Raw genomic sequence first — 230686 nt, 5'->3', positions numbered from 1 at the left:
TGATTGGAGCTTTTTATCAGCCCAAACTTGTTTATACATCAGTAGAGTTTTATAAAACTTTGCCTGCAAGGGAGTTTATTGCAGGTATGGCTGAGGTAGTAAAATATGCTTTTATCTCTAAGGATTTTTATAATTGGCTAAAATCTAATAGGCAAGAAATATTAGAAAAAGATCAAGAAACTCTAATAGAAATGATAAAGAGAAGTTGTCGTATAAAAGCTCAGGTTGTTGCAGAGGATGAAAAAGAGTTAACAGGTGCTAGAGCTATTCTTAATTTTGGTCATACTTTTGGTCATGCTATTGAAAAATGCCAGAAATATCGTGGGTTAAAACATGGTGAGGCAGTTGGCATTGGTATGGCTCAAGCTATTGATTTTTCAAGTTTTTTGGGTATGTTAGGTTATCAAAAATCTAAAGAATTTAAAGAGTTTATTACTAGTTTTAATATATCTATAGATTTCCCTAAAGATATAGATAAAAAAGAGTATCTTGAAGCAATGCTTTTAGATAAGAAAAATAGTAGTAAAATGCTTAAATTTATGTTAATTAATGATATTGGTGATTTACAATTATTAGCGGAGTCTCAAGATAATCTTCAAGGATTTTTAGAAAATTAAATTGATCTATATAAACTATAATTTTAGTGAAATAATATAACTTTGTTGAACCTGTAACTAAGACTATATAATCTTAGTTTAACTTTTACTATCTATTAAGTTTCTTGTAGCTTTTTTTAGCTCATTTCTATAATAATCTAGATTTCTAGATGATTCATCTTTTAGGTCTTTTATCTGTTGAGTCAAAAAAGTTATCTGATTTTCTAAACTTTCTTTTAAATCAGATATTCTTTGCTTTGATTGTTCTTGGACTAGGTCACAATATGATTTTGCATCTTTAGCTAATCTTTCAGCTGTTTCACGACGTATGCTTTCTTTAACTAAAGCTGAATAGAGCTTTTTGATTTTTATTTCATCGTTTTGTTCGTTTAATAGAGTAGACCACTCTTCTGATATGTTACTAAACAGATCTAGCTCATCAATTTCTTGAAGTATTTTTATAGCATTTTGACTAATAGCCATTAGATTTAAGTCCTTATAATTTTTTTGATAAAACTGTTTATAGAGAAAATTAACAGTCAACTTGAATTTTTTTGTGAAACTAATCAAATAATACATAATTGTTTGGTTAATTTAAAGAGTGATTTTTTAAATAATTTGGTGAACTATATTGGTTGTGTAATCTGTATGGTATAAACTAGTGTAATTCTTGTATTTATAATCTATTAAATATGTTAATAAACAACGATAATCTTATATTTAGTTCTGCTGAAAAGATAAAGTATTCAGCAAGAAGAGGCATGCTTGAGCTTGATATAATATTAGCTCCATATTTAAACAATTATTATATGAAAGAGAGTTTAGAAAATAAAAGACTTTTTGTTGAATTTTTAACAAGTGAAGATAATGATATATTTGATTGGTTATTTAAAGGACTAGAAGCTCCAAAAAAATATCAAGAATTAATAGAAAAAATTGTTAATGAAAAGAAAAGGTTTAATGAAAGTAATTTAAAATAGAATAAAGGGAAGTCTTATGAATAACCTACTAAATCATACTGGTGAGTATCCTATTTCTAAGGAAATAATGAATATTTCTCAATACTGGCTCATAAATGAGAAAAAAGCAGTGACAAATCTTGTTGAGAAAGCACAGATTTCAAGTGTTTCAAAAGCTAAAGTTCGTGAGAAAACTTATAATCTGGTTGCCCAAGTTAGAAAGAATAGGCTTAAAAAATCTGGTATAGATGCATTTATGATTGAGTATGATTTATCTTCAGAAGAAGGTATAGTACTTATGTGTTTAGCTGAGGCATTATTGAGAGTACCTGATAAATATACTATAGATTTACTTATTAAAGACAAGTTGACGAGTGCTGCTTGGAAAGAGCATGTTGGTATGGAAAAACATTTATTTGTTAATGCTGCAACATGGAGCTTAATGTTAACTGGTAAGATTTTAAAAGATAGCAGAGGCTCTTATAGAAAAATTTTCCAAAATTTTGTTAAAAAAAGTAGCGAACCAGTGATTCGTCAAACGATGAAGCAAGCGATGAAGATCATCGGTAAACAGTATGTGCTTGGTGAAAAAATTGAAGAGGCTCTAAAAGTATCACAAATTAAAGTAGATAAAGGTTATAGCTACTCTTATGATATGCTTGGTGAAGCAGCTATGACGATGAAAGATGCTGAATACTATTATAATCAGTATCTACATGCTATAAAAGAACTAGCTAAATATGCTGTTAATAAAGAGATCAAAAAAAACCCAGGTATATCAGTTAAGTTATCGGCGTTACATCCTCGTTATGAAGTCATTAATCATCAAAGAGTTCATGCTGAAATATATCCTAAATTACTTGAGCTAACAGAGTTAGCAAAAAAATACAATGTTGGCATGAATATTGATGCTGAAGAAACAGAGCGACTTCAGATATCGCTAGAACTAATTGAGAGATTAGCACATGAACTATCATTAGAAGGTTTTGATGGTGTTGGTATTGTTGTTCAAGCATATCAAAAGCGAGCTCCTTATGTTCTGGATTACTTAGCAAATCTTGCAAAGAAAACTAATCGTAGATTTATGGTGCGTTTAGTAAAAGGGGCTTATTGGGATGCTGAAATTAAACATGCTCAAGAGCAAGGTTTAGAAGGATATCCAGTATTTACACGTAAATATCATACTGACGTATCATATCAAGCATGTGTAAAACAATTGTTTGAAAATCATAAATATATTTATCCACAATTTGCAACTCATAATGCTCAGACGGTGGCTGTTGTAATGGAGCTTGCTGGTGAAATTAAAGATTTTGAGTTTCAATGTTTACATGGTATGGGTGACCCTTTATACGATAATATAGTTGGTAAGGATGATTATGAAGAAATACCTTGTAGAATATATGCTCCTGTTGGGGGACATAAGCATCTACTAGCATATTTGGTTAGAAGACTTCTAGAAAATGGTGCAAACAGTTCTTTTGTTAATAGAATTGTTGATGAGAATTTACCAATAGAGGAATTAATAGAAGATCCTATTAAAAAAGCTATTGATCATGGCTGTGGACAGCACCCAAATATTCCTTATCCAAAAGATATCGTTGCTCCTAGATTAAATTCGCAAGGTTATAATACTAATGATTTTGCAATTCTGGAGAAAATGCATAATGATATAGAAAAATATACTTCTAAAAACACATATAAAGCAAAACCAATAGTCTCTAAAGTTAAGTCTGATAAAGAGACAGCTAAGGATGTTATAAATCCAAATACAAATGAAGTTATTGGTAGTGTAATTAATGCTGATGCTAGGATGGTGAAAAAAGCATTAAAAAATGCTCAAAGTTCATTTGAAAGTTGGAATAATACTCCTGCTATGCAAAGAGCAGATATTCTAGAACGTTTTGCAGATCTTTTAGAAAAAGATACTAATGAGTTTATTGCTATAGCAATGATTGAAGCAGGTAAAACTCTATCAAATGCTATAGATGAGGTTAGAGAAGCTGTTGATTTTTGTCGCTACTATGCTGATCAAGCACGAAAAGAATTTGATGGTCCTATAGATTTACCAGCTCTATCTGAAAATTTAAAACAAATTGAATTTAGCGGAAGAGGAGCTATGGTATGTATTAGTCCATGGAACTTCCCATTAGCTATATTCTTAGGACAACTTACAGCCGTTCTTGCTGCTGGTAATACAGTTGTAGCTAAACCTGCTGAACAGACATCAATAATTGCATACAAAGCGGTTAAACTTTTATTTAAAGCGGGTCTTCCAAAAGACGTATTACAGTTTACTCCTGGAGATGGAGCTACAGTAGGTAGTGCATTAGTTAAAAGTCCAGTTTGTAAAGGTGTTATCTTTACAGGTTCAACAGAGGTTGCAGCAATCATAAATCAAACTTTGGCAAATAAATCTAGTGAGATTGTTCCATTTATTGCTGAGACGGGTGGTCAAAATGCGATGATTGTTGACTCATCATCACTTCCTGAGCAAGTTACTGCTGATGTTATGCGCTCAGCATTTGATAGTGCTGGTCAACGTTGCTCAGCATTACGTATTTTATGTCTTCAAGAAGATATTGCTGATAATTATATTAAAATGATAGTTGGAGCAATGAAAGAGCTTAAAATAGGAGATTCTAAGTATATTGATACTGATGTTGGGCCTGTCATTGATAAAGAGGCTGCTGATAATCTAAATGCTTATATTGAACAGAAGAAAAATCAATTTAAGTTAGTATATCAATCTCAGCCAAATGAAAATACACAAAAAGGCACGTTTGTAATGCCTACAGCTTTTGAGATAAATAAATTATCTGATTTGGGCAAAGAGCAGTTTGGACCAGTTTTACATATATTGAGATTTAAGGCTAATCAGCTAGATATTCTTATTAGAGATATTAATGCTACAGGATATGGCCTGACAGCTGGTGTACATAGTAGAATTAATGAAGTAATGAACTATGTTAAAAACAACATCAAAGCAGGAAATGTTTATGTAAATAGAAATATTGTAGGTGCTGTTGTTGGTGTTCAACCATTTGGTGGTCAAGGTAAGTCTGGAACTGGACCAAAAGCTGGTGGACCTTTCTATATGCATCGTTTAGCAAATGAGAAGTTGTCTGGTGTTGGGGCTGTTGAAGAGGTTTATAATCCTGAAAAAATAGCTAATGATGAGAAGACTGTTAACAAACTTATAAAAAATAATTATACTATAGCAAGTATTATCAATGGTGAGAAAGTTAAAAAAGGTAATACCGGAGATCTTAAAGCAGCAAATGAAAAAGTTATAGGTAAAACTTTCTATGTATCAGTTAGTGCTGTTGATAGAGCAATAGATATAGCTAATAAAGAAGCGGATATTTGGAATTCTATTAATGCTGAACAAAGAGCTGAGATTATTGAAAAGTTCTTAGGATTATTAGAAAAAGAACGTAAGCTTATTGCATCATGCCTTGTTGTAGAATCGAATGTTTCTGTGGAAGATGCGCAAATTCAGATAGATAAAACTATTCAGCAAGTAGCATACTACTGTTTACAGGCTAAAAAAGAATTTTCTTACCCTCAGATCTTACCTGGGCCTACTGGTGAAATAGATGAGTTAAGCTTAAAAGGTCGTGGTTTGGCTGTAAGTATATGTTCTAGCTGTGATCAATTGATTAGATTTGTTGGACAAACTACTGCGGCATTATTATCTGGTAACACAGTAATTGCTAAACCAGCATATACTGGTAAATTAACAGCTTATAAGATTGTTGAATTAATGCTTAAGGCAGGGATAAGCTCGAAGGTTATACATTTAGTATTATCTGATAAAGAAGAAATATCATCAGCTTTATTTTTTAATAGTAAAGTAGCTTTAGTAACATTCTCCGGCAGTGTATCAGCAGTTAAACAAGTTCATCAGGCTTTAGCATTGCGTCGAGGAGCTATAATACCTTTTGTTGCAGAAAGTGTTGTAGAAGAGGGTAAGCGTACGAGCTTAGCAATAGAAACAGCATCTCCTTTATACTTACGTAGATTTGTTGTAGAAAAAACAGTCAGTATTGATACTACAGCTTCAGGTGGTAATGCTTCTTTAATGAGTTTAGAAGAATAAAAAGCTATTGCAAACTCATTTTCTTAATGATAATTTAAATCTTATAACCTTAATATCTAATAGAATATTAATTCTAATTTTATTAGATAAACTTGTTTAATTAGGTTAGCAATTTTGCTTCTCTATAGAGTTTTTAATTCAATATAAGGAAAAAAAATGAGTAATAATGTATCTATAAAAAAGATGTCATTGTTTAGTGCCATATTAATTGGCGCTACTTCAATGGTAGGGTCTGGCTGGCTTTTTAGTGCCCAATTAACTGCCAGAAATGCCGGCAACTGGGCATTTTTAGCATGGATTCTTGCAGCACTACTGGTTTTAATGATCTCTCTTTGTTTAGGTAAAGTAGTATCTATGTATCCTGTTAGAGGAGCTACTACTCGAGCAAGCGCAATATCACATAACAATATTTTTGCAATGCCTTTTGCTTTTGCAAATTGGTTTGGTATTGTTGTTGTAATATCCTCAGAAGCTCTGGCAACTACTCAGTATCTTGCAGGTGTCAAATCTATGGATTGGCTTATGCATAATAATATTTTAACTATAGCTGGTACAGTTTTTTCGTTGTTTGTGTTAGTCATATATCTGATTATTAATTTTTATGGAGTTAAGCTTTTATCGAGAGTTAATAATGCTATTACAATTTTCAAAATGGCTGTTCCTGCAATTATTGTTTTAATATTTGTGACTTATTCATTAATGCATAGTTCTAATCATGTAAGTATGTTCGCAGCAGATATTCCGGGTAATAGTCAATTTGGTTTTACATCTGCTCTGACAGCAATTGTTGCAGGTGGTCTTATTTATACATTTAATGGTTTTCAAACGGTTGTTGCTTATGCAAGTGAAGTTGAAAATCCAGGTAGAAATGTACCATTAGCGATTGTATTAGCTTTAGCTTTAGTGTTGGTGTTATACCTTAGTTTGCAATATGCATTTATGCAGGTGGTACCGCATGACTATTTAGTGAGTAAAGGTGGTTGGGCTGGCTTAGATTTTGAGTCACCATTATTACAACTAGCAACGATACTTGGCTTAGGGTATATATCAATATTACTAATTATTGATAGTGTTATTAGTCCATCAGCTACAGGCTATAGTTATTTAGGCGCTTCATCTAGAATGTTATATGCGATGTCTTCAGAGGGGCAAATGCCAAGATTTTTTGCAAAAATAACTCCTGTTGTTAATATCTCGCGTAGATCTTTAATAGCTAATTTTATATTAGCTTCAATATTTTTGCTTTTTTCAGATAACTGGACAGCATTAATGCTTATTGTAACAGGATTTCATATTATAGGATATATGGCAGCTCCAGTTAGTATGGGTGCATTAGCGCCACGTACTAGGTTATATGGTTTGATTGTGTTTGTAATATTAGCGTTGCTTTTGAATACTGTTGAGACACAAACTAATATTAATATGAGCATTACCTTAATAGTTCTTATGACAATATATGGAACTATTGAATTTAGAAGGGTAGGTATTAAAGATCTCTTATATTTAGCTTCACCTTTTATAATATTTTTATGTATAACTTCTCCTTTTAATAGCTATATTGTAAATGGAATTTTGGGGGTTATATTTTACTGGTTTGTCACAGATAAGCGGTACGTTGCATTTTGTAAAGCTACTGCTAATGAAAAAAATATTATTATAGATTAAAATAGCGAATCTTGCCTAGTTATATCCCACCTTACAATCTATAATATAGACTTAATATTATATAGATTTTCTTTTAAAATTAATGAAAAATACAAAATGGATTCTTCTTATTCTATGTTTAGGATATTTTATTGATTTCTATGATCTTACTGTATTTAGCGTATCTTATGTTGATATATTTAGACAGCAGTTTAATATGCATGATTCAATAAAGATACAGCAAATGTATTATCTAATTAATAATATTCAAATGACGGGCATACTAGTTGGAGCTATAGCTTTTGGAATATTAGCAGATAGATTTGGCCGTATAACAGTTATTAAATATAGTATTTTACTTTATTCTTTTTCTACCATATGTTGTATTTTTGTGACTAACCTTCATATATTTATGTTACTTCGATTTTTAGCTTATCTTGCTTTAGCTAGTGAATTTGCTGTTTCAAGTGTTTTAATAGTTGAGTTTTTTCCACCTAAAATGGCAGCGTGGGGAATGAGTCTTTTATATATTTTAGGAGTTTTTGGAGGTATTGTAGCTACATTATTTGGTGTTTTTTCATATCAAATAATGTTCGTGTTTGGAGGTTTAGCTGGATTAGCTATATATCTATTTAGAAGAGTATTGGAAGAATCTCCATATTTTATTGAACTATATAAATCAGATAGGTTTAAAAATGCAGGCAGTATAGTTTTTCTATTTAAAAATTATAGCAAACCTTTAGTATTAAATTTTTTAATTACATTACCATATTTTTTTGTTATTACAGTAATGTTCGCCTTAGTGAAGTTTATTGCATCAGATGTCGATTTTGCCACTTTAGTAAAGGTATTTTTATTTGGATTCTTTATAGGGAATATTATTAGCTGTATTATTAGTGGTTTTTATAATCAGTATTTTAAATCTCCAAATTTATTTTTTATGATAAACATTGTTATATTTCTAATAAGCATTTTTTGCTATAAATATATATCAAGTGATACTATATTTTTCTATGGGATACTTATTGGTCTTATTGGAGGAGGATATAATATTATGTGGTCCCAGTATGCCGCAACAGAGTTTCCAACGGAAGTACGCTCATTGGCTTGTAATATGATATTTGCACTAGGAAGAACTAGTAGTATTTTCTTTGGAATTATTTTTGCTTCTTGGCTTGCTAGTGAACAAGTATTTAGACAAAATGTAAATATATTAGCAGTTGCTGTTGCGATTATGGTTTTATTAATAATTCTTTTTTATAAAAGAAAAAAGATTTTGAATAAGTAGAGAATATTTTATGGCAAGCAAGATTCTATTTGGAATTACTGGAAGTGTATCAGCTTTTAAAACTATAAATTTAATACGACTTTTTATTAAAAATGGAGTTCAATGTAGAGCTATTGTTACAAAAGGAGGTCAACAATTTATTAAGCCTGAGTTGCTAGTAGCTCTTGGATGTAATGTTTATACTGATGAGTCACTAGATATGTATGACTATAATCAAAGTATGGGACATATAAAGTTATCACGTTGGGCTGATAAAATATTTATAATACCAGCTTCTGCCAATACTATAGCAAAATTAGCTACCGGCTTTGCAGACGATCTACTTAGTCAATGTATATTGGCTAATAGACAAACTAATAAAGTATTTTTTGCTCCTGCTATGAATGTAAATATGTGGCAAAACCAACTAACTCAAGAAAATGTAAAAAAATTACAAAATTTAGGCTTTAATTTAATATCCCCAGATAATGGATTACAAGCTTGTGGTGATATTGGAGGTGGTAGATTACATGAACCAGAAGAGTTATTTAAGCTACTATCAGTTGCTCAAGACTTCAAAGATAAAAAATTTTTGATAACAGTTGGTGCTACCGTTGAAGATATTGATGGAGTTAGATATTTGTCTAATTATAGCTCTGGAAAAATGGGGTTTGCTCTAGTAAAAGAGTTGCTTGATAGAGGCGCTATAGTAACAGTGCTTAAAGCAAAAACTTCAGTCGATTTAACTTTAAATCATGATAATTTAAATACTATTGAAACGTTAAGCGCTGATGATATGAATCAGGCAATGCTACAACAAGCTAAGGATAGTGATATCTTTATTGGATGTGCAGCAGTAGCAGATTATAAAATAAAAAATAAGTTTGATAATAAAATAAAAAAAATGGGTGAAAGCTTAACTTTAGAGTTTATAAAAAACCCAGACGTCCTTGCAAACTGTAAAAAATATTATTCTAATATATTTGCTATAGGATTTGCAGCTGAATCACAAAATATAATTAAATATGCTCAAGCAAAATTAGTAAAGAAAAATTTAAATATGATTGTTGCAAATTCAACAAATGTTTTTGGTAAAGATAATTCTTCTGTAACAATCTTATCAAAAGAGAAAAACAAAGAGTATACTAATAAAACAAAATTAGAAATAGCTAGATTAATACTAGATTTCGCTAAGGAGATAATATGAGCACTAAAGAAGTCTACATAGCTAATAAGCCATATAATTTAATAACATTTAAAAATGATAATGTTGAGATTACTCTTTTAGATTTAGGAGCTGTTATATATTCACTTAAAACAAAAGATAAAGATGGTAGATTAGAAAATATAGTATTACAGTATCAAGATATTCAAGAATACTTAGATAATCCATCATATTTCGGAGCAACTGTTGGTAGAGTAGCTGGTAGAATTAAAGATGCTAAAATTATTTTGAATAATAAAACATATTCTTTAGAAAAAAACTATCAAGATAAGCATACTCTACATGGTGGATTTAATTGTGTAACACATCAAAAATTTGATTTTAAAATTATAAATAGTAATAAAGTTAGATTTACAAATATACAAAAGTCATCTATTGATAGATTTCCAGGAGATGTAACTATTAATGTAACTTATGAGTTATTAGAAAATTCTCTAGTTATAAGTTTTGATGCTATATCCAATGCAGATACTGTTTTGAATATGACTAATCATTGCCATTATAATTTATCAGGTAATTATAAAACAACTATTGTTGATCATGAACTTAAGATACCTGCTACAAAATTTATTAATGTAGATAGTGATTTAATACCTACAGAAATAGTTGACCTGCCAAAGGAAATGGATTTTAGTACAAAATCAAGAATTGGTGATAAATTAAAACATCAAAACTCTGAATATTTCCGTAAAGGAGGAATTGATCATTGCTATGTTGTTGATGGTGCAATTACGCTTGAGAATTATGATAATGGTAGAAAGTTAAAAGTTTCAAGTTCATATCCAGCTATGCAGATTTATACATGTAATTTTAGTAAAGGGCATGTTCTTTCAAATGGTAATGTATTAAAGCAGTACGATGCTATTTGCTTTGAACCTCAATATGTTGGAGCATTTGATGGTAATTATGATAATCATCCAGCTAAACTAAAAAAGTATCAAGAATATAAACATTTTATAAAACTAGATTTTTAGCTTAGCTCTAGCTGATAGATTAAAGTAACTTTTTTCAACTTAGGTGTCATGTGTGCTAACGAAATTTAAGTGAATATATTAATTATACATTTTATTTAAAGATAATAATTATTTTCAATAGTAAAGAGCATTATTACCAAGTTCTCTTTCTATCTCTAGTAGGCGATTATATTTTGCAATACGTTCACTACGACACGCTGAACCAGTTTTTAGATGCCCACCATCCATAGCTACAGCAAAATCAGCTAGAAAATCATCTTCTGTTTCACCAGAACGATGAGATATAAAATAGCGCCAGCCATTGTCACGACACATTCTCACAGCTTCTATAGTTTCTGAAACAGTGCCTATTTGATTTAACTTTATTAATGCTGAATTTGCTGTTTTCTCTTTTATACCGCGGGCTATGTACTTTGTATTTGTTACAAATATATCATCGCCAACAACTTCAATATAATTACCCAGTTCAGCTGTAAAGTTTTTAAAACCTATCTAGTCAGCTTCAGATAAAGGATTATAATGTCCCCAGAAAAAGCTACTGATTTTAGAAAGATTTTTATTCCTAGATGTTAAAGTTAACTAGATAAATTAGGAAATAGATAAATGAGTAAAAAAAGAGTAACGTATACAGCTGATTTTAAAGCTAAAGTAATTATAGAATTGCTAGAAGGCGATATGACAGTTAATGAGATAGCAAGTAAGTATGATTTACTTCCTAAAAACGTGCATAATTGGAAGCAGCAATTTTTATCTAATGCTTGCTTAGCATTTGATAAAAGCTCTGTTGTTAAGGAGTATAAGCAGGAAATAGATGAGCTTAGAAAAGATAAAGATGCAACAAGTAAAGAACTAGGCGAGGTAATAGTAGAGAGGGATTTTTTAATGGGAAAGCTAAAAAGCTTGGTATCATCAAATGATAGAGTAAACTCTGTAGATACTAAGCTAGAATTATCTTTAAATAATCAGCTTAAACTATTATCTGTATCTAAGAGTGTGTACTATTATACACCAATATCAAAATTTAGTAGTAATGATGATATTAGACTATTAAATGCAATAGATTTGATACATACTAAACATCCATATTATGGTACGAGAAGGCTAGTAAAGTTGCTAAATAGATTAGGATTTCTAGTTGGAAGGAAGCTAATCAAAAGTGCTATGGAATTAATGGGTATTAAGGCATTGTATCCTAAAAAAAAGACAACTGTCATTAATAAGCAACACAAGAAATATCCATACTTACTTAATGTATTTAAAAATGAGACGAATCAGGTTGTTATAGATAAAGCTAATAAGGTATGGAGTGCTGATATCACGTATATTAGACTAGAATGTGGGTATGTGCATATTTAGTAGCCATAATAGATTGGCATAGCAAGAAAACACTAGCTTGGAAGATTTCTAATACTATGGATACACATCTAACAACTAGTGTGTTAAAAGAAGCGTTATTTAAATATGGTAAACCTGATATCTTTAACTCTGATCAAGGAACTCAATATACAGCAAAAGAGCATATTAAAATATTATCTGATAATAAAATAAATAAATCTATGGATGCTAAAGGAAGATCTATAGATAATATTGCAATTGAGAGATTTTGGAGAACACTGAAATATGAAAATGTTTATCCGGCATCATATATAACTATGAAAGAGGCTAAAGTAGGTATCAAAGAATATATTGATATTTACAACAATGAAAGACTACATTCTAGTATTGGATATATGACTCCTGATGAAGTATATTCTGGTATTTTAGATGGGGTTCTATTCAGGAAGGTACGGAATTTCCGCGAGCATAGCTGTAATTACTGCTATACATAGCTTACAGCCGACAAATTGATTTTATCAACATAAAACTATAATCTCATAACCCCTTATAAACAAAGGCTTTACAGTTCTTCGGGTTTTCATACTTTATACTTAGGTTATCTTATACATGGAGATTTTGTTTTAATTTACGACTAACTACATAGTTATTTAGTCCTATATGGTTAGATAATCCTAAGTAATTAGCAATTTTTCTAACTGAAAGCCCTAATAAAAGTAACTCTTTGATTTTATCAATGTCATCATCAAATTTACTTCTTTGAATTGTTCCTTTTGGCTTACCTAGTTTTATACCTAGTGACTTTTTGGTTGCCAGAGCCTCTTTTGTTCTAGAACTAATAAGATCTCTTTCTAATTCCGAAAATAGAGAAAACATGGTGACCATTACCTTAGAAGCCATATCATGAGCTGTTATATCTAAACCTTGTTTGATAGCGATTAGACGTATTTTATTTTTAATAAGCTGATTCACTAAGTCAATAACCTCAGATGTGCTTCTTCCTAATCTACTTAATTCAGTAATAATCAAGGTATCAGTCTCTTTCAGCTTTTCTAATAGTTCCTCTATCCTTCTGCTCTTAATTGATTTTTTTGATGAAACTTCAACTTCTATAAATTTGGTTATATTTAAATTATGCTTTCTAGCATATTCAAAAATTTCAAGCTTTTGATTCTTGATATCCTGCTTGCTAGTAGAGACCCTAATATAAGCAATAATTTGAGACATTTTAACTACTGGTAAGGATTAATGTAAAATATTACTTATAATTATACAATATAGCCAGGTAATTATAAATATATATCTATAACAAAAAAGTTTAGAATTAACGGACGTTTATACTGGTACAAAAACTATCAAATATGGCAAGACTTAAAATTTTATCTGCAGATGAATTCGATAATTTATACTCTCTCCCAAAATTAGAGAAGCAAGATCGTGATTTCTTATTTGAGTTGGATGAAGCTGATCATTTATATTTAAATTCTCTAGTAGACTTATCATCTAAAATTGATTATATACTGCAGGTGGAATATTTCCGATTATCCCAGTATTTTTTTAGCTTTACACTACATGGAGTAAGGCAAGATGTATGGCATATAATTGAAACTTACTATCCAGGCTCTAAGTTCCCTATGAAAAGCCCAAGTAAGCATTTTATATATCAAAATCGGCAAGCCATCCTACAAAAATATGGAATGTTCTCATATGAAAATAATTTTAGAAAAAAACTAGAGAAACATGCGAAGAACCTAGCTAAACAACATGTAGTACCAAAATACATATTTGATTCAATTTTAGATTTTTGCCATCAAAATAAAGTGGTTAGACCTGGGTATAGTGTACTTCAAGAAATTGTTTCACAAGCTTTAGAAAATGAAAAGAATCGGTTGAGTAATAAGCTATATTTGTTAATGGATAAACCATTAAGAGTAGAGCTTCAAAAACTCTTAGAAAAAAATGATGATTATTATCAATTAACGATCATCAAAAAAGATCAAAAAGATTTTGCTACTAGAGATATTAAAAGTACAGTTGAGAAGCATCAGTTTTTAATTGAAATATATCATAAAGCCATTCATATCATAAAGAAATTGGATTTAACTGAACAAAATATTTTATATTATGCTGATTTAGCAGAGTACCATACTATATATTGTTTAAAGCATATGAGAAAAAAGAACTTAGCTCGATTGTACCTTATATGTTATGCCTTCCATCGTTATCAAAAAATAAATGATTATTTAATATTTAGTTTCAACCATAAAGTTAATCGTTATATAGCAGATGCTGATGAGCATCAAAATAAAGCATATGAAGAGTTTTTATATGATGAAAATAAAGATAGAAACTCAGCGGCAGATATTTTAGCCTTACTTGGCAATAAAAATATAATGGATAATGAACTTAGACATAAAGCCTATGATATTGTCCCAAAAGAATTCTTACCCAATTTAATTAGAAAGTTTAGGAAGCCTCAATTTAATGCTGAATTTCACCGCTGGGAATATTATGCTCAATCATCAGCATCAATTAAACAGAATCTTAGAGCAAGTTTTAAGGTTATTAATTTCAAATCTAAAGATAAGCAATTATCGGAAGCTATAAACTTTTTTAAAGCACATCTTAATAGCAATAACTCTTTTAAAGAATATACCTTTGATGAGTTTTGTATATCTTTTATACCTAGAGCATTAAGGCGTTATGTGATTGAGAAAATAAGGCTCAAAAATAGCAGTAAAAAAATCAAGAAAATAAATGCAGATCGTTATGAGTTTATGTTATACATGCTTATAGAAAAAGGTATTAGTAACGGTACTATTACCATAGCAGATAGCTTAAGCTACAAATCATTAAATGATGAATTAATTCAAGATGATGACTGGAACAAACATAAGTCAAAATTGGTTGAAAAGCTCGGAAATAAGTTACTTCAGACGGATATAAACACTATTCTTAAACAGTTTGAAAAAGAGTTAAGTAGCAAATACCACGACATTAATAAAAATATAAGTACTGGCGTTAATAAGAAAATAAAAATTAAATATAATAAGCTGGGGGAGTTGTTAAGGTGGAGATTACCATACAAGAAGATAGATGATGGAGTTAATAACCCATTCTATGAAAACCTTGCAACAGTAAGCATTAGCGATGTAATATCTCACGCTATAAAAGCCTCTGGATTTATAAAAAAATTCACTCATGTCCTACCTAAGTATTCTAAGAATCATGCCACGGAGTCAGCAATATCCGCATGCATTGTTGCTAAAGGTACAGGCAGTGATATTTATAGGATGAAAGATATAAGTGATATCAAGCAACATGAGTTAGAATCAGCGTCTAATGACTTTATTCGTATTAAAACCCTATCTGAAGCCAACGATGTAATTATGAACAAAGTAGAAAAGTTACCTATCTTTGAGAAATATACATTAGCTGACTATGGAATACATGCTAGTGTTGATGGGCAGAAGCTGGAAACTAAATATAACACTATTAAAGCAAGACATTCATCAAAATATTTTGGCTTTGGAAAAGGTATATCAGCATATACATTATTCGCAAATTGTCTTCCTTTGTGCTCCAAAATTATTGGTGCTAATGAACATGAAAGCCACTATTTATTTGATATTTTAAACAGCAATACTACTGATGTAAGAATCTCAGCGGTATCTGGTGATATGCATAGTATAAACAGACTTAATTTTGCACTATTACATTTCTTTGGATATCGTTTCATGCCAAGATTTACTAAATTAGATGAAAAAGCTAAAATTAACTTAGTTTCTTTTGATAAGATAGAAATATATGAGAAATATACTGTCAAACCATCGAAGCAGGTTAATGCTAAGCTAATAATAAAAGAGTGGGATAATATTCTTAGGATTTTAACCACTCTTGGACTTAAGAAAAATACCCAAAGTCATATAGTTAGAAAGTTATCATCATATAAGTCAAATGATACATTGCGTGCTTTGGTGGAACTTAACAAAATTATAATGAGTTTATATATGTTAGATTACATAGATGATGAACAAATTAGAAAAAATGTTCATAGATCTCTTAATAGAGGAGAATCATATCATCAGTTAAGGTCAGCAATTGCTAAGGTTAGCTCACGTAAACTTACTGGTAAAACTGAAAAAGAGTTAATCATCAATAATGAAAGTGCTAGATTAATAGCAAATTGCATTATTTTCTATAACGCATCGATTTTGTCGGGTATCTATAGCTATTATAAAGATAAAGGAATGGAAGATAAGTGTGAACAAATCATAAGATTTTCACCTGTAGCGTGGCAACATATTAATTTGATTGGAATGTATGAATTTAACAAAGGTACTGAAAGCCTTGATTTACAAGGGATTATAGAATCTTTGCTTAGTAATTCTAAAATCAATTTGTCAGCTGTAAACTAGATATATCAGTAGTTACAGCTATGCTCGCGGAAATTCCGTACCTTCCTGAATAGAACCCCTAGATGCTGCATAAAAGCAAGGAATAAAAATATTTTATAAAGTGGTATTGAATAACAGGGACAGTTTATTTTTTGGAACTTTAAAAGTAGAGTTAGTACATGATGAAAGCTATAAAACTAGAGAAGAAGCTAAACTATCAATATTTGAATATATTGAAGCTTACTATAATACAAAAAGGAGACATTCTACAATAAATTATATGACTCCATATCAATTTGAATATATAATGGAAAATGAAGTAGTAAACTGTCCCAAATTGACGGGGTAGATCATTCATAGCTTTGAAGCTTTTCCTCAAGCTTAAAAAGATTAGTGTTTTTTACTATCCATTAGTTTTTTGATACCTACAAAAGCGACATTAAATATTACAAGACCTAGAAATATTCCAATAAAGTTAAAGGCTTGGATTCCTTCCATAATACCAATTAGCGAAGCCACAAAACCAAGTTTAACTTGCTTGTTTATAATCTTAGGTTGCATAATATTATCTGTAAAGATATTAAGAGCAAAGCCGACTATTAAAATGATAATAGCTTTTGTAGTAACATATATTACAAATATAGCAGTGCCTAAAAGTAATAGCTGTAAGGAATATTACCAAACTGACTTTACGAGTTGTTATAATTGCTGTTGATATAAAGAAAAGTTACATAACTACCAAATATCAAAGTAGAATTAGCATTTGTGAAGCATAATCTTTGAGTTATATATAAGGTTAATGTTGATAATCCGTAGAAACTAAAGCATTCCCACATCTCTACGAAGAATAAAAATTTGAACCTTTTAAAGTGTTTTAAAGATTCCATTAGTGATTAAAATAAATATGAGTAACTTAAGATTTTATTGAGAAACAGTTTGGCAAAATTTGACAAACTTTTTATTTGTTAGGATGTAGAAAAATAATATAGCTAACAATGTTTGCACAGAATAAAATACATAGTAACTAAGGATATCTAATCCTCCATATGCTTTGGGGCCTAGCCAAATATTAATTGCTAATATCCATAAGTAAATCAGAAGAGGGGATACACATTTAATTATATTTATAGGTTTAGTAGATTTATTGTTTTTTATGTTTACAATGATAAATAAAAGCATAAATACACTTATGGCTACAGTTAAATAACTCATATCTTTTGCGCCAATAAAGGCAAAAAAACTAGTTTGGACAATAAATAATAAATAGCAAATAGGTTTAGCTAAAGGCATTTTAAATTTTCTTTCTGCATGCTTTTGACTATTTCTCATTCCAACTAGTGATAAAGGTATGACCATATACATTAAAACAATTAGTGCGGTAATAAATAAAATAAGTACAGCCCAGCTTCTAAATAAGAAGAGAAAGACTAAAGCCAATAAAAAGTTAAATATCATTGCTCTGTATGAGACTAAGAATTTAGGATGTAGTTTTGCGAAAAAAGCAGGCATTATTTTTTCTGATGACATACCAAATAATACTCTAGATGCAGAACCAACAAATGTAATACCAGTTCCTGAAGGAGATATAACAGCATCGACATATAGAATTAAAGATATTATATTTAGACCTAGTAACGTAGTTATTTGTACAAATGGGGAATTGAAATTTAATGTGTGCCAGTCGTTATTTGCTATTTGGTTTTTATCTAAAGCACCTATAAATGCTGTCTGTAAAATTATATATACAATAAAACAGATTAATATAGATAATATAATACCTAAAGGTATAATCTTTTCAGGATTTTTGATTTCACTAGCAAAGGAAGTCGGTAATTGAAAGCCATTGAAGGCATATATCATACCTGCTGAAGTTATAGCTATAAAAATTGAATTTACTCCATATGGCGCTATTTGGTTGTCATATGCCTTAAAGTTACCTGGGTCAAAGTATACTCCTATTATCACTAAAGCTACAAAAACAGGGATAATAACTTTAAAAATAGCAATCGTATTGTTAATTCTAGCAAACACTTTCATTCCTATCATATTTATTATCCAATAAAATACCAAAAATACTAAAGTTAAAGTGAGTCCTTGCCATGTTAGAGATCCTTTGTACATAAATATTTCAGAAAGGTGTGGAGATATATAAGATAGGTATTGAGTAGATGCTTGAGCCTCTCCTGGCATACTACCCACGAGTTCTAGCCATATAGCGAAGGAGAATATAGCTCCGAAATATTTATTATGAGATATTGATCCCATCCTTCCAACTATTCCTCTCACAGGGTACATAACAGCAACTTCAGATACTGCTAGCGCCATTAGAATAAAAAATATTAAAATAATAAACCATGAAAAATATACACCAGAACCAGCTTCTTTTGCTCCCAAATAAGAACTGAAAAGCCATCCGCTACCTATAATTCCACTGACAGAAATTAATATAACTGTCATAAGACCTACACTCTTTTTCTCTATTGCTTGACTCATGTTTTTGTTAAAAAATATTAATAGTATCGTTCCATTATATATTTTTTTCTAAGTTTCATGAAGAGAAGTCGTTGAATAATTTAATAAAGGTTCATGTTTCTTCGTGGAAGAATTGGTTTTAAAATGGATGGGTAGTTTTGATAATTTTTTTATGCCATTTGAGCTAGTAAAGTCAACTGGGATGAAGATTTAGAAACTATGTATAGTTTTGAAGGTTTTCCTCAAGTTTAAGGAAATTAGTATTCTTTTCCATCCATTAGTTTTTCGATACCTACAAAAGCAACATTAAATATCACAGGACCTAGAAATATTCCGATAAAACCAAAGGCTTGGATTCCCCCCATAATACCAATTAGTGAGGCCACAAAACTAGGTTTAACTTGCTTGTTTATAATTTTAGGTTGCATAATATTATCTGTAAAGATATTAAGTGCAAAGCCGACTATTAAAATGATAATAGCTTTTGTAGTACCATATATTACAAATACGGCAGCTCCTAAAAGTATATAAACAATACCAACCATAAAAGGTACCATTGAAGCTATAGCAGAAATAAAAGCAAAAAGTATCGGGCTTGGCATAGATAATATCGAGAAGGTAACTCCCATAATTACACCAACAAGTATAGCTGTAAGAAATATCGCTAAACTAACTCTGCGAGTTGTTATAATTGCTGTTGATATAAAGCTATCACTATCATTGAAATCTTTCAAGACAACTTTTTTGAAGAATTTCTCTACAGTCGTACCACTTACTAAAAATTGATAAACAAGTAGTATTGTTATCAAGAAATCAGTTACTAAACTTATAGATGTAGCACCTATATACTTTATCGCAGGTAAAAGTTGTCCAAGGTTAGTGATAATTTTTTCTTTATCATGTTTAATTATAGTTATTAGCTTATCAAAATGTTGCTGCAGATATTCACCAGCATATGGAATCTTAGCTATAGAATTACTAAGTTGAGTAAAAGTCTGAGATAAAGACTCAGCATTCTGCAAATAAGCTATAATCTCGGCAATAGCATATGATATTACTATTAGCATGGGAATAAAAATACATAATAAGATCCCCATAGCTATGAGAAAGCTACTATTATGTCTACCTATGTGCTTTTCTAGATTTACTTGTAAAGGAGCCAGTATTATGGCCAGAAGAGCTGCAAATAAAATAGGGTAAATAAAAGGATATAGTACCCATATTATTAATACACCAATTAAACATGAAATGCTTAGTTTTTTGATTATGGAGTAACTATTCATTGTTTAGTTTCTAATAAAAATAATCTAAAAGATAGCATAATAATATCAATGAAGCCACATTAAAAATATGACCACATTTATTCAAAAAAGTATTACAAAGTAATAATGGATTCCATGAACAAAAATTTTGAATAAAGTTGTTAAGTATATTTAAATAGTTTTGCAAAACAAAAAACATACTTAACATGGATGAAATACTACATATAACAGAAATTAAATTATAGCTTTCTCCTTCTTTGCTTTTATTGGTAATTTCACCCTCTTAAATACATGCCTTAAAAAGTGATCACCACTAATAATAAAATCTAATTGATACTGCAGTTACTTAGCTAAGCATTTTATTTCTTTTGGCAATAGCTTGATTAACTATTTTATTAAATTGCTTATAACTACAATAGCTTTTGTTATTACATGCTGGTATTTTAATACCTTTACCATTATAGATTACTTTTACTATGTAGCTATTATTTATCTTGAACAACTCAAAATTTATATATGAAGCATAATGAGGATTTATAGTTATAGGATCACCAAGAGCACTCATTACAATCGCTATAGTAGTATCATGTCCTCCATAAACAACGTACTTGAGTTTTTTATTGTGAGTATTAATTTTTGAGGATAAATATTTATTTAGATTATCCAAGAATGGAGATCCAAGTAAATCTCCAATATTTTTTGGAGTAAGCTCATATAATCCAGCCCAGTTAGTTAACGGGTAATATTTATCATAAGTTTTCATACTAATACCTTTAGGAAAAGGAACTTTATAAATTTTACGGACATGTAAATCATCAAAAAAACCACCAGCATCAGAAAGATTTGTTATTTTATATCCTGCAATTCTAGACCATTGATCTAATTGTTTATTAGATACTTCACCATTATATTTTTTCCATAGTGCTTGAGTATGAACTTCTTTTTTTGCAAGTTTATTAAATACCTGTAATTCTTTTCCAGATCCAATATCAAATACTGGAGCATTTGGTAAGGTAAATATAGGTATTGAGTTTAAGGCTCCTGGCAACGCAGGTGATCCTGAAGCTAATTTTGGACCGGTTCCAAGAGGATATAATCCATATAAAAAAGATTAGGTACTAATAACTAGTCTATTCTCTTGTCCTGCCCATGATATTATAGTTCCATTAGAGTATGTCTTTGGTAAAAGATGATATTTATTTAGATAAATCTTTCTTATATGTTTCCCAAGTTTATATTCTTCTTTCATTCCAAGAGGTGTTAATTCGCCATTACCTTCTGACCATGAGTGGTTATATTGAGGGTTTTTAATTGGCATATATGGAGTTCTATCTCCATGTCTAATAAGAGTCGCTGCAAATATAAGTTTACCCTTAGATATAGCATTATCTTTTACTAATGATGCATTCTCCGAAAAAAACTCCTATTGATAAACTAAATAGGCTAGCAACTAACACGGTAGCAATTTTGTTTAAATTCATTTTAATTATCTCCTTTAAGTTTTAGTGTTTATTATTTTTTTGTTATAAAGGTCAATTTTATTTATTTTCTCATCAGAGATCTACCTTTTGAATCAGCAAATCTTATTTGAAAGAATAAATATATTATGGGGTAGTATATTACACGTTGTTAGAACCAGATTATGCTATAGTTTATAAAGAGAATAAGCATATCCTAAAGGAGATATTAATGAGTAACTATAATTATGATAATTTCTCATCAGATGATTATAATTTTGAAACATCTCAAGGGTTAAGTGCTGGAGATAAAGCTGTTGATATAAAATTAGAAACAGTAGAAGGAAGTTGTCAAAATATCCTTAATTTTACTGGAGATTATTTGATTTTTGAGATGGGTAGTATTACTTGTCCGTTGTTTCAAGGAAGAAGAGATTCTATGTCTAAGCTAGCTAAAGACTATAGTGATTTATCATTTGTAGTACTATATGTAAGAGAAGCTCATCCAGGGTTAAATATTAAGAAACATGAAAGCTATGATGATAAAAAAAGTTGTGCAACAGAATTAAAAAATGTAGATAAAGAAAAAAGGACTATATTTATTGATGATATAAATGGTGATGCACATAAAGTATGCCTAATGCGGTATTTATTATTAACAAAGAGAAAAAGATAGTTTTTAAATTAGATTGGAATAATCCTGTTCTTGTAAGAAAGGCTATAGAGTCATTGTTAGCAAATAAAGAATTACCAAAGAAAGACTTTTTTTATCCAGTGAATCCTTTTTTAGCCAGAAAAGTGCTGAAAAAAGCGGGTAAAGGTTCAGCAAAGGATTTTCTCTCAAGTTTACCTACTTTGATATACAAGAATGTTATTAAAAGGAATTTGAGAGCTTTGTTTAGTAAAAGATAAACATATAACGTTGATTTAATAATTTATTCTAAGATGTATATTATTCGTTTTGAATTTAAATATAGTCAGAATAAGACAAGATAAAAAAGATAAAGAAATTACCAACCAGTAACTTCTTTAAGCCTAGAGCCTAGCTCTGCAGGTGATCTGGTATAAGCAATACCAGCAGCTTCAAAAGCAGCAAATTTCTCATCAGCTGTACCCTTACCTCCAGAGATAATAGCACCAGCATGGCCCATACGTTTTCCTGGAGGGGCTGTAACACCAGCAATGTATCCAATAACTGGCTTAGTTACATTATCTTTGATATATTCAGCAGCTTCTTCTTCAGCTGTACCGCCAATCTCACCAATTAAGATTATAGCTTCTGTTTGTGGATCATTCTCTAGAAGTTTTAGAGCCTCAATTTGGTTCATACCAGGGATTGGATCACCACCTATACCTATACAAGTTGATTGGCCAAAACCTAGTTTAGTAGTTTGAGCAACTGCTTCATAAGTCAAAGTACCAGAACGAGAGATGATACCAACTCTACCAGGCTGATGGATGTGCCCAGGCATAATGCCAATTTTACATTCACCTGGAGTGATAACACCAGGGCAGTTAGGGCCAACTACTTGTACATCCTTACCTTTTAAGTATTCTTTAACTACTAACATGTCTAGAGTAGGAACACCTTCAGTAATGATCACAATTAGTTTAACACCAGAATCAATAGCTTCGATTGCAGAATCTTTTACAAATGGAGCAGGTACATAGATTACAGATGCATCTGCACCAGTAGCTTTTACAGCTTCTTCCATTGTGTTAAAAACAGGCCTGTCTAAATGAGTTTGACCACCTTTACCAGGAGTTACACCGCCAACGATCTTTGTACCATAAGCAATAGCTTGCTCTGAATGAAAAGTACCATTTTTACCAGTAAAACCTTGTACTAAAACTTTTGTATCTTTATCAATTAATACGCTCATTATTTAATATCCTTTTAACTGTTTTAATTTATTAACTTAGTGACTTTACAACTTTATCAGCAGCATCAGCCAAACCATCTGCAGGGATGAGCTTTAAGCCTGATTCTGTTAAAATTTTAGAACCTAATTCAGCATTGTTACCTTCTAGGCGAACTACTACTGGCACAGTTACGTTTACTTCTTTAACAGCATCAATAATTGCTTCTGCAATCATATCACAGCGTACAATTCCACCAAATATATTGATTAAAACAGCTTTTACATTTTCATCATCCAAGATTAGTTTGAAAGCTTCAATTACTCTTTCTTTAGTAGCACCACCACCTACATCTAGGAAGTTTGCAGGTTTACCGCCATATAGTTGAATAATGTCCATAGTTGCCATAGCAAGACCAGCACCATTCACCATACAACCAATATTTCCTTCAAGAGCAACATAGTTTAGTTCATGCTCAGAAGCTTTAAGCTCTTTAGCATTTTCCTGAGACTTATCTCTTAGGGCTAAAAGTTTAGGGTGTCTATAAAGAGCATTTGAATCAAGGTTTATTTTACCATCAACACAAACAATGTCACCATTTTCTCTTACAGCAAGAGGGTTGATCTCAAATAAAGCAAAATCACATTCTACAAAAGCTTTATAAGCACCTAACATAGTTTTAACAAAATCACTGATTTGTTTTCCTTCTAAACCTAATTTAAATGCTACTTCACGAGCTTGGAATGGTTGAAGACCAACTAATGGATCAACTTCTACTTTAAGGATCTTCTCAGGAGTATTGTGAGCAACTTCTTCAATATCTACACCACCTTCAGTCGATGCCATAAAAGTTACCTTACGGCTAGATCTATCAACAACAGCACCTAGATATAATTCGTTAGTTACTGGGTATACATCTTCGAAGATACCTACAGAGTTGACTGGTTGGCCTTCAGCATCTGTTTGGAATGTTACTAGATTTTTGCCAATAAGGCTTTCTGCTACTTCACGAGCTTCTTGAGATGATTTAACAACTTTAACACCGCCAGCTTTACCACGACCACCCGCATGTACCTGAGCTTTTACTACCGCAAATTTACCACCAATTTGGTCAAATGCTTGAGCAGCTTCATTTGGGTTGTGAGCCACAATACCTTTTTGAACTTTTAGACCATAGCTTTCTAAAAGATCTTTAGCTTGATATTCATGTAAGTTCATCGATTTTCTTCCTTATTTGATCGTTTGACAAAAATTTTGTAAATAACAGGTGGAATGATAACGTATTTACTTTTTTTTTTCTAATAAAAAGCAGCTAAATATAGATGAAGGTTTTAGCTTAATCATTAATATTTCCTATTATTCGTATTGTATGGTATTTATTTTATACTTGCAAATAGTCATTTTTTATAAAAATAATAAAGTTAACATCCAGGTTGAAGTGGTTCTTCTTACTGTTGAAATAAATAACTTAAGTTTATTTTTTTACAATAAAATACTATATTAGTATTTTGATTTTCCTATAATATGATAATGTTAGTTTAGTAAATTAAAAAAAATAATAAGGTAAATGAAAATGTTTGATTATATATTTGATAAGATGAAATCGACTATTTTTTCAAAAATTACACCATTTCAATTGATTTTAACATCGTTGTTTGCATTTGTATTTGGTTTTATTCCAGGGATATCATATTCGCCATTATTATTCGTCGGGGTATTATTCCTAGTTATTATCCTTAGAATTAATATAGGTGTATTTGTATTTATTTTAATAATAGCAAAAGCTCTTTCATTTGTTTTAGAAGCTGTTAGCTTTTCATTAGGGCGATTCTTGCTTGATGGATTTACTCAACCTATATTTAAAACGTTAGTTAATACTCCTGTAGTTGCATATGCTGGTTTTGATTATTATCTTGTTACTGGAGCTTTTATACTTTCAGTGATTTTAGGTTTAATTTTTGGAGTTATTATTGCCAAAGCTTATAAAAAAGTAGTTGCAAAAATGTCAGTGATTAAAACTGGCACAGAGATATACAATAAGATTACAAAAAACTTTTTTGTAAAAATTGCTAGCTGGATTTTTCTAGGTAAAAATATTGCAAAAATTGACTGGGTTAAGATGAAGAATCGTAAATTCAGACAGCCATTTAGGATAACAGGAGTCATTTTAATTGGTCTGATTATTGCAGCTATTTTTTATTCACCAGAGGTTTTAGAAACTTCATTAGTTTCAAATATAATTAAACAACAACTAACAAAAGCAAATGGTGCGACAGTTGATTATGATTCTTTAAACTTAAATTTGACAGATGCAAGACTTAAAATAACAGGACTAGGAGCAGCAGATCCTATAGATCTTAATAAAGATAGATTCTATGCTAAATCTATTAGTGCTAGTATAAATATTTCAAACTTGCTAACAAGACAAATAGCTTTAAAAGATGTCGTTGTTGATGGTGTATCTTTTGATAAACAAAGAGAATCTAAAGGGAAGTTATATACTAATAATACAAAACCAAAATCTCAAGAAGAGAATGAACTAGCTAAAAAGCAAGCTATTGATAATCTTAAGAAGATAGGGGGAGGCATACAGCAAGTTAACTTACAACAACTAAAAGATAATGCCAAAGAAGTAAAAAATATTGCAAGTAACATAAAAGGAGCAGTAGAGTTCTTATCAAGCTTTAGATCTAATGAGACTAAAGTTACTGACTCTCAAGTTAAGCAGCAAATTATTACACCTAAAGATCAAGCGCAAGTTTATGGTTATGCAAATGTTAGAAATGAGAGTTTACGTGACAAATACCCTAGTTTTGTAGTCCAAAATATTGATGTTAAAGACTATAAAGATGGTGATACTTTATATGATGCAACTATCACTAATATATCGACTAATCCAGAGTTATTAGCGAAACCTACAAAAATAGGTATTAAGTCAACAAATAATCAAAATCTTGATGTTGGTGTAGTTATCTCTAATAAACCAAATATTGATAATACAGTTAAATTTAATTTAGATAATGTTGCAGGAGATGCTATAAAAGGTTTGACTGTTCAAGGTATAGGATTCGATGCTAAGAGCTTAGCGGTATCTGGTAAAGGAACTTGGCAGTTTAGTGGAGTTAGGAATGTGACGTTTAATATTCCGTTACAGTTAAAGTTCAAAAATGTAGCTATTAGTTTTAATCAATTCAAGCAAAAAGTATCTGATCTAACTCTAAAAGGTGTTGTTTCAGGAGATTTAAATAATGTTGGATTTGGTTTAGATACATCATCGTTGAAGAATTTATTAAGTGTTGATACTGTAAAAAACACAGCATCACAGATAGCTAAACAAGCTGGGTTAAATGATAAGGCTCAACAGTTTATAAATAATACTAAAATAAATGGTAAGTCTATAAAAGATTTAAACCCTCAAGATTTAAAAAAATTAAACTCTCAAGATGTGAAAAACTTAGCATCTAGTTTTGGCGTTCAGATCTAACCCCTATTTTTTAAATTTTATCTTTATAATAATTGCTGCTTAACTTTTGCAAGTTTTATTACTGTTGGCTAGGTTCTATCAGATATTGTATGAAAAAAATATTAATAACTATTTTGGGTGTTTCGGTACTAGTTCTATCAAGTTGTTCTAATTACCATAAAAATAAAGTAGGTGTTCATAGTGATGAACAAAGACCAGAGAATTATGCGAAAATTATTGCTATTCCAGTAGTTGTAGATCAGCTTTTAAATGATGAAATGACTCCAACAATAGGTCCTAAGGATGCTAAAAAGGCGGTAATTGTCTTTTATGATTACGGTTGTTATAGATGTACGAAAAGTTATCCGAAGATGGTTAAACTAGTTAATGAAGAACCAAATGTGAAATTTATATTTAAAGCTTACCCATAGTCATCCAGAGTAAATAATAAAGTTCCTAATTATGCTTCATTGGTTGCTAATGAGTCGTATTTACAAGGCGGAGCTAAGTTGTTTTCTGAATATAAAAAGATTATATATGGTCAGCGTGAAGTAAATGGCAAATTAACAATACAAGATGTTGATAATGCTATTAAACAGTTAGGAATTGCTACAGACAAGTCTAGACTTAAGCGACAAGCAGAAAAAGAAGAGTTAAGTACTAAAAGAGTAGCTAAGCTTATAGGTTTCCAAGGACCATCTTCATATATTGTTTTACCAACAGCACTTGCGAAAATGAACTCTGAACAGCTGGAGGCTAATGTTGGCCAGATATCTGTTATAGCTATCAAAGATACAAAAAATTCTGATGATTATCATAAGCTAATTAGTGAAACTATGAACAAGATAAAAGTACAACTAAAAAAGATTAAATAAAAATTTAAAATTATAACTTTCAAGATTTATCTGCGATCTCTGCCTCCCTTCTCATTGTACCATCTACTTTCTTGGGTTGCTTGTGGTATTGCTTAAGTGCTTATACCGATTTGAGTTGATGAGTTTAATTTACCTCATTGAAGAACGTCTTAGTTAATAGTTATTGTAGCTTATGTATAAAGATTTTTGGTTAAGGCAAAAATAGTTGCTATTTGTCAAAAATCTTTAGCGCCTCTAAAAGAATATCAACATTGGCATTTTTTTTAGTAGAGTTTTCACTTAGATATCTACGGTAAACTTTTGCATTTGGTAAGCCATTAAATAGGTTTAGGGTATGCTTTGTTATATTATTAAGTTTAATAAAAGAGTCATTTTGCATTTGTTGTATGATATATTTAGCCATTTTATATCCAATTTCTAGAGGTGTTGTTTGTAATGGTTGTTGGCTATAAAATTCATGGTCAAAATCTTTAAATATCATAGGGTTATAATATGCTTCTCGACCTATCATTACACTATCAACATGCTTTAAATGCCTGTGGATATCTTTGGTAGTTGCAATACCTCCATTGATACCAAGTTCTAGATCTGGGAGGTCTTTTTTTATGTTATAGACGACATCATATTTAAGTTTAGGTATTGTACGGTTCTCCTTTGGTGATAATCCATTTAGCCATCCTTTACGAGCATGGATACAAAGAAAATCAACACCTGCTTGTACTTGCTTGTCTACAAAGTTATATAATTCATCATAACTATCATTATGATCATAACCTATACGACACTTAACAGATACTGGAATGTTAAGAGTATCTTTCATTGCTTTGACACAATCAGCAACTAAGTCTGGTTCTGCCATAAGAGATAAACCAAAGTTACCTTTTTTAACTCTTTCACTAGGACAACCAACATTTATATTTATTTCATCATAGCCTAAGTTTTCAGCTAATTTACCACATGTTATAAAATCTTTAGGAACACAGCCGCCAAGTTGTAGAGTAACAGGATTTTCTTCAGGATTATATTTAAGCAGAAAATCTTTATTACCGTGAAGTATTGCATTGAGTGTAACCATTTCTGTATATAGCATGGTTTTTTTTGTTATCAAGCGCATCATGTAACGATAATGTCTATCTGTCCAATCAAGCATTGGCGCAATGCATATTCTTCTACTATTTTGGTTCATTTTTTAAATATAAAATAATTAATTAACTATATTGGATCGTTATTATAACTTAAACGATGAATGATTTTATCTATTGGAGTACGATATATTTCAGTATTTTTTGAATACCTGGCATAACGTGGGTCAGGTCTATCATATAACCAATTTGCTAAATCCCAGCCGTATGTGGTTTGAAAACAAAGTTTACCAAATTCTGTCAAATTAAATTCTGCTTGAGTCTGTAGGCAGCCTGTCATAAAGACATCAGCATAAGTTTGTAGGATAGGATATTTTTTTGTTGGAAATTCAGCATCCTTAAAATCCTTTACATACATCCAAAAATCTCCTTTGGGCAAGCTTTTTACTCCTAGGGGAACAATATCTTTACGAGGAACTTTGACTCTGCAATAAGAAGCTTCTCTTAAGTCTGTGGCAGAGATGTCACTGGCAGAAGCTTTGTAATATATAGCATTCATTACATATCCTTGGTTAGGAACAGCAAGTAAAAATGTTGCGTGTGATTTTTCTCCACGCGATGCCCATAATCTTTCAAACCCACTTACTAATACAGAGGCTGCATAAGTAGCATCAGGCACTGTTATCTGTCTAGAGGCTTTGTTCATAAGACTTCCATAACCAATAACATAGTTTTTTTTCTTTGGGTTGATATTCGGTCGACAGTTTGAGGTGTCTTCTGGTGTTTGTGAAAGTCTATTTTGTTCTAGTATTTGTAGCTCACTTTCATGTATAGATGTTGCTCTATCGAAGCCTGTTTTTTTACCTATAATGAAGCTTAAGTAAATTATTGCAATAATTGTAATGGTTATTAGTATATTCTTTTTTTTCAAAATCTAGACAAGAGAATTTTTAATGTTTCCTTAAATACTATCATTTCTGTATGAAATAAAAACCCTAAGGATTTAATACTTTTTATTTAAAACATAGTGATAGTACTATTATTCCTTTGACATAAAAGAACTTAAAGGTACGTTGAATTCTATTTGATGTATAGATTTGGCGCTTTCTGACTCAAACAAGCCATCAGAAAAAATATAAGCTAGAATAACTAGGATAGGAATCCCAACTGTGGTTATGGCTAATACTATTTTTATGGTTCTATTTTTCAAAATATTTTAATGTGAAAGATTTTAAATTGTGTATTATATCTATTTTTTTATTAAATGGAAGTATTGGGTTTAAATGCTCTGGTTGAATCATAGATTTAATATAAGTATTTATTTATGTTATAATGATGCCTTAATTAAGTTTATGAAAAAATGTAACTTGGAGCATGTTGATGTCTGAGAATAAAGCTTATGATTCATCGAGTATTAAAGTACTTAAAGGTCTAGATGCAGTTAGAAAAAGGCCTGGAATGTATATCGGAGACACTGATGATGGCAGTGGTTTGCATCACATGGTGTTTGAAGTTCTCGATAATGCTATTGATGAAGCATTGGCGGGACATTGTGATGATATTAAAGTTATCATTAATAAAGATGGCTCGGTGTCTGTTTCTGATAATGGACGAGGTATTCCAACAGATATACACAAAGAAGAAGGTCGTTCAGCAGCTGAAGTTATAATGACTATACTCCATGCCGGAGGTAAATTTGATGATAATTCTTATAAAGTATCAGGTGGTTTACATGGTGTGGGTGTATCGGTAGTAAACGCATTGTCAGAATCATTGTCATTAGATATTTGCCGTAACGGTTATAGGTATTTTCAAGAATATACCCATGGTGTGCCTCAGTATCCATTAAAACAGCTTGAAGAGACTAGTAAGAGTGGTTCAATGATTACGTTTAAACCAAGTAAAGATACTTTCTCTTTTGTTGATTTTGATTATGATATTTTGATGAAGAGAATTAGAGAATTATCATTCTTGAATTCTGGTGTGAAGATAGAACTTATTGATAAGATTAATAATAAATCTGAAGTTTTTAAATATGATGGTGGTATTATAGCTTTTGTAGAGTATTTAAATAAAAGCAAAAAACCAATTCATGAGAATGTTATAGCTGTAAGTGGTATCAAGGATGAAATTCAGGTAGAACTTGCTTTACAATGGAATGATTCTTATAAAGAGTCAATATTTTGTTTTACAAACAATATTCCACAACGAGATGGCGGTACTCACTTATCAGGTTTGAAGGCTGCTGTAACTCGTACTATGAACTCTTATATTGAATCAGAAGGCTTAAATAAGAAGTTAAAAGTTTCATTGACTGGTGAGGATACACGTGAAGGTTTAGCTGCGGTATTATCTATAAAAGTTCCAGATCCAAAATTCTCATCACAGACAAAAGATAAATTAGTATCCTCTGATGTTAAATCAGCTGTAGAATCTTTAGTCAATGAGAAGTTGCAAGAGTTTCTTTTAGAGAATCCTAAAGAAGCTAAAATTGTATGTGAAAAGATTTTAGACTCTGCGAAAGCTCGTGAAGCCGCTCGTAAAGCGCGTGACATGACTCGTCGCAAGGGTGCTTTGGATATAGCAGGCCTTCCGGGCAAACTAGCAGATTGTCAAGAAAAGGATCCATCTCTATCAGAAATATACTTGGTCGAGGGAGATTCAGCAGGTGGATCAGCTAAACAGGCTCGTGATCGTAAAACTCAAGCAATTTTACCTTTAAAAGGTAAGATTCTAAATGTTGAGAAAGCTCGCTTTGATAAAATGCTTGGTTCTCAAGAGGTTGCAACACTTATTAAAGCATTAGGTTGTGGTATAGGCGCAGAGGATTATAATCCTGATAAAACGAGATATCATAAGATTATCTTGATGACGGATGCTGATGTTGATGGTTCTCATATTAGAACACTTCTATTGACATTCTTTTACAGACAAATGCCAGAGCTTGTAGATCGAGGGTATCTATATATCGCTCAACCTCCATTATATAAAGTTAAAAAAGGTAAGCAAGAAACATATTTAAAAGATGAAGATTCTCTAGCAGAGTATCTTGGTAATATAGGTCTTGAAGGGGCTAACATTCACCTTAATAACAGTAATGTTATATCTGGACAGATCTTAGCAAATTATTATGAGCTTTATCAGAAATCTGAAAAGGTAATCAAAAAATATGCAAAAACATATCCTGAAAAACTGCTTAGAATTATGGCATATAGTGCAAAATATATTGATGATAATGTGGATATTAAACAATGGTGGCAAGCAATTGTAGAAAAATGTAATGAAAAAGCATTATCTTATGAGAGATTTAAGCTTATAGAATCTAAAGATATTGATAGTGATGATCAAGAAACCATTTCTTATGGAGTTAATCACTATATAAACGGTTATGATACTGATTACATAGTAAAAAATAGCTTCTTTACAACAAAAGATTATGAAGATCTTGTTACTTATGGTGATGTTTTGTCTGATATATCTTTCAAAGAGGCATATGTTGAGAGAGGATCTAAAAAAGAGTATATAGATGATTTTGAAGCGGCTATAGATTGGGTTTTACAAGAAGCTAGAAAAGGTAATGATGTTCAACGCTATAAAGGTTTAGGCGAAATGAATCCTGGACAACTTTGGGAGACAACTATGGATCCTGATAATAGAGTGTTGTTGCAAGTATCTGTAAAAGATGCCGTTGAGGCGGATGCTTTATTTACAACTCTTATGGGTGATGAGGTCGAACCACGTAGAAACTTTATTGAGTCAAATGCACTAAATGTTATAAACTTAGATGTATAATTATTTGAGCTAAATTTGTTTTCCTATACTTTTATCAAGAATGCCTAATAAAATATTGTAAATTAAGTTTGAGTATATAGAATTTAATTTAAAATATTTTTGTAGGTTATATTCAAAAAGATGTTTTGCAGATACTTTAAATTAATTATTGTAATAGTTATATTTCCTTTTTTTGCTATTGCAAATAATGTTGGTAAGCCTTTAGCGTTGCATAAAGGTGATACTGTGGCACTTCTAGCCTCAGCATCTGCGGTAACAAATAAGCAAATTCAAGATTCTATAAACAAACTACATTCTTTAGGATTGAATGTTAAGTTAGGGGACTATGTTAATCCTATTTACCAAGATGGTTATTTTTCTGCTAAGGCAAAATATAGGGCAGAAGATCTAAATAAAGCATTCGCTGATCCTGATATTAAGGCCATTTTTGAAGTTAGAGGTGGTTGGGGTAGTACTCAATTATTACCACTAATTGACTATGACCAGGTAAAAAAGACTCCTAAGATTATAATAGGATTTAGTGATATTACTTCACTGCTATTAGCTATAAATAAAGAAGCAGGAATAGTCACTTTCCATGGACCATTAGGTATAGAGCCTTGGCCAAAATTTTCTAGAAAGTATATGAAAGAGATTCTTTTTGACTCTAAAAAAGTAACGTTTAAAAGTGCAACTCATGTGCAGACTATTTACCCAGGAAAAGCTACTGGGGTCCTTGTAGGTGGTAATATAAGTAATCTAGTAGCTTTAATTGGTACTAAGTATGAGCCAAATTGGAAAGGTAAGATAATATTTATAGAAAATATTGGTGAAAGAAACTATCAAATAGATAGGATGATGAATCAGCTTCAGCTAGCAGGCGTTTTGAGTAAGATTAATGGATTTGTCTTCGGTGAATGTACGAGATGTGAAAAGCCAATAAAAGGAGAGCAAACTTTTAAAAATATCCTTAAATATTATTTGGTTAAAGATAAAGTTCCTTCTTTTATGGGGGCTAGCTTTGGACATGGTAAAAATAATTTTACACTTCCTATAGGCGTTAATGCTGAAATTAATGCAGATACTAAAACTATTAAAATGTTAACTTCAGCAACCAAGAGTTAACTAAGTAAATCAAATATAGCCTATTAAAATGTATTTTATCTAAAAAGGTGAAGTAGGACTATTTAAACCTAGATAGGTTTATTAGTGAAAATTAATTATCAATAGTGTTTAAAAATACTATAATGTTGTTTGTTATTTGTTAACTAAACTAAAAAAGGAGTGTTGCGAATGTCTGATGTTAGCTTGAAAACAGGTTTGGCAGAGATGCTAAAAGGCGGTGTTATAATGGATGTTGTAAATGCACAACAGGCTGAAATAGCTCAAGAGGCTGGAGCAGTGGCAGTAATGGCCCTTGAGAGAGTGCCTGCGGATATCAGAAAGGATGGTGGTATCGCTAGAATGTCTGATCCTAAACTTATAAAAGAAATAATGTCAGCGGTAAGCATACCTGTGATGGCAAAATCTAGGATTGGACATTTTGTAGAGGCCCAGATTCTTGAGTCACTTGGTGTAGATTTTATTGATGAAAGTGAAGTTTTAACTCCAGCAGATGAGGTTAATCATTCTAATAAATATAGTTTTAAAGTTCCTTTTGTATGTGGATGTACAAATCTTGGTGAAGCTTTAAGAAGAATAGGCGAAGGTGCAGCACTTATTCGAACAAAGGGAGAAGCTGGTACTGGAAACATTGTTGAAGCAGTTAGACAAATGAGACAGGTTAATAAAGATATTAAAATGGTTTGTGGAGCTGATAAGCATGAGCTTATGTCAATAGCTAAAGATCTTAAGGCACCATATGAGCTTGTTAAATATGTACATGAAAATGGCTCTTTACCTGTACCTAATTTTTCAGCAGGTGGAATTGCTACTCCTGCAGATGCTGCGTTGATGATGCAATTAGGAGCGGAGTCAGTTTTCGTAGGATCAGGAATATTTAAGTCTTCTGACCCACTTAAAAGAGCTAAAGCAATAGTAAGTGCAGTGACATATTATAATGATCCTAGTGTTTTAGCTGAAGTTTCGACAGATTTGGGAGAACCAATGACTGGAATAAATTGTGATTTTGAAAAATTCTCAGAAAGAGGTTGGTAGATGTCACAGAAAGTAGGAGTTCTAGCAATCCAAGGAGCTTATGTAAAGCATAGTGATATGCTTGAGTCTTTGGGGGCTAATGTAAAATTGGTGAAGTCTCAAAATGATTTTAATGGCATTGATAAGTTGGTTATTCCTGGTGGAGAAAGCACAACATTATTAAATGTTATAGATAAGCATACTTTATCTGATATATTATATGATTTCTGTAGTAGTAAGCCTGTTTTTGGTACTTGTGCAGGAAGCATAATTTTATCAAAGGGTAATGACTATCTTAATTTAATAGATTTGACTGTTGAGCGTAATGCTTATGGCAGACAGTTAGATAGTTTTGTTACAGACCTTGATTTTGGTGGTAAAAATATTTCAGGTGTTTTTATTAGGGCTCCTAAGTTTGTAGATATTGGAAATGATGTAAATGTGTTATCTAATTACGACCAATCTCCAGTTTTAGTTAGACAAGGAAATATTTTAGTAAGTAGTTTTCATCCAGAATTAACAGATAATGACTCAATACATCAATATTTTCTAGATATGTAGATTATTTCTGACACTTTTTACAATAAAAAGTATTTCTTTGGCCAATAACTATGCTCTGGATTTTTGTATTGCAAGTGTAACATTCTTGATTTACTCTGCCGTAAACATTTAATTGTTGAGTAAAGTAGCCTGGCTTACCTTCTGTATTTTGATAGTCTTTAAGAGTAGTACCTCCCTCTGCTATAGCTTTTTCTAATATCTTTTTTATAGAATTTACAAGCTTTTCAACCTCTTTCTTTGTGATCGTATTAGAGGCTCTAGTGGGTAGTATATTACTATCAAAAAATGCTTCACTAGCATAAATATTGCCAACTCCAACAACTATGGAGTTATCCATAATTGTTTGTTTAATTTTTCTTGAGGTTTTTGAAAGTTTTGTAATTAAATATTTGGGGTTGAAATCGTTTGTCAAAGGTTCTACACCATGAGAGGCTAAAACTTTGTGCTCAAGTGGTGAAGAATTTATATTAATTAACCAGTAACCAAATTTACGTGGGTCATTATAAATTAAGCTAATATTGTCTGAAAGTCTTAAGATTATGTGATCATGTTTTATCTTGTCATACTGACTTGTTTTTTTAATTTTTATTACACCGGACATTCCTAAGTGTATTATAAGTTGTAAATCTTTTTCTAGTGTTATTAGAAGATGTTTACCTCTTCTTTGGATATTTTTTATTTCTTTATTTTTGATGTTTGAGAGTAAATCTTTTTCTATAGGGTAGCGAAGTTTGTCTGTATATATTTCTATATTAAGAATATTTTTACCAATAATATTTTTAGTTAAGCCCATCTTTACAGTTTCTACTTCAGGAAGTTCTGGCATAAATTTTATATTGTTGTAAAAATTAATGTGAGTATATGATAACATAATATGCTATGCAGTAAGTTTACATTGTCAATTAACGTGGGATAAAAATGCGCCTAAGTCAGCTTAAATCTTCTATACATAAAAGACTTAATCAATCTTATATTTATGATTGTAATAAAGAAATTGATTTTAGACAATTTAAGAGCGGTTCGATAATTGTTACTAATGATACTAGCATAATTAGTGTGCTAGCATTAAAAATATTTTTAGATAGTCAAAGTGTTACAGTGTTGGGAACCTTTGATGAACGTGCTAAAGGTTTAGAAAAAACTATGGAAAAGGTTGGCATTAATTTTGTTGATCATATTAGTTTTTGGGATCATCGAGGGGTGTTATTGGTTAATAGAAGCCTTACTTCACAAGTGGAACAAAATGATAATAGATTCTTGTTATTTATTTGTGGGCCTGAAATGCCTAGTTTTCCTAAACGTAAAAATCTAGATAGACAAATATTTTTTGATATTTCTAGCTTACAAAGCCTAAGAACGTTAAATGAGGAAATGGAAGATCTTTCCGTGAGAGCATGGGAGGAGTATTTATGTTTGCTCAAAGCTCCTGCAGAAATATGGTTTAGACAAATGCTTAATGCTAATAGTAATCTAGTATTAACAGATACAACTGGTGTAAGTCTAAATGGTCATAAGTTTGCCACTGGTGCTGTATTAGTGTCTAAAAAACTTCAAGAGATTACGAAGCATGAAGATAATGTTGGGATATGTTTACCGACAAGTGGGGGCGGGTATCTAGCAATTTTAGCACTTATGATGAGTGCTAAGTCTATAGTTAATCTTAATTATACAGCTTCAGAAGAAGCTTTAAGACATGCAATTAAAAATGCTGATATTAAAACTATCATCACCTCCAGGGCATTTGTTGAAAAACTTACACATAAAGGATTTTTTGTTGAAGAAGTTTTTTCAAGTTGTAAGATAGTTTACCTTGAAGATATTAAGGCAAAAATCAAGAAGGTTGAGGCTATTAAGACGCTGCTAAGCATTAAAATGTTACCAGCAAATTGGCTAGTTAAGAAATACATTAAGCCAACTAAATTAGAAGATTTATCTTTTATAATTTTTAGTAGTGGAAGTGAAGGTGTGCCAAAAGGTATTGCTATTAAGCAAAAAAATCTTTTAGCAAACGTTTATCAAAGTACCAATGTTATTGAATGTAAAAACAACGATTCTGTAGCAGGTATATTGCCAATTTTTCATGCCTTTGGCCTGACAATCTCATTAGTTTCACTTTTCCAAGGTGGATATATTGCTTGTCACCCAGATCCAACGGATGCAAAAGGTGTAGCAAATTTAATTAGAAATAATAAAACTACAGTACTTTGTGCAACACCTACATTTTTAAGAATTTATACAAAAAATAAATCAGTTAAAAAAGAAGATTTTGCTACTATTAGGCTTATAATTACAGGTGCTGAGAAATTATCAAAAGAAGTTCGCTCAATGTTTGAAGAGAAGTTTGACAAGGTAATTAATGAAGGCTATGGTACTACGGAATTATCACCAGTTGCTGCGGTAAATAGACCAACTAAATCGCCAAATAAAATTGGGACTGTGGGACTTACTGTGCCTGGAGGTCAGTTTAAAATTATACATCCAGAATCTTACGAAGAGCTTCCTAATGGTACTGAAGGTATGATTATCTATAGAGGTGTGAATAAGATGGATTATTATCTCAATGACTCTAAAAAAACCAATGAAGTTATGATAGAGAAATATGGCCATATATGGTACATAACTGGAGATAAAGGTAAAACTGATGGGGAAGGATACTTAACCGTTGTAGATAGATATTCTAGGTTTGCTAAAGTAGCAGGTGAAATGGTTAGCTTAGGTCAGCTTGAGCAAAAAGTTTATGATGCTTTAAGAGAAAAAGGCTATGATTCTCACCAAATAGATTTTGAAGTTTTAGCAGTAGCTACTCCAGATGCAAAACGAGGAGAGATAACAAGCTTACTTTATACCTTAGAAAATCTAGAACCAAATGATTTAAAAGATATTGTAAGACATTCTGGCATAGAAAATTTATATAAACCAACTAATTATTTTAAAGTTATAGATATACCTAAATTAGGATCTGGGAAGACAGATTTTTCAAAAGCTAAGAAATTAACTAATGAATTAATCAAGGCATAATAAAATGCATTTTTCAGTATTGTTACAAGAGTCAATAAATGATTTAAATATAAATCCAGATGGAATTTATATTGATGCAACTTTTGGTAGAGGTGGACATTCTAAAGTAATTTTAAGTAAACTAAACAGGGGACGTTTGATAGCTTTTGATAAGGATCTTGATGCAATCGAGCATGCTAAAAAAAGTTTTCAGTTTGAGAATTTTGAAATAGTCCACACAAGCTTTGCTAAAATTTATGAATACTGTCAACAAAATAATCTTCTAGGTCAAGTTGATGGAGTTATTATGGATTTAGGAGTTTCTTCACCACAGTTAGATAATGCTGATAGGGGCTTTAGTTTTATGCATGATGGCCCTCTAAATATGCGTATGGATACCACTAGTGGGATGACAGCGAGTCAGGTTTTAGATGGCTTATCGATGGAAGATCTTGCTTATATTTTTAAGGTTTATGGTGAAGAGCGCTTTGCAAAAAAAATTGCACAAAGAATAAAAGAACATATACAAAAAAATGGAAGTATAGAGACCACTTTAGAGTTATCCAATCTTATAAGAGAAACTATAGGTAAAAGAGAAAAGAAAAATCCTGCAACTAGGTGTTTTCAAGCTTTGAGAATCTATGTTAATAATGAGTTGGGGGATTTAGAAGATTTGTTAGAAAGTATTTTAGGTATTCTTAAAGAAGGTGGTAGGATAGCTGCGATATCTTTTCATTCTTTAGAAGATAGAATTGTTAAACAAAAATTTACCTCTTTAATTAATCCTAAACAAGAAGTTAATCGTATTGCAAAAATGCTACCACAAGATACTAGCCATATAAAACTAAAATGGATCACAAAAAAAGCAAAAGCAAATCAAAATGAGCTTGATCAAAATGTACGCTCGAGAAGTGCTATTTTAAGGGTGGTAGAAAAGCTATGATGTTAACAAATCGACAGATTAGGATAAGGCTATTTGAATCTCTTAAAAATAGTTTTTTTAGGAAAACAGTAGGAGTATCCTTTGTATTGCTTCTTATATTATTAATAACTGCCTTTAGTCTAATTGTTGTTCGTTTTGAGTATAAGCTTCAATTAAATCAACAGAAAGAATTAATTGTTGAAGATTCAAGGTTGGATGAGGAATGGAGTCAGATTGTTTTAGAGTCTAGCTCCTTAGCTGCACCAACAGCAGTTGAGAAGTTTGCGGAAAAAGAAAAAATATTTTTGCCAACAAAAAAAGATTTACGCTTTTTAAATAAGCAAATTGGGGATTCTGATAATGAGTAATTATCGACCTAAACTTAGGCATCTTGTTGTTATTGTTCTTCTTATTGTAAGCTTCCTTATTTTATTTACTAAGCTTGTTTATATGGAAACTATACAGTATCCAAAGTTAAAGCAAGAAGGTGATAATCGTAGTGATCGAAGTATAAACATAAAAGCTTACAGAGGAATTATAGTTGATAGAAATGGTAATCCACTAGCAATAAGTACTCCTGTTGATACTATCTGGGTTGATCCTTTTTATGTAAAATCAGATAGCTCTAAATTAAAGCAAATTATGGATATTTTACACTTGTCTGAGAAAACAAGAAAAAAAATTGAAAAACAAGTTAAAACTAGAGAAGGTCGGAGTGGTTTTGTTTATATTAAGAGAAAGGTTCAGCCATATTTATCACAAAAAGTAAAAGATCTCGATGTAACTGGTATACATGTAATACGTGAGTTCAAACGATATTATCCTTTGGCAGAAGTTGCATCACAGATTATTGGTTTTACGAATATTGATGGTAAAGGACAAGAAGGTCTCGAGCTTGAGTTTAATAAGTTCTTAACAGGCCAAGATGGTTATTTTGAGTATAAAAAAGATTTACATGGTGGAGTTGCATCTAAAATTGAAGATAAGTATGTTGAGCCAAAGAATGGTCATAATTTGCAGATAAGTATTGATTCTAGAATTCAGTATATTGCATATAAATATTTAAAAAAAGGCGTGATCCGAACTAATTCAGAAGCAGGATCAGTAATTGTTGAGAATGTTCATACAGGTGAGATATTGGCTATGGCAAATTATCCATCATATAATCCTAATAGCATGGCAGATGCATATCCTGATAGGCGTAGAAATAGAGCTGTCACTGATGTATATGAACTTGGTTCAGTAATGAAAACTTTTGCCGCAGCTACTGTGCTTACATATGGTGATAATGTAAGCTCTAGTGAGCCAATTATTGATACTCATCCAGGGTTCTACCGTATAGGTAGAAATACAGTTCGAGATGAAAGAGACTATGGCGATGTAGATCTTAGATATATTTTAATGAAATCTAGTAATGTTGGTATTTCTAAAATGATATTAAGTTTAACAGATCCAACTATATTGGAGTCTTCTTTGAGAAACTTTGGCTTTGGCGACAAAACTGGTATAAAACTTCCTGGAGAAAGAGATGGATATGTGCCTATAAGAGATAAATGGGGTGACTTCCAATTAGCAACTTTATCTTTTGGTTATGGGATGAATGCTACAGATTTACAGTTAGTTGCTGGGGTATCTGCTATTGCAAACGATGGTCAATATATTAAACCAACTATTTTAAAAAGACAGCCTGGTGAAGAAATTAATTCAAGGCCTGTTCTTTCGAAAAAAGATTCTAAAGAAATGATAAGTATGATGGAATCTGTTGTCGAGGGGATGGGAGGTACTGGTCCAAAAGCTAGAATTCCTCTATATCGTGTGGCAGGTAAAACAGGTACTGCTAGGATGTTAGAGGGAGGAGTTTATGGAGCTAAATATTTAGCTAATTTTGTTGGAATGGTTCCCGCTAGTCATCCAGATTTAGCAATTGTTGTAACAATTAAAGATCCTAAAGGAGATCATTATGGTGGTGGTTCAGTTGCCGCGCCAGTTTTTGCAAATGTTGCTTTAAATAGCTTACAGATTTTGGGTGTTCCGCCAGATAATCTTAATGACTAAAAACTAAAACTTTTGTTTTTTAGAACTTTAGTATATAATTACGCGTTGATAAACTGTTCCTTTGTGCGGTTTATCTAAGTTAATTGTAATTAAAAAAACAAACGGAGAAAAGTTATGTTAACAGTACAAGATAAGCAAAATATTATTAAAGAAAATCAACAGTCAGAAGGCGATACAGGTTCTCCTGAAGTTCAGGTTGCACTTTTAACTGCTAGAATTAATGACCTTCAAGGTCACTTTGCAACTCATAAGAAAGACAATCACTCTAGAAGAGGTCTTTTAAGACTTGTAAGTCAACGTCGTAAATTATTAGACTATTTACATGGAAAAGATGTAGAAAGATATCGTAGCCTAATCAAAAAATTAAATCTACGTAGATAATAAAGTCTCATCTTAGTTGTTCTTACATCATATAAAATCAAAAAATAAGGTTAAACTGTGAAAATATTTAGAGAAGTCTTTGAATTAGGAAACAAAGAGATTGTTCTTGAAACAGGTGGAATGGCTCGTCAAGCAGATGGGTCAGTGACAGTAAGTTGTGGGAACAATGTTGTATTGGTTACTACAGTAGTTAAAAATTCTGTAGCTGATGGTCAAGATTTTTTCCCATTATCGGTACACTACTTAGAAAAAACTTATGCCGCTGGTAAGATACCAGGAGGTTTTTTAAGAAGAGAAGGTAGACCTTCAGAAGAACAAATACTTATTTCTAGGTTGATAGATAGATCTATTAGACCATCTTTCCCTGATGGTTTTTTTAATGAAATTCAAATAGTTGCTACTGTTGTATCTTATGATGGTTCGTTTTCACCAGATATGTTAGCGCTAATTGGAGCGTCTGCTTCTTTAGCTATTACTGGAGCTCCTTATAATGATGCCATAGCAGGTGTAAGAGTTGGATATACAAATGGTAAGTATATTCTTAATCCTAACAAAGAAGATTTAAAAGAGTCTGCTTTAGATTTAGTAGTTTCTGGTACTGATGATGCAATCTTAATGGTTGAGTCAGAGGCAAATAGCTTACCAGAATCAGTTATGTTAGGAGGTATTTTATATGCTCATAAACATTTAAAAACTATTATTTCATCTATTAATAAGCTTGCTAAAGTGGCTTCTAAACCACGTATGGAATACTCTGTATACCAAATAAATAAGGTTTTAAAATCACAAATAAAATCACAATTTTTTGGTGAAATAAAAAATGCTTATACTCTAGCATCTAAACAAGAAAGAAATATAAAGCTCAATGAAATCAGAAAAAATGTTTTAGAGTTTATATTCTCTAGTGATGTTGATAGTGGTGAGTATGGTGAAAAAGAAATCTTTGATGCTTTCCATGATATAGAAAAAGATCTTGTAAGAGGCAATATTTTAGAAGGTAAGCCTAGAATAGACGGTAGATGTACTGAGACTATAAGACCCATCAACGTTAAAGTTGGGGTTTTACCTGGAGTACATGGCTCAGCTTTATTTACTAGAGGTGAAACACAAGCTTTGGTAGTTACTACATTGGGAAGTGATAGAGATGCTCAACTTGTAGAGTCTCTAGATGGTATGGCAAAATCAAGATACATGCTTCATTATAATTTTCCTCCATATTCTGTTGGTGAGTGTGGTATGGTTGGAATGGCACCGAAGCGTCGTGAAGTTGGTCATGCTAATCTTGCTAAACGTGCGACTCAGGCAGTGTTTCCTAATCAAGATGCATATCCATATGTTGTTAGAATTGTATCTGAAATTTTAGAATCAAATGGTTCTAGTTCTATGGCAACGGTTTGCGGGTCATCTTTATCAATGATGGATGCTGGCGTACCAATAGCTGAGCCTGTAGCAGGTATTGCAATGGGTCTTATTAAAGATGGTTCAAAATATGCAGTATTATCAGATATCTTAGGGGATGAAGATCATTTAGGCGATATGGATTTCAAAGTAGCTGGGACTAAATATGGAGTTACAGCACTACAGATGGATATTAAAATAAAAGGTATCTCTAGAGAAATTCTTGAGCAGGCTTTAGAACAAGCTAGAACCGGCAGATTACATATTTTAGGTATTATGAATGAGGTAATCAAAGAGCATAAAGAGACTGTTTCTAATTGTGCCCCACAAATCCATATACTTAATGTAAATCCTGCTAAGATTAAAGATGTTGTTGGTCGTGGAGGATCTACTGTAAAAGGAATAGTAGAAAAAACAGGAGCTCAAATAGATACAAATGATACTGGTGAAGTTAAGGTTTTTGCTAAAGATAAAGCTTCTTTAGATATGGCTGTAGCAATGATCGAAGAGATTGTAGCTGAAGCTGAAGAAGGTCAAGTCTATAAAGGTAAGATTGTTAAGCTTTTAGAGTCTGGTGCTTTTGTAAATTTATTTGGTAAACAAGATGGTTATTTACCATTTGTTGATGTTGAGCAAGCCGGTATTAAGACTAATTCTTTAGTAGAAGGTCAAGGTTTAGAGGTTGTAGTTCAAGCTATTGATAGAATGGGTAGAGTTAAAGTTGGCATAGTTGCGAGGTAATATATGAGTGCAGAAGTACAAAGTGTTGATCCTATAAACTTCACAGAAGAAGCTTCTTTAAAAGTGAGAGAACTTATTGAAGAAGAAGGAGATCAGTCTCTTAGTCTTAGAGTTTATATCACAGGTGGAGGATGTTCTGGTTTTCAGTATGCTTTTGCTTTTGACAATGAAATAAAAGATGATGATATGATTATTACAAAAAACGATGTCCGTCTTCTTGTTGATTCAATGAGTTTTCAATATTTGGTAGGAGCAGATGTTGATTATAAAGATGATGTGGAAGGTGCATATTTTGTAATTAGAAATCCTAACGCCAAAACTACTTGTGGTTGTGGTTCATCTTTTTCTGTATAATTTAAAATAAATATTTCTAAATAAAAGAGATTTATATGAAAATCGCTGATTTTGAAGTAGGTAATGGTAAGCCATTTTTCCTAATGTCTGGACCGTGTGTAATTGAGTCTGAGCAGATGGCAATGGACACAGCAGGTTATCTTAAAGAGGTAACTGAAGATCTTGGAATTAATTTTGTCTATAAATCATCTTTTGATAAGGCAAATCGTTCTTCTATTGATAGTTTTAGAGGCCTAGGTGTTGATAAAGGGTTAGAGATTTTATCAAAGGTTAAGAAGACTTATAATGTTCCTGTTGTGACAGATGTTCATGAAGATACTCCATTTGCTGAAGTAGCTGAAGTAGTAGATGTTTTACAAACCCCTGCATTTTTGTGCCGCCAAACAAATTTTATCTTAGATGTTTGTAAGCAAGGTAGAGCGGTCAACATTAAAAAAGGCCAGTTTTTAGCTCCTTGGGATATGCAGCATGTAGTAGCTAAGGCTAAAACTACAGGTAATGAAAAAATTATGGTTTGTGAAAGAGGTGCAAGTTTTGGTTATAACAATTTGATCTCAGATATGCGTTCTCTTGAGATTATGAAAGATACAGGTTGTCCTGTGGTTTTTGATGCTACTCACTCGGTACAATTACCAGGTGGCCAAGGAAGCTCTTCTGGAGGCCAAAGAGAATTTGTACCAGTTTTATCAAAAGCTGCTGTAGCTGTTGGTATTGATGGATTATTTATGGAAACTCACCCAAAGCCAAATGAAGCTAAAAGTGATGGGCCAAACTCATTTCCAATGTATAAAATAAAAGAATTTCTAAGTCTTCTTCAAGAATTAGATAATTTGATAAAGAATCAACCTAAAGTACAGTTATAGGGTTTAGTATGGCAGGTAAAGGAGATGTTTTTATAATAGGTATTGTTGGTGGCTCAGGTTCAGGTAAGACATTATTTTCAAATGCTATTATTAAAAAATTAAAGTCAAAACACTTAAATAAAATAGCTGTAATTTCAGAAGATCGTTATTATAAAAACTGGGGTGAAATGGTTGGCTTTGAAGAAGCTTGTAAAATAAACTATGATCATCCAGATGCCTTCGACCATAAATTATTAAGAAAAGATTTGGATAGTTTAGTACAAGGGAATGATATCCATATTCCCCATTATGATTATACAACTCACTCCAGAGTAGAATCTAAGGCTGAAAAAATTGCTGGTGGTGTAAGTGTTATCATTATTGAAGGGATTATGTTATTTAATGATCGTAAACTTCTAAAGATGATGGATTTTAAGGTTTATATGGATACGCCATCTGATTTATGCTTTATTAGAAGATTAATGCGAGATCAGAATGAAAGGGGTCGAAGTGTTGATAGTGTTATTAGTCAGTATTTAGAAACTGTTAGACCAATGCATATTAAATTTATTGAGCCATCGAAGAGAAAAGCTGATATTATAATTCCTGATGGAGCTCAAAATAAAACCGTTATTGATGTAATATATAATAAAGTAAGACAATTATTAAAAAGAAATGGAGTAAAAAATGGCTAGAGTAACGATAGAAGATTGTTTAGATAAAGTAGAAACAAGGTTTGATTTAGTAGTTTTAGCTTCTATGAGGGCGAATAATATTTTAAAAAAAGGTTATTCAGAGTCCATAGATAATGAAAAAAAAGAAAAAGCTACAGTTGTAGCATTAAGAGAAATTGCTGAATCAGAGATAACAACTGATCAAATTCTTAGAAATGAAGTAGAGGGTTAATTTTATTCTTTGCTATTTGATAAAAGATATTGACTTGCTTTAAAAGCTCTATATAATATCAGTCTATCGGGTGCATAGCTCAGCTGGGAGAGCATCGCCCTTACAAGGCGAGGGTCGGGGGTTCGAACCCCTCTGCACCCACCACGATATGAAAGGGCGTTTTATATCGTCTTTTTTATAACTAGGTCGCAAGAATATGTCAAAGGATGTTTTTTTTGGATAGTTAATATCAAATCAACTTTTCTTAAGAATCCTAGAGTTTTTAGTTAGAATTATTCAGTTATCTATTTTTACTATAAAATCTTCTAAGTATTCATCAACATCTAATTCGTATTCTGAAATAGCAAAATGCTTGGCAGATTTGTGTTGTTGATGCATTTGTTCGGTTGAGCCATTATTATTTAAGTGATGCCATTCTGGTAAGCATTTACCTTCAAATAATAATTTATAACTGCAGCTATTTGGTAACCATTTGTGAGCGTGATTTTTTAATTGTTTATAATTTAAATTTATACATTCAGGTACTAGTTGTTTTCTTTTTTTATACATACTACATTGACATTTATCAATATCTAAAAGTTTACAACTAACTTTGGTGTAATATACTTCATCAGTTTCATCATCTTGTAGCTTATTTAAACAACATAATCCACATTTATCACAAATAGATTCCCATTGCTCATTCGTCATATCTTTTAGGTCAATTTCTTGCCACCATTTATTCATGGGTATTATAGTTTTACATACAATTTCAAGTTCTAGATATTATACTAAAATTTATGAAGAAAAATAGCTTAAGAAACTTTTTGAACAGGTCGGTTTAAAATAGGAAATATACTTATTTGTATAAATATTAGCTCTTGGATTTTTGCAAAAGCATTTGTATAGATATTCTTTAAGACTTGGCAAAGTATAGAATCTGTATATAGGTTTTTGTTATTATTATTGATAAATTTATATACAACAAAATTTATTTTATTTAGTATAAGATTATTGAATATAGAGTTCATGTAATCTATATATATTGTTAGTAATACTGTATAATAATCACCTATAAAATCAGTAATTAAATTAAATTCTAGAACAATAATGAAAACTACTGCTAGAGCTAGAAATAATGCTCGACTATATACTGTACAAGCCTTATATCAAAGAAAAGTTGCTAATAGTACTTTCTCTGAGTTGAAAGTACAATACTACTCTGATAATGCTGATCGTCATCAAACTGATTGGGAGCTTTTTTATAGGCTTATCGATGCTGTTGAATCAAATCAAAGCACAATTGATTGCTATATATCAGATAGCTCGGATGATGGTATCGATTTTATCAATTATGTTGATTATGCGGTTTTAAAGGTTGCTATAGCAGAGCTTATAGAATGTTTAGAAAATCCATATCAAGTAATAATAAAAGAATACGTTGAGATAGCATATAGTATGGGAACAGAAGAGGGCTATAAGTTTATTAATGCAGTTCTACAGAAACTTGTTAAATCTATTCGAGATGTAGAGTAAAAGTGTCTTGAGAGACTAAGAAATTAAAAGCATCTTGGTACTCTTTTTGTTCTTTCTTACTTAAGGTAGCAGTTAAGATAACTTCTTTATACTCTTCATGAGTTAATATGTCTCCATTGTAATTAATAATCATGCTATCCCCTGCATAGCTAAGATTAGGGTCATTTCCAACTCTATTACATGCTATTACAAAGGTTTGGTTTTCTATAGCTCTTGCTTTGAGTAATGCTTGCCAATGTTGACGTCTAGATTCTGGCCAGCATGCGACATTTAATAATATGTCATATTCATTATTATTACAGTTAAATACTGGAAAGCGCAAATCAAAGCATACAGTAAGTAGTATATTAAAATCTTTGTAGCTTATAATTTCACGTTTATTACCTTTAGAATATTTTTTATTTTCTCCAGCATGAATAAATAGATGGTTCTTATCATAGGTGTATATTTCTTTTTCAGGGGTTATAAAATATAGTCTATTTGCTATTTTTGTATCTGTAAATGTAGCGGCACTTCCAACAAGAGCATAGTTTTTATCTTTTACTTGTTTAGACATCCAATCGATAATATCTTGTTGAGTACTAGCTTCATTAGTTGGGTTCATTATAAAACCAGTGTTAAACATTTCAGGTAAAACTACAATATCTGTATCGTTATCTATTTGAGCTAACTTTGCTTCGAGATTCTTATAATTTTGTTGTTTGTTATCCCAAATAATATTTGTTTGGATTATGCTAACTTTTAAACTTGACATTTTAAAACCTTAAATAATATTTAGATTAATATTCAAATTTTAACATTTTTTAGAGCTGTAATTATTATATTTAGTTACTAATTAAAATATAGCATTAAGTTGTTTCTAAACTTATTGACAACAGTATGTCTCAAGAAGATAATTCAAGGTATTCAAATTTTGAATTTTAAGATTAAAATTTAGTATATTGATGGTTTTGACAATGACATTAGTTATATTATCAAAATGTTCTACCTCTGAATATAGTGATGGATATTATACAACAACAATTAATCAAAGCCTTGACAAAGTCTATCAAGCTTCCCTAAAAACTATAAAAGCGGGGAAACATACGATCATAACCATAACCTTATAATACCCTATGAAATTTTAACAACAATTTTGAGAATTTAGTTCCTAAAGTAGCTAAACTATAAATGAGCAATTTAGGATAAATGTAAATGAGTAATAAGAGAAAAATATATACCGTTGAATTTAAGACTAAAGTTGTCTTGGAAGTATTGGGGAAAGATCAAACAATCACACAGTTATCAGTAAAATATAATATTACGCCCAAAAACATAAATAATTGAAAAACAGCCTTTTTAGAAAATGCTGAGTTGGCAATGGATCCATCCAAATCAGTATCACAATATAAAAAAGACAATGCAAAGCTTCAAACCAAGATAGATCAGTATTCTAAGAAGGTTGGACAACTAACAATTGAGAAGGAATTTCTTGAGGGAAAGCTCGTAATCTTGGGATTATCTGATAGAAAAGCGATGATTGATCCTAAGCATAAATTATCTGTTGTAAAACAAAGTTTCTTATTAGAAGTTTCTAGAGCTGGTTTATATTACAAGCCTGTGGTTAACGAACATAAAGAAGAAGTAAAAGCAAAGCTTATACAGATACATGAGGAGATTCCCTGCTACGGCTATATAAAAGCTCATAAGCAATTAATAGAAGATGGGTTTAGCATCTGTGAGAACACAGTACAAAAGTATCGTAAAGAGTTAGGCATCAAAGCTATATTGGCGGTGAAAAAACCAAACTTAAACTTATCTGAACCTAACAAAGAGCATGCTATTTATAGTTACAAACTAAAAGGTTTAAGCATATTGAGACCTAATCAAGTTTGGTCTACAGATATTACATATATTAAGACTGATGCTGGCACAGTTTATATGGCAGCTATTATTGATTGGTACTCTAAGGCTGTACTAAGTTGGGAGATATCCAACACTATGGATAGTAGTTTAGTTATGAAAGTTTTAAATGAAGCTCTGTATAAATATGGAGTACCAGAAATATTTAACACTGATCAAGGTAGCCAGTACACATCTAACATTCATATCCAAACATTATTGGATAAAAAAATTACTATATCTATGGATGGTAAAGGTAGAGCAACTGATAACATTTGCATCGAAAGATTTTGGAGAAGTGCTAAATGTGAGAGATTTTATTTAAATCAATATCCTGGCATTGTTGAACTAAGAAACGATGTGGATGATTATATAGATTTTTATAATAATAGAAGATTTCATGAGTCTATCAATTATAAAAAACCTATGAAATTTTATTACGATAACTTATTGGAAAAACGGGCGGCTTAGATGGGAACTCAATATACAGCAAAAGAGCATATTAAAATATTATCTGATAATAAAATAAATATATCTATGGATGCTAAAGGAAGATCTATAGATAATATTGCAATTGAGAGATTTTGAGAACACTGAAATATGAAAATGTTTATCCGGCATCATATATAACTATGAAAGAGGCTAAAGTAGGTATCAAAGAATATATTGATATTTACAACAATGAAAGACTACATTCTAGTATTGGATATATGACTCCTGATGAAGTATATTCTGGTATTTTAGATGCTGCATAAAAGCAAGGAATAAAATATTTTATAAAGTGGTATTGAATAACAGGGACAGTTTAGAATGAATCAATGAGATGTTTGTTTTGTAAATTGATTGGTTTATTTAATATTGACAAATGAAAGTTATAATAAGATAATCAAATCATTATAATTTTAGGTGTAGGATTAATGAGATTTTTAAAAGTGAAATTTAGTGTATTAATCCTTTTGATAATGACGTTAGCTACATTGTTAGGATGTTCTACTCTAGGTGCTAGTAATTTTAATGATGGGTATTATACGACAATAGTAAATGAAAGTTTTGATAATGTTTATAAAGCTTCATTAGAAGCTTTAAAAAATGGTCAAACATTTGATTTAAAAGGTAGTCCATATGATATTAAAATAAATGAAAAGAAAATAAATAAAGCTGTAATCGCTGCAGAAAGTGATAGTGATCCTGCTGATTTTGTTGAAATTGCAATTCAGAAAAAATCAGAAGATAAAACAGAGTTATCAATAAAATATGGTAAGAATGGTAACACAATAAGATCGTCAGCTTTCATTCCTTTTATACAAGAAAATATTAAGCATCATTAATATCTGACCTCTTCTCTTGAATTGACAAATAAAAAACCTGAGAAGATAATTAAAATTATTATAACCGTACATTATAAAGAATGAAAGCCATGAAACTAAACCTTAAATTTTTAGCTTTAGTTATAATTATAACTTTGGTTTCAGCGTGTGTAACTAGTAATATTAAGTATAATAATGAAGGTTACTCTATTGTAGATATTCATAAGAGTTTGAATGATGTTTATGCTAAGACATTAAGATTGATTGAGTCTGATCAAGTATCTAATTCAGGTAGTGATTCTTATACCATGAACACAAATCAAAAAAGTGATAAAAAAGCCTTGATATTAGCAGTTAATGATAATAATCCTAATGACTTTGTAGAAGTTGTAATGCAAAAAGCATCAGCATATACAACAAGATTAGCTGTTAAATATGGCAAGGAAAACTCAGTTAAATCAGCGTTATTTATCAGTTTGGTACAAGAGGGTTAGTGCTTATATTTGAGACAATATCTTAGTACCTCTAATTATTTCATCATCTTTCTTAGCAAAGCAAATTCTTAAAAACTTGTGTTGAGGAGTTTTAAATAATGACGACATGGGAATGACCCCAACACCATACTCTTTGATAAGTTTTGTTGCAAAGGTATGATCATCTTCTTTGCTTATTTCACTATAGTCTATCATTTGGAAAGGAGATCCTTGCCATTCTAAAATTTTGAATCTTGATGCTTTTAGGTTCTCTCTTAAAAGACTATTCTGTTTTTTATATAATTTATGTAAATTCTCATAGTATTCAGGATGTTTCAAAATTCCTTCAGCTAATGAAAGCTGCATGGGGTGAACAGCTGAAAAAGTTGAAAATTGCTTTATAGCTAAGATATTTTTTATAATATCTCCTGGTGCAATCACCACTCCTTGACGCCAGCCTGTAAGATTATATGTTTTACCAAGAGATTGTAATATTACTAGTTTATCTCGTAGTTCGGGTATTTCTATAGCACTTGTAAAACTATCACCAGCATAAATGTGTTCATAGACTTCATCAGATATTACTAGAATATCCTTATCTTTAATGATTTTAGTAATTTCTTGATATTCACTTTTTGAGATTATAGATCCCATAGGGTTATGTGGTGAGTTTAAGATTATAACTTTTGTTCTATTAGTAATTGCATTCGCGATAGCTTGTACATCAATGTTACCATTTGGTAACAGCTTTAGTCTTACACATTTACCCTGGTTAAACTTTGTAACGCCGGCATAGGTATCAAATATTGGATCAAACATGATAACTTCATCACCAGGCCCAACGTATGTTGATATTGTAGTAAATAAACCCTCTTGGGCACCAGCAGTAATTATTACGTTATCGATAGTTATATCTATGTCATAGCAGTGTTTAGTTTTATGTACGATTGCTTTACGCAGTGTCATAGCTCCAGGAATTGGGGCATATTGATTTTTGCCTTTTTTCATATAGTAATTCACGCGATCGATTAACCATTCTGGGGTATCAAAATCTGGAGCTCCCTGTGTAAGATTAGCTGCTTTATATTCTGCTGCCATTATTGAGAACTTACCGTATACAGATGAAGAAGTATCAATATATGATTTTGGTTGTATCATATTTATTTCTTTTGAATATAAAACATTAGCTAAATTATAGTATAAATTTTGTATAATGTCCCCAGAAAAAGCTACTGATTTTAGAAAGATTTTTATTCCTAGATGTTAAACTTAACTAGATAAATTAGGAAATAGATAAATGAGTAAAAAAAGAGTAACGTATACAGCTGATTTTAAAGCTAAAGTAATTATAGAATTGCTAGAAGGCGATATGACAGTTAATGAGATAGCAAGTAAGTATGATTTACTTTCTAAAAACGTGCATAATTGGAAGCAGCAATTTTTATCTAATGCTTGCTTAGCATTTGATAAAAGCTCTATTGTTAAGGAGTATAAGCAGGAAATAGATGAGCTTAGAAAAGATAAAGATGCAACAAGTAAAAAACTAGTCGAGGTAATAGTAGAGAGGGATTTTTTAATGGGAAAGCTAAAAAGCTTGGTATCATCAAATGATAGAGTAAACTCTGTAGATACTAAGCTAGAATTATCTTTAAATAATCAGCTTAAACTATTATCTGTATCTAAGAGTGTGTACTATTATACACCAATATCAAAATTTAGTAGTAATGATGATATTAAACTATTAAATGCAATAGATTTGATACATACTAAACATCCATATTATGGTACGAGAAGGCTAGTAAAGTTGCTAAATAGATTAGGATTTCTAGTTGGAAGGAAGCTAATCAAAAGTGCTATGGAATTCATGGGTATAATGTCCCCAGAAAAAGCTACTGATTTTAGAAAGATTTTTATTCCTAGATGTTAAAGTTAACTATATAAATTAGGAAATAGATAAATGAGTAAAAAAAGAGTAACGTATACAGCTGATTTTAAAGCTAAAGTAATTATAGAATTGCTAGAAGGCGATATGACAGTTAATGAGATAGCAAGTAAGTATGATTTACTTCCTAAAAACGTGCACAATTGGAAGCAGCAATTTTTATCTAATGCTTGCTTAGCATTTGATAAAAGCTCTGTTGTTAAGGAGTATAAGCAGGAAATAGATGAGCTTAGAAAAGATAAAGATGCAACAAGTAAAGAACTAGGCGAGGTAATAGTAGAGAGGGATTTTTTAATGGGAAAGCTAAAAAGCTTGGTATCATCAAATGATAGAGTAAACTCTGTAGATACTAAGCTAGAATTATCTTTAAATAATCAGCTTAAACTATTATCTGTATCTAAGAGTGTGTACTATTATACACCAATATCAAAATTTAGTAGTAATGATGATATTAGACTATTAAATGCAATAGATTTGATACATACTAAACATCCATATTATGGTACGAGAAGGCTAGTAAAGTTGCTAAATAGATTAGGATTTCTAGCTGGAAGGAAGCTAATCAAAAGTGCTATGGAATTCATGGGTATTAAGGCATTGTATCCTAAAAAAAAGACAACTGTCATTAATAAGCAACACAAGAAATATCCATACTTACTTAATGTATTTAAAAATGAGACGAATCAGGTTGTTATAGATAAAGCTAATAAGGTATGGAGTGCTGATATCACGTATATTAGACTAGAATGTGGGTATGCATATTTAGCAGCCATAATAGATTGGCATAGCAAGAAAATACTAGCTTGGAAGATTTCTAATACTATGGATACACATCTAACAACTAGTGTGTTAAAAGAAGCGTTATTTAAATATGGTAAACCTGATATCTTTAACTCTGATCAAGGAACTCAATATACAGCAAAAGAGCATATTAAAATATTATCTGATAATAAAATAAATATATCTATGGATGCTAAAGGAAGATCTATAGATAATATTGCAATTGAGAGATTTTGGAGAACACTGAAATATGAAAATGTTTATCCGGCATCATATATAACTATGAAAGAGGCTAAAGTAGGTATCAAAGAATATATTGATATTTACAACAATGAAAGACTACATTCTAGTATTGGATATATGACTCCTGATGAAGTATATTCTGGTATTTTAGATGCTGCATAAAAGCAAGGAATAAAAATATTTTATAAAGTGGTATTGAATAACAGGGACAGTTTACTATTTTAAAATTAATAAAGAAATATATGAGGAACTGAATAAAAATTTTATCCTAGTATGTTAATTAATTGCTCTATAGTTATTTCTTGCTTTTCTTGGGTCCTACGATTTTTATATTCTATAAGTCTTTGCTCTAATAGTCTGTCACCAATTACAATATGATGAGAGTAGCCCACAAGATCAGCATCAGCAAACATTACTCCAGGTCGAGCTCCACGATCATCTAATAGTACATCAATACCTTTAGCTAATAATTGTTGATAAAGTTTATCAGCAACTTTTTTAACATTTTCTGATTTGTTATAATTTATTGGTAATATAGCAACTTCAAATGGTGCTATGGTTTCTGGCCATATTATGCCCTTATCATCATGAGATTGCTCAATTGCTGCTGCCATAACTCGAGATACACCAAAACCATAACAACCCATTAAAAGAGGTCTAGATTTACCATCTTGTCCAATCACAGTTGTGTTCATTGATTTTGAATATACATCTCCAAGTTCAAAGATATGTCCAACCTCAATACCGTTTGTTAGCTTTAAAGTGCCATTACCATCTGGAGATACATCTCCAGCTACCACATTTCGAATATCATCAACTTCATAGTTAGTTACATCTTTATTCCAATTTACATTTGTTAGGTGGTAATCATCTTCATTAGCGCCACAGCATAAGTCTGAAATAGCTACAGCACTATAATCTGCAATTATTTGAATAGGACAGTTATATATACCAAGTGAGCCAGGATTAGCATTTAAAAGTTTAAAAATTTCTTCACGTGAAGCTAAAGTATATGGCGCGGATACTTGAGGAAGCTTATTGATTTTTGTTTCATTAAGCTCATGGTCACCTCTGACAACTAATGCAAAAAACCTTCCTTCCATATCTTTAATAATCATAGTTTTTATAGTTTGTTTAATATCAAACCTCATTTCTTTACAAAGCTTCTCAATAGTTTTCATATTTGGCGTATGAATTTTATCTATAGAATTTTGAGAAGTCTCTTTTTTATTAAGATAAGGTTTTGCATAAGTAGCGAGCTCTATGTTTGCTGCATAATCACTACCATTACTATAGCAAATAATATCTTCTCCTGCATTTGCTAGCACTTGAAACTCATGGCTATTGTCGCCACCAATTGCACCATTATCTGCTTTTACAGGACGATATTCTAAGCCTATTTCATCTAAAATATTACAATAAGTTTGAAACATTACTTTGTATGTACTATTTAGACATTTGCTATTCTCATGAAAAGAGTACGAGTCTTTCATAATAAATTCACGAGCGCGCATTACTCCGAAGCGAGGACGGATCTCATCTCTGAATTTTGTTTGAATTTGATATAAATTTAGAGGTAACTGTTTATAGCTTTTGATAGTGTCTCTAGCCATGTCTACTATAGGTTCTTCATGAGTAGGGCCATAGCAGAAGTCTCTGCCATGTCTATCTTTTAATTTTAGAAGTTCTGGTCCAAACTTATCCCAACGATGAGTCTCTTGTAAAAGTTCAGAAGGGAGTATACTTGGTAAAAGTAGTTCACTTGCTCCAGCTTTATTCATTTCTGTACGGACAATTTCTTGAATTTTTTGTAATACTTTCAATCCCATAGGCATCCATGTATATATACCTGAAGCCAGCTTTTTTATAAGGCCAGCTTTTAGCATATATTGGTGACTGATAAGAACAGCTTCTTTAGGAAGCTCTTTGGTAGTAGCAATAAGTGTTTGTGTTGCTTTCATAATGTCTATAATTATTATAAATCAAAATATGAGCTAAATTATAGCAAAAAAAATATTAATGCTTGTAACTTTTAAGATGTATAGTTATGTTAAAAGAAAAATAAGTTAATCATTTATTACAGTCAGTATATTTTTCTTATTTAGAAAAAAGTTCAAAAAGCCAGTAGCTATTTGGATCTGATGGGCATAAATATGGTCCGCATTCAATGAAAACGCTTATTGTATTTGCTAAGGTCAAACATATTATTAAAACAATGGCTATTTTTGAAATAATACTAAAACTCTTCTTTATTCTATTTTGATCTGGTGTTATAAGACCACAAACTGTTGCATATATAATAAACACGATACTTACGACAAAACTCCAGGTATACATATGTAATGAAAAAATTGAGTCTCCATAACTACCTGTTCCGGGAACTATATGTAAAAGAATTTGTGTAGTAGCAACAGCAGCGTTTAATAATGCAACTAATATTACAAAAAGATAATGCTTATATTTATTTCCATAAGTTAAATTTAGTATTAATCCAAAACTGATTAGGCTTAATGCTATTCTTTGAAATATGCATAATGCACAAGGAAGCTCTTGGAAAAATATTTGATAGTAAAAAGCTGTGATTAATATTATAGATATACCGATAATAGCGAAACAATCAAAAAGATCTAAAATATTTTATTTCATAATCTGCTCTCCTACAGTTGAATGTTGATATATCTAATAGTGTGAGGAATAAACATTATTAGTAGTAGTATTAGAGAAGTGAAAAAAAGTATTTTTGAAGTTTTATATTTATTTGTTACTGCAAATATAAGGCTTAGTAATGTTGTTGAAAATATTAAGAAAATCATTTTATTTTTCCAAATAATTATATCTTGATTTTTTTATAAGTTAAATCAATCTATTTTTTTAAGCATATAAATTAAATTGATAACAAGAGTTTGAATATACTTAGAGCTGTTTAGAATTCATATATTTAGAGATAAGAAAGGAGGAAAAAAATATAAACTACTAAACTGCTCTAAGTCAAAACTTAACGTAGTATATAAGAAATTATTCTGAATATTTTGTGGCTCCCCGAGACGGACTTGAACCGCCGACCAATTGATTAACAGTCAACTGCTCTACCAACTGAGCTATCGGGGAGTAACGAGGTGTATTATATGATTGTTTTGATATGCTGTCAATATTTTTTTGGAAATTTTATAGCTTTTCATAAGCTTTTATATAATTAGAGATTTATGTTAATATATTCACTAAGTTTTGAGGTAATTATTTAAATATTTGTTAATATGGCAAGTCAAGTTATACAGCGACAACAAGAGCTAATAGATGAGTTATCTTTCTTTGATGATTGGGAAGATAAGTATGACTATATTATTTCATTAGGTAAGCAACTACCAAATTTTACAGAAAGTAAAAAAACTAATAGTAATTTGGTCAAAGGATGTCAATCTCAGGTTTGGTTTGACAGTAGTATCTATAATGGTAAGTTAAACTTTATTGCTACTAGTGATGCTTTAATAGTTTCAGGTCTTATAGCAGTTTTGTTGCGAATATATAACGATGCTACTCCGAGTGATATATTGAACTCGAATGTGGACTTTGTTAGGCAAATTGGCTTTGGTAATAATTTAAGCTCAAATAGAACGAATGGTTTAAAGTCAATGCTTAATTATATATATGCAACAGCAACTAAAAACCAGTAAATGGAAATACTTGTTTGTAGACCAGAAAAAGATACTCTCGATTTAGTAGAGTTGCTTTGTTCTAAAAATTGTAGAGCTATTGGTTTACCAGTTATAAAGATCTTTTATAAAAATATATCTGAAAGAATTCACCAATATAATACAATTATTTTTACGAGTAAATATGCAGTAGAAGGTTTGTTTAAGCAGTATTACCCAAAACTATTTGTTAATAAAAAAATATATGCGATTGGAGCTAGCACTACCAGACTTCTTAGGGAGTTTGGATTAAATGCGGAATACCCTCGTACTAAATATAATTCACAAGAATTGTTTCAATTGATCTTTCAACATGACATATCAGAACAAGAGCTTGCGATTGTTTCTGGCGTTGGAGGGAATGATTTTTTAATAAAAGAGCTTTCTAAATATACAAAGTGTTATAAGTTTGAAACCTATGAAAGAGTTTTTGAAGAAGTTGATTACTTGTATAATAGATACATACAATCATTCTCACAACAAAATCCTAAAGTTATAGTTGTAACAAGCTTAGATGTATTTAGATCGTTAATTAGGATTTTTGTAAAAACATCGGCTCCAAAAGACGCAATTATTACCATAACTAGCCCAAAGATGCTAGAATTTGTAAATAAGCAGGGCTTTAAAAACATCTTAAAGCTCGAAAAAATAGATAACGATTATATTTGTAGGAAAATATTGGAAATTACAGAGGCTAGTAGAAATGTCGGTAACAAAAGATTCTCATCAGCAGAGTAGTGGTGTTAGAAATACTATTGTGGAAAAAAATAGGACTAAAGATAAAAGCTCAAGAACGATTATATCTAAATTCAGTCTTGTAGTGTCATTGGTAGCTATGGGTATGGCCGGTTATGTGACTGTTAATTCAATAGTTAGGTCCAAAAGTACTAATAATGAAACATATCAGTATACTATTTTACAAAAACAATTAACCAGGATTAAACAAGCTCAAAGTGATCAAATGACTATTCTTGATGATGTAAGTAGTCAAAAAGATTCGCAACAAAATAGTATAAAAGCAATCCAATCGCAGCTTTCAATTGTAAATAGTCAGCTAGCGGCCCCAACAAAAGATTTGTATATGCAGATGGGTATTACAAATATTCAATCAGCAATTGATTATTTGATTTTAGCAAAAGATGTTGTAACTTTTAGTGGAGATGTTCAAAGAGCAAATGATCTAGTTGATATAGCCTTTGATAAGATTGAAGCAAGTAAAGTTGCGAATATAAGTGCAATTGATCGTCAAAATATCAAAAATACTTTAAAAAGATACGCTTCTAGAGAAGATGTTATCAAAGAGTTTATTAATATTGAGCAGCAGTTTGGTAAGTTAAAGTATATTACTCCTGAGAATGTAGGTTCAGTAAAAACTAAGCAATCTGAAAATAAATATATGAAGCTATTAAACTCAATTGTTAAAATTCAAGATATTCCTAAAAATCAAATTCTTGTATCAACTAAACAAGCAAAACAGTTTATTTCAGATAATTTATATCAACTTTTAATCTCTTTGCAAACAGCAATGTATACGAATAATAAGGCTGATATTACACTAGATAAAACAAGTCTTATAAATATTTTAGAAAAATATTTTGTTCAGGACAGTAATGCTAAAAACTTGGAAAAAACCATACAAAGCATTCAGTCTCGAGAAACTGAAGATTTAGACAATACTCTTGATAAAGTTATTAACCAGTTATCAAGCCAGCAAAATGATCTTTTAACTAAAGAATCAGTGCTAAATGCCAGCTCAAGTAAAAAGGGAAGTAACAAATGATAAATATTATAAAGCTTATAATAGCTGTTATCATAGCCACAATAGTAGGTATTTGTGCTACCCGGTATCATGGTTATATTATGCTTGTTTTATCCGATAAAACTATAAAAATGAATATGGTAGCATTTGTTTTCGCGGTAGCAGTATTATTTTCCTTAATAATTTTTGGAGTTAGGATAATCAAGCTAGGCTTTAGTTTTCCTTATTTATTATTTAGTTGGTTTTTGGGTTTATTTATGGTCGATAAGCAGGAGAGATTTGTTGACATAGTGGCTGATATTTTATTGAGAAATGATAAACTAATGCAACAGTTGAGTGTTGCAAGTCTGGCAAGATTAACTCCTAAATATTTAAAAGATTATATTCTATTTAGAAAATTTGAAATAATATCTAGTTCAGCGGATATTAAAGAACTTGAAAAATCTCTAAAGCAAATAGATAGTAAAAGCATTACATACAAATTTTTCGAAGTATATCGGTTTTATCTAGTTCAAAAGTTTAGTGAAGCTAGGTCAAGAGTCTTAGTCTTATTAGAGTGTAACAATAAGAGATTTATGCCAAGTATTACTAATTTAGCTGGTAATATTGCTTTGGCTGATAAGGATGATACGTTTGCACTGAAAGTTTTGGAAAAGTATGATGCTTTTTTAAAAACAGATATTGAAGAAAAACTAATCGTGTTAGCACTAAGACAGGCCAAAAATTTTGATAAATTATCAGATATTTATAATAAATCAGATGCTACATTAACCTTAAGTAGAGTTTATTTGGAGCAGTTAGTAGCTTTAAATGAGATGACTTTCGCAGAGAAGTTTGCTAAAAAGCAATTTAATAGTTCTAATATGACTGCAGAAATGTTAAAGCTTTATGTTAATGCTTTTAATATGCCTATTTCTAGATTAGCTAATAAAGTTCTTGATAAAGGTAATTATGATTATCGTAGTATTATTACATTACTAGAGTTGGCAGTAATTAAATCAGATAATGTTAGTTTTAAAATGATTTATGATTATGTTGAGAGAAATATTAAAGATTCACTGTCTATGTTAGATTTAGAAAGATATTCACATATTTTATGTAAGTTTTTTATAAAAAATGGTGAGATTGCGGACTTAGATTTATCAGAGGCAAGACTAATTTATAGAAATAATTAATTAAGAGGTTAGTATATGCAAGTTAAAAGATGGTTTTTAGACAATAGTTTGAGAAATTATCAATATCTTTTATATGATAATAATAATGCGATAATTATTGATCCTTTAAAGGTTGAAATTTTTGATGAGTTTATTAAGAAAAATAATTTACAACTTAAAGCAATACTTATAACACATAAACATGGTGATCATATTGCTGGGGTTAAAAAACTAGTTGAGCTTTACCCTAACACTAAAATTTATGCATATACTGATAATGATTTGTTTAAACCTGATACATATGTTAAAGATGGTGATTTAATTAATTTAGGGTTTGCTACTTTTAAAGTCTTATATACTCCTGGTCATATATCAGATCATGTTAGCTTTTTATTTGAGCGAGAAAAGGCTCTATTTTGTGGTGATACTTTATTTAATGCTGGTGTAGGTGGTGTGCATGCTCAAACAGCAGATGTAAATAAATTATATGAATCTTTAGTTAAAATTGCAAACCTGGATGCAAATATTAAACCGTATCCAGCACATGATTATTGGCAAAATAATTTGGATTTTGCATTAAGCATATTACCTGAAGATGAAAATTTTAAGTATTATATAGAGCAAGTCTGTGATTTAGAAGCATCTAAGAAACCAATAGTTAATTTAGCAGAAGAAAGTAAGTTTAATATTTTTATTAGAGCTATAAATGATGATAATCTCACTAAGGTTTTACCAAGCTATTCATTAGGTAGAGATATGTTTGTAAAGTTAAGAGAGTTAAAGAATAATTTTTGATCCCTTTTAGTTTTTCTGAGTTTTTTTATTAGAGTTATCTTTTTCATCAGTAGATGTTTTAGAATTCTTTTTATCACTCTTAGGTTTTATTTTGGTGCGGCTAACTTCTCTAGGAAATCCTCCATTTAGTCCTATTCTTTGTAGTTTGATAACATCTGGTGCCATAGCACGCTTACTATCATATGGACCTATGTACATTCTGATCCAGTTGCCAACACGTTTGAACTGAGGATTTAAACCATCTTTTTTCATCTTTTTGACATACCATGAGGTTTCATTCATGTTTCTAAAAGATGCTATTTGATATATATATGTATATTTGTATTGAGCTCTCTTAGCTTCAGGATTCACATTTACGCTAACACTATCATGTTTAAGATTGTTATAAAATGTAAATATCATTTTACCACTTGGAGTATTCTCAGAAAAATTTGGTTTTTGATTATTATTAGCTTTTTGATCTTGTTTAGTATTTTTTGTGGTTTCTTTTTTATCGATTTGCTGTTCTATCTTTGCTTTTTCTTCAGCCTTAATCTTATTGATAAGTTTTGATACAATTGCAACACTTAAAAGACATATGATGGCAATTATAAGTAGTTTCTTTTTTTTGTTTAACTTAGGTTTTTCAGGTTTTGGCTGAATATCTTTTTTTTGTTTTTTAGGTATATCCAATTTTGATAGATCTTTCATAAGCTTTATTTTGGTGATAAATTTTTTATAAACTAAACTTAGGTTTAATCTATTAATGTTATACTAAAGAAAGATTATAATTAATAGTGATATAAAAATATATAGGGTTTTGTTATGAGCTATCATAAAAATGATAAATTTATTATTAAAGGTTTCCATAATAGCTGTCCAAATGCTTTTAAAGATAAAATAATAGCAATGGGAGTCTTAGAGGGTCAGGAAATGAAAGTTATAAACAGATCAATCTTTGGCGGACCTATAGCCTTTGAAACAAATTGTGGAATCTTTTCATTACGTAAAAAAGATTTAGATTTTTTAAAATTAGAAAAAATAAACTAGAAAGAGGGTAACATGAGTTTAAAAAAAATATTTTTGATAACATCAGTTTGTGCAGCTACTTTAGCTACTACTAATCTATATGCAACTGCAATTGTACCTTCACACAAGACAACTACACAGGATAGTAGTTTTATAAAAAACACTATTATTAGTAATTTAGATTCTTTATTTCCTTTTCAAACTCATGTTACAGTAGGTAAAGTCGATAAGAATAGCAATGGTGATATTACTGCTTCAGATATTTTGATTGTAAGTAATGGTAATAAAAACCCTAACGTATCTATAGATAAGCTTGTAGTTAAGGGCCTAAAAGTTAATCAAAAAATTAATAATGATGTGTCTATAAAAGTAGAAGGTTTAAAAGTTACAAATTTAGCATCTGCTGTAGCAAACAGCAATGCAGTCAGTGCAAAAGTAGATTCTAAGAAATTATCAGGAGATAATAATCTGTACAAAATAGCTATGAATGCGATAGGAAAAAGTGTATATAACTTTGAGATTGAATACGATCATAGTGATAGTATATTAAAATTTGAGCTTGATTCTACAATAAATAAAAAAACTTTTTTTAAGGAAGATTTTGAATTAACAAATTTTGATTTATCAGATACTACTTTTGATAATGATTTTTTAGCAAGTTTAAAAAATAAAGTAATGAGCTCAAAAATAAAAAATCTTAATTTTGATGCTAATTTTTCAGAGGTTTTGAAAGAAACAACATTGCAATATCTAGGTAAAGATTATAAGCAAACTCCTAATTTAGATATCAATGGATCACTAGGTAAAAGTTCGGGAGAGTTTGAACTTAATGTTGATGGTAGCTTAGGTTCACAAAGTCATGTTAAGTATAATCTTGTAGCTGATGGTATTGATTTAGAGAATACTCAAATGAAGGATATAATAAATGGCTCTAACGTATTTTGGAAAAATGCATATATTCAAACAAATACAGCAGATATTGCAATTGAATTAAGTTTTGATAAAGATTCTTTTTCTAAAAAATCTCCAGTTCAGAAGATTCTTAATCTTTTAGATAAAAAACAATTAAACATAAAAATAACCTCAGATAGTAGTTATAAAGATTCCAAATATAATAATAATTTTAATATAACAGCTGAAGGCTTATCTAATCTAAGTGCTAGTACAAAAGCAGTAGTTAATGGTAAATTAGACTTATTACCATATCTTGGGGTAACGGATAAGAAGCATAAAAATCTATATAACTGTAATAATCAGCTATGTTTGACAAATATTGATTTTAGTTTTGTAAATAATGGTTTGTTGGAAAAGGTTGCAAGATATACAAATAAGGATCCAAATACAACTCCTCAGCAAATACTTGGATCATATGGGGCTTTATTACAGCTATTTGCAGTACAACAGCAAAATCAGTTCTTGAGAAAGGCCTTATCATCTTTTGCAATGTTTTTACAAAATACTAAGAATATAAGCATTCATGCAAAAGCAAATAAACCAGTTAATCAGACCGCGTTATTAAATATGTTGATTGATGATACAAAATCTCTGAAAAAGCATAATCCTATGGAAAATAATGGTAGAGTTGATTTAAGTAAATCACCTAATATTAAGCTAATAAATGATATTCAAAAAATATTTAAAATAACTTTTGATGTTAATAGTTAAAGTGATAAAAAAATAAAGAAAATATTATAGTGATTTAGTATATATCAGTGTTGACAAAACTTTAAAATAAGGTAACATATGTTTCTATAAAGCGGGAATAGCTCAGTGGTAGAGCACAACCTTGCCAAGGTTGGGGTCGCGAGTTCGAACCTCGTTTCCCGCTCCATAAATTTGTGCATGTATGGCTGAGTAGCAAAATGGTTATGCAGAGGCCTGCAAAGCCTTGGACGCCGGTTCGATTCCGGCCTCAGCCTCCATACTGCCCGGGTGGTGAAATTGGTAGACACAAGGGACTTAAAATCCCTCGGAGCTTAACCTCCGTGCCGGTTCGAGTCCGGCCCCGGGCACCATATTGTTGTTTCAACTAATATCATCAAGTATCATAATAATATAAATGCTTTGAGATATATTTACTGTCTCATCGTGTATCTAATTGTATTGTCCAATCTCTAGCTTTGTGGTACCTTGAGATTTTTTGTTTATCATTATGGGTATTCTAACTAAACAATTCATAGAAAGATCAAAAGATATAAAAGAATTAAAAAAAGCCAAAGTCTATAGAGAAGATGGTGAAAGATTATATCTATTATCTAGGCCTAAGGGTAATTATAGCTGGTACTTATAGATTCTCATTTAATGGATCTAAAGATAAGATTACCCTTGGTCAATACAAAGACATCAATAGCAGAGGTAGAGATAAAGTATCTGAATACAATAAACTTCTAGCAAATTGTAAGAATTCAAAAATAGAGAAAAAAAAATAGAAGCTACAAGATGGTAACTTATTCAGTAATGTTACAGAAAGGTATTTAGATGTTAAAAGGCCATGAGGTGCAGACCCTTGAAATCAGAGGATACTTATAAGCAAAGACTATTTGATAAATATCTACTAAAGCTTAAATATCATAAAATAGATGAAATAGAGACATGGAAAATAGTTAGTATCTTTGATAAAGAGACCGTAAAAATATTCAAAAGAAAATCAAAACACTATTATCAGGTATCTTTTCTTTAGCTGTGGGTAAGAAGTTATACGAAATATAATATTGTTAGAGATATAGCTACAAACAAGGTTAATACTTAAGGGTTTTAATTTATAGAATAGGTGATCAATCTAATTTAAATGATATAGATTAACTATCAAGGTCGAATATTAACTAGAATAGCTTTACAACTAATAGTATTAGTTGGTTTTAGACCTAGCAATATAAGTGGCTTAGATGGTTATGAGTAAATAAAAATTATCATTTTATAGATAGAAGTTAAGTGCTAGTGATCTAAAAATTTTAGGAAATACTCTTTATAAGATCTCTATAATGCGAGAGATAATTTTTAAAGGCCTTGGTAACCATAACTTAATCTTATAGTATTTATAAAAACCATATATTTGACTTTAGTTAAGTCAAATATCATAATAGGAATATAAAATTTAAATTATATAAAAGATTATCAAAATGAAAAAAGTAATATTAACAACAGTAGTAGCTTTAAGCTTTGTTTCAACAGGTTTTAGCTATGGTGCTTTTGGTCAAGCTTCTAGTAATTCTTTTCCATCTCCAGTTTTGGAGTTAGCAGCTTAATTATAAAACATCAAAATAGAGGGACTTTTTGTTACATTGGTAACTTGAATAGTACCTTTTCAGTATTGTAAAAAATGAAACCTTTATATATCAATATTTTGGGGTATATTGTTCGAGATTGGACCTGACTTTTGGAAGGTGATAATCTATATATTTTCATATGCTGTTATTAATAGCCATTACCAAACTCTTATTATATCCACATAAAAGGGTTAGTTTCATAGAATAAATTGAAGATTTCGAATAGGATAATGACACTTCCAACAGATACCATATATGTGTGAGATAAATATACTTTAAGATTTGTTTTTGTACTAAGTAGTATCGGGGTATAAATAAATATTATGACAGTAAATATTGATGCATATTGTAGTACAACAATAAACTCCAAGGGATATAATATAGTAAATATTAGTGGTGGGATAAAGCATATTAGCGCTAAAGTTAAATTGCTTAGGTGCTTACCATATTTATTAAATAGATCACGAATGTAATGTGCTATAGATATGCTAACACCTATAAAGGATGTTATTATTGCAGTATGAATGAATAATTTTAATACTACTTCTAGTATATTTGACCCTGATATTGCTTTAATTTCTCCTATTAAACCATTTGGTGTATAGTTATTTGATAAAAAGAGACTATGAAAGCTATATATATTATATTGAGGAACTAACCCTAAAGATGCAAAAATAAATATTATATAAATAACTAAAATAGTTATGCTGCTAATTAATATATCTTTTTTTATACGTTTAACGTCTCCTTTTTGATATTCATAAATAAAAGGAATTATGCTATGAAAGACGAATGCAGGCAAAATAGTTGGGAAAGCATATATAATTGCAGATGCCCCAGAGGGCACATCACTTAAATAATTAATATTTATGTAAAATAACATAGTTATTATTGCTATTATAAAAAATATAAATTTAAAAATAACAAAAATTCTGTTTGTATAATCACTAATTTTATAACTAAATATTAATGCTCCAAATATCAGTACAAAAACAATTGAAAACATTCCTATTTGAGATTTATTTAAATGATTTATACCATCTATATTACACAAAATCGAAGAACCCTGAGAAATATAGCTTGATAACATAGAATATGTGAAAAGTAAGTAAATAATAGTAAAAAATATCAAACATATCTTTGGTGTTTTTGAATACATTATTGACGTGAAATTAGCACCTAATGGATATTCTGCACAAGTATTTAAAAGTTTTATTGCCGCAATATACATTATACTCCATGATATAATTAAAAGTATGATTGCAGTAGAAAAGCCACATGCAGCTACAATTAATGGCAATGACAACATTCCTGTACCAGTAGTTGTACCAATTATAAGAAAAATTGAACCAATGACCTAGTGTTCATATTAAAGATCATTGTGAAAATTAAACTTGAATTTAAAATATCATAGCTTATTTTAATGATAAATTACAGTTATATGAATTTTATGTAAAAAGTATTAGATTAAAATATATTAAAACTTGCATATAAGATAATATTATGAATATTTTAAAAGCTATATATTTTCTTCTAAAGGAGTTTTAAATCATAATAGGAGTATAAAACCTAGGATTAAATAAAAAGTTGATTAAAATGAAAAAATAGTGCCAATAAGCTTACAGCTAGTTATGGTTATGGGTTTGCTAATGAAGTGTCTAGCGATTTTTTTTCTTTTCCGGTAATGGAATTAGCATAGTTATTAAAAATGTTAAGATAATAGTCTTTCTTAAATTAATATTTTAAATCGTTGTTTTGAATAAATAATAAACTCTTTGAAAATATAAAAATTTTGATGCAGAATAAAGTTGTTAAGCTATAGATGCTAATCTGATGATATTAAAATATATATAATATAATTTTTTATCTAATATAAGGTAGGGAACTATGATTAAAGAATTGATGTGTTGTATATTTGTTTTTCTTATACTAGTTAGCTATGGTATATCTAGCCAAGATACGATTAAAACGTCCGTAAATAATATAAATTCTTCTAAAAATTCAAAACTTAACGATAGTAATATCCTAAGCAACATTATTGTTACACCAGTTAAAGATATTGGTATTGGAGCAGCGTCTTTAGTTATGGCTCCGATAGGTCTATTTGTTGGTTTATTTAAGGGGGCTATAATGTCTCAGCAGATTCTTTATAATGGTGAACATCATTCCGGAGATAGTGAGATAGTTAATATTGTTGTAGCCCCTATTGCAGCAGCTGGTTTTGCTCTAGGTGGAGCAATTTATATGGTATTTAAGCTTCCTCAAGAAACGGCAAAGTCATTGAGTAATAAAGAAGATCAGTAGCTAATATTTTCAATTTATTATAGCTTTCCAACTTATTACTTGTTTTAGGCTATCAATGATAGTATTTTAATTGTTATGACTATAAAAAATCATAAATAAATGAAGTTGTTTAAATATATTTTTTTGTTATCAATTATGGTAATGTTACCTTTATTTAGTTTTGCAAATAGCAGCCTTTGTAATGTTTATATAAGGATTAAACCTAGTGTTTATAATGATGTTGATAGAGTAGTATTTGACATGGTTAATATTAAAAAAGATCAAGAGTACAAAAATATTGCTTTTGCAGGGCAATCTAGAGTTAGCGTAGGTGAAGTTGCATGTAATGATCATTACAATATTAATGCGACTGCTTTACCTAGCCCTAGGCATGAAGTATCAAAAAAATATCAAAAACTAGAATATGTAGGTAATCCAATAAACTTAAATCATGATGTGGATATTTCATATCCATCTAGCTTTACTTCTTTAAAATAAATTTCTAAAAGATAAAATAATTGTTACTTAGTTTTTATGATCTTGATCACTCGGTATACTTGTCTGATATTTAAAAGATAATTAATATTTGCAAAATATATTGCAGAAAAGCATTATATACATAGGTATATATTTATTTAAATAAACTAAAAGGATTTTTATGCAGATAAGTGAACGTAGAAAATGGTATATTGGTTTAGGTATTTTCGTAATAATAGTTTTATTATCACTTTCTTTATTCCATGCTTCGATATGGTTTAGTATTGGCTTTGTTGTAATTTTAGTAGTAATAGCTATATATGATATTTCTCAAAAAAGTCATTCGATTTTAAGAAATTTTCCAATACTTGGCCACATTCGTTATGTTCTAGAGTTTTTACGTCCTGAAATTCAGCAATATTTTATTGCTGACAATGAAAGTGAGAAACCTTTTAATAGAGAACAACGATCTACTATTTATCGTCGTGCGAAAGGAGTTAATGATACTGGAGCTTTTGGTACAGAAAAAGATATTTATAAAATAGGATATGAGTGGGTTACACATTCATTAGTACCAAAACATATAGGTGAAGTTGAAGCTCGAGTTAAATTTGGTGGTTCTGATTGCAAGCAGCCGTATATGGCATCACATTTAAATATTTCTTCGATGAGTTTTGGAGCATTATCAGGTAATGCTATTATAGCTTTAAACAAAGGGGCAAAATTAGGTGGTTTTTGTCATAGTACTGGTGAAGGCGGCTTGACAGATTATCATCAACAAGGTGGAGATCTTGTTTATCAAGTTGGTACTGGATATTTTAGTTGCCGTACTGAAGATGGTAAATTTTCACCAGAAAAATTTGCTGAGAGAGCTGGTTTAGAAAGTGTAAAAATGATAGAGATTAAGTTATCTCAAGGAGCAAAACCTTCGCATGGAGGTGTATTGCCGGCAGCTAAGCTTACTCCGGAGATTGCTGAAATTAGGGGTGTTCCTATGGGTGAAGACGTGTTATCTCCTCCTGCTCATAGTGCTTTTTCAACACCAAAAGAGTTCTGTTATTTTATTAAAGAACTTAGAGATTTATCAGGAGGTAAGCCTGTTGGATTTAAACTATGTATTGGTAGTCATATTGAGTTTATTGCTATATGTAAAGCTATGCTGGAGACTGGTATAAAAGCAGATTTTATAACAGTTGATGGTGCTGATGGTGGAACCGGGGCTGCACCAGTAGAGTTTGCTAATCATATTGGCATGCCTTTGGAAGATAGTGTGGTTTTTGTCCATAATACATTAGTTGGTTGTGGAATACGTAATGATATTCGTATAGTTGCTAGTAGTAAGGTTGCTTCTGGTTTTGATATGGTAAGGCTATTTGCGATGGGTGCAGATACTTGTAATTCTGCTCGGGCTATGATGCTGACTATAGGCTGTATTCAATCTCGCCAATGTAACAATAATACTTGTCCTGTTGGTGTAGCTACTCAAAATCCTCGTTTGGCAAAAGCTTTGGTTGTAGATGAGAAAAAACATCGTGTTTATAGTTTCCATAAAGCAACAATTAAATCATGTATAGAAATTATTGGCGCTATGGGCTTAACTTCGGCTAGGGATGTTGGACCTGAAAATTTGAAAAAACGCATATCTGTAAATGAAGTTAAATCATATATTGATTTATATGACTTTATTCCAGAGAATTGTTTAGTTGAAGGAGATATTCCAAAAAGTTTTAAAAGGTCTTGGGAGAAGTCTTCAGCTGATAGCTTTTGATTTATATTCTATATTAATTATTTTGCTGCATAATATACTGTTTGTTAATTCTTGATCGTTATATACTTCGTTCTAACTTTGTTAACTAATTTCGAGTTTCTATATTATGAAAAAATTTTTATTAACTATTCTTGTATTATTTCCAAGTTTTATATTTGCTACTACTAAACTTAATAGTTTTAAAAATATTGAAGAATCATTAGATCAAGGAAAAAAAATTACTGTTGCAATTAATTTTGGGAAGTGTTCTCCAAAGATAAATATGAAGGCTTCTTTTTTTCCTAATACAATAATATATAAGCCAGCTAAAAATATTAGTTTCTCAGATTTACACCTTACAGTAAATAATCCGGGTCACGCAGGTAAACCTATTTATGAAAGTGTCTCATATAAACTTGATGCTAAAGGAAATCTAATGATTAATACAAAAACTCTTGATGCTAATAGTTTTGCTACAATTGGTAAAAGTTTTAATATTAATTGTCAGTTGAATAAAGGTGTTAAGTTTTATAAGCAATAGAGAATATCCTGTGAAAAGTTTTTAGTAACTAGAGTTATACAAGCGAGATTTATTTGCTAAAATCGTAACTAGTAAAATTCAAGTAGTTCTGCATATGGCTCTTTATACCTATCCATCAAATAAGTTAGAGTATTTGGTTAGAGTTTTATCTAAGCTTTTATACCTTGAAGAAAAAGATTTATTTATCCCAACACAATTTATAGTTGGTAGCCGAGGTATGCAACATTGGCTAAGCATGCAATTAGCTGAAACACGAAATATTGCGATGAACCTGAAATATGACATGATAAATGGTTATATTTTAGATATTTGCTATGAACTAACTAATAAACATCAATATAAAAAAGCTTATACAAAAGATATCCTTTCTTGGAGAGTTTTTAAATGTTTAGATAGTATAAAGAATGACAAGCTTAAAGAGTACTATAAGGATAGTAATCTAAAAAAATATCAATTATCAGTCAAAATAGCAGAAATTTTTTCGAAATATTTAACTTATCGTACTGATTGGCTAGAGGCTTGGGAACAGAATGAATTTATAAACTCTACTAAAGCAGAAACTGATGAGCTCTGGCAAATGCAATTATGGCAACAGTTAGTTGCTGAAGTTCCTGAAACCCCATATAAAATACAAGCACAAGCACAAGCATTAGCTTTATTAAGTAAAGAAAGTTTAAAAAATATAAATGTTCCTAATAGCATCTATATTTTTGGGATAAATAGTATTTCAAAGAAAAATCTTAATTTCATATTTGCATTAGCTAAGCATGTGGATGTGAATATTTTATATATTAATCCATGTAGTGAATATTGGTATGATTTAAAGAAAGATAAAGTTTCTGCTTGGTTAGATAATGATGATTATGAGATACAGCCACTTTTGGCAAACTTAGGACAGCAAGGAAAAGAGTTTTTTAATAAGTTATTAGATAATGAAGAAAAGAATGAACTAGAAGTATTTGAAAAGTTCGATAATAATCATTTAAATTTTGCAAAACTTGAAGCTAATAATCAAAGCCAATTGGTAAGTTTGCAACGAAATTTACTTGAACTTAATTGTCAAAATTATGCGCAACAAAAAGATACATCAATAAGTATTAATTCTTGTCATAGTCCGCTTAGAGAAGTACAAGTTTTACATGATAAGCTTTTGGATATGATAAAGGATAATCCAGATATTAAGTCTCGTGATATCTTGGTGATGTGTCCAAATATTGAAGATTATTCACCATATATTGATAGTGTATTTTCTAGGTATGCTGAGGATAAAAAACTACCTTGCTCAATAGCAGATAGAACACTACTTGATTCAGAAGCTTTAGCTGCCAGTTTTATAGAGCTTTTACAGTTGCCAGAAAGTGATTTTGAAGTTAATAAAATATTAGATTATCTGTCTGTACCAGCGATCCAACATAAATTTAAAATCTCAAATGAGCAGTTAGAGACTATTCGCTATTGGTTAAAAGAGGCATGTATTCATCATAGTAATAATAATAATGAGACATTTTCATGGGGTTGGGGATTAAAAAGGTTAATGCTTGGATTTAGTTATAGTGATGATATATATATTGTTAATGATAGCTTAATGACAGTGCCTATTATTGAAGGTAGTAAAATAGCTGATTTAGGAGGCTTATATGAGCTACTAGAGCTTTTAGCAGAGTATTCCCAAGAGCTTCTTGAATCGAGAAGTTTGAGCGATTGGCATAACTATCTTTTAGATATGTTTGATAATATTTTTGATATTACACAGCAAGAGCAATATATCGCTAAGAAAATAAAAGATATCATAGCAGGAACTATCGAGATTGCTAAAGAAATATCAGATGACATATTCATTGATTTATATACGATAAGGTATTGTTTAATTTCACAGCTATCTGAACCTATTATTAATAACCATTTCTTAAATGGTAAAGTTACTTTTTGCTCCATGACGCCAATGCGAAGTATACCTTTTAAGGTTGTAGCTATGCTTGGATTAAATAATGGTAAATTTCCACGTCAAGAGTTAGCAGTTAGCTTTGATTTAATGGCAAGACTAGGTAGAAGAGCATATGATAGGATTAAACGAGATGATGATAGATACTTATTTTTAGAAGCAATCTTATCGGCACGAGATTATTTATATTTTAGTTATGTTGGTAGAAGTGTTAAAACTAATGTTGAGCAACAGCCTAGCTTAGTTCTTAAAGAGCTTATTAGTTATTTACAAAAAAATTATGCTTGGCAAGATGATGATATAAAAGAATATCCATTACATGCTTTTAGTCCTAAATGCTATTCAGATAAGTATAGAAGTTACGATGGTGCTTGGCTAAGCTTATTACAAGCAGAGCCTAAATCTTTTTATTGTATTGATGATAAACTACCCCGTCAGTCTGCTACTGCCACCCCTTCGTACCAAAGGGGAATAGATAATGAATATAGTAGTGAGATCCTGAACTACACTTCGACTCCGCTCAGTGACCTAGTTCAGGATGACAGTTGTAGTCAGCTACCACAAAATTTAACTATATCTAAATTGACTAAGATTTTTGAGAACCCCTTAAAAGCTTATGCAAACTATGGGTTAGAACTGTATTTAGAAGATAGCTTTGAAGAATTAGAAGATAGCGAACCTTTTGGTATGAATGGTCTTGAGAAGCATAGCTTAAAACAAAAATTATTTAATGTTTTGAAAGATAATAAAGATAAAAATTTAATAGTCAAAATGGTAAAATTAAGCGGTAAATTTCCAGAGTCTGTGCTTACTGATGGTGAGATTGACTCAGAAGTTGATAATATTAAGAGTTTACTAGGTGAAATAAGTCTAGAAGATTACCAACAACAAAATTTTTATCAAAATATTGCTGGGTATGAGTTAGAAACAAGTTGTTATATTAATAATAATCAAATTTTATTAACAACAACATCAAGTTTAAATATAACAAAAAAACTTGAGCTATATTTGACGGCTTTGTTGGTTGCATACTATGAACAAAAAGATATATCTGCTATTTATTATGGATTAAAAAAAAGTGATGTAGAAGAGTTTAGATTTGAAAATATTGAATATATATTTGCTAAGCAAATACTCGAGAGCTATATAAAACAAACGAAACAAATAGTATCTAAACCTAAGTTAGCTCATTTAATGTTAGCTAAAGCAATTTATGATCCTAAGAACTATAATGATAAAAAGAAACAAGATGCTTGGCAAAGCGTGATGGAGTCTTCAAAATATAGTTTTGATGCTTTAGAAGATGATAAGTATTTTAAACTTTTCTATACTGAGCTTCCAAGAATAGGTGATTTTGAAGGTGAGAGTATTTATAGAAATTTTTTTGAGGTTATGAATGAAAATTAAAGATAGATTTAGCAAAACACCACCATTATATAAGAACATTTATATAAGTTTTGAAATTGCTATAGCAGCATGTATATGTTTTTTATTTGGCTTTTATGTATCTGGTCTGTTACATAGTGGTCAGTCAATTATAGGTGGTTTTTGGTGTTTGATTACTGTCTCTACAATATTACAATTAAGCGTAGAAGACTCATATTCAGCAGCCTTTCAAATATTGATTGGATCAGTGATAGGGGGAGTTACAGCTTTTATTTTTACATGTATGTTGGGATATTATTATTATGTTATGATTCTGGCTGTGGCTATTAGTGTTTTTATTACCGCAAGCATTGGTCTTGAAAATGCTGTTAAAATGAGTAGCGCTAATGCTGGTGTGATTGTTGCTTTGGGCTTATATCAGCCTAGTTATTCACCTTTTTTAAATACTGGTTTACGCCTAATAGAGACCTTCAGTGGTACTACGATTGCTTTATTTTTTATATTCATTAGTATAATATTTAAAATAAGATCAAGTTAAGAGGTTAAGAATAAATATCTTTTGTTAGATTGATAAAACCAATTTATAAAGTCAATGTTAGCTAAGGTTTTAATCATTGGAAGGTATTTGCATCAATAGAATTGCTAGAGATAATTTGTATAAATATATATTTTTATATAATAATATTATGTGAACGTGAATAATTTTAATATAAATAATTGAGAGATTTATGCATCTAAATAAATATGAAAAATCTGGGGTATTTTGGGTGCCTACAACATATTTTATGGAAGGTTTTTCATACATTCTTATATTCGTAGTATCAAGTATTATGCTTAAGAATCTAGGTATAAATAATGCTCAAATAACATCGTATACAAGTTTATTTTTATTACCATCATTGATTATGCCTTTTTTAGCTGTTTTTTTAGATATATATAAATCTAATCGATGGTGGATATATATGACGGAGTTATTATTAGCTTTATTGATTTTACTAATAATCTTAGCACTTAGCAGCTCATATTTTTTCTCTATAATAATAGTATTATTTTTTCTGCTTTCTATTAATAGTAATACTCATGACATGTCAGCTGATGGTAATTATGTTTCGAATCTTCCTACAGAGAGGCAATCTTTCTTCTTAGGATTTTAGTCTGTTTTTGTTGTATTGGGTAAGTTTTTTTCACAAGGATTTTTAGTTATTTTGTCAGGTATAGTTTTTAGCTATACGCATAATTATTTTATAGCATGGCAAATATCATTAGTTGTCGCGGCTATAGCTGCATTGTGTTTTGCGATATATCATTTTTTTGTCCTACCTGAGAGACCTAATAGTTATAAAAGGCAAAGTGCTGATTCCTTGAATCCAAAAGAAGTAGTAGTTAAACGGATATATCAAATCTATAGATCGTTCTTTCAGATTGAGGGAATATGGATAGGTTTAATATTTATTGTATTATATAAGCTTGGAGAGTTATTAGTTTCAGCAATATTTCCACTTTTTCTTATAGATACTCATTCTCATGGTGGTATGTCTCTAAGTAATGCCTCGGTTGGGTTTGCATATGGTACTGTTGTAGTGCCATTTACTATTATTGCAGGTTTATTAGGAGGCTATCTTATATATAAAAAGGGATTGAAGTTTTGGCTGGTGCCGATGGTATTGATTATGAATATTCCTCATGGCTTATTTATAATACTTGCACACGATCCAAACTTAAGTTATAGCACTGTATTAATATTTATTATAATTGAAAAGTTCTGTTTTACGTTTGCTGTATGTGCATACGTTATTTTTATGATGTATCTAATAAGAAATAGTCTTTATAAAACATCTCATTTCGCATTTTTTATGGGATTTGTGACTTTAGTACAGATTCCAATACGTGCGGTTAGTGGCTATATTCAAGAGATAGTTGGTTATGAATGGACATTTATTTTTATTCTTCTGATAATTGTACCATTGTTAATTTGCGTAAGGTTTATAAAAATAGATTCTAACTATGGAAATAAAGATGCTTAGGTTATAATTATCCTAGTTAATTTCTATAATCTCATAGGATTTGAGACTAAAATCAATAAGTATGAAAAACCTAGATGCAAAAACAATAGTCTTACAAGATCGCCATATTATTGAGGCAAGTGCTGGTACTGGTAAGACTTATAATATAACCGAGCTGTATATTAGGCTATTACTAGAAAAAAAATTATTACCTAGTCAAATACTTATAATGACATTTACCAAAGATGCGACACAAGAAATTGTTGGTAGAGTTGAAGCTAAGATTAGAGATATATTAGCTGGTTATACGGATCAGAAAAAGGAATCTGATAGGGAGAACTATAAACATCTAAAAAGAGCCTTACTTGAAATAGATGAAGCAGCTATTTTTACTATTCATGGTTTTTGTAAAAAAGTTTTAAGTGAGCAGGCATTTGCAAGTGGCATGGAGATGGATGTCTCTATGGAAGTTGATACTTCGGATATTTTGCAAAAAGTTGTTGAGGATTTTTTTAGAAAATATATCAATAAAAATCAAGTTAATTTTGATTATCTAAAAGCATATAAACTACACATTCCAGAGAAGTTTTTAACTGAACTAAAGAATGTTATTAGGTTTAATTATGAGATTTTTAGTGTAAGTGAGAATGATTTTTTTCAGCATAAAAAAATAATACTTCAAAAACTAGATAAACACTCATTAGAAATAGAGCAAGGAATAATATTTAATACAAATAAAAAAAATAAAGCTCATGATACTGAGGTTACTAAAAGAAAAGCTGAGTTCGATTGCTTAAAATCTTGGTTATCACAAAGAGAAATTACCATAATGCCCAAAGAAGTAAAAGATTTTGCAAAATTAGCTAGGGTTAAAAATGATGATACTTTAAAAGAGATATTAGCAGAATGGTATGATTTATTTATAGGTAGAAATAAGACTAACTTCTCAAGTGGTAAAGATGCTTTTTATAAAGATTCAATTGACAAAGATGGGCAGGTTGAATTATTTATAAATAAATTCAAATCTAATGAGTTTATTAAACAAGCATGCCTTCAAATACGCCAAGATTTTGCAAAGGCCAAAGAGCAAAAAGGGGTTATAGATTTTGATGATCTGATTACAAAACTTTATCAAAGTGTCAAAAAATCTTCAGATTTAGTCAAATCTTTACAAACGCAATATCCAGTTGCTCTTATAGATGAATTTCAAGATACAGATGTTCAGCAATATGAAATATTGGATACTGTTTATCCTAAAGATAGAAGTGATCTATTATTGCTAATGATTGGAGACCCAAAACAGGCAATTTATGGTTTTAGAGGTGGTGATGTTTTTACATATCTAAAAGCTAAAGATAGTTGTCCAAAAGAAAATCAATGGAGCATGGATACTAATTGGCGTTCAACTGGAGATATGATAAAAGCGTATAATCGCCTTTTTTATAAAGAAGATTATCAAGAAGTTGGAGTTGTTGGCAAAAATATCTTTAGTAAAGGCATTGATTATCAAATAGTTAAAGGATCCCCAAAAGCTAGTGGGAAAGTTAGAGAGTTTGGTGATGATTTAAAGCCGATAAATTATTTTTATTATCAAGTATCTGAAAATGATAAAAAAAATGATATTGATACTAGGTTATCAGTATGGACAGCAAATGAGATTGTTAGATTATTAAACTCTAAGAAAGTAGTAGAAAATGATATTGCTATACTTGTTGAAAATGGTACTCAAGCAAAAGCAATTCAACAGGCTTTGAGTAATAAAAAATTAAGTTCAGTCTATCTAAGTCAAAGGGATAATGTTTATTATAGTCAAGAAGCTAGTGAAATATTAGCAGTGATGGAAGGTATTAATGAGCTTGAAAATAAATCTTTACTTAAAAAAGCATTATCAACGAGTCTTTTAGGCGGTATAGTTGAGAAATTTATTAAATATACATATCAAGATGATATTTCAACATGGGATGAGGAAATAGAGAAAGCTAAAAGTCTGCGTGTTAAATGGCATAAATATGGTTTTATGACATTTATTATGCAGATAATACATGATAGTTTCATTCAAAGAGGAAGCTCTAAAGAGCGGACAATTACAAATGTTTTGCATTTAGCAGAGCTTATAAAGGTAGCTGAAAATAAATATAAACATCCCAACCAACTTATTAAATGGTATCGTCAGCAAATCAAAAATTCATCAACAGCAGAGGGTGAGCTTAGACTAGAGAGTGATGATAATCTTATCAAAATAATTACAATTCATAGCTCAAAAGGCCTTGAATACTCAGTTGTTTTTGTCCCGTTTGCATGCTACGCAAGTAAAAATAAATTTGAGGCTAGTAATTTCACTAAATATTATGATAGTAACTTAAAACAAACTGTCTACAAAATTGGAAAAGATGAAAGTATAAAACAGCAGGTTGATGATGAGGTTATAGAAGAGTTAATGCGTTTATTCTATGTTGCAGTTACTCGCGCTGAACATAGGTGCTATATTGGTGTTGTTAAATACCCAAATGGTGAAAATTCATCACTAGCACAATTTTTAGATTATAAAAAAAATGATGATTGGTTAGATAAAATACGAAGAATTGTAGATAATTCAGATAACCAAAGTTTGGTTATAGAAATAAATGCTTATGGAAATTTAGAGATAATTAATACTAATAAAACTAAGATTAATCAGCAGCTTAAAGCTAATGAGATAAGTAAATTAAAAGATGATAATTGGGAGATGTTATCTTTCTCAAAGATATCTAAGTCAAAAGCTCAAAATACAGCTTTAGAAAAAGAAAGTGATGAATCAGAAGATAATGAGATTCAAGCTTTACAAGATGAATTAGAGTTTAGGTTTGTAGCTCCAAAAGGCGCTGATATAGGTAATCTATTACACAATGTCTTAGAGCATACAGATTTTAGTACAGGTTTTATTGATGATGCTCTTTTGCAGGAACACATGGATAGGTACAGAGTAGTTGCTGTAGAAAACTTTAATAATTTAAAAGTTTGGTTAGAAGAGTGTTTAATTGCTCCTATATATTCTATTGAAATAAAAGAAAAGAGCACAAGTATTAGTCATCCGAAGTTTCTGAACTTTAATGAAAGTGCTCAATTTAGTTTGTTTGATAACAATAGTGAAATATTGGAACAAGCTTATATTGAACATAACTCAAATGAGAAGATTTTCTCTTTAAAAGATATTTCAAATTCAAAAACTCTTAAAGAAGCAGAATTTTATTTTCCCATTGCTAATGAGAGACTTTATAAGAATAGCATCATTAAGGTTTTAGAAGAATATCGTAATAAATCAATAGTAGTTGATGAATTTAGTAATTATAAAATTTTTGGTATGTTACATGGCTTTATAGATTTGATATTTGAGTATAATGATAAATTTTATGTTGCTGATTATAAATCAAATTATCTTGGTGATAATTTAAAAGATTATAATCAACAAGCTATGCAAGATAAAAATCAAAGTAGTTTCTATGATCTTCAATACTTGATATATAGTGTTGCTTTGAATAAGTACCTTGAGCAAAATATTTCAGATTATAACTTTGAGAAACATTTTGGTGGGGTTTATTACTTTTATTTACGTGGAATGAAAAATGGTTATGGCGTTTATCAAACAAGACCATCTTTAGAGATTGTTAGTAAGTTAGCTAATCTATTAAATGGAGATAGTAATGTATAAGACTTTCCATAAAGCTAAAGAGAAACTAGCAAATATACAAGCGGTAGATTTTTTCTTTGCTAAAGAAGTATTAGATGTTATTAATCCACAGATTAAGTCATCAGATGGTAAAACTAAAGAGATCTTATTTTATTTATTTATCGAACTTATGTCAGCATATAGTTTTGGGCATAGTTGTATCAAAATAGAAGATTTAGCTAATAAGGTGCTATTTGCTTCTGAGAAGGGTGTTGAGGAGTTTAAAGAAGGTTATAAGCTGCCAAGTTATGTAGAACTTATAGGTATTTTAGATTCCATAAATTATTTAAAATTACCGATTTACTTCGCTAAAGAACTTGACTCTGTATATATTAAAAGATTATGGTGCCATGAGAAGGAAATAACTGATTTTATTAAACAAAAAATTAACAATGATATAGCTTGTCCCGATAACGTTAGGCTAAATGAGATAGTATCTAAGCTATTTGAAGAATCTAAAGAAGATATCGATTACCAAAAACAAGCAGTTCTAAATAGTTTTAACTATGGTTTTAGTATAATTTCTGGAGGTCCTGGTACAGGTAAAACAACTACTGTAACAAGGTTGCTACTAGCTACCCAAATGTTTAATGATAGACAACAGAAAATAGCGCTATTAGCACCGACAGGTAAAGCTGCTCAGAGGATGACGGAGTCTTTAAAAACATCTTTGGAGCAGCAAAATAGTAATTTTTTACAAACTAAAGATGAGTCTATAACATATCTAAAAAATTTAGAAGCTCAAACAATACATCGTTTTTTAGGATTACGACCAAATTCAAGATATATTAAATATAATCAAGAATCAAAGGCTCCTTATGATGTGATTATTGTAGATGAAGCATCGATGCTAGATATAAATATTTTTATCAAATTAATAAGAGCAGTTGGTGGAAATACTAAATTAATACTATTAGGTGATATCAATCAATTACCATCTGTTGAAGTAGGAAGCCTCTTGGCTAGTTTAACTATAGATTCAAATGGAAGTATACCAAAATATACAACTAAGCTTTTTAAAAACTATCGTTCACAGCACAATATAAGTAATCTTGCTAATGATGTACTAAAGGGCAAGATTATATTATCACAACATAAGAATGAAAATATTAGTTTTTATGATTTTAAAGATAAGAATAAACATCTTAAAAACTATGCTAATAAATATAAATTTTTAGAAAAATGTAGTAACTATAAAGAAGCATTAGAAGTGTTGAGTAGGTTTAGAATATTAGTGGCAAATAAAAATTTGGATATTGGTACAGATAAACTAAATCAAAAAATTGAGAAATTATTAGGTAAAACAGTAAGCTCTAACTATAAGGCTAGGCCTATTATGATAACGCAAAATAGCTATTCATTAGATTTGTTTAATGGCGATATCGGCATTATTTGGCCAGACTCTACAGGTAAACTTCGGGTATATTTTGATGGTAAAGATGATAGAGTATTTTCCTTAAATATGCTTCCTAATTATGAAACAGTATATGTTATGACTATTCATAAAACTCAAGGATCAGAATTTGATGAGGTAGCTATTATATTACCTGACAGTGATAATGAAGTTCTGACAAAACAGCTTATATATACAGCGATAACCAGAGCCAAAAACAAGCTAGATATAATTAGTCAATCTAATATATTAAATAAAGTTATAAAAAAATCAGTAGTTAGGCGGTCAAATATACAATACCTAATATAGTTAAGCATTTAAGCTTTATTAATCAATTTAGCTATTTAGATTGAATTATTTGAAATAATTAAGTAATAATAGAAGTACTTTGTTCAAATTATTTAATATATGGATGTCTAATATGAGCAATATATTCAATATTACTACAATGACAGAACAGGATATTGATATTGCTGTTGAATGGGCAAGACAAGAAGGTTGGAATCCTGGACTAGAAGTTGCAAAAACCTTTTATAAAAGTGATCCAGATGCTTTTTTTATTGGTAAGATCAATGGTAAGCCTGTTGCAGTTGCTTCAGCAACTATTTATGAAGATTCTTACTCATTTTTGGGTTTTTTAATAGTAAAAAAAGAATTTAGAGATCAAGGTTATGGTTTAGCAATTACACAGCACCGCTTAAACTATATAGGTAATCGTAATGCAGGATTAGATGGTGTAGTGCAAATGCAAAAAATATAATCGCAATGGTTTTAAACTTTTTCATCGTAATATTCTTATGAATTAGATAAATACCAAATAAAAGGTTACGACAGGAAAATTTTAGATATTCAGAATATTAGCTTTGAAAAACTCCTAATATTTGATAGTTTATATTTCCCTGCAAAACGTGAAAAGTTTTTATCTTCATGGATTAATTAGAAAAATTCTTTTACATTAGCTTACGTAGATGATAATGGTGAAATCAATGGTTATTCTGTTATGCGTAAGTGTTATAAAGGTTATAAAATTGGACCATTGTTTGCTAAGACCAAATATATTGCAGAATCATTATTTCAAGCTATGCATTACAAATGCAAATAGTGAAACTGTTTATTTGGATATTCCCCAAAATAAACTGTCCCTGTTATTCAATACCACTTTATAAAATATTTTTATTCCTTGCTTTTATGCAGCATCTAAAATACCAGAATATACTTCATCAGGAGTCATATATCCAATACTAGAATGTAGTCTTTCATTGTTGTAAATATCAATATATTCTTTGATACCTACTTTAGCCTCTTTCATAGTTATATATGATGCCGGATAAACATTTTCATATTTCAGTGTTCTCCAAAATCTCTCAATTGCAATATTATCTATAGATCTTCCTTTAGCATCCATAGATATATTTATTTTATTATCAGATAATATTTTAATATGCTCTTTTGCTGTATATTGAGTTCCTTGATTAGAGTTAAAGATATCAGGTTTACCATATTTAAATAACGCTTCTTTTAACACACTAGTTGTTAGATGTGTATCCATAGTATTAGAAATCTTCCAAGCTAGTGTTTTCTTGCTATGCCAATCTATTATGGCTGCTAAATATGCATACCCACATTCTAGTCTAATATACGTGATATCAGCACTCCATACCTTATTAGCTTTATCTATAACAACCTGATTCGTCTCATTTTTAAATACATTAAGTAAGTATGGATATTTCTTGTGTTGCTTATTAATGACAGTTGTCTTTTTTTTAGGATACAATGCCTTAATACCCATGAATTCCATAGCACTTTTGATTAGCTTCCTTCCAACTAGAAATCCTAATCTATTTAGCAACTTTACTAGCCTTCTCGTACCATAATATGGATGTTTAGTATGTATCAAATCTATTGCATTTAATAGTTTAATATCATCATTACTACTAAATTTTGATATTGGTGTATAATAGTACACACTCTTAGATACAGATAATAGTTTAAGCTGATTATTTAAAGATAATTCTAGCTTAGTATCTACAGAGTTTACTCTATCATTTGATGATACCAAGCTTTTTAGCTTTCCCATTAAAAAATCCCTCTCTACTATTACCTCGCCTAGTTCTTTACTTGTTGCATCTTTATCTTTTCTAAGCTCATCTATTTCCTGCTTATACTCCTTAACAACAGAGCTTTTATCAAATGCTAAGCAAGCATTAGATAAAAATTGCTGCTTCCAATTGTGCACGTTTTTAGGAAGTAAATCATACTTACTTGCTATCTCATTAACTGTCATATCGCCTTCTAGCAATTCTATAATTACTTTAGCTTTAAAATCAGCTGTATACGTTACTCTTTTTTTACTCATTTATCTATTTCCTAATTTATCTAGTTAAGTTTAACATCTAGGAATAAAAATCTTTCTAAAATCAGTAGCTTTTTCTGGGGACATTATACCTTGGAAAACATTACCTTTTACTTTATCTGAAACTCTTACTAAAATGCAAGCTAGTAAGACCCATAGAGCTAGCTTTGATAATGATTCATTAAAATACTATCATATGCTTGGTGATCAACAGTGGAAATATAATCTTAATTTACTTAATATTGTAGATCAAAAAACTAACTTAAGAGAACAGAGAATAAAGCTAATAGAGCAAGTATATAATGATGTTCATAATTTGAAGTTAGAGTATCCATTTAGCTTTCGAGATGTAAGCTATCAGATTGATTTTGCAAAGCAAAATATAATAGAATTAATAATCCTATATAGATTTTGTCAAACTTTTAAGAGCAAACTCAATATCTCTTTCTGATGAATTATCATCTTTCCTATTTTCATACACGCAGAGGATTTTTTTTATAAGATCGGCTTGGTATTGTTTTTTAGATATCTCTTTCTGAGATAATTTTTTACGCGATTTTATTATTGATTTGATAGCAAGTTTTCGGGTAATTGTGTATGGTGAGTGGGGGTATAGTTTGAATGTTAACCATAATACAAAGCAACCAGACATAGCACTTAACCCTATAGTTAAAGCACTAGCAATATCAAAATTCATATAGTTACTTGGCCGAGCAATAAAAATTAGACCTATGCAAAAACCAAGGCTATATGCTTGAAATTTAGGATGAGTCAGTGCCATTATAGGAAGGAATAATGACGCTATTAACACTAATATTAGTAATTCAAAATATCCATCAACTTGAGCCAATAGACTTAATGTAAAAAAAATAGCAATAGGAATAGATATAATCATGCCAACAGTAACTTCTTTTAATTGTTTCGTACCATCTGGTATTGGTATATAAAGTTGTGCTAAATAAAAAGGTATAATTAGCATTGTTAGTAGGTCTGAGTTACCTTGAGTATTTATCCAAAATAGTGTTAGGAGTAAAAGTACAAAGAGAGTTTTAGAAATAGTAAGAAATGTTAATATTATATTATTATAGTTTTTAAATTTAAAATATTGCTCATTAGTTGAGTTTGCAGGCTTGTTTTCATCTATTAGATGGTAGCTTTTTATCACAGCATTGACTCTTGAAATTAACTTACTATTTGACTTTAGGATAGGTTTGTTTTCAGTAGAATTAAAATTACTTAGATCATGAGAAATTTTGTTTAACTCTTTTTTGAAAAAAATATCTTGTCTATTTTTTCTTGCTTGTTTTCTTAAAAAATGAGTTGCTTGAACTAATTCTATAATTTTAATTGAAAAGTTATTATAAACTTCACTATTATAATTTTCATATTTACTAGCACTTAGTTCATTATCTAAGATAATAATACTTTTAAGAATACTCTCTACTTCTTTATTGTATTTTTTATTATTATAAAAATCTTTTATAATAAAGACATGTTTAATATAACGGATAGTCAGGTTAAGGGATTCTGTTGCATCGTTCTTAAGTTTATCTTTAATTTGTACAGGAAAGACATAATAATTTACCAAGAATGAGCATAAGCATCCAATTACTATTTCTGTAAATCTGGAACATCCTGTATAGAAAATACTCCCAGATGTTGTAAGTATTGGATTAGCTATAGAATAAAAAATAATTAGACTACAAGTAGTATTTGCTAGAGCTAGACCATAAATAAAATTACTATGAGACATGCCTACAGAAAAATACATTGTAATAGATATAAATATGCATAAGAAAAAAATTGATAAGGTAGGGTAAGGTAAGAATAAGTTGACTATTATAAAACCTACGATAATTCCTATACCTGAGGAGACTATTCTTTGAATTCCTTTTTCAATTACTAAACCTGTTTCTGCCTTAGTTTGGACGAAAATAACAGTTATCAACGCCCACATAGGTTTTTGTAGATCAAGGCTCAATGATATACCAAGAGCCAATGTTATAGCAATAAAAGCTTTAATAGTAAATAAAAAGTTTTTAAGTGTAAAAATTTCTTTTATCATAGTATTTTCACTGAAGCATTCATTCCTGCTACTAAGTTTATATTTTCAGGTATTACTTCAAGAGATATGTCAACAGGGATTCTTTTTAATAGCCTTACCCAATCATAAGTATCCTGAACTTTAGGTAAGAGCTGACTATTTAAACTAGTATTATTATCTGCTACAGCTTTATCAATTCCAATTACATGTCCATATAGAGGTTTGCCTCCAGCAATTAGTTGAATTTCAGCTTTTTCCTCTATTTTAATATTTGGAATTTTCGTTTCTTCAAAATATCCTGTAACGTAAAAAGAATTTTTTTCTATTATAGACATCACAGGCTTCGTTGCAGTTACATAATTACCTTGTCTTAAATTTATATTGTATACAGTCCCATCAGTATGCGCATAAACTCTAGTTCTTCTTAGGTTAATTTCTGTTAGTAGAAAATCTGCATTTGCTTTTTCTAACGCTGCTTTCTTAAGTTTAACAGTCATTAAATAATCATCTAATTCTTCTTTACTTATAGCCCCACTTTTACCTAATCTTTTTCTTCTATTATATTGTTGCTGAGCAAGCTCTAAAGATAGTTTTGCATGGTCTACGATAGCCTCTTTCTCTTTAAAGTCAGCAATATACCTTACATCATCAATAGAAAATATTAAATCACCTTTTTTTACTTTTTGAATATCTTTTACATAGACTTTTGTAACAAAGCCTGAGACATCAGGAGCAACAGTTATAATTTTTGCTCTGATTCTAGCATCTCTAGTCCAAGGAGAATAAAAATAATACTGCCATATTGAATATAGTGAAAGTATTGCAAATATTATTATTATTACACTAAATAGTAATTTGATTTTTTTATTTGGCATATGAATCTAACCTTCAAGTAAAAATATGATAAGACCTAAGTAGCATATAAATAATAATAAGTTTAACCAAGATAGACTTAAATTAGTATAGCAACATAACGTTTTAGATATCGTTAAATTACTTATAATTGTTAATATGCAAGCAAGGCTTATATATAATACTATAGGAGAAAATAGTAGGCCATCGATAGAAATTACAATCATATTAGGCTCCTTATTAATTTAAATTATAACAATGATTAAGTGTTTGTTAAAATTTAAAGCTAACTTATATATTTATGATACAATGTATTGCATTGTGATACAATAATAATTTGGATATTTTATAGTAAAGAAGATAAAATTAAACAGATAGGATGTTTTTAGAATAAATTAATCATGGAAAGTAAAAAAATTCAGGTAATAAGTAGAGCTATTAGGGTTTTACAAAGTATTAGTAATGAACCCGGCGGAATGAGTTTAGGAGATATAGCAAAAGAAGTTGATTTACCACGATCAACTGTACAAAGGATAGTTGCAGCTTTAGAAGCTGAAAGTTTTACAAGAAGTGAGGGTGCTGGAAAGATTTTGCTAGGGTCAGGGGTTTTCAAGTTAGCATCGTCATCTTATGCAGATATAGTTTCTCTAACACAAAACTCATTAAGAAAACTTAGTGAAAAAACTCGAGAAACAGTTGTTTTGACTCAATCAAATAATACTGATTTGATTGTAGTGCACAGATTTATTGCAAATAGAGAGCTGCAAGTAATTCCAAGAATTGGTGTCCTGGAGAGGCGTATTTATAATACAGCACCAGGAAGAGCACTTTTATCTCTATATAAGGATGAAGAAGTTATTGAAATTTTAGGTAAAGAAGTTTTAAATAACAAAGAATTGTTTACTAAACTCGCAAAAATAAGATCTAATGGTGTGGAGTATGATTATAGTAAAACTATGGAAGGTATAGTTAGCATAGCTACAGCTATAAATACTTTTTTGGGAAGTTTTGGTATTTCTATACTTATTCCTCAGCATCGTAATGAAGAAAATAAAGGTTTCTATATTCAAGAATTATTAAAAGTTAAAAAAGTAATCTTATCTGATATTGGTGTAAAAGAGCATGTATAAACTTGAAGATATTAATTATATGATAAGTTAGCCATAACTACTTATAAACACTGTATTGCTTATAAAATATAAGTAAACGAATTTATAACTTTTTTATATATGCAGAATTATATTATTTCTTTTATCAAAATAATTGGGATGAGTATCTTTTTACTGCAGAAATGTTAATAATAGTTATCATTTTCATTATGATCTCGGGACTTCTTGTCAAACTTTATACAAATGAAAAAAATAATATTCCCAATAATTGTAATTATTATATTAGCAGCTTTTGTTATTCTTTTAGAATCAGTAAGCAATAGTAAACAAACTTCATCAGCAGCTCAAAGCACTTCTAAATCACTTATGATAGGCAGGCAAAGAAGATTTGTTCAATGCTAGATCAGGCGAGCGTATTTTATCAGAAGAAAGATAATACAAAGGCTGTGAAAATTTCAGATAGTGCTTATTGGGATGTTTACGACAATATATATAATGTCCCCAAAAAAAGCTACTGATTTTAGAAAGATTTTTATTCCTAGATGTTAAAGTTAACTATATAAATTAGGAAATAGATAAATGAGTAAAAAAAGAGTAACGTATACAGCTGATTTTAAAGCTAAAGTAATTATAGAATTGCTAGAAGGCGATATGACAGTTAATGAGATAGCAAGTAAGTATGATTTATTTCCTAAAAACGTGCACAATTGGAAGCAGTAATTTTTATCTAATGCTTGCTTAGCATTTGATAAAAGCTCTGTTGTTAAGGAGTATAAGCAGGAAATAGATGAGCTTAGAAAAGATAAAGATGCAACAAGTAAAAAACTAGTCGAGGTAATAGTAGAGAGGGATTTTTTAATGGGAAAGCTAAAAAGCTTGGTATCATCAAATGATAGAGTAAACTCTGTAGATACTAAGCTAGAATTATCTTTAAATAATCAGCTTAAACTATTATCTGTATCTAAGAGTGTGTACTATTATACACCAATATCAAAATTTAGTAGTAATGATGATATTAGACTATTAAATGCAATAGATTTGATACATACTAAACATCCATATTATGGTACGAGAAGGCTAGTAAAGTTGCTAAATAGATTAGGATTTCTAGTTGGAAGGAAGCTAATCAAAAGTGCTATGGAATTAATGGGTATTAAGGCATTGTATCCTAAAAAAAAGACAACTGTCATTAATAAGCAACACAAGAAATATCCATACTTACTTAATGTATTTAAAAATGAGACGAATCAGGTTGTTATAGATAAAGCTAATAAGGTATGGAGTGCTGATATCACGTATATTAGACTAGAATGTGGGTATGCATATTTAGCAGCCATAATAGATTGGCATAGCAAGAAAATACTAGCTTGGAAGATTTCTAATACTATGGATACACATCTAACAACTAGTGTGTTAAAAGAAGCGTTATTTAAATATGGTAAACCTGATATCTTTAACTCTGATCAAGGAACTCAATATACAGCAAAAGAGCATATTAAAATATTATCTGATAATAAAATAAATATATCTATGGATGCTAAAGGAAGATCTATAGATAATATTGCAATTGAGAGATTTTGGAGAACACTGAAATATGAAAATGTTTATCCGGCATCATATATAACTATGAAAGAGGCTAAAGTAGGTATCAAAGAATATATTGATATTTACAACAATGAAAGACTACATTCTAGTATTGGATATATGACTCATGATGAAGTATATTCTGGTATTTTAGATGCTGCATAAAAGCAAGAAATAAAAATATTTTATAAAGTGGTATTGAATAACAGGGACAGTTTATATTTTCATATTCAATCAAGTCAAGAATACTTAATTGCTGTTGTAACTTTCTTAATGTCAACAGGAACGATTAAAGCAACTTTGTTTATGGCCAGCATTCTCTGGAGTATATTACTTTTATACAAAGTTATAAAACAAATTCCACGTTTAAACATAATTAAAATCACGTTAATTGGAAGTATGCTATTTGTGAATCTTTTGGTTATATCATATATATGGTGGCCAGCTATTTTTGATAAGACGTATGTTTTTATACTACCCAAATAAATTAAACAATATTTTCAATTATTTAGTTCCCATCTAAGCCGCCCGTTTTTCCAATAAGTTATCGTAATAAAATTCCATAGGTTTTTTATAATTGATAGACTCATGAAATCTTCTATTATTATAAAAATCTATATAATCATCCACATCGTTTCTTAGTTCAACAATGCCAGGATATTGATTTAAATAAAATCTCTCACATTTAGCACTTCTCCAAAATCTTTCGATGCAAATGTTATCAGTTGCTCTACCTTTACCATCCATAGATATAGTAATTTTTTTATCCAATAATGTTTGGATATGAATGTTAGATGTGTACTGGCTACCTTGATCAGTGTTAAATATTTCTGGTACTCCATATTTATACAGAGCTTCATTTAAAACTTTCATAACTAAACTACTATCCATAGTGTTGGATATCTCCCAACTTAGTACAGCCTTAGAGTACCAATCAATAATAGCTGCCATATAAACTGTGCCAGCATCAGTCTTAATATATGTAATATCTGTAGACCAAACTTGATTAGGTCTCAATATGCTTAAACCTTTTAGTTTGTAACTATAAATAGCATGCTCTTTGTTAGGTTCAGATAAGTTTAAGTTTGGTTTTTTCACCGCCAATATAGCTTTGATGCCTAACTCTTTACGATACTTTTGTACTGTGTTCTCACAGATGCTAAACCCATCTTCTATTAATTGCTTATGAGCTTTTATATAGCCGTAGCAGGGAATCTCCTCATGTATCTGTATAAGCTTTGCTTTTACTTCTTCTTTATGTTCGTTAACCACAGGCTTGTAATATAAACCAGCTCTAGAAACTTCTAATAAGAAACTTTGTTTTACAACAGATAATTTATGCTTAGGATCAATCATTGCTTTTCTATCAGATAATCCCAAGCTTACGAGCTTTCACTCAAGAAATTCCTTCTCAATTGTTAGTTGTCCAACCTTCTTAGAATACTGATCTATCTTGGTTTGAAGCTTTGCATTGTCTTTTTTATATTGTGATACTGATTTGGATGGATCCATTGCCAACTCAGCATTTTCTAAAAAGGCTGTTTTTCAATTATTTATGTTTTTGGGCGTAATATTATATTTTACTGATAACTGTGTGATTGTTTGATCTTTCCCCAATACTTCCAAGACAACTTTAGTCTTAAATTCAACGGTATATATTTTTCTCTTATTACTCATTTACATTTATCCTAAATTGCTCATTTATAGTTTAGCTACTTTAGGAACTAAATTCTCAAAATTGTTGTTAAAATTTCATGGGATATTATAGAGCACAGTGATGAAGATATACTCGAACTACAAAATGGTTGTATTTGTTGTACTATTAGAGCAGATCTTACAAATACATTACTTAATCTTATAGATAAAACAAATAAAGGTGTTATCAAACCATTTGATAGAGTTATTGTAGAAACAACGGGCTTAGCAGATCTGGCACCGATCATTCATACTTTAATGCGCTCTTTTGAATTACACAGGTACTATAAACTTGATGATATAGTTACACTGGTTGATGCTGTAAATGGTAATGACACTTTAGACAATCATCCTGAAGCTACTAAACAAGCAGCTATGGCTGAAAGAATTATATTAAGTAAAACAGATATTGTAGATTCTAATACACAGCAAACACTTATAAATAGATTAAAAGCGATTAATCCATCAACCCCTATTTTGTTTAATACTAGTGATGAAGCAATAGTTTCATCATTATCAGGACTTGATACTTATAATCCAAATAGCAAATCAGAAGATGTTATCAAGTGGCTTAATATGGAGCATTTTGAAGATGAACATCAACATTTGCATCATAATCACTCCGATGAAGATCATGATCACGACCATCATCATGATATAAATCGACATAGTGATGAAATTCAAGCGTTTGTAATGACTAGTGATAAACCAATCAATTATATGGCATTTAATTTATTCCTTGAATTATTAACTTCGATGGTTGGTCTCAAGTTACTCCGAGTAAAAGGCATCATAAATATTGTCGGTGAAGATAGACCTGTAGTTGTTCATGGTGTTCAACATCTTTTCCACCCTATAAGATGGCTTGATAACTGGCCTGATGACGATCATCGTACTAGGTTGGTTTTTATAACTCATAATATTCCACAAGAAGTTATACAAAAGCTTTTCAATTCTCTTTTAGGAACTGTTAAGGAAGAGGGCATAGAGTAAAGTAAATATATTGTTAAAGAGCATAATGTTTTAAGGAGATAAAATAAATGTCATTTCAGAGCTATCCCAAAACTCGACTTCGTCGTACTAGACAAGCTAACTGGTCAAGAAGATTAGTTGCTGAAAATATACTAACTACAAGCGATTTAATTTGGCCTGTATTTGTACATGACAATGATGATGAAGGTAATGTTGAAATATCGAGTATGCCTGATGTGTATAGATATAGTTTAAAAAGTCTTCCAAAGATCATTAAAAAAGCTACTAAGCTAGGTATCCCAGCGATAGCTATTTTTCCAAATATTAGCAATGATAAGAAAAACTCAAAAGGTACAGAAGCTACAAACCCATCAAATATAGTTTGCCAAGCTATAAAGGTAGCTAAAGCTGAAAGTTCAAATATTGGGGTTATATGTGATGTAGCATTAGACCCTTTTACAGATCATGGTCATGATGGACTTTTGGATTCAACTAATGAGAATATATTAAATGATGAGACTGTTGATATACTCATACAACAGACTATAGTTCAAGCAAAAGCAGGGTGTGATGTAATCGCTCCTTCAGACATGATGGATGGACGTATTGGTCTAATCCGTGAAGCATTTGAAAAGGAAGGTTTGATTAATACACAGATTATGTCTTATGCTGCAAAATATGCTTCGGGATTTTATGGCCCATTTAGAGATGCTATAGGTAGTGTTGATCTTAAGGGAAAAGATAAGGTATTAGAGTTTCGTGATAAACGTGGTTATCAAATGGATCCAGCTAATTCAAACGAAGCTCTAAGAGAAGTTGCTCTAGATATCTATGAGGGTGCTGATAGTGTTATGGTTAAGTCAGGTCTATCATACTTAGATGTAATTTATAGAATATCATCAGAATTTAAAATACCTACATATGCTTATCAAGTAAGTGGTGAATATAACATGATAAAGAATGCGGTTGATCGTGGAGATCTTCATGAGAAAGTTATTTTTGAATCATTACTGGCATTAAAACGTGCTGGAGCATCTGGGATATTTACTTATTTTGCACCATTCGTTGCTAAAAAACTTTCTGAATATAGAGAATAATTAACAACAGCTGCAGTTGCAGCCACTGTCACATGTACAGTTACATTTACAATCTACACAACCTTTTTTGCAACAACATTTAGTTTTATTTTCCATGATTTTTTCCTCTTATTTGTTTGTTTAAATCTTAGTATATTAATTGAAGTTTTATTTTATTTCTCAATACGATTTGCAACTTCTCTTAACATATCAGCAATTTCTTTACGGTTAACATGATGAATTACTTTTTGTCCCTTTTTATTGGCTTGTAGAATTCCAGCATCTCTTAACACCTTTAGGTGTCTACTTACTACTGAAAAATCTACCTCACAACATTTTGCTATTTCACTAACGGTGCATTCACAATCATTTTGACAAATACTATCTAGTATTTTGAGTCTGTTCTGATCAGATAATGCTTTAAAAATATTGCTATGTTGTAAATTCATATAAATCACCTTATTTACATATTTGCATTCTAATGCAAATATGTAAGAAGATCAATAGAATTTTAAAATTATTTATGTAAATAAGAAAATTTAGAGTAGTGGAATATAAAAAAATCTAAGCCTAAATGGCAATTATAGCTATAATAGTAAAATTAATTATTACAAATGTATATTCTTCTTTAGTATTGCGACAGTCTTTTATAAGTATTAATCTATCTAAACTATGTAAAGTACTCAGATAGATAAATGTACCTGCAGCTATAGAAGTTATTGTTGGTTTAATATACGGGTAATACATATTTTGGACATTTGCACCAAATAATAACTCTAAAGGAGCCAAAAGAGCAAAACCTAAGAATAATATGAATCTAATAAAAAACTGTAAATTTGATTTATTAATTACTATTGATAGTGCTAAACTAGCTGTCCATTTATAAGTTATAAATGTTTGGGCATAAAAAAGCCCTTATTTCTAAGGGCTTTCAAGGTGGCGGAGAAAGAGGGATTCGAACCCCCGGACCTGTTACAGTCAACGGTTTTCAAGACCGCCGCTTTCGACCACTCAGCCATTTCTCCTAACTATTGGAGGTTATTATACAATTATTTATAATCTTTGCAAGACTATTATAGTCAAAATTCGAAGATTTTTTATAGGTTTGGTAAAAGGATAATATATTATGAATATAACAAATATTTTTTAGCTAAAAAACAAAATTTGGGAAAACTAATTCTATGGGACGTTGTGATAGTTATTTTTGATAATATTCCATGTTTTAAACTGTCCCTGTTATTCAATACCACTTTATAAAATATTTTTATTCCTTGCTTTTATGCAGCATCTAAAATACCAGAATATACTTCATCATGAGTCATATATCCAATACTAGAATGTAGTCTTTCATTGTTGTAAATATCAATATATTCTTTGATACCTACTTTAGCCTCTTTCATAGTTATATATGATGCAGGATAAACATTTTCATATTTCAGTGTTCTCCAAAATCTCTCAATTGCAATATTATCTATAGATCTTCCTTTAGCATCCATAGATATATTTATTTTATTATCAGATAATATTTTAATATGCTCTTTTGCTGTATATTGAGTTCCTTGATCAGAGTTAAAGATATCAGGTTTACCATATTTAAATAACGCTTCTTTTAACACACTAGTTGTTAGATGTGTATCCATAGTATTAGAAATCTTCCAAGCTAGTGTTTTCTTGCTATGCCAATCTATTATGGCTACTAAATATGCATACCCACATTCTAGTCTAATATACGTGATATCAGCACTCCATACCTTATTAGCTTTATCTATAACAACCTGATTCGTCTCATTTTTAAATACATTAAGTAAGTATGGATATTTCTTGTGTTGCTTATTAATGACAGTTGTCTTTTTTTTAGGATACAATGCCTTAATACCCATGAATTACATAGCACTTTTGATTAGCTTCCTTCCAACTAGAAATCCTAATCTATTTAGCAACTTTACTAGCCTTCTCGTACCATAATATGGATGTTTAGTATGTATCAAATCTATTGCATTTAATAGTCTAATATCATCATTACTACTAAATTTTGATATTGGTGTATAATAGTACACACTCTTAGATACAGATAATAGTTTAAGCTGATTATTTAAAGATAATTCTAGCTTAGTATCTACAGAGTTTACTCTATCATTTGATGATACCAAGCTTTTTAGCTTTCCCATTAAAAAATCCCTCTCTACTATTACCTCGACTAGTTTTTTACTTGTTGCATCTTTATCTTTTCTAAGCTCATCTATTTCCTGCTTATACTCCTTAACAACAGAGCTTTTATCAAATGCTAAGCAAGCATTAGATAAAAATTGCTGCTTCCAATTGTGCACGTTTTTAGGAAGTAAATCATACTTACTTGCTATCTCATTAACTGTCATATCGCCTTCTAGCAATTCTATAATTACTTTAGCTTTAAAATCAGCTGTATACGTTACTCTTTTTTTACTCATTTATCTATTTCCTAATTTATCTAGTTAACTTTAACATCTAGGAATAAAAATCTTTCTAAAATCAGTAGCTTTTTCTGGGGACATTATAAAGCAACAATCTTTTGATCAATTTGCTAAAAATATTGAAAAATTAACCAAAGAAGCGAAAGGTAATAGTGCTGAAGTTGTTGTTTTTCCTGAAGATGATTCAGTAAATCTTATTAATAATTTACCATGGAATAAACAAAGTATTGTTAAACTTAGTAACTATTACTCAAAAACTAGAAACTTAGTTTCTCGACTAGCTAAAAAATTTAATATCATTTTGATAGGTGGAACTATTGCAAAAAATAATAATGGTAAAATATCTAATACAGTAATAATTGGCTTGCCTAATGGTCAACTGATAGAAAATGATAAGATTTATTTAACGCCTGAAGAAAGAAATGTTGGTTATACGAAATACGGTAATAATATTTTAGTATTAAAGTATAAAGGGGCTAAAATTGCAGTTTTAGTATGTTATACAAGCGAATTTCCAAATATATCTCAAAAACTTTCAAAGATAAAGCTCGATATAATTATTGTTCCATCATATACAAATGATCTTTATGGTTTAAATAGAGTTCATACAGCAGTAAAAATGTTATCAATTCAGAATTTCGCTTATGGTGTAGTTGTTGGTATGGCTTCTGGTTTAGATAAACAACATACTCAAGGTGTTGATGGAGTTAGTCAAATATTATTTACATCACCTCAAAATAAAGTATTCCCTCTCAACTATTTAGCTAAAGGAAAATTTAATATAGAAGATATACTAGTTAGGAAATTAGATATATCAAAATTACATAAAGCTCGTAAAGGATATGATGCTTTTCCAAATGAAGATATAAAGCATAATAAAACCTTATCCACAAAACTTATATCGGTATAAATAAAATAATACTTGTAAGTTTTGTTATTTGTTATAATTTCCTCAAACTCAAAAATTGTTATAAATATGAAATATACAAAATTAGGTAAGACTGATATTAATATTAGTAGAATATGTCTTGGTACTATGACTTGGGGAAAACAAAATACTCAAGCTGAAGGCTTTGAACAAATGGATTATGCTTTATCACAAGGTATAAATTTTTGGGATACTGCTGAAATGTATGCAATTCCTCCTACTGCTAAAACGTATGGTAAAACTGAAGAAATAATTGGTAACTGGTTTAAATCGAAAAATAAACGTAATGAAATTGTTTTGGCAACTAAATTTTCTCCTATGCCATGGGCAAGAGATGAAGATAACCCAAAGACTAACAAAGCCAATATCATTGATGCAGTAAACAATAGTTTAAAACGTCTTAAGACGGATTATATAGACTTGTATCAATTTCATTTTCCAACAAATAGACCTAATTATCACTTTTGTGGGTGGTGGGATTTTGAACCTAAGGTTGGTGAGAAAAATAAAATTGAAATCATTGAAAATATTCTTGAAACTTTACAAACATGCGATGAGCTGATAAAGACTGGGAAAATCCGTCATATAGGATTGTCAAATGATTCTGCCTGGGGAGTTAATCAATTTATTAAACTTTCTGAAAAGCATAATCTTCCTCGTATTCAAAGCCTACAGAATGAATATAACATTAATCGTAGAAGAGATGAAACTGATATTATGGAAACTACAGCATTAGAAGAAATATCTTATCTAGCATGGTCACCTCTTGAGCAAGGAGTAATAACAGGTAAGTACAGAAATGGTGCTAGGCCTGCAGGTACCCGCATGTCTCCTGAAATTTTAGATGGTCAAGAAGATCGTTACGGTTTTAGATTTGCTACACAAGATGAGGCTGTAACTGAATATATTAATGTTGCTAAAAAGCATAATTTAGATATTTGTCAAATGGCAATAGCCTTTACAATTAGAAAATCCTATATGAGTTGTAGTCTTATTGGTGCTACTAATATGAAACAACTTAAAACAAATATAGATGCTATTAACTTAGAACTATCTGAAGAAGTTTTAGCAGATATAGAAAAGGTGAGAAGAAAATACCCTGTTCCATTTTGAATATAGTATTTCCAAATACTATAAACTTTTTTATTTACAAAAATGTCGTTTATATAATGTCCCCAGAAAAAGCTACTGATTTTAGAAAGATTTTTATTCCTAGATGTTAAACTTAACTAGATAAATTAGGAAATAGATAAATGAGTAAAAAAAGAGTAACGTATACAGCTGATTTTAAAGCTAAAGTAATTATAGAATTGCTAGAAGGCGATATGACAGTTAATGAGATAGCAAGTAAGTATGATTTACTTCCTAAAAACGTGCACAATTGGAAGCAGCAATTTTTATCTAATGCTTGCTTAGCATTTGATAAAAGCTCTGTTGTTAAGGAGTATAAGCAGGAAATAGATGAGCTTAGAAAAGATAAAGATGCAACAAGTAAAGAACTAGGCGAGGTAATAGTAGAGAGGGATTTTTTAATGGGAAAGCTAAAAAGCTTGGTATCATCAAATGATAGAGTAAACTCTGTAGATACTAAGCTAGAATTATCTTTAAATAATCAGCTTAAACTATTATCTGTATCTAAGAGTGTGTACTATTATACACCAATATCAAAATTTAGTAGTAATGATGATATTAGACTATTAAATGCAATAGATTTGATACATACTAAACATCCATATTATGGTACGAGAAGGCTAGTAAAGTTGCTAAATAGATTAGGATTTCTAGTTGGAAGGAAGCTAATCAAAAGTGCTATGTAATTCATGGGTATTAAGGCATTGTATCCTAAAAAAAAGACAACTGTCATTAATAAGCAACACAAGAAATATCCATACTTACTTAATGTATTTAAAAATGAGACGAATCAGGTTGTTATAGATAAAGCTAATAAGGTATGGAGTGCTGATATCACGTATATTAGACTAGAATGTAGGTATGCATATTTAGTAGCCATAATAGATTGGCATAGCAAGAAAACACTAGCTTGGAAGATTTCTAATACTATGGATACACATCTAACAACTAGTGTGTTAAAAGAAGCGTTATTTAAATATGGTAAACCTGATATCTTTAACTCTGATCAAGGAACTCAATATACAGCAAAAGAGCATATTAAAATATTATCTGATAATAAAATAAATATATCTATGGATGCTAAAGGAAGATCTATAGATAATATTGCAATTGAGAGATTTTGGAGAACACTGAAATATGAAAATGTTTATCCGGCATCATATATAACTATGAAAGAGGCTAAAGTAGGTATCAAAGAATATATTGATATTTACAACAATGAAAGACTACATTCTAGTATTGGATATATGACTCCTGATGAAGTATATTCTGGTATTTTAGATGCTGCATAAAAGCAAGGAATAAAAATATTTTATAAAGTGGTATTGAATAACAGGGACAGTTTACTTAATAAGCATCTGAACAGCAGCAACATTTATTGTTTGACTATATCCAAAGCTTACAAATACTATAAGCAATAGAAGATATTTTATATTTTTTATCATTTTAGAAAATCTTTTTATAAAAATTATACTTTTAAAATAATAAATATATAGTAGAAATTTATTTTTGTTTTAAAAAAATATACTGTTAGAAGATTAGTAAAAAAAGGTAACAATATAATGCAAAATTTTGAATATTATAATCCAGTGAAGATCTTCTTTGGTAAGGGAGAAATTGCTAAAGTAGCTGAAGCTATCAGTAAAGATAAAAAAATCTTAATAATATATGGTGGGGGAAGTATCAAGAAAAATGGGGTTTATCAGCAGGTAAAAAATGCTTTAACTGATCATAATACGTATGAGTTTTCAGGAATAGAGCCAAACCCTGAATATGAAACTTGTATGAAAGCTGTAGAATATATAAAAGAAAATAATATAGATTTTATACTAGCAGTTGGCGGAGGTTCTGTAATAGATGCAACTAAATTTATTTCTGCGGCAGTTAAATTTGATGGTCAGCCGTGGGATATTCTAGCTAAAGGGGCTGAGATTAAAGAAACTGTTGACTTTGGTACGGTATTAACTATTCCAGCTACCGGATCTGAAATGAATGCAGCAGCAGTTATCTCAAGAAGAGAAATAGATAAAAAGCGAGCTTTTATGAATGAGAAAGTTTTTCCTAAATTTTCAATATTAGATCCCGAAGTTACATATACTTTGCCAGCTCGTCAAGTTGCAAATGGTGTTGTTGATGCTTTTGTACACGTTATCGAGCAATACCTAACATTCCCACAAAATGCTCCTTTACAAGATAGATTTGCAGAAGCAATATTACTAACTCTTATTGAAGAAGGTGGAAAAGTTATTCATAATCCAGATGACTATGATGTAAGAGCAAACATAATGTGGTCAGCAACTATGGCACTTAATTCTGTAATTTCTAGGGGAGTTGCTATGGATTGGTCAACGCATATGATTGGTCATGAATTGACAACTTTTTATGGTTTAGATCATGCTCAGACTCTTGCTATAATTTTACCGAGTATTATGCAACATAAAAGAGATAGAAAGGGTGATAAGATAGCCCAATATGCTGAAAGAGTTTGGGGCGTCCCTAGGTCAGTTAGTAAAGATGAAAAAATAGATATAGCTATAATAAAAACAGTAGAGTTTTTTGAGAAAATGGGTAACCCTACTAGACTAGTTTCTTATAACTTTAATTCTGACCAGTTTGACAAAATAGTAAAAAGCCTTGAAACTAATGGAATGAATGCTTTAGGCGAGCATCAAGATATTACTCTAGAAGATACAAGAAAAATTTTAGAGATGAGTTTATAACAAATTATTCTTTTCTTAAGTAAGTGTTTTAATTAAAATACTTCTATCTTGTATAGTTTGTATTTTAATGTGATTTCTAAATTTAAATTTGATGAATATAGTCTAAAATCTACTAATATTTTTTTACTAAATATAGCTGAGAATATTAATCAGATAGATTTAGATACTATTCCAAACAGTCAAATTTTGGCAATCAAAAAATATAAATTTGAAAAGGATAGAAATAAAAGGCTATTAGCACGTAGTTTTTTATACAATTATTTGAAGTTTAAATATCAAATAGATAACTTTGGATTGAAGTATGGTCAGTATCAAAAACCCTTTCTAGAAGCTAATGAAAATATTGATTTTAGCATATCTTACTCCGAATGTTATGTGGTAGTAGCAATTAGTGATAAGTATAATATCGGTGTAGATATTGAGTTTATAGATACTAAAATTAATCATCAAGACTTAAGAAATATAATAATGCACCCTAAAGAAATATCTTATTATAATAAGCTTATAAGAGAAACTGATAAATTAAATTTTTTCTTTAATGTTTTTAATATTAAAGAAGCTGTAATTAAAAGTTTAGGAATAGGCTTATATTTTGATGTTACAAATATTAATGTTCTAGATACTTCTAGCTTTAGTGATTTTATAAAAAATGGATATTTTTTAAATACGAACTTATTTGATTATTTAAGAGAGTATAAAGCTAGCATAAGTTTAATTGAGAGGTAGAAAACTATTAAAAGTAATATTTTATAAGCTTCCGCCTCCATCAACAGAAATTACTTGCCCAGTTATATAGCTTGCATGATTAGATAGTAAAAAAGATATCGTTGCAGCCATTTCAATGGGATGACCAATACGTTCCATGGGAATAGTATTTAAAACAGCTTTTTCGGCATCACTACCAATAGGCCTTTTTTCTCTAAATAAATCTGTTTCTATTGGTCCAGGAGCTATTGCATTTACACATATTCCATATTTAGCTAATTCTAAAGCCCGCGTTTTTGTACATCCGACTAAAGCAGACTTTGCAGCAGCATAGCTTGTACGATCTTTAACACCATAAATTGTTCTGCTAGCATTATAATACGCCCCCATTTTGCTAATTTCATTGCTGGTGAAAAAAACTGAGCAATTTGAATGGCTGTTCTGACATTTAAGTCATAAACTTTATCTATCGAATCGAGGGATATATCTTCTAAAGGTTGGGGTAATACGATATCAACGTTATTAATTATTGCATTTGAGAATCATATTTTTCTTTAATTTCTTCTAAAATTAGCTGTGTTTGGTCACGATTAGATAAATCACATTTAATAAGAGTTCCTGGAAAGTCTTTTTTAAAATCACGAGCTATACCTATAACATTCCATTTTAACTTAGCTAGATAAATACTTGTTTCTAAACCAATACCTTTTGTAGCACCTGTAATTAAAGCAGTTTTTTTCATGATTGATACCCTAAAGTATAAATTTTACAAGTATATTACTGCAAAGCAAAAAAGAAGGGAAGTTTCTAGATTAGAGTTATTTTTATTTAACTGATGTATCAATAGGTTTGCCATTTATAACTATAACAGGTCCAGGTTCTAAAGGAATATTTTTAATAGTTTTATCATCTTCTTGACAATTTAATAAGTCAAGTTGTTTTAGTTTATTGAATGATGAAGTAGGGCAGTGATTTTTGATTTTATTAGGAAGACAATAACCTTTCCAAGATCCAAAACTATATACTTCTAAGCATTTTTTATATTCTGGAACAGATAAATATTTTGGAGTATAAGTTCCAGAATTTGTACCAACCATTTTGGATTTATTTGAGTTGTAGTTTTGCTTGAATAACAACTAGTTATTAACGTTACAATTACTGTAGTAATTAACAGTGTTTTTATTAAAGTTCTTATGCTTAATCCTTGTATATTCATTACAATAGTTTTTATATATTACTTGATGATACAATATTATTTATTAGGTATTTTATTTTAAACTGTTTTACTGCGTATTATTAGCAGAAACTATTTTAATGTTGAGAACGCTGTCAATAGGGGATATTCAATTAAGAAGGGTTTAGTGGTATAAAAATTGCTGATTACTCTTTATCTAGGTGTCAATACAGAAGATATAATTTCGTGAAGTATTTTTTATTATTTTAATTAAACAAAATTTATTATTCGGTGATATAAAAATCAAAAACTATTCTCTAAAAACTTCTTTTAAAAAAAAGGCTCTAGTTAGAAATATAAATTGATTTTATCATTAAATATCAGTATAATCCTTTCTTGCTCTTTGCTATGTATGTAAGTAACTGCATAGCTTATCAGTAAAAAACCTAAAAAATGATAAACCGTAAGGAGTTTATAAAATGAAACATTATGAAATCGTTTTAATGATTCACCCTGATCAATCAGATCAGCTAGAAACAATGCTTAATAAATACCGTGGCATTATTGAAGAGAAAGGTGGAAAAATTCATAGATTTGAAGATTGGGGACGTCGTCAATTAGCTTACCCTATAGAGAAACTTCACAAAGCACACTATGTATTATTTAATGTTGAGTGTGGTACTGAGTCATTAGAAAAGCTTCAAGACTCTTTAAAATATAACGATGCTATATTACGTCGTTTAGTGATCTCGCAAAAAGAAGCTGTGGTAGAGCTATCTATAATGATGCAATCAAATGAAAAAGAAGTAATTTAATAGAGGTATATCAAAAATGAGTCGTCGTAAAGTTTGCCGTTTCACTGTTGAAGGTGTAAAAGAAATTGATTATAAAGATGTAAATAAGTTAAAAGCTTATATTACTGAAACTGGTAAGATTGTTCCTAGTCGTGTAACAGGTACATCAGCTAAGTATCAAAGACAATTGTCTACAGCTATTAAAAGAGCTAGGTTCTTAGCATTATTACCATACTGTGATCGTCACTTTAACTAATACTGGAGGTTGATTACAATGCAAGTTATTTTAAAAGAAAAAGTTGAAAATCTTGGCGTATTAGGTGATATCGTAAATGTAAAACCTGGTTATGCTAGAAACTTCCTTATTCCTTTTGGTAAGGCTGTTCAAGCTACAAAAATAAATATTGAAGTTTTTGAAGCACAAAAAGCTGAGTTAGAAAAAGCAGAAAAAGCTAGATTTGATGCAGCAGTTGCTACAGCAGATTCTATTAAGGATAAAGTTTATACTATTGAGGCTCAAGCTGGAGATGGTGGTAAGTTATTTGGGTCAGTAGGTACTGTGGAAGTTGCTGAGATCATTTCAAAAGAATCTGGTAAAGAAATTGAAAAGAGCCAAGTACGTATGCCAGAGGGTGTTATTAGAACTACAGGTGAATTTGAATTATCAATTCATGTTTACACAGATGTAGATGCAGATATTAAAGTAAATGTTGTAGCTATGCAAAGTTAGTTCTATAATAGTCTAATTAACACATATATCTTGATAAATATAAAAACCATGTGTTAGGCATGGTTTTTTTGTATTTGCAAAAAAGGTTTTTGAAGTCTATGGATTATCAATTTAAAGCTGCTGAAACTACTTATTCACTTGAAGCAGAGAAGGCTATCTTAGGAAATATTCTCTTAAATAATCAAAATATAGAATTGGTTGAAGATTTGCTTTTAAAAGAAGATTTCTTTGATAAAAAGCATAGAATTATTTATGAGCAAATTAATATTCTTAATCAAGCAAATACACCTTTTGATGTCTTAATTTTAAGTGAATATCTTGCTACTGAAGGCGTGCTTAATGAGGCCGGTGGTGAAGCTTATATTGTTGATTTAGCTGCAAATACACCATCAGTATCAAATATCAAGACATATGCGAATATCGTTAAAGATAAAGCCAAACTTAGAAGCTTACAAAATAGTGTCAATGATATAGTTCAAAAAATATATTCATCTGCCTCAAAAAATCCTGATGAAGTGATTGATTATGCTGAAAGCAGAATTCTAGATATTGCTAAAGAAAGAGAAACTCTTACTAAGGGTCCTGAATCTATAAAAACAGTTATTCCAAAACTTATTGATCGTATGAGTGCAATAGTTGATGCAGGGACTGGTTTAACAGGAGCTTCAACAGGCTTCATTGATTTAGATAAAATGACCTCTGGTTTGCAAAGAGCTAATTTAGGTATCATAGCAGCTAGACCATCTATGGGTAAAACTGTACTTGGTATTAATGTTGCTCAAAATATTGCAAAAATTTCCGAAAAGCCTGTACTAGTTTTTAGTTTAGAGATGCCTTCGGAGGATATTGTGACAAGAATGCTGGCAAGTCAAGCTCGTGTTGAGATGAATCTTCTAAAAGAATGTAATCGTTTAAATGATGCACACTGGGTTAAAATTACAAAGGCAATGAAAGATCTTAGTGATATGCCTTTGTATATAGATGATACATCTAGTTTAACTCCAGCAGAAATGCGTTCTAGAGCTCGTAGATTATATAATGAGCATGATGGTCTATCGATGATTTTGATAGACTATCTTCAGCTTATGAAAATACCAGGATACGAGACAAATAGAACTCTTGAGGTTTCTGAAATTTCAAGATCATTAAAAGCTCTTGCTAAAGAGCTTGATATACCAGTTATAGCATTATCACAGCTAAGCAGAGATCTTGAAAAACGTCAAGATAAGCGACCAATAATGTCAGATTTAAGAGAATCTGGTGCAATTGAGCAGGATGCTGACTTGATTATGTTTATTTATAGAGACGAAGTTTATAATAAAAATAAAGAAGATAATAAAAATCTAGGTGAAATAATTATTGGTAAACAGCGTAATGGACCTATAGGTGCTGTTCATGTAAGGTTTGATGGACAGTTTGCTAGCTTTGCTAATTTGACTAATGAAAATGATAATATTTTGCCAGGTGATATTGGCTATAATGAATAGCCTTTTAAAAGATTTTAAAGAGATATTTTATGCAACAAGAGAAAACAAACTTACTTGGTTTTAACCAAAAAGCTATAGAAGATTTTTTTGTTTCTATCGGTGAAAAAAAGTTTCATGCTAGGCAAGTCTTTAAGTGGATTCATAAAAAAGGCATTATAGACTTTGACTGCATGACAGACTTAGGAAAAAATTTACGTGCTAAATTAAAGCAACAATCAGAAATAATAGTTCCCAAAGTTGTATTTAGTAAAGTATCTAAGGATGGCACACATAAATGGTTAATAGATGTTGGTGGTAGCGCTGTTGAGACTGTATTTATACCTGAAGAAGGTAGGGGAACTTTATGCGTGTCTTCTCAGGTTGGCTGTACATTGAACTGTAGCTTTTGTTCAACAGGTAAGCAAGGATTTAATAGAAACTTATCATCAGCAGAAGTAATATCTCAACTTTGGATTGCAGCTAGAACATTATCAAAAAATAATGGTGAGCATGATTTTGGCGTGACAAATATAGTTATGATGGGTATGGGTGAGCCATTAATGAATTTTGAGAATGTTGTTCCAGCTATGGATATTATGATGAATGATTTAGCTTATGGATTATCTCGACGTAAAGTAACTCTTAGTACTTCAGGAGTTGTGCCAAGAATATATGATTTACTTGAGCAGTCTGGAGTATCATTAGCCGTGTCATTACATGCTTCAAATGATAATCTTAGAAATGAAATCGTACCAATTAATAGAAAATACAATATTGATGAACTTTTAGATGCATGTAAGTTATATGCTAAAAAAGGTCCTCATAAACATATAACTTTTGAGTACACATTGATGCAGGAAATTAATGATAATTTATTTGATGCAGAAGAGCTTGTTGAGTTATTAATATCTCGAGAGGTTCCTGCTAAAATAAACCTGATTCCTTTTAATCCTTATCCAGGAACCCCTTATAAGAAACCTAGTGGTAATAGAATTCATAAATTTAAAGAGTATTTACAGAATAGGGGTTTTGTTGCTACCATAAGAAAAACTCGTGGTGATGATATTGATGCGGCATGTGGCCAGCTTGCTGGTGATGTGATGGATAAAACAAAAAGAAAAGAAAGATATTTGAATAAGATTGGAGATACCGATGCAAACTAATCTTAAAAAGATTGTTACCTTAGTTATATTTGCAAGTGCTTTAGCTGCATGTGCAAGTTCAGAGTCAAGCACTCATAACCCTCCTACGCAGCAAGATTCTCAACAAAGCCAAAGCAAGTCTAATGATATTGTTGATGGTAATACAGCAGAATATACAGTTCCAATTAATACTCAAAAAGAGGCAGATTATAAAAAAGCTGCAGAATTATATGCTGAGCTAGCCATTACTTATACTAGTGAAGGCTACCTAGATAGAGCAAAAGAGAAACTTATTCGTGCAGAGACTTTACAAAAAGATCATGGTTATAATTTAGCAATTGTTGGCTATGCTGCGGGATATTATTATCAAAATATAGGTGTAAACTCTGTTGCAGGAAAATACTATAGAGATACTGTAGATGATCATTCCAAAAATTTTGAAGCTATAAATTTTTATGCTCAATTTTTATGTAAAGATAAAAATCAGTACACTCAAGCTGAAGAATTATTTGATAGGTCATTCTATCTTTCAAATAATGATAATATGGCTCAGACATTATTTTTATATTCAGAGTGTGCATATAAGCAAGGTAACAAAGCTCAAGCTCTAAAACTTATGGTAAGAGCAAATAAATTTAGAACAGATTATCGATCTGCTAAGCTAAAATTAGCACAGATGTATTTTGAGGAAAAAGAATATACAAAATGTTATAAAGTTATTTATAGTATGAAAAATGATAACCAATTTTTTTATAATAGAAAAGTCTTAGAATTAAGACTTAAACTAGCAGAATATGCTAATAATAAAAATGAGATTGCAACGATTAAACTTATTTTATCTTCTAGTGACTATAATGATGATGATATGAATCAGTTCTTCTCAAAAGCTGATATGGGAGATATAAAGAATGCGCAGACTAAATAAATCCGAAGAAAAAACTTCAGAAAGATTACAAAAAATACTAGCAAAATACGGTATTGGATCCAGAAGAAAAATAGAAGAGTTTATTCAGCAATGTAGAGTAAGGGTTAATGGTAAGGTTGCAACTATAGGTGATAAAGCTACAGATAAAGATAAAATTAGCTTTGATGGCAAGGCTTTACATTTATATGGTCAACCAATGACTAGACCTAGAGTTGTTATATATCATAAAAGAGAGGGAGAAGTCTGTACAAGTAAAGATGAAAAAGATAGAAAGATAGTCTTTGATTCTTTACCAAAATTAGCAAAATCTCGCTGGATAATGGTTGGACGCTTAGATATAAGTACTACAGGATTATTGCTTTTTACTACAGATGGAGATCTTGCTAATAGATTAATGCATCCATCTTATGAAATAGAAAGAGAATATGCTGTAAGGGTTTATGGAGAACAACTTTCTGATGAAACTATAAAGAAGCTTAAAGAGGGTATTAAGCTTGAAGATGGAGTAGCTAAATTTAATAATATAAAGTTCTCTGGTGGTGAAGGAGCAAATATTTGGTATTATGTAACTCTCTCTGAAGGTAAAAATAGAGAAGTCAGAAGGATGTTTGAAGCTATAGGTGCTACAGTTAGTAGGTTAACTAGAGTTAGATTTGGGAATATCATCTTACCAAAATATATATCTAGAGGGAAAACATTGGAGCTTACCCCTTCAGAGGTTAATAAACTTAGAAGGTCAGTTAAACTTAAAGAATATTCTTTTCCAAAAAAGTTAGTTGAAAGATTAGAGAAAAAATAATGAGTTTTGAAAGTCAGTTAGGCGATATCTTTGATTTAGATATTTGGGAATTAAAATCTCAATATAAATCGTTAAATCATTTACAAACTGATAGTAAACCTACAAAGCCTAAAGAATTTATTAGTGCTATTGAGCAAAAGCAAGTAAGTAGCGAAAAGCTAATTTATACAAACAATATTGATAGCAATAAAACTATCAATATATTTTTAGCAAATAAACCTAATGTTAGATTTTTAAAAAATATTGTAGATAATTTATTTTTTAATTCAAAAGTTAATGTCTATAAGGTTCAATCTTTAGGTCTTCGAAATGATCACGATGAAATTAATCTCTTCGAAAAAGATTTTATTGCTGATAATGGTAATATTTTAAGTGTTGAGAGTAAAAAATATATATTATCAAAGCTACATAAATATGCAGATTTTAAGCTTAAATGAATCTTATTTTGATAAAGTCATTAATCTTATACGATCTACAGATAATAGCTTTAGTTGGTCAGATCAACAAGTTTTAGACTCTATAGATCAAGATTTGGCTTTAGGCTTATTTGAAAATGAGAAACTAAGAGCAATCATTATTTTCAATAGTGTTTTTGAGACGGCTCAACTTTTATATGTTTGCGTAGATAAATCAGATCAAAATCAGGGTTTAGGATATAAGATTCTTAAATCATCTTTTGCATATTTGGTAGAACAAAAGATCTCAGAGGTTTTTTTGGAAGTTGATATTAATAATTATTATGCGATTAAACTTTATGATAAGCTTGGTTTCAAAAAAATATCTATTCGTAAAAATTATTATAAAAAAATGATGGTAGTTATAGTGATGCCTTAATTTGCCAATTAAAAATATATTAAATTAATAAAGACTATGCAACTAAGACAGCAGGGGTGCTATTTTATGGCTGAGATAAACCCTTAAAACCTGATCTAATTAGTATTAGCGTAGGGAGTTTGTTTGATATATTTACATAAAAGTGAATCATTCAAACTTCTATTATTTGCTAAATAATAGGAGATTAAAATTGGAAAATTTTGGTTACATAACTTTAAATATATGATCTCCCCCGTCAATTTTGGACACTTTTGATGTCAGGAAAAGGAGAGAGACATGGCTTACAAAAGATACCCAGAAGAATTTATGGATCAAGCAGTGCAGTTATGCTTAGCGGAAGATGCAAATCGTAAAGAAATAGCAGATAATCTAGGAATAAATTATAAAACACTCTGTACATGGATAACCAGCTACATGTCAAAATCTACCACACAAGATAAAAAGATTGATTATAAAACTCAATATCAAAATCTAATATCAGAGAATGCAGAGCTAAAAAAGAAACTTAAGAAAGCAGAAACAGAGCGAGAGATTCTAAAAAAGGCAGCGGCATACTTTGCAAACCCAAATACGTAAGGTATGCCTTTATACAAAGTCATAGAGATGTTATGGCTATAACAACATTATGCAAGACTTTGGGAGTAAGCACTTCTGCTTACTATAGGTGGATAGATAATCCTATAGGTAAAAGGCAACTAAATGACTATGATTTGGATCTGGCTATTATGCAAATATTTAATGATCACAAATCTAGATATGGTTCTGTTAGGATTTATAGGGAATTTAAAAGATAAAGGCTGGAAAGTAATACAACCGAGGGTATCAAAACGTATTAAATTATTAGGTTTACAGGCTAAAGCAAGTAAGAAATACAAAGTTACAACAAATTCTGATCATGACAAGAAAGTAGCGGGTAATTTACTTGATCAGGATTTTGATGCTCAAGATATTAATCAGAAATGGGTTACTGATATTACTTATATCCCTACCCAAGAAGGATGGCTATATTTGTGTGTAATTATAGATTTATTTTCAAGAGTAGTTATAGGTTGGTCAATGGATAAAAGAATGAAAGCAGAGATAGTATGTAATACTTTAAATATGGCCTTATTTAGAAGAGATTTTCCTACCGGTGTTATTATTCATTCTGATAGAGGTACACAGTATTGCTCATAGAAATTTCAAAATCTCATAAGTGATAATTGGTTATTATCTAGTATGAGCTCTAAAGGATGCTGTTATGATAATGCTGCTTGTGAAAGCTTCTTTGGAACTCTAAAGGTAGAGTTAGTGCATGATGAAAAATATAAAACTAGAGATGAGGCTAAATCTTCAATCTTTGAATATATTGAGGCTTATTATAATACTAAAAGGAAGCATTCAACTATAAATTACATGACTCCTAGTCACTTTGAATTATAATGAAGAATGAAGTTAACAACTGTCCCAAATTAGCAGGATAGATCAGTGTCACTTATAGTCTCTTGTTGCATGTTTATTTTAGTGTTTATTCAAATACTTCAATATTTATATTATAAAAATATATTTTCAAAACTTATTTTTAGAAAGCTTTAAAACAAGGTATAAATTTTATAGGTGTTTATGTTAAAATTCCTCTTAGCTGTATTTAATAATTTCAAGAAATAATGAAAAAAACATTTAAGATTTTGCTGCTATTATTTGCATGCATAATTTTCAGTAATGCTTTTGCAGATGGTAATAAAACTTCATATAGTCCTTATATGATAGGTCAATCATTGGGTAAAATTTCACATAAAAGCTTTAAAGCAATGAATAAAGAGCTTTCAAAGAAAGATTTTATTGCTGGTTTTGATGATACTATTTTGGATAAGAAACATGACTATAATAAAATATCTGATCAAGATTCTTATGAAATAGGAATGATTATTGCTACTCAATATAAATCAAACCTTAAGAAATTGATTAAGATTAATAAGAAAAATTCTCAAGAATTCGTTAAAGGTTTTAATAGTGCTGCAGATACAGATACTATTAAACTTACATCTCAAGACAAACAAATATTAAAATATTTTAAAAAATCAGATGATGAAGATAATTAAAAGTAATATTTATTGATATTATATTGATAAATAAAGCATGCTACTTTATTCTTAAGTCTAATTAATACCTATTTTTTAAAAAATGCAACAGCTTAAAAATATTCAGATTCTTATTGAACATGATATAAAAAATAACAATCAGCTTATTATAGACTCTCTTTCTTCGGATGTAGTTCTTATTAATCAGATTAGTCACTACATTATAAATAGTGGTGGTAAAAGATTACGCCCGCTTTTGGTTATGCTATTCTCAAGAGCGTTAGGTTATCAGGGTAATAAACACTTGTCTTGTGCTGCTATTATTGAGTTTATACATACTGCAACATTATTACATGATGATGTGGTTGATAATTCTGAGCTACGTAGAGGTAAAGAAACAGCAAATAATGTTTTTGGCAATGCTGTAAGTGTTTTGACAGGAGATTTTTTATACTCAAGAGCTTTTCAGATGATGGTTGGCTTAGATAATATGCAAATTATGCAAATATTAGCAGATGCAACAAATAAAATCTCTGAAGGAGAAGTTTTGCAGCTACTAAATGCTAGAAATTCTGAGCTTACAGAAGAAGATTATACAAATGTCATATATTGCAAAACAGCAAAGCTTTTTGAGGCTGCCTGTGAATTAGCAGGAGTTATCAGTTTGGATGAAAATAAGTATCAAGAATACCAAGATAATATTAAAGCTTATGGTGTTCACCTAGGAAATGCATTTCAGATAGCTGATGATGTATTAGACTATGTATCAGATGCTGAGAGTTTAGGTAAAAATATAGGTGATGATCTTGATGAGGGTAAAATGACCTTACCAACAATTTATGCTCTTGCAAATATTGATCAAGAAAAGCAAAAGATATTGAAAAATGCTATTGAAAATGGTCAGTATAACGTAAATGAGGTTGTCACGATAGTTAAAAATAGTGGTGCAGTAGAGTACTCTTATAAGGTTGCTTGTGAATATGCAGATCTAGCAAAGCATACAATAAGCTTTTTACCAAAGTCTGACTATAAACAAGCTATGATATTACTATGTGATTTAGCTGTAAAAAGAAAAAGCTAGATTATGAAGTTATATTATTAATCACTAAAAGTATAGTCAGTCTACTATAAAATAGTAATGCTAAATACTAAATCAAAGTTAGCAGATATTTATTTAAGTTTTTCGCGATTAGTGTAAATTTTATTGAGATCCTAAAATGAGCTTTCTGGATTATAGGGTTTAGTTATACTAAGTCTATTAAAGTAAAAATAGTATCTGATATTTGGAATGATATATTTTAGGATATCTTATTATTCAAAACTCTTAAGAGTTATTTTGAAAGAAAGAGCTTGGTTTGGTCCGATAGCAGCAGGAGCTCTTGTTCCATAAGCAGTATCTGGAGCACAATATAAAATAACAGTCGAGCCTGTTGGAATTTGTGGTATCGCATCTTTCCAGCATTGAATCAAGTTTGTAAGAGGGAACGAAACACCTTTGCTAGAGTCAAAGTTTACACCAATTAGTTTTCCTTGCTTGATAGCTTCTAGAGATTTTTGATTGTCTTTTTCATAAACAACAGCAGGGGTAGTTCCATCATATGCAATTGTTACTTTACTATTAGCACTTGGTTTTTTACCATTTCCTTCTTTTATCATTTTATAGTAAACACCATCATTTACTTTAGTAATTCCATCAATTTTTGAAATATCATTAATTAACTTTTCTGAATTAGATTTATTTTGTTCGGCAATATTAACTTGCTTTTTAATCAGTTTATTTTTTAGAGTTTCCATATTTTTTTTGATTTGGTCTTGTGATATTTTAGGTTGCTTACCTTTAAATGCATCTTCAAATCCTTCTGCAACTTTTGAGTTATCTATACCAAAGTTTTGATTAGCTATTCCTGAGCCAATTTGATAACCGATAGTATAACTTGCTTTAGAATTAATTTTCATTCCAGCTGACTCATTATTACTATATGCATTAACAGCTAATCCCATTAATGAGCATGATGTTATAACAACTATTTTTTTTAAATTCATGTTTTTTCCTTATCTATCTTTGTATATTATTTTTTGAAATATTAAAAAAATCAAAAAGTCCCTTGTCTAACATTTGTGATGGAGATATATTTGAAAGAGCTTTAAATATTACATTTTTTCTATCAGGATTTTTTTCTTCCCATTTGTTTAGCATATCTTTTGTAAATACTCTTTGCAAGTTATCTTGAGATCCACATAAGTTACAAGGAATAATAGGGAAGCTTTTAAGCTCTGAATATTGTGAAGTTTCTTTTTCATTAACAAAAGCAAGAGGGCGAATTACAATATTTCGTTTATCATCACTTAGTAGTTTAGGAGGCATTGCTTTAATCGTACCATTATAGAATATATTTAAAAAGAATGTTTCGATAATATCATCTCGATGATGACCTAGAGCAATTTTTGTTATATTATTTTCTTCAGCAAAATCATACAAGATACCTCGACGCATTCTTGAGCATAAGCCACAAGTCGTTTTACCTTCAGGAATTACTTTTTTGACAACACTATATGTGTCTCTTTCAATGATATGAAAATCAACTTCTTTTGATCTTAGATAGTTTGGTAAAATTTCTACAGGAAATCCAGGTTGCTTTTGATCTAAGTTTACAGCAGTTATATCAAACTTTATAGGGGCTTTTTGCTGTAATAATAATAACATTTCAAGCAAGCAATAAGAATCTTTACCACCTGATAGGCAAACCATTATTTTATCACCATCTTCAATCATATTATACTGATTAACAGCTTGAGCTGTTTTTCTAAGTATCTGCTTTTCAAGTTTTTTTAGGTTTTGTTTATTAGTATCAATCATTTCTTTTTAAAAGTCTTTGTTTTAAATCTGTAGGAAATTTTTGTAGTTTAAATGTTTTAGCGTTATAACATGCTAGCTTAGCTTTTGCTTTAGTAACTATTTTATCACTGCCAAGAATTCTTATTTCATAATCAAACTCAATACTTGCAACACCTAGTTTAGAAATCTGTTGTGTAACTTCTATTTTATTTGGATGTTGTAGAGCTACTATGTATTTGCAGCTTTGTTCAATAATTGCTAACTGAATCGAATTTTCTTTAGCCCAGTTCATAAGTCCAGTATTTTCATATGCCCATGTTGTTCTTGCTTCTTCAAAGTAATCAAAATATTTGCCATTATTAACATGATCATTTTTGTCAGTATCAGACCAACGAATATTAGTTATAATTTTAAATGGTTTTAAATTCATTATAATTACCTTTAATTAAAAGATATAAGACAATAGTGGCTTACGCGGGATTTCACAACTTTCTAATTGTACAGAATATTTTTTAGCAACATCAGCTGTTTTGCGAGCATAATTTTTTAAAAAGGAATTGTTCCTATGGCTGCCTCTTTTATATCCACCAATACCTTCATGATATGCAAGGTATAAGTCATAAGTGTTCGTTTTACTAATCCCAGTTTTATTATGTACATCGTTTAAATACCAGCCAATGAAGTCAACTGCATCTGAATAGTTTGAACGTGAAATAAAAGATTGTTTTGTTTGTTTTTTGTAGTGATCCCATGTACCATCCAATGCTTGAGAGTATCCATAAGCGCTAGAAGCTCTTCCTTTAGGAATAAATCCAAGATAATATTGCATAGATGGCTTGGCATCTGCTCGGAAAGAAGATTCTTGTCTTACAAAAGCCATCTGGACATTTAATGGAATTCCCCAGCGATTATATGAGTTCACCATATCATAATACCAGTCGGGATACTGATGGATAATACTACAGGCATTATTTATGTTTCTAGGCTGAGCAGTTGTACAAGATCCTAAGATTGCTATAATTGTAACTACACCTATTATTTTTATTATTTTTTTCATTATAAATACCTATAAAAAACACCTACTACTTTGTCTTGGAATCTACAAGCATTGTAACGATCTGAGCGTTTTAGATCATTTAACATTATTGAGAATGTTATACGATGATTTTTTGCTGTTAAAACATATCCTGAGAGAGTGGATACTCCAGAAAGAGTACCTGTTTTAGCATGGACTCTACCAAGAAGTTTGCCTCCCATTCTATAAGCAATAGTACCGTTCATTCCAGATGCTGGTAAGTAGTTATATAATTTTTTACCAATAGGACTATTAAATGTTTTTGTCAGGAAATTGACCATAAAATTTGGTGATACTCGATCTAGCTGTGAAAGGCCTGAACCATCATACATTGTTAATGCAGAGGTATTTAGCCCTAATTTACTATATATGATATTTTGTACCGCTTCAGTTCCTGATTTTGTAGACCCTACTCCTGTTTTTTTAAGAGCAACTGTATCTAAAATTGTTTCAGCATATAAGTTGTCAGAGTGCTTAAGTGTTTCGTCTATTATATATCCTATTGTAGCTGAAGATGTTGTTATTTGAGGGGGGTAACCTTTTGGAACTTTGCTTGCTATTGAGACATTACCATGCTTTATTCCATTATTATTTAAAAAATCTTTCACAGTATCTAATGTTTTTAAAGCAGGGTTTTTAATTGATAATTCAAACATTTTCTCTGCTGTCCTAGATAGATAACCACTAATATGTATGGTATTGTCATTGTCCATATATATTAGGGTTGCTTTTGAAGTGCTTGTATACTTTGCAGAGTTATCAATAAAAATATTGCTAGCATTACTTAGTTTTATTACCTTAGTGGAAAGACTATTTGGATTTTTTGCTAATTTTATAACTGTACAGTTTCTATTCATTGTGAAGCTAGATGCAGGTGCACCATAACAAAAACTACTATCTTCTTTTGACCATCCTTGTGGAATATATGGGCCAGATAAAACACCAACTAGATATATATCTCCAGTTATTTGTTTAATACCTTTTTGCATTTTTATATTTTTAATGAGCGTTGCAAGTTGAGTACCTGTTAAAGAAGGGTCACCAGAAAATTTTATATACATATCACTATATAAGATATGATTCTTAAGTCTACTAGATGGGTAATCTATAGATGTTGTAAATCTAAAATTACTAGGAAGTGTGAATAGTGCAGCTACCATTGTGAAGACTTTATTGTTACTTGCTGGTTTCATGGCTCTATTTTTTGCGTAAGAATAGAGCTCTTTGCCTGTCATGGTTCTTTGAGCTGCTATTGCAAAATTAGCATTTGTTAGACCATATTTTTTTACAAGATATTGAATTTCGCTACGTGTACCCGCTGCAAACGTATTACTAATAAATACAATAAATACAAATAATATTATTAAAAACTTAGTTTTTTTATGCAAAACTTCTTAATCCGTATAGTTTTATTTAAAATAATAGTAACTTCAGATGATAGCATTTTATCTAATATAAATACAGCTGAATGTTATAAGTTTTACATTAGTTTTGGTATGTTTTTTGCTTATAAAGAGGGCTTAATATACTATTTGTATTCATAAGCTTATATGCTATAATCGTTATCTGTAAAAGTTATCGTGGGCAAATGGCCCTTGGTTTTTTTAATAACTAATAAAATGGCATTTAAGTGAGGTGAGAGTATGCCAAGCGTTAGAGTTAAAGAAAGAGATCTTTTTGACGTTGTACTTAGAAAATTTAAAAGGTCTTGCGAGAAAGCTGTAATCGTATCTGAATTACGTCGTAGAGAGTATTTTGAAAAGCCAACTTGGGCACGCAAAAGAAAAAAAACTGAAGCTATTAAAAGAGCTCACAAGAGCAATAATGATAGCGAGAAGATAGTTTTTTAAATATTAAACCACCTCGAGAGCCTTAGGCTCTCATCTTTCACTAGGAATTCTTTTTTAAAATGTCACAAATTTTTGATCAATTGACTCTTGATATGAAAGAGTCTATGAAAACTAAAGATAAAATTAGATTAACTACCATTCGTATGGCTATGTCTGCTATCAAGCAAAAGCAGATTGATGAAAAAGTAGATATTACAGATGAGATAGTAATAGTCATTATTACAAAGATGATTAAGCAAAGACAAGACTCTTATAATCAATATATTCAAGCAGATAGAGCAGAATTAGCAGAAGGCGAGAAAAAAGAAATTGAGGTATTAACTCAGTACATGCCTAAACAACTTAGTGATGAGGAAGTTGTAACCATAGTTCAGAAAGCTATTGAGTCTGTAGGGGCAACATCTATGAAAGAAATGGGTAAAATTATGGCAAATGTAAAAAAAGAATTGGCTGGTAGAACAGATATGAGTAAAGTCAGTGCAATCGTAAAATCTAACCTAGTGTAAAATTGTAATTTTGACATCAATATGGCAAAGAAAGTCTCAAATAATTTTATAAAAGAGCTTGTTTCCAGTGCTGATATAGTAGATGTCGTCTCAAGATATGTTAATTTAAAAAAATCAGGCAAAAACTATAAAGGATGTTGTCCTTTTCATAATGAAAAGACTCCTTCGTTTTTTGTAACTCCAAGTAAAAATTTTTTTCATTGTTTTGGTTGTCAAGAGTCTGGAGATGCTCTTACATTTGTTAAGAAAATTAATAATCTAGAATTTATTGATGCTGTAAAAAATCTAGCTGAAATAGTTGGAAAGCCAGTAGAGTATGAAAATTATTCCCAAGAAGATTTACAAAAAGAGCAGCTATATAATAAATGTATTAGTTTTTTAGAGGTTGCACAAAAGTATTATCGGTGGAATCTGGGAAACTCAGAATCCAAGGATAAAGCAATAAATTATCTTAAAAAAAGAGGAATAGACAGTAATTTAGCTAAATCTTTTGGCATAGGGTATTCATCTGAGGGATGGAATAATATCACACAGCTTGCTAGATCTGCTAAAACAACAGAAGAAGTTTTAATAAGTACTGGCTTAGCAATAAAAAATGATAAAGGTAATGTCTACGATCGTTTCAGAGGTAGAATTATGTTTCCTATTCGTAATATTCAAGGCAATGTAATTGCTTATGGGGGGCGGGTTATAGATGATAATGATGGTGTTAAATATATAAACTCTCCAGAAACACTAGTTTTCCATAAAAATAATACATTATATGGTTTATATGAGTATCGAGAGTACAAAAAACAAAAATTAGAGAATTTAATACAAAGCTTGGTTGTTGTTGAAGGGTATATGGATGTAGTTGGTCTTGCACAACATGGCTTTCATAATGCTGTTGCTACATTGGGGACAGCCTTTTCACAAAATCACGCAAAAATTCTGTTTCGAGAAATAAATTCTGTGGTTTTATGTTTTGATGGTGATTTAGCAGGGCAAAAAGCTGCTATTAGAACTATAAAAATAGTCTTACCTCTGTTAGATGGAAATAAAAAATTAAAAATATTGACCTTATTTGATGATAAAGATCCAGATGATTTTATTAAAATTTATGGTTTAGAAAAGTTTAATGATGCTTTAGAAAATGCCTTACCAGTTTCAGAATTTCTAATAAAGAGTTTTGTGAATAATAAAGATCTTAGTAGAGCTGAATCTAAAGCTGAAGTTATAGAAAATTTAAAGAATTTTTTATCTGATGTCGATGATAATATTTATTCTGAAAGCATCATAGCAACTATTGCTGAAAGAATAGGTATAAAAACTGAGCAGATCAAAAAGTTGTTGAAAATCCGTAAACATAATAATTATGATGCTTTACAAAAAACTAATTTTAGTACTACTAAGCAAAAAAGACTTTCAAAAAACTTAGTTTTGGAAGAAGAGTTATTGTCTGAATTATTTGTAAATATTTCAGATTTTAGTATATTACAAAATAAATATGATTTTGAAATTTTTTCAGCAACAAAAAGTTTAGATTTTTTAACAAAAAGCTTGAAAATTCTAAAAGAAGACTCATCTAATGAAATTGAAACTGTTATACTTATACAGTTATTGGCAGAGGATTATCCTGACTATAGAGAGTACTTCTTTGAATTATTAAGTTATGGTATAAAGAATGCTAGAAAAAAATCTGATAGTGAAAATTATCACTTTCAGATCTTAAAAGATTTAAAAAGGATTGAAGGCTATAGTGTAAAAGAACAACTTAAACATTTAGGCTCTTTACCTTTTAGAACAGACGTCCAGGAGATGGAACGTAAATATTTGATTGCAAAATTAAGTAGCAAATAAAAAAATAAAACTCTATTGGAGTATTAGATGACAAAAGAAGATTTACTCTCAGATCTTAAAGATTTAATAATAGATAGTAAAGAAAGAGGTTACTTGACCAGGGCTGATATATTAGATGCTTTGCCAGGAGATGTTTCTGAGGATCCAAAAAAATATGAAGAAATAGAAGCGATACTTGTTGATGCAGGTATTGATGTCTATGACAGGACTCCCGAGATAGAAGAAGAAGATGAAAGAAAAGTTAGTGAAGCAAATCTTGATGATTTAAGAGGTAAAACTTCAGATCCTATTCGTATGTATATGCGAGAAATGGGAATAGTTGATCTTTTAGATAAAAGAGGAGAAACGGATATTGCTATTAGAATAGAAGAGGGTACTACAGAGGTTTTTAGTACAATTTTAAGCTATCCTATAGTTACTAAAACATATATTGAAAGATTCCGTGAGCTGGAAGAAAAAGCTTTAGACTACATGTCTTCTCAAGATATAGAGGAAGCATCTGCCGCTAAATATATTCGGTTTAATGAAATCATGGCTGGCTTTAGTGATGAGCAGGCAACTGAAGAGAAGGTTGCCGAAGATGATCATGATGAAAAAATAGATACACAAAGAGCTTATGAATTTTTCACTAATCTTGAGAAAACGTTTGAAGAATATCAAGAAAAGCCCACAAAGAAGCTTTATAATAAAATTGTTAAAGAATTTGAATGCTTAAGACTTTCAACTTCTCATTTACAAAAATTGGTTGACTATATTCGACTTCCATATGCTCGAGTTAAAGAGTTTGAAAGAAAAGTATTAAGATTATGTGTCGATAGAGCAAAAACTCCAAGGCCAGAGTTTTTAAAGGCTTATAAGATTGGTTCTACTGAATGGCTTAAGCCCTTAACAGAAAAGTACAAATTTACAGATAATATTGTTCGCGAAGTAACAAATCTTACTAAACAAATTAATCAGTTTCAAAACTTAATGATGATGGATATTGTTGAGCTTAAAAATGTTAATATTGAAATTTCAAAAAGCGAAGCAAAAATTACCCAGGCTAAAAAAGAAATGATTGAAGCAAACTTAAGACTAGTTGTTTCTGAGGCAAAAAAATATACAAATAGAGGGTTACACTTCTTAGATATTATTCAAGAAGGTAATATTGGCCTAATGAAAGCAGTAGATAAATTTGATTATCGTAAAGGTTTCAAGTTTTCTACATATGCTACATGGTGGATTCGTCAAGCTATTACTCGTTCGATTGCAGATCAAGCAAGAACTATACGTGTTCCTGTGCATATGATTGAAACAATTAACAAGGTTAATAGAATTAAACGTCAAATCTTACAAGAGAAAGGGCGTGAAGCTACTGAAGAGGAGATTATTGAATATACTCCTAACATGACGAAAGATAAGCTTAAGAAAATTCTTAACATATCTCACACTCCAATTTCTATGGAAAGTCCGATTGGTGATGATGAAGACTCAACTGTAGGAGATTTTATTGAAGATAAAAATAATTATTCTCCTATAGAAGCAGCTAATATAGAAAACTTAAGAGAAGCTATTAAGGAGCTTATTGATACTGGATTGACGGAAAGAGAGGCTAAGGTTCTTATGATGCGCTTTGGTATTGGCATGAATACAGACCATACATTAGAAGAAGTTGGTAAGCAATTTAATGTGACAAGAGAACGTATTCGACAAATTGAGGCAAAAGCTCTTAGAAAACTTAAGCATCCATCTAGATCTGCTTTCTTAAAAACTTTCTTGTAATTTATTTATCAATTATTAAATAATAATATACATTTGTTTTGTTGAGAATATAGTTTCATAAATATAGATTTACTTAAATTTTTATGATAAATTAATGAAATTTTATTTATATCTTAAAATCAAATGAAAAAAATATTACTTATGGTTTTATTGATTCCATACATATTGACTCTAAGTAGTTGTATTCTAACAGCATATGCTGTTGAGCAAGAAGCAGAGTATTCTGAAAATTTTGATTATTCTGTTGAAGAAGTTAGTTATGTAGTACTAGATTTATTTAGGAATAATAAAAATATCATACTGACTAAAAATATAATTACAGATGATAGAACTGTTATAGAAGGAAAAGTAAATTCTAAAAAATATAAAGTAACTTTTAGCATTAATATTTATGAAATTACAAAACATGCAGCAACATTAGAAATTAAATACGATATTTTTGGAAACAGAGTAAAATCTAAAGAGCTTTTATTAAGAGTTAAAAATGAACTACAGAAAAAATATTCTTAATATTATTAGACTAATTTAATAAATTCTTCTACATATTGTTTTTGAACTTTTGTAACATTAGTATCTTTGAAATTACTAATTTGACACATTTTTAAACCACTATAGCCACAGGGATTTATATAGCTAAAAGGTGTGAGATCCATATCTGTATTTATGGCTATACCATGATATGTTTTGCCTTGTTTGATCCTAAGCCCTAAAGAAGCTATTTTTTTATTATCAATATATATACCATGTGCATTTTCTATAGTATAAGCATTTATATTATAATGATTCTTCAGCATGTTTAAGCAAGATTGTTCAATTATAGAAATAAGTTTTTTAGCACCTAATTTATTTCTTTTTACATCAAGTAAAAAATATATAACTGCTTGGCCTGGGCCATGGTAAGTAACTTGACCACCTCGATCAGTTTCAACTATTGGGATATTATGTGAATTTATAATATGCTCAGATTTCCCATGTTTACCTTGAGTAAACACAGCTGGATGTTCAACAAGCCATATCTCATCATTTACATTTTCAGTACGATTTGCTGTGAACTCAATCATATCCTTAAATACTTTTGAGTACTCTTGTAAGCCTAAGTTTTTTTGTTGAACTTGCATGATCGGTATTTATCGCTTGTGATTGATGAAACTCTATAGAACCATATGCACTTCTGGGTGTCCAGAAATTTCTTTGTATATATTATCTAATTGTTCTTTACTATCAGCTGTAAAAATAGCAGTTATAGATATGTATTTACCAGTTTTACTTTCTTTAGTGTTGAAATTTATTTCGCTATGATTAGGAACATATTTTTCAAATACATTTAAAATAAACTTAACAGTTTCTTTTTGAGGGTTTGCCATTACTTTTATAGGAAACTGGCAAGGAAATTCAAAAAAAGTTTTTTTATTTTCATTATCAGACATTGTCATTCCTTAATTATTTTACCACCAGCCTTTTTGAGAGACATCATTTTGTGCTACTACTGGAACACTTGCTATTTTCTCTTTTAAGTTGCCAACTGTAATAACAAGGCTACCTACAGCTTGACCTTTAGTTATAGGTGCTTTAATGCCTGAATTAAATTCAACACCTTGTTTAAGATGAGGGATATATGTTTTAGCGACAGTTTTATAAATATTCTGGTTAGATGAAACAGTTATTTTCTGACCTGTTTTTGCATTAGTAATATTATTTGCACTAATTGTTACGGGGGAATTCGCTTTGTATAGTAATATGTTCTGATATTTTGTCAAAGAATATCTTAATAATTTAGCTGATTCAGAAACTCTCTTAGCTGAACTACTCGTACCAAGTACTACAGAAATAAATCTTTCACCGTTTAATTTTGCTGAAGAAACTAAACAATATCCTGCTGCTGCAGTATGGCCTGTTTTCATACCGTCAGCACCATCAAATGTAAATAGAAGTTTATTTCTATTATTTTGTAATACAAAGTTATTACGTTTAGGGAATAGTTTACTACATTTATCCTTAGCAGAGTCATCTAAACCTTTTATAGTGTAACTTTGTATAACTTCTCCATTTGATCGATCAAATTTAGGTAAACATTGCTTACGCTCTGCAATACTAACAGAATCTTGTTTTGTTGCATTCCAAACTAGACCTCTTTCATCATATATTTTATATGCCTCAGGGAAGTTATATATATAAGACCTTGCTAATAAAGCCATGTCATGAGCAGTTGTGTACTGAGTACCTCCAGGCAAACCATCTGGATTTGCAAAATGAGTATTGTTCATACCAATAGCTTTAGCTGTTTGGTTCATTAAGTTTGTAAAAGCTTCTTTTGTTCCACCAATATACTCAGCAAGAGCTATAGTAGCATCATTTCCAGATACTACATCCATACCCCTTACTAAGTTTCTCATAGAAACTCGTGCTCCAGCACGAACGTACATTTTTGAACCACCTGTACTAGCTGCATCTTGACTGATTGAAACTTTTGTATTCCAAGTTAGATTACCAGCCTTAATTTCACTAGCAACAATATATGATGTCATCATTTTAGTTAGACTTGCAGGTTCTCTTCTAACATCCATGTTTTTTTGACTAACTATATCTCCAGTACGATAGTTCATTGCTACCCATTCAGGAGCATCTAATTGAATTTGTACAGGTTTTACAATAATGTCTTTTTGTTTAATACCATTACCGCCATTAAAGTAAGGATCAGAGCTTGCAGATATATTAGGGGCTGCGATAGCAATGCTTGTAGTTAAGGTAGCTGTTAGTAAAATTATTTTCTTTAAATTCATATTTTCCCTCTTTAAAATTTATTAAAGCGTATGTATTTTCTTAAGTATTTATTCGGCTATTTTAATATTTATATAATATAAATACAAAGGTTTTTATGTTAGACTCTCACATAGTGTATCAGGTGTTTATAATTTAGCAAAAATAAAGGAGAAATTACTATGCTAAAAAATATACCTTGTGGAAAAGATATTCCAAATGATTTTAATGTTGTTATTGAAATACCTCAAGATAGTGATCCAATTAAATACGAGTTTTGCAAAGATAGTAATATGATTGTGGTAGATAGGTTTATGTCATCTGCAATGAGATATCCTTGTAATTATGGTTTTATACCAAATACTATTTATGACGATGGTGATCCAATTGATGTGCTAGTTATTGCTCCATATCCTTTGGTTACTGGTTGTGTTATAAACTGTAGAGCCGTTGGTGTTTTTAAGATGGAAGATGATGGTGGTGTTGATGCTAAGATTATTGCAGTACCAAATCATAAACTAACTAAAGAATATGATCATATTAACGATATTAACGATATACCAGAAACATTAAAACGTAAGGTTGAACATTTCTTTACTCATTATAAAGATCTTGATTCTGGTAAATGGGTTGAAGTTGATGGTTGGGATAATGCTGACTTCGCTAAAAAAGAAATTGAAAAATCTGTCAAAAACTACAAATAAACATCTAAAACAAATCTATACTTTATTAAGCATTTCTAGACTTTAATTGATTATAAGTTTGTATAATATTAAACCTAATCTAATACTGTCAACTTAATATTTTTTTTAAAGCTCTTAAATAATAGCAGTTCAGTAGGGGTTATTTTGCATATAGGTAAACAAGCTCTTTTGTCTTTTATTATTTTTGTCTTTTTCTTATTTATGATAATATCTTTACTGAGAATAGATATTTTATATAAGTTAGATGAATGAAAATAAATAAGTCAAAAAATATTAAATTACTAATACTTGATATTGATGGTGTATTAACTGATGGAAAAATAATTATTTCCAATAGTGGTAATGAATATAAAAACTTTAATGTTAAAGATGGTTTAGGTTTGGTTTTGCTTCAAAAACTTGGCCTAAAGATAGCTGTAATAACAGGTAAAAGTTCTAGGATTGTTGCTGATAGGTTAGCAAGCTTAGGCTTAGATTCTGAAGATATATTTCAAGGTCAAAAAAATAAACTTAGAGCTTATGAGGTATTAAAAGAAAGATATAACCTCGAAAATAAGAATATTGCGTATATAGGTGATGATCTGCCAGATATAGCTTTAATGAATAAAGTGGCTGTTTCAGCAGCACCAGCAGACTCTATTGGTATAGTGAAAGATTATGCTGACTATGTTTGTCATCATAATGGTGGTGACGGAGCAACTCGAGAATTTTGTGAATATTTAATAAAACATTTAGGGCTTCATGATAAAGTAGTTAGAGATTTTGTTGAATTTGGTGAGGTAAAATAGGATATAATGAAATTTTTTACTAAATATTCACTTTTTGCTAATACCTTTTCTATTGCTGTAGTTGTTGTATCAATAATGTATATAAGTTATAAAGCTCTTCAAGGTGGTATAAGTCCTAATTTAAAGCATAAAGATAAAAGTAAAGTTGAGCTAACTGCTTATAATTTTCATTATAATGAATATGATAGAGACGGAGATTTAAAAACAAATTTTATTTCAAAGAAATTAGAGCAATACACTAATGAAGATGTTAAGATGACAGATCTCATTGAGAAAAGTTATGATAAAAAAACTGGTAAAAAAACTTGGCAGATTAAGTCAAAGCATGGTTTCTCCAGTAAAGAGACAAATGAGAATTTGGTACATTTGTATGATGGGGTAGATGCTATTATGTTCTTAAAGAAAAATCCCAATGATGAAAAAAAGCAAACTTCATCAGGTAATAGTGATAAATACTCACCAGATATGATATATATAAAAACTTCAGAAATGTACTATAATACCGATTCTAAAGATTTCTATAATAATAATTTTGTTAGAATATATGATCCCAAGACAGGTAATAATACAACAGGTGTTGGAGTCAAGGGTAATGCTGAATCAAAAATCATTAATCTTAACCAAGATGTAAGGAGCTACTATGCGTCAAGCTAAGTTAATGCTAGCTGCTCTAAGTTTATGCTCTTTATTTAATAATTCATTTGCTATTAGTTCTAGTATTGCAACGAAAGAGGATAATGTGACGGCAAATGAAAAAGAAAATAATTCAACTAATAATGTTTTAAAGGAATATGGGCCCATAACTATTTGTTCAGATAGAGCTGTATATGATGCAAATAAAAAGCGATTGATTTACTATGATAATGTCTTTGTTATGCAGATTCATCATAAACATATTTTATGTCATAAGCCACGTATATTAAAAAAAGGTATAGATTACTTTGAAAGAGATAAAAAATATTCCTTTGAACAGTTGCAAAAGAAATGGTATGAAGAAGCTAAAAAGCTTTGTGATAGTGAAAAAGAATGTAATTTAATTTCTGGACAAAGGCTTGTTATGCAATTAAATAAAGATAAAAAAGTTAAGACGTTAACTATGGAGTCTGAAGGAATGGATAGATCACAGTTCTATACATTCCCAACTAATCCTACACAAAATTTTATTGATAGTAAAAGAATCACCAGAGGCCCTGTTACAGGAGTTGCTAAGAAAATTATATATAATGTAGTAAATAAAAGTTTAGAATTAGATAAAAAGGCAAAAGTTACACAAAATGATAATCAGTATCGTGGTGAGAAAATCATCTATGATATTAAACATGATTTAGTGTCTATTCCAGGAAGTAGAAATAGACGTTCAACAATTGTGTTAGAGGGTATATCAAAGCAAACTAAAATCAATACAGGGTTAACCCCAATTTCTGACTACCATAAAGATGTTGAAAAACCTCATGTAATTGGGCTAACTGGATAGTTGTTTTGAGAAAAATTGGATAATAGGTTTAAAATGGAAAAATATACATTAGAAGCAAAAAGATTAGGAAAAAAATATGGTTCACGCTGGGTTGTGAATAATGTTTCTATGAAAGTTTCAACAGGAGAAATTGTAGGATTGTTAGGTCCTAATGGTGCTGGAAAAACAACATCTTTTTATATGATTGTTGGCTTAGTCGCAGCAACTCGTGGAAAAGTCCGTATGGGAAATGAAGACGTTACAAAAATGCCTATTCACTTAAGAGCAAGAAGAGGATTGGGATATTTACCTCAAGAAGCATCTGTTTTTAGAAAATTGAGTGTTGAAGATAACATTGTTGCTATTTTAGAAACACGTAAGGATTTAAGCAGAGATCAAATTGATGAAAAATTAAATGAACTTTTAGATGAATTTAGTATTCAACATATTCGTAAAAGTTTAGGAATGAGTTTATCTGGTGGTGAAAGAAGAAGAGTTGAGATAGCCAGAGCACTTGCAATGGATCCTAAATTTATTCTTCTAGATGAACCTTTTGCTGGGGTTGATCCAGTTTCTGTAATAGAGATTAAAGAAGTTGTAAGACATCTTAAAGACCGAGGTATAGGTGTTTTGATTACTGATCATAATGTACGTGAAACACTGGATATTTGTGAACGTGCATATATTGTAAATGCAGGAAATATGTTGGCATCAGGTACTCCAGAAGAAGTTCTAACTGATGAAACTGTTAGAAAAGTATATCTTGGTGAAGACTTTAAGCTATAGTGATTATGAAAATGAATACATTAAAATCAAAAGTAATCTGTGTTGGTCGAAATTATGTTGAACACATATATGAATTGAATAATGAAACTCCTGAAAATCCAGTTATTTTTTTAAAACCAAACTCTAGTATTTCTAAAACTTTAAAATTATCTGATAAAAGGGAAATTCATTATGAGTGTGAAATAGTCTTTAGTTTTGATAATAAATCTAAGATAAAAGCTGTTGGTGTAGGTTTAGATCTAACAGATAGAAAATTACAATCAACTCTTAAAGCTAAAGGGTTACCTTGGGAGCTTGCAAAAGCTTTTGATAATAGTGCTGTAATTAGTGATTTTGTTGAGATATCTGAAAATGAAACACCAAAGTTAAGCTTTAAAGCGTATAAAAATGATATTCTCATTCAATATGGTAATTATGAATTAATGATGTACAAGCCTGGTCAGATTATTGAATTTTTAAAAGATAATGATATTTCAATATGTGAAAATGATTTGCTGATGACAGGCACACCTAAAGGTGTTGGAATAGTGGGTATCAATGACAAGTTTAAAATTAAACTTTTTTGTGATAATAATAAAATTTTGGAAACAAATTTCTAGGTATATAATAATATGTGGGCAATAATAGGTAGCAGTGGTTTTGAATCTTTTGATGACTTTGAAATTTTAGAAGAGTTATCAAGAGAAACTCCTTTTGGATTATGTTCTAATGGATTATTTAAAATAAAAATTGAAGGTCGAGAGGCTTTATTTTTAAATAGAACAGGTTTAGAAGAAAGCATACTACCACATCAAATAAATTATAAGGCAAATATATATGCTTTAAAAAAACATGGTGCTACTTCAATTATTGCACTATCTTCTGTTAGAAGTTTAAGGGATGAGTTAAAACCTGGTGATATGGTTATTCCATATCAGTTTATAGATAGAACAAAATCTCTGCGTGAATTCACATTTTGTGAGCAAGGACTTTTAAACTATGTATCTTTATCAAAACCTATTACAGAGAGTATTGCTGAAGAGGTAAGAGAGAAAAAACAAGAGTTTGAGTTTGATATTCATTTTAAGCAAAGTTACGTTTGTATAGAAGGTCCTCAGTTTCCTACAATAATGGATGCTAAATGTTTCCAAAGTATGGGTGGTGGTGTTATTGGAATGACAGCTTTTCCAGAGTTTGCATTAGCAAGAGAGGCTGGTCTTAATTATATAAGCTGTAATTTTATTGTAGATTATGTGCCGTGGTCATATGACGTCAAAAATTTATATAATGTTTTAGAGATAAGAGAAACTAATAATTTAAAAGCAGAAAAACTACTTAAATGGTTAGTGAATAATTTACCATTTTATGCTGAAAATGATTGTCATGAGCTTGGTATTGCTAGATATCTTTCGACACCAATTGATTCTTTACCTCCAAGTAAGAAAGCTTGGTTGAAAGTAATTGCAAAAGATAATTCAAAGCATGAGAAAGCTCGAGAAGCAGAAGTTCTTAAGAAGGTCCCTGATTTATATGGAGGTATTAAAACAATACCACCAAAACTACAAGACTTACTTACATTTATTGGTAAGTATGATCGTGAAGGTAGTAGGAAAGATCTTGAAGCAACAAGAAAAGCTGCGGCTTCATTAAGCCTGTATAGTTATGTGAAAGAACCTGTTGAAAATGTTGAGAATATTAAGATATCTCATCAAGATGGACATAGTATTCCAGTTAGAGTTTATAATCCTAATACTCAAGAGAAATTAAAAGTGATAATCTTCTCTCATGGAGGAGGATTCGTTTCAGGAACTTTAGATTCATTTGATGCTTTTTGTAGAAAACTTGCTTTGACAACCAATAGAGTTGTCTTTGCTGTAGATTATAGACTTGCGCCTGAACATAAATTCCCAGCAGGACTAAATGATGTTGAATGTGTAGCTGAGCATGTGTTTAAATACTACAAGAAATTTGAAATATCAAGAAAAGAGTTCACTCTAATGGGAGATAGTGCTGGAGCTAACTTGACAATATTGGCAACATACAATCTTTTACAAAGTGATAAAGCAAAAATATATAACAACATCATCTTATATCCATCAGTTGATTTATCTCATATGCCAACTAAATCTTTAGATGATTTTGAAAGTGGTTATATTTTAACTAAAGCAAAAACAATGTGGTATTCTGAATTATATGTGCCAGAAGGTTTGAATAGGCGTTCTCCAGAAATTTCTCCTTTTTATATTAAACAATTAGAAAATATGCCGCGTACTTTAGTTATGACAGCAGGATATGATCCACTAAAAGATGAAGGATTACTATTTGCTGAGAGACTTCTTAGACATAATGTTGAGGTACAACATTATCATTTTGATAGTTTAGTGCATGGTTTTATTAATTTCTCAAAACTTATCCCTAAAGAGATGGATGTTTTACACTCAAGAGTTGTTAAATTTCTTAGATAAATTTTAATTTTTATTTAAAGTTTCTTAAAAATTTTAATATATGACTTATGTTATTTATATAAGGTGATTTTATATTTATAGGCTATATTATAACAACATAGTAGTGTAAACTTCCCTAGGATAAAATATGACTATAGTAATGTTTAGATTATAGTTATATGGTTAAATATTAATATAAAGGTGGGGATTTTATGTCTCAAGCTATACTTTTTCTTAATGGTAAAATTGATTTGAGCTTTTGTAAGCAGTACATACAAAGCAACTTTTATAATTTACCAATTTTCTGTGCTGATGGGGCATATGGAAAAATAAATAAAGCTGATCAATTAAATTCAAAAATTAAAAAAGTAATTGGAGATTTTGACTCATCTGTAGCCGTAAATAATAAGCTGTTCTTAATTGATAAAGATCAATACTTTACTGATTTTGAGAAATCTCTTAATTATATAATCTCTCAAGGAGTATCCAAAGTATTTGTATTTGGTGCTTCCGAAGGGGAGATGGATCATTTTTTATGCAATATTTCTATAGCTAAGAATTATATGAAAAAAATTAATATAGAATTCATCGATAAATATTCTAGGTATTTTTTTATACCAAAAGAATTTTCGATAACTGATGTAAGAGGTAAAATGTTTTCAGTGATGCCTTTTGGATCTGCGCGAGATATATATTATAATGGTTTAAGATATCCTTTAAGCGGAGAGAGCTTAAGTATAGATACAACTACAGGTGCAAGAAATTATGCGACGGAAGATAAGGTTGACATATCATATTCTTTTGGAGATATTTTATTGTTTATATCGCATGCAAAATATGAGGATAGATTAAATGCTATTTTGTAATAATGCTAAAAAGCAGCTAAAGCAACAAGATGTTAATTTAAAAATAGAATTTGAGAAAGATAGTGACCGAGCTAATAAACTATCATTGACTCACGATGGTGTATATTTTGATTTTTCAAAAAATATTGTTAATGAGATAATCTTAACAGATTTGGTAAAATCAGCTGAAAATTCAAGACTGAAAGATAAAATCTCACAAATGTTTGCGGGTGAAAAGATTAACTCTACCGAAAATAGAGCTGTACTACATACCGCATTACGTGATTTTTCAGATTCCCCTTTAATTGTAGATGGTCAAGATATTCGCCAAGAAGTTAAACAAGAGAAACAACGCGTAAAAGAGCTTGTTGAAAAAGTCATATCTGGTCAATGGAAGGGTTTCTCTGGTAAAAAAATCACAGATATTGTAAATATTGGGATTGGAGGATCTGACTTAGGGCCTAAAATGGTCGTTAGAGCCTTACAACCTTACCATTGTACAGGTCTTAAAGTACATTTTGTGTCAAATGTAGATGCTGACTCATTATTACAAGCTCTTCATGTTGTTGAACCAGAGACTACTTTATTTATAGTAGCGTCAAAATCATTTTCTACGGAAGAAACTCTTTTAAACTCTACTTCATCTAGAGAATGGCTGCTTGACCATTATGAAGACTCTAAGGCTGTAGCTAATCATTTTGTTGCGATATCAAGTAAATTAGATAAAGTTGAAGAATTTGGAATAGATTTAGAACATTGTTATAAAATGTGGGATTGGGTTGGTGGTCGTTACTCGCTATGGTCATCAATAGGTATGTCGATAGCTTTTGCTATAGGTTATGATAATTTTGAGAAATTACTAGCTGGAGCATATTCTGTAGATAAGCATTTTAATGAAACTGATATTAGCAAAAACATTCCAGTTATGATGGGATTATTGGCAAGCTATTATTCTTGTGCTTATAATAGCCAATCTCAGGCTTTATTGCCGTATGATGAGAGGTTGTGCTATTTTGTAGATTATCTTCAGCAGGCTGATATGGAGAGCAATGGTAAATCTGTAAACCTACTTGGACAAACTGTTGATTATCAAACGGGGGTGGTTGTTTGGGGAGGTGTTGGTACAAATGGACAGCATGCTTTTCATCAATTATTGCATCAAGGAAATATTTTTATTCCAGTTGATTTTGTAGCTATTGCAAATAGTCATCATAATTATGAGAATCATCAAAAAGCTTTACTTGCGAACTGTTTTGCACAGTCTCAAGCACTAATGTTTGGACAATCGTATGATATGGTTTATAATGAGCTCTTAAATTCTGGTTTAAGTGAGTCCGAAGCTAAAGAGCTTACCCCTCACAAAGTAGTACCAGGTAATAGACCAAGTACTACTATTTTGTTAGAAGAGCTAAGCCCATATTCTCTAGGAGAGTTGATAGCATTATATGAACATAAAGTATTTGTTCAAGGCGCTTTATGGGATATTAATAGCTATGATCAATGGGGTGTTGAACTTGGTAAAAAGTTAGGAAAAAATATTTTAAAAGCTATGGATGATGGTTTATCGGATGAGTACAAACATTTAGATGAGTCAACTAAGCAGTTAATAGCTAAGGTGAAAAGTTAAATAATGATGTTGTCCAAAAAGAAAGGTTTCTCATTAGTTGAGGTTATGGTAGTTATTGCTATTATGACTATACTTATGATGGCTGCTATTAGCTCCTTTACTTTTTACTATAAAACATTTGCTGAGACTAGACTGACTAATCTACAGAAGCTTACCGAATATAGTGTTATTAGAGTGCGCTCTGATGGAGAAACCGTTATTGTGTGTGCTGCTGATGCAGAAGCAAGCTTTGATAAACAAGGAAAGCTTGATTCTAATACTTTTAAATGTTTTACAGGAAAGGATGATACAAGGTGGGGAGATAGACCGATAGTGGCTTTTGAAAGCCCTAACGGTAATATTATTTATAATGCTGCCAATGGAGATACTATTATTGGTAATCTTGGAGAAGGCCATGATGAAAATTTATATATAAATTTATCTGGTAATCCAAGCTATGTAAAAATTAGCCCTAATGGCTTTATGGCAACAGGAAATGGAAATATCACATATTGTGATAGGACTAATAAATATCAGGCTGCATTAATTATAAATTTAGTGGGTAGAGTGATCTATACAGATAGCCAGGCTAAAGAGAGTGGTGGACTATATACGTGTGAATAACTTTTATGTTTATTGATTAAAGGAGAATACAAAAATGACGAATGGTAGAATACCTATGACTCCAGCAGGAGAACAGGCTTTAAGAGTGGAGTTAGATCAGCTTAAGAAGGTTGAAAGACCAAGTATTATTGAAGCTATTGCTGAAGCACGTGAACATGGTGATTTAAAAGAAAATGCTGAATATCATGCTGCGAGAGAAAAACAAGGTATTATAGAGGGTAGAATTAAAGATATCGAATCAAAACTTTCTAATGCACAAGTTATTGATGTAACAAAAATTTCTGCTAATGGCATGGTTATTTTTGGATCAACTGTTACAGTGATGAATATTGATACTGAAGAAGAAACAACTTATAAAATTGTTGGTGAAGATGAAGCAAATATAGATAATCATAAAATATCTGTAGCAGCTCCTCTAGCTCGTGCTTTAATAAAAAAAGAAGAAGGTGATGAAGTCGCTTTAGATACTCCTAAAGGCAAGGTATCTTATCAGATTATTGAAGTAGAATATAAGTAATCGAGATAACATCCCTCTAACAATAAGTTCTTTATGAAAAAAATTATCATTAAGGGTGCAAAAACCCATAATCTAAAAAGTATCGATGTTGAAATACCTAGAGATAAATTAACTGTTATTACAGGACTTAGCGGTTCTGGTAAGTCATCTTTAGCTTTTGATACTCTATATGCTGAAGGTCAAAGAAGGTATGTAGAGTCTTTATCATCATATGCAAGGCAATTTTTATCAATGATGGATAAGCCCGAGGTTGAGCATATTGAAGGACTTTCACCAGCTATTTCAATAGACCAAAAGACAACTTCTCATAATCCAAGATCAACAGTAGGGACAGTTACTGAAATATATGATTATTTGCGAGTTTTTTTTGCTCGAGCTGGTACACCTAGATGTCCAATACATCAAATAGAATTAAAGGCTCAGACTATAAGTCAAATGGTTGATAAAGTTTTAGAGTTTGATGATAATTCTAGATTAATGATATTAGCACCTGTAGTTTCAGAGAAAAAAGGTACTCATCACACTTTATTGGATAAGATATTAGCCCAAGGCTATATTAGAGTACGAATTAATGGTGAGTTTTATAATCTTGATGAAGAATATCCAGAATTAGATCGTTATAAAAAACATAATATTGATGTTGTAGTTGATAGATTTAAACCTAAAAAGGATAACCAGCAGAGAATATCTGAGTCAATAGAGACAGCTCTTGATCTAGGTGAAGGTATTATTAGACTAGTAAATATGAGTGATGAAGATGTTCAAGATATATTATTTTCATCAAAGCACGCTTGTCCACTCTGTAATTTTGCTTTAAAAGAACTCTCACCAAGGATCTTTTCATTTAATAGTCCCTTAGGAGCTTGTAGTAGCTGTGATGGACTAGGTGTTAAAGAGTTTTTTGATGAGAAAAAAATTATTACAGATCCAAGTTTATCATTAAAAAGTGGTGCTATTGTTAAATGGAACAAAGCAAATCAATATTATTATTCACAGTTAGAATCTATAGCTACACATTATGGTTTTTCTTTGGATGAATTTTTTGAAAAATTACCGAAGAAAATACAAGATATTCTCTTATATGGTTCAGGAAATGAAACAATTAAGATGACCATTGACTCGATAAGAGGTGGTAGGCAAGTTAGGAACAAAACTTTTGAAGGGGTTATTCCTCATTTTGAACGTAGATATTATGAGTCTGACTCAGATATTGTCAAAAAAGATCTTTATGAGTTAATGAGTAATCTTAAGTGTAAATCATGTAACGGCGCTAGAGTTAATGAGTACGCACGTAATATATTTATAGCAGATAAGAATATCGCAGATGTCTGTGGCTTATCGATAGAAGATCTATTAAATTGGTTAGATGGTTTAAAGTTTATTGGTCAACAACAAGTAATAGCAGAGAATTTACTTAAAGAAATTAAATTAAGAGTACAGTTTTTAGAAAATGTTGGTCTAGAATATTTAAATCTTGCCAGACAAGCAGATACTCTTTCTGGTGGTGAGGCTCAGCGTATCCGTCTTGCTAGTCAAATAGGAGCAGGTCTTGTTGGGGTAATGTATATATTAGATGAACCATCTATTGGACTTCATCAAAGAGATAACCAACGTTTACTTGATGCATTGCATAATCTTAAGAGTCTTGGTAATACTGTAATAGTAGTTGAGCATGATGAAGATGCTATTCGTCAAGCGGATTATATAATCGATATGGGGCCAATGGCTGGTGTACATGGTGGTCAGGTTATAGCTGCAGGAAGTTATAAGACTATTGTTAATAATAAGAAATCTCTTACAGCTGATTATCTTAGTGGACGTAAGAAAATAGAAATCCCACAAAAACGACTAAAAGCAAGCAAAAATAGATACCTACAAGTAAAAGGGGCTACTGGAAATAATCTCCAAGGTAATGATTTAAAAATTCCAATAGGCGTGCTTACTTGTGTAACAGGTGTTTCTGGATCTGGTAAATCAACACTTATAAATAGAACACTATATCCTTTAGCTTCAAGATTATTAAACAGAAGTACTTTAGTGCCGATGGAATATCAATCACATAAAGGCTTTAATCATCTAGATAAAGTTATTGATATCGATCAATCACCAATTGGTAGAACTCCTCGCTCAAATCCAGCAACATATACCGGAGTGTTTACACCTATTCGAGAATTATTCGCAGCTACAGCAGAATCAAGAGCTCGAGGCTATAGCGCTGGTAGATTTAGTTTCAATGTTCGTGGCGGAAGGTGTGAGGCCTGTCAAGGTGATGGTGTTATTAAAGTGGAGATGCATTTCTTAGCAGATGTATATGTTGCATGTGATGTTTGTGAGGGTAAACGTTATAATCGTGAGACATTGTCTGTGCAATATAAAGGTAAAAATATTTATGAAGTCTTAGAAATGACAGTTGAAGAAGCTCTAGTATTTTATGATGCTGTACCGAGTATTAAGGCTAAATTAGAGGCTTTAGTGAACGTTGGCTTAACCTATATTAAATTAGGTCAGAGTGCTACGACATTATCTGGTGGAGAAGCACAACGAGTTAAGTTAGCAAAAGAGCTTTCTAAGCGTTCTACAGGTAAAACATTGTATATACTTGATGAGCCTACTACAGGTTTACATTTTTATGATATTCACCAGCTTTTGAAAGTAATTATGGATCTACGTGATAAAGGTAATACTGTAGTAATTATTGAGCATAATTTAGATGTTATTAAGGTGGCTGATTGGATTATTGATTTAGGGCCTGAAGGTGGTAATAAAGGTGGTCAAATTATATTTGAAGGAACTCCTGAAGGGATTGTGGAGTGTAAAAAGTCGTACACAGGTAAGTATATAAAAGAATTACTTTAACATAAAAATCTCTATGAGTTATTTCTAGTATTTTAATATAGTGGTACGGTTTTTTAGGATAGGTGTATCTAAGAGGATAAAATAGTTGTCTTAACTGATAAAAAGAAAAACATATGCACAAAAAAAGCTTAAGAAAGCATAGACTGAGCAAGAAATTCTAAAAAAGGCAGCAGCATACTTTGCAAACCAAAATACGTAAGGTATGCATTCATAACAAAGTCAAGCAGAAAACACAAAGTTACAACTAACTCTGATCATAATAAAAAATAACAGATAACTTGTTAGATCAGGACTTCAATGCTTAATATGTAAATCAAAAATGAGTTATTGATATTACATATATTCCTACCCAGAAAAGATAGTTATATTTATGCGTATATTATAAGATAGTGTTATGGATAAAAGAATGAAAGTAGGGCTGTATGTAGTGCTTTAAATATGGCATTGTTTATAAGGAATTTCCTATAGGTATAATCATTCATTCTGATAGAGGTTCACAGATAAGTTTCAAAAGCTAATAGGTGAAAATTGGCTATTATCAAGCATGAGCTATAAAGGTTGTTGTTATAATAATACTTGTGAGAGTTTCTTTGGAACTCTAAAAGTAGAATTAATTCATGATGAAAAATATGAAACTAGAGAAGATACTAAATCTTCAATATTTAAATATATAATGGACAATTAAGTTAACAAATGTCATAAATTGATGGGGTAGATCATTTTTAAATGCATCAGATAAGTATGGGATATTACTTGTATTGTTTATTAATAGAGGCTGTCTTTTTTTCGTGTATACTGCTTTAATGCTTATGTACGAAAACAAAAGAGGACATCCAATACTGTTGATTTTATAAAATTAGGGGTATCTATCTGACAGATGGTTGTGTGATCTACAGTAAATCTTTATTACTATAAGAGCATTACGGAGATTAAGAATTTTTGTTTTCTATATTAATTATATTTAAAATAATAAAGGTTATTAGCAAAATAATACATAATATAAGAACAATAAAAGGTATAAATAGAATACTTTTTTCTGTTAATTTCACAAGTAATACTGGTATAAAGGAAGCAAGTGTAATTCTATAATGTCCCCAGAAAAAGCTACTGATTTTAGAAAGATTTTTATTCCTAGATGTTAAACTTAACTAGATAAATTAGGAAATAGATAAATGAGTAAAAAAAGAGTAACGTATACAGCTGATTTTAAAGCTAAAGTAATTATAGAATTGCTAGAAGGCGATATGACAGTTAATGAGATAGCAAGTAAGTATGATTTACTTCCTAAAAACGTGCATAATTGGAAGCAGCAATTTTTATCTAATGCTTGCTTAGCATTTGATAAAAGCTCTGTTGTTAAGGAGTATAAGCAGGAAATAGATGAGCTTAGAAAAGATAAAGATGCAACAAGTAAAGAACTAGGCGAGGTAATAGTAGAGAGGGATTTTTTAATGGGAAAGCTAAAAAGCTTGGTATCATCAAATGATAGAGTAAACTCTGTAGATACTAAGCTAGAATTATCTTTAAATAATCAGCTTAAACTATTATCTGTATCTAAGAGTGTGTACTATTATACACCAATATCAAAATTTAGTAGTAATGATGATATTAAACTATTAAATGCAATAGATTTGATACATACTAAACATCCATATTATGGTACGAGAAGGCTAGTAAAGTTGCTAAATAGATTAGGATTTATAGTTGGAAGGAAGCTAATCAAAAGTGCTATGGAATTCATGGGTATTAAGGCATTGTATCCTAAAAAAAAGACAACTGTCATTAATAAGCAACACAAGAAATATCCATACTTACTTAATGTATTTAAAAATGAGACGAATCAGGTTGTTATAGATAAAGCTAATAAGGTATGGAGTGCTGATATCACGTATATTAGACTAGAATGTGGGTATGCATATTTAGCAGCCATAATAGATTGGCATAGCAAGAAAACACTAGCTTGGAAGATTTCTAATACTATGGATACACATCTAACAACTAGTGTGTTAAAAGAAGCGTTATTTAAATATGGTAAACCTGATATCTTTAACTCTGATCAAGGAACTCAATATACAGCAAAAGAGCATATTAAAATATTATCTGATAATAAAATAAATATATCTATGGATGCTAAAGGAAGATCTATAGATAATATTGCAATTGAGAGATTTTGGAGAACACTGAAATATGAAAATGTTTATCCGGCATCATATATAACTATGAAAGAGGCTAAAGTAGGTATCAAAGAATATATTGATATTTACAACAATGAAAGACTACATTCTAGTATTGGATATATGACTCCTGATGAAGTATATTCTGGTATTTTAGATGCTGCATAAAAGCAAGGAATAAAAATATTTTATAAAGTGGTATTGAATAACAGGGACAGTTTAAAAACATAGCTGTAAGTATTGTAAAAATAAAGGTTTAAAAGGATTGTTTACAAGTGGCTGTAAAGAAAAATACTAAGGTATGTCCAAATTATGCATCAAAAAAACAAAGAGAAAAGGGAAATAAATAGGCATTCAACATTATAAATGTAAAGTCTCTGGAGTATCATTTAGCTCAAATAGACAACCTAAAAAGCTTATAAAAATTTTATTCTATAAATATATATTTAAATATTAAACCTATGCAGATTTAGCTATTGAATATGATAAGACTAAAAGATGAGTTTATATTCAAATTCATAGCCATGAAATACCAAAAAAAAGATCATAATCCTAGAGTTGTAACACTAGTCTGTGATACCACTTTTTATGGTAAAGAAAAGGGCAAATTAGCCACAGTATTTTTCCATGATACGATAGAAGATGAAATTTTACTTTGGAGATATGTAGATACAGAAAAGTCTAGATACTATAAAGATATGTTAGAAGAGTTATTTAAATTTACAATTTTATCAGAGATATTTTAGTTTTAACTTCTATGTATGATGAAGTATATACAATTATTTAACAAAACAACTAGCTAATAAGCGATTTTTTTAATATAGTATACTAGTCAAAAATTAGGTTTTAAAAATTTAAAGAAAAATAGGGTAAAAATAATTATATGGCACAAAATAATGATAATAAAAATAATATGTTAAAAAATATTATTTTTTGGGTTTTGATCATTGGTGGAATGTTGTTACTATTCAATGGTATTAATGATACAAGATCATCATCTAATAGTTTAGATTATTCATCTTTTGTATCAAAATTAAAAGATAATCAAATAAGCTCCGTTGATGTTGATGGTAGAACTATTAAAGGTAAAACAACCTCTGGTGAGAGTTTTGTAACTTATGCACCACTTTTGGATGGAAGGTTAGTTAATAAGCTTGAAGATAGTAAAGCCACAATAAAAGCTAAAGCACCAGAAAAACCAAATTTATTTTTAGCATTTTTACTAAACTGGTTACCAATGTTGCTAATATTTGGTTTTTTCATATATATGATGGTAAAAGCTGGTGGTGGAAGTAAAGGTGGGCCATTCTCTGTTGGTAAGAGTAAAGCAAAATTACTTGGCGAAGACGAGATCAAAATAACTCTAGAAGATGTTGCAGGTGTTGATGAAGCAAAACAAGAAGTTGCTGAGATTGTTGATTTTTTGCGTGAGCCAAAAAAATATGAAAAAATTGGCGGTAAGATTCCTAAAGGTGTATTGATGGTTGGGCCTCCAGGTACTGGTAAAACTTTATTAGCTAGAGCTATTGCAGGTGAGGCAAAGGTACCTTTTTTCTCAATTTCAGGTTCTGATTTTGTTGAAATGTTTGTTGGTGTTGGTGCATCGCGTGTACGTGATATGTTTGATCAAGCTAAGAAAAAGGCGCCTTGTTTAGTATTTATTGATGAGATAGATGCTGTTGGAAGACATCGTGGTTCTGGTATGGGCGGTGGTAATGATGAGAGAGAGCAGACTCTTAACCAAATGCTTGTAGAAATGGATGGTTTTGCTGACAATGAAGGTGTTATTGTAATTGCTGCTACGAATAGACCTGATGTTTTAGATAGAGCATTATTAAGACCTGGTAGATTTGATAGACAGGTTGATGTTGGGTTACCAACTGTAAAAGGTCGTGAAGCAATATTAAAAGTACATATGAAAAAAGTTGCTCTTGGTGATGATATTCGACCAGATTGGATTGCTCGTGGTACTCCTGGATTTTCAGGTGCGGAACTTGCAAATCTTGTAAATGAAGCAGCTTTATTTGCTGCTAGAGATTCTAAAGAAATAATATCTATGGCTGATTTTGAGAAAGCGAAAGATAAGATCTTAATGGGATCTGAAAGACGTTCTATGGCTATGACAGAGAAAGAGAAAAAGCTAACAGCTTACCATGAAGCTGGTCATGCTATAATAGGTAGATTAATGCCAGAACATGATCCTGTCTATAAGGTAAGTATTATACCAAGAGGTCGAGCTCTTGGTGTAACTATGTATATGCCAGAAGGTGATACTGTTAGCCAAAGTAGGTTAGTACTTCATGGTCGCTTATGTAGTATATTTGGTGGTAGAATAGCAGAGGAACTTATCTTTGGTTATGATTATGTGACTACAGGGGCTTCTAACGATATTCAAGTAGCTACTGACATTGCGCGTAATTATGTGGCTCGTTGGGGTCTTTCTGATTCTATGGGTACAATTTTGTACGATGTTGAAGATGATGGACCATTTGGTGGCAGTGGTGGAAAATCTGTTAAGCTTTCTGACTCTACTATAAGAGAAGTTGATTCAGAAGTTCGTAAATTGATAGAAGCAAGTTATACAAAAGCAAAAAAACTTCTAGAAGAAAACATAGATATTTTACATTCTATGGCGGACGCACTAATAAAATATGAAACTATAGATGCAATGCAAGTTGATGATCTAATGGCACGACGTGATGTACGTGAACCAGGAGACTATGGAGATAGCTATAAGCCAAAAGAAGAAGATGCTAAAGTTATAGCTCCTATTGCAGATGATCAGGATGATTCAAATAATACCTCCCCGAAGGAAAATCTTTAATATATTAAAAATAAATGTAACTTGTATAAGTTTACTTTTTCATATAAATTTAGAATAATTAATTATATAAATATATTAGAAAAATAAGAAAATTTTTCTAATTATGCTAATATAAACCAAGAGTTTTAGATTATTACAATTAATAAGGAAAGAGATATGTCATTACCTACTCCTCATATAGAAGCACAAACAAAAGAAGAGTTTGCAAAAACAGTAATAATGCCTGGAGATCCATTAAGGGCTAAATATATAGCGGAGAATTATTTAGAAAATATCACAAGGGTTAGCGCTGTTAGAAATATGTATGCTTATACAGGCACCTATAAAGGCAAAAAAGTAAGCATAATGGGTTCTGGTATGGGTATGCCAAGTATGGGTATCTATGCTTATGAGCTTTTTAAATATTATAATGTTGAAAATATTATAAGAATAGGTTCTGCAGGCTCATATAAAACTGAATTTGAAGTATATGATGTTGTTTTAATTGATGAAAGCTACGGTGAATCTGACTATATAAAAATTACTACAGGCAATAATGTTCGTAATGTCTCTGCTAATAAAGAACTAAATGAAAAACTAGTAAGCTCAGCAGAAAGATTAGATGTTGAGCTTAAAGTTGCAAAAGCGCATTGTAGTGATGTGTTTTATAGAAAAGATACAACTGACTATAAGCAAATAGTTAAAAACCATAAATGTGGATTAGTAGAAATGGAAACAGCTGCATTATTTGCTACAGCTAATGAACTTGGTAAAAAAGCAGCAGCAGTTGTTACTATTTCCGATAGCTTCGTCACGGGTGAATCTACTACTTCAAAACAAAGGGAGCAATCATTTACACATATGATGGAAATTGCTTTAGAAACTGTTGACGAGAAATAGTTATAACTTTAATTCTTTTTTTAATTTTTCAATTGCTTCTTTCGTATTCTTATTTATTTGTTTAGGTTTTCCTTTATGAGGCTTACTATAGTCTATAATCATATCTATTTTATTAAGTTGTGAGAAAAGAGTGTTTTTATTTAATCTGCAAACAAACTGGTCATGGAGTTCTTTGAGTTTTGATTTTAATATCTCTCTATGACTTTGTAGGATGATTTTTTTTGGAGAATAAAAAACTATTTCTGTTTCATTTAAGTATGGTAGATTTATCTTTTTTAACTCTTTATTTGCAACTTCAATAGTTATTTTTAAGTGTGAGGCTTTACTTATAAGCTCCTTACTTGAAAAAGTAGAATTAGTTATCTTTTTTCGAGTTTTATGAGAGTTAATTTTAGCGATTTTTTCAGGGACTATTTTTATGCTCATTATTTAATAAACTCTTTTTGCGTTATCTAACTGAGAATAAAATATTTGAGTCGCTTTGTCTATAGCTACTAATCTACCTTGTTTTGAGCATGCTTTAACTTTATATTGTTTTGGATATATTTGCCCTGAGATATTGTCAGATACTTGAAGTTCGATTTTATTATCTAAACAATAGCTTTGATCTTTATAAGTGTTATTATAGTTTTCTAATTTTAGAGTAATATAAATATTTGCAGAAGTTTTGTTATTTAATATTATGTAATTGTTGACCTTTAAAAACTTTTCTAAAGAGCTATAAAAAAATCCACTATTTTGTTTATTTATATATATATGAATACTTCTTTTTAGGTTTATAAGTTTATTTTCAATATTATTTAGTTCTATCATTTGCTGATCAATATTTATACTAGGAGATAGGATTAACAAGGTTCTAAAACTACTTTTGATAATTTTAATATTACTACTGACATCTTGAGTTATATCAAACCTATATAAAGAGCTTTTATTTTTAGTATTATTTAAGAATTTAGTTGCTTGGTAAATATTACTTCTTATTATATTTTGTAAATTATTAATAGTTTGTGTTCTATTGATTTGTAATTCAACGTAATAAGTATTATAAGACTTTGCTTGATTGGTAATATTATAGTTAGGAATATTGAATTTAGCAGTTTGTGTGGTAATTTGTTGAATTAGTTTTTGCGAAATATTATTATCATTTATAATATTTTCAAAGCTTGTAGTTGAAGAGATCATAATTTGTAGCCTTTGAGTCATGTCTACGAGGGCATTATTCGTTGCTTGATTTAAAGTCTCGCCTGTTCCAAAACCATATAGAAGCTCATCAGAGTTATTTTGTCCTGTTATAAACCAGATAGGGGTTATTGATTTATATCTATCTATATTTTTTGATGTTTTTTGGATATCTATTTTTACTTTATTATGACTAAAATTGAGTGGATTATAATACTCACGTGAAGTACTACATCCTAAAAGTGCTAAGCTGATTAAGCTAATGAATAAATACCTCATTATTATGAGTTTGTTTACAGTTGTTTATAAATATTGTATCTATCTTAATTTAAATTTCTTATAAACTCTATATAATGTATGTTCATAATAGTATATTTATATAAGTTTTTATAAGAGAGCTGGTTAAATAACAATGTTAAGTTTAGTACAAAAAATTATTGGTAGTCGTAACGATAGATTTATAAAGAAAATTTCTAAAACAGTTGAGAATGTTAATTTGCTTGAGTCTGAAATTGAAAAGCTATCAGATGAGCAAATTAGAGGAAAAACAGTTGAATTTAAAGAAAAAATTAGCAAGGGTGAAACTTTAGAAAGATTATTGCCAGAAGCTTTTGCAGTTGTTAGAGAAGCAGCTAAAAGAACTAAAAATATGCGTCATTACGATGTTCAGCTAATTGGTGGTATAGTTCTACATCAAGGTAAAGTAGCTGAGATGAGAACTGGTGAAGGTAAAACACTAGTTGCTACATTACCAGCATATTTAAATGCTCTAACAGGTGAAGGTGTTCATGTAATCACTGTAAATGACTATCTTGCAAAACGTGATGCTGAGTTGATGAGTGAAATCTATGAATTTCTTGGTATGACTGTTGGTGTAATCGTTGCTGATCTAGATCCAGAACAACGTAAAAAGTCTTATGCTTGTGATATTACATATGGTACAAACAATGAATTTGGTTTTGACTATCTTAGAGATAATATGGCTTATGAAAAAGAGCAACAGGTTCAAAGAAGTCGTAATTTTGTAATTATAGATGAGGTTGATTCAATCTTGATTGATGAAGCAAGAACTCCTCTTATAATTTCTGGGGCTTCTGATGATAGTTCTGATATGTACAATCTTTTTAATAGCTTAGTTCCTTTCTTACAAAAACAGGATAAAGAAGAAGTTGAAGAAGACCAAGAGCAAAAAGATTTTTATGTAGATGAAAAATCTAAAAATGCATATTTAACAGAAAAAGGTTATGCAAAGATTGAAGGTATGCTTAAAAAAGATGGTACACTTGAGGAAGATGATAATCTTTATAGTCCACATAATATTATAAAAATGCATTATTTAAATGCTTGTTTGAGAGCACAGTCACTATATCAACTAAACGTTGATTATATAGTACGTGATCAAGAAGTTATAATTATAGATGAAAGTACAGGTAGAGCAATGCCTGGACGTAGGTGGTCAGATGGTCTACATCAAGCTATTGAAGCAAAAGAATGTGTTAAAATAAATGCTGAAAACCAAACAATGGCATCTATTACTTTTCAAAACTTTTTTAAACTATATAATAAAATTGCTGGTATGACAGGTACTGCTGATACAGAAGCCTTTGAGCTTCATTCTATCTACAATTTAGAAGTTATAATTATACCAACAAATAAACCACTAATTAGAAAAGATCATCATGATGAGATATATGGTAGTGTTAGAGAGAAATTCGATGCTATAGTTGTTGGTATTAAAGAAAGAGTATCAAAAGGTCAGCCAATATTAGTTGGTACTGCATCTATTGAAGCATCAGAAGTTTTATCAACTTTACTAAATAAGAAAAAAATCAAACATAATGTCCTAAATGCTAAACAGCATGAAAAAGAAGCTGGTATTATTGCTATGGCAGGTTATCCTGGTAATGTAACGATTGCTACAAATATGGCAGGTCGTGGTACTGATATTATCCTTGGTGGTAATTGGGAAGTTGAGATTGCTGAATTAGAAGATGCTACAGAAGCAGATATTACTAAAATCAAAACTAACTGGCAAGAGCGTAATGAGACTGTCAAAAAGGCGGGTGGTTTATGTATCATAGGTTCAGAACGCCATGATTCACGTAGAATTGATAATCAGTTAAGAGGACGTGCTGCTCGTCAGGGTGATCCTGGAGAGAGTAAGTTTTATCTATCTATGGATGATAATCTTTTAAGAATTTTTGCATCTCAGGGCATGGCTGAGAGAGTTAAAAAAGGTCTTAAAGGTGGTGAATCTTTAGCTTTTGGATTTATGTCAAAAGTGATCTCTAAAGCTCAAGGTAAAGTTGAGAACTATCATTTTGATATTCGTAAGAACATTTTAGAATATGATAATGTTGTTAATACTCAGCGTAAGGTTATATATGAGCAAAGACAAGCTTTCTTAGATGCTGATGATGTCAATGAAATTCTAGCAGATATCCGTATAGATGTGGCTGAGCAGTTATTTCATGATTATGTTCCGGCTGGATCTATGCATGAGTTATGGGACTTAGAAGGTTTAGAAAAGGCTCTTAAAGCTGATTTTATGATAGAAGTCTATCTACAGAAGCTATATCAAGATGATGATAATATAGGCGAAGAAGATCTAAAAGAACTTGTAAGAGAAGCAATAACTCTAGAATTTACTGAAAAGACAAAAGAGCTAGAATCAGATGCAGTTATGCAGTTTGAGAAATTCTCATTATTACAAGGTTTAGATAATCATTGGCGTGAGCATTTAAGCTCGATAGATCATTTGCGTAATAGTATTAATCTGCGTGGCTATGCGCAAAAAGACCCTAAGAATGAATATAAGAAAGAAGCCTTTGAACTTTTCTCAAGTATGCTTGATAGCTTTAAATATGAAGTTATATCATCTTTAGCTAAGATTAGAATATCTACAGAGGAAGAAACTCAACGAGCTCAAGAAGAGTGGAAAGAGTCTATGGGCGATATCAAAGCAGAACATGAAAGTGTCATTGATAATAATCAAAGAGAAGACGAACAAGATGAGCAACAAGAGGAAATTCCTAAAGTTCAGCAAGTTAAAAGAGACGGTCCTAAGATAAAAAGAAATGACCCTTGTCAATGTGGTTCTGGTAAAAAATATAAACAGTGTCATGGGAAAGTAGAATAATTTTTAAAGGAATTGTAAATTTCTATGATCAAGTTAAAGCTTCATAATCCTTCTTAGAATAATAATTTCAATCAGAATCTCTCAGAGTCTACAAAATGTTTTAGGTAAACTGTCCCAAATTGACGGGGTAGATCAGATATAGAGATGCTGGAGATGGTAATGATATAGTTAAGGCCCTAAATGGAGGTGATAATACTATAGAAGGTGGATCTGGTAATGATAGGATAGAAACAGGAGCAGGTTCAGATAAGTTATCAGGAGGCTTAGGTAACGATACTATTAAAGCTGGAGCTGGGGTGATATTGTCACTGGTGGATTAGGTAATGATGATATTGTTGGAGATCTTGGTAATAATGTCATTAATTATAATCTAGGCGATGGTTTTTATACGATCAGAGCAGCTAATCTAGATGTTACAGATCAGACAGATAAGATCGTATTTGGTGAAAATATCTCACAAGATGATGTTCAGTATTTACAAAGAAATGAAGATTTATTTGTCCAAGTTGGTTCAGATCCAGAGCAAGGTTTGTTAGTTAAGAAATTCTATGCTAAAAGTGGTTATCAAACTAAAGTATCAGGATTTGAATTTGCAGATGGTAGCTTTGACTCTATAGAAAGAGTTCAACCAGTAACATTAGGTACTGATTTAGGTGAGAAGATCGTAGGTACCAATGATATTGTAGATGTTGTAGATGCAGGAGCTGGAGATGATACAGTTTATCTAGGTTTAGGAGATGATATAGCAGATGCTGGTGATGGTAATGATATAGTTAAAGCTCTAAATGGTGGTAATAATATTATCGATGGTGGATCTGGTGACGATAGGATAGAAACTGGAGCAGGCTCAGATATGTTATCTGGTGGGGAAGGCGATGATGTTATTAAAGCAGGGGCAAGAAATGATATTATCACTGGAGGTCAATGTGATGATTCCTTAGCTGGTGGAGCTGGATCAGATACTTATGAGTACTCATCTGGTGATGGTAATGATACTATCAACTTAGCTGGAGATGGTTCTACAGATATACTCAAGCTAAATGATATCTCAAAAGATGATATATTATTCTCAAGAGTAGATAATGATTTACAGATTAACTTCCAAGATCAGCTATCATCAATAATTGTAGATGATTATTTTGAGTCACAATATAATAATGATTCCCTTATTATAGATGCAAATGATGAGTTTCAAATGTTGTTAGCCGCTAATGCAAATAAGATGTCTGAAATACTAGCAGCAAATACATCTAGTGAAGATATAGATGGAGGTAGTGTAGATGGCAGTAACCAAATTACCACACAAGTAGATGCATCACAATTAGCTGACCTATGGATGCCTAAGGATAAAACAGGTAGTTAAAAGCAATTTTTGATACAATATTTATTTATATTGTTTTTATATAAAAATTATGAAAAATTATTTATTACAGGTAGAGTATTTTGGTAAAAACTATTGTGGCTGGCAAAGACAATCTCATTCTCCTAGTATCCAAGAAGAGCTTGAAAAGACTTTATCTAAGATTGCTAACCATAATATTGTAGTAACTTGTGCTGGTAGAACAGATACTGGTGTACATGCTACCTCTCAAGTAGTTAATTTTCACTCAGATGCTGATAGATCCTTAAATGCTTGGCAAAGGGGAATAAATGCTCTACTACCCAAAGATATTAAGATATTAAATATTAAAGAGGTTCGTAATGAGTTTAACTCAAGATTTTCTGCGAAAAATAGAACATACAACTACATTATATATAATTCAACTATAAGTTCTCCCATTTTTGCAGAGCATAGTTTATGGGAAAATCGTAAGCTTGATATACTAAGTATGAATCAAGCCTGTAAATATCTTTTAGGAGAGCAGAATTTTAGTTCTTTTAGATCATCACAATGCCAATCTAATACACCTTTTAGAAATATTAAAAAAGCTGAGTTTATTAAACAAGGTGATTTTATAGTTTTTGAAGTAGTTGGAAATGCTTTTCTACATCATATGATTAGAAATTTAGTTGGATCATTACTAAAAGTAGGCTTAGGTCTAAAATCATCAGAATGGATAAAGGAACTTTTAGATGCAAAAGATCGAACCCAAGCGGCTGAAACTACTAAAGCGCATGGTCTATATTTTGTTGGGGTAGAATATCAAGATTTTCAGTTTAAGCGTCAGGTAATTAATTTATTTTAATAAGTAGTAGTACTTTATAATTTTATATTACTTTTAAAATCTATTAGTTATACTGATATGTAGATACAAAAAAACATAGATATATGATATGAAAAAATTATCAACAATGGCTGTGATATTTATATCTACAGGTGGAATGATTGGAAGTGGTTGGCTATTCTCGCCATACTATGGGTTCCAGACAGCTGGTCAAGGTGTCATAATTTCATGGATTATTACGGCATTTCTTACTCTACTTGTAGCATTATGTTTTGCAGAAGTTGGCATCTATGTTACCTATAGTCTCTGGGGCAATGAGATTCTTACGAATTACGCATTCAAAAACTTTAGGGTTTTTGTTTGTTGTTTTAGGGTGGATAAGTTACTTGGTTTATTTACCTCTAGAGGCTCTATCAGTAGTTCAGTATTTAGGATTTTGGTTTCCAAACCTAGTTGATACAAGTTCTAAAGGAGTTTTCTTATCATACTACGGAGTTATTCTAACATTTTTGATTATGTTAAGTTTGACCTATTTAAATACTTATCAGTTAAAAAATGTTGCAAAAATTAACTCAATAGTTAGTATTTGGAAGATTCTTTTACCAATAGCTATTGCTATAGGGATGTTAGCTGTTTATGGATCTTTTAAGAATTATCATGCTAATACATCACATATACATGTTAATTTTGAGCATATCTTATTGGCTATCACAGGTTCTGGTTTAGCTTTTGCTTTTTCAGGTTTTCAAAACGGTTTGATTGTGGCAAATTCTGCTAAAAATCCTAAACTAGCAATTCCGTTATCTCTTATAGCACCAGTAGTTGTTGGTTTAACAATGTATATATCTTTATCATTACTTTTTATGTTTTGTATTCCAGGATCAGTAAAAGGTTTTGATGGTGGTGTAGCTCCGTTATTAGGTTTGTTGAGTTTGTTTAGCTTGCATATGATTTATACGATATTATTTATTGATGCTATGGTTGCTCCATTGGGTACAGGTAATGTTTATACAGCTGTTACTGGTAGAATTCTTCAAGCGTTTGGATTAGAATTTTTCAAAAAATCAGTTCTAACAAAGCTAAATAAAAATCATGTGCCAATATTTTGTATTTGGATCAACTTTTTTGTTGGCTTAATATTTTTATTTCAATTTACGACTTGGACAACTTTAGTTAATTTCTTATCATCTTTAGTTTTATTTAGCTGTTTATCAGGACCTGTAGTTTTGATTATTTTTAGAGATAAATTTTCTGAAATAGAAAGAAAGTTTAGACTGCCTTTTTATAAGTTATTTGGTTACTTAGGGTTTATATATTGTTCGTATTTTATATATTGGTTAGGCACTTTTAATTTATTGTGTCTAGTTATACTTGTTGCTCTTACTTGTATATTCTATTGGTTTGTTTGTGCATATATTATATGTTTATGGGGTATTTCATATATTCATGAATTAAAGCTAATAGCATTTCCATATGATAATTTGATAGTAGCTGTAGTTAGTGTCTTATTCTTAAAAGTATTTATTACTACAAGAGCCTCAACAGAAACTATCGAGAGAAACATGCAAGGAGTCATGTTGGAGATAGAAAATCTTAAAAGTAGTTAATTATTACGCAAATTATATATATTTTTTTAAAAAATATATATAATAATTATTATCATTTAATTATATAAAATTGAATTATTTTTAGCTATAAAAATAGAGGTTTTTCAATGATACAATTGATGGTTGTGATTTTTATTATCACAATAATAGTTGCTATTGTAATCTCTCTTTATTCCACACAGATAATTAAAACAAAAATCTCGAATACTAGATATGATGCCGATAATTATGTCAAAGATCTAGTAGTATATGCAAGCACTTATAGTTAGTTTCAGGAACAAGGTAATAGTATATGGCAGTGTCATATATTAGACGATGATTATGTAGATAGGGTTTGTTTAATTAGAGACTCTGAAACTGTTGCAAGTGTTGAGTTTTATTTAAGTGATGATGTTATTCCAGATATTTCAGAACCATATTATATGTACACTTTAACAATATAAGAGATTTTTATGAGAATTGAAAAAAAAATACTGGTTATTGTATCGTCTATGGTATCAATTTGATATGCTGTAACTATCGAAGTAAATAGAGGTAACATACCGGAGAAATATTTTCCATATTTTAGTTCTGTAACATCAGATGAAAAAGCTAAACAAGAGTATTTCGATACACAAGGGATTAATAATGCTTCTCAAGTCGGAGATTCAAATGTCTATATTGGTACAAACAATAATGGTGATGATGTTTTAACTATATATCCTCCTATAGAAAAAACTGGAGATTTTGTTGCAGATGATCAAGAAAATTATGAAATATATACTAAAATACAAGATAGATTTCCTAATAAAAGTGAAGAGAGGGTTGCAAATCTAGCTGAAAGTTATATAGAGGCTACAAAAAAATTAAATAAAGGTGTTGGTAATGGAGGTATTCTTGGTGATGGTTCTTATACTAGTAGCTTAAATTGTAGTGATGGGTATGAACTTTATACATTTACTGCTATGAAACCTTCCAACGGTATATGTAGAAACCCTATCAGTCCGAGGCTTAGGTTATGTGCTACAGAATCTAATGGTTCATATACTGTAGACCCAAACTCTACAAATTATAAGTTGTACTTTAACGAGAGGGCCTTATGTAAATTAAGGTTTAGAATTAATAAAATTGATTACAATTAAGTTCTTTTAGGATAAAATAACACATTAGTAATTTCTTTATTTTTAGAAAAATAATGACAGATATACATAATCATAAAATTTTAATTTTAGATTTTGGCTCACAGTATACACAGCTTATTGCTCGTAGAGTTAGAGAAGTTGGCGTTTTTTGTGAGATTTTTACTCACGATATAGATGATGAGTTTATTGAAAAATATGGTGCAAAAGGGATAATTCTTTCAGGAGGTCCTGAATCTGTTTATGACTCTCATACGAAAGCTCCTGAGATAGTTTTTAATCTAGAAGTTCCTGTACTTGGTATCTGCTATGGTATGCAAACAATGGTTATGCAACATGGTGGTGAAGTGAAAAGTTCTAATCAAAGTGAGTTTGGTAAAGCAATAATTAATGTTTTAAAATCTGATAATAACATTTTTTCTAATTTAGAGCATGAGCAGTTAGTATGGATGAGTCATAGCGATAAAGTCACAGAGACAGGAGAGAGTTTTGAAATAATTGCATCTTCAATGAATGCTCCTGTAGCAGCAATATCTCATAAAACTAAACCTTTTTATGGAGTGCAATTTCATCCAGAGACAACTCATACAGAAAATGGTAAACAAATTGTAGCGAATTTTGTTGTTAATATTTGTAGTTGTGACACTTTATGGAATATCGAAAATATTATTGAAAATGATATTGTTGAGATTAAAAAGAAAGTTGGTGCTGATAAGGTTATCTTAGGTTTATCTGGAGGAGTTGATTCATCTGTTGTAGCTGCAATTTTGCACGAAGCTATAGGAGATCAGTTAACTTGTATATTTGTTGATACTGGCTTACTTCGTTTGAATGAAGGGGATCAGGTGATGGAAGTATTTGCAGAGCATATGGATATTAATGTCATTCGTATTAATGCAAAAAATAGATTCCTAAAAGCTCTAGAAGGAGCTTGTGATCCTGAGCAGAAACGTAAAATCATTGGTAAACTTTTTGTAGATATATTTGATGAAGAAGCAACAAAAATTGAAAATGCAAAGTGGCTAGCACAAGGTACTATATATAGTGATGTGATTGAATCTGCTGGTAATAATAAATCAAAAGCTCATGTTATTAAATCTCATCATAATGTAGGTGGTTTACCTAAAGAGATGAAGCTAAAGCTTTTAGAGCCTCTAAGAGAGCTTTTTAAAGATGAAGTTCGTAGGTTAGGGTTAGGACTAGGTTTACCACATAATATGCTTTATAGGCATCCTTTTCCAGGTCCAGGACTAGGTGTTCGTATACTAGGAGAAATTAAGAAAGAATATGTAAAAATTCTACAGAAAGCGGATGCTATTTTTACAGAAGAGTTATATAAACATAATTTGTATCATGATATTTCTCAGGCATTTGGGGTTTTCTTACCAGTTAAATCAGTTGGCGTAGTTGGAGATCAGCGTAGATATGAGTATGTAATAGCTTTAAGAGCTGTGGTTAGTATAGATTTTATGACTGCAACATGGGCAAATCTACCTTATGATTTTTTATCTTTAATTTCAAATAGAATTGTTAATGAGGTGAAAAAGGTTTCTCGGGTAGTTTATGATGTGACAGGTAAACCACCTGGAACCATTGAATGGGAATAAAATGAATAAGTTAAATAATAGAGAATATAGATCTACTTGCCATTGTAGTGCTATAGAACTAGAGCTATATTTGCCAAATGGTTTAGAAAACTTAAGACGTTGTAATTGCTCTATTTGTAGTAGAAAAGGAGCTATTGTGGGTTCTGTATTATTGGATAATCTTAAAATCATAAAAGGCCAAGAAAAGCTTACTAAATATACTTTTGGTACGCATACTGCAGAACATTATTTTTGTTCAGTTTGTGGCATATATACACATCATAAAAGGAGATCAAATCCTAATCAATACGGTATAAATATAGCTTGTATTGACGGTGTGAATATAGACAAAGTTAAAGATGTTGAATATTTAGATGGTAAAAATAATCATCCAGCAGATAAATAGATATAAAGGTTATGTCAAAATATAAAATTTTAGATAAGATAAATACTCCAAAAGATCTAAAGTATATTCCTGAAAGTCAGCTTAATAGTTTGTCATCAGAACTAAGAGCTTTTTTGGTTGATACTCTTGATGTTAGTGGCGGTCATTTTGCTAGTAGTCTTGGAGCTACAGAATTAACAGTGGCATTGCATTATTTTTATAATACGCCACATGACAATATTGTTTGGGATGTTGGCCATCAAACTTATATTCATAAGATTCTTACAGGGAGAAAAGATAAGCTTATTACTATCAAAAAAGATGGTGGTATATCTGGGTTTCCAAAACGTAGTGAAAGTGAATACGATACTTTTGGTGTAGGACATTCTAGTACCTCTATTAGTGCTGCTGTTGGTATGGCAATTGGTGATAGATTAAAAGGTAAATTATCAAACACAGTAGCTGTAATTGGTGATGGCGCTATTACAGGTGGTATGGCATTCGAAGCTTTAAATCATGCTGGTGGTATAAAAGAAGATGTTTTAGTAGTTTTAAATGATAATGAAATGTCTATTTCTGATAATGTTGGTGGACTTTCAGCACATTTTAGTAAAATTATTTCTGGAGGATTTTATAATAGTATCAGAGAGAAGGGTAAAGAAGTTTTAAAAAATATTCCCCCAATGTTTGAGATTGTTAAAAAAATTGAAACTCAGACAAAAGGTATGTTTGTACCAGCAAACTTCTTTGAAGATTTAGGGTTTTATTATGTTGGTCCTATAGATGGTCATGATGTTAATGAGTTAGTAAAAACTTTAAGAATCTTAAAAGATCATAAAGGACCTAAATTATTACATATAATAACTAAAAAAGGTAAAGGCTATACTAAAGCAGAGTCAGATCCTATTAAGTTCCATCATGTAGCACCTAGTTTTCATACTGGAGAAAATGCTGCTAAAGCTTCTAAACCAACTTATTCAAATATTTTTGGCAATTGGATTTGTCAAAAAGCAGCTAGAGATAACCGTTTAGTAGGAATTACTCCTGCTATGAAGGAAGGCTCTGATTTGATAAAATTCTCTCAAGAATACCCAAATAGGTATTTTGATGTTGCGATTGCAGAACAACATGCTGTGACATTTGCAGGGGGGGTAGCTTGCCAAGGACTAAAACCAGTAGTAGCAATATACTCAACTTTCTTACAAAGAGCGTATGATCAGGTTATTCATGATGTTGCTTTGCAAAATTTAGATATTTTATATGCAGTTGATAGAGCAGGTTTAGTTGGAGCTGATGGTGCAACACATGATGGTAGCTTTGATTTGTCATTTATGCGCTGTATTCCAAATCATGTGATAATGACACCAAGTGATGAAAATGAAGCTTATCATATGCTTGATCTAGGTTATGAGTATAATGGCCCAGCTATGGTACGTTATCCACGCGGAGCTGGTATTGGTGCTAAAATTACAGATAAATTGGATTTAAAATTAGGTAGATCAAAATTAGCTAGAGAAGGATCTAAAATAGCTATACTAAATTTTGGGACTTTGCTCCCAGTAGCTAAGCAAATAGCAGATAAATATAATGCTACGGTTGTAGATATGCGTTTTGTAAAACCTTTAGATAAGCAAATGATAGATACTGTGTGTGAATCTCATAGAATAATTCTGACCTTAGAGGAGAATTCTGTTGCTGGTGGGGCAGGTTCTGCTATCAATGAATACCTAGTAACTAAAGATTTAAATAAAGACTTAACTATAAGAAATTTTGGTCTTCAAGATGAGTTTTTAAATCACGGGACAAAAGATTTACTATTAGACCAAAGTAATCTTTCTTTTGAAAAAATATCTAGTGAACTAAATAAACTTATATAGGATCTTGAACTTATGGAATTATTATTTTCATATGGGACTTTACAGCAAGGTAATGTCTAGCTTTCTACTTTTGGTAGAAAGCTTAATGGTGAAAAAACAGTTTTAACTGGTTACATCACTTCAGAAGTTGAAATTTTAGATAAGGGAATAGTAAAAGTCAGTGGTAAAAGATTTCATCCAGTTCTTAAAGAAATATGTAGAGAAGAGGATAAAGTTTATGGAACTATTTTTGAGATAACATCTAAAGAACTTAGATGTTCTGATGAGTATGAAGTTGGTAGCTATATTCGTAAAGAAGTAACTTTAACTTCAGGTAAAAAAGCCTGGATATATACAGAAAAATCCTCCAATTAAAAATGCAAGAGTTAAAATGAAAAAAATAATCATAGCTGTTATAGCTTGTATTGCAATATATTTAATCTATTTTATTTTCTTTACAACTAATTATAATAACTGGCATATAATCAATAGTGAGCCAAAAGGTGAAACAATAGTTGCTTTTGGAGATAGCTTAACAGCAGGCTATGGAGTAGGTAAGAAAAACAATTACCCATCTCAACTATCTAAAATGATTAATCAGCCCATAATTAATATGGGAGTATCTGGAGAGACAACTCAACAAGCTTTGGAGCGTATTAATAGTGTATTAGCTAAAGATCCTAAGATTGTACTTATCACTTTAGGAGGAAATGATCTTAAAAAGAAAATTCCGGCTGGAGAAGCTTTTGATAATCTAAAGCAAATTGTAGATATTTTGCAAGCCAATGGAGCTCTTGTTGTCATAGGAGGGCTAGATATACCTTATTATTCTAATGATTATGCTAATGACTATAATTACATTTGCTAAAGATAATGATTGCTTGCTTGTTCCTAATGTTCTTTTTGGAAACAAAAAACTAATGGTTGATTCAGTTCACCCCAATGCAAAAGGTTATACAATAGTAGCGAAATAATTTTACAACGTGATAAAAAACTACATTAATTAGAAAGTTTATGAAGGAAAACGTGTTATGTTCCCTATTCCTTCTTTTTGATAAACATGAGAAACGTCTATGCCCAATTCTCTTCTAATAAATGGTAATGAAAAATATCCACGAATATATTTTTTACCATTCTCATCTTTATTAGAAATGACTATGTGATGATAGGCAGAGTGTATTAGAGTATTTAATATATGACCAATCTTAGCTCCCTTTATAATTGAATAAGAAACTACGTTTACTTTTGAAATATGTAATTTAGCATCATCAGCAGTTAAATCAGTAGGTTTAACGCCAGCATCCCTAGCTCTTTCTTGTAATGCTTGTCCTTCAATATAATGTAAAGCAATTGTACCTGTAATCTTACCATCAGCACTAGCCACTAGGGTAAAGTCTTTATGGTTATCTATTAGCTTAGCTTTTACATCTTTTAGATTAGTATCTCCTCGTACAACTAAAGCTTTATGTTTTTTATAGTCTCTAAAAACTTCTAAAGCTGGACTATCTAAGTATAATAATTGATTTATATCGTCATTAAGATATTCAACAGATTTAGCATCGTTAAAATGAGAAAGTTCCATTTGTTTAAATTCTTTTAGATCCACTAGCTTCTCCTAGTATAAATATGTGGAATAATAACTTAGATTTTAGACAAAATATTTGTCTTTTTCAAAGCTTATCCGCTATTATTTACATAAGATAATATTTTAATTGATATGGTATGCCAAACTATTTAATTACTGGAGGGTCAAATGGAATTGGAAAGGCTCTTATTGATATATTAAAACAAGATAAGAATAATGACATTTTTAATGTAGATATTTCAAAACCTAATGATAATAGTTGTGCTAAATTTATCAAAGCTGATTTAACTAAAGAACAAGATATTCAAGAAGTTTTAACTTGCATTAAGGATATATCATTTGCTGGTATATTCTTAAATGCAGGGATATTAATCAAAGGATCAATCTTTGATATTGATATAAATATTATCAAAAAGGTATTTAATGTAAATATTTGGTCTAATATCTACTTAATTAAAGGTTTAAAAGAAAATATTTGCCGAGGTGCTTCTATAGTATTTAATGGTTCTGACCAATGCTTTGTTGCAAAATCAAATAGTTTTGCCTATACAACAAGTAAGGGAGCTATAGCTCAGATGACAAAATCTTTAGCTATTGATTTAGCTAAATATGATATTAGAGTAAATACTGTATGTCCTGGAACTGTTGATACAGATTTTTATAAAAATCTTATACAAAAATATGCCCAAAATGAAGGCATATCATTTGAGCAAGCACATGAAAGTGAAGAAAAAGAGTTTCCTTTACAAAGAATAGCACAACCAGAAGAAGTAGCAAATTTGGTCTATTTTTTGCTTAGTGATAAAAGTAAATTTATGACTGGTGGTCTAATTCCTATTGATGGTGGTTATACAGCTCAATAGTTTTTATTATAAAAGCACATAACAGTGTTATACTTTTAATGCGAATATTTATATAAATTTAAGATATGATTGAAACAGATAGAATAATTTCAGCGAATCCAACTCAGAGTAATGATGAAAATGTTATAGATAGAGCTATTAGGCCTAAAACTTTATCTGAATATGAAGGTCAACCAGTAGTACGAGAGCAAATGGAAATATTTATTGAAGCTGCAAAGTCTCGTAGTGATGCGCTTGATCATACTCTTATCTTTGGTCCACCAGGATTAGGTAAGACAACTTTATCAAATATCATAGCTAATGAAATGGATGTAGAGCTTAAACAAACAAGTGGTCCAGTATTAGAAAAAGCAGGTGATTTAGCAGCACTTTTGACAAATCTTGAAGAAAATGATGTTTTATTTATTGATGAAATACATCGATTGAGCCCTGTTGTTGAAGAGATTCTGTATCCTGCAATGGAAGATTATCAGCTTGATATAATGATTGGCGAAGGTCCAGCAGCTAGATCAATAAAGATTGATTTACCACCATTTACCTTAGTTGGTGCTACGACAAGAGCAGGTTTGTTAACGTCACCTCTTAGAGATAGATTTGGTATTATTCAGCGTTTAGAATTTTATTCTGTTGAAGATTTGGCAAAAATTGTTTATCGCTCAGCTAATCTATTTGAACTAAGTATAACAGATGTTGGAGCTCAAGAGATTGCCAAACGTTCAAGAGGAACTCCTAGGATAGCAAATAGACTATTACGCAGAGTTAGAGATTATGCTCAAGTGAAAGGTTCTGGAGAAATAAATTTTGAAACTGCTGGTAAAGCTTTGACTATGCTAAAAGTAGATCCAGTAGGGTTTGATCACATGGATCATAAGTATCTATTGACACTTATCGAAAAGTTTGGTGGTGGACCAGTAGGTTTAGATACAATGGCAGCAGCATTAAGTGAAGAAAAGGGAACTATTGAAGACGTTATTGAGCCTTATTTGATTCAACAAGGTTATATGATGCGTACAGCAAGAGGGCGAATTGCAACTTTAATAGCGTATAATCATTTTAAACTAAAAATCCCTGAAAGTTTTAATTCTAATAAGCAACAAAATCTATTAATCTAACTTGGTATTTTGATATACAAGAATATCTCCTGGCTGACAGTCAAGATATTTACAGATAGCTTCTAATGTAGAAAACCTAATTGCTTTAGCTTTTTGATTTTTGAGTATAGAAAAATTTTGTTCTGTAATTCCAATAACCTTAGCTAACTCTTTTGAACGAACTTTTTTATCTGCCATAATAGTTGCTAAATTAATTCTTATAGCCATTTTTTAAATACCTTATTAAATCGTTAAATCATTTTCTTCAGAAATTTCTTTTGCTTTTTGCATCACGGATGCTATAGCTATAACAATAGCTCCAACAATTAGAGCTAATATGTTCATTGTACCTATAGTAATACTTATAAACCTTTCTTCTACAGGGTTATTATAGCTTAAAGTAAAAGCTATTAATGGATCATAAATTAGCTCAGCAATAAACCAATAAACCAATAAACCAATAAACCAATAAACCAATAAACCAATAAACCAATAAACTAAAGCATTTCCTAATTTTTTGTAAATAGAAACCACTTTAGATGAAAATACTTCAAGATTTTCATAGCAACTAAATAATTTTATTAATAACTCAATAATATTAAGAATTGCAAGAGTAGGAATTAGACTTACAAACAGTGCACAGATTCTTGTAGTTAAAGAAAGTTGGTGGGATATTTGTTCCATATACGGCTGTGAAATTCCTATAGAGCTAAAATAATCAAAATTTGTCTGTACACAAACCCAGAACAAAGGAACTAATATTATTATTAGTAAAAATATTGTTTTAAAGAATCTTTTATAAAGTTTACTCTTTTTTTGAAAGTTATACATTTATGATACCCTGGTGTTTATATATTATTTTACTTTTAAAATATATATTAAAAATTGCTGTTATTCAATCAATAGTTATTGTTAAGTAGTAACTTTATGTATTATCATAGGGAATAAAATAATAAATTACAAAGGATATCAAGGATGAGATTTTTAATTGTTTTTATTTTCTGCTTTTTTATAAATACTCTACAAGCGGAAAATTTAGGGAATTATCTTACACAAAAATATGGTTATCAAAAATTTAATTTACTTGATAACTATGAAAATTTTCCTGCACTCTATTTAATAGGAGAGGTTAATAACAGTAAAGCTTATATTTTGTTTGATACAGGGTCTAATGGAATAAGTATCTTTAATCGTTCTTTAAAACAGTTGGGACTTAAAGAGGAAGGTGTAAACTGTCCCTGTTATTCAATACCACTTTATAAAATATTTTTATTCCTTGCTTTTATGCAGCATCTAAAATACCAGAATATATTTCATCAGGAGTCATATATCCAATACTAGAATGTAGTCTTTCATTGTTGTAAATATCAATATATTCTTTGATACCTACTTTAGCCTCTTTCTATAATACCCCATGAAATTTTAACAACAATTTTGAGAATTTAGTTCCTAAAGTAGCTAAACAATAAATGCTGATAGCTTTTGTGTCAATCCTACATTCTTAGTATCTTGAATCATATTCTTTATCTCCTTTATTTATGGCATAACTCTGTTATTAGCATAAATGATTAAATATCTATATTTAATCTAAATTAGATAGCTAAAATTTCTTATAGAATAGGAAATCTCATTAGCATTGATTATGCCATTTTTTTTAAATTAAGTTTGAAGGTTATTTATTTTTATTATCTAGTTATTCATTTTATATTTCAATAACTTATTTTTATCAAATTTATTAGAATATTTTTTATCTTATTCTATTTATATGGAACTTTAATAAAATTGGTAGTTTATCAAAATATTAGTTATTAGTTATATAAACATGTCCATCCATAATACGGCGCGCTGTACGAGATATAGTAGCCTTTTTCAGCTCTATTTTTTCTCCATTTTGTTCGGTAAGAACTTCAATCTTAATAACTCCAGAAGGATTTCCAATACGAACTACTTTTTTTACTTCTGGATTAGTCATTTCATGTACTATTGAACCGGAAATTCGAGCAGCGACACCCGTACAAATTGTTGCTGTACCAGAATAAGCTTTATGGAGAACTTGCATGAACATTAATCGTGAAGTTAGATCAATGTCAGTACTTTTGACTGGTTCACCGGTAGTAAACCTTACATAATCAGATGGAGGACTTACTATAGCAATCATTGGAAAAGCTGGACTAGAGCTTAGAGCATCTTTTGGATCTTTGACCAGACCAATCATTTCTGCAGCTATACCTCTAATGGTCTCCAGTAATTTTAGTAATTCAGGATTGTTATCTATCTGCTGCGGTGTTTCAGTACCTACCAGATGAAGATCTCTGGCCCGTACGAACACCATTGGGTTTGCGGCATCTACTACACTAATTGTTATCATACCAAAGCCCGGAATATCTATGACATCAGTTGGATTTCCTGTGGGCAGTAATTTTCCTGTGCATGCTCCAGCAGTTTTTGACCAATCCAGCACTATTTTTGCACCTGTTCCTGGGACTCCATCACAAACACATTCTCCTATAACTGCTACTTCTCTCCCAATCATAGGTATTTCAGCGGTGATAATTTTTCCAGTATTGGTATTGTGAATACGAACGGTAGTATGATTACTTTCTGCCTTCACTAATCCTTCTTGGATAGCAAAAGGTCCTACCGCTGCAGAAATATTTCCACAGTTACCATTATAATCGATGAGCACTTTATTAATACTCACTTGCCCAAAAGTGTAGTCCACATCAGCATCAGACCTACTAGATGGAGCTATAATAGCTAGCTTACTGGTCAAAGGCTCTGCTCCACCAAGGCCATCAATTTGACGAATATCAGGGCTGCCAAATATTTTTAGTATTGTTTTATCTCGTTCTTTTCTATCAATGGGTAAATCATTTTCCATCAAGAATATTGCTTTACTAGTTCCTCCGCGCATAATTACGCATCTGATTTTTTCAATTTGTGCCATATCATTATCCTTTTTTATTGGAGTATTAATTATTTTCCTATAATTTTAGACTATTACGATAATAGCCTAGAATTATAAAAACTTGCTTTCATGATCTCTAATTTCAGGTAAACCAATCATTTCATTAAATTTTGGGAAATCAATCATTGGATAACCTTTAGTTGAACCTTCTTTTTTAAAATAAGCAAAAAAGTCCTTAAGTGTTTTTGTAATAGCATAAAGTGATGCTACTGGATATATTGCAATACTATACCCCATTTCTTCTAGCTCTTTATTAGTACAAAAAGGAGTCTTACCATGATCTATCAAATTAATAAGAGTAGGTTTATTTATTATTTTAGGAACAATTTTCATCTCCTCAATAGACTCTGGTGCTTCTAAAAAAATTACATCTGCACCAGCAGCTGCATAGGCAGATGCGCGTTCAAGAGCATCGTCAAATCCTATCACAGCTCTGGCATCAGTGCGTGCTATTATTAAGGTATCCTCCGACTTTCTCGCATCTACAGCAGCTCTTATTTTAGCTTCCATATCTTTTCTTTCGATAACTTTTTTTCCTGTCATATGTCCACATCGTTTTGGCAATACCTGATCTTCCAATTGAATTGCTGAAGCACCAGCTTTTTCATATGTCTGTACAGTTCTAATCACATTATTCACGCTACCATATCCATTATCAGCATCAGCAATTACTGGAACAGATACAGATTCTGCCATATTGCTGACTAACTTAGCCATTTCTGTCATAGTTAACAAACCAATATCTGGTTTTCCAAGTGCACTAGCAGAAGCACCATAACCTGTCATATATACAGCAGGGAATCCTGACATTTCAATTAGTTTTGCTGACCAAGCATCATATGCACCGGGAACACAGATAATTTCAGGTTGATCAAGTAACTTTTTTAAAGTAATCTTTGTCATTATTAATACCTCTAATGTTTATTTAATTATTAAAACCTTATAGTTTTATTATTATTATCCTTAGGATAAAATCGGCTCTAAATTTTAGTTCGTCACTCATTTTTTTAAAAAATGTGTGAGTAAAAACAGTCTACTAGTTTACTTGCTTGATGTAAACCAGTATAATTTGAAACTATAGTTTCCTTTTGGTTAACAGATGTCTGATCTTGATAGATTTGAATTATTTACTCATACTGCTGAACTTGGTAGCTTGACTAAAGCTGCTGCTAGGGTTAATTTAAGTAAAGCTTCTTTAAGCAAACAAATCAAGCGGCTAGAAAAAGATCTTAAAGTCGATTTGTTTTTACGGTCTGGGCGAAATCTACAATTAACTGAACAAGGCAAACTATTATTGGTGCAATGTTTGCGCTTGAAAAAAGAATTAGATGAAGCAAGGTCAGTTTGTCAAAATTTTATTGAGGAGCCGGAGGGCCTGTTGCGGATAGTTGCTTCTGAGTATTCTGTAAAAAAGCTTATTTTTCCGAAGCTAAATGCTTTTATGGAGAATTATCCTAAATTAGATTTGATAATAGATACCCATGAGTACATTCCAAACTTTTCAGATCAACAGGTTGATTTAGCTGTCGGCTTTTCATTACCTGCAGGTAATGAAATTATAAGAAGTCGCATATTAACCTCTCGTTTAGTCTTATGTGCAACGAAGCAATATTTTGATCGCTATGGAATTCCAAAAAAACTTAGGGATTTGAATGATCATAAGTATATAACTCATACTGGTCACTTAAATGATGGACTTCGCCTTAAACAGGGTAATAACTTAATGCTTAAGCCTTATTTAGTATTTAATCATACGAGTTCCATGATTGCATGCGCCAAACAGAGTTTAGGCCTTATCCAATTACCAGAGTATTTGTTAACTGAATACCTTGAACATGGTGAATTTATAGAGGTTCTAACAGACTATCAATTAGATAAGGTGCATATCTATTACTACTACCCTAAACATTGCTATATACAACCAAAAGTTAGAAAATTTATTGATAGCTTTCTTGTGGGAAATTAGTAATTAATGTTTTAAATATATGTACAAATTTTAAAGACATTTTAATCAATATTTTATAAGTAGGCATCGTCAAGTTAACTAATTCGAATTAATTGAAAAAATGATGTCTTTAATTTCACTAGAAAGTAGCTAAAAGAAATAGCATTCAAAGATATAGATGTAACATCTGTAAGGAGTTATATATATACTAAATAATAATTTTTATAAGTAAACTGGAAGGTTTATATGTTATAAGGTTGGAGTATGAAAGCAATAGATTGATCTACCCCGTCAATTTGGGACAGTTTACTACTTCATTTTCCATTATATATTCAAATTGATATGGAGTCATATAATTTATTGTAGAATGTCTCCTTTTTGTATTATAGTAAGCTTCAATATATTCAAATATTGATAGTTTAGCTTCTTCTCTAGTTTTATATCTTTCATCATGTACTAACTCTACTTTTAAAGTTCCAAAGAAACTTTCACAAGCAGCATTATCGTAACAGCATCCTTTAGAGCTCATACTTGATAGTAGCCAGTGTTCTTTAATAATGTCTTGATATTGTTTGCTACAGTACTGTGACCCTTTATCAGAGTGTATAATCACACCACTAGGAAAATTTCTTCTAAATAATGCCATATTTAAAGCATTACAAACTAAATCCGCTTTCATCCTAGAATCCATTGCCCAACCAATAACTGATCTTGAGAATAAATCTATAATCACACAAAGATACAGCCACCCCTCTTGTGTAGGTACATAAGTTATATCTGTAACCCACCTATGATTTACAGATAAAGCAGTGAAGTTTTGTTCTAATAAATTATCAGAAACATGTTTGTTGTGGTTAGAATCTGTAGTTTTCTTATGCTTACGAGCCGCTTTAGCATGTAAACCAAGTAATTTCATACGTTTAGATACTCTAGGTTGAGTAACTTTCCAACCCATATCTTTAAGCTCTTTGTATATCCTAACACTTCCATATCTAGATTTATGTTCATTAAAATAGCATCATCTAGTTCAGCATCATTATATTGCCTTTTACCTATAGGTTTATGAATCCATCTGTAATATGAAGATGTGCTCACATTCAAAGATTTACATAGTGTTGTTACTGGCATAACTTTATAATACTCCTTAATAAAGGCGTACCTTACAGATTTTGCTTTGCAAAGTACGCTGCTGCCTTTTTTAGTATTTCACGCTCTGTTTCTGCCTGTTTGAGTTTTTTCTTCAAATCAGTATTTTCAAAAGATAGTTGCTGGTACTGCGTTTTATAATCTATCTTTATTTCTTTCTGAGGGTTTGACATGGCTTTGGATATCCAACTGCAAATGGTTTTATATTTAACCCCTAAATTATCTGCTATTTATCGTCTATTTGCATCTGGTTGTAAACATAATTTAACAGCTTCATCTTTAAACTCTTTTGTATATCTCATCTTGTCTCCTTTTCTTAACACCTAAGTGTCCCAAATAGGAGGGTATGATCAATCATGAGGAGAGTGATATCTTGGGACTATACAAAGTATAATATTTAATAAATACTTTAAGACTTAAGTTTTTATCTTATATTAAAGAATTACTTATATTGTTCTTTCTCTAAACCATTTTGTAATAACATACTTTTCCCCTTTAATAATAGGTTTTGCCCAGTGAAGTGTGTTTGGGTTTACACTACCTTTTTCATCTAGGCTATTCCAAATAACAGCTGTTCCTAGCTTAGGTTTGACAGATAACTCAAGTTTAGGAAAATCTGTATGACCACCTTCCTCAACATTATTTAAATAAATTATAAATGTCCAAGTCCGTTGTCCTTGTCTTGCTGTAAAATTATCATAGCCTGCAGTACCTTTATTAAAATAATCTGTATGTAATTTAAACTTATTACCAATTTGATAATATTGGCCTTGTATTATTTCTGAATAAGTAGGGTCAATACCTAAATAATCTGCTATTTTTTGATCTATATACTTTATAAATTCGTTATTATAAACTCCTAAATCACAAGTTTGACTAGTACGGAAATACTGATCATATTCATCAGGAGTTGTAATAGTAGATGGCCGAAGGTTTTTCTGATTAGTTCTATTACTTGATTACACTCTTCTTTTGATAGGAACTCATGTTGAATATATGCTCTAGCTTTGTCATTAGGTACTTTTGTAGCCTGCTTAAACCTATCTTCAGAAATATTAAATAGTTGTGAAGAGGGTGTTTCATCATTAATAAGTTTTTTTAAATATTGACTCAGTTCTTTTAAGCCTAATGAAGTTTGAATTGTGTTAGGGTCAAATTGATTATCTAGCATTATTTTAAACAATTCTTCCTTATTGCAACCTCTATCAATATTACTTTTTATCCATGTTTGCCACGATGCATCTAGTTTGGTAATCATTTTATTATATTTATTTAGTTTAGCTTTCTTTCAAGTTTAATAAATCTAGTATCATTTATCTAGCAACTATCGCTGTACCATAGCAAAAAACTTCTGTACCACTAGTATTACTACCAAGACTACTAGAGTCATATCTAATAGCTACAATAGCATTAGCTCCTAGTTTCTTAGCTTCCTCTATCATCTCCTGTTCAGCATGTAGCCTTGCTTCTTTACAAACATTTGTGTAAGAAGTATTTTTACCACCAACAATATTCTTCAAGCCTCCTAATATACCTTGAGTAATAGTTGGTGTGCGGACAATAATTCCTGTAACCAAGCCTTTATGTTCTAAGATTTCTCTTTTACCAAGATTATCTGCAGTAGTTAATATCATAGTGCTTTTATAACTCCTATATATTTTTGTTAATTTTGCTACTCTCCTTTAGTTGGAGAAGATCACATAAGTTTCCATATAAGTCTTTAAAAACAGCAACTATGCCATATTCTTGGACGGAAGGGTCTCTAATAAATTCTACACCTAATGATTTCATCCTATTATAGTCAGTCCAAAAATCAGTTGTATTAAGAAATAAGAAAACTCGACCACCAGTTTGATTACCTATGAACTGTTTTTGTTCTAAATTAGATGCTTTAGCTAATAATAATAAAAATCTTTTTGAACCTTTGGGAGAAATCAATACTCATCTTTTGTTTTGCTCTGGTTGGTAAGTATCTTCTATTAGCTCAAAATTTAATTTTTTTGTATAGAATTCAATAGCTTCATTATAATCTTCTACAACAATAGATACATGAATTATAGATTGATTGTTCATTTTTTATACCAAAGTAACTAATTCTTCCGAACTAGTAGGGTGGATAGCTACAGTATCATCAAAATCTTGTTTAGTTGCACCCATATTGATAGCTACTGCAAATCCTTGTAGCATCTCATCAACATTTAGACCTATCATATGACAACCAACTACTTTTTCATTTTCACCAGTTACAACTAGTTTCATTACAGTTGGCATTCTATGGCCTGAGATAGCACAATATAGGGCTGTAAAGCGAGATTTGTAAACTTTCACATTATCATCACCATATTTTTCTTTAGCTTCTTTCTCAGCTAAACCAACAGTACCAATAGCAGGGTGAGAGAATATTACTGTAGGAACATATTGAAGATTAGCTTTTAAATTAGTTTCACCATTGAAAAGTTTACGTGCTAGATATCTACCTGTTTTAATAGCTACTGGCGTTAGTTGAGGAACACCTGATGCATCACCCAAAGAGTATATTCCTTCAACATTTGTCTCACACCATTCATTAGCAGGGATTATGCCTTTATTAGTTATTTCTATATCAGTATTTTCTATACCTAGATTATGAGTATTTGGTGCACGACCTGTTGCCCATATTAGAGTGTCGACATTTTCTAAAACCATATCTGTATCAGTAGTAATCTTTAAAGTTTCACCAACTTTTTCTATTTTAGTAATATTTGTATGGTTCATTACTTTAAGATTAGTCATTTCCATACATTCAACTAAAGTATCGCTAATATCACCATCAAAATCCATTAGTGGCTTATCTCTACGTACTACTACAGTTGTGTCAGTGCCATGAGCATTTAAAACCCCAGCAATCTCAACTCCAATATAACCACCACCAACGATGACGGCTTTTTTAGGAGTTTCTTCTAGCTCGAAGAACTCATCAGATGTAATACCTAGTTCAGCACCCTCGATATTATTTAGTACAATAGGGTATGCACCTGGAGATATAAATATATAATCAGCAGTTATCTCAGTACCATCATCTAATATCATAGTTTTATTATCTTTGAATTTACCCCAATTATTAAAATGAGTAATATCCCACTTATCAAGTAACCTGTCATAAAAACCATGAATGTTACCTATATATTTAGTTCTTTTTTCTTTTAAAGTAGCCCAATTAAAACCTTTGACTTCGACATCAAAACCATATCCTGCTACATCATGCTTTAATTGCTCTGCAATCATAGCACCATAAAACATTGCTTTCTTAGGTACGCAACCACGATTTACACATGTACCACCAAGTTCACGTTTCTCAATTATTGCAACTTTTTTACCAAATTTAGCAGCTTGTACAGCAGATGCTATACCACCAGAGCCACCACCTAAACTTATTATATCGAAGTGATTATCTTTCATTTTTCTTTCCTATATTACTTTATTATTCTTGTTCAAAAGATATTTTTCTATTATTTGCTTTTTGAATAGGTCTATCATTATTAAAAGTCAAAATATTCCTAAATGTTTGAACTTGCTTTTTAGATATCTTAGCTTTTCTTTTTAATATAATCCATTTAACCGCTTCAATACATGGTGGTGTTGTCAAAGACCCTATATATTCATAAAAAGAGTGGTGACCATTAGGAAGTGGACTATCATTTTTATTTACAGTAAATCCAAAAATATTAGTTTCACCAACTTTTTTAGGAATATGAGACCATATTTTGTTTATAAAAGGATTAGTTTTCGTATTGCTATACTGATAAAGGAGCGCTAATACAGCTATTTTTCCATCTTTTGAAATGTTTACAAAATGAGCTTCAAAAGGATATTCTTTACCATCTACATAATTTTCACTTGGAGTATGAAAATGCATTTGTTTTAATTCATATTTTTGTTTTCCAATAAATATATAGCTTCCCGGTTTAAATAAAATTTGTATTGTATGACCATTATTCAATATTGATTTAACATGTAAATGATAATCAATTTTTACTTTATCTGATTCATTACCTTTAACAGCTTTTGTTGTAACTATATTTATAGGGGACTGTTGTTTACCTATTGCGCATTCTTTATATTTTTCAGATAAATTTCCCCAATGTACGGGACCTTCTGCACCAACATATCCCCACTGAGCATTTTCTATACTTTTATCATCCGAATATCCAAAGCTAAAAATGCTAAAAAAAGATGCTAAAACAAGTGCTTTTAAAATATTTTTATATTTTACTTTCACTTTAATTTCCTTGTTATAATTTTATTATTAATTTTAAACTCTACAATTTTAACCTTTTAAGTTATAAATATGTAGTGGTTTAGTTACTTGACCATATTTATCTACTTCACCAAATCCTATAGCTTTTATTTTAAAATTTTCTGCCTTAAGATTAGTATTTTGTATTATTCTATTAAAATCCCTTTCAAAATTATTTCTAGCTTTGTCATTTTGTAAGTCAGCAGCTAATATACTTAGATGAGGATTAAACTGATTAAATGTATTTGGTGAACCATATTTTTTGAATGATTCTAGCTTACTTGGGTAGTATTTTACCCAACTCGGAGCAGGGTAATTTTTATTTCTATATTTAGCTAAATTATTTACTACTTTATTTGATAGTTCCTGAAGTTCTGATGAATTTTTAATATTTAGCATTACAAAACCACTTTTACTAGCAATAAAATTTGCTGTTTTAATATCAAATGGTGAAGTCTTATTAGCAATTTCTGCTAATTGTTTTTCTATATTTGAGATATTTTATCTATTAAAACTTGTTAAATAAAGTGTTAAATGTACAGGATGATTCTCAATAAAAGGGCTCATATTATATTTTCTAAGAACGTTTGTTTTCTCTAGAGAGTTATCAAATTTTTTAATATATTTAGCTGCCTTATTTGATGGGATCAAATATATATTATATTGCTTAAGGCTTTCTGCAAAAGCATTACAACTAATAAGCAGAAGAAAAATAATTATTAGCTTAGAAAAAGTTTTATTGTTTACCATTTAATTTCCTTTATTTGGTCTATTAAAATTTTAAGCGAGTTTTCTATATTAGAATTTGCTGTATCAATTTTGATTATAGATTGATCCCAAGCTTGATAATATCTATCCACTACATCTTGCCAAGTAGGGTATTTACTAAGATTAGTTTTATGTCGAGCTTCTACTCTATTTTGATGAGTTTGTTTATTACTACATATAATTTCAATATTTATTACTTTGGTAGAATTTACGTGAGATAATTTATTCCATAATTCTCGAGACTCTAAAATAGGATTACAACAATCTATAATTACATTTTTACCAAGCTCGAGATTTTCTTTAGCTTTATAGTAAGCGATCTTATATCCCTGTTTAGTTAGCTCTTGAGGATATTCTCTTTTTAGATAGTATTCAATTGTGTCAATTCTAAAGTAGACTGCATTAGCTATATTTTGTGCTAGAGCTTTAGCTAAAGTTGTTTTGCCTACTCCTGGTAGACCTGATAAGATATAAGCATGCAGCATATATTAGCCTTTTTATTCAATGTTATAAACTTCCACCACCATCAACACAAATAACTTGTCCAGTTATAAAAGATGCTTCTTTTGATATGAGAAAAGCTATTGTTGCAGCTATTTCTTTAGGTTTACCTATACGCATCATAGGGATAGAATCTAAGACTTCTTTTTCTTCTTTGCTACCAATAGGTCTTGTTTTTCTAAATAGTTCTGTATCTACAGGGCCTGGTGCTATAGCATTTACAGATATCCTATACTTGGCAAGTTCAAGAGCCCATGTTTTAGTACACCCAACTAAAGCAGATTTTGCGGCAGAGTAGCTAGTACGATTCCTAACACCAAAAATAGCTCTACTTGCAATATTGACTATTTTACAATGTTCTTTTAATTTCATTTCTTTAACAAAAAATTGTGTTATCTGCACAGCACTTATAACGTTTAAGTTATAAACTTCATTTAGTGCTGAAATAGAAACTTTTTCTAATGCTTCTGTAATTGCAATACCAACATTATTAATAATAGCGTCAGAACATCCATGAATTTCATTTATTTGAATAAGCGTTGATGCTGTCAGCTTTTCATTAGCTAAGTCACATAGAAACAATTCTCCAGGGAAGCTATCAACGCAAGATCTTGCTATTCCAATAACTTTCCATCCCTGTTTTTTTAAATATAAACTTGTAGCTAATCCAATTCCTTTTTTTGCACCTGTAATTAAAACTATTTTTTTATTTCTAATTTTAGGCTGCCTTTTTTGAGTTAAACCTCATAGTCATAACTGATAGTCAGTGGGGCGTGATCTGAGAACCAGTTCTCTTTATATATATAATCAGATCTTGGTACTACTTTATCTTTTAAAGCAGGTGTTGAAATATGATAATCAATTCTCCAACCAACATTTTTTGCTCTAGCCTGGCCACGATTTGACCACCAAGTATAGTAATCAGGCTCTTGATTAATAACCCTGAATGTATCAACCCAGCCTAAATTATCAAATATATGATCTAGCCATGCTTGCTCTTCTGGTAATACTCCAGATATTTTACCATAGTTTGATTTCCAGTTTCTGATATCAATCTCTTTATGCACGATATTAAAATCACCACAAACTATAAAATCTCTACCAGACTCAACTTGCTCTTTTAGTATTTCTTTATATTTTTCAAGAAATTGAATTTTATATTTTTGACGAACATCTCCACTAGAGCCACTTGGTAAATATAAACTAGCAATACTAAAATTATCATAATCAAACTGAATATAACGACCTTCATCATCAGCCCAGTCTAGACCAAGCTCTTTGATAACTTTTAGAGGTTTTTTCTTGGCATAAATAGCAGTACCACTATAGCCTTTTTTTATAGCATCTTTGAAATCATAATGATAACCTTCTGGGAAATACTGACTATCTCTTTCAAGTTGATGAAATTGAGCCTTTGTCTCTTGTATACATAAAAAATCTATATCCTGAGACTCAAACCACTCCCAAAAACCTTTACGCGTAGCTGCGCGAATACCATTAGCATTAAAACTTGTTACTTTAATCATTATGAAACTTAGAAAGTTAAAATTATTTATTAATTAAAATTTTAACATTTTTAGAGATGAAAAAGAGGGTGTTTTGAATAAAATTAGAATAAGCCTTTAGCTAACATCTGTATTGCAGCTAGAATAATTACAACAAAGAATATTACCCTAAGAACATTAGTAGGAATATGTGGCATTAATTTTGAGCCAATCATAGAGCCTAACAATGTACCTAAAGCTACCGGTAAAGTTATCAAGCTAACTATATAACTAGCAAAATAATAAGTCGAAGTAGCTGCAAAAGCTGTAATTCCCATTATGATCATACCCTCCTATTTGAGACACTTAGGTGTTAAGAAAAGGAGACAAGATGAGATATACAAAAGAGTTTAAAGATGAAGCTGTTAAATTATGTTTACAACCAGATGCAAATAGACGAGAAATAGCAGATAACTTAGGGGTTAAATATAAAACCATTTGCAGTTGGATATCCAAAGCCATGTCAAACCCTCAGAAAGAAATAAAGATAGATTATAAAACGCAGTACCAGCAACTATCTTTTGAAAATACTGATTTGAAGAAAAAACTCAAACAGGCAGAAACAGAGCGTGAAATACTAAAAAAGGCACAGCTTACTTTGCAAAGCAAAATCTGTAAGGTACGCCTTTATTAAGGAGCATTATAAAGTTATGCCAGTAACAACACTATGTAAATCTTTGAATGTGAGCACATCTTCATATTACAGATGGATTCATAAACCTATAGGTAAAAGGCAATATAATGATGCTGAACTAGATGATGCTATTTTAATGAACATAAATCTAGATATGGAAGTGTTAGGATATACAAAGAGCTTAAAGATATGGGTTGGAAAGTTACTCAACCTAGAGTATCTAAACGTATGAAATTACTTGGTTTACATGCTAAAGCGGCTCGTAAGCATAAGAAAACTACAGATTCTAACCACAACAAACATGTTTCTGATAATTTATTAGAACAAAACTTCACTGCTTTATCTGTAAATCATAGGTGGGTTACAGATATAACTTATGTACCTACACAAGAGGGGTGGCTGTATCTTTGTGTGATTATAGATTTATTCTCAAGATCAGTTATTGGTTGGGCAATGGATTCTAGGATGAAAGCGGATTTAGTTTGTAATGCTTTAAATATGGCATTCTTTAGAAGAAATTTTCCTAGTGGTGTGATTATACACTCTGATAAAGGGTCACAGTACTGTAGCAAACAATATCAAGACATTATTAAAGAACACTGGCTACTATCAAGTATGAGCTCTAAAGGATGCTGTTACGATAATGCTGCTTGTGAAAGTTTCTTTGGAACTTTAAAAGTAGAGTTAGTACATGATGAAAGCTATAAAACTAGAGAAGAAGCTAAACTATCAATATTTGAATATATTGAAGCTTACTATAATACAAAAAGGAGACATTCTACAATAAATTATATGACTCCATATCAATTTGAATATATAATGGAAAATGAAGTAGTAAACTGTCCCAAATTGACGGGGTAGATCATTATAAAATTACTCGTAGATGCACTTACTTTAAATGGAACTCTCATAATGTTATCCATAGCAATGACTTTAAAAGCACCTGCTCCAATACCTAATAGACCTCCAATAAATCCAGCTCCTGACATACCGAGAAAGCCTAAAAGAGGTTTTTGGACATTATATTTCTCATTTATACCATTTACATTGATACTATCATTAAGTTGTAATCTATCTGCCATCTTGGATATTTTGTCATTCTCATCAGATATAGAAGGCTCTTTTTTAAAGAAACTTAATATCTCAACAAATATTAAAATCCCTCCAAAAATTATAAATAATGATTTAGATTGAAGCATAATAGCAATTTTGGCACCAAAGATAGAACCTATCGCTGTTGCTAATGCTAAGAATAACCCTAATTTTTCTTTAGTATAACCGTGAGATCTTAAAGAAACTATAGAAGTCAAAGTACAAATTATAGCAACTAAAGATGCACCTATAGCATGATGTATCGAGATACCTAAAACTGTAGTAAGTAGGGGAGTTATAATTAATGCACCACCTAATCCAATTATAGACCCAATACTTCCACCTACAATAGCAATAATAAAGATAGCTAACTCAAAAAATATATGTTGATCCATTCTCTTATAATCAAATAAAGCTTCTTAGCTTAGTATAACCTTTATTTATAAGTTTTTTAAAAGATTTGTATTTTTATTTAAATTCTTTTAAAATGTATGCTTGCTTTGTCTAATCATGTAATTATTAAAAATTTAACAAACTGGAGAAGAGGCCAATATGGCAAAAGAAGATTGTATAGAAATGGAAGGTGTTGTATTAGAAGCTCTTCCGAACACAATGTTTAGAGTTGAACTTGAAAATGGTCATGTAGTAACTGCTCATATATCAGGTAAAATGAGAAAAAACTATATTCGTATTTTAACAGGTGATAAGGTTGTTGTTGAAATCACTCCATACGACCTTACTAAAGGGCGTATCAAATTCCGTAGTAAATAATTCTAAATTTTCTCTAAAGTAATATGTTCTCTAATATTAATAAAACCGGTGTTATGATAGTAAATATAAGGCCGATTGATATTGCTAATGGCACTACTTTCATGCCATAGTTAGCTTTAATAACAGGTAAACAAAAATCCATGGCAGTATTTGCAGCATAACCAACTAGCTCTATAGATAGTGCTTTTCTAAGTAGGGGAATCAGTGTGATAACAAATATTTCACGTAAGAAGTCAATCATAAAAGTTACCATACCATAATATTCACCAAGAAAATTAGTATTTAATACTACAGACAATGAATACCATCCTAAGCCAGAACAAATCATAATACTCTCTTTAATAGGAACACCAAATACAAAGCTAATAAGTAAAGAGAAAATAATGATGTTAAAATGATGATAGTTACTATAATAAGAGCTACTTTGTTTTTAAATATATCTTTTAAAGGTATTTTTTCTAGTCTTAATAAAATACCAATAACCAACATTAAAGCTATTAGCATTATAAACACGATATTATCAATAAATTTGGTTATATCAATATCTATAATACCACATATTACATACCCTACAGCCAAGTAAATTAAGTATTTACTAGCTTTTATAATATTTAATGCAATATTATCTTTTACATTTTTTTTAGAAACTAATATAAAATTAGTTTTAATCTGTTGATTAAAATAACAATATACAGATACTCCTATAATATTTAAAAGCAAAATAACTATACTATAACCAAAACTAATACTTATGACTTTTAGTACGATACTATTTGTATGAGTAAATATACTAAAGTTATATCCTAATAGGAAAATTATTGATATAACTATAAAATCTAGAGATAGATTTATGCGCTGTATGACTTTTGTAGTAGGCTTTAAATTAAAAAAAATAATATCCAATAATTAGGGTGATAAAGAGTATTATAGATTCAAACATTTTATACTTTTTTTAGTTTAATTTTTCTATAAATTATAAATAAAACTACAGGTATTATTGACAATATAAAACAAGCAGACAAAGTTTGGATAAAATCAAGAGGATTATCATACATATTATCTGGTGGAATAAAACCAATAAATACACATATAATAGTTCCTAAAATTCCTAAAAAACATGCAATAGACATACCTGTTTTTCCAAAAGGAATATTAAAGTCATTTGTATTTTTAATAGCATTTTTGTTTGTAAATTTAAGTTTTAAAGCAGCAAAGAACATCATTAAATACATCAAAGAATATATTTGTGTACTAAGTGCAGTCAGTAACCAATAATAAGCTTGAACAGAAGGAATTAGTTCTAGAAGGGCGCATATTATTGTCATAATAATAGCTTGTAAAATTAATATACCACCAGGAACATCATGTTTATTTGTTTTATCTAAAAAGTTTGGTAAAAAATGATCATCTGCAGCCTGTAGTAAACCTCTTGCTGGAGAGATCATCCAGTTAATCATAGATCCAATAGAACCCACAACTACCATTATACCCAATAAATAATAGAAAAATACTGGAATTCCTAGGCTATTTAAGTAAATTTTAAATGTTTTAATAGTACCATGGACAACATCAATTTGATCCTTAGGAAATATAATAGCTACAGCAAGAGCACCTAAAACCATAGTAAAAACTATAAATATAACAGCGATCAATAGTGCTAGAGGAAAAGTCCTTTTAGGATTTGTAACTTTTCTAATATGAACAGTTGCTAATTCAAGTCCTAAAAATGAAGCTATAATAGCTGTTAACCCCATCCAGGAGTCAGTTGTTGAAAAATCAGGGATTAGATTATTTAAATGGAAATGTATATTTAGGCTATAGCTATTGAATAACCATATTAAAGCAAATACTACCATTAACAACATTGGAATAACCATGCCAAAAAGGGTACAAATACTTGCAAAAACAGCAGAAACCCTTAATCCTTTCAAATTTAAAATTGTTAAAGACCAGAAAACAACTGTTATAAAGATTACTGTAAATTTTATGTTCTGAGCCAAGTCTGGATTAAATAGATACGCTATAGTTCCAGCAAGGAAAGTCAAAATACTTGGGAACCATATTAGAGTATTTACCCATTGAAACCATATTGCAAGCATTCCAATGTTTGGTCCAAAAGCTTTTTTTACCCATCCATATAGACCTTCTTCACCTTTATTTGTATATGTTGCTGTCATTTCTGCAGAAACTAAAGCCACAGGTGCGAGAAATAAAACCACCGCTATAATAAAGAAAAAGAATATATAAGTTCCTGAAGTTGCTGTTGATGGCAAGTTTCTAATATTATCAATAGCTCCTGCCATTAATAATATTAATAAAACTAGGCCAATTTTTTCTTTTGCAGGTATATTTACAGACATTGGTTACCAACTATTCATTATAGAATTAAAAATATATTAAAACATAATACTTAAGCAGAGATAAATTAGCAATTATTTAAGCTATATATAGAGGCATTACTTGAAAAAGTTTTTCAAGAGTTTCTAGAGCATTTCTATTATCTACTTTGATTATAAGTCTATCACTATCTTCAATTAATAAATTATCAGCAAAGAATAGAGGCGTACTATCATTTTTCATTATTGAAAGTATTTTTAATCCCTTGGGAAGTTTTAGATCAGAAATATTTTTTCCTATAATCGTAGACATATTTTCTTGGCCGTGGACTTTTATTTCAATAAACATTTCTTCACTATCTTCAACTTCATACATCCTTACCATGTCTACTTGAGTCAAGAAAGCTTTAATAGTAGTATAAGAAAAATTATGTGGAGAAATAGAAATATCAATAAGTTTCAAATCTCGAGTAATATCATAGTATTCAGCACTATTAACAGTAGCAATCGTCTTTTTAGCTCCTAGTTTTTTTGCTAAAATAGAAGACATTATATTTATCTCATCAGAATTTGTTAACGCAAAAAACATATCTGCTTCATCAATACCTTCAGCTATTAGAAGGTTATTGTTTACAGGGTTATAATGTAAAATTGTTGATTTTGATAACTCATCTAATGCAAATTCACATTTTTTTGCACTAGGGTCTATCATTTTTATAATATACCCTTTGTTCTCTAGAGATTTTGCTAATGTAATACTGGCATGATTAATACCAGCTATAAATATTTTTCTAATATTTGCTTTTTTAGGCTGAAAGATTGATAGAATTTGTGATGAGTATGCTTTTTCTGATAGGTACATAACTCTATCACCAGACTTCACTAAAATCTCAGTATCATCAATATCTAATTTTTCATTACCTCTATATACAGAAATAACATCTACCTTAATATTACCAAGTCCAAGATGTATATCTTTAATCGAAAAACCAACTAATGGAGAATCATCAGAAACTTCAACACCAATTACTTGGACTCTCTTATCAAAAAAACCTGAAATAAAGAACGCTCCTGGTAAGAATATTAGTTGTTCCAACCTTTTTGTTGCTTCAAAAAATGATTTTATTACTAAATCAATATTGTTTAGTAGCTTGGGGAACCTGTTGTATTCAGTATCTCTAATTCGTGCTATTTTATATGGAGTTTTATAGAGTTTATATGACATATCACATACTGCAATATTAGTAGTGTCATCAGACGTAACGGCTATAATCATATCCGTATCTTTGAAGTTAGCTTCCATCATAATGTTAGGTTTTGTAACATCTCCGACTATAGTTTGTACATCAAAAGCAGAAGATATAAAACCAAGTTTTTCTTCATCTAAATCAATAATAGATACCTGATGATCTAAGCTTAACCTCTGGGTTAAATATATTCCTAATTGTCCGGCACCTAAAATAGCGATTCTCATAATTATTTGTTATAATGTTAAACTTATAGCGTGTTAGTTTAAACATACTAATCTAAGGTACTAAAATAATCAATTTTTTATTTACTTTCAGCTTATTAAAGACTATCATAATAACAAAATGATACTAAATCGGTATAATTAGGTAATTATGCTTAGGATAAGTAAATTACTCGACTATGGATTATTGGTTGTAGTTACAATAGCAAAGAACAATTCCATACCATATAGTGCTGCAAAAATTGCTGAAGTTACTCGCTTAAATATCCCTACAGTAAGAAAACTACTTAACCAGCTTTCAATAGCAAACATTGTGTTTTCAAAACGTGGTATTGAGGGAGGCTACTCACTAGTAAGAGATTCCCGAAAAGTTACTGTTTTAGATGTAATTGAGGCTATTGAAAAAAATGTTAATCTTACAGCGTGCTGTGATATTTATAAGAAATGTAATTTGGAAAGCTGTACAGTCAGTAATTATTGGAAAGTTTTGAATACTCAACTATTAGAAATACTCTCTGGCACATCAATCTATGATATTGTCAATAACAAAGGCAAGAGCTAAATAAAATGAGTGAAAATTTAGATAAAATAATAGAACAAGACTATGAATATGGTTTTGTCACGAATGTTGAAGAAGAAACAATAGCAGCAGGGCTTAATGAAGATGTTATTCGTCTTATATCTGCAAGAAAGAATGAGCCTGAATTTCTATTAGAATGGCGTTTAAAAGCCTATAAAAAATGGTTAGAAATGAAATCTCCTAGTTGGGCAGATTTAAACTATCCTCCAATTAATTTTCAGTCTATTAGCTACTACTCATCACCAAAGTCAATGAAAGACCATCCCAAAAGCTTGGATGAGGTTGATCCAGAGATAATTGACACATACAATAAGTTAGGTATACCTCTGCATGAACAAGAGATGCTAGCAGGCGTCAAAAATATTGCAGTTGATGCAGTTTTTGACTCAGTTTCTGTCGTTACGACATTTAAAGAAAAATTAGCAGAAGCAGGTGTTATATTTTGCCCAATCTCTGAAGCTGTACAAAAACATCCTGATCTTGTGAAGAAGTACCTTGGTTCGGTAGTCCCTCAAGGTGATAATTTTTTTGCGGCTTTAAACTCAGCTGTATTTAGTGATGGCTCTTTTGTATATATTCCTAAAGATGTAACCTGTCCAATGGAGTTATCTACATACTTTAGAATAAATGCTATGAATACTGGTCAGTTTGAAAGAACTCTTATTGTAGCGGATGAGGGTAGTTATGTTAGTTACTTAGAAGGTTGTACAGCACCTATGCGTGATGAAAATCAGCTCCATGCTGCGGTAGTTGAACTAATCGCTTTAGATGGTGCTGAGATTAAATACTCCACAGTACAAAACTGGTATCCAGGAGATAAAGATGGTAAGGGTGGTATTTATAACTTTGTAACAAAAAGAGGTATATGTCATACTAATGCCAAAATTTCTTGGACACAAGTTGAAACAGGTTCTGCCATCACTTGGAAATATCCTTCAGTAGTTTTACGTGGAAATAATTCAATAGGAGAGTTTTATTCTGTAGCTCTTACACGACATGCTCAGCAAGCAGATACTGGTACAAAGATGATCCATCTTGGTAAAAATACTAAAAGTACTATCATATCTAAAGGAATCTCAGCTGGAAGAGCATCTCAAGCTTATAGAGGTTTAGTTAGAATATCTCCTAATGCTTCTGAAGCAAGAAATTTTTCACAATGTGATTCTTTGCTTATAGGTAATAAATGTGGTGCCCATACATATCCATATATAGAAAATAAAAGTAATTCATCGCAGATAGAACATGAAGCTACAACGTCGAAAATATCCGACGATCAGCTATTTTACTGTAAACAAAGAGGTTTGTCAGAAGAAGATGCTATTGCCATGATTGTAAATGGCTTTTGTAAAGAAGTATTTAAGAAATTACCTCTTGAGTTTGCAGTTGAGGCACAAAAACTTATGGAAGTTAGTCTAGAAGGTGCTGTTGGTTAAACTACTGTAATTTTACATAACTGATGATAAAAAAGGTTAAAAAATGTTATTAGAAATAAAAGATCTACATGTAAATGTTGGAGATAACAAGAAGCAAATATTAAAAGGACTAAACCTAACTATGAAAAAAGGTGAAGTTCATGCAATTATGGGGCCAAATGGTGCTGGTAAAAGCACATTAAGTAATGTTTTAGCTGGTAAAGATGGTTACGAAATCACACAAGGTTCTGTTAAGTTTGATGGTAAAAATATTGATGATTTAAGTGTCTCTGAAAGGGCGGCTGCTGGAATATTTTTAAGCTTACAATATCCTATAGAAATACCGGGTGTTAGTAATGTTCAGTTTCTAAAAACTGCTGTAAATAGTATTAGAAAACAAAATGATAAAGAAGAAATCAATGCTATTGAGTTTATGAAAAAACTAAAGCAAAACATGCAAGTTCTAAAAATTGATCAAAAATATATGTCACGTGGCGTTAATGAAGGTTTTTCTGGTGGTGAGAAAAAACGTAATGAGATGCTCCAATTAATGATGTTAGAACCTAAGCTTGCAATTCTAGATGAGACTGATTCAGGGTTAGATATTGATGCTCTTCAAGTAGTATCACAAGGTGCCAACAGTATGCGATCAGAAGATAGAAGCTTTTTAGTTATTACACATTATCAAAGACTTTTAGATCATATTGAACCTGATTTTGTTCATGTTTTAGCTGATGGTCAAATAGTTAAAACTGGTGGTAAAGAACTTGCACTTGAATTAGAAGATAAAGGATACTCCTGGTTAAACAGCTAAAGGTTAAAAAATGTTAATAGACAATAAATCTCTACCTACTACTAAGCAAGAAAGCTGGAAGTATACAAATATTGCTTCAATATATTCTAAAAATAGTATTACAGAAATATTAAAGGAAGCCCCAAAAACGAAAGATTATCTTGAAGGTTTTAAATTTGATACTCAAGAAAATGTAGTTATTATCTTAGATGGATCATTAGCTATTGATTATAATAAAAAACTTCACCATATAAGTGCTTTAGAGTTTCATAAAGATGATAGAAGTATGTCAAAATTAGCTATAGAAAATGCAAAGCATTTTGGTATAAGCGTCTCTAAAGATACAAATGATACCCTTAGTCTTATTTTTATAAATACTGAGATGGCTAAGAATAAGCTTACAAATGTTTCTTTAAAGTTAGATGTCGATATGTTTGCAAGTCTAGATTTAGATATTGATTTTGTAAATTTGACAGAAGAATCAGCAATAAACTTATTTTTAGATATAAAAGTTGCTGAATCAGCAAAGGTTAATTTTACAAACAATTCAAATAATTCAAATAATACTAAACTTGTTACTACTGCAAATTATTTAGTAAACCTTGATATGGCAGCTGAATTTAATGGTTTTAACTTATTAAATAAAGATGCTCTACTAAGAAATGATTTTATTGTTAATTTAAATAAAGAATACTCAAGATTTGATATTAGAGGTTTATATTTAGTAAGTGATAATGCTATTGCAAATGCCTGCTTTTTAGTTAATCATAATGCTTCAAATACATATAGTAATGTAAATTTCCGTGGAGTTGCTAATGGTCGTGCAAAAGCGTGGTTTAATGCAAAAGCTATTGTTAATAGAGGAATAGAGCAAATTCAAGCATTCCAGAATAATAAAAATATTCAATTAAGTAATAAAGCTGAAATAAATACAAAACCTGAACTAGAAATTTTTTCTGATGATGTTATTTGCACTCATGGTGCTACAGTCGGTCAGCTAGATAAAGATGCTTTATTTTATTTACAATCTAGAGGTTTAGAATTACAAAATGCTCAGCACTTACTTCTTGAGAGCTTTGTTAAATTTCAACTAACGTCTGATGATTTTCCTTTTGAAAATGAAATCAAAGAAGACATAACGGAATCTTTAGATGATATTTTACATTCTATAATATAAAAATCTTTTAATCTTTTTTTGTGATCTGTTAAACTGAAACTAGTAGAACAAATACTTACAATGAGGGTTTGTTTATGAAAAAAAATATTCCAATTACTTTAGTTAGTTTTTTAGCAACAAGCTCTGTTGCATTAGCATGTGATAAGGCTAAAAACAACAATACTATTCAATATACAACTCAAGCTGAAACAACTGTTAAGAGTGATAGCATACTTGTGCAAGTTATAGGATATGCAACAACAACTCTTCAAGATCAAAACAATATCCAAAAGCAAATTTCTGATGAAGTTAACAATATTGTTAAAGCAGATTGGAAAGTTAAAAATGTTGAGCAAAATACTAGTAATAGTGGCGCATTAAATATTACTTTACAATTACAAGCTAGGATATCGCAAAAAGATCTTAATAGCTTTCAAAAGGCTTTAGAAAACCAAAAAGCTTCTGGTAAAAAGTTAGTTGTCCAAGTTCATGACTACAATCCTCCTGCTAAAGCTATTGAAGCAGCTAAACAAAAGCTGATGATTAAAATCTTTAAAGATACTCAAAAGTATTTAAATGATTTCAATAAAGAGACAAGCAACACCTATACTATTCAATCAATCAAATATAATGATACTACAAATAGTTATAGACCAAGAAATACTGTTATGTACATGATAGCTGCTGCTAATGAAATGGATTCTATTGCTAATAACGATCCTGTGGCAGTTTCTCAAGATATAAATATTAGAGCAAATGTAACATTTATGGAGAAATAAAATGGCTTTAAGTAACGTTATAAAAACAGATGAAGCTAATTTTGAAAAACTTATAAATAATACAGATAAACTAGTTTTAGTAGATTTTTATGCTGATTGGTGTGGACCTTGTAAAACGCTAGGACCGATTCTTGATGAATTATCAAAAGATTATAAAGATGCTGTTATTGTTAAAATTAATGTTGATGATAATCAAAATTTAGCTGCAAAGTTTGGTATTAGAAGTATTCCTACAATGATTATCTTTAAAAATAGTAAGCACGTTGAAACTTTGAGTGGGGTTCATACAAAGACACAGTTAGAGCAAAAACTTAGAACTCATGAATGATTTATTAAATCCAAATAATTTACTTAAAGAATATTTTTAGATAAATTTAAAAATATCTATAAATCTAATTGATATCCTAACTAGTTTGTAACTATTAGATAGGTTTTAAAGTGTTAACAACAATAAAACACAAGCAAAATAACACAAAAATTAGCAATAATTATAAATTAACTATTATTTTGATAGACTTCGTAAAATAATTCTATTGAATGATGAAAAAATTAGTGTTAATGTTATATAAACCCTTAAATTTATTAAAATTTGAATAGTATCACTATGGCTGAAAAAAATAAAACTAGAATTAAAAGCTTTTGAATTTTTTAAAGAAAAAGATTAAAATTGATTTAAAAAAATATAATGTAAAAAACCTTATGAAGAAAATAATTATAACTAGTATTACAGCTACTTTTGCTTTTTCATCTTTTGCTATGGCCAATGATAGCGTTAGTCTTAAACATGTTAGAAGTCTAGATAAAAAAGATCGTAAAGAATATGTTCAGAACTTGACTGATAGTCAAAAACAAACTTTTAAAAAACAAAGAAAGAAGACAAGTAATGCATCAAAATAGAACTGCTGCTCAAAATTAACATTTAAATATGAAAAAAATTTTATTTTTATTTTTTTGTTCTATTTCTATTTGTTTTGCTAATTCGCATATAAGTGTGACTAAATTTATAAGTGGTATACCTTTATATTTAAGTATATGCTTTGTTATATCTATAGTTATAAGCTTATTAGTTAAGATAAAATACAATATGGAAATAGCTTTAGCAAGTGGAGCTATATCTCTTACAACCTCGCTTTTAGTATTATTCTTTTTGCTAATATAACAAACGGAGAGTTAAATGTTTACAGTATCTAATGAAAATGGTTATACCAAAATCAATGTACAAGGAAAACTAAAACATACGGATTATACTGATGTACTAATACCAAAGCTTGATGAGATTGCAAAGCAAGGATCAATCAAAGCTTTAATTGAAATGAGAGATTTTTCAGGCATAGAGTTTAAAGCTCTTATAGATGATTTGAAAACAGAATTCAAACATAGAAAAGATTTTGAAAAGATAGCTGTTGTTACTGACAGTTTATGGGTAAATACATCTATAGATATCTTTAAGCGTTTCTTTGCTGGTGAGATTCAAACATTTTCTGATGAGACTTGGGCTAAAAACTGGCTCGTTAGCTTTAAAATGAGATATCTTCATACTATGATAAGAGTTAAGAATTTAGAAGAGTCTTTAGATTTTTATTGTAATAAACTAGGTCTAAAAGAAGTAAGTAGACATGATAATGAGCAAGGTAAGTTTACTTTAGTTTTTTTAGCTGCTCATGATGACTATGATATAGCAAAAATAGATAAAGCACCTCTTATAGAGTTAACTTATAATTGGTCAAGTGATGAAGTATATGAAGGTGGTAGAAATTTTGGTCATCTAGCTTTTTCTGTTGATAATATTTACGATATTTGTCAAAACTTAATGGATCAAGGAGTTTTAATTCATAGACCACCTAGAGATGGTCACATGGCTTTTATAAAATCTCCTGATGGTATATCTATCGAGTTAATTCAAAAAGGTGAAGCTTTAGAGAAAAAAGAACCTTGGGGTAGTATGGAAAATACTGGAACCTGGTAAATAAATAATAAAAAATAATCATAAGTAAAAGAATTAATACAAATAATCTACATGCTATGGAATTCATGGGTATTAAGGCATTGTATCCTAAAAAAAAGACAACTGTCATTAATAAGCAACACAAGAAATATCCATACTTACTTAATGTATTTAAAAATGAGACGAATCAGGTTGTTATAGATAAAGCTAATAAGGTATGGAGTGCTGATATCACGTATATTAGACTAGAATGTGGGTATGCATATTTAGTAGCCATAATAGATTGGCATAGCAAGAAAACACTAGCTTGGAAGATTTCTAATACTATGGATACACATCTAACAACTAGTGTGTTAAAAGAAGCGTTATTTAAATATGGTAAACCTGATATCTTTAACTCTGATCAAGGAACTCAATATACAGCAAAAGAGCATATTAAAATATTATCTGATAATAAAATAAATATATCTATGGATGCTAAAGGAAGATCTATAGATAATATTGCAATTGAGAGATTTTGGAAAACACTGAAATATGAAAATGTTTATCCGGCATCATATATAACTATGAAAGAGGCTAAAGTAGGTATCAAAGAATATATTGATATTTACAACAATGAAAGACTACATTCTAGTATTGGATATATGACTCCTGATGAAGTATATTCTGGTATTTTAGATGCTGCATAAAAGCAAGGAATAAAAATATTTTATAAAGTGGTATTGAATAACAGGGACAGTTTATTTTTTGGAACTTTAAAAGTAAAGTTAGTACATGATGAAAGCTATAAAACTAGAGAAGAAGCTAAACTATCAATATTTGAATATATTGAAGCTTACTATAATACAAAAAGGAGACATTCTACAATAAATTATATGACTCCATATCAATTTGAATATATAATGGAAAATGAAGTAGTAAACTGTCCCAAATTGATGGGGTAGATCATTTATTTATCATGATTTCCTTTAAGTTAAAAATAAATATAAATTTCTAATTTTGAGTTAAATAGTCGAATATAACAATAAAGTTTAGAATTAACGTGTATTCTTACTAATACAGAATAATCATTACGATGAGAATTAAAATTTTATCAGCGGGTAATTTTAATTCTCTACCATCCAAGTTTCAAGAATTACACAAGCAGCTAAAGCATCTACTTTTAAATGACTAACTTTTTTATTTTTAACCTCTTCTAAACGCCATCTTGCTTCCCGAGTTGAATAAGCTTCATTTATAAGATGAACATTTCTTTGATACCTTTGTTTTACTTCTTTAGCAAAATCTTTTACTGCTTTAGTGATATCTGTCTCAAAACCTTGCGTATCTAAGGGTAATCCAACTATAATATCTGAAGGATTCCAGCGCTTGATAATTTTATCAAGCTCAATCCAATTTGGTACGCCTTCATAAGCCTCAACTGTGCCAATAGGTGTAGCAGTTTTAGTAATCATTTGACCACTAGCTAAGCCAATTCTAGCTTTGCCATAATCTATAGCTATTAAAGATTGAAACATTAGCCATTACCTGTATTTTTGAATAGAGAATCTAAGTTTTGTAAGCTATATCCTGCATGCTCTAAATGATTTTGCCATTTTGTTCTATTTTCATAGTTAAATAAGATTTTCTTACTTAATTTATCTGTCATAATCCAATCATTTGCTCTTATCTCATCTGAAAGTTGATCTGCTGTCCAACAGCTATAACCAACTATAGGTAAAAAGTATTCTGGAAGGATATTATTTGCAAGATCTTCTAAAATATCAATAGAAGCTGTAATTGCTAAGCCTTCATCAAGCTTTATTGTTGAATTATAATTACGACCATTTGTAGTATGAATAATTAATATTTTATGAGGGCTTATTGGGCCTCCCATATAAAGAGGGTGGTTTAATATCTCCTCAAAGGTATTATCATGAGGTATATCAAGCTCTTCAAAGACATCAGATAGCTTGTCGTCTAAGGGTTTATTTATGATCAAGCCCATAGCTCCATGACGATCATTTTGACAAAGATAAATAACAGATTTAGTAAATATAGCATCATCTTTAATTAATGGTGTTGCTAATAAAATTTCACTTTTGTGATTTTGGAACATATTATATTTCTTAATAACAATGTTAATTTTTTATAAAATGGGACGAATAGACGCCGCAGTGGCGATAATTTTAGATGAATATAGCAATAAAGTCTATATAAGTATGAGACAAAAATTTCAGACCTATAGTGATTATTGGGAATTTCCTGGCGGTAAAGTAGAAAAGAATGAAAGTTTTGAAGATTGTATTAAAAGAGAAAGTTACGAAGAAGTTGGAATTATAGCTAAATCTTTAAAGCCATACATTAAGAAAAAACATATAAATAAAGATTATATCGAAGTTAATTTGGAATTTTTTATTATAGATGATTATGAAGGTATTCCTTATCCAAAAGAAAATCAGCAATTAAAACTTGTAAATATTTCAAAACTTAATAATTATAATTTTTTACCAGCTAGTCTAGAAATAATAGAAAAATTAAAGAGAGAGTATACTTAGTTATATAACTAATTAAGTAAATATTAAAGATATTAAAGCTTAGGTTAAGATCCTTATTGACTAAATCAACAAATTTAACATAATATATATTATGCGAACTTTAATATCGCTATAAAGGGTTATCCTATTTTACTATTTACTAAAATGTTTTTGTATCTGTTTCGATGAACTACTTATATTTGACCAAATAGTTACAAATATGAATAAATTAATTATTCCGGCTAAAATATTAACTAAAGGTATCAGCCCTAATATTACAAAACCAATATACCAATAAACAAGTGAAGCTTTAAACTTTAATTTTTCATCATATTTTATAATGTATGTTTTTATTTGCTCATCTAATTTCACTGTTGTTACAATAAATGCAATTGATGACCATATTGGAATTAATTGAGTCCATAACCACGCAGGATGAATTTTTTGATTATTGTTGATCTTCGCAAGATTTTTAGCTAATTTTTGTTGTGATAATATAAATAATCCAGAAACAATAATTGATACTATTGTAAGAACAACTAAAGAAATTTGTATTAAAATAGTAAATCCTTGGATATTTTGCATTATAAATGGATTATTATTTATAGTATCTATCATTGTAAGGTTTTTTATAGAAGTTATTAAATATAAAAGTTTATAGTAGAATTACTTAACAGTAAATCTATTTGTAAATTTACTATCAGAACTATCACTAATAAAATACTCAAACTCTCCAGGCTCATAGACGTATTCTAAATTATTTTTATAAAACTTAAGATCATTAATATCTAACTTAAATGTCACAGCTTTTGTCTGTCCTTTTTTTAGAAATACTTTTTTAAATGCTTTTAATTCTTTAACTGGAGGCGTAATTGAACGCACTTTTTGATGTATATATAACTGTAATACATCAGCACACCATCATATTTACCGGTATTTGTAATATATACACCTTAATAATTAATTTATCGCCCTTTTAAATGATTTCTTTATTCTGGATTGGGTTTGAAATATCAAAAGTTGTATAGCTCAAGCCATATCCAAATGGATAAAGTGGAGAATTACAAACATCCATATAATTAGAATGATATTTCTCAAACCTACAGCTATCTTTATTTGTTAAAGGTCTACCTGTATTTTTATGGCTATAATAAATTGGTATCTGCCCAACATCTCTAGGAAAAGATGTTGTTAATTTAGCTGAAGGATTAACTTTACCAAATAATATATCCGCTATTGATAATCCAGCCTTACTACCAGGGAACCATACATCAAGTATAGCTGGTACAATTTTACTTTCTATACTACCCCAATAAATTAAACAATATTTTCAATTATTTAGTTCCCTGATCATACCCTCCTATTTGGGACACTTAGGTGTTAAGAAAAGGAGACAAGATGAGATATACAAAAGAGTTTAAAGATGAAGCTGTTAAATTATGTTTACAACCAGATGCAAATAGACGAGAAATAGCATATAATTTATTGTAGAATGTCTCCTTTTTGTATTATAGTAAGCTTCAATATATTCAAATATTGATAGTTTAGCTTCTTCTCTAGTTTTATAGCTTTCATCATGTACTAACTCTACTTTTAAAGTTCCAAAAAATAAACTGTCCCTGTTATTCAATACCACTTTATAAAATATTTTTATTCCTTGCTTTTATGCAGCATCTAAAATACCAGAATATACTTCATTAGGAGTCATATATCCAATACTAGAATGTAGTCTTTCATTGTTGTAAATATCAATATATTCTTTGATACCTACTTTAGCCTCTTTCATAGTTATATATGATGCCGGATAAACATTTTCATATTTCAGTGTTTTCCAAAATCTCTCAATTGCAATATTATCTATAGATCTTCCTTTAGCATTCATAGATATATTTATTTTATTATCAGATAATATTTTAATATGCTCTTTTACTGTATATTGAGTTCCTTGATCAGAGTTAAAGATATCAGGTTTACCATATTTAAATAATGCTTCTTTTAACACACTAGTTGTTAGATGTGTATCCATAGTATTAGAAATCTTCCAAGCTAGTGTTTTCTTGCTATGCCAATCTATTATGGCTACTAAATATGCATACCCACATTCTAGTCTAATATACGTGATATCAGCACTCCATACCTTGTTAGCTTTATCTATAACAACCTGATTCGTCTCATTTTTAAATACATTAAGTAAGTATGGATATTTCTTGTGTTGCTTATTAATGACAGTTGTCTTTTTTTTAGGATACAATGCCTTAATACCCATGAATTCCATAGCACTTTTGATTAGCTTCCTTCCAGCTAGAAATCCTAATCTATTTAGCAACTTTACTAGCCTTCTCGTACCATAATATGGATGTTTAGTATGTATCAAATCTATTGCATTTAATAGTTTAATATCATCATTACTACTAAATTTTGATATTGGTGTATAATAGTACACACTCTTAGATACAGATAATAGTTTAAGCTGATTATTTAAAGATAATTCTAGCTTAGTATCTACAGAGTTTACTCTATCATTTGATGATACCAAGCTTTTTAGCTTTCCCATTAAAAAATCCCTCTCTACTATTACCTCGACTAGTTTTTTACTTGTTGCATCTTTATCTTTTCTAAGCTCATCTATTTCCTGCTTATACTCCTTAACAACAGAGCTTTTATCAAATGCTAAGCAAGCATTAGATAAAAATTGCTGCTTCCAATTATGCACGTTTTTAGGAAGTAAATCATACTTACTTGCTATCTCATTAACTGTCATATCGCCTTCTAGCAATTCTATAATTACTTTAGCTTTAAAATCAGCTGTATACGTTACTCTTTTTTTACTCATTTATCTATTTCCTAATTTATCTAGTTAACTTTAACATCTAGGAATAAAAATCTTTCTAAAATCAGTAGCTTTTTCTGGGGACATTATACACTTGCCAAGCTCTTGCATTAGCTTCCAAATAAGTTTTAACTTCATCGTAATTTATAAAGGATCTGTTAGCATTATAAGAAACCAACTCATTTTCAAAGATCAAAACTATTACATCAAAACCTTTATCTAAGAAAACTTTTGCACTAATTAGTCCGCTAGCTCCAGCTCCAGCTCCAGCTCCAGCTCCAATAATAGCAACTCTTCTCATAACTTATACCGAGATATTACACTTATAACCGCTAAATTTACGTATATTTATTACCCCAGTATCAAATATTAAATATTGGCCCTTTATACCCATAAGCTTAGCATCAATAATAGGATCTTTATCTAAGTTAAAAGATTTAATTTTTGTAGGATACTCAAGCACAGGATAGTTTATATCTTGAATACTCCCTTCTACTGGCTCAACACTATTTTCGCCATGCTTAGCTTTTATTTGTGATATTTTATCAGTTGATTTACTAATCAACTCATCCCTTAAACCAATAAAATCAACACTATTATCTGGATCACCTTGAAGCATTTTTCGCCAATTTGTTTTATCTGATATATGTTCTTTTATTGCAACTTCGACTAGTCCAGATATCAGTCTATTCTCAACTGCAAATATTGGTATAGCTTGACTAGCTCCTTGATCTATCCAACGTGATGGTACATTTTTTAACTTTGTAATACCTACTTTAGTATCTCCAGTATTTGCCAAATACACTATATGAGTTTTCATACAGTTTTTCTCTCCCCATTCAGAATCTCTACAGGTACCTTCTGAAAAATGGCATAACTCCGGCTTAACAATGCAAATATCACATTCGGGTAATCTTCTCATACACATAAAACAATGTCCCTGTGAATAGCTTTTCTTTGTCTTAATACCACAAGAGACACAATTAATCACATTTAAAAACTCTATTTTTAGATTTTTACCAATATAGTGGTTCATACAAATATCTTCTAACTGATAATTAGCATTATTTTTATCATCTAAAGATGTATTCATCTTGTGTAAATTAACTATTTTATTCATTTTATAATTTTTCTAAGTATAAAAACTGTCTTTTAGAATAGCAGAATTTAAAACTAGTTAAAATGCTAGATGTTATTAGCTATAATCAAATTATACAAATAAATACTTTTAGATATGAGTGTTAGACTAGATAAATGGTTATGGGCAGCTAGATTTTATAAAACTAGAGCCTTAGCAAAAAAAGCAATTGAAGGTGGTAAGATACAATTTCAAGGACAAAAAATAAAAGTTAGTAAAGCAGTAAATATTGGAGATATTTATCAAATTCAACAGTCTCACATACAGAAAACTGTAGTTGTCAAAGCATTAGATGAAATTAGAAAATCTGCTATAGAAGCACAAAAACTCTACACAGAAACTGCACAAAGTATTGATAAAAGAGAAAAAGAAGTTCTTCTAAGAAAAACAGCAAGCTTACAAAGCCATGAAAAACCAACTAAAAAACAACGCAGGCAAATAATCAGCTTTAAAAGGAATGATTAATTACTAAATTTCTCAATCAGTTTTAGTACAACGTAAATTATTGCACTAATAATTACTGAAATAATACATACTTTTAATGCTATAGGAAATAAGTGAATAAATATTGTAATAATTGTAACAATAATTAAAACACCTACAAATATTGATAAAAATTTATCCATTTCTAATAATCCCTTATTTTATAATAATTTTTGCAAATTTACGTTTCCCTACTTGGAAAACATTATCTGTACCTTGACCGAAAACAGCTTTATTACCAGCGACCTTTTCGCCATCTATTTTAACTGCTCCTTGCTTAATCATACGATTAGCTTCAGATGTGCTTGAAACCAAACCAGCTTCTTTCAGCAAGTTTGCAATAAGTAGCTCTTGATTTAATTCTATAACATTTATGTCATCAGGTATCTGATTTTTTTGAAATCTTTGTATAAAATCTTGATGCGCCTTCTCAGCATCTTCCGTAGAATGAAATCTTTCTATGAGCTCTTTAGCAAGTTCGATTTTAATATCTCGTGGATTAGCTCCATTTTTAACATTTTCTTTTAGTTCTGCTATAACTTCTAAAGATTTAAAACTTAACAATTCATAATAACGCCACATAAGATCATCAGATATTGACATGATCTTACCAAAAATATCATTAGCTGGCTCTTCTATACCAATATAATTCTGGCTAGATTTAGACATTTTTTTAACACCATCTAAGCCTTCTAAAAGAGGCATAGTAATAATAACTTGTGGTTCCTGTCCTTGTTGTTTTTGTAACTCTCTGCCCATTAATAAATTAAATTTCTGATCTGTACCACCTAACTCAATATCAGCATTCATAGCTACAGAATCATACCCTTGTACTAAAGGATACAAAAACTCATGAATAGAGATCGATTGACCACCTTTATATCTTTTTGAGAAATCATCTCTTTCAAGTATTCTAGCTACTGTAGATTTTGAAGCTAGTTTAATCATGTCACTAGCAGACATTTTATCAAACCAGTCACCATTACGACGAATAATTGTTTTTTCCTTATCCAAAATCTTAAAAACTTGCTTTGTATATGTCTCAGCATTTGCAGCAACATCCTCTGCTATTAGAGGTGGTCTTGTAGCATTTTTTCCAGTTGGATCACCTATTTGAGCTGTAAAATCACCAATTAAAAAATGAATTTCATGACCTAAATCCTGAAGTTGTTTTAGTTTATTAATGACAACAGTATGACCTAGATGAATATCTGGAGCTGTTGGATCACAACCAAATTTAATAATTAATGACTTATTTTTTTCTAGTTTTTTTACTAATTCTTCTTTGATAAGAACTTCATCAGCCCCTCTTTTGATAATTTCTAAAGTCTGCGCTATAGTCGACATTATAGTTTTAATATATGAATTCTTTCAATAAAGCAAAATTATATCACAAAATTCTTTTATACACCCAATAAAACCTTATACTTAATCTTAAAGTAAAAATATTTAATAAATAATGAATATCTATATTTCTCAAAGTAATAATATTTACTTTAACTTAGCACTTGAAAACTGGCTTTTTTTAGAAAAACTTCAAGATAAGAAAATATTATTTTTATGGCAAAATGCTCCTTGTGTCGTTATAGGTAGAGCACAAAATCCTTGGCTTGAATGTAACCTTAATAGGATGAGAGAAGATAATATAATTATGGTCAGGCGCCAAAGTGGTGGTGGTACTGTTTATCATGATTTTGGAAATCTAAACTACACTATTATTTCCCCTAAAAAAGATCATGATATCAAAGCTAACCTTGATTTAGTTTGTAGCGCTGTAAAAAGCTTAGGAATTGAGGTCTATGCTAACAAGAGAAACGATATTGTTGTGGATTATCATGATTTTACTTACAAAGTATCAGGTAGTGCTTTTAGAGAGAAAAAAGATAGAGCATTTCACCATGGTACTCTATTAATTAATGCTAACACCAAAAAACTCTACGACTATCTTCATCAACCTATAGATAAGTCTTTAGATACCAAAGGTGTAAAATCACACCGCTCTAAAGTCATAAATTTAGCTGAAATTAATCCAAACATCCAAACTCAAAATATTACAAGAACTTTTTTAAATAGTTTTAATAGTGTTGAATTAAGTCTAATTAATGAAGAAACCCCTCTCAAAAATAAACAAATAATAACAAATGAAATAGAAAATTTAAAAAATTGGCAGTGGCGTTTTGGAAAAACATTACCTTTTAGTAAAAGTTATACAACAGATAATGAAGAAATTAAAATAAAAATTGAATCTGGAATTATAACTGATATTAATAGCGTCAATAAAAATATAAATATTTCAAATAAAAAACTTAAATTTAAGCAGTCATATGACTTTAAATTCTTTAAGAAATTATTAACAAATTAACAAAATTCTCTTATTAGTTAGTTAACTACCTGTATATTTCTTAGTTTCCTCCACAAATCCCTTAGTTATCAACGGTGGTCTGGTAATAGCTGAGCAAATAACTAATCCATAAGCTCCTGCCCTATAAGCATCCTTTGCATCTTGATACGTTGAGATACCTCCCTCAGCTATTATTGGTGTCTCTAGATTTTTAACGAGCTTAACAATAAGCTCAATATTTGGTAAAAGCTGATTTTCTGTTTGAAAAGTATAACCACTCAATGTGGTTGCAATTAAATCAAAACCTAATTCTTGGGCATATACGCCCTCTTCAAAAGTTGAACAGTCTGACATAAGAAATAATTGTGGAAACTTATTTCTAACTTCAGCTACTAAATCTTTTAGCTCTTGATTCTTTGGTCTTCTACGATCTGTAGCATCTAAAGCTACAATATCTACTCCTGCATTAGCTACTTCTATAACTTCATCTATTGTAGGAGTTATAAAATGATCATACCCTCCTATTTGGGACACTTAGGTGTTAAGAAAAGGAGACAAGATGAGATATACAAAAGAGTTTAAAGATGAAGCTGTTAAATTATGTTTACAACCAGATGCAAATAGACGAGAAATAGCAGATAACTTAGGGGTTAAATATAAAACCATTTGCAGTTGGATATCCAAAGCCATGTCAAACCCTCAGAAAGAAATAAAGATAGATTATAAAACGCAGTACCAGCAACTATCTTTTGAAAATACTGATTTGAAGAAAAAACTCAAACAGGCAGAAACAGAGCGTGAAATACTAAAAAAGGCAGCAGCGTACTTTGCAAAGCAAAATCTGTAAGGTACGCCTTTATTAAGGAGCATTATAAAGTTATGCCAATAACAACACTATGTAAATCTTTGAATGTGAGCACATCTTCATATTACAGATGGATTCATAAACCTATAGGTAAAAGGCAATATAATGATGCTGAACTAGATGATGCTATTTTAATGAACATAAATCTAGATATGGAAGTGTTAGGATATACAAAGAGCTTAAAGATATGGGTTGGAAAGTTACTCAAAAACGTATGAAATTACTTGGTTTACATGCTAAAGCGGCTCGTAAGCATAAGAAAACTACAGATTCTAACCACAACAAACATGTTTATGATAATTTATTAGAACAAAACTTCACTGCTTTATCTGTAAATCATAGGTGGGTTACAGATATAACTTATGTACCTACACAAGAGGGGTGGCTGTATCTTTGTGTGATTATAGATTTATTCTCAAGATCAGTTATTGGTTGGGCAATGGATTCTAGGATGAAAGCGGATTTAGTTTGTAATTCTTTAAATATGGCATTATTTAGAAGAAATTTTCCTAGTGGTGTGATTATACACTCTGATAAAGGGTCACAGTACTGTAGCAAACAATATCAAGACATTATTAAAGAACACTGGCTACTATCAAGTATGAGCTCTAAAGGATGCTGTTACGATAATGCTGCTTGTGAAAGTTTCTTTGGAACTTTAAAAGTAGAGTTAGTACATGATGAAAGATATAAAACTAGAGAAGAAGCTAAACTATCAATATTTGAATATATTGAAGCTTACTATAATACAAAAAGGAGACATTCTACAATAAATTATATGACTCCATATCAATTTGAATATATAATGGAAAATGAAGTAGTAAACTGTCACAAATTGACGGGGTAGATCACTTTTTCATTATCTCTAAGTAATGGAGCAAGAATATTTGCCAAAACTTGTCCTGACTTAGTATAGTTACTACCTATATGAGTGATATTTTTATTAATAGCTATATCTAAAGTAATAAACTTTACCTTGGGATTATCTTTTTAAGCTGATATATTTGTTCCTTAGGAGTGTTAATATCAGTTTCTATTACATTTATAATAGCGTTATAGTCTTCAAATTCCTTAGATGCTCTCAGTAAACCTGCCTTAATATCTAAACAATAATTTTTATTAATTGATTTAATAATAAAAGCATAGATTTTCTTAGAATTCTTTGTTGCTAAAGAGCTACCCATTAAATTTTTACTATAGCTAAGATCTTTTGCTAAGCTTAAAACTTTTTGTTTAGTCTCTGGTTTAATACTACCATTATCCATCAATGCTCTAGATACAGTTGTTCTAGAGATATTAAGCTTTTTAGCAATATCCTTCTGAGTTGCTATATTTAAATCTAACCAATAAATGTTCACGCGTACTCTTACGCTAAAATAATAAATATCAATTGTCAATAAATTAATCAGCACTTAAATATTTAAACCAGAATTTTATTTTAGAATAAAATAGATTAAATGAACTACATTCAATTTTTACAAAGTATTTGTTTATATAAAATATATCTAAATCATATTGAGATTTACTACTTTATTTCTTATTAGTAGAAAAGAAGGCTCCAACACTGATAGCAAATATAAAAGGTAAAATTAAAGCATCAATTACTGTCACAATAATATTTTGCATGCTCATCTCTAGTGAATTCATTTCCATATTCATATTTTTTAATATATAAATTAAACCAAAAGTAATCAAAGGTTTTATAAGCATTAGTGCTAGTATAGCAATAGCTATTCTAAACGTATAAAAAAAATTATTTTTTATTATTCTAAAGTTGTTAGATACTGATTCAAAAATACCTTTCTGATCAAGAAGTATAGCTGGCATTACAGTTAAAAATAGTAATATTGTTATGAATATACCTATGTATTGCAAAAACATAGTTAGTACCGACATCACTACCATAGAAAGTAAAAAGCATCCTATAAATGGGAACACTCTTTTCGAAAATATTTGTAGTGCAACTCTTATCGCATCAGATGCTCTCATCTGATGCTTAATCATAATTCCTTGTAGTATAATTATCATCGCATAAACAAATATGGTCGCTACCATTATTATTAAAATCATCAATGCTAAAATATTTCCTCCCGGAAAAGTATCAGGTATTGTTTGGCCGCCACTTTCAATATATTCAGACATACCATGTCTCATTAAATATACCAAACAAAATTCAGATATAAAAGAAAGCATAAATGCTAAAACAAAAGCTATCTTAAAGCCTCTTTTATATATAGTTACTGCCAATGAAATTGTTTCTTTAAAGTTTAAATTATTCATACTTAAGACACTCTATTAATAAATAAAACAAGCTAAAATATAACATAATTTTAAATGCTTTTGTGCCTTAAAGACAAAGATAGATAATAAACTTAAAAAAATAACAATAAAAAACTTGTAAAATCTCACATCAGTGCCATTTATATTAAATAGCTTATTTTAATAACGCCGAATAAAGGAATAATAAATATGGAAACAATGAGAGGAACCACTATTCTTTGTGTTAGAAAAGGTGATAAAGTAGTAATCGGTGGTGATGGTCAAGCAACTTTAGGTCATACTGTAGCGAAAGATAACATTGTAAAAGTTAGAAAGCTAAATGGTGGCAAAGTGCTTACAGGTTTTGCAGGGTCTACTGCAGATGCATTTACATTATTTGAAAAATTTGAACAAAAATTAGAATTTTATCAAGGAAACTTAGAGCGTGCGGCTGTTGAAATGGTACGAGAATGGCGTCTAGATAGAATGTTAAGTAAGCTAGAAGCTATGATTATAGTTGCAGATGAGAAATTATCACTTTTAATCTCAGGGGTTGGTGATGTAATGGCCGCTGACAAGAATAATATTATATCTATTGGTTCAGGCTCAACTTATGCTCGCTCTGCAGCTACTGCTCTTGTTGAAAATACTGATCTTTCAGCTGAAGAGATTGTTAATAAAAGTCTTACAGTTGCAGCAGATACTTGTATTTATACAAACCACAATTTCACTATAGAAAGCTTAGAAAGTAAAAAAGGATAGTTATCTCATGGCAAAAATAATGACTCCAAAAACAATCGTACATGAGTTAGAAAGACATATAATTGGTCAAAATGATGCAAAAAAAGCGGTAGCTATCGCACTGCGTAATAGATGGCGCAGAATGCAGCTTGATAGTGAAATGCGTCAAGAAGTAACTCCTAAAAATATTTTAATGATTGGACCAACTGGTGTTGGTAAAACTGAAATAGCTCGTAGACTTGCAAAGCTAGCAGATGCTCCTTTTATTAAAGTAGAGGCTACTAAATTCACAGAAGTTGGTTATGTTGGTAAAGATGTTGAATCTATTATCCGTGACCTAGTTGAAATGGCTGTGAAAATGAAGCGAGAAGATGCTAAAAAACAAGTTACAGAAAAAGCAGCTAAATTAGCTGAAGATAGAATTTTAGATGTTTTAATTCCACCAGCAAGAGCAGCAGAATCAAAAGTCGGTTTTGCCAATGAGCCAATTGAAGAAGCCACTTCTAAGAAAGATAAAGAAAATAAAACTCGTGATATTTTTAGAAATAAAATTAAAAATGGCGAACTTGATGATAAAGAAATTGAGATTGAAGTAGCAGCTGCTCCAAAAAGTATAGGAGTTATGGGACCTCCAGGAATGGATGATATGACAAACCAGCTTCAAGATTTATTCTCTAGCCTAAGCAGTGACAAGAAGAAAAATAAGAAAATGAAAATCAAGGATGCCATTAAGCTTGTTCAAGATGAAGAAGCTGCAAAATTGATTAATGAGGAAGACATAAAAGCTCGTGCTTTAGAATCAGTTGAACAAAATGGCATAGTGTTCTTAGATGAAATTGATAAGGTTTGTAAGAAATCTAGTAACTCTGGTGCTGATGTATCTCGCGAAGGTGTTCAGCGTGACTTATTACCATTGGTTGAAGGTTCTACTGTAGCTACAAAATATGGCATGATCAAAACTGACCATATATTGTTTATAGCATCAGGAGCTTTTCATGTTGCTAAACCTTCTGATCTTATTCCAGAGTTACAAGGTAGACTTCCTATTAGAGTCGAATTAAAATCTCTTAAGATTGAAGATTTTGTAAGAATATTAGTAGAACCTGATTGCTCTATTCTTAAGCAATATGTTGCTCTTATGAAAACTGAGGGTATTGAATTAAACTTTGAAGAAACTGCTATTAAAAAAATTGCTGAGATATCCTACCAGATTAATGAAGAAATCGAAAATATTGGCGCAAGAAGATTACACACAGTTATGGAAAGGCTTTTAGAAGAAATCTCTTTTGATGCTCCAGAGTTAGAAAATAAAACTATTAGCATAACCATAGATTATGTTAATGACAAATTAGGAGCTTTAGTTAAAGATAAAGATCTAAGCCAATATATCTTATAAAAAATATTTCTTTAGCTATATTTTATAGCTCTTAATATAATAGAATCTTATTTACTATATTATTTAATTCTATAATGCCTATGAATTTTTCATTATTTAAAAATGCCTCAAAACTATTGTTAATAACCCAACTTGTTTCAATAATCAGTTTTGCAGTGCTTTACTCGACACTTGTATTATTTATGACCCAGGGACTTGGATTTACAGTTACTAAAGCAAGTGCTATTATGGGCGTTTTTTTACATTTAACTTTGGGCTTCATCTCTTGGGTGGTTATGTTGGTGGTCGCTTAATTAGTTATAGATCACTTTTCTTAATAGGTAAGGTACTACAAACTATTGCTTGTTTATTTTTATCTTTTCCATCTACAGAGAATCTCTATATTGCCTTAGCTTTATTTTTAGCAGGTAGTGGCATGAATCTCCCTTGTATAAATATGATGCTAATACAACAGTTTAAAATGATGACAATGATAGTAGAGAAAGTGCTTTTTACTGGAATTATGCAGGAATGAATATAGGGTTGTTTTATTGGTTTTACAGTTGCTGGAGTATTTCAAGAGCATAATAGTTACAATATATTATTTCTTTTAACTGCTATCACAAATGTTATTGCTTTTATTCTTTTAGCTATAGGTTGGAAAACAGTAGCAGATAGAACTACTCCTTTAGTTAAAAAGGTCGAAAAAGCAGGATCCCATATATTAATAAAAAATAACTCATTTGCAATCATTATAATATTTTTAGTGATCGCTTTATTATTTTTGGCGTTAAAATACCCATTAAATACGAACTATATTGTTATTGGTTAAACTGTCTCTGTTATTCAATACCACTTTATAAAATATTTTTATTCCTTGCTTTTATGCAGCATCTAAAATACCAGAATATACTTCATCAGGAGTCATATATCCAATACTAGAATGTAGTCTTTCATTGTTGTAAATATCAATATATTCTTTGATACCTACTTTAGCCTCTTTCATAGTTATATATGATGCCGGATAAACATTTTCATATTTCAGTGTTCTCCAAAATCTCTCAATTGCAATATTATCTATAGATCTTCCTTTAGTATTCATTCCATCAATTATATTCCCACCATTAAAGGCTTGCATTCCAAGAAATCCATATTTATTTTTCCAGCTAGTTAGTTGGCTCTTAGGTATTTTATTTGAGTTTAAAATAATATCTGTGGTATTTGTTTGACCTATAGATCCAATATACTCTTCTGTTGCCACATTCACTAGAAAGTCTAATGTTCTACCTTCAATATGATGATCATTTTTATTAATAAATATATCACTGCAGGCAAAGACTGAGCTTGATAATACAAGGCTTGATAACAACAATACTTTTCTTTTCATATTTTATATCTAATTAAAGTATATTATTTATGATATCATCTCATTTAATTAAAGTCGAAGCATCAAATACTGTCTGTTTTATGTTTTTAATTATACTCTCTGCTCAATATCAAACTTAGCTTTTAGAATATCTAAAACTTTATCTGTACTTTCAGTAATAACTTTATCATCTAAAGTTTGAGTATTATCTTGGAAAAGCATACTAAGAGCTATACTTTTTCTTTCATTTTCTTGAGACTCATAAATATCAAAAATATTTAAATCTTTAAGAATATCTATCTCTATATCTTTTATTGCTTTTGTAATATTTCCAGCAAGTATAGATTTATCTACCAAGAATGAAATATCTCTTGATACTGATGGATATTTAGAAATCTTTTCAAAACTAGGTATTTGCTTTGTAGTCAAAATATCTAAATCTATTTCAAAAACTATCGGAGCTTTTGCTTTAATCTGGAAAGTCTTTAATACATTTGGATGAATTACACCTATTAGACCGATTTTATGACCATCTGCTAAAATATAAGCTGATTGTCCTGGATGTAACCAGTTTACATCGTCACAGACCTCAAAACTTAAACTAGTTATATCACTACATAAAGCTTCCACATCGGCTTTAACATCAAAAAAATCTACTTTTTTAGTATTTGACCAATTTACATTTAATAACTCTCCATAAGCTAACCCAGCAATTCTATCAAATTGAACTCTTTGATTATTTTTTAGCTTAAAACAAGCACCCTTCTCAAAGATTCTTATTCTATTTTGTTGGCGAGCTGTATTTGCTTTAAAGGAGCCTATCAAACCTGGTATCAGAGATTGTCTCATTATAGATAAATCTTGAGATATTGGATTTTGAATAGCTATTCCTCTTTGATCAAAGAAAAATTCATCATATTTTGGATCAATAAAACTATAGTTAATTGACTCATGATATCCTCTATCTACTAATCTATCATTCAAAATATCTAAAGAATGTTTTGCTTCTGAGATATTAGTTTTTGAAGCGGCATATTTAGGCATAGTTTCAGGAAGTTTTGAGTATCCATATATACGAGCAACTTCTTCGATTAAATCTTCTGGTATTTCCATATCAAAGCGATATGATGGTGGTATTACTTCTATACAATTACTATCAAAAGTTGTATCAATATTCATATGCAAAGCTTTTAGAATATCTACAACATAATCAAGATTAAATTCCGTTCCCAAAACATCATTTAACTTATCAATAGATAGATTTATTTTAACTTGTTTATTTAAACTTTCTAAATCTTCACAGCCATGAACTGGTGCCACATCTCCACCTGCAAACTCTGTTATTAATTCAATAGCTAGTTTCATAGCTTTTTTAGCAAGTTGAGGATCTACACCTCTTTCGAACCTATGTGAAGAGTCTGTATGAAGGTTATACTTACGAGCTTTACCCGCTATCTTTTCTGGAACAAAGAAAGCACTTTCTAAAAATATATCTTTAGTAGCTATTGTAATAGATGAGTCAAGTCCACCCATAACTCCTGCTATTGCTAAAATTTTTTTATTATCTGCAATTACTAAGGAATCTGAATCTAGCTTAATTTGTGTTTCATCTAAAAGAGTCAATTCTTCATTATCTTTTGCATAACGAACATTTATGCCACCTTCTAATTTCTCAAGATCAAAAGCATGCATTGGTTGACCAGTAAGAAGCATTATATAATTTGTCACATCAACAAAAAATGAAATGCTTCCTATTCCACTTCTTCTTAATTTTTCAATCATCCATAATGGTGTTTGGACTTTATTATTTACATTTTTTATAATACATCCATAGTATGATTTACATGCATCTGTGGCAGTTATAGTTACCTCTTTGGTCTCTTTAATATCTATTTTTGTATCTGAGACTTCTAGTTCTTTAAGTTGAGTTTTTGTAAGAGCAGAGACTTCTCTAGCAATACCATAAACACTTAAGCAATCCGCTCTATTTGGTGTTAGATCAACTTCTATTATATTGTCATCTAAATTTAAATATTCATTAATATCTTTACCTACTGGAGCATCTACGGGCAGATCCATTAAACCTTCTGCTTTTTCAGCTAAACCTAGCTCTTCTTCTGAGCACATCATTCCAAAAGATGCTTGTCCACGCAGTTTAGATTTTTTAATTTTAAAATTACCTGGTAACACAGCCCCTATTTTTGCAACTGGAGCTTTCATACCTTCATAAATATTTCTGGCACCACAAACTATAGATAGAAGTTCATCGTCTGCTACATCAACACTACAGATATTTAGTTTATCTGCGTCAGGATGTTTCGTAATATTTTTAATTTGCCCAACGACAACATTTGTTACTTTTTCTGTGACTACTGGCTCTATAGCATCAACTTCTAAACCTGCTAAAGTCAAAGTATCTGCTAGATTTTGGCTATTTTGAGTATTTTTTAAATATTCATTTAACCAATTGTGTGAAAATTTCATTTATAAAGTCTCCTAAAGATATTGATTTTAAAAGTAAATTAGAACTGTAGTTTTAAAACATATCAGCTCTATATTCTAAATTTTAAAATCTTTATATGATTTTTAATTAAAATTATAATTGGACAATATTATAACAATATATATGTTTATGTGTAAATTGAATTAAAGTATTATGTTTTATTCAGATTTAGTCATAATATAAAGGAAAAAACTCGAAAATATTACAATGAATATAACAAATTGAAAATCAGGTAAAATTTTATTTAAATAGCTAATTACAGGTAAAAGTAAAATATAAATAATTAGAATTATTGCAGAAAAAATATGTGTTTTTATTTCTTCTAAATTAGACTTTATATTTAAAAGTATAAATATTACTTCAAAAATAACTACTACAATTGATGAGTAAAAAACAATATAAACACTTGAAAAACCTATAAGATAGTTAAATACTGCAAATAAAGCATAACAAATGAATATACCAAAAGGCATATAAAATCCATATTCAGATTTTGATTTTTCTCTTCTGAAAACAATCATTGCTAATGGTACAGTAAGATATGATAATATATGAAAAATGCTAAGAACTTCTGCTAAATTTTTCCAGCTTTTAAACAGAAATATAAAGGACATAGCTATAATAGTATTAAATATTAATGACTTTCTTGAAACTTTATATTTAGGATGAACATCATCAAAGTATCGTGGAACTTGGCCTTCTCTAGACATTGCAGTAAACATTCTAGATGACGCTCCAGTAAAATTTATTGCTGTACCTACTGGTGTTGCTGTTGAACCAACGTAAATAATTATAGATAAAAAACCAAGCCCAATCATTGATAATAAATCTATCATTGGTGCAGCCATAGATAGACTATGCCAACCATTATGGATCATATTTGTTGGCAATGCACCAATAAATACGGTTTGTATTAGTAAATAAATTATTAAACAAACTACAATTGAAATTGAAATTGAAATTGGAATAGTCTTACTAGGATTTTTTATTTCACTAGAGAAAGAAATAATTGACTGAAAACCATTAAATGAAACTATTATTCCAGCTATTAAAATAGTTTTAATTACTGATGAAAATCCATAAGGCATAATAGTATTATTAACGGCAGTAAAATTATCTTTATGAAATACTGTATATCCTAAAATCACAATAACCATTATAGGAATAAACAATTTAATTACTGTAATTATATTATTAGTTTTTGCTAATAATGATACTCCCAAAAAGTTAATAGCTGAAAAGAATAAAACTAGTATGGCTGAAAGTATATTTCCATAAATAGTAAGATGATTATTTAAAAATAATAAATTTGTAAACTGTGGGAATATATTTATCAAATATTGTACAGCAGCATCAGCTTCTAATGCAATAACAGCAACTATACCTAACCAATTAGCTATAGCAAATGGAAATCCAAAAAATCTATTATGGGATATGGTTGTAATAATTGCAGATAAACCTCTTAATGGATATATAGATGCTATTTCAGAAAAGCATAATCCAAGAACTAATACTATAAATGCTCCTATCATCCATGCAAATAGTGCAGCTGGGCCAGATATATTAGCTGCTAATAATGGAGAAAATAACCAACCGCTACCTATAATGGCCGATATACCCATAAAACTTGTAGAAAAAATACCTAGTTTTTTGTTTATCATAATATTTTTTGATTATTTCAAGAAGGTATGACTCTAACACAAAGAATTACTACAGTCCACAATCTGCGAGAAATTTTTTATAACCTTTAGTCAAATTTAAGAGTTAATAATGCCACATTTCCAAAATAGCACGAATCACTCTTTCAGCTTTGCGATTAGTTTGTCGTGATACTCTAAATTTCTTAGCTAATATTGATTGTATAAAACATCTTGTTTACTATAACTGGCAAACTCTTTTCCTATCTATAGAAGTTAATCTTATATGTTTTATGCATCTTCATCACTTACATTTTACCTGTAAACAACTCGGTTAATTCTTACACGTTATTACCTTATAAATCAAACACAGCAAATCCCATCAGCTTTGATAAGCAAATATATAAAGAAAGACATTTGATACAGAATTTTTTTTCTAAAATTAAGCATTTTAGAAAATTTACTATAGATTTGATAAAATTATATTTGCATATCTAGGTATGATTAAATTAGCTTGTACTTTTATTTGGTTATGGTAAGAAATTTTTTTGTGCACAGAACCTAGTTAAAATTGCTTTAAAAATCGTAGATCATTTTCAAAAAATATTCTTAGATCATTAATTCCATATCTAAGCATTGATAATCTTTCAACTCCCATACCAAAAGCAAAACCTTGATATTTTTGAGAATCAACATTCCCGGATTTTAAAACTTTAGGATGAACCATACCACAACCTAGTACTTCTAACCAACCAGTATGCTTACAGACTCTACAGCCTTTACCATTACACATTACACATTCCATATCGACCTCTGCTGAGGGTTCTGTAAATGGAAAATATGACGGTCTAAAGCGTACCTTCAAATCTTTTTCAAAAAATGAGTTTAAAAATGCATGTAATAAACCTTTTAGATCAGCAAAAGACACTTTTTTTTCTACAAGTAATCCCTCAACCTGATGAAACATTGGAGTATGAGTAACATCAGAATCACAACGATACACCCTACCTGGAGCAATTATTCTAATTGGTGGCTCCTGTTTTTCCATAGTTCTAATCTGTACACCGGAAGTATGCGTTCTTAGAACATGCGTTTCATCTATATAAAAAGTATCATGCATTGCTCTTGCTGGATGATGTGAAGGTATATTTAGCGTTTCAAAGTTATAATAGTCGCTCTCAATCTCTGGACCAAATTCAATTGCAAAACCATTTTGTTTAAAAAATGACTCTATTCTATTTAGAGTTTTTGTCACAGGATGTAAAGATCCTTGGTTTTGCCCTACGCCAGACAATGTCACATCAATTTTTTCTTTGGCTAACTTTTCATTTAGTTCTGACTTTTCAAAGTGAGATAGTTTTGAGTTAATTGCTTCTTGTAAAGTTTGTTTTGCAATATTTACTGCTTGTCCTAATTTAGATTTTTCTTCGTTAGGTAATGTAGCTATTAGCTTCATCATACCTGTTAACTCACCTTTTTTACCGAGATATTTAACTCTAATATCGTCTAGAGACTTTTTATCTTTGACAAGATTAAGCTCTTCTAAGGCCTTATCTTTCATTTGATCAACTATTTGCATATTTATCCTTTATTTCAAAACTTGAGAGATATTATAGACAAAAAAGAATTTTATTAAAATGTTGCAAGTAACAAACTTTAAAGGTTTTAATTAGTTTTTTTATTTAAATCATATTTACTAATTATATAAGCACCTATCACACTTATAACTCCACCGATAACACCTAAAATATTTTCTGTCTCTCTTAAAAAGATCCAACCAAGAAATATTGATATTATTGGCATAAAGTATAATGATGCAATTGCTGTGGTTGCTTTTAAATTTTTAAATGCATATCCCCAAAAAAGATATCCTAAAGCTCCAGGGAAAATTCCGATATAAATAATTACTAAAATACTAGTTAGATTTGCAGAGCTTATCTCAACAAACGCTTCTTTAGAATATATAAGAAGCATAGCGCTTCCAAACCATGTAAAATATGATACTTATGATACTGCTTCCACAGGATAAAACTTCAGTAATACACTTTTTTGAAAAGTTGAATATATAGCATTAGAGAAACAAGCTAAATATACAAAACAAATACCTATAAACTCAAAAGAAGTATCATTTTTTGATAAAAAAATTATTCCTGCACCAATTAATGCTATACAAAAGCCAAAAATACCAGCTTTCATGATTTTTTCTCTAAAAAAACATATGCTAAAATGCTACAACAATAGGTGCTTGAGCAGTAATAAAATTTGCACTAGCGGCTGTAATTCTAGCTTCACCAGAGTTTAAAAAAATATTATATGCAAAAAATCCAAAAAAACCTAATATAGCAAATTTTGTGAGGTCTAATAAACTAGGAACAGTCTTGTTTTTTTGCCTAATAAAAATTATTAACATAGTTATACTAGCTATAGCATATCTAGATAAAGATAATCCTCCAGCACTAAAACCATTTAACATTAAATAACGTATACCAATAAAAGCAGTTGACCACATTATAATAGTAATTAAAAGTAACATTAATGCCTTATTGTTTAAAAGGTGCTTATACATAAGGTTACTCTTGAATCAAACTATTAAGTTTTTTACCTATTATAAAAGCAAAAAATGCAATAACTATAGTTATCATAGATATCATTGCAAATAAATGCTGGTAACTATAATAACTACTAATAGTCATTTGCGTATCAAAACCTATTTTAGAATTATATTTTACTTCACTACTTACATAAGTTGCTATTATAGTACCCAGTTTAATGCCTATAGCTGATGTAATAAACCAGGTTCCCATTCCAAAGCCCATGATTCTCTTAGGAAGAAGTTTAGCCATAAGAGCCAAACCTAACGCACTTATAAGTAATTCAGCAGATGAGAAAAATATTGTAATAGCCAAAACCTCCCACCAAATACTTACTTTTGAAGTTGGAGCATTTAATAAGCAAGCTAAATACATCGCTCCATATGCTAAGCCACAAAAAATAATCCCATTGCAAATTTATGAGGAAGACAAAGATCCTTATCTTTGAGTTTGACATATACCAATGCAAATAATGGAGATAATATTACAACACCTAATGTATTTAATACACCTGGGATTTGCTGAGGATCAATATCCATGCCTAAAAAATGTAAGTTTACATGGTGTACATTAAATAGTATAAACTGTCCCTGTTATTCAATACCACTTTATAAAATATTTTTATTCCTTGCTTTTATGCAGCATCTAAAATACCAGAATATACTTCATCAGGAGTCATATATCCAATACTAGAATGTAGTCTTTCATTGTTGTAAATATCAATATATTTTTTGATACCTACTTTAGCCTCTTTCATAGTTATATATGATGCCGGATAAACATTTTCATATTTCAGTGTTCTCCAAAATCTCTCAATTGCAATATTATCTATAGATCTTCCTTTAGCATCCATAGATTTATTTATTTTATTATCAGATAATATTTTAATATGCTCTTTTGCTGTATATTGAGTTCCTTGATCAGAGTTAAAGATATCAGGTTTACCATATTTAAATAACGCTTCTTTTAACACACTAGTTGTTAGATGTGTATCCATAGTATTAGAAATCTTACAAGCTAGTGTTTTCTTGCTATGCCAATCTATTATGGCTACTAAATATGCATACCCACATTCTAGTCTAATATACGTGATATCAGCACTCCATACCTTATTAGCTTTATCTATAACAACCTGATTCGTCTCATTTTTAAATACATTAAGTAAGTATGGATATTTCTTGTGTTGCTTATTAATGACAGTTGTCTTTTTTTTAGGATACAATGCCTTAATACCCATTAATTCCATAGCACTTTTGATTAGCTTCCTTCCAACTAGAAATCCTAATCTATTTAGCAACTTTACTAGCCTTCTCGTACCATAATATGGATGTTTAGTATGTATCAAATCTATTGCATTTAATAGTTTAATATCATCATTACTACTAAATTTTGATATTGGTGTATAATAGTACACACTCTTAGATACAGATAATAGTTTAAGCTGATTATTTAAAGATAATTCTAGCTTAGTATCTACAGAGTTTACTCTATCATTTGATGATACCAAGCTTTTTAGCTTTCCCATTAAAAAATCCCTCTCTACTATTACCTCGACTAGTTCTTTACTTGTTGCATCTTTATCTTTTCTAAGCTCATCTATTTCCTGCTTATACTCCTTAACAACAGAGCTTTTATCAAATGCTAAGCAAGCATTAGATAAAAATTGCTGCTTCCAATTGTGCACGTTTTTAGGAAGTAAATCATACTTACTTGCTATCTCATTAACTGTCATATTGCCTTCTAGCAATTCTATAATTACTTTAGCTTTAAAATCAGCTGTATACGTTACTCTTTTTTTACTCATTTATCCATTTCCTAATTTATCTAGTTAAGTTTAACATCTAGGAATAAAAATCTTTCTAAAATCAGTAGCTTTTTCTGGGGACATTATAAACTTAATGCAAAAATGATAAAAAAATTAGAATTTACCCTCTTTGAATCTATAACTATTTAATCTAATATGTAAGTATATAAGCACAGTAATTTATTAGATCTTATATGACTATCAATCTTTATAATGAAAATGACTACCTAAGACAAAATAATAATATTTCTAAAAAAGAAAATTTTTCACCTTTTAGAAGAGACTATGCCAGAGTTGTGCATTCCTCATCATTTAGAAGGCTACAGGCAAAAACTCAAATATTTCCAAGTTTTGAAAATGACTTTTTTAGAAATAGACTTACTCACTCTTTAGAGGTAGCTCAAATAGCAAAATCTATCGCAGTAAAATTAAATGCTGAAAATAATCTTAATCTTGATTATGATCTTATAGAAACAGCTGCTCTTTGTCATGATATTGGTCACCCTCCTTTTGGACATAATGGCGAAGTTGCACTAAATAAAAAAATGCGTAACTTTGGTGGTTTTGAAAGCAATGCCCAAACACTACGTCTAATATCTCATACTGCGAAAAAAGATGTTGACCAAAAACAAAGCTTTGGCCTTAATCTTACTTATAGAACCCTTGCAGCAACTATAAAATATGATCAACTCATTCCCCCAATCAGTGATTTAGGTAAGCTTACAAAAGGCTACTACAATGAAGAGTCAAAACTAGTTGAAGATATCAAGCAAAAACTCCTTGAACCTTATAGTGTTACAACTATAGAAAACTTTAAGACTATAGAATGCTATATCATGGATGTCGCTGATGATATTGCTTATTCAACTTATGATGTTGAAGACGCGCTTAAAGGTGGATTTATAAATCCTCTGTCCATGGCTAGTATTGATGATATACTTCTTGAGAAAATTTTTAATGCAATACCTAAAGATCTAAAAATTGCCAAAGATGAAATCAAAAACATCTTAATGAATATTTTCTCAGACTATATAGATTTTAACGCCAACTGTAGAGATATTTATAAAATTTCTAAAAACATAGCTAACAATAGTCTTTTGCGTACAAAATTAACATCAAAATTAGTCAATAACTGTATTCAAAATATTGAATTTGATATAAATCAAAATGCTCCTATTATCTCTAAAGTTTATCTAAACAGTGAAATTAGAAAACAAGTTGAAGTCCTAAAGAAATATATTCTATTTAAAATCATTAAGTCCCCAAAGCTTAATGTCTTAAGATATAGAGGTAGGGAAATTATCTCTGAAATCTTTGATATTTTAATTAATTCAGATACAAATGAAAATCTTCTTCCTGATGACATTGGCGCAATATTTTATAATACGCATAATGTTCAAGGTGGAGCTAGAATTATATGTGATTACATATCATCAATGACTGATAGATATATAATTGAGCTTTACAACCAATTTAAATCAGACCCTTCTTCAATGATATTTAAGCCCTTCTCATAAAATAATTAGCACCTCCAATACCTACTAGTGAAACTGTTCCTGCTGCAATTATTAGGTATATAGGAACTAATAAACTATTAGTAGCTGAGATTAGCGATATTGTTAGTGCAGGTGCTCCAGCTGAAAATATTAAATATCCTAAATTATAGGATATCCCATAGCCTCTACATCTATACTCTAGTCTAAAGAAGTTAGTTATTATTACGTTGTATGTTGAAGCAAAAAAACCCATAACTATCGATAATATAATAAAACAAGCAAAAAAGTCTTTTCCTTCAATCATATTTTTATAGAAAACAGGCGTTACAACCATTGATATTATAATCAAAAAAGCCAACATTCTAGTCTTAGATACATAATCACTAATAAAGCCTCCAATTAAACAGCTTATTGCCATTATTATAGACCCTGTTAAAAGCAAATCTGATAGATCAAATTTAGAGACTATATACATTTTATGGAATGATGGTAAGAATAAATATAACTGTGTAAAAAGCATAGCTATAGATGCAACAAGAGCTATCCCTATCATTATTTTAATAATTAATACTTTCGAAGAAGTTTTAGCCTGATCCTTAGCTATAGCTTCTTTAACTTGAGGTAAATCAACAATATTTTTTCTTAAAAAAAATAAAATAAATGTAAAGCATGCACCTATAAAGTAGCCGATTCTCCAACCATAATTTTGAATAAAACTTTCACTAGTAAAATGGTCTAATAGAAATAAAACTAATGATGTCATCATAATTCCTAAGCTAAGACAACAAAATACCATACTGGTTACAAAACCTTGCCTCTTAGGATAGTTTTCAACAATATAAACAACTGAGACTGGTATTTCGGCACCCATTGCTAATGCTTGTATACAACGAAGCGATACAAATAATATAGTTGCTGATACTCCAATACTTTTAATTGTTGGTAGAAATGCTAATATAATTGTTGAAAAAAATAACAAAAACATATTTAAACGTAATATAAATGCCCTTCCCTTTTTATCTGCAATATAACCAAATATCCAAGCTCCAAAAGGCCGAACAATATAACCAACTATATAGACAAGAAAAACTAATAAAGTATTACTGATAGAATTACTTTCATCAAAAAACTTACTGCCAATACTCACAGCAAATACTGAGTATATTGCCAAATCATAATACTCAAAAGCTGCTCCTAAAGTCGAAAATAGAAGTCTTTTATATTCTTTCATTTGGTGATCTTTTTAGAAGTTTTCATATATATTAGTAAGAATAATATAGATAATCAAATAGTTAACCAGCATAAGTTAATGAAAGCTCAATTATCTCAAGGTAACCAACTGCGTTGGTAACTTAAATCTTAACCAAACTAGGGTTTTTTGATACAATATAAATCAACTTCGTTTGATTTATATTTGACCAATTAGAACACCAACTAAAATCCAAGAGCTACTGCAGTATAAAAATGCTTGGTGGGATTATTATCAAACATATAAAGATATCATCAGAACTGAGGTAGTTGAGACAATAGTTAAGATGCTTAGCTGTGGCATCCGTGCCAGAGGTTTTCATCACTACAGCTGCTCTAACCCCAAATGCTTACACTCCAAGAATGTCACTCATAGTTGCTCATGTAGATATTGTCAAACATGTGGAGTTAAACCAACCAACGATTGGATTAATGAGCAATTAGAAACTTTGCCTAATTGTGACTGGCAACATATAACTCTAACAATGCCTGATACTTTATGGCCATTATTCAAAGATTGGAAACTTCTTAACAAACTTCCAAAGATAGCTGGCGATATTTTCAATGAAATTGCCAAGAAACAAAAAGGTATTCGTATTGGGATGTTTATGGCTATCCATACTTTTGGTAGAGCTCTTAATTGGAATACTCATCTACACATGTCAGTAACTATGGGCGGTATTAATGATAAAAATGTTTGGAAGAAAATTAGGTTTGTAAAAAAGGTGATTATGCCTATGTGGCGATATAGAGTTTTAAACTTACTCAGAGAGCATCTTACACAAACTGAAATTGACGAACAGTTTAATAAACAGTGGGTTATACATTTTGCAGAGCCTACAAATAATCCAAAAAACACAATAGCATATCTTGGTAGATATATCCGAAGACCACCTATATCAATGTCTCGCTTAAAGCATTATGATGGTAAAGAAGTTACATTTAGATATTTAGATCACAAAATATCTAAATTCAAAAATGAAACTCTAGATATGAATGATTTCTTAGATAGATTTACTCAGCATATACCTCCCAAAGGATTTAGACTCATCAGATACTTCGGCTTTCTCGCAAACTGTGTTAGAGGTAAATTGTTGCCGAAGATATATCAGATATTTAAGCAAGATCCTAAAGCTACCACTAAAACCAAATGGGCTGAGCTGTACAAAAAATCTTTTACTGTTGATCCTTTAGAATGCATATTGTGTGGTTCGCAACTACTACTCACAGGTACTGTAATTGGATTGAGCTCAAAAGATTTTATGAATCACCATGAACATCTGGCAAAAAGAAAACGAATTATTTAGCACTACAGGGATTAATTCGTCTGGAATATGGAATTGGTTAAGAATAACTTTATTTTAGTATCAAATAACTATGATAAGTGTATTTTTGTGAGCATATGAGTTTTGTCATTTTTTGATTATCTGAAATTTGGATTTTTCAGCATTTTTTACGCAATATCGAAATCGCTATTCATCAATATCGAAATCGCTATTCATCAAGGGTAATAACATATTTATCCATATTAATACTTTTATTAAATTATCTACAGTTTTATTTCTCAGATCTATAAATAAAGTATTTAAATGCTCTTGCTTACGCCCTGCTAAAACTTTTATTTGAATGTGAATAAGTTCTTTTTTATTATTTCCTGCAACACTACAGCACTCATAATAATAAACACGATTTTAAAATGATTCTAAACTTGTTGCTAAACCTTCAATTAAATATTGCTGTGAAACCTCTACTGTTTGCTTAGCTAACTCAATGTTAAAACTTTTAGGTATTTCTAATACTATATGAGGCATATATTAAATCCCTTTATTTAAGTATTTTTTTAATGGGGGTATCAAAAACATAGTCCTTGCTATATAGAATAATATCAAAGCTATCCATAAGCCATAATTTTCAAAAGGCTGAAGTAAAAATACAAAGCAAACATAAACTAAAGCTGCTAGAATCATAGCATTTCTCATAGCAATAGTTTTTAATAAACCAACAAAAACTCCGTCTATCCAAAAGCTAAAACTAGCAACAAGTGGAATTAATATGGAAAACAAAATATATTTGTTTACTTGAACTTTCACATCAATTAAAGATGTAAATATGTTAATTATATAATCTTTAAAACAAGCATAAATAAGAATTAAAATAAAAGTTAATATCAAACTTTGTAACAATGTTTTGTTAACAACCTCTTTAAATACTTTTTGATCATTTTTAATATAAGCTTGTGCAACTAATGATTCTGTAGTATTTGCCAATGCATCAAGAAACATTGCTATAAATAGGCTTACTTCTATTAAAATAGTATTAGCTGCCAAAACATCGTTACCATACTTTACTGAAAATATATAAAAGGAATTCATCGACAGTAGTAAACATAAAGAGCGTATAAAAATATTAATATTAAGCTTCAAAAAAGGTAGATATTGATCAATTGCAAAAAAATTAAATCTATACAAAAACGACTTAATTAATACTCCTTTATTTAAGAAAAACTTATACATATTTATAAATAAGAAAATAGTTGTGAAACAATATCCAAATACTAAAGAAATTGCTACACCTATGACATTATACTTCATAAAAATCACCAAAAACATGCTAGATGCAGTTGCTAAAATCATCAGAATTAATGAACTATATAAAACTATTTTTGTCTTACCAACACCTATAAAGAAACCTATAAAAATAAAATTTAATAATGCAAAACCAAAAACATATATAGCTATATTATAAAAACTAATAAGTAGATCTTTGACATCATTATCAATATTGATTAGATTTAATACTAAATCTAAAATAATAGACTTTATCACAAAAATAATTATAGCTATTACGCCAGCAACAATTATTGCTCTTAAAACAATACAAAACATTTTTTCAACATCATTAATATTCTGTGCTATTAAACCTGTCATACTCATTCTAAAAAAAGAAAATAATAAACAAATAATACTTAATACAGAAACTCCTAAACCTATAGCTGCCAAATAACTACTATTATTAAGATGGCCAATAAGAGCAGTATTGACAATACCAATCATTGGCAAAACTAAGTTAGAAAATATTAATGGTAAAGATAATAAAAAAATTTTTTTATGCATTTAATATAGTTAAAAATATAATATAAATAAAGATTATAACACCTATAAGCCAATCCATAATTATTTATCAAAATCTAATAAGTACTATTAAATTTTGCATATATTCACAACTGTAACTTTAAGCTATTATTAAGACCACTAAAGACAAAATTAACCTTCAATAATAAATAACAAAAGTTTAATTTAGTGAAACCATAATAAACTACAGTTCTAGTCTTTTTTGATTGCTAATTATTTTTTTATGGTCATATAATTAAGATGTAAAACAAAGCATCTTACATTTTTAGTAAATTTATAAGGAGATAACTCATGAGAAATAAGCTAAAGTTAACACCAACCATGGTATGTGCTTTAATAGGCATAGGATCTTTTTCAATAGCTAATGCTACCGAAGCTTGGTCTACTAATAATCTATCATTTTATGTTGCAGGAACTACTGTAACTGATAATGGTAAAACCTATGAATGTAAAGGTTGGCCTGCTTCAGGATGGTGTCAAATAGCAGCCTATAAGCCAAGTGATCTACCCCGTCAATTTGGGACAGTTTACTACTTCATTTTCCATTATATATTCAAATTGATATGGAGTCATATAATTTATTGTAGAATGTCTCCTTTTTGTATTATAGTAAGCTTCAATATATTCAAATATTGATAGTTTAGCTTCTTCTCTAGTTTTATAGCTTTCATCATGTACTAACTCTACTTTTAAAGTTCCAAAGAAACTTTCACAAGCAGCATTATCGTAACAGCATCCTTTAGAGCTCATACTTGATAGTAGCCAGTGTTCTTTAATAATGTCTTGATATTGTTTGCTACAGTACTGTGACCCTTTATCAGAGTGTATAATCACACCACTAGGAAAATTTCTTCTAAATAATGCCATATTTAAAGCATTACAAACTAAATCCGCTTTCATCCTAGAATCCATTGCCCAACCAATAACTGATCTTGAGAATAAATCTATAATCACACAAAGATACAGCCACCCCTCTTGTGTAGGTACATAAGTTATATCTGTAACCCACCTATGATTTACAGATAAAGCAGTGAAGTTTTGTTCTAATAAATTATCATAAACATGTTTGTTGTGGTTAGAATCTGTAGTTTTCTTATGCTTACGAGCCGCTTTAGCATGTAAACCAAGTAATTTCATACGTTTAGATACTCTAGGTTGAGTAACTTTCCAACCCATATCTTTAAGCTCTTTGTATATCCTAACACTTCCATATCTAGATTTATGTTCATTAAAATAGCATCATCTAGTTCAGCATCATTATATTGCCTTTTACCTATAGGTTTATGAATCCATCTGTAATATGAAGATGTGCTCACATTCAAAGATTTACATAGTGTTGTTACTGGCATAACTTTATAATGCTCCTTAATAAAGGCGTACCTTACAGATTTTGCTTTGCAAAGTAAGCTGTGCCTTTTTTAGTATTTCACGCTCTGTTTCTGCCTGTTTGAGTTTTTTCTTCAAATCAGTATTTTCAAAAGATAGTTGCTGGTACTGCGTTTTATAATCTATCTTTATTTCTTTCTGAGGGTTTGACATGGCTTTGGATATCCAACTGCAAATGGTTTTATATTTAACCCCTAAATTATCTGCTATTTATCGTCTATTTGCATCTGGTTGTAAACATAATTTAACAGCTTCATCTTTAAACTCTTTTGTATATCTCATCTTGTCTCCTTTTCTTAATACCTAAGTGTCCCAAATAGGAGGGTATGATCAGACTCTTATCAAGGTTGGACTTGAGTTGATGGTGTCAAAGGCGTAGCTTATAGCTAAATTCTTAACTTTCTATTATTTTTTATCTCAATTATATTTTTTTTAAAAAACTTATATCTAATAGAAACACTCAATTATTGATTTTACTTAGTCCCAAATATTTTATCTCCAGCATCTCCAAGACCTGGAATAATATATTTCTTCTCATTTAAATGACTATCTATTGATGCTGTATATAATTCTACATCAGGATGAGCTTGCTCCAGTGCTTTTACTCCTTCAGGGGCAGATACTAAAGTTATAATCTTAATATTTTTTGAACCTGATTTTTTTAATAATGAAACTGTCTCTATCATTGAACCACCTGTTGCTAGCATAGGATCTACAATAAGCGCTAACCTCTCATCAAGCTTGTCACAAAGCTTAGCAAAATATGGTATCGGTTGAGCTGTCTCTTCATTTCTATATATACCAACCATACTTACTTTAGCAGCAGGAATATGCTCAAAAACACCATCCATCATACCAATACCTGCTCGTAAAATAGGAACTACTGTTAATTTTTTACCCTTTATTTGCTCTACTTCAATATTATTACCTTGCCAGCCTAATATCTGTATTTTTTCTAGCTCAAAACTTGATGTCACTTCATAAGTTAGAAGGCTTGTAATTTCCTTAGTCAATCTTCTAAACTCTTGTGTACTTACTCCTGTAGCTCTCATAAGTCCTAACTTGTGTTGAACCATAGGGTGCTTAACTTCTACTATTTTCATGTATTTTTCCTTTTCCCTAGTTAAAATAAATTTACTTGTCCAAGTATAACTTTATTATTTGCTCCTGTTGCTGTCGGTATATTATTATAATTCTTATTAAGAGTTTCATTCCCTAATACAGCAAATGTAATAGCTTCTTTTGCATCACTATTTTGACCAATATCTTCAAATGTTAAAACTTGAGTATCAAGCAGAGCACTTATAGTTTTTATCAAAAACTTATTATAGGCTCCTCCACCTGTAAAAATTACTTGATCTAACTTATGTTTATCAAAAACAAAATTATCATATGCTTTAGATATACTTTCAGCAGTAAATATAGTCAATGTATGCACTATATCCTTAGCTGAATTTTCTTTGTATTTATCAATAATAAGATCTGTATACTCAATTCCAAATGACTCTCTACCTGTAGATTTTGGTGGCTCTGACTTAAGGTATGGATGCTCTAAAAGCTCTTGTAACATATCTACAATAATTTTACCTTCTGCAGCAATATTACCATCTTCATCATAATTTTTATCAAATAGAACTTCTACCGCTCTATTTATCATCATATTTCCTGGTCCTGTATCAAAAGCAAAAACATCTTCTATACTTGCATTTTTAGGGATAATTGTTGTATTAGCAATTCCGCCTATATTATGTAAAGCTCGTGACTTATTTTTATCTCTATATAAAATATAATCCACATATGGAACTAATGGAGCACCATCACCACCTGCAGCAATATCTCCTGCACGAAAGTTTGATATTACTGTTGTTTGGCATTCATAAGCAATTGTTGCAGCGTCCCCTAATTGTAATGAAGATTTAATAAAACCATCTTCACGCATTGCCTGGTGATAAATTGTCTGTCCATGATTAGCTATAAACTCTATATCTTTTAGACTAAGATCCACATTCCTTACCAGATCTTTTACTGCATTTGCATATTCTGAACCAAGCTTAAAATTAAGACTACATAAAAGTTGAGCATTACTTCTTGATAAATCTAGAGATCTCTTAATATCATTAAATAAATTAACTGAATATGGATATGTTTTATAACTAACTAGCTTAATATCTGTATCTAGCCCATGACCCCTAATTTTACATAATGCCACATCAATACCATCTAAAGATGTTCCTGACATGATTCCTATACAATATTTGTAAATTTCCATTTAAACTCCTCTACCCGAACCACGATTTAGTATAACTAAATTAGGAACAAAAAATAAATTGTAAACAAACTATTTCACACTAATATAAACATCTGTAATCTTTGGGCTATCCATACTTTCATAAACTTCAAAACTTGGGCTTCTTTTATTATATTTATATTTAGTATGCTTACCAAAGCATCTAACCATACCATACTTCCAAGCATTTCCTAAAAATTCCCAATCTCCTGTATGTCTTACTTTTAAAGTTTTAACCTCAGGACAAATACCTTTATACATATCACCTACAATATTAACTTTATCACAATTTTCAAAACTTACTGCAGTTGTAAAGCCAAAACTCATAGTCTTGATATCCATATGATGGTATATAGTATAAAACCTAGGATTAGAAATATTCTCTTGATTTACTAATTCTTTTAATTTATCAAAAATTTCTGACATCTTTTCTGGTAAATCACTAAGCTTGCAACTATTTATTTTTATTCCAATAAAACTTTGTTTTTTAGTTTCTCCAATACCCAAATCTTCCATTTTACTATCGACACTGCCTTTTTCGAGAAAAGATTTAAGCATTATAAGCCCTCTATCATAGTCACTAGAAATCATGCTTATAAAAGTCTGTTTAAAGAAAATTAAAAATATTGGCATTGATGATTTCATATGCCAAGTAACTTTAGTGTTACTTCCAGAACTTTCAAAGCTAAACCATGTTTTTGCTTTTGATTTAAAAGGTTTTAGAAATCTAAGTTTATAAAAAATTGCGTTATCATTTTTTTCTGTAACTTCAATTTCTCCTTCACCAATATACTTTCCTTGCCATGACAGAATACTACCAACATCTCTACCATTTCCAGATATTTTATTTTTTGCTTGCTCATCAAGTATAATCCAAGGAGAGAATTCTTTCCAGTTATTAGAATCTCCAACGAAATCTCTAACCTTACTAGTATCACAATTTATATCAATCGAAGATTTAACATCTATATTAAAACTTAATAAACTCATATTTTTTCCTGACATCATTAAAATAGTTTGATCATATCATCGTGGCAATATATTCTTAATTTAACATAGTAATTTTTAAATATAATCTAGGATGCCAAATTTACAGTTAAAATTATCTCTTTTCTTAACTTTTTTTGTTTGCGCTATTTTGCTAAATAGTGTTGGTATAGTTATTCTACAATCAGTTAACCATTACCAAGTAACTGAAGTTCAAGCTAGTATTCTTGAAGCATGTAAAGATCTAACTATTGCTATTGTCTCATTTGTTATATGCTCATTTATCCCAAGATTTGGCTATAAAAATGCAATGCTTACAGGACTTGCAATAATTACTATAGGCTGTATTACAATGGCTACTTTAAATAGTTTTTTAGTTACTAAAATACTATTCATATTAATTGGTGTAGCTTTTGCATTAATCAAAGTCTCTGTGTATTCAACTGTTGGTTTAATTACCAATGACTCAAAAATGCATGCTAGTCTTATGAGTTTGCTAGAAGGTGTATTTCAAATAGGCCTAGTACTATGTTTTTTTATATTTAGTATATTTATACATTATGGTGATTGGCTAAATACTTATTGGTTATTAGCAGGCTTAGCTATTGTTGCTTTTATACTTTTATTATTTACAAAATTAGATGAATCAACCGTAAAAGCTCAAGAAAAAAATAGTAGTTTTATATCTGATACTTTTAGTATGCTAAAACTTATAAAATTACCAATTGTTATACTTTTTATTATTAGTGTCTTTTTTTATGTATTTATTGAACAAGGTGTTCAATCATGGCTACCAACATTTAATACTAGAGTGCTTCATTTATCAGCCTCAACAAACGTATTTATGGCTAGTGTTTTTACTTTAAGTATCGCTGCGGGTCGAATTACTTTTGGTTTTATAATGAAAAAAATCGATTGAAAAAAATTATTCTTATAGGTCTTATTTGCTGTGCTATGCTTATTATATTTACATTACAGTTATCTAAATTAATTGATCCTAAAGAAACTGATACACTGATTGCTATGGTTATAGCATTACTTTTTCCTATGATTGGTTTTTTTATAGCTCCAATATACCCAACATTATGCTCAAGTGTTCTTAGTAGCCAACCAGAAAATCTTCAAAGTGCAATGGCAGGTTTAATAATTATATTCTCTGCTTTAGGTGGTACTATCGGCTCTAGAATAATTAGTGAGATATTTGCTCACTTTATAATACCCTATGAAATTTTAACAACAATTTTGAGAATTTAGTTCCTAAAGTAGCTAAACTATAAATGAGCAATTTAGGATAAATGTAAATGAGTAATAAGAGAAAAATATATACCGTTGAATTTAAGACTAAAGTTGTCTTGGAAGTATTGGGGAAAGATCAAACAATCACACAGTTATCAGTAAAATATAATATTACGCCCAAAAACATAAATAATTGGAAAACAGCCTTTTTAGAAAATGCTGAGTTGGTAATGGATCCATCCAAATCAGTATCACAATATAAAAAAGACAATGCAAAGCTTCAAACCAAGATAGATCAGTATTCTAAGAAGGTTGGACAACTAACAATTGAGAAGGAATTTCTTGAGGGAAAGCTCGTAAGCTTGGGATTATCTGATAGAAAAGCGATGATTGATCCTAAGCATAAATTATCTGTTGTAAAACAAAGTTGCTTATTAGAAGTTTCTAGAGCTGGTTTATATTACAAGCCTGTGGTTAACGAACATAAAGAAGAAGTAAAAGCAAAGCTTATACAGATACATGAGGAGATTCCCTGCTACGGCTATATAAAAGCTCATAAGCAATTAATAGAAGATGAGTTTAGCATCTGTGAGAACACAGTACAAAAGTATCGTAAAGAGTTAGGCATCAAAGCTATATTAGCGGTGAAAAAACCAAACTTAAACTTATCTGAACCTAACAAAGAGCATGCTATTTATAGTTACAAACTAAAAGGTTTAAGCATATTGAGACCTAATCAAGTTTGGTCTACAGATATTACATATATTAAGACTGATGCTGGCACAGTTTATATGGCAGATATTATTGATTGGTACTCTAAGGCTGTACTAAGTTGGGAGATATCCAACACTATGGATAGTAGTTTAGTTATGAAAGTTTTAAATGAAGCTCTGTATAAATATGGAGTACCAGAAATATTTAACACTGATCAAGGTAGCCAGTACACATCTAACATTCATATCCAAACATTATTAGATAAAAAAATTACTATATCTATGGATGGTAAAGGTAGAGCAACTGATAACATTTGCATCGAAAGATTTTGGAGAAGTGCTAAATGTGAGAGATTTTATTTAAATCAATATCCTGGCATTGTTGAACTAAGAAACGATGTGGATGATTATATAGATTTTTATAATAATAGAAGATTTCATGAGTCTATCAATTATAAAAAACCTATGGAATTTTATTACGATAACTTATTGGAAAAACGGGCGGCTTAGATGGGAACTAAATAATTGAAAATATTGTTTAATTTATTGGGGTAGTATACTTCGGTGAAGTTACGGCCTTCTACTGCGTACTTATACCTATAGCTCTTTTAGTATTACTAATTCCTCTCTATGCAAAACTTCATAGGAATAAATAACATGTCAAATAATTCATTAATCCAATTATCTGGCGAGCTTTTTGAAGCAGTTCAACTAAAACCATGCTTTAATGATTCTAAATACTTCGTTGATATGTCACCAAAGAATACTCCCAACGAAATACTTAAGAATTACAACTACTTAAAAAATTCAGAAAATTTTAACCTTAAATCTTTTATTGAAAATAATTTCTACCCCCCTATATCAGAAAAAATTTTTGATAACGGTGTAAAAGTATCTTTATCACAATATATCAAACAAATGTGGCATTTTTTACATCAATCATCTGATCAACAGAACTCATTAAGCTCTCTTATATCACTACCAAAACCTTATATAATCCCAGGAGGTAGATTTAGGGAGGTTTATTACTGGGATTGCTACTTTACTTGTGAAGGTCTACGAGTAAATGGTGAGATTCAGATGATTAAATATATAGGCAGACAACTTTGCATTCCTTATAGAAACTATTGGGTTTGTACCAAATGCAAACAGAAAATATTATCTAACTCGCTCCCAACCACCTTTATTTTATCTAATTGTAAATATTTTATATAAAGAACTTGGTATCTCAGCCATTGATAAATATTTAATAACATTAGAAAAAGAATATTCATTTTGGATGAATACCCAAAGAAATATAGATGGTTTAAATAGATATTGGGATGATTCTTCCACACCTAGACCAGAATCATATAGAGAAGATATTGAACATGCAAAAAATATAAAAGATAAACCTAAATTCTATCGTAACATTCGTGCAGCCTGTGAATCTGGCTGGGACTTTTCTAGTCGTTGGTTTGCCCAAGAAGATAATTTTAATACTCTCCAAACAATAGATATTTTACCTATTGACTTAAATAGTTACTTATATGGATTAGAACATCTACTTGGAAAATGGTTTACAGAAGTTTCAGAACAACAAAAATCGGCTAAGTATTTTAAACTAGTAAACAATAGAAAAAAACTTATACAAAATAATTTTTGGGACAATAGTAAGAAATTCTTCTATGATTTAAACCATAATACTAATACGCTTACGACTGTAATAAGTTTAGCTGGAATCACACCATTATTTTTAAATATAGCTACAAAAGAGCAAGCTCAACAAGTAGCTAAAACTATACAACATCAATTTTTAGCAGAATAACGACTCTTACACATACATCACAACAGTGGGACTCACCAAACGGCTGGGCTCCTTTACATTTTAAAGCTGTAATAGGTTTAAAAAATTATGGATTTGATAAACTCGCTGAGACAATTGCTAAAAGGTTTGTAAACACTATTAATCAGAAATTCAAAGAAACAGGTAAAATCCGCGAAAAATATGATGTACTTAATCTAAAAGCACATGCTGGAAGTGGAGAATACGTAGTGCAAGATGGTTTTGGATGGACTAATGGAGTAGCTGCATATTTTATCAAAATATATGATCTAAGAATATAAATCAATTTATAAATACTAAATTAAGAGAACTTATGGAAAAGATATTACTTACAGGTTTTGAGGCTTTTGGCAATACACCAATTAATCCAGCTGAATTAGTTGCTAAAGCACTTAATAATACTCAAATTGATAACGCATATATAGTCAGCCATATTGTGCCAAATACCTTCTTTAAAAGTATTGATTACGTTATAAAATTAATTAATGAAATACAACCAAAGCTTGTTATTATGATGGGAGAGTATGCTGGTCGTACTATGATCACAATTGAGCGTATTGCACATAATTTAAATGACGCAACACGCTACCAGTTGACTGACAATGCTGGAAAAGCTCCTCAAGATCAGCTTACAATACCTGATGGACCTACTGCCTATTATTCAACACTTCCAATTAGTGCTATGACTTAAGCAGTACGTAATGCTGGAATCCCTGCAGATATCTCTGACACTGCTGGAACTTTCTGTTGTAATCATCTGATGTATGGCATATTACATTATATAAGTACACATAAGCTATCTATAAGTGCAGGCTGGATTCACCTACCACATTTACCTTGTGTTGCTACATTGCCTGAAGCACCTAGTATGAGTCTTGAAACTTCTATAAAAGGTGTGAAAATTGCTATCTCAGCTGCTTTAAATAATAAACACGATACGTCTGAGCCAATTCTATCACGTTTACAGATTTAGCAACCTGTACAAAATTATAAAAACTAATACAAATATTCTTAGAATAATGATTATCTTTATAAATTTATAAGCTAATAAATAGTATTATATTTTTAGTATTATTAAATAAGTTTTGAAAATATATATAAAAAAATAAGATCTATAGCTATCTAATACTCTTAAAGAGTACTAAATTAATAGAGATTAAGAAATACTATTTAATGATAGGGGCTAATTCACCAGCTTCATATTTTTGAAACATTATCTCAAGTGAGATAGACTTAATTTTGCTTGCCATACCAGCACTACCAAATGCTTCGTATCTAGCTTGGCAAATTCCTGACATTGCTACTTTTGCTACAGCATTATATTTACGTGGATCAAACTCTGCAGGATTCTCAGCCATAAATTTTCTAACTGCACCTGTAGCAGCCATACGTAGATCAGTATCAATATTTACTTTACGCACACCATATTTAATAGCTTCAACTATTTCTTCTACTGGTACACCATAAGTCTCACCCATAGCACCACCATAAGTATTAATTACCTCTAACCAATCTTGCGGCACAGAAGATGAGCCGTGCATAACCAGGTGAGTATCAGGAATTCTTGCATGAATCTCTTTTACTCTTTTTATGGATAACACATCACCTGTAGGCGGCTTAGTAAATTTATAAGCACCGTGTGAAGTACCAATAGCTATTGCTAGGGCATCTACTTTTGTCTTCTTAACAAAGTCAGCAGCTTCTTCTGGATCTGTAAGCATTTGATCCATAGATAATGTACCTTCAGCCCCTACACCATCCTCTTCACCTGCTTGACCAGTTTCTAGTGAACCAAGGCATCCTAATTCACCTTCAACAGATACACCACAAGCATGAGCCATATCAGAAACTGTTTTTGTAACATTCACATTATACTCATAGTCAGATGGAGTTTTTCCGTCTGATTTTAAAGAACCATCCATCATTACAGATGAAAAACCTAACTGAATAGACCTTTGACAAACTGCTGGAGATGTACCATGATCTTGATGCATACATACAGGAATATGTGGATACTCCTCTATTGCTGCTAAAACTAAATGTCTGATAAATGGAGCACCTGCATACTTTCTAGCACCTGCAGAACCTTGTAAAATAACAGGTGAATTTACCCTGTCTGCAGCTTCCATAACAGCTCTAACCTGTTCAAGGTTATTTACATTAAAAGCTGGCAATCCATAGCCATGCTCAGCAGCATGGTCCAATAATTGTCTCAGTGAAACTAAAGCCATATATTATCTCCTTATCTTACTTGACCTGCAACTATTACTTTAATTTTATTAGTACTTCCGTGTACACCCATACTATCTCCACTAGTAAGAACAAGCATATCTCCTTCCTTAACTAAGCGTCTATTTTCCAACTCCATGGAAGCTGACCTATTTACATATAATTTAGACATCCTTGTTGAGTCAAATCGTATAGGCACAACACCTCTAAATAAAGTCATAGCACCAAGTGTTGTAACATTACGTGATAATGCATAAATAGGCAAATCAGTATTTATACGTGACATCCAACGAGATGTATTTCCACCTTCAGTTAATACAATCAACCCTTTAGCATTGATCTCATTAGCAATTTTCACAGCTGCTATTGATACTGCTTGATCAATACGACTACAATTGGCTATCTTAGGTTTTTTAACCATATGGCTATATTTACTATGCTCCGCAGAGTAACATATTCTAGACATTGCCTCAATAGTCTCTACAGGGTATTGCCCTACTGCAGTCTCGGCAGAAAGCATCACAGCGTCAGTTCCATCAAAAACAGCATTTGCAACATCAGAAGCTTCAGCACGAGTTGGTGAAGAACTCTCAATCATTGATTCCATCATCTGTGTAGCAGTGATAGAGCCTTTTTCATTTTGGCGTGCTGTAGTAATTATTAATTTTTGAGCTGCAGGGACATTTTCATCTCCAATTTCCACAGCTAAATCACCACGGGCTACCATAACAAGATCAGAAGCATCAACAATACCTTTTAAGTTACCTTCTAAAACGGCTTCTGCTCTTTCAATCTTAGCAACCATTGCAGGTGTCCAACCAGCTTCATTTACAAGTTGGCGAGCATATTCCATATCTTTACCATCTCTGACAAATGATACAGCCAAGAAATCTACCTGTAGCATCGCTGCTATTTTAATATCTTCTTTATCTTTATCAGTTAAAGCTGGTGCTGTAAGTCCACCGCCTTTTTTATTGATTCCTTTATTATTAGAAACTTTACCACCAACCACAACTTTCGTGATAGCCTTGTTCCCCTTTACAGAATCTATCTCTAAAACAATCTTACCATCATCAACTAACAGTATATCGCCCTTTTTTACATCCTGTATTAACTCTTTATAATCAATACTTACTGAATTTTCATCGCCATCTTCAAGACCTAGATCTGCATCAAGAGTAAATTTCTGCCCTTTTTTTATCTCTACAGGACCTTTTTTAAATTTTGATAATCTAATTTTAGGGCCTTGCAGATCACCTAAAATGCCAACATAAGTATCTTGCTCTTTTGCAATTTGACGAATCAAATCTACTCTTTTGCGGTGATCTTCTGCAGAACCATGCGAAAAATTACATCTTACTGCATTAACTCCCGCCTTAATCATCTTTGTTAAAGCTTCTCTAGACTCACTTGCCGGACCAAGAGTAGCTAAGATTTTTGTTCTTCTCATATAATTTGACCTTAAAATTACTTTTTTGCTTTTTTTATCAGCATCTCTATAGCGGGTAACTTTTTACCTTCTAAAAGCTCTAAAAATGCTCCACCAGCTGTAGATATATAAGAAACCTTATCTTTTATATCAAATTTTTCTATCGCAGCAATTGTATCACCACCACCAGCAACTGAAAAAGCATCTGATTCTGCTATAGCTAATGATACAGCTTTTGTACCTTCTGCAAAGTTATCAAATTCAAAAACTCCTATAGGACCATTCCAAAGAATAGTATTTGCTTGTTTTAAACATTCAGTTATATATTCTTCTGATTTAGGGCCTATATCTAAAATAATATCATCACGAGCAATATCATGAACATCCTTCACTATAGCTTCAGCATTTTCATCATTTTTTTTAGCGACTCTAACATCTCTTGGTATTGGAATGATAATATCTTTTGAACTAGCCTCAACTATAATCTCTTCAGCCTCAATAACAAGGTCTTCCTCATATAATGAAGCACCAATTTCATAACCTTGAGCTTTTAAAAAAGTATTTGCAATACCACCACCAACTACTAAGATCTCTACCTTTCTTAATAAGTTATGCAAGACCATTAATTTAGTAGATACTTTAGAACCACCTACTATAGCAGCCATTGGCTTCTTAGGCGCTTCTAAAACCTTTTCTAAAGCACTAACTTCTTTAGCTAAAAGTAATCCTGCACATGCTACTGGAATAAATTCAGCAACACCATAAGTAGAAGCATGTGCTCTATGAGCTGTAGCAAAAGCATCCATTACAAAAACATCTCCAAGACTGGCTATCTTTTGAGAGAGTTCCTCGTTAGACTTTTTCTCACCTTTATTAAAGCGTACATTATCACACATAATAATTTCACCAGCTTTAGCATCTACTCCATTTAGCCAATCTTTAGCAAATTTAACAGGTTTATTAATAATTTGAGATAATGCTTCTGCTACAGGTTCTAATGAAAACTGAGGATTATATTCACCTTCAGTAGGACGACCAAGATGAGACATCAAAATAACAGCCCCACCTTTATCTAAAATATATTGAATTGTTGGGATAGCAGCCTCAATTCGAACTTTACTTGTAACTTTGCTATTTTTGACAGGTACATTAAAATCTACTCGAACAATAACTCTTTTACCCTTTAAATTAACATTTCTTAAAGTCAGAAAATTCATAACTTACTCCAAGTTTATAAAGCTCCAAAATATTCTACTACTCTAACCATTTGGTTTGTGTATGACATTTCATTGTCATACCAAGATACAACTTTAACTAACGACTTATCACCAAGTGAAGTAACTTTAGTTTGAGTTGCATCAAATAATGAACCTTCAGAAATACCTATAACATCACTAGAAACTAACTCTTCTTCTGTATACCCAAAAGATTCATTAGCAGCAGCTTTCATAGTAGCATTAACTTGCTCTGCTGTAACACTTTTAGATACCACAGTAACAAGCTCAGTCAAAGATCCAGTAGGTACGGGAACACGCTGTGCAGCACCATCTAATTTACCTGCTAATTCTGGAATAACTAAGCCAATAGCTTTAGCTGCACCAGTTGAATTAGGTACAATATTTGCAGCAGCAGCTCTTGCACGGCGAAAATCATTTTTTGCATGAGGAGCATCTAAAGTGTTTTGATCACCAGTATAAGCGTGAATAGTTGTCATAAAACCACTTTCAATTGTTGCTAAACCATGTAAACCTTTCGCCATAGGAGCTAAACAGTTTGTTGTACAAGACGCAGCAGATATTATTTTCTCATCAGCATTTAGTATACTATGGTTAACGCCGAACACCACTGTTGGTAGATCATTTCCAGCAGGAGCAGAAATAACCACTTTCTTAGCGCCTGCATCTATATGAGCTTGTGATTTTGCTTTTGATACGTAAAAACCTGTACACTCTAGTACAACATCCACATTCAATTCACCCCATGGTAAATTAGCAGCATCTTTTTCTGCATATATTTTAATTTCTTTACTATCTACAACTATAGAATCTTCTTTTGCTGATGTTGTAGCTGCTTTTGAGAATCTACCTTGAGCAGAATCATACTTTAATAAATGTGCTAACATTTTTGGATTTGTTAAGTCATTAATTGCAACAATTTCAATTCCATCTTTATCAAACATTTGACGGAAAGCTAAACGACCAATTCTACCGAAACCATTAATTGCAACTCTCATATTAATCTCCTTAAGATATTATCTTGCGAAAGTTATTACACATATTTAGCAACAATGTTGCTGATATTTTCCACAGTAAAACCAAAATGTTCAAATAAATCTACAGCTGGTGCTGATTCACCAAAACTATAGATTCCTTTTACTTCACCTCCAGCTTTTGGCATATATTTATACCACATATCAGGCTGTGCCATTTCTACAAAGACTGCTGGGATGTCATCTTTAATTACTGATTTTTTATATTCTTGATTTTGAGCATCAAATATCTCTACACAAGGTATAGAGGCTACATTTATTTTTATACCTTCATTTCCAAACTTTTTAGCAGTATTTATAGCTAATTCAACTTCTGAGCCAGTTGCAATAATTGTTGCTTTTGCATCAGAATATTCTTTAACTAAATAGCCACCTTTTGAAACTTTTTCTACTTGCTCTTGATTTTCAACTGCAGGTTGTAATCCTTGACGAGTTAAAACCATAACACTTGGAGCATCCTTTGATTTAACAGCTTCTTGCCAAGCAATCATTGTTTCAATTGTATCTGCAGGTCTCCAAACATTAAGATTAGGTATTAATCTTAAGCTCGGAACGTGTTCAACTGGCTGATGAGTTGGACCATCTTCACCTAAACCTATTGAATCATGTGACATCACATGAACTACAGGTTGCTTCATAAGAGCAGACATTCTAATAGCGTTTCTAGAATAATCACTAAATACTAAGAATGTGCCGCCATAAGGCTTTAATCCTCCATATAAGCTTAAACCATTCATAATAGCGGCCATACCAAACTCTCTAACACCATAAGAAAGATAGTTAGCACCTTCATCAGTATTGTTTAGCCAAACAGAGCCACTCCAATTAGTATTATTTGACCCTGTCAAATCAGCTGATCCACCAAACATTTCTGGCATTCTACTACATAAAACTTCTAAAGACATTTGAGAAGCTTTACGTGTAGCTACTTTTACAGGATTTGCTAACTGATAATTTATATACTCACTCACAGCTGCATCTAATTTAGAAGGCAACTCTTTATTTAGAACTCTATTTAATTCTTCATACTTAGCATTTTCTTTGTAAAAACCCCATTTTTTTTGCCAATCTTGCTCTAAAGATTGACCTTTTTCTTTAGCATCCCAATATTCATAAACATCTTGAGGCACTTCAAATGAACCATAATTCCAGTCTAACTCTTTTGCAACAGAAGCTCTCTCTTGTTCACTCAGAGGAGAGCCGTGAACAGAGGCTGTTCCTGCTTTTTCAGGGGATCCAAAACCTATAACTGTTTTACAACATATTAAAGTAGGTTTATTTTGCTCAGATTTAGCACCAAGTATAGCTTGCTCTATTGCCTCAAAGTCATGTCCATCAAC

General features: G+C 30.4%; 238 protein-coding genes, 6 tRNA genes, 16 pseudogenes and 1 riboswitch (2 of these 261 cut by a window edge). Of the genes and pseudogenes, 157 read left to right on the top strand and 103 right to left on the bottom strand.

The window, feature by feature from the left end; all coding sequences use genetic code 11:
* Positions 1-617: the 3' portion of a 3-dehydroquinate synthase gene (gene aroB / locus CDV26_RS06785; RefSeq protein ID WP_088772635.1), read on the top strand. It extends 457 nt beyond the left edge of the window; the window shows 617 of its 1074 coding nt (coding positions 458-1074); its start codon lies off the left edge, out of view; its stop codon occupies positions 615-617.
* A 78-nt stretch (positions 618-695) separates the two neighbouring features.
* On the opposite strand, the gene CDV26_RS06780 is transcribed toward aroB, so the two are convergent.
* The gene (locus tag CDV26_RS06780; RefSeq protein ID WP_088772634.1) at positions 696-1079 is read right to left on the bottom strand and encodes a kinesin; all 384 of its coding nucleotides are present in this window, start codon (positions 1077-1079) and stop codon (positions 696-698) included.
* Positions 1080-1288: 209 nt separating this feature from the next.
* Between CDV26_RS06780 and CDV26_RS06775 the strand changes: the two genes are divergently transcribed.
* The 6 genes from CDV26_RS06775 (at position 1289) to CDV26_RS06750 (ending at position 10767) form a co-directional block, all read left to right on the top strand.
* Positions 1289-1576: an FAD assembly factor SdhE gene (locus tag CDV26_RS06775; protein ID WP_088772633.1), complete on the top strand. Its 288-nt coding sequence runs from the start codon at positions 1289-1291 to the stop codon at positions 1574-1576.
* A 16-nt stretch (positions 1577-1592) separates the two neighbouring features.
* Positions 1593-5657, top strand: coding sequence for a bifunctional proline dehydrogenase/L-glutamate gamma-semialdehyde dehydrogenase PutA (gene putA, locus CDV26_RS06770; RefSeq protein WP_088772632.1), 4065 nt, complete (start codon positions 1593-1595; stop codon positions 5655-5657).
* A gap of 156 nt (positions 5658-5813) precedes the next feature.
* The gene (locus tag CDV26_RS06765) at positions 5814-7322 is read left to right on the top strand and encodes an APC family permease (protein WP_088772631.1); all 1509 of its coding nucleotides are present in this window, start codon (positions 5814-5816) and stop codon (positions 7320-7322) included.
* A gap of 82 nt (positions 7323-7404) precedes the next feature.
* A complete protein-coding gene (locus CDV26_RS06760; RefSeq protein WP_088772630.1) occupies positions 7405-8589 on the top strand; it encodes an MFS transporter in 1185 nt (394 codons plus the stop codon).
* 10 nt (positions 8590-8599) lie between these two features.
* Positions 8600-9775, top strand: a complete 1176-nt coding sequence (coaBC, locus tag CDV26_RS06755) for a bifunctional phosphopantothenoylcysteine decarboxylase/phosphopantothenate--cysteine ligase CoaBC (protein WP_088772629.1) — start codon at positions 8600-8602, stop codon at positions 9773-9775.
* Positions 9772-10767, top strand: coding sequence for an aldose epimerase family protein (locus tag CDV26_RS06750; RefSeq protein ID WP_088772628.1), 996 nt, complete (start codon positions 9772-9774; stop codon positions 10765-10767). Before coaBC ends, CDV26_RS06750 begins: the two co-directional genes overlap by 4 nt.
* A 114-nt stretch (positions 10768-10881) precedes the next feature.
* Here the strand turns inward: CDV26_RS06750 and CDV26_RS06745 are convergent, their stop codons facing one another.
* Positions 10882-11199, bottom strand: coding sequence for a phosphopyruvate hydratase family protein (locus CDV26_RS06745; protein ID WP_245806563.1), 318 nt, complete (start codon positions 11197-11199; stop codon positions 10882-10884).
* A gap of 171 nt (positions 11200-11370) precedes the next feature.
* Here CDV26_RS06745 and CDV26_RS06735 point away from each other — a divergent pair, with 171 nt between their 5' ends.
* Positions 11371-12123 (top strand): IS3 family transposase, encoded by a 753-nt coding sequence (locus CDV26_RS06735; protein WP_245806407.1) that lies wholly within the window; start codon positions 11371-11373, stop codon positions 12121-12123.
* A complete protein-coding gene (locus tag CDV26_RS13155) occupies positions 12102-12596 on the top strand; it encodes a DDE-type integrase/transposase/recombinase (RefSeq protein WP_245806406.1) in 495 nt (164 codons plus the stop codon). The genes CDV26_RS06735 and CDV26_RS13155 overlap by 22 nt, the downstream gene beginning before the upstream one ends.
* A gap of 109 nt (positions 12597-12705) precedes the next feature.
* Here CDV26_RS13155 and CDV26_RS06730 read toward each other — a convergent pair whose 3' ends face one another.
* Positions 12706-13329: a recombinase family protein gene (locus CDV26_RS06730; RefSeq protein WP_088771897.1), complete on the bottom strand. Its 624-nt coding sequence runs from the start codon at positions 13327-13329 to the stop codon at positions 12706-12708.
* A gap of 134 nt (positions 13330-13463) precedes the next feature.
* Between CDV26_RS06730 and CDV26_RS06725 the strand changes: the two genes are divergently transcribed.
* Both CDV26_RS06725 and CDV26_RS06720 read left to right on the top strand, forming a co-directional pair.
* Entirely contained in the window at positions 13464-16520 is a 3057-nt protein-coding gene (locus CDV26_RS06725; protein ID WP_088771898.1) for a Tn3 family transposase, read from the top strand.
* A gap of 127 nt (positions 16521-16647) precedes the next feature.
* A pseudogene (locus CDV26_RS06720) lies at positions 16648-16848 on the top strand (IS3 family transposase); the annotation flags it as partial.
* A 41-nt stretch (positions 16849-16889) separates the two neighbouring features.
* On the opposite strand, the pseudogene CDV26_RS12135 reads toward CDV26_RS06720, so the two are convergent.
* From CDV26_RS12135 to CDV26_RS06695, 5 genes and pseudogenes are all read right to left on the bottom strand, one after another.
* A pseudogene (locus CDV26_RS12135) lies at positions 16890-17220 on the bottom strand (AI-2E family transporter); the annotation flags it as partial.
* A gap of 200 nt (positions 17221-17420) precedes the next feature.
* Positions 17421-18992, bottom strand: coding sequence for an APC family permease (locus tag CDV26_RS06710; protein ID WP_088772625.1), 1572 nt, complete (start codon positions 18990-18992; stop codon positions 17421-17423).
* Between the two features lie 236 nt (positions 18993-19228).
* A complete protein-coding gene (locus CDV26_RS06705) occupies positions 19229-20254 on the bottom strand; it encodes an AI-2E family transporter (protein ID WP_088772624.1) in 1026 nt (341 codons plus the stop codon).
* A gap of 325 nt (positions 20255-20579) precedes the next feature.
* Entirely contained in the window at positions 20580-21281 is a 702-nt protein-coding gene (locus tag CDV26_RS06700) for a histidine-type phosphatase (protein ID WP_088772623.1), read from the bottom strand.
* A gap of 63 nt (positions 21282-21344) precedes the next feature.
* Complete coding sequence (locus CDV26_RS06695) at positions 21345-21551, bottom strand: histidine-type phosphatase (RefSeq protein ID WP_088772622.1); 207 nt, start codon at positions 21549-21551, stop codon at positions 21345-21347.
* Positions 21552-21922: 371 nt separating this feature from the next.
* Here CDV26_RS06695 and CDV26_RS06690 point away from each other — a divergent pair, with 371 nt between their 5' ends.
* Entirely contained in the window at positions 21923-22366 is a 444-nt protein-coding gene (locus CDV26_RS06690) for a deiodinase-like protein (RefSeq protein ID WP_088772621.1), read from the top strand.
* A complete protein-coding gene (locus CDV26_RS06685; protein ID WP_088772620.1) occupies positions 22324-22602 on the top strand; it encodes a hypothetical protein in 279 nt (92 codons plus the stop codon). Before CDV26_RS06690 ends, CDV26_RS06685 begins: the two co-directional genes overlap by 43 nt.
* 98 nt (positions 22603-22700) lie before the next feature.
* Here CDV26_RS06685 and sucD read toward each other — a convergent pair whose 3' ends face one another.
* Entirely contained in the window at positions 22701-23573 is an 873-nt protein-coding gene (gene sucD / locus CDV26_RS06680; RefSeq protein WP_088772619.1) for a succinate--CoA ligase subunit alpha, read from the bottom strand.
* Between the two features lie 31 nt (positions 23574-23604).
* The gene (gene sucC, locus CDV26_RS06675; protein ID WP_088772618.1) at positions 23605-24768 is read right to left on the bottom strand and encodes an ADP-forming succinate--CoA ligase subunit beta; all 1164 of its coding nucleotides are present in this window, start codon (positions 24766-24768) and stop codon (positions 23605-23607) included.
* A gap of 355 nt (positions 24769-25123) precedes the next feature.
* Between sucC and CDV26_RS06670 the strand changes: the two genes are divergently transcribed.
* The 3 genes from CDV26_RS06670 to CDV26_RS13145 all read left to right on the top strand — a co-directional run bounded on the left by CDV26_RS06670 (position 25124) and on the right by CDV26_RS13145 (position 27888).
* On the top strand, positions 25124-27034 hold the full coding sequence (locus CDV26_RS06670) for a TIGR03546 family protein (protein WP_088772617.1): 1911 nt from the start codon (positions 25124-25126) through the stop codon (positions 27032-27034).
* Positions 27035-27123: 89 nt separating this feature from the next.
* Entirely contained in the window at positions 27124-27444 is a 321-nt protein-coding gene (locus tag CDV26_RS13150) for a thioredoxin domain-containing protein (RefSeq protein ID WP_245806405.1), read from the top strand.
* A 78-nt stretch (positions 27445-27522) separates the two neighbouring features.
* On the top strand, positions 27523-27888 hold the full coding sequence (locus CDV26_RS13145; protein ID WP_245806404.1) for a hypothetical protein: 366 nt from the start codon (positions 27523-27525) through the stop codon (positions 27886-27888).
* A gap of 208 nt (positions 27889-28096) precedes the next feature.
* On the opposite strand, the gene dusA is transcribed toward CDV26_RS13145, so the two are convergent.
* Together dusA and chaC are read right to left on the bottom strand one after the other, a co-directional pair.
* Positions 28097-29074: a tRNA dihydrouridine(20/20a) synthase DusA gene (gene dusA / locus CDV26_RS06660; RefSeq protein WP_088772616.1), complete on the bottom strand. Its 978-nt coding sequence runs from the start codon at positions 29072-29074 to the stop codon at positions 28097-28099.
* 26 nt (positions 29075-29100) lie between these two features.
* Complete coding sequence (chaC, locus tag CDV26_RS06655; protein ID WP_088772615.1) at positions 29101-29901, bottom strand: gamma-glutamylcyclotransferase ChaC; 801 nt, start codon at positions 29899-29901, stop codon at positions 29101-29103.
* A gap of 449 nt (positions 29902-30350) precedes the next feature.
* Between chaC and gyrB the strand changes: the two genes are divergently transcribed.
* The 4 genes from gyrB (at position 30351) to pdxT (ending at position 35438) form a co-directional block, all read left to right on the top strand.
* Complete coding sequence (gene gyrB / locus CDV26_RS06650; protein ID WP_169709726.1) at positions 30351-32762, top strand: DNA topoisomerase (ATP-hydrolyzing) subunit B; 2412 nt, start codon at positions 30351-30353, stop codon at positions 32760-32762.
* 120 nt (positions 32763-32882) lie between these two features.
* Positions 32883-33866 (top strand): S66 peptidase family protein, encoded by a 984-nt coding sequence (locus CDV26_RS06645; RefSeq protein WP_088772613.1) that lies wholly within the window; start codon positions 32883-32885, stop codon positions 33864-33866.
* Between the two features lie 168 nt (positions 33867-34034).
* Entirely contained in the window at positions 34035-34898 is an 864-nt protein-coding gene (gene pdxS / locus CDV26_RS06640; RefSeq protein ID WP_088772612.1) for a pyridoxal 5'-phosphate synthase lyase subunit PdxS, read from the top strand.
* Positions 34899-35438, top strand: coding sequence for a pyridoxal 5'-phosphate synthase glutaminase subunit PdxT (gene pdxT / locus CDV26_RS06635; RefSeq protein ID WP_088772611.1), 540 nt, complete (start codon positions 34899-34901; stop codon positions 35436-35438). It abuts the gene before it with no gap.
* A gap of 1 nt (position 35439) precedes the next feature.
* Here pdxT and mutM read toward each other — a convergent pair whose 3' ends face one another.
* On the bottom strand, positions 35440-36264 hold the full coding sequence (mutM, locus tag CDV26_RS06630) for a bifunctional DNA-formamidopyrimidine glycosylase/DNA-(apurinic or apyrimidinic site) lyase (RefSeq protein WP_088772610.1): 825 nt from the start codon (positions 36262-36264) through the stop codon (positions 35440-35442).
* Between the two features lie 92 nt (positions 36265-36356).
* Here mutM and migR point away from each other — a divergent pair, with 92 nt between their 5' ends.
* The 11 genes from migR (at position 36357) to CDV26_RS06575 (ending at position 46178) form a co-directional block, all read left to right on the top strand.
* Positions 36357-38456 carry an iglABCD operon regulator MigR gene (gene migR, locus CDV26_RS06625; protein ID WP_088772609.1) on the top strand — a complete coding sequence of 700 codons (2100 nt, stop codon included), beginning with the start codon at positions 36357-36359 and terminating at the stop codon, positions 38454-38456.
* A gap of 4 nt (positions 38457-38460) precedes the next feature.
* Positions 38461-39378: a 16S rRNA (cytosine(1402)-N(4))-methyltransferase RsmH gene (gene rsmH, locus CDV26_RS06620; RefSeq protein ID WP_088772608.1), complete on the top strand. Its 918-nt coding sequence runs from the start codon at positions 38461-38463 to the stop codon at positions 39376-39378.
* Complete coding sequence (gene ftsL, locus CDV26_RS06615) at positions 39375-39725, top strand: cell division protein FtsL (protein ID WP_088772607.1); 351 nt, start codon at positions 39375-39377, stop codon at positions 39723-39725. Before rsmH ends, ftsL begins: the two co-directional genes overlap by 4 nt.
* Positions 39718-41412, top strand: a complete 1695-nt coding sequence (locus CDV26_RS06610; RefSeq protein WP_088772606.1) for a peptidoglycan D,D-transpeptidase FtsI family protein — start codon at positions 39718-39720, stop codon at positions 41410-41412. Before ftsL ends, CDV26_RS06610 begins: the two co-directional genes overlap by 8 nt.
* A gap of 114 nt (positions 41413-41526) precedes the next feature.
* On the top strand, positions 41527-41793 hold the full coding sequence (gene rpsO, locus CDV26_RS06605; protein WP_040008605.1) for a 30S ribosomal protein S15: 267 nt from the start codon (positions 41527-41529) through the stop codon (positions 41791-41793).
* A gap of 57 nt (positions 41794-41850) precedes the next feature.
* Positions 41851-43932 (top strand): polyribonucleotide nucleotidyltransferase, encoded by a 2082-nt coding sequence (gene pnp / locus CDV26_RS06600; RefSeq protein ID WP_088772605.1) that lies wholly within the window; start codon positions 41851-41853, stop codon positions 43930-43932.
* Between the two features lie 3 nt (positions 43933-43935).
* Positions 43936-44286, top strand: coding sequence for an iron-sulfur cluster insertion protein ErpA (gene erpA, locus CDV26_RS06595; RefSeq protein ID WP_088772604.1), 351 nt, complete (start codon positions 43936-43938; stop codon positions 44284-44286).
* A 35-nt stretch (positions 44287-44321) separates the two neighbouring features.
* Positions 44322-45149, top strand: coding sequence for a 3-deoxy-8-phosphooctulonate synthase (gene kdsA / locus CDV26_RS06590; RefSeq protein ID WP_088772603.1), 828 nt, complete (start codon positions 44322-44324; stop codon positions 45147-45149).
* Positions 45150-45157: 8 nt separating this feature from the next.
* Positions 45158-45823, top strand: a complete 666-nt coding sequence (udk, locus tag CDV26_RS06585) for a uridine kinase (RefSeq protein WP_088772602.1) — start codon at positions 45158-45160, stop codon at positions 45821-45823.
* A complete protein-coding gene (gene rpoZ, locus CDV26_RS06580) occupies positions 45816-46034 on the top strand; it encodes a DNA-directed RNA polymerase subunit omega (protein ID WP_088772601.1) in 219 nt (72 codons plus the stop codon). The genes udk and rpoZ overlap by 8 nt, the downstream gene beginning before the upstream one ends.
* A 68-nt stretch (positions 46035-46102) precedes the next feature.
* Positions 46103-46178, top strand: a tRNA-Val gene (locus CDV26_RS06575).
* A 132-nt stretch (positions 46179-46310) separates the two neighbouring features.
* On the opposite strand, the gene CDV26_RS06570 is transcribed toward CDV26_RS06575, so the two are convergent.
* Positions 46311-46760, bottom strand: coding sequence for a YcgN family cysteine cluster protein (locus tag CDV26_RS06570; protein WP_088772600.1), 450 nt, complete (start codon positions 46758-46760; stop codon positions 46311-46313).
* A 363-nt stretch (positions 46761-47123) separates the two neighbouring features.
* On the opposite strand from CDV26_RS06570, the gene nusB reads away from it, so the two are divergent.
* Positions 47124-47549 (top strand): transcription antitermination factor NusB, encoded by a 426-nt coding sequence (gene nusB, locus CDV26_RS06560; protein WP_088772598.1) that lies wholly within the window; start codon positions 47124-47126, stop codon positions 47547-47549.
* On the opposite strand, the gene CDV26_RS06555 is transcribed toward nusB, so the two are convergent.
* The gene (locus tag CDV26_RS06555) at positions 47530-48303 is read right to left on the bottom strand and encodes an amidohydrolase (RefSeq protein WP_088772597.1); all 774 of its coding nucleotides are present in this window, start codon (positions 48301-48303) and stop codon (positions 47530-47532) included. The genes nusB and CDV26_RS06555 overlap by 20 nt on opposite strands.
* A 440-nt stretch (positions 48304-48743) precedes the next feature.
* Here CDV26_RS06555 and CDV26_RS13585 point away from each other — a divergent pair, with 440 nt between their 5' ends.
* From CDV26_RS13585 to CDV26_RS06535, 5 genes are all read left to right on the top strand, one after another.
* Positions 48744-48875, top strand: coding sequence for a transposase (locus CDV26_RS13585; RefSeq protein ID WP_169709695.1), 132 nt, complete (start codon positions 48744-48746; stop codon positions 48873-48875).
* A gap of 33 nt (positions 48876-48908) precedes the next feature.
* Complete coding sequence (locus tag CDV26_RS06550) at positions 48909-49901, top strand: IS3 family transposase (RefSeq protein WP_088772596.1); 993 nt, start codon at positions 48909-48911, stop codon at positions 49899-49901.
* A 113-nt stretch (positions 49902-50014) separates the two neighbouring features.
* Positions 50015-50185, top strand: a complete 171-nt coding sequence (locus CDV26_RS06545) for an integrase core domain-containing protein (RefSeq protein WP_088772595.1) — start codon at positions 50015-50017, stop codon at positions 50183-50185.
* A gap of 162 nt (positions 50186-50347) precedes the next feature.
* Positions 50348-50758, top strand: a complete 411-nt coding sequence (locus CDV26_RS06540) for a DUF3568 family protein (protein ID WP_088772594.1) — start codon at positions 50348-50350, stop codon at positions 50756-50758.
* An 89-nt stretch (positions 50759-50847) separates the two neighbouring features.
* Positions 50848-51231, top strand: a complete 384-nt coding sequence (locus CDV26_RS06535; protein ID WP_088772593.1) for a hypothetical protein — start codon at positions 50848-50850, stop codon at positions 51229-51231.
* 3 nt (positions 51232-51234) lie between these two features.
* On the opposite strand, the gene CDV26_RS06530 is transcribed toward CDV26_RS06535, so the two are convergent.
* Positions 51235-52368, bottom strand: coding sequence for an aminotransferase class I/II-fold pyridoxal phosphate-dependent enzyme (locus tag CDV26_RS06530; protein WP_088772592.1), 1134 nt, complete (start codon positions 52366-52368; stop codon positions 51235-51237).
* Positions 52369-52507: 139 nt separating this feature from the next.
* On the opposite strand from CDV26_RS06530, the gene CDV26_RS06525 reads away from it, so the two are divergent.
* Both CDV26_RS06525 and CDV26_RS06520 read left to right on the top strand, forming a co-directional pair.
* Positions 52508-53137 carry a transposase gene (locus CDV26_RS06525; protein ID WP_088772591.1) on the top strand — a complete coding sequence of 210 codons (630 nt, stop codon included), beginning with the start codon at positions 52508-52510 and terminating at the stop codon, positions 53135-53137.
* A 30-nt stretch (positions 53138-53167) separates the two neighbouring features.
* On the top strand, positions 53168-54337 hold the full coding sequence (locus CDV26_RS06520) for an IS3 family transposase (RefSeq protein WP_088771805.1): 1170 nt from the start codon (positions 53168-53170) through the stop codon (positions 54335-54337).
* 101 nt (positions 54338-54438) lie between these two features.
* On the opposite strand, the gene CDV26_RS06515 is transcribed toward CDV26_RS06520, so the two are convergent.
* The 3 genes from CDV26_RS06515 to CDV26_RS06505 all read right to left on the bottom strand — a co-directional run bounded on the left by CDV26_RS06515 (position 54439) and on the right by CDV26_RS06505 (position 57283).
* Positions 54439-56136 (bottom strand): proline--tRNA ligase, encoded by a 1698-nt coding sequence (locus CDV26_RS06515; RefSeq protein WP_088772590.1) that lies wholly within the window; start codon positions 56134-56136, stop codon positions 54439-54441.
* Positions 56137-56272: 136 nt separating this feature from the next.
* Positions 56273-56809: a disulfide bond formation protein B gene (locus tag CDV26_RS06510; RefSeq protein WP_245806562.1), complete on the bottom strand. Its 537-nt coding sequence runs from the start codon at positions 56807-56809 to the stop codon at positions 56273-56275.
* A 398-nt stretch (positions 56810-57207) separates the two neighbouring features.
* Positions 57208-57283: transfer RNA gene (locus CDV26_RS06505), tRNA-Asn, on the bottom strand.
* Positions 57284-57429: 146 nt separating this feature from the next.
* Between CDV26_RS06505 and CDV26_RS06500 the strand changes: the two genes are divergently transcribed.
* Genes CDV26_RS06500 through CDV26_RS06480 form a run of 5 tightly spaced genes read left to right on the top strand, consistent with a single transcriptional unit; the run spans position 57430 to position 61572 of the window.
* On the top strand, positions 57430-57846 hold the full coding sequence (locus CDV26_RS06500) for a SufE family protein (protein ID WP_088772589.1): 417 nt from the start codon (positions 57430-57432) through the stop codon (positions 57844-57846).
* Positions 57847-58602 (top strand): uroporphyrinogen-III synthase, encoded by a 756-nt coding sequence (locus CDV26_RS06495; RefSeq protein ID WP_088772588.1) that lies wholly within the window; start codon positions 57847-57849, stop codon positions 58600-58602.
* Positions 58568-59644 (top strand): hypothetical protein, encoded by a 1077-nt coding sequence (locus CDV26_RS06490; RefSeq protein WP_088772587.1) that lies wholly within the window; start codon positions 58568-58570, stop codon positions 59642-59644. Before CDV26_RS06495 ends, CDV26_RS06490 begins: the two co-directional genes overlap by 35 nt.
* Positions 59641-60798, top strand: coding sequence for a heme biosynthesis protein HemY (locus CDV26_RS06485; protein ID WP_088772586.1), 1158 nt, complete (start codon positions 59641-59643; stop codon positions 60796-60798). The genes CDV26_RS06490 and CDV26_RS06485 overlap by 4 nt, the downstream gene beginning before the upstream one ends.
* Positions 60799-60813: 15 nt before the next feature.
* Positions 60814-61572 (top strand): hydroxyacylglutathione hydrolase, encoded by a 759-nt coding sequence (locus CDV26_RS06480; RefSeq protein ID WP_088772585.1) that lies wholly within the window; start codon positions 60814-60816, stop codon positions 61570-61572.
* A 6-nt stretch (positions 61573-61578) separates the two neighbouring features.
* Here the strand turns inward: CDV26_RS06480 and CDV26_RS06475 are convergent, their stop codons facing one another.
* Positions 61579-62262: an SPOR domain-containing protein gene (locus CDV26_RS06475; RefSeq protein ID WP_088772584.1), complete on the bottom strand. Its 684-nt coding sequence runs from the start codon at positions 62260-62262 to the stop codon at positions 61579-61581.
* 114 nt (positions 62263-62376) lie between these two features.
* Between CDV26_RS06475 and CDV26_RS06470 the strand changes: the two genes are divergently transcribed.
* The 8 genes from CDV26_RS06470 to CDV26_RS13580 all read left to right on the top strand — a co-directional run bounded on the left by CDV26_RS06470 (position 62377) and on the right by CDV26_RS13580 (position 65825).
* Positions 62377-62601 carry a FeoA domain-containing protein gene (locus CDV26_RS06470; RefSeq protein ID WP_088772583.1) on the top strand — a complete coding sequence of 75 codons (225 nt, stop codon included), beginning with the start codon at positions 62377-62379 and terminating at the stop codon, positions 62599-62601.
* A gap of 12 nt (positions 62602-62613) precedes the next feature.
* Positions 62614-64245 (top strand): hypothetical protein, encoded by a 1632-nt coding sequence (locus CDV26_RS06465; RefSeq protein WP_088772582.1) that lies wholly within the window; start codon positions 62614-62616, stop codon positions 64243-64245.
* A 91-nt stretch (positions 64246-64336) separates the two neighbouring features.
* Positions 64337-64411, top strand: a tRNA-Gly gene (locus CDV26_RS06460).
* A 17-nt stretch (positions 64412-64428) separates the two neighbouring features.
* Positions 64429-64502, top strand: a tRNA-Cys gene (locus tag CDV26_RS06455).
* Positions 64503-64506: 4 nt separating this feature from the next.
* Positions 64507-64595 (top strand) — tRNA-Leu (locus tag CDV26_RS06450).
* A 137-nt stretch (positions 64596-64732) separates the two neighbouring features.
* Positions 64733-64870: a hypothetical protein gene (locus tag CDV26_RS12125; protein ID WP_157671513.1), complete on the top strand. Its 138-nt coding sequence runs from the start codon at positions 64733-64735 to the stop codon at positions 64868-64870.
* A 216-nt stretch (positions 64871-65086) separates the two neighbouring features.
* On the top strand, positions 65087-65260 hold the full coding sequence (locus CDV26_RS12120; RefSeq protein WP_157671512.1) for a hypothetical protein: 174 nt from the start codon (positions 65087-65089) through the stop codon (positions 65258-65260).
* A gap of 439 nt (positions 65261-65699) precedes the next feature.
* A complete protein-coding gene (locus CDV26_RS13580; protein ID WP_255321750.1) occupies positions 65700-65825 on the top strand; it encodes a hypothetical protein in 126 nt (41 codons plus the stop codon).
* Between the two features lie 193 nt (positions 65826-66018).
* Here the strand turns inward: CDV26_RS13580 and CDV26_RS06445 are convergent, their stop codons facing one another.
* Positions 66019-67155 carry an aromatic amino acid transport family protein gene (locus tag CDV26_RS06445; RefSeq protein ID WP_088772581.1) on the bottom strand — a complete coding sequence of 379 codons (1137 nt, stop codon included), beginning with the start codon at positions 67153-67155 and terminating at the stop codon, positions 66019-66021.
* A 578-nt stretch (positions 67156-67733) separates the two neighbouring features.
* Here CDV26_RS06445 and CDV26_RS06440 point away from each other — a divergent pair.
* The 12 genes from CDV26_RS06440 to CDV26_RS14025 all read left to right on the top strand — a co-directional run bounded on the left by CDV26_RS06440 (position 67734) and on the right by CDV26_RS14025 (position 82426).
* On the top strand, positions 67734-68150 hold the full coding sequence (locus CDV26_RS06440) for a hypothetical protein (protein WP_088772580.1): 417 nt from the start codon (positions 67734-67736) through the stop codon (positions 68148-68150).
* 135 nt (positions 68151-68285) lie between these two features.
* Positions 68286-68627: a hypothetical protein gene (locus CDV26_RS06435; RefSeq protein ID WP_169709724.1), complete on the top strand. Its 342-nt coding sequence runs from the start codon at positions 68286-68288 to the stop codon at positions 68625-68627.
* A 160-nt stretch (positions 68628-68787) separates the two neighbouring features.
* Positions 68788-70374, top strand: a complete 1587-nt coding sequence (locus CDV26_RS06430; RefSeq protein WP_088772578.1) for an FMN-binding glutamate synthase family protein — start codon at positions 68788-68790, stop codon at positions 70372-70374.
* A gap of 106 nt (positions 70375-70480) precedes the next feature.
* The gene (locus CDV26_RS06425) at positions 70481-70894 is read left to right on the top strand and encodes a VirK family protein (protein ID WP_088772577.1); all 414 of its coding nucleotides are present in this window, start codon (positions 70481-70483) and stop codon (positions 70892-70894) included.
* Positions 70895-70988: 94 nt separating this feature from the next.
* Complete coding sequence (gene recC / locus CDV26_RS06420; RefSeq protein WP_088772576.1) at positions 70989-74243, top strand: exodeoxyribonuclease V subunit gamma; 3255 nt, start codon at positions 70989-70991, stop codon at positions 74241-74243.
* Positions 74233-74760 (top strand): FUSC family protein, encoded by a 528-nt coding sequence (locus CDV26_RS06415; RefSeq protein ID WP_088772575.1) that lies wholly within the window; start codon positions 74233-74235, stop codon positions 74758-74760. The genes recC and CDV26_RS06415 overlap by 11 nt, the downstream gene beginning before the upstream one ends.
* 190 nt (positions 74761-74950) lie before the next feature.
* Complete coding sequence (locus CDV26_RS06410) at positions 74951-75376, top strand: MFS transporter (protein WP_088772574.1); 426 nt, start codon at positions 74951-74953, stop codon at positions 75374-75376.
* Positions 75377-75391: 15 nt separating this feature from the next.
* Positions 75392-76246, top strand: a complete 855-nt coding sequence (locus CDV26_RS06405) for an MFS transporter (protein WP_088772573.1) — start codon at positions 75392-75394, stop codon at positions 76244-76246.
* A gap of 61 nt (positions 76247-76307) precedes the next feature.
* On the top strand, positions 76308-79913 hold the full coding sequence (locus CDV26_RS06400; protein ID WP_088772572.1) for a UvrD-helicase domain-containing protein: 3606 nt from the start codon (positions 76308-76310) through the stop codon (positions 79911-79913).
* Positions 79906-81633 (top strand): exodeoxyribonuclease V subunit alpha, encoded by a 1728-nt coding sequence (recD, locus tag CDV26_RS06395; RefSeq protein ID WP_088772571.1) that lies wholly within the window; start codon positions 79906-79908, stop codon positions 81631-81633. Before CDV26_RS06400 ends, recD begins: the two co-directional genes overlap by 8 nt.
* A 112-nt stretch (positions 81634-81745) precedes the next feature.
* Positions 81746-82084: a GNAT family N-acetyltransferase gene (locus tag CDV26_RS06390; RefSeq protein WP_157671510.1), complete on the top strand. Its 339-nt coding sequence runs from the start codon at positions 81746-81748 to the stop codon at positions 82082-82084.
* A gap of 240 nt (positions 82085-82324) precedes the next feature.
* Positions 82325-82426, top strand: a complete 102-nt coding sequence (locus tag CDV26_RS14025) for a GNAT family N-acetyltransferase (RefSeq protein WP_420809881.1) — start codon at positions 82325-82327, stop codon at positions 82424-82426.
* Between the two features lie 84 nt (positions 82427-82510).
* Here CDV26_RS14025 and CDV26_RS06385 read toward each other — a convergent pair whose 3' ends face one another.
* From CDV26_RS06385 to CDV26_RS06370, 3 genes are all read right to left on the bottom strand, one after another.
* Positions 82511-83680 (bottom strand): IS3 family transposase, encoded by a 1170-nt coding sequence (locus CDV26_RS06385; protein WP_088772569.1) that lies wholly within the window; start codon positions 83678-83680, stop codon positions 82511-82513.
* Positions 83681-84077: 397 nt separating this feature from the next.
* A complete protein-coding gene (locus CDV26_RS06375) occupies positions 84078-85742 on the bottom strand; it encodes an FUSC family protein (RefSeq protein WP_088772567.1) in 1665 nt (554 codons plus the stop codon).
* Positions 85739-86596 (bottom strand): efflux RND transporter periplasmic adaptor subunit, encoded by an 858-nt coding sequence (locus tag CDV26_RS06370; RefSeq protein ID WP_088772566.1) that lies wholly within the window; start codon positions 86594-86596, stop codon positions 85739-85741. The genes CDV26_RS06375 and CDV26_RS06370 overlap by 4 nt, the downstream gene beginning before the upstream one ends.
* A gap of 375 nt (positions 86597-86971) precedes the next feature.
* Here CDV26_RS06370 and CDV26_RS06360 point away from each other — a divergent pair, with 375 nt between their 5' ends.
* The 3 genes from CDV26_RS06360 to CDV26_RS06355 all read left to right on the top strand — a co-directional run bounded on the left by CDV26_RS06360 (position 86972) and on the right by CDV26_RS06355 (position 89431).
* On the top strand, positions 86972-87703 hold the full coding sequence (locus CDV26_RS06360) for an IclR family transcriptional regulator (RefSeq protein ID WP_088772564.1): 732 nt from the start codon (positions 86972-86974) through the stop codon (positions 87701-87703).
* Between the two features lie 558 nt (positions 87704-88261).
* The gene (locus tag CDV26_RS13140; RefSeq protein WP_245806402.1) at positions 88262-88402 is read left to right on the top strand and encodes a transposase; all 141 of its coding nucleotides are present in this window, start codon (positions 88262-88264) and stop codon (positions 88400-88402) included.
* A gap of 63 nt (positions 88403-88465) precedes the next feature.
* Positions 88466-89431 carry an IS3 family transposase gene (locus CDV26_RS06355; RefSeq protein ID WP_245806561.1) on the top strand — a complete coding sequence of 322 codons (966 nt, stop codon included), beginning with the start codon at positions 88466-88468 and terminating at the stop codon, positions 89429-89431.
* A 354-nt stretch (positions 89432-89785) separates the two neighbouring features.
* Here the strand turns inward: CDV26_RS06355 and CDV26_RS06345 are convergent, their stop codons facing one another.
* Positions 89786-90646, bottom strand: a complete 861-nt coding sequence (locus CDV26_RS06345) for an IS3 family transposase (RefSeq protein ID WP_088771628.1) — start codon at positions 90644-90646, stop codon at positions 89786-89788.
* Positions 90647-90811: 165 nt separating this feature from the next.
* The gene (locus tag CDV26_RS13575) at positions 90812-90943 is read right to left on the bottom strand and encodes a transposase (RefSeq protein ID WP_169709695.1); all 132 of its coding nucleotides are present in this window, start codon (positions 90941-90943) and stop codon (positions 90812-90814) included.
* Between the two features lie 51 nt (positions 90944-90994).
* Here CDV26_RS13575 and CDV26_RS06340 point away from each other — a divergent pair, with 51 nt between their 5' ends.
* Together CDV26_RS06340 and hemB are read left to right on the top strand one after the other, a co-directional pair.
* Positions 90995-91954, top strand: coding sequence for a CobW family GTP-binding protein (locus CDV26_RS06340; RefSeq protein ID WP_338029172.1), 960 nt, complete (start codon positions 90995-90997; stop codon positions 91952-91954).
* A 47-nt stretch (positions 91955-92001) separates the two neighbouring features.
* A complete protein-coding gene (gene hemB, locus CDV26_RS06335; RefSeq protein WP_088772561.1) occupies positions 92002-93030 on the top strand; it encodes a porphobilinogen synthase in 1029 nt (342 codons plus the stop codon).
* A gap of 152 nt (positions 93031-93182) precedes the next feature.
* Here hemB and CDV26_RS06330 read toward each other — a convergent pair whose 3' ends face one another.
* The 4 genes from CDV26_RS06330 to CDV26_RS13130 form a co-directional block, all read right to left on the bottom strand.
* Positions 93183-93458, bottom strand: coding sequence for an ArsR/SmtB family transcription factor (locus tag CDV26_RS06330; RefSeq protein ID WP_088772560.1), 276 nt, complete (start codon positions 93456-93458; stop codon positions 93183-93185).
* 488 nt (positions 93459-93946) lie between these two features.
* Positions 93947-94034 (bottom strand) — tRNA-Ser (locus CDV26_RS06320).
* A gap of 252 nt (positions 94035-94286) precedes the next feature.
* Complete coding sequence (locus CDV26_RS13135; protein WP_245806401.1) at positions 94287-94889, bottom strand: IS3 family transposase; 603 nt, start codon at positions 94887-94889, stop codon at positions 94287-94289.
* 3 nt (positions 94890-94892) lie between these two features.
* Positions 94893-95456, bottom strand: coding sequence for a transposase (locus CDV26_RS13130; protein WP_245806400.1), 564 nt, complete (start codon positions 95454-95456; stop codon positions 94893-94895).
* Positions 95457-95499: 43 nt separating this feature from the next.
* Here CDV26_RS13130 and CDV26_RS06310 point away from each other — a divergent pair, with 43 nt between their 5' ends.
* The 6 genes from CDV26_RS06310 to CDV26_RS06290 all read left to right on the top strand — a co-directional run bounded on the left by CDV26_RS06310 (position 95500) and on the right by CDV26_RS06290 (position 100964).
* Complete coding sequence (locus CDV26_RS06310; RefSeq protein WP_088772558.1) at positions 95500-96369, top strand: nitrilase-related carbon-nitrogen hydrolase; 870 nt, start codon at positions 95500-95502, stop codon at positions 96367-96369.
* A gap of 66 nt (positions 96370-96435) precedes the next feature.
* Positions 96436-97500: an aldo/keto reductase gene (locus CDV26_RS06305; protein ID WP_088772557.1), complete on the top strand. Its 1065-nt coding sequence runs from the start codon at positions 96436-96438 to the stop codon at positions 97498-97500.
* 140 nt (positions 97501-97640) lie between these two features.
* A complete protein-coding gene (locus CDV26_RS12115; RefSeq protein ID WP_157671508.1) occupies positions 97641-98204 on the top strand; it encodes a transposase in 564 nt (187 codons plus the stop codon).
* A gap of 3 nt (positions 98205-98207) precedes the next feature.
* Entirely contained in the window at positions 98208-98810 is a 603-nt protein-coding gene (locus CDV26_RS12110; protein WP_157671506.1) for an IS3 family transposase, read from the top strand.
* Positions 98811-99080: 270 nt separating this feature from the next.
* Positions 99081-100238 carry an iron-containing alcohol dehydrogenase gene (locus tag CDV26_RS06295; RefSeq protein ID WP_088772556.1) on the top strand — a complete coding sequence of 386 codons (1158 nt, stop codon included), beginning with the start codon at positions 99081-99083 and terminating at the stop codon, positions 100236-100238.
* A gap of 69 nt (positions 100239-100307) precedes the next feature.
* A complete protein-coding gene (locus CDV26_RS06290; RefSeq protein WP_157671504.1) occupies positions 100308-100964 on the top strand; it encodes a 4'-phosphopantetheinyl transferase family protein in 657 nt (218 codons plus the stop codon).
* A gap of 21 nt (positions 100965-100985) precedes the next feature.
* Here CDV26_RS06290 and CDV26_RS13125 read toward each other — a convergent pair whose 3' ends face one another.
* The 4 genes from CDV26_RS13125 to CDV26_RS06280 all read right to left on the bottom strand — a co-directional run bounded on the left by CDV26_RS13125 (position 100986) and on the right by CDV26_RS06280 (position 102040).
* Positions 100986-101333, bottom strand: coding sequence for an SDR family oxidoreductase (locus CDV26_RS13125; protein WP_245806399.1), 348 nt, complete (start codon positions 101331-101333; stop codon positions 100986-100988).
* On the bottom strand, positions 101252-101428 hold the full coding sequence (locus CDV26_RS13570) for a hypothetical protein (protein WP_255321883.1): 177 nt from the start codon (positions 101426-101428) through the stop codon (positions 101252-101254). The genes CDV26_RS13125 and CDV26_RS13570 overlap by 82 nt, the downstream gene beginning before the upstream one ends.
* A 41-nt stretch (positions 101429-101469) precedes the next feature.
* Entirely contained in the window at positions 101470-101685 is a 216-nt protein-coding gene (locus CDV26_RS13120) for an SDR family NAD(P)-dependent oxidoreductase (protein ID WP_245806398.1), read from the bottom strand.
* Positions 101686-101767: 82 nt separating this feature from the next.
* Positions 101768-102040 (bottom strand): hypothetical protein, encoded by a 273-nt coding sequence (locus tag CDV26_RS06280; RefSeq protein WP_088772554.1) that lies wholly within the window; start codon positions 102038-102040, stop codon positions 101768-101770.
* A 556-nt stretch (positions 102041-102596) separates the two neighbouring features.
* Between CDV26_RS06280 and rpsF the strand changes: the two genes are divergently transcribed.
* The 14 genes and pseudogenes from rpsF (at position 102597) to CDV26_RS06210 (ending at position 111948) form a co-directional block, all read left to right on the top strand.
* Complete coding sequence (gene rpsF, locus CDV26_RS06275; protein WP_088772553.1) at positions 102597-102932, top strand: 30S ribosomal protein S6; 336 nt, start codon at positions 102597-102599, stop codon at positions 102930-102932.
* Positions 102933-102948: 16 nt separating this feature from the next.
* Positions 102949-103167, top strand: coding sequence for a 30S ribosomal protein S18 (gene rpsR, locus CDV26_RS06270; protein WP_070083940.1), 219 nt, complete (start codon positions 102949-102951; stop codon positions 103165-103167).
* Positions 103168-103185: 18 nt separating this feature from the next.
* Positions 103186-103641 carry a 50S ribosomal protein L9 gene (gene rplI / locus CDV26_RS06265; RefSeq protein WP_088772552.1) on the top strand — a complete coding sequence of 152 codons (456 nt, stop codon included), beginning with the start codon at positions 103186-103188 and terminating at the stop codon, positions 103639-103641.
* A gap of 98 nt (positions 103642-103739) precedes the next feature.
* Entirely contained in the window at positions 103740-105128 is a 1389-nt protein-coding gene (gene dnaB, locus CDV26_RS06260) for a replicative DNA helicase (RefSeq protein WP_169709722.1), read from the top strand.
* Between the two features lie 29 nt (positions 105129-105157).
* Positions 105158-106270, top strand: a complete 1113-nt coding sequence (gene rlmN, locus CDV26_RS06255; RefSeq protein ID WP_088772550.1) for a dual-specificity RNA methyltransferase RlmN — start codon at positions 105158-105160, stop codon at positions 106268-106270.
* Positions 106260-107174 (top strand): pilus assembly protein PilF, encoded by a 915-nt coding sequence (locus CDV26_RS06250; RefSeq protein WP_088772549.1) that lies wholly within the window; start codon positions 106260-106262, stop codon positions 107172-107174. Before rlmN ends, CDV26_RS06250 begins: the two co-directional genes overlap by 11 nt.
* Positions 107158-107973 carry a 23S rRNA pseudouridine(2605) synthase RluB gene (rluB, locus tag CDV26_RS06245; protein WP_088772548.1) on the top strand — a complete coding sequence of 272 codons (816 nt, stop codon included), beginning with the start codon at positions 107158-107160 and terminating at the stop codon, positions 107971-107973. Before CDV26_RS06250 ends, rluB begins: the two co-directional genes overlap by 17 nt.
* On the top strand, positions 107973-108410 hold the full coding sequence (locus CDV26_RS06240; protein ID WP_088772547.1) for a chloroquine resistance protein: 438 nt from the start codon (positions 107973-107975) through the stop codon (positions 108408-108410). The genes rluB and CDV26_RS06240 overlap by 1 nt, the downstream gene beginning before the upstream one ends.
* Positions 108388-108830 (top strand): annotated as a pseudogene (locus tag CDV26_RS06235) (GNAT family N-acetyltransferase). The gene CDV26_RS06240 and the pseudogene CDV26_RS06235 overlap by 23 nt, the downstream one beginning before the upstream one ends.
* 19 nt (positions 108831-108849) lie before the next feature.
* Positions 108850-108942, top strand: a riboswitch (TPP riboswitch).
* Between the two features lie 141 nt (positions 108943-109083).
* Positions 109084-109383 carry a transposase gene (locus tag CDV26_RS06230; protein ID WP_088772156.1) on the top strand — a complete coding sequence of 100 codons (300 nt, stop codon included), beginning with the start codon at positions 109084-109086 and terminating at the stop codon, positions 109381-109383.
* A 162-nt stretch (positions 109384-109545) separates the two neighbouring features.
* Complete coding sequence (locus tag CDV26_RS06225) at positions 109546-109983, top strand: DDE-type integrase/transposase/recombinase (protein WP_157671328.1); 438 nt, start codon at positions 109546-109548, stop codon at positions 109981-109983.
* A gap of 42 nt (positions 109984-110025) precedes the next feature.
* A complete protein-coding gene (locus tag CDV26_RS06220) occupies positions 110026-110229 on the top strand; it encodes an IS3 family transposase (RefSeq protein ID WP_088772546.1) in 204 nt (67 codons plus the stop codon).
* Positions 110230-110453: 224 nt separating this feature from the next.
* Complete coding sequence (locus CDV26_RS06215; RefSeq protein WP_088772545.1) at positions 110454-110888, top strand: hypothetical protein; 435 nt, start codon at positions 110454-110456, stop codon at positions 110886-110888.
* Positions 110889-110970: 82 nt separating this feature from the next.
* Complete coding sequence (locus tag CDV26_RS06210) at positions 110971-111948, top strand: polyprenyl synthetase family protein (RefSeq protein WP_088772544.1); 978 nt, start codon at positions 110971-110973, stop codon at positions 111946-111948.
* A gap of 230 nt (positions 111949-112178) precedes the next feature.
* Here CDV26_RS06210 and CDV26_RS06205 read toward each other — a convergent pair whose 3' ends face one another.
* From CDV26_RS06205 to dacB, 5 genes are read right to left on the bottom strand one after another with little or no spacing between them, the layout of a single operon-like run.
* A complete protein-coding gene (locus tag CDV26_RS06205) occupies positions 112179-112910 on the bottom strand; it encodes an FKBP-type peptidyl-prolyl cis-trans isomerase N-terminal domain-containing protein (protein ID WP_088772543.1) in 732 nt (243 codons plus the stop codon).
* Between the two features lie 13 nt (positions 112911-112923).
* A complete protein-coding gene (gene ttcA / locus CDV26_RS06200) occupies positions 112924-113724 on the bottom strand; it encodes a tRNA 2-thiocytidine(32) synthetase TtcA (RefSeq protein ID WP_088772542.1) in 801 nt (266 codons plus the stop codon).
* A complete protein-coding gene (locus tag CDV26_RS06195; RefSeq protein ID WP_088772541.1) occupies positions 113717-114133 on the bottom strand; it encodes an acyl-CoA thioesterase in 417 nt (138 codons plus the stop codon). Before CDV26_RS06195 ends, ttcA begins: the two co-directional genes overlap by 8 nt.
* A 15-nt stretch (positions 114134-114148) precedes the next feature.
* Complete coding sequence (locus CDV26_RS06190) at positions 114149-114760, bottom strand: transglycosylase SLT domain-containing protein (RefSeq protein ID WP_088772540.1); 612 nt, start codon at positions 114758-114760, stop codon at positions 114149-114151.
* The gene (dacB, locus tag CDV26_RS06185) at positions 114760-116166 is read right to left on the bottom strand and encodes a D-alanyl-D-alanine carboxypeptidase/D-alanyl-D-alanine endopeptidase (protein ID WP_088772539.1); all 1407 of its coding nucleotides are present in this window, start codon (positions 116164-116166) and stop codon (positions 114760-114762) included. The genes CDV26_RS06190 and dacB overlap by 1 nt, the downstream gene beginning before the upstream one ends.
* Before the next feature lie 255 nt (positions 116167-116421).
* On the opposite strand from dacB, the gene rpsU reads away from it, so the two are divergent.
* The 5 genes from rpsU to CDV26_RS06160 all read left to right on the top strand — a co-directional run bounded on the left by rpsU (position 116422) and on the right by CDV26_RS06160 (position 121244).
* On the top strand, positions 116422-116628 hold the full coding sequence (rpsU, locus tag CDV26_RS06180) for a 30S ribosomal protein S21 (protein ID WP_088772538.1): 207 nt from the start codon (positions 116422-116424) through the stop codon (positions 116626-116628).
* Between the two features lie 59 nt (positions 116629-116687).
* Entirely contained in the window at positions 116688-117134 is a 447-nt protein-coding gene (locus tag CDV26_RS06175; protein WP_088772537.1) for a GatB/YqeY domain-containing protein, read from the top strand.
* Between the two features lie 21 nt (positions 117135-117155).
* On the top strand, positions 117156-118973 hold the full coding sequence (dnaG, locus tag CDV26_RS06170; protein WP_088772536.1) for a DNA primase: 1818 nt from the start codon (positions 117156-117158) through the stop codon (positions 118971-118973).
* Between the two features lie 27 nt (positions 118974-119000).
* A complete protein-coding gene (gene rpoD, locus CDV26_RS06165; protein WP_088772535.1) occupies positions 119001-120734 on the top strand; it encodes an RNA polymerase sigma factor RpoD in 1734 nt (577 codons plus the stop codon).
* A gap of 123 nt (positions 120735-120857) precedes the next feature.
* Complete coding sequence (locus tag CDV26_RS06160; protein WP_088772534.1) at positions 120858-121244, top strand: DUF3568 family protein; 387 nt, start codon at positions 120858-120860, stop codon at positions 121242-121244.
* Positions 121245-121249: 5 nt separating this feature from the next.
* Here CDV26_RS06160 and lipB read toward each other — a convergent pair whose 3' ends face one another.
* Genes lipB through CDV26_RS06145 form a run of 3 tightly spaced genes read right to left on the bottom strand, consistent with a single transcriptional unit; the run spans position 121250 to position 123514 of the window.
* On the bottom strand, positions 121250-121855 hold the full coding sequence (lipB, locus tag CDV26_RS06155) for a lipoyl(octanoyl) transferase LipB (protein ID WP_088772533.1): 606 nt from the start codon (positions 121853-121855) through the stop codon (positions 121250-121252).
* A 30-nt stretch (positions 121856-121885) separates the two neighbouring features.
* Positions 121886-122161, bottom strand: a complete 276-nt coding sequence (locus CDV26_RS06150; RefSeq protein ID WP_169709720.1) for an HP0495 family protein — start codon at positions 122159-122161, stop codon at positions 121886-121888.
* 18 nt (positions 122162-122179) lie between these two features.
* Positions 122180-123514 (bottom strand): D-alanyl-D-alanine carboxypeptidase family protein, encoded by a 1335-nt coding sequence (locus tag CDV26_RS06145; RefSeq protein WP_088772531.1) that lies wholly within the window; start codon positions 123512-123514, stop codon positions 122180-122182.
* A gap of 159 nt (positions 123515-123673) precedes the next feature.
* Here CDV26_RS06145 and ppa point away from each other — a divergent pair, with 159 nt between their 5' ends.
* From ppa to deoD, 17 genes are all read left to right on the top strand, one after another.
* Complete coding sequence (ppa, locus tag CDV26_RS06140; RefSeq protein WP_088772530.1) at positions 123674-124195, top strand: inorganic diphosphatase; 522 nt, start codon at positions 123674-123676, stop codon at positions 124193-124195.
* Positions 124196-124443: 248 nt separating this feature from the next.
* The gene (locus CDV26_RS06135; protein ID WP_088772529.1) at positions 124444-124983 is read left to right on the top strand and encodes a KdsC family phosphatase; all 540 of its coding nucleotides are present in this window, start codon (positions 124444-124446) and stop codon (positions 124981-124983) included.
* Positions 124984-124989: 6 nt separating this feature from the next.
* Positions 124990-125637, top strand: coding sequence for an LPS export ABC transporter periplasmic protein LptC (lptC, locus tag CDV26_RS06130; RefSeq protein ID WP_088772528.1), 648 nt, complete (start codon positions 124990-124992; stop codon positions 125635-125637).
* Positions 125624-126457 (top strand): LptA/OstA family protein, encoded by an 834-nt coding sequence (locus tag CDV26_RS06125; RefSeq protein WP_088772527.1) that lies wholly within the window; start codon positions 125624-125626, stop codon positions 126455-126457. Before lptC ends, CDV26_RS06125 begins: the two co-directional genes overlap by 14 nt.
* Before the next feature lie 33 nt (positions 126458-126490).
* Positions 126491-127222 (top strand): LPS export ABC transporter ATP-binding protein, encoded by a 732-nt coding sequence (lptB, locus tag CDV26_RS06120; protein WP_088772526.1) that lies wholly within the window; start codon positions 126491-126493, stop codon positions 127220-127222.
* A gap of 5 nt (positions 127223-127227) precedes the next feature.
* The gene (locus CDV26_RS06115) at positions 127228-127821 is read left to right on the top strand and encodes a fumarylacetoacetate hydrolase family protein (RefSeq protein WP_088772525.1); all 594 of its coding nucleotides are present in this window, start codon (positions 127228-127230) and stop codon (positions 127819-127821) included.
* Positions 127822-127833: 12 nt separating this feature from the next.
* Complete coding sequence (locus CDV26_RS06110) at positions 127834-129666, top strand: alpha/beta hydrolase fold domain-containing protein (protein WP_088772524.1); 1833 nt, start codon at positions 127834-127836, stop codon at positions 129664-129666.
* Positions 129667-129857: 191 nt separating this feature from the next.
* Positions 129858-130511 carry a thiamine diphosphokinase gene (locus tag CDV26_RS06105; protein WP_088772523.1) on the top strand — a complete coding sequence of 218 codons (654 nt, stop codon included), beginning with the start codon at positions 129858-129860 and terminating at the stop codon, positions 130509-130511.
* Positions 130498-132117 carry a glucose-6-phosphate isomerase gene (gene pgi, locus CDV26_RS06100; RefSeq protein ID WP_088772522.1) on the top strand — a complete coding sequence of 540 codons (1620 nt, stop codon included), beginning with the start codon at positions 130498-130500 and terminating at the stop codon, positions 132115-132117. The genes CDV26_RS06105 and pgi overlap by 14 nt, the downstream gene beginning before the upstream one ends.
* A 3-nt stretch (positions 132118-132120) precedes the next feature.
* A complete protein-coding gene (locus CDV26_RS06095; protein WP_088772521.1) occupies positions 132121-132720 on the top strand; it encodes a type II secretion system protein in 600 nt (199 codons plus the stop codon).
* Between the two features lie 34 nt (positions 132721-132754).
* A complete protein-coding gene (gene greA, locus CDV26_RS06090; RefSeq protein WP_088772520.1) occupies positions 132755-133237 on the top strand; it encodes a transcription elongation factor GreA in 483 nt (160 codons plus the stop codon).
* Between the two features lie 33 nt (positions 133238-133270).
* The gene (gene uvrA / locus CDV26_RS06085; RefSeq protein ID WP_088772519.1) at positions 133271-136093 is read left to right on the top strand and encodes an excinuclease ABC subunit UvrA; all 2823 of its coding nucleotides are present in this window, start codon (positions 133271-133273) and stop codon (positions 136091-136093) included.
* Between the two features lie 544 nt (positions 136094-136637).
* Positions 136638-136778 (top strand): IS3 family transposase, encoded by a 141-nt coding sequence (locus CDV26_RS06080; RefSeq protein WP_088772518.1) that lies wholly within the window; start codon positions 136638-136640, stop codon positions 136776-136778.
* Positions 136779-137265: 487 nt separating this feature from the next.
* Positions 137266-138435, top strand: coding sequence for an IS3 family transposase (locus tag CDV26_RS06075; protein WP_088772517.1), 1170 nt, complete (start codon positions 137266-137268; stop codon positions 138433-138435).
* 314 nt (positions 138436-138749) lie between these two features.
* Complete coding sequence (locus tag CDV26_RS06070) at positions 138750-139013, top strand: hypothetical protein (protein ID WP_088772516.1); 264 nt, start codon at positions 138750-138752, stop codon at positions 139011-139013.
* A gap of 137 nt (positions 139014-139150) precedes the next feature.
* Complete coding sequence (ftsH, locus tag CDV26_RS06065) at positions 139151-141091, top strand: ATP-dependent zinc metalloprotease FtsH (RefSeq protein WP_169709719.1); 1941 nt, start codon at positions 139151-139153, stop codon at positions 141089-141091.
* A 156-nt stretch (positions 141092-141247) separates the two neighbouring features.
* Positions 141248-141970 carry a purine-nucleoside phosphorylase gene (deoD, locus tag CDV26_RS06060; protein WP_088772515.1) on the top strand — a complete coding sequence of 241 codons (723 nt, stop codon included), beginning with the start codon at positions 141248-141250 and terminating at the stop codon, positions 141968-141970.
* Here deoD and CDV26_RS06055 read toward each other — a convergent pair whose 3' ends face one another.
* A complete protein-coding gene (locus CDV26_RS06055; RefSeq protein WP_088772514.1) occupies positions 141971-142396 on the bottom strand; it encodes a hypothetical protein in 426 nt (141 codons plus the stop codon).
* A 3-nt stretch (positions 142397-142399) separates the two neighbouring features.
* Positions 142400-143428 (bottom strand): LPP20 family lipoprotein, encoded by a 1029-nt coding sequence (locus CDV26_RS06050; protein WP_088772513.1) that lies wholly within the window; start codon positions 143426-143428, stop codon positions 142400-142402.
* Between the two features lie 133 nt (positions 143429-143561).
* Between CDV26_RS06050 and secA the strand changes: the two genes are divergently transcribed.
* From secA to CDV26_RS06000, 11 genes and pseudogenes are all read left to right on the top strand, one after another.
* Positions 143562-146288, top strand: a complete 2727-nt coding sequence (secA, locus tag CDV26_RS06045) for a preprotein translocase subunit SecA (RefSeq protein ID WP_088772512.1) — start codon at positions 143562-143564, stop codon at positions 146286-146288.
* Positions 146289-146419: 131 nt separating this feature from the next.
* A complete protein-coding gene (locus CDV26_RS14020) occupies positions 146420-146608 on the top strand; it encodes a calcium-binding protein (protein ID WP_088773467.1) in 189 nt (62 codons plus the stop codon).
* 209 nt (positions 146609-146817) lie between these two features.
* Positions 146818-147651: a calcium-binding protein gene (locus CDV26_RS06035; protein ID WP_088772511.1), complete on the top strand. Its 834-nt coding sequence runs from the start codon at positions 146818-146820 to the stop codon at positions 147649-147651.
* A 49-nt stretch (positions 147652-147700) separates the two neighbouring features.
* Positions 147701-148474, top strand: coding sequence for a tRNA pseudouridine(38-40) synthase TruA (gene truA, locus CDV26_RS06030; RefSeq protein WP_088772510.1), 774 nt, complete (start codon positions 147701-147703; stop codon positions 148472-148474).
* Between the two features lie 88 nt (positions 148475-148562).
* Positions 148563-150060: pseudogene (locus tag CDV26_RS06025) on the top strand (APC family permease).
* 107 nt (positions 150061-150167) lie between these two features.
* On the top strand, positions 150168-150329 hold the full coding sequence (locus CDV26_RS14015) for a hypothetical protein (protein WP_157671502.1): 162 nt from the start codon (positions 150168-150170) through the stop codon (positions 150327-150329).
* Between the two features lie 905 nt (positions 150330-151234).
* Entirely contained in the window at positions 151235-152785 is a 1551-nt protein-coding gene (gene guaA, locus CDV26_RS06020; protein ID WP_088772509.1) for a glutamine-hydrolyzing GMP synthase, read from the top strand.
* A gap of 1 nt (position 152786) precedes the next feature.
* Positions 152787-153170, top strand: coding sequence for a GFA family protein (locus CDV26_RS06015; protein ID WP_088772508.1), 384 nt, complete (start codon positions 152787-152789; stop codon positions 153168-153170).
* Positions 153171-153181: 11 nt separating this feature from the next.
* Positions 153182-155026, top strand: coding sequence for a 1-deoxy-D-xylulose-5-phosphate synthase (dxs, locus tag CDV26_RS06010; RefSeq protein WP_088772507.1), 1845 nt, complete (start codon positions 153182-153184; stop codon positions 155024-155026).
* A 114-nt stretch (positions 155027-155140) separates the two neighbouring features.
* Complete coding sequence (locus CDV26_RS13115; protein ID WP_255321885.1) at positions 155141-155380, top strand: gamma-glutamylcyclotransferase family protein; 240 nt, start codon at positions 155141-155143, stop codon at positions 155378-155380.
* Positions 155381-155396: 16 nt separating this feature from the next.
* Positions 155397-155979 (top strand): annotated as a pseudogene (locus CDV26_RS06000) (GDSL-type esterase/lipase family protein).
* A gap of 38 nt (positions 155980-156017) precedes the next feature.
* Here CDV26_RS06000 and CDV26_RS05995 read toward each other — a convergent pair.
* Positions 156018-156611: a CBS domain-containing protein gene (locus tag CDV26_RS05995; protein ID WP_088772506.1), complete on the bottom strand. Its 594-nt coding sequence runs from the start codon at positions 156609-156611 to the stop codon at positions 156018-156020.
* Between the two features lie 116 nt (positions 156612-156727).
* On the opposite strand from CDV26_RS05995, the gene CDV26_RS05990 reads away from it, so the two are divergent.
* Together CDV26_RS05990 and ruvB are read left to right on the top strand one after the other, a co-directional pair.
* Positions 156728-157453: an SDR family NAD(P)-dependent oxidoreductase gene (locus CDV26_RS05990; protein ID WP_088772505.1), complete on the top strand. Its 726-nt coding sequence runs from the start codon at positions 156728-156730 to the stop codon at positions 157451-157453.
* 65 nt (positions 157454-157518) lie between these two features.
* On the top strand, positions 157519-158565 hold the full coding sequence (gene ruvB / locus CDV26_RS05985; RefSeq protein WP_088772504.1) for a Holliday junction branch migration DNA helicase RuvB: 1047 nt from the start codon (positions 157519-157521) through the stop codon (positions 158563-158565).
* Here the strand turns inward: ruvB and CDV26_RS05980 are convergent.
* Both CDV26_RS05980 and CDV26_RS05975 read right to left on the bottom strand, forming a co-directional pair.
* The gene (locus tag CDV26_RS05980; RefSeq protein WP_088772503.1) at positions 158557-158772 is read right to left on the bottom strand and encodes a helix-turn-helix domain-containing protein; all 216 of its coding nucleotides are present in this window, start codon (positions 158770-158772) and stop codon (positions 158557-158559) included. The two genes, ruvB and CDV26_RS05980, sit on opposite strands and share 9 nt — an antisense overlap.
* 15 nt (positions 158773-158787) lie before the next feature.
* Complete coding sequence (locus CDV26_RS05975) at positions 158788-159375, bottom strand: DUF2975 domain-containing protein (protein ID WP_088772502.1); 588 nt, start codon at positions 159373-159375, stop codon at positions 158788-158790.
* A gap of 144 nt (positions 159376-159519) precedes the next feature.
* On the opposite strand from CDV26_RS05975, the gene CDV26_RS13110 reads away from it, so the two are divergent.
* A complete protein-coding gene (locus tag CDV26_RS13110) occupies positions 159520-159885 on the top strand; it encodes a hypothetical protein (protein ID WP_245806397.1) in 366 nt (121 codons plus the stop codon).
* Positions 159886-160345: 460 nt separating this feature from the next.
* Here CDV26_RS13110 and CDV26_RS05965 read toward each other — a convergent pair whose 3' ends face one another.
* Entirely contained in the window at positions 160346-161491 is a 1146-nt protein-coding gene (locus CDV26_RS05965; RefSeq protein WP_088772501.1) for a 2-methylaconitate cis-trans isomerase PrpF family protein, read from the bottom strand.
* Between the two features lie 72 nt (positions 161492-161563).
* Positions 161564-162415 (bottom strand): isocitrate lyase/PEP mutase family protein, encoded by an 852-nt coding sequence (locus tag CDV26_RS05960; protein ID WP_088772500.1) that lies wholly within the window; start codon positions 162413-162415, stop codon positions 161564-161566.
* A 196-nt stretch (positions 162416-162611) separates the two neighbouring features.
* On the opposite strand from CDV26_RS05960, the gene CDV26_RS05955 reads away from it, so the two are divergent.
* Positions 162612-163478: a LysR family transcriptional regulator gene (locus CDV26_RS05955; protein ID WP_088772499.1), complete on the top strand. Its 867-nt coding sequence runs from the start codon at positions 162612-162614 to the stop codon at positions 163476-163478.
* 262 nt (positions 163479-163740) lie between these two features.
* On the opposite strand, the gene CDV26_RS05950 is transcribed toward CDV26_RS05955, so the two are convergent.
* The 14 genes and pseudogenes from CDV26_RS05950 to CDV26_RS05890 all read right to left on the bottom strand — a co-directional run.
* On the bottom strand, positions 163741-164412 hold the full coding sequence (locus CDV26_RS05950) for an IS3 family transposase (protein WP_088773465.1): 672 nt from the start codon (positions 164410-164412) through the stop codon (positions 163741-163743).
* Entirely contained in the window at positions 164370-164585 is a 216-nt protein-coding gene (locus CDV26_RS05945) for a hypothetical protein (protein ID WP_088771820.1), read from the bottom strand. The genes CDV26_RS05950 and CDV26_RS05945 overlap by 43 nt, the downstream gene beginning before the upstream one ends.
* Positions 164586-164617: 32 nt before the next feature.
* Positions 164618-164776, bottom strand: a complete 159-nt coding sequence (locus CDV26_RS12100) for a hypothetical protein (protein WP_157671500.1) — start codon at positions 164774-164776, stop codon at positions 164618-164620.
* A gap of 273 nt (positions 164777-165049) precedes the next feature.
* A complete protein-coding gene (locus CDV26_RS14010; RefSeq protein ID WP_420809899.1) occupies positions 165050-165358 on the bottom strand; it encodes a 2OG-Fe(II) oxygenase in 309 nt (102 codons plus the stop codon).
* 104 nt (positions 165359-165462) lie between these two features.
* On the bottom strand, positions 165463-165861 hold the full coding sequence (locus tag CDV26_RS05935) for a hypothetical protein (protein WP_088772498.1): 399 nt from the start codon (positions 165859-165861) through the stop codon (positions 165463-165465).
* Between the two features lie 55 nt (positions 165862-165916).
* Entirely contained in the window at positions 165917-166237 is a 321-nt protein-coding gene (locus tag CDV26_RS05930) for a YbjQ family protein (RefSeq protein ID WP_088772497.1), read from the bottom strand.
* 16 nt (positions 166238-166253) lie between these two features.
* Positions 166254-166676: pseudogene (locus CDV26_RS05925) on the bottom strand (VOC family protein).
* A 3-nt stretch (positions 166677-166679) separates the two neighbouring features.
* Positions 166680-168041 (bottom strand): glutathione-disulfide reductase, encoded by a 1362-nt coding sequence (gorA, locus tag CDV26_RS05920; RefSeq protein ID WP_088772496.1) that lies wholly within the window; start codon positions 168039-168041, stop codon positions 166680-166682.
* A gap of 22 nt (positions 168042-168063) precedes the next feature.
* On the bottom strand, positions 168064-168861 hold the full coding sequence (locus CDV26_RS05915; protein WP_157671498.1) for a carbonic anhydrase: 798 nt from the start codon (positions 168859-168861) through the stop codon (positions 168064-168066).
* A gap of 48 nt (positions 168862-168909) precedes the next feature.
* Positions 168910-169629: pseudogene (locus CDV26_RS13855) on the bottom strand (2'-5' RNA ligase family protein).
* On the bottom strand, positions 169623-170132 hold the full coding sequence (locus CDV26_RS05905; protein ID WP_088772494.1) for a P-loop nucleotide/nucleoside kinase family protein: 510 nt from the start codon (positions 170130-170132) through the stop codon (positions 169623-169625). The pseudogene CDV26_RS13855 and the gene CDV26_RS05905 overlap by 7 nt, the downstream one beginning before the upstream one ends.
* 22 nt (positions 170133-170154) lie before the next feature.
* Complete coding sequence (locus CDV26_RS05900) at positions 170155-170865, bottom strand: SDR family oxidoreductase (protein ID WP_088772493.1); 711 nt, start codon at positions 170863-170865, stop codon at positions 170155-170157.
* Between the two features lie 20 nt (positions 170866-170885).
* On the bottom strand, positions 170886-171674 hold the full coding sequence (locus CDV26_RS05895; protein WP_088772492.1) for an exodeoxyribonuclease III: 789 nt from the start codon (positions 171672-171674) through the stop codon (positions 170886-170888).
* 83 nt (positions 171675-171757) lie between these two features.
* Positions 171758-171973 (bottom strand): annotated as a pseudogene (locus CDV26_RS05890) (TSUP family transporter); the annotation flags it as partial.
* 29 nt (positions 171974-172002) lie between these two features.
* Here CDV26_RS05890 and CDV26_RS05885 point away from each other — a divergent pair.
* From CDV26_RS05885 to CDV26_RS05880, 3 genes are read left to right on the top strand one after another with little or no spacing between them, the layout of a single operon-like run.
* Positions 172003-172326 (top strand): transposase, encoded by a 324-nt coding sequence (locus CDV26_RS05885; protein WP_157671496.1) that lies wholly within the window; start codon positions 172003-172005, stop codon positions 172324-172326.
* A 16-nt stretch (positions 172327-172342) separates the two neighbouring features.
* Positions 172343-172558 (top strand): hypothetical protein, encoded by a 216-nt coding sequence (locus CDV26_RS12095; RefSeq protein ID WP_088771820.1) that lies wholly within the window; start codon positions 172343-172345, stop codon positions 172556-172558.
* Entirely contained in the window at positions 172516-173187 is a 672-nt protein-coding gene (locus CDV26_RS05880; protein WP_088772489.1) for an IS3 family transposase, read from the top strand. Before CDV26_RS12095 ends, CDV26_RS05880 begins: the two co-directional genes overlap by 43 nt.
* Positions 173188-173189: 2 nt before the next feature.
* Here CDV26_RS05880 and CDV26_RS05875 read toward each other — a convergent pair.
* Positions 173190-173813 (bottom strand): annotated as a pseudogene (locus CDV26_RS05875) (sulfite exporter TauE/SafE family protein); the annotation flags it as partial.
* A 157-nt stretch (positions 173814-173970) separates the two neighbouring features.
* Here CDV26_RS05875 and infA point away from each other — a divergent pair.
* The gene (gene infA / locus CDV26_RS05870) at positions 173971-174189 is read left to right on the top strand and encodes a translation initiation factor IF-1 (RefSeq protein WP_004287780.1); all 219 of its coding nucleotides are present in this window, start codon (positions 173971-173973) and stop codon (positions 174187-174189) included.
* A gap of 13 nt (positions 174190-174202) precedes the next feature.
* Here infA and CDV26_RS13090 read toward each other — a convergent pair whose 3' ends face one another.
* The 3 genes from CDV26_RS13090 to trkA form a co-directional block, all read right to left on the bottom strand.
* Positions 174203-174517 (bottom strand): LysO family transporter, encoded by a 315-nt coding sequence (locus CDV26_RS13090; RefSeq protein ID WP_245806530.1) that lies wholly within the window; start codon positions 174515-174517, stop codon positions 174203-174205.
* Positions 174518-175130: 613 nt separating this feature from the next.
* The gene (locus CDV26_RS05860) at positions 175131-176549 is read right to left on the bottom strand and encodes an APC family permease (RefSeq protein WP_088772487.1); all 1419 of its coding nucleotides are present in this window, start codon (positions 176547-176549) and stop codon (positions 175131-175133) included.
* Positions 176550-176625: 76 nt separating this feature from the next.
* The gene (trkA, locus tag CDV26_RS05855) at positions 176626-177999 is read right to left on the bottom strand and encodes a Trk system potassium transporter TrkA (protein ID WP_088772486.1); all 1374 of its coding nucleotides are present in this window, start codon (positions 177997-177999) and stop codon (positions 176626-176628) included.
* A gap of 148 nt (positions 178000-178147) precedes the next feature.
* On the opposite strand from trkA, the gene CDV26_RS05850 reads away from it, so the two are divergent.
* The 10 genes and pseudogenes from CDV26_RS05850 to CDV26_RS05800 all read left to right on the top strand — a co-directional run.
* Positions 178148-178558: an SUF system Fe-S cluster assembly regulator gene (locus CDV26_RS05850; RefSeq protein ID WP_088772485.1), complete on the top strand. Its 411-nt coding sequence runs from the start codon at positions 178148-178150 to the stop codon at positions 178556-178558.
* A gap of 5 nt (positions 178559-178563) precedes the next feature.
* On the top strand, positions 178564-180009 hold the full coding sequence (gene sufB, locus CDV26_RS05845) for a Fe-S cluster assembly protein SufB (protein WP_088772484.1): 1446 nt from the start codon (positions 178564-178566) through the stop codon (positions 180007-180009).
* A gap of 43 nt (positions 180010-180052) precedes the next feature.
* Positions 180053-180802: a Fe-S cluster assembly ATPase SufC gene (sufC, locus tag CDV26_RS05840; protein ID WP_088772483.1), complete on the top strand. Its 750-nt coding sequence runs from the start codon at positions 180053-180055 to the stop codon at positions 180800-180802.
* A gap of 10 nt (positions 180803-180812) precedes the next feature.
* Positions 180813-181958: a Fe-S cluster assembly protein SufD gene (gene sufD, locus CDV26_RS05835; RefSeq protein ID WP_088772482.1), complete on the top strand. Its 1146-nt coding sequence runs from the start codon at positions 180813-180815 to the stop codon at positions 181956-181958.
* A gap of 74 nt (positions 181959-182032) precedes the next feature.
* Entirely contained in the window at positions 182033-182716 is a 684-nt protein-coding gene (locus tag CDV26_RS05830) for a hypothetical protein (RefSeq protein ID WP_088772481.1), read from the top strand.
* Position 182717: 1 nt separating this feature from the next.
* A complete protein-coding gene (gene trxA / locus CDV26_RS05825; protein WP_088772480.1) occupies positions 182718-183044 on the top strand; it encodes a thioredoxin in 327 nt (108 codons plus the stop codon).
* A gap of 371 nt (positions 183045-183415) precedes the next feature.
* Complete coding sequence (locus CDV26_RS05820; RefSeq protein ID WP_157671494.1) at positions 183416-183613, top strand: hypothetical protein; 198 nt, start codon at positions 183416-183418, stop codon at positions 183611-183613.
* Positions 183614-183890: 277 nt separating this feature from the next.
* Positions 183891-184682, top strand: a complete 792-nt coding sequence (gene gloA / locus CDV26_RS05810) for a lactoylglutathione lyase (RefSeq protein WP_088772477.1) — start codon at positions 183891-183893, stop codon at positions 184680-184682.
* Positions 184683-184747: 65 nt separating this feature from the next.
* A complete protein-coding gene (locus tag CDV26_RS05805) occupies positions 184748-185350 on the top strand; it encodes an IS3 family transposase (protein ID WP_157671492.1) in 603 nt (200 codons plus the stop codon).
* Positions 185351-185404: 54 nt separating this feature from the next.
* Positions 185405-185605, top strand: a pseudogene (locus CDV26_RS05800) (IS3 family transposase); the annotation flags it as partial.
* 162 nt (positions 185606-185767) lie between these two features.
* On the opposite strand, the gene ruvX reads toward CDV26_RS05800, so the two are convergent.
* Positions 185768-186178, bottom strand: a complete 411-nt coding sequence (gene ruvX / locus CDV26_RS05795) for a Holliday junction resolvase RuvX (RefSeq protein WP_088772474.1) — start codon at positions 186176-186178, stop codon at positions 185768-185770.
* Positions 186178-186759 carry a YqgE/AlgH family protein gene (locus CDV26_RS05790; RefSeq protein WP_088772473.1) on the bottom strand — a complete coding sequence of 194 codons (582 nt, stop codon included), beginning with the start codon at positions 186757-186759 and terminating at the stop codon, positions 186178-186180. Before CDV26_RS05790 ends, ruvX begins: the two co-directional genes overlap by 1 nt.
* Positions 186760-186796: 37 nt before the next feature.
* Between CDV26_RS05790 and CDV26_RS05785 the strand changes: the two genes are divergently transcribed.
* Positions 186797-187198 (top strand): (deoxy)nucleoside triphosphate pyrophosphohydrolase, encoded by a 402-nt coding sequence (locus tag CDV26_RS05785; RefSeq protein ID WP_088773463.1) that lies wholly within the window; start codon positions 186797-186799, stop codon positions 187196-187198.
* A gap of 132 nt (positions 187199-187330) precedes the next feature.
* Here the strand turns inward: CDV26_RS05785 and CDV26_RS05780 are convergent, their stop codons facing one another.
* The 7 genes and pseudogenes from CDV26_RS05780 to CDV26_RS05750 form a co-directional block, all read right to left on the bottom strand.
* Positions 187331-187795, bottom strand: a complete 465-nt coding sequence (locus tag CDV26_RS05780) for a hypothetical protein (protein ID WP_088772472.1) — start codon at positions 187793-187795, stop codon at positions 187331-187333.
* A 48-nt stretch (positions 187796-187843) separates the two neighbouring features.
* Positions 187844-188059: a fibronectin type III-like domain-contianing protein gene (locus CDV26_RS05775; RefSeq protein ID WP_157671488.1), complete on the bottom strand. Its 216-nt coding sequence runs from the start codon at positions 188057-188059 to the stop codon at positions 187844-187846.
* 94 nt (positions 188060-188153) lie between these two features.
* A complete protein-coding gene (locus CDV26_RS14005) occupies positions 188154-188414 on the bottom strand; it encodes a glycoside hydrolase family 3 C-terminal domain-containing protein (protein ID WP_420809898.1) in 261 nt (86 codons plus the stop codon).
* A 309-nt stretch (positions 188415-188723) separates the two neighbouring features.
* Positions 188724-188813: pseudogene (locus CDV26_RS14000) on the bottom strand (IS3 family transposase); the annotation flags it as partial.
* A gap of 27 nt (positions 188814-188840) precedes the next feature.
* Positions 188841-190010, bottom strand: coding sequence for an IS3 family transposase (locus CDV26_RS05760; RefSeq protein WP_088772468.1), 1170 nt, complete (start codon positions 190008-190010; stop codon positions 188841-188843).
* Positions 190011-190071: 61 nt separating this feature from the next.
* Complete coding sequence (locus CDV26_RS05755; RefSeq protein WP_088772467.1) at positions 190072-190308, bottom strand: hypothetical protein; 237 nt, start codon at positions 190306-190308, stop codon at positions 190072-190074.
* 3 nt (positions 190309-190311) lie between these two features.
* Positions 190312-191127: a DUF2797 domain-containing protein gene (locus CDV26_RS05750; RefSeq protein ID WP_088772466.1), complete on the bottom strand. Its 816-nt coding sequence runs from the start codon at positions 191125-191127 to the stop codon at positions 190312-190314.
* Positions 191128-191241: 114 nt separating this feature from the next.
* Here CDV26_RS05750 and CDV26_RS05745 point away from each other — a divergent pair, with 114 nt between their 5' ends.
* Positions 191242-191610, top strand: a complete 369-nt coding sequence (locus tag CDV26_RS05745) for an RNA-binding S4 domain-containing protein (RefSeq protein WP_088772465.1) — start codon at positions 191242-191244, stop codon at positions 191608-191610.
* On the opposite strand, the gene CDV26_RS12455 is transcribed toward CDV26_RS05745, so the two are convergent.
* Complete coding sequence (locus tag CDV26_RS12455) at positions 191607-191771, bottom strand: hypothetical protein (protein ID WP_169709718.1); 165 nt, start codon at positions 191769-191771, stop codon at positions 191607-191609. The genes CDV26_RS05745 and CDV26_RS12455 overlap by 4 nt on opposite strands.
* Positions 191772-191784: 13 nt before the next feature.
* Entirely contained in the window at positions 191785-192975 is a 1191-nt protein-coding gene (gene tyrS, locus CDV26_RS05740; protein ID WP_088772464.1) for a tyrosine--tRNA ligase, read from the bottom strand.
* Between the two features lie 112 nt (positions 192976-193087).
* Between tyrS and CDV26_RS05735 the strand changes: the two genes are divergently transcribed.
* Positions 193088-193990 (top strand): lipoyl protein ligase domain-containing protein, encoded by a 903-nt coding sequence (locus tag CDV26_RS05735; RefSeq protein WP_088772463.1) that lies wholly within the window; start codon positions 193088-193090, stop codon positions 193988-193990.
* Positions 193991-194011: 21 nt separating this feature from the next.
* Here the strand turns inward: CDV26_RS05735 and CDV26_RS05730 are convergent, their stop codons facing one another.
* On the bottom strand, positions 194012-194503 hold the full coding sequence (locus CDV26_RS05730) for an N-acetylmannosamine-6-phosphate 2-epimerase (protein ID WP_088772462.1): 492 nt from the start codon (positions 194501-194503) through the stop codon (positions 194012-194014).
* A gap of 4 nt (positions 194504-194507) precedes the next feature.
* Here CDV26_RS05730 and CDV26_RS05725 point away from each other — a divergent pair, with 4 nt between their 5' ends.
* Genes CDV26_RS05725 through CDV26_RS05715 form a run of 3 tightly spaced genes read left to right on the top strand, consistent with a single transcriptional unit; the run spans position 194508 to position 195681 of the window.
* Positions 194508-194816: a transposase gene (locus CDV26_RS05725; RefSeq protein WP_157671285.1), complete on the top strand. Its 309-nt coding sequence runs from the start codon at positions 194508-194510 to the stop codon at positions 194814-194816.
* A gap of 32 nt (positions 194817-194848) precedes the next feature.
* Positions 194849-195052 (top strand): hypothetical protein, encoded by a 204-nt coding sequence (locus tag CDV26_RS05720; RefSeq protein WP_088772461.1) that lies wholly within the window; start codon positions 194849-194851, stop codon positions 195050-195052.
* On the top strand, positions 195022-195681 hold the full coding sequence (locus tag CDV26_RS05715; protein WP_088772460.1) for an IS3 family transposase: 660 nt from the start codon (positions 195022-195024) through the stop codon (positions 195679-195681). Before CDV26_RS05720 ends, CDV26_RS05715 begins: the two co-directional genes overlap by 31 nt.
* Before the next feature lie 124 nt (positions 195682-195805).
* Here the strand turns inward: CDV26_RS05715 and CDV26_RS05710 are convergent, their stop codons facing one another.
* Both CDV26_RS05710 and CDV26_RS05705 read right to left on the bottom strand, forming a co-directional pair.
* On the bottom strand, positions 195806-196192 hold the full coding sequence (locus tag CDV26_RS05710) for a LacI family DNA-binding transcriptional regulator (RefSeq protein WP_157671484.1): 387 nt from the start codon (positions 196190-196192) through the stop codon (positions 195806-195808).
* A gap of 172 nt (positions 196193-196364) precedes the next feature.
* Complete coding sequence (locus CDV26_RS05705; RefSeq protein ID WP_088772458.1) at positions 196365-197114, bottom strand: hypothetical protein; 750 nt, start codon at positions 197112-197114, stop codon at positions 196365-196367.
* 189 nt (positions 197115-197303) lie between these two features.
* On the opposite strand from CDV26_RS05705, the gene hslV reads away from it, so the two are divergent.
* From hslV to CDV26_RS13850, 3 genes and pseudogenes are all read left to right on the top strand, one after another.
* A complete protein-coding gene (gene hslV / locus CDV26_RS05700; RefSeq protein ID WP_088772457.1) occupies positions 197304-197855 on the top strand; it encodes an ATP-dependent protease subunit HslV in 552 nt (183 codons plus the stop codon).
* 7 nt (positions 197856-197862) lie between these two features.
* A complete protein-coding gene (gene hslU / locus CDV26_RS05695) occupies positions 197863-199230 on the top strand; it encodes an ATP-dependent protease ATPase subunit HslU (RefSeq protein ID WP_088772456.1) in 1368 nt (455 codons plus the stop codon).
* A gap of 80 nt (positions 199231-199310) precedes the next feature.
* A pseudogene (locus tag CDV26_RS13850) lies at positions 199311-200035 on the top strand (MFS transporter); the annotation flags it as partial.
* Between the two features lie 57 nt (positions 200036-200092).
* Here CDV26_RS13850 and CDV26_RS05685 read toward each other — a convergent pair.
* The 3 genes from CDV26_RS05685 to CDV26_RS05675 all read right to left on the bottom strand — a co-directional run bounded on the left by CDV26_RS05685 (position 200093) and on the right by CDV26_RS05675 (position 204739).
* Positions 200093-200596 carry an integrase core domain-containing protein gene (locus CDV26_RS05685; RefSeq protein WP_088772455.1) on the bottom strand — a complete coding sequence of 168 codons (504 nt, stop codon included), beginning with the start codon at positions 200594-200596 and terminating at the stop codon, positions 200093-200095.
* A gap of 90 nt (positions 200597-200686) precedes the next feature.
* Positions 200687-203059, bottom strand: coding sequence for a phenylalanine--tRNA ligase subunit beta (pheT, locus tag CDV26_RS05680; RefSeq protein ID WP_088772454.1), 2373 nt, complete (start codon positions 203057-203059; stop codon positions 200687-200689).
* A gap of 177 nt (positions 203060-203236) precedes the next feature.
* Positions 203237-204739 (bottom strand): APC family permease, encoded by a 1503-nt coding sequence (locus tag CDV26_RS05675; protein WP_088772453.1) that lies wholly within the window; start codon positions 204737-204739, stop codon positions 203237-203239.
* Between the two features lie 330 nt (positions 204740-205069).
* Here CDV26_RS05675 and CDV26_RS13085 point away from each other — a divergent pair.
* Positions 205070-205254, top strand: a pseudogene (locus CDV26_RS13085) (IS5/IS1182 family transposase); the annotation flags it as partial.
* Between the two features lie 26 nt (positions 205255-205280).
* On the opposite strand, the gene pheS reads toward CDV26_RS13085, so the two are convergent.
* From pheS to CDV26_RS05655, 6 genes and pseudogenes are all read right to left on the bottom strand, one after another.
* A complete protein-coding gene (gene pheS / locus CDV26_RS05670; protein WP_088772452.1) occupies positions 205281-206294 on the bottom strand; it encodes a phenylalanine--tRNA ligase subunit alpha in 1014 nt (337 codons plus the stop codon).
* Between the two features lie 86 nt (positions 206295-206380).
* Complete coding sequence (locus tag CDV26_RS13995; protein WP_245806529.1) at positions 206381-206689, bottom strand: DMT family transporter; 309 nt, start codon at positions 206687-206689, stop codon at positions 206381-206383.
* A 30-nt stretch (positions 206690-206719) separates the two neighbouring features.
* Complete coding sequence (locus tag CDV26_RS13990) at positions 206720-206911, bottom strand: hypothetical protein (protein WP_245806528.1); 192 nt, start codon at positions 206909-206911, stop codon at positions 206720-206722.
* Between the two features lie 25 nt (positions 206912-206936).
* Positions 206937-207281 (bottom strand): EamA family transporter, encoded by a 345-nt coding sequence (locus CDV26_RS13985; protein WP_245806527.1) that lies wholly within the window; start codon positions 207279-207281, stop codon positions 206937-206939.
* Positions 207282-207285: 4 nt separating this feature from the next.
* Positions 207286-207890, bottom strand: a pseudogene (locus CDV26_RS05660) (POT-type proton-dependent oligopeptide transporter); the annotation flags it as partial.
* Positions 207891-207940: 50 nt separating this feature from the next.
* On the bottom strand, positions 207941-209110 hold the full coding sequence (locus CDV26_RS05655) for an IS3 family transposase (RefSeq protein ID WP_088772450.1): 1170 nt from the start codon (positions 209108-209110) through the stop codon (positions 207941-207943).
* Positions 209111-209304: 194 nt separating this feature from the next.
* On the opposite strand from CDV26_RS05655, the gene dgt reads away from it, so the two are divergent.
* Positions 209305-210627, top strand: coding sequence for a dGTP triphosphohydrolase (gene dgt / locus CDV26_RS05650; RefSeq protein ID WP_088772449.1), 1323 nt, complete (start codon positions 209305-209307; stop codon positions 210625-210627).
* Here the strand turns inward: dgt and CDV26_RS05645 are convergent.
* A complete protein-coding gene (locus CDV26_RS05645) occupies positions 210611-211837 on the bottom strand; it encodes an MFS transporter (RefSeq protein WP_088772448.1) in 1227 nt (408 codons plus the stop codon). The genes dgt and CDV26_RS05645 overlap by 17 nt on opposite strands.
* A gap of 190 nt (positions 211838-212027) precedes the next feature.
* On the opposite strand from CDV26_RS05645, the gene CDV26_RS05640 reads away from it, so the two are divergent.
* Positions 212028-213161: an IS91 family transposase gene (locus CDV26_RS05640; protein ID WP_157671630.1), complete on the top strand. Its 1134-nt coding sequence runs from the start codon at positions 212028-212030 to the stop codon at positions 213159-213161.
* Positions 213162-213668: 507 nt separating this feature from the next.
* Here CDV26_RS05640 and CDV26_RS05635 read toward each other — a convergent pair.
* The 7 genes from CDV26_RS05635 to CDV26_RS05610 form a co-directional block, all read right to left on the bottom strand.
* Positions 213669-214967 (bottom strand): MATE family efflux transporter, encoded by a 1299-nt coding sequence (locus tag CDV26_RS05635; RefSeq protein WP_088772447.1) that lies wholly within the window; start codon positions 214965-214967, stop codon positions 213669-213671.
* A gap of 522 nt (positions 214968-215489) precedes the next feature.
* Entirely contained in the window at positions 215490-216161 is a 672-nt protein-coding gene (locus tag CDV26_RS05630) for an IS3 family transposase (RefSeq protein WP_088772110.1), read from the bottom strand.
* The gene (locus CDV26_RS05625) at positions 216119-216334 is read right to left on the bottom strand and encodes a hypothetical protein (protein WP_088771820.1); all 216 of its coding nucleotides are present in this window, start codon (positions 216332-216334) and stop codon (positions 216119-216121) included. Before CDV26_RS05625 ends, CDV26_RS05630 begins: the two co-directional genes overlap by 43 nt.
* A gap of 16 nt (positions 216335-216350) precedes the next feature.
* A complete protein-coding gene (locus CDV26_RS12085) occupies positions 216351-216524 on the bottom strand; it encodes a hypothetical protein (RefSeq protein WP_157671462.1) in 174 nt (57 codons plus the stop codon).
* Positions 216525-216844: 320 nt separating this feature from the next.
* Entirely contained in the window at positions 216845-217474 is a 630-nt protein-coding gene (upp, locus tag CDV26_RS05620; RefSeq protein WP_088772446.1) for a uracil phosphoribosyltransferase, read from the bottom strand.
* Positions 217475-217494: 20 nt separating this feature from the next.
* On the bottom strand, positions 217495-218640 hold the full coding sequence (gene anmK, locus CDV26_RS05615; RefSeq protein ID WP_088772445.1) for an anhydro-N-acetylmuramic acid kinase AnmK: 1146 nt from the start codon (positions 218638-218640) through the stop codon (positions 217495-217497).
* Between the two features lie 69 nt (positions 218641-218709).
* The gene (locus CDV26_RS05610) at positions 218710-219648 is read right to left on the bottom strand and encodes an SRPBCC family protein (protein ID WP_157671482.1); all 939 of its coding nucleotides are present in this window, start codon (positions 219646-219648) and stop codon (positions 218710-218712) included.
* A 91-nt stretch (positions 219649-219739) separates the two neighbouring features.
* Here CDV26_RS05610 and CDV26_RS05605 point away from each other — a divergent pair, with 91 nt between their 5' ends.
* The 5 genes and pseudogenes from CDV26_RS05605 (at position 219740) to pcp (ending at position 224392) form a co-directional block, all read left to right on the top strand.
* Entirely contained in the window at positions 219740-220564 is an 825-nt protein-coding gene (locus tag CDV26_RS05605) for an MFS transporter (RefSeq protein WP_245806525.1), read from the top strand.
* A gap of 35 nt (positions 220565-220599) precedes the next feature.
* Positions 220600-220899 (top strand): transporter, encoded by a 300-nt coding sequence (locus CDV26_RS13060; protein ID WP_245806524.1) that lies wholly within the window; start codon positions 220600-220602, stop codon positions 220897-220899.
* A gap of 47 nt (positions 220900-220946) precedes the next feature.
* Positions 220947-222104, top strand: coding sequence for an IS3 family transposase (locus tag CDV26_RS05600; RefSeq protein ID WP_088772443.1), 1158 nt, complete (start codon positions 220947-220949; stop codon positions 222102-222104).
* Between the two features lie 147 nt (positions 222105-222251).
* A pseudogene (locus CDV26_RS13840) lies at positions 222252-223700 on the top strand (trehalase family glycosidase).
* Between the two features lie 32 nt (positions 223701-223732).
* Positions 223733-224392: pseudogene (pcp, locus tag CDV26_RS13050) on the top strand (pyroglutamyl-peptidase I).
* A 193-nt stretch (positions 224393-224585) separates the two neighbouring features.
* Here the strand turns inward: pcp and fba are convergent.
* The 5 genes in view from fba to tkt are tightly spaced (at most 35 nt apart) and all read right to left on the bottom strand, a layout consistent with a single transcriptional unit that may run on beyond the window.
* A complete protein-coding gene (gene fba, locus CDV26_RS05585) occupies positions 224586-225650 on the bottom strand; it encodes a class II fructose-bisphosphate aldolase (RefSeq protein WP_088772442.1) in 1065 nt (354 codons plus the stop codon).
* Positions 225651-225661: 11 nt separating this feature from the next.
* Positions 225662-227098, bottom strand: a complete 1437-nt coding sequence (gene pyk / locus CDV26_RS05580) for a pyruvate kinase (protein ID WP_088772441.1) — start codon at positions 227096-227098, stop codon at positions 225662-225664.
* Positions 227099-227115: 17 nt separating this feature from the next.
* The gene (locus CDV26_RS05575) at positions 227116-228294 is read right to left on the bottom strand and encodes a phosphoglycerate kinase (protein ID WP_088772440.1); all 1179 of its coding nucleotides are present in this window, start codon (positions 228292-228294) and stop codon (positions 227116-227118) included.
* 14 nt (positions 228295-228308) lie between these two features.
* Entirely contained in the window at positions 228309-229310 is a 1002-nt protein-coding gene (gene gap / locus CDV26_RS05570; protein ID WP_088772439.1) for a type I glyceraldehyde-3-phosphate dehydrogenase, read from the bottom strand.
* A 35-nt stretch (positions 229311-229345) separates the two neighbouring features.
* A protein-coding gene (gene tkt, locus CDV26_RS05565; protein WP_088772438.1) for a transketolase crosses the window boundary here: on the bottom strand, positions 229346-230686 show its 3' portion. 651 nt of this gene lie beyond the right edge of the window; the window shows 1341 of its 1992 coding nt (coding positions 652-1992); its start codon lies off the right edge, out of view — the gene reads right to left on this strand; its stop codon occupies positions 229346-229348.

The sequence above is a fragment of the Francisella halioticida genome (assembly GCF_002211785.1).
Taxonomy (GTDB): Bacteria; Pseudomonadota; Gammaproteobacteria; order Francisellales; family Francisellaceae; genus Francisella; species Francisella halioticida.
Note: the sequence above shows the minus strand (reverse complement) of the source record. Positions and strands in the feature narration are given on the sequence as shown.

Coding starts and splice junctions, on each gene's coding strand:
- CDV26_RS06780 (WP_088772634.1), bottom strand. CDS start 1,079: ATGGCTATTAGTCAAAATGCTATAAAAATACTTCAAGAAATTGATGAG.
- CDV26_RS06775 (WP_088772633.1), top strand. CDS start 1,289: ATGTTAATAAACAACGATAATCTTATATTTAGTTCTGCTGAAAAGATA.
- putA (WP_088772632.1), top strand. CDS start 1,593: ATGAATAACCTACTAAATCATACTGGTGAGTATCCTATTTCTAAGGAA.
- CDV26_RS06765 (WP_088772631.1), top strand. CDS start 5,814: ATGAGTAATAATGTATCTATAAAAAAGATGTCATTGTTTAGTGCCATA.
- CDV26_RS06760 (WP_088772630.1), top strand. CDS start 7,405: ATGAAAAATACAAAATGGATTCTTCTTATTCTATGTTTAGGATATTTT.
- coaBC (WP_088772629.1), top strand. CDS start 8,600: ATGGCAAGCAAGATTCTATTTGGAATTACTGGAAGTGTATCAGCTTTT.
- CDV26_RS06750 (WP_088772628.1), top strand. CDS start 9,772: ATGAGCACTAAAGAAGTCTACATAGCTAATAAGCCATATAATTTAATA.
- CDV26_RS06735 (WP_245806407.1), top strand. CDS start 11,371: ATGAGTAAAAAAAGAGTAACGTATACAGCTGATTTTAAAGCTAAAGTA.
- CDV26_RS13155 (WP_245806406.1), top strand. CDS start 12,102: ATGTGGGTATGTGCATATTTAGTAGCCATAATAGATTGGCATAGCAAG.
- CDV26_RS06730 (WP_088771897.1), bottom strand. CDS start 13,329: ATGTCTCAAATTATTGCTTATATTAGGGTCTCTACTAGCAAGCAGGAT.
- CDV26_RS06725 (WP_088771898.1), top strand. CDS start 13,464: ATGGCAAGACTTAAAATTTTATCTGCAGATGAATTCGATAATTTATAC.
- CDV26_RS06710 (WP_088772625.1), bottom strand. CDS start 18,992: ATGAGTCAAGCAATAGAGAAAAAGAGTGTAGGTCTTATGACAGTTATA.
- CDV26_RS06705 (WP_088772624.1), bottom strand. CDS start 20,254: ATGAATAGTTACTCCATAATCAAAAAACTAAGCATTTCATGTTTAATT.
- CDV26_RS06695 (WP_088772622.1), bottom strand. CDS start 21,551: ATGCCAATTAAAAACCCTCAATATAACCACTCATGGTCAGAAGGTAAT.
- CDV26_RS06690 (WP_088772621.1), top strand. CDS start 21,923: ATGAGTAACTATAATTATGATAATTTCTCATCAGATGATTATAATTTT.
- CDV26_RS06685 (WP_088772620.1), top strand. CDS start 22,324: ATGCCTAATGCGGTATTTATTATTAACAAAGAGAAAAAGATAGTTTTT.
- sucD (WP_088772619.1), bottom strand. CDS start 23,573: ATGAGCGTATTAATTGATAAAGATACAAAAGTTTTAGTACAAGGTTTT.
- sucC (WP_088772618.1), bottom strand. CDS start 24,768: ATGAACTTACATGAATATCAAGCTAAAGATCTTTTAGAAAGCTATGGT.
- CDV26_RS06670 (WP_088772617.1), top strand. CDS start 25,124: ATGTTTGATTATATATTTGATAAGATGAAATCGACTATTTTTTCAAAA.
- CDV26_RS13150 (WP_245806405.1), top strand. CDS start 27,124: ATGAAAAAAATATTAATAACTATTTTGGGTGTTTCGGTACTAGTTCTA.
- dusA (WP_088772616.1), bottom strand. CDS start 29,074: ATGAACCAAAATAGTAGAAGAATATGCATTGCGCCAATGCTTGATTGG.
- gyrB (WP_169709726.1), top strand. CDS start 30,351: ATGTCTGAGAATAAAGCTTATGATTCATCGAGTATTAAAGTACTTAAA.
- CDV26_RS06645 (WP_088772613.1), top strand. CDS start 32,883: ATGTTTTGCAGATACTTTAAATTAATTATTGTAATAGTTATATTTCCT.
- pdxS (WP_088772612.1), top strand. CDS start 34,035: ATGTCTGATGTTAGCTTGAAAACAGGTTTGGCAGAGATGCTAAAAGGC.
- pdxT (WP_088772611.1), top strand. CDS start 34,899: ATGTCACAGAAAGTAGGAGTTCTAGCAATCCAAGGAGCTTATGTAAAG.
- mutM (WP_088772610.1), bottom strand. CDS start 36,264: ATGCCAGAACTTCCTGAAGTAGAAACTGTAAAGATGGGCTTAACTAAA.
- migR (WP_088772609.1), top strand. CDS start 36,357: ATGCGCCTAAGTCAGCTTAAATCTTCTATACATAAAAGACTTAATCAA.
- rsmH (WP_088772608.1), top strand. CDS start 38,461: ATGCATTTTTCAGTATTGTTACAAGAGTCAATAAATGATTTAAATATA.
- ftsL (WP_088772607.1), top strand. CDS start 39,375: ATGATGTTAACAAATCGACAGATTAGGATAAGGCTATTTGAATCTCTT.
- CDV26_RS06610 (WP_088772606.1), top strand. CDS start 39,718: ATGAGTAATTATCGACCTAAACTTAGGCATCTTGTTGTTATTGTTCTT.
- rpsO (WP_040008605.1), top strand. CDS start 41,527: ATGTTAACAGTACAAGATAAGCAAAATATTATTAAAGAAAATCAACAG.
- erpA (WP_088772604.1), top strand. CDS start 43,936: ATGAGTGCAGAAGTACAAAGTGTTGATCCTATAAACTTCACAGAAGAA.
- kdsA (WP_088772603.1), top strand. CDS start 44,322: ATGAAAATCGCTGATTTTGAAGTAGGTAATGGTAAGCCATTTTTCCTA.
- udk (WP_088772602.1), top strand. CDS start 45,158: ATGGCAGGTAAAGGAGATGTTTTTATAATAGGTATTGTTGGTGGCTCA.
- rpoZ (WP_088772601.1), top strand. CDS start 45,816: ATGGCTAGAGTAACGATAGAAGATTGTTTAGATAAAGTAGAAACAAGG.
- CDV26_RS06570 (WP_088772600.1), bottom strand. CDS start 46,760: ATGAATAAATGGTGGCAAGAAATTGACCTAAAAGATATGACGAATGAG.
- nusB (WP_088772598.1), top strand. CDS start 47,124: ATGAAAACTACTGCTAGAGCTAGAAATAATGCTCGACTATATACTGTA.
- CDV26_RS06555 (WP_088772597.1), bottom strand. CDS start 48,303: ATGTCAAGTTTAAAAGTTAGCATAATCCAAACAAATATTATTTGGGAT.
- CDV26_RS13585 (WP_169709695.1), top strand. CDS start 48,744: ATGAGTAATAAGAGAAAAATATATACCGTTGAATTTAAGACTAAAGTT.
- CDV26_RS06550 (WP_088772596.1), top strand. CDS start 48,909: ATGGATCCATCCAAATCAGTATCACAATATAAAAAAGACAATGCAAAG.
- CDV26_RS06540 (WP_088772594.1), top strand. CDS start 50,348: ATGAGATTTTTAAAAGTGAAATTTAGTGTATTAATCCTTTTGATAATG.
- CDV26_RS06535 (WP_088772593.1), top strand. CDS start 50,848: ATGAAACTAAACCTTAAATTTTTAGCTTTAGTTATAATTATAACTTTG.
- CDV26_RS06530 (WP_088772592.1), bottom strand. CDS start 52,368: ATGATACAACCAAAATCATATATTGATACTTCTTCATCTGTATACGGT.
- CDV26_RS06525 (WP_088772591.1), top strand. CDS start 52,508: ATGAGTAAAAAAAGAGTAACGTATACAGCTGATTTTAAAGCTAAAGTA.
- CDV26_RS06520 (WP_088771805.1), top strand. CDS start 53,168: ATGAGTAAAAAAAGAGTAACGTATACAGCTGATTTTAAAGCTAAAGTA.
- CDV26_RS06515 (WP_088772590.1), bottom strand. CDS start 56,136: ATGAAAGCAACACAAACACTTATTGCTACTACCAAAGAGCTTCCTAAA.
- CDV26_RS06500 (WP_088772589.1), top strand. CDS start 57,430: ATGGCAAGTCAAGTTATACAGCGACAACAAGAGCTAATAGATGAGTTA.
- CDV26_RS06495 (WP_088772588.1), top strand. CDS start 57,847: ATGGAAATACTTGTTTGTAGACCAGAAAAAGATACTCTCGATTTAGTA.
- CDV26_RS06490 (WP_088772587.1), top strand. CDS start 58,568: ATGTCGGTAACAAAAGATTCTCATCAGCAGAGTAGTGGTGTTAGAAAT.
- CDV26_RS06485 (WP_088772586.1), top strand. CDS start 59,641: ATGATAAATATTATAAAGCTTATAATAGCTGTTATCATAGCCACAATA.
- CDV26_RS06480 (WP_088772585.1), top strand. CDS start 60,814: ATGCAAGTTAAAAGATGGTTTTTAGACAATAGTTTGAGAAATTATCAA.
- CDV26_RS06475 (WP_088772584.1), bottom strand. CDS start 62,262: ATGAAAGATCTATCAAAATTGGATATACCTAAAAAACAAAAAAAAGAT.
- CDV26_RS06470 (WP_088772583.1), top strand. CDS start 62,377: ATGAGCTATCATAAAAATGATAAATTTATTATTAAAGGTTTCCATAAT.
- CDV26_RS06465 (WP_088772582.1), top strand. CDS start 62,614: ATGAGTTTAAAAAAAATATTTTTGATAACATCAGTTTGTGCAGCTACT.
- CDV26_RS12125 (WP_157671513.1), top strand. CDS start 64,733: ATGGGTATTCTAACTAAACAATTCATAGAAAGATCAAAAGATATAAAA.
- CDV26_RS13580 (WP_255321750.1), top strand. CDS start 65,700: ATGAAAAAAGTAATATTAACAACAGTAGTAGCTTTAAGCTTTGTTTCA.
- CDV26_RS06445 (WP_088772581.1), bottom strand. CDS start 67,155: ATGTTGTCATTGCCATTAATTGTAGCTGCATGTGGCTTTTCTACTGCA.
- CDV26_RS06440 (WP_088772580.1), top strand. CDS start 67,734: ATGATTAAAGAATTGATGTGTTGTATATTTGTTTTTCTTATACTAGTT.
- CDV26_RS06435 (WP_169709724.1), top strand. CDS start 68,286: ATGGTAATGTTACCTTTATTTAGTTTTGCAAATAGCAGCCTTTGTAAT.
- CDV26_RS06430 (WP_088772578.1), top strand. CDS start 68,788: ATGCAGATAAGTGAACGTAGAAAATGGTATATTGGTTTAGGTATTTTC.
- CDV26_RS06425 (WP_088772577.1), top strand. CDS start 70,481: ATGAAAAAATTTTTATTAACTATTCTTGTATTATTTCCAAGTTTTATA.
- recC (WP_088772576.1), top strand. CDS start 70,989: ATGGCTCTTTATACCTATCCATCAAATAAGTTAGAGTATTTGGTTAGA.
- CDV26_RS06415 (WP_088772575.1), top strand. CDS start 74,233: ATGAAAATTAAAGATAGATTTAGCAAAACACCACCATTATATAAGAAC.
- CDV26_RS06410 (WP_088772574.1), top strand. CDS start 74,951: ATGCATCTAAATAAATATGAAAAATCTGGGGTATTTTGGGTGCCTACA.
- CDV26_RS06400 (WP_088772572.1), top strand. CDS start 76,308: ATGAAAAACCTAGATGCAAAAACAATAGTCTTACAAGATCGCCATATT.
- recD (WP_088772571.1), top strand. CDS start 79,906: ATGTATAAGACTTTCCATAAAGCTAAAGAGAAACTAGCAAATATACAA.
- CDV26_RS06390 (WP_157671510.1), top strand. CDS start 81,746: ATGAGCAATATATTCAATATTACTACAATGACAGAACAGGATATTGAT.
- CDV26_RS14025 (WP_420809881.1), top strand. CDS start 82,325: ATGCGTAAGTGTTATAAAGGTTATAAAATTGGACCATTGTTTGCTAAG.
- CDV26_RS06385 (WP_088772569.1), bottom strand. CDS start 83,680: ATGAGTAAAAAAAGAGTAACGTATACAGCTGATTTTAAAGCTAAAGTA.
- CDV26_RS06375 (WP_088772567.1), bottom strand. CDS start 85,742: ATGATAAAAGAAATTTTTACACTTAAAAACTTTTTATTTACTATTAAA.
- CDV26_RS06370 (WP_088772566.1), bottom strand. CDS start 86,596: ATGCCAAATAAAAAAATCAAATTACTATTTAGTGTAATAATAATAATA.
- CDV26_RS13140 (WP_245806402.1), top strand. CDS start 88,262: ATGAGTAAAAAAAGAGTAACGTATACAGCTGATTTTAAAGCTAAAGTA.
- CDV26_RS13575 (WP_169709695.1), bottom strand. CDS start 90,943: ATGAGTAATAAGAGAAAAATATATACCGTTGAATTTAAGACTAAAGTT.
- hemB (WP_088772561.1), top strand. CDS start 92,002: ATGTCATTTCAGAGCTATCCCAAAACTCGACTTCGTCGTACTAGACAA.
- CDV26_RS06330 (WP_088772560.1), bottom strand. CDS start 93,458: ATGAATTTACAACATAGCAATATTTTTAAAGCATTATCTGATCAGAAC.
- CDV26_RS13135 (WP_245806401.1), bottom strand. CDS start 94,889: ATGGGTATTAAGGCATTGTATCCTAAAAAAAAGACAACTGTCATTAAT.
- CDV26_RS13130 (WP_245806400.1), bottom strand. CDS start 95,456: ATGAGTAAAAAAAGAGTAACGTATACAGCTGATTTTAAAGCTAAAGTA.
- CDV26_RS06305 (WP_088772557.1), top strand. CDS start 96,436: ATGAAATATACAAAATTAGGTAAGACTGATATTAATATTAGTAGAATA.
- CDV26_RS12115 (WP_157671508.1), top strand. CDS start 97,641: ATGAGTAAAAAAAGAGTAACGTATACAGCTGATTTTAAAGCTAAAGTA.
- CDV26_RS12110 (WP_157671506.1), top strand. CDS start 98,208: ATGGGTATTAAGGCATTGTATCCTAAAAAAAAGACAACTGTCATTAAT.
- CDV26_RS06295 (WP_088772556.1), top strand. CDS start 99,081: ATGCAAAATTTTGAATATTATAATCCAGTGAAGATCTTCTTTGGTAAG.
- CDV26_RS13125 (WP_245806399.1), bottom strand. CDS start 101,333: ATGGGGGCGTATTATAATGCTAGCAGAACAATTTATGGTGTTAAAGAT.
- CDV26_RS13120 (WP_245806398.1), bottom strand. CDS start 101,685: ATGAAAAAAACTGCTTTAATTACAGGTGCTACAAAAGGTATTGGTTTA.
- CDV26_RS06280 (WP_088772554.1), bottom strand. CDS start 102,040: ATGGTTGGTACAAATTCTGGAACTTATACTCCAAAATATTTATCTGTT.
- rpsF (WP_088772553.1), top strand. CDS start 102,597: ATGAAACATTATGAAATCGTTTTAATGATTCACCCTGATCAATCAGAT.
- rpsR (WP_070083940.1), top strand. CDS start 102,949: ATGAGTCGTCGTAAAGTTTGCCGTTTCACTGTTGAAGGTGTAAAAGAA.
- rplI (WP_088772552.1), top strand. CDS start 103,186: ATGCAAGTTATTTTAAAAGAAAAAGTTGAAAATCTTGGCGTATTAGGT.
- dnaB (WP_169709722.1), top strand. CDS start 103,740: ATGGATTATCAATTTAAAGCTGCTGAAACTACTTATTCACTTGAAGCA.
- rlmN (WP_088772550.1), top strand. CDS start 105,158: ATGCAACAAGAGAAAACAAACTTACTTGGTTTTAACCAAAAAGCTATA.
- CDV26_RS06250 (WP_088772549.1), top strand. CDS start 106,260: ATGCAAACTAATCTTAAAAAGATTGTTACCTTAGTTATATTTGCAAGT.
- rluB (WP_088772548.1), top strand. CDS start 107,158: ATGCGCAGACTAAATAAATCCGAAGAAAAAACTTCAGAAAGATTACAA.
- CDV26_RS06240 (WP_088772547.1), top strand. CDS start 107,973: ATGAGTTTTGAAAGTCAGTTAGGCGATATCTTTGATTTAGATATTTGG.
- CDV26_RS06230 (WP_088772156.1), top strand. CDS start 109,084: ATGGCTTACAAAAGATACCCAGAAGAATTTATGGATCAAGCAGTGCAG.
- CDV26_RS06225 (WP_157671328.1), top strand. CDS start 109,546: ATGATCACAAATCTAGATATGGTTCTGTTAGGATTTATAGGGAATTTA.
- CDV26_RS06220 (WP_088772546.1), top strand. CDS start 110,026: ATGAGCTCTAAAGGATGCTGTTATGATAATGCTGCTTGTGAAAGCTTC.
- CDV26_RS06215 (WP_088772545.1), top strand. CDS start 110,454: ATGAAAAAAACATTTAAGATTTTGCTGCTATTATTTGCATGCATAATT.
- CDV26_RS06210 (WP_088772544.1), top strand. CDS start 110,971: ATGCAACAGCTTAAAAATATTCAGATTCTTATTGAACATGATATAAAA.
- CDV26_RS06205 (WP_088772543.1), bottom strand. CDS start 112,910: ATGAATTTAAAAAAAATAGTTGTTATAACATCATGCTCATTAATGGGA.
- ttcA (WP_088772542.1), bottom strand. CDS start 113,724: ATGATTGATACTAATAAACAAAACCTAAAAAAACTTGAAAAGCAGATA.
- CDV26_RS06195 (WP_088772541.1), bottom strand. CDS start 114,133: ATGAATTTAAAACCATTTAAAATTATAACTAATATTCGTTGGTCTGAT.
- CDV26_RS06190 (WP_088772540.1), bottom strand. CDS start 114,760: ATGAAAAAAATAATAAAAATAATAGGTGTAGTTACAATTATAGCAATC.
- rpsU (WP_088772538.1), top strand. CDS start 116,422: ATGCCAAGCGTTAGAGTTAAAGAAAGAGATCTTTTTGACGTTGTACTT.
- CDV26_RS06175 (WP_088772537.1), top strand. CDS start 116,688: ATGTCACAAATTTTTGATCAATTGACTCTTGATATGAAAGAGTCTATG.
- dnaG (WP_088772536.1), top strand. CDS start 117,156: ATGGCAAAGAAAGTCTCAAATAATTTTATAAAAGAGCTTGTTTCCAGT.
- rpoD (WP_088772535.1), top strand. CDS start 119,001: ATGACAAAAGAAGATTTACTCTCAGATCTTAAAGATTTAATAATAGAT.
- CDV26_RS06160 (WP_088772534.1), top strand. CDS start 120,858: ATGAAAAAAATATTACTTATGGTTTTATTGATTCCATACATATTGACT.
- CDV26_RS06150 (WP_169709720.1), bottom strand. CDS start 122,161: ATGTCTGATAATGAAAATAAAAAAACTTTTTTTGAATTTCCTTGCCAG.
- CDV26_RS06145 (WP_088772531.1), bottom strand. CDS start 123,514: ATGAATTTAAAGAAAATAATTTTACTAACAGCTACCTTAACTACAAGC.
- ppa (WP_088772530.1), top strand. CDS start 123,674: ATGCTAAAAAATATACCTTGTGGAAAAGATATTCCAAATGATTTTAAT.
- CDV26_RS06135 (WP_088772529.1), top strand. CDS start 124,444: ATGAAAATAAATAAGTCAAAAAATATTAAATTACTAATACTTGATATT.
- lptC (WP_088772528.1), top strand. CDS start 124,990: ATGAAATTTTTTACTAAATATTCACTTTTTGCTAATACCTTTTCTATT.
- CDV26_RS06125 (WP_088772527.1), top strand. CDS start 125,624: ATGCGTCAAGCTAAGTTAATGCTAGCTGCTCTAAGTTTATGCTCTTTA.
- lptB (WP_088772526.1), top strand. CDS start 126,491: ATGGAAAAATATACATTAGAAGCAAAAAGATTAGGAAAAAAATATGGT.
- CDV26_RS06115 (WP_088772525.1), top strand. CDS start 127,228: ATGAAAATGAATACATTAAAATCAAAAGTAATCTGTGTTGGTCGAAAT.
- CDV26_RS06110 (WP_088772524.1), top strand. CDS start 127,834: ATGTGGGCAATAATAGGTAGCAGTGGTTTTGAATCTTTTGATGACTTT.
- CDV26_RS06105 (WP_088772523.1), top strand. CDS start 129,858: ATGTCTCAAGCTATACTTTTTCTTAATGGTAAAATTGATTTGAGCTTT.
- pgi (WP_088772522.1), top strand. CDS start 130,498: ATGCTATTTTGTAATAATGCTAAAAAGCAGCTAAAGCAACAAGATGTT.
- CDV26_RS06095 (WP_088772521.1), top strand. CDS start 132,121: ATGATGTTGTCCAAAAAGAAAGGTTTCTCATTAGTTGAGGTTATGGTA.
- greA (WP_088772520.1), top strand. CDS start 132,755: ATGACGAATGGTAGAATACCTATGACTCCAGCAGGAGAACAGGCTTTA.
- uvrA (WP_088772519.1), top strand. CDS start 133,271: ATGAAAAAAATTATCATTAAGGGTGCAAAAACCCATAATCTAAAAAGT.
- CDV26_RS06080 (WP_088772518.1), top strand. CDS start 136,638: ATGAGCTATAAAGGTTGTTGTTATAATAATACTTGTGAGAGTTTCTTT.
- CDV26_RS06075 (WP_088772517.1), top strand. CDS start 137,266: ATGAGTAAAAAAAGAGTAACGTATACAGCTGATTTTAAAGCTAAAGTA.
- CDV26_RS06070 (WP_088772516.1), top strand. CDS start 138,750: ATGATAAGACTAAAAGATGAGTTTATATTCAAATTCATAGCCATGAAA.
- ftsH (WP_169709719.1), top strand. CDS start 139,151: ATGGCACAAAATAATGATAATAAAAATAATATGTTAAAAAATATTATT.
- deoD (WP_088772515.1), top strand. CDS start 141,248: ATGTCATTACCTACTCCTCATATAGAAGCACAAACAAAAGAAGAGTTT.
- CDV26_RS06055 (WP_088772514.1), bottom strand. CDS start 142,396: ATGAGCATAAAAATAGTCCCTGAAAAAATCGCTAAAATTAACTCTCAT.
- CDV26_RS06050 (WP_088772513.1), bottom strand. CDS start 143,428: ATGAGGTATTTATTCATTAGCTTAATCAGCTTAGCACTTTTAGGATGT.
- secA (WP_088772512.1), top strand. CDS start 143,562: ATGTTAAGTTTAGTACAAAAAATTATTGGTAGTCGTAACGATAGATTT.
- truA (WP_088772510.1), top strand. CDS start 147,701: ATGAAAAATTATTTATTACAGGTAGAGTATTTTGGTAAAAACTATTGT.
- CDV26_RS14015 (WP_157671502.1), top strand. CDS start 150,168: ATGATACAATTGATGGTTGTGATTTTTATTATCACAATAATAGTTGCT.
- guaA (WP_088772509.1), top strand. CDS start 151,235: ATGACAGATATACATAATCATAAAATTTTAATTTTAGATTTTGGCTCA.
- CDV26_RS06015 (WP_088772508.1), top strand. CDS start 152,787: ATGAATAAGTTAAATAATAGAGAATATAGATCTACTTGCCATTGTAGT.
- dxs (WP_088772507.1), top strand. CDS start 153,182: ATGTCAAAATATAAAATTTTAGATAAGATAAATACTCCAAAAGATCTA.
- CDV26_RS05990 (WP_088772505.1), top strand. CDS start 156,728: ATGCCAAACTATTTAATTACTGGAGGGTCAAATGGAATTGGAAAGGCT.
- ruvB (WP_088772504.1), top strand. CDS start 157,519: ATGATTGAAACAGATAGAATAATTTCAGCGAATCCAACTCAGAGTAAT.
- CDV26_RS05980 (WP_088772503.1), bottom strand. CDS start 158,772: ATGGCTATAAGAATTAATTTAGCAACTATTATGGCAGATAAAAAAGTT.
- CDV26_RS05975 (WP_088772502.1), bottom strand. CDS start 159,375: ATGTATAACTTTCAAAAAAAGAGTAAACTTTATAAAAGATTCTTTAAA.
- CDV26_RS13110 (WP_245806397.1), top strand. CDS start 159,520: ATGAGATTTTTAATTGTTTTTATTTTCTGCTTTTTTATAAATACTCTA.
- CDV26_RS05965 (WP_088772501.1), bottom strand. CDS start 161,491: ATGGCACAAATTGAAAAAATCAGATGCGTAATTATGCGCGGAGGAACT.
- CDV26_RS05960 (WP_088772500.1), bottom strand. CDS start 162,415: ATGACAAAGATTACTTTAAAAAAGTTACTTGATCAACCTGAAATTATC.
- CDV26_RS05955 (WP_088772499.1), top strand. CDS start 162,612: ATGTCTGATCTTGATAGATTTGAATTATTTACTCATACTGCTGAACTT.
- CDV26_RS05950 (WP_088773465.1), bottom strand. CDS start 164,412: ATGGGTTGGAAAGTTACTCAACCTAGAGTATCTAAACGTATGAAATTA.
- CDV26_RS05945 (WP_088771820.1), bottom strand. CDS start 164,585: ATGCCAGTAACAACACTATGTAAATCTTTGAATGTGAGCACATCTTCA.
- CDV26_RS12100 (WP_157671500.1), bottom strand. CDS start 164,776: ATGTCAAACCCTCAGAAAGAAATAAAGATAGATTATAAAACGCAGTAC.
- CDV26_RS05935 (WP_088772498.1), bottom strand. CDS start 165,861: ATGATTACCAAACTAGATGCATCGTGGCAAACATGGATAAAAAGTAAT.
- CDV26_RS05930 (WP_088772497.1), bottom strand. CDS start 166,237: ATGATATTAACTACTGCAGATAATCTTGGTAAAAGAGAAATCTTAGAA.
- gorA (WP_088772496.1), bottom strand. CDS start 168,041: ATGAAAGATAATCACTTCGATATAATAAGTTTAGGTGGTGGCTCTGGT.
- CDV26_RS05905 (WP_088772494.1), bottom strand. CDS start 170,132: ATGCTGCATGCTTATATCTTATCAGGTCTACCAGGAGTAGGCAAAACA.
- CDV26_RS05895 (WP_088772492.1), bottom strand. CDS start 171,674: ATGATTAAAGTAACAAGTTTTAATGCTAATGGTATTCGCGCAGCTACG.
- CDV26_RS12095 (WP_088771820.1), top strand. CDS start 172,343: ATGCCAGTAACAACACTATGTAAATCTTTGAATGTGAGCACATCTTCA.
- CDV26_RS05880 (WP_088772489.1), top strand. CDS start 172,516: ATGGGTTGGAAAGTTACTCAACCTAGAGTATCTAAACGTATGAAATTA.
- infA (WP_004287780.1), top strand. CDS start 173,971: ATGGCAAAAGAAGATTGTATAGAAATGGAAGGTGTTGTATTAGAAGCT.
- CDV26_RS13090 (WP_245806530.1), bottom strand. CDS start 174,517: ATGATTTGTTCTGGCTTAGGATGGTATTCATTGTCTGTAGTATTAAAT.
- CDV26_RS05860 (WP_088772487.1), bottom strand. CDS start 176,549: ATGTCTGTAAATATACCTGCAAAAGAAAAAATTGGCCTAGTTTTATTA.
- trkA (WP_088772486.1), bottom strand. CDS start 177,999: ATGAGAATCGCTATTTTAGGTGCCGGACAATTAGGAATATATTTAACC.
- CDV26_RS05850 (WP_088772485.1), top strand. CDS start 178,148: ATGCTTAGGATAAGTAAATTACTCGACTATGGATTATTGGTTGTAGTT.
- sufB (WP_088772484.1), top strand. CDS start 178,564: ATGAGTGAAAATTTAGATAAAATAATAGAACAAGACTATGAATATGGT.
- sufC (WP_088772483.1), top strand. CDS start 180,053: ATGTTATTAGAAATAAAAGATCTACATGTAAATGTTGGAGATAACAAG.
- sufD (WP_088772482.1), top strand. CDS start 180,813: ATGTTAATAGACAATAAATCTCTACCTACTACTAAGCAAGAAAGCTGG.
- CDV26_RS05830 (WP_088772481.1), top strand. CDS start 182,033: ATGAAAAAAAATATTCCAATTACTTTAGTTAGTTTTTTAGCAACAAGC.
- trxA (WP_088772480.1), top strand. CDS start 182,718: ATGGCTTTAAGTAACGTTATAAAAACAGATGAAGCTAATTTTGAAAAA.
- CDV26_RS05820 (WP_157671494.1), top strand. CDS start 183,416: ATGAAGAAAATAATTATAACTAGTATTACAGCTACTTTTGCTTTTTCA.
- gloA (WP_088772477.1), top strand. CDS start 183,891: ATGTTTACAGTATCTAATGAAAATGGTTATACCAAAATCAATGTACAA.
- CDV26_RS05805 (WP_157671492.1), top strand. CDS start 184,748: ATGGGTATTAAGGCATTGTATCCTAAAAAAAAGACAACTGTCATTAAT.
- ruvX (WP_088772474.1), bottom strand. CDS start 186,178: ATGTTTCAATCTTTAATAGCTATAGATTATGGCAAAGCTAGAATTGGC.
- CDV26_RS05790 (WP_088772473.1), bottom strand. CDS start 186,759: ATGTTCCAAAATCACAAAAGTGAAATTTTATTAGCAACACCATTAATT.
- CDV26_RS05785 (WP_088773463.1), top strand. CDS start 186,797: ATGGGACGAATAGACGCCGCAGTGGCGATAATTTTAGATGAATATAGC.
- CDV26_RS05780 (WP_088772472.1), bottom strand. CDS start 187,795: ATGATAGATACTATAAATAATAATCCATTTATAATGCAAAATATCCAA.
- CDV26_RS05760 (WP_088772468.1), bottom strand. CDS start 190,010: ATGAGTAAAAAAAGAGTAACGTATACAGCTGATTTTAAAGCTAAAGTA.
- CDV26_RS05755 (WP_088772467.1), bottom strand. CDS start 190,308: ATGAGAAGAGTTGCTATTATTGGAGCTGGAGCTGGAGCTGGAGCTGGA.
- CDV26_RS05750 (WP_088772466.1), bottom strand. CDS start 191,127: ATGAATAAAATAGTTAATTTACACAAGATGAATACATCTTTAGATGAT.
- CDV26_RS05745 (WP_088772465.1), top strand. CDS start 191,242: ATGAGTGTTAGACTAGATAAATGGTTATGGGCAGCTAGATTTTATAAA.
- CDV26_RS12455 (WP_169709718.1), bottom strand. CDS start 191,771: ATGGATAAATTTTTATCAATATTTGTAGGTGTTTTAATTATTGTTACA.
- tyrS (WP_088772464.1), bottom strand. CDS start 192,975: ATGTCGACTATAGCGCAGACTTTAGAAATTATCAAAAGAGGGGCTGAT.
- CDV26_RS05735 (WP_088772463.1), top strand. CDS start 193,088: ATGAATATCTATATTTCTCAAAGTAATAATATTTACTTTAACTTAGCA.
- CDV26_RS05720 (WP_088772461.1), top strand. CDS start 194,849: ATGCCAATAACAACACTATGTAAATCTTTGAATGTGAGCACATCTTCA.
- CDV26_RS05715 (WP_088772460.1), top strand. CDS start 195,022: ATGGGTTGGAAAGTTACTCAAAAACGTATGAAATTACTTGGTTTACAT.
- CDV26_RS05705 (WP_088772458.1), bottom strand. CDS start 197,114: ATGAATAATTTAAACTTTAAAGAAACAATTTCATTGGCAGTAACTATA.
- hslV (WP_088772457.1), top strand. CDS start 197,304: ATGGAAACAATGAGAGGAACCACTATTCTTTGTGTTAGAAAAGGTGAT.
- hslU (WP_088772456.1), top strand. CDS start 197,863: ATGGCAAAAATAATGACTCCAAAAACAATCGTACATGAGTTAGAAAGA.
- CDV26_RS05685 (WP_088772455.1), bottom strand. CDS start 200,596: ATGAAAAGAAAAGTATTGTTGTTATCAAGCCTTGTATTATCAAGCTCA.
- pheT (WP_088772454.1), bottom strand. CDS start 203,059: ATGAAATTTTCACACAATTGGTTAAATGAATATTTAAAAAATACTCAA.
- CDV26_RS05675 (WP_088772453.1), bottom strand. CDS start 204,739: ATGATAAACAAAAAACTAGGTATTTTTTCTACAAGTTTTATGGGTATA.
- pheS (WP_088772452.1), bottom strand. CDS start 206,294: ATGCAAATAGTTGATCAAATGAAAGATAAGGCCTTAGAAGAGCTTAAT.
- CDV26_RS13995 (WP_245806529.1), bottom strand. CDS start 206,689: ATGCTTCTTATATATTCTAAAGAAGCGTTTGTTGAGATAAGCTCTGCA.
- CDV26_RS13990 (WP_245806528.1), bottom strand. CDS start 206,911: ATGAAAGCTGGTATTTTTGGCTTTTGTATAGCATTAATTGGTGCAGGA.
- CDV26_RS13985 (WP_245806527.1), bottom strand. CDS start 207,281: ATGTATAAGCACCTTTTAAACAATAAGGCATTAATGTTACTTTTAATT.
- CDV26_RS05655 (WP_088772450.1), bottom strand. CDS start 209,110: ATGAGTAAAAAAAGAGTAACGTATACAGCTGATTTTAAAGCTAAAGTA.
- dgt (WP_088772449.1), top strand. CDS start 209,305: ATGACTATCAATCTTTATAATGAAAATGACTACCTAAGACAAAATAAT.
- CDV26_RS05645 (WP_088772448.1), bottom strand. CDS start 211,837: ATGAAAGAATATAAAAGACTTCTATTTTCGACTTTAGGAGCAGCTTTT.
- CDV26_RS05635 (WP_088772447.1), bottom strand. CDS start 214,967: ATGCATAAAAAAATTTTTTTATTATCTTTACCATTAATATTTTCTAAC.
- CDV26_RS05630 (WP_088772110.1), bottom strand. CDS start 216,161: ATGGGTTGGAAAGTTACTCAACCTAGAGTATCTAAACGTATGAAATTA.
- CDV26_RS05625 (WP_088771820.1), bottom strand. CDS start 216,334: ATGCCAGTAACAACACTATGTAAATCTTTGAATGTGAGCACATCTTCA.
- CDV26_RS12085 (WP_157671462.1), bottom strand. CDS start 216,524: ATGTCAAACCCTCAGAAAGAAATAAAGATAGATTATAAAACGCAGTAC.
- upp (WP_088772446.1), bottom strand. CDS start 217,474: ATGAAAATAGTAGAAGTTAAGCACCCTATGGTTCAACACAAGTTAGGA.
- anmK (WP_088772445.1), bottom strand. CDS start 218,640: ATGGAAATTTACAAATATTGTATAGGAATCATGTCAGGAACATCTTTA.
- CDV26_RS05610 (WP_157671482.1), bottom strand. CDS start 219,648: ATGAGTTTATTAAGTTTTAATATAGATGTTAAATCTTCGATTGATATA.
- CDV26_RS05605 (WP_245806525.1), top strand. CDS start 219,740: ATGCCAAATTTACAGTTAAAATTATCTCTTTTCTTAACTTTTTTTGTT.
- CDV26_RS13060 (WP_245806524.1), top strand. CDS start 220,600: ATGCTTATTATATTTACATTACAGTTATCTAAATTAATTGATCCTAAA.
- CDV26_RS05600 (WP_088772443.1), top strand. CDS start 220,947: ATGAGTAATAAGAGAAAAATATATACCGTTGAATTTAAGACTAAAGTT.
- fba (WP_088772442.1), bottom strand. CDS start 225,650: ATGGCTTTAGTTTCACTGAGACAATTATTGGACCATGCTGCTGAGCAT.
- pyk (WP_088772441.1), bottom strand. CDS start 227,098: ATGAGAAGAACAAAAATCTTAGCTACTCTTGGTCCGGCAAGTGAGTCT.
- CDV26_RS05575 (WP_088772440.1), bottom strand. CDS start 228,294: ATGAATTTTCTGACTTTAAGAAATGTTAATTTAAAGGGTAAAAGAGTT.
- gap (WP_088772439.1), bottom strand. CDS start 229,310: ATGAGAGTTGCAATTAATGGTTTCGGTAGAATTGGTCGTTTAGCTTTC.